General features: G+C 64.6%; 208 protein-coding genes, 7 tRNA genes, 1 pseudogene and 1 riboswitch (1 of these 217 cut by a window edge). Of the genes and pseudogenes, 90 read left to right on the forward strand and 126 right to left on the reverse strand.

The window, feature by feature from the left end:
* From CH268_RS13180 to CH268_RS13195, 4 genes are all read left to right on the forward strand, one after another.
* A partial coding sequence (locus tag CH268_RS13180) for an integrase core domain-containing protein (RefSeq protein WP_141215147.1) occupies positions 1-169 on the forward strand: 169 nt, incomplete at its 5' end.
* Between the two features lie 99 nt (positions 170-268).
* Positions 269-1294, forward strand: coding sequence for an aspartate-semialdehyde dehydrogenase (locus CH268_RS13185; RefSeq protein ID WP_094664565.1), 1026 nt, complete (start codon positions 269-271; stop codon positions 1292-1294).
* Entirely contained in the window at positions 1291-2385 is a 1095-nt protein-coding gene (locus tag CH268_RS13190; protein ID WP_094664567.1) for an amino acid kinase family protein, read from the forward strand. Before CH268_RS13185 ends, CH268_RS13190 begins: the two co-directional genes overlap by 4 nt.
* Before the next feature lie 34 nt (positions 2386-2419).
* Positions 2420-3427, forward strand: a complete 1008-nt coding sequence (locus CH268_RS13195) for a TauD/TfdA family dioxygenase (RefSeq protein WP_094664569.1) — start codon at positions 2420-2422, stop codon at positions 3425-3427.
* A 53-nt stretch (positions 3428-3480) separates the two neighbouring features.
* On the opposite strand, the gene CH268_RS13200 is transcribed toward CH268_RS13195, so the two are convergent.
* The 4 genes from CH268_RS13200 to CH268_RS13215 all read right to left on the reverse strand — a co-directional run bounded on the left by CH268_RS13200 (position 3481) and on the right by CH268_RS13215 (position 6183).
* Positions 3481-4380: a LysR family transcriptional regulator gene (locus CH268_RS13200; protein ID WP_094664571.1), complete on the reverse strand. Its 900-nt coding sequence runs from the start codon at positions 4378-4380 to the stop codon at positions 3481-3483.
* A 725-nt stretch (positions 4381-5105) separates the two neighbouring features.
* Positions 5106-5180, reverse strand: a tRNA-Val gene (locus tag CH268_RS13205).
* Between the two features lie 87 nt (positions 5181-5267).
* A complete protein-coding gene (locus CH268_RS13210) occupies positions 5268-5729 on the reverse strand; it encodes a peroxiredoxin (protein WP_027497443.1) in 462 nt (153 codons plus the stop codon).
* A gap of 31 nt (positions 5730-5760) precedes the next feature.
* Complete coding sequence (locus tag CH268_RS13215) at positions 5761-6183, reverse strand: DUF3052 domain-containing protein (protein ID WP_032390975.1); 423 nt, start codon at positions 6181-6183, stop codon at positions 5761-5763.
* 256 nt (positions 6184-6439) lie between these two features.
* Here CH268_RS13215 and aceE point away from each other — a divergent pair, with 256 nt between their 5' ends.
* From aceE to CH268_RS13245, 6 genes are all read left to right on the forward strand, one after another.
* The gene (gene aceE, locus CH268_RS13220; RefSeq protein ID WP_027497445.1) at positions 6440-9259 is read left to right on the forward strand and encodes a pyruvate dehydrogenase (acetyl-transferring), homodimeric type; all 2820 of its coding nucleotides are present in this window, start codon (positions 6440-6442) and stop codon (positions 9257-9259) included.
* Between the two features lie 87 nt (positions 9260-9346).
* A complete protein-coding gene (locus CH268_RS13225) occupies positions 9347-10771 on the forward strand; it encodes a PucR family transcriptional regulator (RefSeq protein ID WP_228139233.1) in 1425 nt (474 codons plus the stop codon).
* Between the two features lie 128 nt (positions 10772-10899).
* The gene (locus tag CH268_RS13230; protein WP_032370259.1) at positions 10900-11808 is read left to right on the forward strand and encodes an ACP S-malonyltransferase; all 909 of its coding nucleotides are present in this window, start codon (positions 10900-10902) and stop codon (positions 11806-11808) included.
* Between the two features lie 88 nt (positions 11809-11896).
* Positions 11897-12241 carry a meromycolate extension acyl carrier protein AcpM gene (acpM, locus tag CH268_RS13235; protein ID WP_045841363.1) on the forward strand — a complete coding sequence of 115 codons (345 nt, stop codon included), beginning with the start codon at positions 11897-11899 and terminating at the stop codon, positions 12239-12241.
* Between the two features lie 8 nt (positions 12242-12249).
* On the forward strand, positions 12250-13500 hold the full coding sequence (locus tag CH268_RS13240; RefSeq protein WP_027497449.1) for a KasA/KasB family beta-ketoacyl-ACP synthase: 1251 nt from the start codon (positions 12250-12252) through the stop codon (positions 13498-13500).
* Positions 13501-13632: 132 nt separating this feature from the next.
* Positions 13633-15066, forward strand: a complete 1434-nt coding sequence (locus tag CH268_RS13245) for an acyl-CoA carboxylase subunit beta (RefSeq protein WP_032368156.1) — start codon at positions 13633-13635, stop codon at positions 15064-15066.
* Positions 15067-15246: 180 nt separating this feature from the next.
* Here the strand turns inward: CH268_RS13245 and CH268_RS13250 are convergent, their stop codons facing one another.
* From CH268_RS13250 to CH268_RS13260, 3 genes are all read right to left on the reverse strand, one after another.
* Positions 15247-15696 (reverse strand): cold-shock protein, encoded by a 450-nt coding sequence (locus CH268_RS13250; RefSeq protein WP_032368157.1) that lies wholly within the window; start codon positions 15694-15696, stop codon positions 15247-15249.
* Between the two features lie 88 nt (positions 15697-15784).
* Positions 15785-16297 (reverse strand): DUF3145 domain-containing protein, encoded by a 513-nt coding sequence (locus CH268_RS13255; protein ID WP_032368158.1) that lies wholly within the window; start codon positions 16295-16297, stop codon positions 15785-15787.
* Between the two features lie 144 nt (positions 16298-16441).
* Complete coding sequence (locus CH268_RS13260; RefSeq protein WP_094664573.1) at positions 16442-17245, reverse strand: serine hydrolase domain-containing protein; 804 nt, start codon at positions 17243-17245, stop codon at positions 16442-16444.
* Positions 17246-17330: 85 nt separating this feature from the next.
* Here CH268_RS13260 and CH268_RS13265 point away from each other — a divergent pair, with 85 nt between their 5' ends.
* From CH268_RS13265 to CH268_RS13275, 3 genes are all read left to right on the forward strand, one after another.
* Entirely contained in the window at positions 17331-19466 is a 2136-nt protein-coding gene (locus CH268_RS13265; protein ID WP_094664575.1) for a molybdopterin-dependent oxidoreductase, read from the forward strand.
* A 69-nt stretch (positions 19467-19535) separates the two neighbouring features.
* A tRNA-Ile gene (locus tag CH268_RS13270) sits at positions 19536-19612 on the forward strand.
* Between the two features lie 72 nt (positions 19613-19684).
* Positions 19685-20353 (forward strand): YdeI/OmpD-associated family protein, encoded by a 669-nt coding sequence (locus tag CH268_RS13275; RefSeq protein ID WP_255182387.1) that lies wholly within the window; start codon positions 19685-19687, stop codon positions 20351-20353.
* Between the two features lie 24 nt (positions 20354-20377).
* Here the strand turns inward: CH268_RS13275 and CH268_RS13280 are convergent, their stop codons facing one another.
* The 4 genes from CH268_RS13280 to CH268_RS13295 form a co-directional block, all read right to left on the reverse strand.
* The gene (locus CH268_RS13280) at positions 20378-20962 is read right to left on the reverse strand and encodes an EI24 domain-containing protein (RefSeq protein WP_141215148.1); all 585 of its coding nucleotides are present in this window, start codon (positions 20960-20962) and stop codon (positions 20378-20380) included.
* On the reverse strand, positions 20959-21309 hold the full coding sequence (locus CH268_RS13285; protein ID WP_094652540.1) for a hypothetical protein: 351 nt from the start codon (positions 21307-21309) through the stop codon (positions 20959-20961). Before CH268_RS13285 ends, CH268_RS13280 begins: the two co-directional genes overlap by 4 nt.
* Positions 21306-23102, reverse strand: a complete 1797-nt coding sequence (locus CH268_RS13290; protein WP_094664579.1) for a TIGR03767 family metallophosphoesterase — start codon at positions 23100-23102, stop codon at positions 21306-21308. Before CH268_RS13290 ends, CH268_RS13285 begins: the two co-directional genes overlap by 4 nt.
* Positions 23103-23205: 103 nt before the next feature.
* A complete protein-coding gene (locus CH268_RS13295; RefSeq protein WP_027497473.1) occupies positions 23206-23673 on the reverse strand; it encodes a universal stress protein in 468 nt (155 codons plus the stop codon).
* Between the two features lie 110 nt (positions 23674-23783).
* Between CH268_RS13295 and CH268_RS13300 the strand changes: the two genes are divergently transcribed.
* Positions 23784-24506, forward strand: coding sequence for a GAF and ANTAR domain-containing protein (locus tag CH268_RS13300; RefSeq protein WP_027497474.1), 723 nt, complete (start codon positions 23784-23786; stop codon positions 24504-24506).
* Between the two features lie 11 nt (positions 24507-24517).
* On the opposite strand, the gene CH268_RS13305 is transcribed toward CH268_RS13300, so the two are convergent.
* The 3 genes from CH268_RS13305 to CH268_RS13310 all read right to left on the reverse strand — a co-directional run bounded on the left by CH268_RS13305 (position 24518) and on the right by CH268_RS13310 (position 26731).
* Complete coding sequence (locus CH268_RS13305; RefSeq protein ID WP_027497475.1) at positions 24518-25984, reverse strand: MFS transporter; 1467 nt, start codon at positions 25982-25984, stop codon at positions 24518-24520.
* A gap of 55 nt (positions 25985-26039) precedes the next feature.
* Entirely contained in the window at positions 26040-26183 is a 144-nt protein-coding gene (locus CH268_RS27915) for a hypothetical protein (RefSeq protein ID WP_161631816.1), read from the reverse strand.
* Positions 26184-26263: 80 nt separating this feature from the next.
* A complete protein-coding gene (locus CH268_RS13310; RefSeq protein WP_094664581.1) occupies positions 26264-26731 on the reverse strand; it encodes an NUDIX domain-containing protein in 468 nt (155 codons plus the stop codon).
* Positions 26732-26824: 93 nt separating this feature from the next.
* On the opposite strand from CH268_RS13310, the gene CH268_RS13315 reads away from it, so the two are divergent.
* Together CH268_RS13315 and CH268_RS13320 are read left to right on the forward strand one after the other, a co-directional pair.
* Positions 26825-27658: an oxidoreductase gene (locus CH268_RS13315; protein WP_094664583.1), complete on the forward strand. Its 834-nt coding sequence runs from the start codon at positions 26825-26827 to the stop codon at positions 27656-27658.
* Between the two features lie 58 nt (positions 27659-27716).
* The gene (locus CH268_RS13320; protein WP_094664585.1) at positions 27717-28358 is read left to right on the forward strand and encodes a ScbR family autoregulator-binding transcription factor; all 642 of its coding nucleotides are present in this window, start codon (positions 27717-27719) and stop codon (positions 28356-28358) included.
* On the opposite strand, the gene CH268_RS13325 is transcribed toward CH268_RS13320, so the two are convergent.
* Both CH268_RS13325 and CH268_RS13330 read right to left on the reverse strand, forming a co-directional pair.
* On the reverse strand, positions 28336-29250 hold the full coding sequence (locus CH268_RS13325) for an AfsA-related hotdog domain-containing protein (protein ID WP_048318625.1): 915 nt from the start codon (positions 29248-29250) through the stop codon (positions 28336-28338). The two genes, CH268_RS13320 and CH268_RS13325, sit on opposite strands and share 23 nt — an antisense overlap.
* 274 nt (positions 29251-29524) lie before the next feature.
* Positions 29525-29597: transfer RNA gene (locus CH268_RS13330), tRNA-Asn, on the reverse strand.
* Between the two features lie 182 nt (positions 29598-29779).
* Between CH268_RS13330 and CH268_RS13335 the strand changes: the two genes are divergently transcribed.
* Positions 29780-30025 carry a hypothetical protein gene (locus CH268_RS13335; protein WP_027497479.1) on the forward strand — a complete coding sequence of 82 codons (246 nt, stop codon included), beginning with the start codon at positions 29780-29782 and terminating at the stop codon, positions 30023-30025.
* On the opposite strand, the gene dnaG is transcribed toward CH268_RS13335, so the two are convergent.
* Genes dnaG through CH268_RS13370 form a run of 7 tightly spaced genes read right to left on the reverse strand, consistent with a single transcriptional unit; the run spans position 30022 to position 37494 of the window.
* Complete coding sequence (gene dnaG, locus CH268_RS13340; protein ID WP_032384555.1) at positions 30022-31938, reverse strand: DNA primase; 1917 nt, start codon at positions 31936-31938, stop codon at positions 30022-30024. The two genes, CH268_RS13335 and dnaG, sit on opposite strands and share 4 nt — an antisense overlap.
* Before the next feature lie 42 nt (positions 31939-31980).
* The gene (locus CH268_RS13345) at positions 31981-33255 is read right to left on the reverse strand and encodes a deoxyguanosinetriphosphate triphosphohydrolase (RefSeq protein ID WP_027497481.1); all 1275 of its coding nucleotides are present in this window, start codon (positions 33253-33255) and stop codon (positions 31981-31983) included.
* Entirely contained in the window at positions 33256-33972 is a 717-nt protein-coding gene (locus tag CH268_RS13350) for a YdcF family protein (RefSeq protein ID WP_032382766.1), read from the reverse strand.
* 55 nt (positions 33973-34027) lie between these two features.
* Entirely contained in the window at positions 34028-34636 is a 609-nt protein-coding gene (locus tag CH268_RS13355; protein WP_027497483.1) for a response regulator transcription factor, read from the reverse strand.
* Complete coding sequence (locus CH268_RS13360; RefSeq protein WP_094664753.1) at positions 34633-35742, reverse strand: sensor histidine kinase; 1110 nt, start codon at positions 35740-35742, stop codon at positions 34633-34635. The genes CH268_RS13355 and CH268_RS13360 overlap by 4 nt, the downstream gene beginning before the upstream one ends.
* Before the next feature lie 46 nt (positions 35743-35788).
* A complete protein-coding gene (locus tag CH268_RS13365) occupies positions 35789-36583 on the reverse strand; it encodes an ABC transporter permease (RefSeq protein ID WP_027497485.1) in 795 nt (264 codons plus the stop codon).
* Positions 36580-37494: an ABC transporter ATP-binding protein gene (locus CH268_RS13370; protein WP_094664587.1), complete on the reverse strand. Its 915-nt coding sequence runs from the start codon at positions 37492-37494 to the stop codon at positions 36580-36582. Before CH268_RS13370 ends, CH268_RS13365 begins: the two co-directional genes overlap by 4 nt.
* 122 nt (positions 37495-37616) lie before the next feature.
* Between CH268_RS13370 and CH268_RS13375 the strand changes: the two genes are divergently transcribed.
* A complete protein-coding gene (locus CH268_RS13375) occupies positions 37617-39647 on the forward strand; it encodes a TPM domain-containing protein (protein ID WP_255182388.1) in 2031 nt (676 codons plus the stop codon).
* A 69-nt stretch (positions 39648-39716) separates the two neighbouring features.
* Here CH268_RS13375 and CH268_RS13380 read toward each other — a convergent pair whose 3' ends face one another.
* Positions 39717-41102, reverse strand: coding sequence for a glycine--tRNA ligase (locus tag CH268_RS13380; RefSeq protein ID WP_032368169.1), 1386 nt, complete (start codon positions 41100-41102; stop codon positions 39717-39719).
* A gap of 244 nt (positions 41103-41346) precedes the next feature.
* On the opposite strand from CH268_RS13380, the gene CH268_RS13385 reads away from it, so the two are divergent.
* Entirely contained in the window at positions 41347-41757 is a 411-nt protein-coding gene (locus CH268_RS13385) for a metalloregulator ArsR/SmtB family transcription factor (protein WP_032384596.1), read from the forward strand.
* Positions 41754-42194: a Fur family transcriptional regulator gene (locus CH268_RS13390; protein ID WP_027497490.1), complete on the forward strand. Its 441-nt coding sequence runs from the start codon at positions 41754-41756 to the stop codon at positions 42192-42194. The genes CH268_RS13385 and CH268_RS13390 overlap by 4 nt, the downstream gene beginning before the upstream one ends.
* Positions 42195-42201: 7 nt before the next feature.
* Here CH268_RS13390 and CH268_RS13395 read toward each other — a convergent pair whose 3' ends face one another.
* The 4 genes from CH268_RS13395 to recO are packed head-to-tail and all read right to left on the reverse strand — an operon-like array spanning position 42202 to position 45248.
* Positions 42202-43209, reverse strand: a complete 1008-nt coding sequence (locus CH268_RS13395) for an iron-siderophore ABC transporter substrate-binding protein (protein WP_255182389.1) — start codon at positions 43207-43209, stop codon at positions 42202-42204.
* 33 nt (positions 43210-43242) lie between these two features.
* Positions 43243-43647 carry a hypothetical protein gene (locus CH268_RS13400; protein ID WP_027497492.1) on the reverse strand — a complete coding sequence of 135 codons (405 nt, stop codon included), beginning with the start codon at positions 43645-43647 and terminating at the stop codon, positions 43243-43245.
* Positions 43640-44449 (reverse strand): isoprenyl transferase, encoded by an 810-nt coding sequence (locus tag CH268_RS13405; protein ID WP_032382906.1) that lies wholly within the window; start codon positions 44447-44449, stop codon positions 43640-43642. Before CH268_RS13405 ends, CH268_RS13400 begins: the two co-directional genes overlap by 8 nt.
* On the reverse strand, positions 44415-45248 hold the full coding sequence (gene recO / locus CH268_RS13410; protein WP_008715506.1) for a DNA repair protein RecO: 834 nt from the start codon (positions 45246-45248) through the stop codon (positions 44415-44417). The genes CH268_RS13405 and recO overlap by 35 nt, the downstream gene beginning before the upstream one ends.
* A gap of 72 nt (positions 45249-45320) precedes the next feature.
* Here recO and CH268_RS13415 point away from each other — a divergent pair, with 72 nt between their 5' ends.
* Positions 45321-46742 carry an amidase gene (locus CH268_RS13415; protein WP_094664589.1) on the forward strand — a complete coding sequence of 474 codons (1422 nt, stop codon included), beginning with the start codon at positions 45321-45323 and terminating at the stop codon, positions 46740-46742.
* Between the two features lie 18 nt (positions 46743-46760).
* On the opposite strand, the gene era is transcribed toward CH268_RS13415, so the two are convergent.
* From era to hrcA, 8 genes are all read right to left on the reverse strand, one after another.
* Entirely contained in the window at positions 46761-47675 is a 915-nt protein-coding gene (era, locus tag CH268_RS13420) for a GTPase Era (protein WP_027497495.1), read from the reverse strand.
* 16 nt (positions 47676-47691) lie between these two features.
* Positions 47692-49014, reverse strand: coding sequence for a hemolysin family protein (locus tag CH268_RS13425; protein ID WP_027497496.1), 1323 nt, complete (start codon positions 49012-49014; stop codon positions 47692-47694).
* A gap of 40 nt (positions 49015-49054) precedes the next feature.
* The gene (ybeY, locus tag CH268_RS13430) at positions 49055-49597 is read right to left on the reverse strand and encodes an rRNA maturation RNase YbeY (protein WP_032368173.1); all 543 of its coding nucleotides are present in this window, start codon (positions 49595-49597) and stop codon (positions 49055-49057) included.
* A gap of 53 nt (positions 49598-49650) precedes the next feature.
* Positions 49651-50694 carry a PhoH family protein gene (locus CH268_RS13435; RefSeq protein WP_027497498.1) on the reverse strand — a complete coding sequence of 348 codons (1044 nt, stop codon included), beginning with the start codon at positions 50692-50694 and terminating at the stop codon, positions 49651-49653.
* A gap of 114 nt (positions 50695-50808) precedes the next feature.
* On the reverse strand, positions 50809-51564 hold the full coding sequence (locus CH268_RS13440) for an alpha/beta hydrolase family protein (protein WP_094664591.1): 756 nt from the start codon (positions 51562-51564) through the stop codon (positions 50809-50811).
* Positions 51561-52334: a 16S rRNA (uracil(1498)-N(3))-methyltransferase gene (locus CH268_RS13445; RefSeq protein WP_032390960.1), complete on the reverse strand. Its 774-nt coding sequence runs from the start codon at positions 52332-52334 to the stop codon at positions 51561-51563. The genes CH268_RS13440 and CH268_RS13445 overlap by 4 nt, the downstream gene beginning before the upstream one ends.
* 3 nt (positions 52335-52337) lie before the next feature.
* Positions 52338-53495, reverse strand: coding sequence for a molecular chaperone DnaJ (dnaJ, locus tag CH268_RS13450; RefSeq protein WP_027497501.1), 1158 nt, complete (start codon positions 53493-53495; stop codon positions 52338-52340).
* Positions 53496-53589: 94 nt separating this feature from the next.
* Positions 53590-54633 carry a heat-inducible transcriptional repressor HrcA gene (hrcA, locus tag CH268_RS13455; RefSeq protein WP_094664593.1) on the reverse strand — a complete coding sequence of 348 codons (1044 nt, stop codon included), beginning with the start codon at positions 54631-54633 and terminating at the stop codon, positions 53590-53592.
* 133 nt (positions 54634-54766) lie between these two features.
* Between hrcA and CH268_RS13460 the strand changes: the two genes are divergently transcribed.
* Positions 54767-55072 carry a type II toxin-antitoxin system VapB family antitoxin gene (locus tag CH268_RS13460; RefSeq protein WP_027497503.1) on the forward strand — a complete coding sequence of 102 codons (306 nt, stop codon included), beginning with the start codon at positions 54767-54769 and terminating at the stop codon, positions 55070-55072.
* 42 nt (positions 55073-55114) lie between these two features.
* On the opposite strand, the gene hemW is transcribed toward CH268_RS13460, so the two are convergent.
* On the reverse strand, positions 55115-56326 hold the full coding sequence (hemW, locus tag CH268_RS13465; protein ID WP_094664595.1) for a radical SAM family heme chaperone HemW: 1212 nt from the start codon (positions 56324-56326) through the stop codon (positions 55115-55117).
* Between the two features lie 364 nt (positions 56327-56690).
* On the opposite strand from hemW, the gene CH268_RS13470 reads away from it, so the two are divergent.
* Genes CH268_RS13470 through CH268_RS13490 form a run of 5 tightly spaced genes read left to right on the forward strand, consistent with a single transcriptional unit; the run spans position 56691 to position 62134 of the window.
* The gene (locus CH268_RS13470) at positions 56691-58409 is read left to right on the forward strand and encodes a nitrite/sulfite reductase (RefSeq protein ID WP_032374560.1); all 1719 of its coding nucleotides are present in this window, start codon (positions 56691-56693) and stop codon (positions 58407-58409) included.
* Entirely contained in the window at positions 58406-59116 is a 711-nt protein-coding gene (locus tag CH268_RS13475; protein ID WP_094664757.1) for a phosphoadenylyl-sulfate reductase, read from the forward strand. Before CH268_RS13470 ends, CH268_RS13475 begins: the two co-directional genes overlap by 4 nt.
* Entirely contained in the window at positions 59113-60057 is a 945-nt protein-coding gene (gene cysD / locus CH268_RS13480) for a sulfate adenylyltransferase subunit CysD (protein WP_027497507.1), read from the forward strand. The genes CH268_RS13475 and cysD overlap by 4 nt, the downstream gene beginning before the upstream one ends.
* The gene (locus CH268_RS13485) at positions 60057-61397 is read left to right on the forward strand and encodes a sulfate adenylyltransferase subunit 1 (protein ID WP_052056313.1); all 1341 of its coding nucleotides are present in this window, start codon (positions 60057-60059) and stop codon (positions 61395-61397) included. The genes cysD and CH268_RS13485 overlap by 1 nt, the downstream gene beginning before the upstream one ends.
* Complete coding sequence (locus CH268_RS13490; protein WP_094664597.1) at positions 61394-62134, forward strand: sirohydrochlorin chelatase; 741 nt, start codon at positions 61394-61396, stop codon at positions 62132-62134. Before CH268_RS13485 ends, CH268_RS13490 begins: the two co-directional genes overlap by 4 nt.
* A gap of 23 nt (positions 62135-62157) precedes the next feature.
* Here CH268_RS13490 and CH268_RS13495 read toward each other — a convergent pair whose 3' ends face one another.
* The 6 genes from CH268_RS13495 to CH268_RS13515 form a co-directional block, all read right to left on the reverse strand.
* Entirely contained in the window at positions 62158-63198 is a 1041-nt protein-coding gene (locus CH268_RS13495) for a sulfate/molybdate ABC transporter ATP-binding protein (protein WP_032368179.1), read from the reverse strand.
* A complete protein-coding gene (cysW, locus tag CH268_RS13500) occupies positions 63198-63998 on the reverse strand; it encodes a sulfate ABC transporter permease subunit CysW (protein WP_027497511.1) in 801 nt (266 codons plus the stop codon). Before cysW ends, CH268_RS13495 begins: the two co-directional genes overlap by 1 nt.
* Positions 63995-64888, reverse strand: coding sequence for a sulfate ABC transporter permease subunit CysT (cysT, locus tag CH268_RS13505; protein WP_255182390.1), 894 nt, complete (start codon positions 64886-64888; stop codon positions 63995-63997). Before cysT ends, cysW begins: the two co-directional genes overlap by 4 nt.
* Positions 64889-65911 carry a sulfate ABC transporter substrate-binding protein gene (locus tag CH268_RS13510; RefSeq protein WP_094664599.1) on the reverse strand — a complete coding sequence of 341 codons (1023 nt, stop codon included), beginning with the start codon at positions 65909-65911 and terminating at the stop codon, positions 64889-64891.
* Positions 65912-66108: 197 nt separating this feature from the next.
* Positions 66109-66198 carry an Ms4533A family Cys-rich leader peptide gene (locus tag CH268_RS28445; RefSeq protein ID WP_335741815.1) on the reverse strand — a complete coding sequence of 30 codons (90 nt, stop codon included), beginning with the start codon at positions 66196-66198 and terminating at the stop codon, positions 66109-66111.
* 149 nt (positions 66199-66347) lie between these two features.
* The gene (locus CH268_RS13515; RefSeq protein ID WP_027497514.1) at positions 66348-66578 is read right to left on the reverse strand and encodes a hypothetical protein; all 231 of its coding nucleotides are present in this window, start codon (positions 66576-66578) and stop codon (positions 66348-66350) included.
* A gap of 94 nt (positions 66579-66672) precedes the next feature.
* Here CH268_RS13515 and CH268_RS13520 point away from each other — a divergent pair, with 94 nt between their 5' ends.
* Positions 66673-68718 (forward strand): glycoside hydrolase family 15 protein, encoded by a 2046-nt coding sequence (locus CH268_RS13520; protein WP_094664601.1) that lies wholly within the window; start codon positions 66673-66675, stop codon positions 68716-68718.
* Between the two features lie 10 nt (positions 68719-68728).
* On the opposite strand, the gene CH268_RS13525 is transcribed toward CH268_RS13520, so the two are convergent.
* Positions 68729-69736, reverse strand: coding sequence for an NAD(P)H-dependent flavin oxidoreductase (locus CH268_RS13525; protein ID WP_094664603.1), 1008 nt, complete (start codon positions 69734-69736; stop codon positions 68729-68731).
* A 133-nt stretch (positions 69737-69869) separates the two neighbouring features.
* On the opposite strand from CH268_RS13525, the gene CH268_RS13530 reads away from it, so the two are divergent.
* Positions 69870-71294, forward strand: coding sequence for an HNH endonuclease signature motif containing protein (locus tag CH268_RS13530; RefSeq protein WP_094664761.1), 1425 nt, complete (start codon positions 69870-69872; stop codon positions 71292-71294).
* Positions 71295-71407: 113 nt separating this feature from the next.
* Here CH268_RS13530 and lepA read toward each other — a convergent pair whose 3' ends face one another.
* Positions 71408-73255: a translation elongation factor 4 gene (lepA, locus tag CH268_RS13535; RefSeq protein WP_045194648.1), complete on the reverse strand. Its 1848-nt coding sequence runs from the start codon at positions 73253-73255 to the stop codon at positions 71408-71410.
* 148 nt (positions 73256-73403) lie between these two features.
* Here lepA and CH268_RS13540 point away from each other — a divergent pair, with 148 nt between their 5' ends.
* Complete coding sequence (locus CH268_RS13540) at positions 73404-73973, forward strand: type II toxin-antitoxin system PemK/MazF family toxin (protein WP_048318614.1); 570 nt, start codon at positions 73404-73406, stop codon at positions 73971-73973.
* Positions 73974-74021: 48 nt separating this feature from the next.
* Here CH268_RS13540 and CH268_RS13545 read toward each other — a convergent pair whose 3' ends face one another.
* Genes CH268_RS13545 through CH268_RS13555 form a run of 3 tightly spaced genes read right to left on the reverse strand, consistent with a single transcriptional unit; the run spans position 74022 to position 77404 of the window.
* Positions 74022-74852, reverse strand: coding sequence for a transglutaminase family protein (locus CH268_RS13545; protein WP_027497519.1), 831 nt, complete (start codon positions 74850-74852; stop codon positions 74022-74024).
* Between the two features lie 8 nt (positions 74853-74860).
* A complete protein-coding gene (locus CH268_RS13550; protein WP_027497520.1) occupies positions 74861-75835 on the reverse strand; it encodes an alpha-E domain-containing protein in 975 nt (324 codons plus the stop codon).
* A complete protein-coding gene (locus CH268_RS13555) occupies positions 75836-77404 on the reverse strand; it encodes a circularly permuted type 2 ATP-grasp protein (protein ID WP_255182398.1) in 1569 nt (522 codons plus the stop codon).
* Positions 77405-77759: 355 nt separating this feature from the next.
* Between CH268_RS13555 and rpsT the strand changes: the two genes are divergently transcribed.
* The gene (rpsT, locus tag CH268_RS13560; RefSeq protein ID WP_027497522.1) at positions 77760-78020 is read left to right on the forward strand and encodes a 30S ribosomal protein S20; all 261 of its coding nucleotides are present in this window, start codon (positions 77760-77762) and stop codon (positions 78018-78020) included.
* A gap of 75 nt (positions 78021-78095) precedes the next feature.
* Here rpsT and holA read toward each other — a convergent pair whose 3' ends face one another.
* The 11 genes from holA to CH268_RS13615 all read right to left on the reverse strand — a co-directional run bounded on the left by holA (position 78096) and on the right by CH268_RS13615 (position 88842).
* Positions 78096-79067 carry a DNA polymerase III subunit delta gene (gene holA, locus CH268_RS13565; protein WP_094664763.1) on the reverse strand — a complete coding sequence of 324 codons (972 nt, stop codon included), beginning with the start codon at positions 79065-79067 and terminating at the stop codon, positions 78096-78098.
* Positions 79068-79123: 56 nt separating this feature from the next.
* Positions 79124-80710, reverse strand: a complete 1587-nt coding sequence (locus CH268_RS13570; RefSeq protein ID WP_255182391.1) for a ComEC/Rec2 family competence protein — start codon at positions 80708-80710, stop codon at positions 79124-79126.
* Positions 80707-81663, reverse strand: a complete 957-nt coding sequence (locus tag CH268_RS13575) for a ComEA family DNA-binding protein (protein ID WP_094664607.1) — start codon at positions 81661-81663, stop codon at positions 80707-80709. The genes CH268_RS13570 and CH268_RS13575 overlap by 4 nt, the downstream gene beginning before the upstream one ends.
* A 107-nt stretch (positions 81664-81770) precedes the next feature.
* Positions 81771-82619 carry a DegV family protein gene (locus CH268_RS13580; protein ID WP_094664609.1) on the reverse strand — a complete coding sequence of 283 codons (849 nt, stop codon included), beginning with the start codon at positions 82617-82619 and terminating at the stop codon, positions 81771-81773.
* Positions 82616-83368 (reverse strand): diglucosylglycerate octanoyltransferase, encoded by a 753-nt coding sequence (gene octT / locus CH268_RS13585; RefSeq protein ID WP_048318610.1) that lies wholly within the window; start codon positions 83366-83368, stop codon positions 82616-82618. Before octT ends, CH268_RS13580 begins: the two co-directional genes overlap by 4 nt.
* Positions 83355-84008, reverse strand: coding sequence for a histidine phosphatase family protein (locus CH268_RS13590; RefSeq protein ID WP_032384542.1), 654 nt, complete (start codon positions 84006-84008; stop codon positions 83355-83357). The genes octT and CH268_RS13590 overlap by 14 nt, the downstream gene beginning before the upstream one ends.
* Positions 84005-84394, reverse strand: coding sequence for a ribosome silencing factor (gene rsfS / locus CH268_RS13595; protein WP_027497529.1), 390 nt, complete (start codon positions 84392-84394; stop codon positions 84005-84007). The genes CH268_RS13590 and rsfS overlap by 4 nt, the downstream gene beginning before the upstream one ends.
* A complete protein-coding gene (gene nadD, locus CH268_RS13600) occupies positions 84391-85104 on the reverse strand; it encodes a nicotinate-nucleotide adenylyltransferase (RefSeq protein WP_027497530.1) in 714 nt (237 codons plus the stop codon). Before nadD ends, rsfS begins: the two co-directional genes overlap by 4 nt.
* Positions 85105-85211: 107 nt before the next feature.
* Positions 85212-86627 (reverse strand): vWA domain-containing protein, encoded by a 1416-nt coding sequence (locus tag CH268_RS13605; RefSeq protein ID WP_094664611.1) that lies wholly within the window; start codon positions 86625-86627, stop codon positions 85212-85214.
* 1 nt (position 86628) lies between these two features.
* A complete protein-coding gene (locus tag CH268_RS13610) occupies positions 86629-87510 on the reverse strand; it encodes an AAA family ATPase (protein WP_027497532.1) in 882 nt (293 codons plus the stop codon).
* A gap of 51 nt (positions 87511-87561) precedes the next feature.
* A complete protein-coding gene (locus tag CH268_RS13615; protein ID WP_094664613.1) occupies positions 87562-88842 on the reverse strand; it encodes a glutamate-5-semialdehyde dehydrogenase in 1281 nt (426 codons plus the stop codon).
* Between the two features lie 114 nt (positions 88843-88956).
* Here CH268_RS13615 and CH268_RS13620 point away from each other — a divergent pair, with 114 nt between their 5' ends.
* Positions 88957-90075, forward strand: coding sequence for an NADH:flavin oxidoreductase/NADH oxidase (locus CH268_RS13620; protein ID WP_176457943.1), 1119 nt, complete (start codon positions 88957-88959; stop codon positions 90073-90075).
* Between the two features lie 20 nt (positions 90076-90095).
* Here CH268_RS13620 and CH268_RS13625 read toward each other — a convergent pair whose 3' ends face one another.
* The 9 genes from CH268_RS13625 to CH268_RS13665 all read right to left on the reverse strand — a co-directional run bounded on the left by CH268_RS13625 (position 90096) and on the right by CH268_RS13665 (position 102845).
* Positions 90096-91052 carry a D-2-hydroxyacid dehydrogenase gene (locus CH268_RS13625; RefSeq protein ID WP_094664615.1) on the reverse strand — a complete coding sequence of 319 codons (957 nt, stop codon included), beginning with the start codon at positions 91050-91052 and terminating at the stop codon, positions 90096-90098.
* Complete coding sequence (locus CH268_RS13630) at positions 91052-92482, reverse strand: MFS transporter (RefSeq protein WP_051365181.1); 1431 nt, start codon at positions 92480-92482, stop codon at positions 91052-91054. Before CH268_RS13630 ends, CH268_RS13625 begins: the two co-directional genes overlap by 1 nt.
* Positions 92483-92593: 111 nt before the next feature.
* The gene (locus CH268_RS13635; RefSeq protein WP_094664617.1) at positions 92594-93790 is read right to left on the reverse strand and encodes a M20 family metallopeptidase; all 1197 of its coding nucleotides are present in this window, start codon (positions 93788-93790) and stop codon (positions 92594-92596) included.
* Entirely contained in the window at positions 93787-95067 is a 1281-nt protein-coding gene (locus CH268_RS13640) for an aminotransferase-like domain-containing protein (RefSeq protein ID WP_094664619.1), read from the reverse strand. The genes CH268_RS13635 and CH268_RS13640 overlap by 4 nt, the downstream gene beginning before the upstream one ends.
* Positions 95068-95070: 3 nt before the next feature.
* Positions 95071-96249: a M24 family metallopeptidase gene (locus CH268_RS13645; protein WP_176457951.1), complete on the reverse strand. Its 1179-nt coding sequence runs from the start codon at positions 96247-96249 to the stop codon at positions 95071-95073.
* Positions 96250-96470: 221 nt separating this feature from the next.
* Positions 96471-97184, reverse strand: a complete 714-nt coding sequence (locus CH268_RS13650) for a GntR family transcriptional regulator (RefSeq protein ID WP_230590991.1) — start codon at positions 97182-97184, stop codon at positions 96471-96473.
* Positions 97185-97198: 14 nt separating this feature from the next.
* Positions 97199-98674, reverse strand: coding sequence for an NAD-dependent succinate-semialdehyde dehydrogenase (locus CH268_RS13655; RefSeq protein WP_094664621.1), 1476 nt, complete (start codon positions 98672-98674; stop codon positions 97199-97201).
* Entirely contained in the window at positions 98671-101583 is a 2913-nt protein-coding gene (locus CH268_RS13660; protein WP_094664623.1) for an FAD-binding and (Fe-S)-binding domain-containing protein, read from the reverse strand. The genes CH268_RS13655 and CH268_RS13660 overlap by 4 nt, the downstream gene beginning before the upstream one ends.
* Positions 101580-102845: an aspartate aminotransferase family protein gene (locus tag CH268_RS13665; RefSeq protein ID WP_032370377.1), complete on the reverse strand. Its 1266-nt coding sequence runs from the start codon at positions 102843-102845 to the stop codon at positions 101580-101582. The genes CH268_RS13660 and CH268_RS13665 overlap by 4 nt, the downstream gene beginning before the upstream one ends.
* 165 nt (positions 102846-103010) lie before the next feature.
* On the opposite strand from CH268_RS13665, the gene CH268_RS13670 reads away from it, so the two are divergent.
* The 3 genes from CH268_RS13670 to CH268_RS13680 are packed head-to-tail and all read left to right on the forward strand — an operon-like array spanning position 103011 to position 104719.
* Positions 103011-103838 (forward strand): ribokinase, encoded by an 828-nt coding sequence (locus CH268_RS13670; protein WP_441346974.1) that lies wholly within the window; start codon positions 103011-103013, stop codon positions 103836-103838.
* A complete protein-coding gene (locus tag CH268_RS13675) occupies positions 103835-104305 on the forward strand; it encodes a helix-turn-helix transcriptional regulator (protein WP_027497545.1) in 471 nt (156 codons plus the stop codon). The genes CH268_RS13670 and CH268_RS13675 overlap by 4 nt, the downstream gene beginning before the upstream one ends.
* Before the next feature lie 9 nt (positions 104306-104314).
* Positions 104315-104719 (forward strand): VOC family protein, encoded by a 405-nt coding sequence (locus CH268_RS13680; protein ID WP_027497546.1) that lies wholly within the window; start codon positions 104315-104317, stop codon positions 104717-104719.
* A 19-nt stretch (positions 104720-104738) separates the two neighbouring features.
* Here the strand turns inward: CH268_RS13680 and crcB are convergent, their stop codons facing one another.
* Positions 104739-105113, reverse strand: coding sequence for a fluoride efflux transporter CrcB (gene crcB, locus CH268_RS13685; protein WP_027497547.1), 375 nt, complete (start codon positions 105111-105113; stop codon positions 104739-104741).
* Positions 105110-105523: a CrcB family protein gene (locus CH268_RS13690; protein ID WP_094664627.1), complete on the reverse strand. Its 414-nt coding sequence runs from the start codon at positions 105521-105523 to the stop codon at positions 105110-105112. The genes crcB and CH268_RS13690 overlap by 4 nt, the downstream gene beginning before the upstream one ends.
* Before the next feature lie 45 nt (positions 105524-105568).
* On the opposite strand from CH268_RS13690, the gene CH268_RS13695 reads away from it, so the two are divergent.
* The 5 genes and pseudogenes from CH268_RS13695 to CH268_RS13710 all read left to right on the forward strand — a co-directional run bounded on the left by CH268_RS13695 (position 105569) and on the right by CH268_RS13710 (position 111121).
* Positions 105569-107686 (forward strand): RecQ family ATP-dependent DNA helicase, encoded by a 2118-nt coding sequence (locus tag CH268_RS13695; protein WP_094664629.1) that lies wholly within the window; start codon positions 105569-105571, stop codon positions 107684-107686.
* A gap of 198 nt (positions 107687-107884) precedes the next feature.
* Positions 107885-108385: pseudogene (ectA, locus tag CH268_RS28245) on the forward strand (diaminobutyrate acetyltransferase); the annotation flags it as partial.
* Between the two features lie 48 nt (positions 108386-108433).
* Positions 108434-109711: a diaminobutyrate--2-oxoglutarate transaminase gene (gene ectB, locus CH268_RS13700; protein WP_052058464.1), complete on the forward strand. Its 1278-nt coding sequence runs from the start codon at positions 108434-108436 to the stop codon at positions 109709-109711.
* Between the two features lie 38 nt (positions 109712-109749).
* Positions 109750-110148 carry an ectoine synthase gene (locus CH268_RS13705; RefSeq protein WP_027497550.1) on the forward strand — a complete coding sequence of 133 codons (399 nt, stop codon included), beginning with the start codon at positions 109750-109752 and terminating at the stop codon, positions 110146-110148.
* A 154-nt stretch (positions 110149-110302) separates the two neighbouring features.
* Complete coding sequence (locus CH268_RS13710; RefSeq protein WP_094664773.1) at positions 110303-111121, forward strand: Sir2 family NAD-dependent protein deacetylase; 819 nt, start codon at positions 110303-110305, stop codon at positions 111119-111121.
* Here CH268_RS13710 and proB read toward each other — a convergent pair.
* The 12 genes from proB to CH268_RS13770 all read right to left on the reverse strand — a co-directional run bounded on the left by proB (position 111094) and on the right by CH268_RS13770 (position 127063).
* Entirely contained in the window at positions 111094-112173 is a 1080-nt protein-coding gene (gene proB / locus CH268_RS13715; RefSeq protein WP_370878787.1) for a glutamate 5-kinase, read from the reverse strand. The genes CH268_RS13710 and proB overlap by 28 nt on opposite strands.
* Positions 112174-112235: 62 nt before the next feature.
* Positions 112236-113687 (reverse strand): GTPase ObgE, encoded by a 1452-nt coding sequence (obgE, locus tag CH268_RS13720; RefSeq protein ID WP_032368196.1) that lies wholly within the window; start codon positions 113685-113687, stop codon positions 112236-112238.
* A gap of 171 nt (positions 113688-113858) precedes the next feature.
* Positions 113859-114122 carry a 50S ribosomal protein L27 gene (gene rpmA / locus CH268_RS13725; RefSeq protein ID WP_027497554.1) on the reverse strand — a complete coding sequence of 88 codons (264 nt, stop codon included), beginning with the start codon at positions 114120-114122 and terminating at the stop codon, positions 113859-113861.
* 59 nt (positions 114123-114181) lie between these two features.
* Entirely contained in the window at positions 114182-114493 is a 312-nt protein-coding gene (gene rplU / locus CH268_RS13730) for a 50S ribosomal protein L21 (protein ID WP_027497555.1), read from the reverse strand.
* A 233-nt stretch (positions 114494-114726) separates the two neighbouring features.
* Entirely contained in the window at positions 114727-118326 is a 3600-nt protein-coding gene (locus tag CH268_RS13735) for a translation initiation factor IF-2 N-terminal domain-containing protein (protein WP_094664631.1), read from the reverse strand.
* A 487-nt stretch (positions 118327-118813) separates the two neighbouring features.
* Positions 118814-119233 carry a nucleoside-diphosphate kinase gene (gene ndk, locus CH268_RS13740; RefSeq protein WP_027497557.1) on the reverse strand — a complete coding sequence of 140 codons (420 nt, stop codon included), beginning with the start codon at positions 119231-119233 and terminating at the stop codon, positions 118814-118816.
* A 67-nt stretch (positions 119234-119300) separates the two neighbouring features.
* Complete coding sequence (locus CH268_RS13745) at positions 119301-119690, reverse strand: DUF4233 domain-containing protein (protein WP_027497558.1); 390 nt, start codon at positions 119688-119690, stop codon at positions 119301-119303.
* Positions 119687-121117 (reverse strand): bifunctional tetrahydrofolate synthase/dihydrofolate synthase, encoded by a 1431-nt coding sequence (folC, locus tag CH268_RS13750; RefSeq protein WP_052053192.1) that lies wholly within the window; start codon positions 121115-121117, stop codon positions 119687-119689. The genes CH268_RS13745 and folC overlap by 4 nt, the downstream gene beginning before the upstream one ends.
* Positions 121118-123787 carry a valine--tRNA ligase gene (locus CH268_RS13755; RefSeq protein WP_094664633.1) on the reverse strand — a complete coding sequence of 890 codons (2670 nt, stop codon included), beginning with the start codon at positions 123785-123787 and terminating at the stop codon, positions 121118-121120.
* A 9-nt stretch (positions 123788-123796) separates the two neighbouring features.
* A complete protein-coding gene (locus tag CH268_RS13760; protein ID WP_094664635.1) occupies positions 123797-125797 on the reverse strand; it encodes a S9 family peptidase in 2001 nt (666 codons plus the stop codon).
* Positions 125798-125846: 49 nt separating this feature from the next.
* Complete coding sequence (locus tag CH268_RS13765; protein ID WP_032368200.1) at positions 125847-126632, reverse strand: SigB/SigF/SigG family RNA polymerase sigma factor; 786 nt, start codon at positions 126630-126632, stop codon at positions 125847-125849.
* Positions 126632-127063, reverse strand: coding sequence for an ATP-binding protein (locus CH268_RS13770; protein WP_027497563.1), 432 nt, complete (start codon positions 127061-127063; stop codon positions 126632-126634). The genes CH268_RS13765 and CH268_RS13770 overlap by 1 nt, the downstream gene beginning before the upstream one ends.
* A 184-nt stretch (positions 127064-127247) precedes the next feature.
* Here CH268_RS13770 and malQ point away from each other — a divergent pair, with 184 nt between their 5' ends.
* On the forward strand, positions 127248-129407 hold the full coding sequence (gene malQ, locus CH268_RS13775; RefSeq protein ID WP_063216924.1) for a 4-alpha-glucanotransferase: 2160 nt from the start codon (positions 127248-127250) through the stop codon (positions 129405-129407).
* Between the two features lie 60 nt (positions 129408-129467).
* A complete protein-coding gene (gene fdhD, locus CH268_RS13780; RefSeq protein WP_094664637.1) occupies positions 129468-130307 on the forward strand; it encodes a formate dehydrogenase accessory sulfurtransferase FdhD in 840 nt (279 codons plus the stop codon).
* On the opposite strand, the gene CH268_RS13785 is transcribed toward fdhD, so the two are convergent.
* Together CH268_RS13785 and CH268_RS13790 are read right to left on the reverse strand one after the other, a co-directional pair.
* Positions 130290-130973 carry a CoA transferase subunit B gene (locus CH268_RS13785; RefSeq protein WP_048318597.1) on the reverse strand — a complete coding sequence of 228 codons (684 nt, stop codon included), beginning with the start codon at positions 130971-130973 and terminating at the stop codon, positions 130290-130292. The two genes, fdhD and CH268_RS13785, sit on opposite strands and share 18 nt — an antisense overlap.
* Positions 130970-131719 carry a CoA transferase subunit A gene (locus tag CH268_RS13790; RefSeq protein ID WP_179271310.1) on the reverse strand — a complete coding sequence of 250 codons (750 nt, stop codon included), beginning with the start codon at positions 131717-131719 and terminating at the stop codon, positions 130970-130972. Before CH268_RS13790 ends, CH268_RS13785 begins: the two co-directional genes overlap by 4 nt.
* Positions 131720-131828: 109 nt before the next feature.
* Here CH268_RS13790 and pcaH point away from each other — a divergent pair, with 109 nt between their 5' ends.
* Genes pcaH through CH268_RS13820 form a run of 6 tightly spaced genes read left to right on the forward strand, consistent with a single transcriptional unit; the run spans position 131829 to position 137747 of the window.
* Positions 131829-132545, forward strand: coding sequence for a protocatechuate 3,4-dioxygenase subunit beta (gene pcaH, locus CH268_RS13795; RefSeq protein WP_032368462.1), 717 nt, complete (start codon positions 131829-131831; stop codon positions 132543-132545).
* The gene (gene pcaG, locus CH268_RS13800; protein WP_094664639.1) at positions 132538-133176 is read left to right on the forward strand and encodes a protocatechuate 3,4-dioxygenase subunit alpha; all 639 of its coding nucleotides are present in this window, start codon (positions 132538-132540) and stop codon (positions 133174-133176) included. Before pcaH ends, pcaG begins: the two co-directional genes overlap by 8 nt.
* Positions 133177-133218: 42 nt before the next feature.
* Entirely contained in the window at positions 133219-134565 is a 1347-nt protein-coding gene (pcaB, locus tag CH268_RS13805; RefSeq protein ID WP_094664641.1) for a 3-carboxy-cis,cis-muconate cycloisomerase, read from the forward strand.
* Positions 134565-135728, forward strand: a complete 1164-nt coding sequence (gene pcaDC / locus CH268_RS13810; RefSeq protein WP_094664643.1) for a bifunctional 3-oxoadipate enol-lactonase/4-carboxymuconolactone decarboxylase PcaDC — start codon at positions 134565-134567, stop codon at positions 135726-135728. Before pcaB ends, pcaDC begins: the two co-directional genes overlap by 1 nt.
* Entirely contained in the window at positions 135725-136543 is an 819-nt protein-coding gene (locus CH268_RS13815) for an IclR family transcriptional regulator domain-containing protein (RefSeq protein WP_027497571.1), read from the forward strand. Before pcaDC ends, CH268_RS13815 begins: the two co-directional genes overlap by 4 nt.
* Positions 136536-137747, forward strand: coding sequence for an acetyl-CoA C-acetyltransferase (locus CH268_RS13820; protein WP_094664645.1), 1212 nt, complete (start codon positions 136536-136538; stop codon positions 137745-137747). The genes CH268_RS13815 and CH268_RS13820 overlap by 8 nt, the downstream gene beginning before the upstream one ends.
* A 7-nt stretch (positions 137748-137754) precedes the next feature.
* Here the strand turns inward: CH268_RS13820 and CH268_RS13825 are convergent, their stop codons facing one another.
* Both CH268_RS13825 and CH268_RS13830 read right to left on the reverse strand, forming a co-directional pair.
* Positions 137755-139647 (reverse strand): sugar phosphate isomerase/epimerase and 4-hydroxyphenylpyruvate domain-containing protein, encoded by a 1893-nt coding sequence (locus tag CH268_RS13825; RefSeq protein ID WP_094664647.1) that lies wholly within the window; start codon positions 139645-139647, stop codon positions 137755-137757.
* Positions 139644-140534: a shikimate dehydrogenase gene (locus tag CH268_RS13830; protein ID WP_094664649.1), complete on the reverse strand. Its 891-nt coding sequence runs from the start codon at positions 140532-140534 to the stop codon at positions 139644-139646. Before CH268_RS13830 ends, CH268_RS13825 begins: the two co-directional genes overlap by 4 nt.
* A 109-nt stretch (positions 140535-140643) precedes the next feature.
* On the opposite strand from CH268_RS13830, the gene CH268_RS13835 reads away from it, so the two are divergent.
* The 3 genes from CH268_RS13835 (at position 140644) to CH268_RS13845 (ending at position 143658) form a co-directional block, all read left to right on the forward strand.
* On the forward strand, positions 140644-141318 hold the full coding sequence (locus tag CH268_RS13835) for a TetR/AcrR family transcriptional regulator (RefSeq protein WP_094664651.1): 675 nt from the start codon (positions 140644-140646) through the stop codon (positions 141316-141318).
* Positions 141319-141486: 168 nt separating this feature from the next.
* Entirely contained in the window at positions 141487-142848 is a 1362-nt protein-coding gene (locus tag CH268_RS13840) for an MFS transporter (protein ID WP_032368463.1), read from the forward strand.
* Positions 142849-142854: 6 nt separating this feature from the next.
* On the forward strand, positions 142855-143658 hold the full coding sequence (locus CH268_RS13845) for an N-acyl homoserine lactonase family protein (protein WP_094664653.1): 804 nt from the start codon (positions 142855-142857) through the stop codon (positions 143656-143658).
* Positions 143659-143748: 90 nt separating this feature from the next.
* Here CH268_RS13845 and clpX read toward each other — a convergent pair whose 3' ends face one another.
* The 5 genes from clpX to CH268_RS13870 form a co-directional block, all read right to left on the reverse strand.
* Entirely contained in the window at positions 143749-145029 is a 1281-nt protein-coding gene (gene clpX / locus CH268_RS13850; RefSeq protein WP_027497577.1) for an ATP-dependent Clp protease ATP-binding subunit ClpX, read from the reverse strand.
* Between the two features lie 296 nt (positions 145030-145325).
* Complete coding sequence (locus tag CH268_RS13855) at positions 145326-145967, reverse strand: ATP-dependent Clp protease proteolytic subunit (protein WP_008715342.1); 642 nt, start codon at positions 145965-145967, stop codon at positions 145326-145328.
* 47 nt (positions 145968-146014) lie between these two features.
* On the reverse strand, positions 146015-146665 hold the full coding sequence (locus CH268_RS13860) for an ATP-dependent Clp protease proteolytic subunit (protein WP_072692168.1): 651 nt from the start codon (positions 146663-146665) through the stop codon (positions 146015-146017).
* 83 nt (positions 146666-146748) lie between these two features.
* Complete coding sequence (gene tig, locus CH268_RS13865; RefSeq protein ID WP_032368208.1) at positions 146749-148128, reverse strand: trigger factor; 1380 nt, start codon at positions 148126-148128, stop codon at positions 146749-146751.
* A gap of 101 nt (positions 148129-148229) precedes the next feature.
* Positions 148230-148303: transfer RNA gene (locus tag CH268_RS13870), tRNA-Pro, on the reverse strand.
* Between the two features lie 170 nt (positions 148304-148473).
* Between CH268_RS13870 and CH268_RS13875 the strand changes: the two genes are divergently transcribed.
* Positions 148474-148547: transfer RNA gene (locus CH268_RS13875), tRNA-Gly, on the forward strand.
* A gap of 112 nt (positions 148548-148659) precedes the next feature.
* Complete coding sequence (locus CH268_RS13880; protein WP_094664655.1) at positions 148660-149424, forward strand: hypothetical protein; 765 nt, start codon at positions 148660-148662, stop codon at positions 149422-149424.
* Here CH268_RS13880 and CH268_RS13885 read toward each other — a convergent pair.
* Both CH268_RS13885 and CH268_RS13890 read right to left on the reverse strand, forming a co-directional pair.
* Positions 149421-150215, reverse strand: coding sequence for an Fpg/Nei family DNA glycosylase (locus tag CH268_RS13885; RefSeq protein WP_032368209.1), 795 nt, complete (start codon positions 150213-150215; stop codon positions 149421-149423). The two genes, CH268_RS13880 and CH268_RS13885, sit on opposite strands and share 4 nt — an antisense overlap.
* The gene (locus CH268_RS13890) at positions 150216-150695 is read right to left on the reverse strand and encodes a ribose-5-phosphate isomerase (RefSeq protein ID WP_032374451.1); all 480 of its coding nucleotides are present in this window, start codon (positions 150693-150695) and stop codon (positions 150216-150218) included. It abuts the gene before it with no gap.
* A 19-nt stretch (positions 150696-150714) separates the two neighbouring features.
* On the opposite strand from CH268_RS13890, the gene CH268_RS13895 reads away from it, so the two are divergent.
* Positions 150715-151374 carry a DUF429 domain-containing protein gene (locus CH268_RS13895; RefSeq protein ID WP_094664775.1) on the forward strand — a complete coding sequence of 220 codons (660 nt, stop codon included), beginning with the start codon at positions 150715-150717 and terminating at the stop codon, positions 151372-151374.
* Between the two features lie 96 nt (positions 151375-151470).
* Here CH268_RS13895 and CH268_RS13900 read toward each other — a convergent pair whose 3' ends face one another.
* Entirely contained in the window at positions 151471-152088 is a 618-nt protein-coding gene (locus CH268_RS13900; RefSeq protein WP_032368211.1) for a mycothiol-dependent nitroreductase Rv2466c family protein, read from the reverse strand.
* 157 nt (positions 152089-152245) lie between these two features.
* Between CH268_RS13900 and pepN the strand changes: the two genes are divergently transcribed.
* Positions 152246-154819, forward strand: a complete 2574-nt coding sequence (gene pepN, locus CH268_RS13905) for an aminopeptidase N (protein WP_094664657.1) — start codon at positions 152246-152248, stop codon at positions 154817-154819.
* 117 nt (positions 154820-154936) lie between these two features.
* Here the strand turns inward: pepN and CH268_RS13910 are convergent, their stop codons facing one another.
* The 3 genes from CH268_RS13910 to CH268_RS13920 form a co-directional block, all read right to left on the reverse strand.
* Entirely contained in the window at positions 154937-155416 is a 480-nt protein-coding gene (locus CH268_RS13910) for a DUF5130 family protein (RefSeq protein ID WP_032368213.1), read from the reverse strand.
* Positions 155403-155654 carry an aa3-type cytochrome oxidase subunit CtaJ gene (gene ctaJ / locus CH268_RS13915; RefSeq protein ID WP_027497587.1) on the reverse strand — a complete coding sequence of 84 codons (252 nt, stop codon included), beginning with the start codon at positions 155652-155654 and terminating at the stop codon, positions 155403-155405. Before ctaJ ends, CH268_RS13910 begins: the two co-directional genes overlap by 14 nt.
* Before the next feature lie 81 nt (positions 155655-155735).
* The gene (locus CH268_RS13920; protein WP_174557300.1) at positions 155736-156398 is read right to left on the reverse strand and encodes an HNH endonuclease; all 663 of its coding nucleotides are present in this window, start codon (positions 156396-156398) and stop codon (positions 155736-155738) included.
* Positions 156399-156629: 231 nt separating this feature from the next.
* On the opposite strand from CH268_RS13920, the gene CH268_RS13925 reads away from it, so the two are divergent.
* The gene (locus tag CH268_RS13925; RefSeq protein ID WP_045841372.1) at positions 156630-157589 is read left to right on the forward strand and encodes a mechanosensitive ion channel family protein; all 960 of its coding nucleotides are present in this window, start codon (positions 156630-156632) and stop codon (positions 157587-157589) included.
* A gap of 50 nt (positions 157590-157639) precedes the next feature.
* A complete protein-coding gene (locus CH268_RS13930) occupies positions 157640-158035 on the forward strand; it encodes a globin (RefSeq protein ID WP_027497590.1) in 396 nt (131 codons plus the stop codon).
* Positions 158036-158083: 48 nt separating this feature from the next.
* Here CH268_RS13930 and CH268_RS13935 read toward each other — a convergent pair whose 3' ends face one another.
* On the reverse strand, positions 158084-158545 hold the full coding sequence (locus CH268_RS13935) for a cupin domain-containing protein (RefSeq protein ID WP_048318592.1): 462 nt from the start codon (positions 158543-158545) through the stop codon (positions 158084-158086).
* A 189-nt stretch (positions 158546-158734) separates the two neighbouring features.
* Here CH268_RS13935 and CH268_RS13940 point away from each other — a divergent pair, with 189 nt between their 5' ends.
* Positions 158735-160342, forward strand: a complete 1608-nt coding sequence (locus tag CH268_RS13940; RefSeq protein WP_441346975.1) for a glycoside hydrolase family 13 protein — start codon at positions 158735-158737, stop codon at positions 160340-160342.
* Between the two features lie 42 nt (positions 160343-160384).
* On the opposite strand, the gene CH268_RS13945 is transcribed toward CH268_RS13940, so the two are convergent.
* The 8 genes from CH268_RS13945 to CH268_RS13980 form a co-directional block, all read right to left on the reverse strand.
* Positions 160385-161074: a hypothetical protein gene (locus CH268_RS13945; protein ID WP_027497593.1), complete on the reverse strand. Its 690-nt coding sequence runs from the start codon at positions 161072-161074 to the stop codon at positions 160385-160387.
* A complete protein-coding gene (locus tag CH268_RS13950) occupies positions 161067-161531 on the reverse strand; it encodes an acyl-CoA thioesterase (RefSeq protein WP_045841282.1) in 465 nt (154 codons plus the stop codon). The genes CH268_RS13945 and CH268_RS13950 overlap by 8 nt, the downstream gene beginning before the upstream one ends.
* 42 nt (positions 161532-161573) lie before the next feature.
* Positions 161574-166406, reverse strand: coding sequence for an NAD-glutamate dehydrogenase (locus tag CH268_RS13955; protein ID WP_094664661.1), 4833 nt, complete (start codon positions 166404-166406; stop codon positions 161574-161576).
* A 135-nt stretch (positions 166407-166541) separates the two neighbouring features.
* A complete protein-coding gene (locus CH268_RS13960) occupies positions 166542-166958 on the reverse strand; it encodes an acyl-CoA thioesterase (protein WP_094664663.1) in 417 nt (138 codons plus the stop codon).
* A gap of 1 nt (position 166959) precedes the next feature.
* A complete protein-coding gene (gene ettA, locus CH268_RS13965) occupies positions 166960-168639 on the reverse strand; it encodes an energy-dependent translational throttle protein EttA (RefSeq protein ID WP_027497597.1) in 1680 nt (559 codons plus the stop codon).
* A gap of 125 nt (positions 168640-168764) precedes the next feature.
* Positions 168765-169253 (reverse strand): single-stranded DNA-binding protein, encoded by a 489-nt coding sequence (gene ssb, locus CH268_RS13970; protein ID WP_048318588.1) that lies wholly within the window; start codon positions 169251-169253, stop codon positions 168765-168767.
* 165 nt (positions 169254-169418) lie between these two features.
* Positions 169419-170078, reverse strand: coding sequence for an IMPACT family protein (locus tag CH268_RS13975; RefSeq protein ID WP_094664665.1), 660 nt, complete (start codon positions 170076-170078; stop codon positions 169419-169421).
* 47 nt (positions 170079-170125) lie between these two features.
* The gene (locus CH268_RS13980; RefSeq protein ID WP_094664667.1) at positions 170126-171922 is read right to left on the reverse strand and encodes an ABC transporter ATP-binding protein; all 1797 of its coding nucleotides are present in this window, start codon (positions 171920-171922) and stop codon (positions 170126-170128) included.
* 82 nt (positions 171923-172004) lie between these two features.
* Here CH268_RS13980 and CH268_RS13985 point away from each other — a divergent pair, with 82 nt between their 5' ends.
* Positions 172005-172430, forward strand: coding sequence for a MarR family winged helix-turn-helix transcriptional regulator (locus CH268_RS13985; protein ID WP_032368218.1), 426 nt, complete (start codon positions 172005-172007; stop codon positions 172428-172430).
* Positions 172431-172437: 7 nt separating this feature from the next.
* On the opposite strand, the gene CH268_RS13990 is transcribed toward CH268_RS13985, so the two are convergent.
* Positions 172438-174351, reverse strand: a complete 1914-nt coding sequence (locus CH268_RS13990; RefSeq protein WP_371827926.1) for a cytochrome c oxidase assembly protein — start codon at positions 174349-174351, stop codon at positions 172438-172440.
* A gap of 209 nt (positions 174352-174560) precedes the next feature.
* A complete protein-coding gene (locus CH268_RS13995) occupies positions 174561-175718 on the reverse strand; it encodes an XdhC family protein (RefSeq protein ID WP_032370203.1) in 1158 nt (385 codons plus the stop codon).
* Between the two features lie 146 nt (positions 175719-175864).
* Between CH268_RS13995 and CH268_RS14000 the strand changes: the two genes are divergently transcribed.
* From CH268_RS14000 to CH268_RS14010, 3 genes are all read left to right on the forward strand, one after another.
* Positions 175865-175937, forward strand: a tRNA-Arg gene (locus CH268_RS14000).
* Positions 175938-176007: 70 nt separating this feature from the next.
* Positions 176008-177150, forward strand: coding sequence for a N(5)-(carboxyethyl)ornithine synthase (locus tag CH268_RS14005; RefSeq protein ID WP_032406772.1), 1143 nt, complete (start codon positions 176008-176010; stop codon positions 177148-177150).
* Complete coding sequence (locus CH268_RS14010; protein WP_094664669.1) at positions 177147-178256, forward strand: methyltransferase; 1110 nt, start codon at positions 177147-177149, stop codon at positions 178254-178256. Before CH268_RS14005 ends, CH268_RS14010 begins: the two co-directional genes overlap by 4 nt.
* A 70-nt stretch (positions 178257-178326) precedes the next feature.
* Here CH268_RS14010 and CH268_RS14015 read toward each other — a convergent pair whose 3' ends face one another.
* Genes CH268_RS14015 through CH268_RS14025 form a run of 3 tightly spaced genes read right to left on the reverse strand, consistent with a single transcriptional unit; the run spans position 178327 to position 180929 of the window.
* A complete protein-coding gene (locus CH268_RS14015; RefSeq protein ID WP_027497606.1) occupies positions 178327-178563 on the reverse strand; it encodes a hypothetical protein in 237 nt (78 codons plus the stop codon).
* A gap of 23 nt (positions 178564-178586) precedes the next feature.
* Entirely contained in the window at positions 178587-179771 is a 1185-nt protein-coding gene (locus CH268_RS14020; protein WP_032368223.1) for a fatty acid desaturase family protein, read from the reverse strand.
* Between the two features lie 45 nt (positions 179772-179816).
* Positions 179817-180929 (reverse strand): ferredoxin reductase, encoded by a 1113-nt coding sequence (locus CH268_RS14025; protein WP_032368224.1) that lies wholly within the window; start codon positions 180927-180929, stop codon positions 179817-179819.
* A 195-nt stretch (positions 180930-181124) separates the two neighbouring features.
* Between CH268_RS14025 and CH268_RS14030 the strand changes: the two genes are divergently transcribed.
* Together CH268_RS14030 and CH268_RS14035 are read left to right on the forward strand one after the other, a co-directional pair.
* Positions 181125-181751, forward strand: coding sequence for a TetR family transcriptional regulator (locus tag CH268_RS14030; protein ID WP_027497609.1), 627 nt, complete (start codon positions 181125-181127; stop codon positions 181749-181751).
* A gap of 35 nt (positions 181752-181786) precedes the next feature.
* A complete protein-coding gene (locus tag CH268_RS14035) occupies positions 181787-182608 on the forward strand; it encodes an alpha/beta fold hydrolase (RefSeq protein ID WP_094664779.1) in 822 nt (273 codons plus the stop codon).
* On the opposite strand, the gene CH268_RS14040 is transcribed toward CH268_RS14035, so the two are convergent.
* On the reverse strand, positions 182605-183927 hold the full coding sequence (locus CH268_RS14040; protein WP_094664671.1) for an MFS transporter: 1323 nt from the start codon (positions 183925-183927) through the stop codon (positions 182605-182607). The two genes, CH268_RS14035 and CH268_RS14040, sit on opposite strands and share 4 nt — an antisense overlap.
* A gap of 83 nt (positions 183928-184010) precedes the next feature.
* On the opposite strand from CH268_RS14040, the gene CH268_RS14045 reads away from it, so the two are divergent.
* The 3 genes from CH268_RS14045 to cmrA are packed head-to-tail and all read left to right on the forward strand — an operon-like array spanning position 184011 to position 187407.
* Positions 184011-184538 (forward strand): PadR family transcriptional regulator, encoded by a 528-nt coding sequence (locus tag CH268_RS14045; RefSeq protein WP_027497612.1) that lies wholly within the window; start codon positions 184011-184013, stop codon positions 184536-184538.
* Complete coding sequence (locus CH268_RS14050) at positions 184508-186580, forward strand: NADPH-dependent 2,4-dienoyl-CoA reductase (RefSeq protein WP_094664673.1); 2073 nt, start codon at positions 184508-184510, stop codon at positions 186578-186580. The genes CH268_RS14045 and CH268_RS14050 overlap by 31 nt, the downstream gene beginning before the upstream one ends.
* A gap of 23 nt (positions 186581-186603) precedes the next feature.
* Positions 186604-187407: a mycolate reductase gene (cmrA, locus tag CH268_RS14055; RefSeq protein WP_032370197.1), complete on the forward strand. Its 804-nt coding sequence runs from the start codon at positions 186604-186606 to the stop codon at positions 187405-187407.
* Positions 187408-187455: 48 nt separating this feature from the next.
* Here the strand turns inward: cmrA and CH268_RS14060 are convergent, their stop codons facing one another.
* Positions 187456-189183, reverse strand: coding sequence for a helicase HerA-like domain-containing protein (locus tag CH268_RS14060; protein WP_094664675.1), 1728 nt, complete (start codon positions 189181-189183; stop codon positions 187456-187458).
* Positions 189184-189278: 95 nt separating this feature from the next.
* Between CH268_RS14060 and orn the strand changes: the two genes are divergently transcribed.
* From orn to CH268_RS14075, 3 genes are all read left to right on the forward strand, one after another.
* Positions 189279-189890 (forward strand): oligoribonuclease, encoded by a 612-nt coding sequence (gene orn / locus CH268_RS14065; protein ID WP_027497616.1) that lies wholly within the window; start codon positions 189279-189281, stop codon positions 189888-189890.
* A 78-nt stretch (positions 189891-189968) separates the two neighbouring features.
* A tRNA-His gene (locus CH268_RS14070) sits at positions 189969-190044 on the forward strand.
* Between the two features lie 319 nt (positions 190045-190363).
* Positions 190364-191116, forward strand: a complete 753-nt coding sequence (locus CH268_RS14075) for a M23 family metallopeptidase (RefSeq protein WP_027497617.1) — start codon at positions 190364-190366, stop codon at positions 191114-191116.
* Between the two features lie 10 nt (positions 191117-191126).
* Here CH268_RS14075 and CH268_RS14080 read toward each other — a convergent pair whose 3' ends face one another.
* The gene (locus CH268_RS14080) at positions 191127-192320 is read right to left on the reverse strand and encodes a L,D-transpeptidase (protein ID WP_032370364.1); all 1194 of its coding nucleotides are present in this window, start codon (positions 192318-192320) and stop codon (positions 191127-191129) included.
* A gap of 224 nt (positions 192321-192544) precedes the next feature.
* On the opposite strand from CH268_RS14080, the gene CH268_RS14085 reads away from it, so the two are divergent.
* On the forward strand, positions 192545-196726 hold the full coding sequence (locus tag CH268_RS14085; protein WP_094664679.1) for a bifunctional nitrate reductase/sulfite reductase flavoprotein subunit alpha: 4182 nt from the start codon (positions 192545-192547) through the stop codon (positions 196724-196726).
* Here CH268_RS14085 and CH268_RS14090 read toward each other — a convergent pair.
* Together CH268_RS14090 and CH268_RS14095 are read right to left on the reverse strand one after the other, a co-directional pair.
* Positions 196720-197652, reverse strand: coding sequence for an alpha/beta hydrolase (locus CH268_RS14090; RefSeq protein WP_094664681.1), 933 nt, complete (start codon positions 197650-197652; stop codon positions 196720-196722). The two genes, CH268_RS14085 and CH268_RS14090, sit on opposite strands and share 7 nt — an antisense overlap.
* 44 nt (positions 197653-197696) lie before the next feature.
* Complete coding sequence (locus tag CH268_RS14095) at positions 197697-198806, reverse strand: cellulase family glycosylhydrolase (protein ID WP_032368228.1); 1110 nt, start codon at positions 198804-198806, stop codon at positions 197697-197699.
* A gap of 149 nt (positions 198807-198955) precedes the next feature.
* Here CH268_RS14095 and CH268_RS14100 point away from each other — a divergent pair, with 149 nt between their 5' ends.
* The 10 genes from CH268_RS14100 (at position 198956) to CH268_RS14145 (ending at position 210862) form a co-directional block, all read left to right on the forward strand.
* Positions 198956-199663: a GAF domain-containing protein gene (locus CH268_RS14100; RefSeq protein WP_032389277.1), complete on the forward strand. Its 708-nt coding sequence runs from the start codon at positions 198956-198958 to the stop codon at positions 199661-199663.
* A gap of 154 nt (positions 199664-199817) precedes the next feature.
* A complete protein-coding gene (locus CH268_RS14105; RefSeq protein WP_255182392.1) occupies positions 199818-201296 on the forward strand; it encodes a sugar transferase in 1479 nt (492 codons plus the stop codon).
* A 40-nt stretch (positions 201297-201336) separates the two neighbouring features.
* On the forward strand, positions 201337-202710 hold the full coding sequence (locus tag CH268_RS14110) for an O-antigen ligase family protein (protein ID WP_094664683.1): 1374 nt from the start codon (positions 201337-201339) through the stop codon (positions 202708-202710).
* Positions 202620-203672 (forward strand): glycosyltransferase family 4 protein, encoded by a 1053-nt coding sequence (locus CH268_RS14115; RefSeq protein ID WP_094664685.1) that lies wholly within the window; start codon positions 202620-202622, stop codon positions 203670-203672. Before CH268_RS14110 ends, CH268_RS14115 begins: the two co-directional genes overlap by 91 nt.
* On the forward strand, positions 203672-205198 hold the full coding sequence (locus tag CH268_RS14120; protein WP_094664687.1) for a flippase: 1527 nt from the start codon (positions 203672-203674) through the stop codon (positions 205196-205198). The genes CH268_RS14115 and CH268_RS14120 overlap by 1 nt, the downstream gene beginning before the upstream one ends.
* Before the next feature lie 243 nt (positions 205199-205441).
* Positions 205442-206707, forward strand: coding sequence for a hypothetical protein (locus CH268_RS14125; protein WP_255182393.1), 1266 nt, complete (start codon positions 205442-205444; stop codon positions 206705-206707).
* A complete protein-coding gene (locus CH268_RS14130) occupies positions 206697-207806 on the forward strand; it encodes a glycosyltransferase (protein ID WP_032368233.1) in 1110 nt (369 codons plus the stop codon). The genes CH268_RS14125 and CH268_RS14130 overlap by 11 nt, the downstream gene beginning before the upstream one ends.
* Positions 207793-209058 carry a hypothetical protein gene (locus CH268_RS14135; protein ID WP_255182394.1) on the forward strand — a complete coding sequence of 422 codons (1266 nt, stop codon included), beginning with the start codon at positions 207793-207795 and terminating at the stop codon, positions 209056-209058. The genes CH268_RS14130 and CH268_RS14135 overlap by 14 nt, the downstream gene beginning before the upstream one ends.
* Positions 209059-209097: 39 nt before the next feature.
* Entirely contained in the window at positions 209098-210183 is a 1086-nt protein-coding gene (locus CH268_RS14140) for a glycosyltransferase family 4 protein (RefSeq protein ID WP_032399504.1), read from the forward strand.
* 94 nt (positions 210184-210277) lie between these two features.
* Positions 210278-210862 (forward strand): giguanylate cyclase, encoded by a 585-nt coding sequence (locus CH268_RS14145; protein WP_094664689.1) that lies wholly within the window; start codon positions 210278-210280, stop codon positions 210860-210862.
* 7 nt (positions 210863-210869) lie between these two features.
* Here the strand turns inward: CH268_RS14145 and CH268_RS14150 are convergent, their stop codons facing one another.
* The 6 genes from CH268_RS14150 to CH268_RS14175 are packed head-to-tail and all read right to left on the reverse strand — an operon-like array spanning position 210870 to position 218127.
* Positions 210870-211922 (reverse strand): zinc-binding dehydrogenase, encoded by a 1053-nt coding sequence (locus CH268_RS14150; RefSeq protein ID WP_094664691.1) that lies wholly within the window; start codon positions 211920-211922, stop codon positions 210870-210872.
* Between the two features lie 31 nt (positions 211923-211953).
* The gene (locus tag CH268_RS14155; protein WP_094664693.1) at positions 211954-213318 is read right to left on the reverse strand and encodes an MFS transporter; all 1365 of its coding nucleotides are present in this window, start codon (positions 213316-213318) and stop codon (positions 211954-211956) included.
* A 52-nt stretch (positions 213319-213370) separates the two neighbouring features.
* Positions 213371-214888 carry a mannitol dehydrogenase family protein gene (locus CH268_RS14160; RefSeq protein ID WP_094664695.1) on the reverse strand — a complete coding sequence of 506 codons (1518 nt, stop codon included), beginning with the start codon at positions 214886-214888 and terminating at the stop codon, positions 213371-213373.
* A gap of 4 nt (positions 214889-214892) precedes the next feature.
* Positions 214893-216110 carry a D-mannonate dehydratase ManD gene (manD, locus tag CH268_RS14165; RefSeq protein WP_094664697.1) on the reverse strand — a complete coding sequence of 406 codons (1218 nt, stop codon included), beginning with the start codon at positions 216108-216110 and terminating at the stop codon, positions 214893-214895.
* Positions 216107-217114 carry a 2-hydroxyacid dehydrogenase gene (locus CH268_RS14170; protein ID WP_094664699.1) on the reverse strand — a complete coding sequence of 336 codons (1008 nt, stop codon included), beginning with the start codon at positions 217112-217114 and terminating at the stop codon, positions 216107-216109. Before CH268_RS14170 ends, manD begins: the two co-directional genes overlap by 4 nt.
* A complete protein-coding gene (locus CH268_RS14175) occupies positions 217111-218127 on the reverse strand; it encodes a LacI family DNA-binding transcriptional regulator (RefSeq protein ID WP_094664701.1) in 1017 nt (338 codons plus the stop codon). The genes CH268_RS14170 and CH268_RS14175 overlap by 4 nt, the downstream gene beginning before the upstream one ends.
* 153 nt (positions 218128-218280) lie before the next feature.
* Here CH268_RS14175 and CH268_RS14180 point away from each other — a divergent pair, with 153 nt between their 5' ends.
* The 3 genes from CH268_RS14180 to CH268_RS14190 all read left to right on the forward strand — a co-directional run bounded on the left by CH268_RS14180 (position 218281) and on the right by CH268_RS14190 (position 220790).
* Complete coding sequence (locus tag CH268_RS14180; RefSeq protein ID WP_094664703.1) at positions 218281-219210, forward strand: aldo/keto reductase; 930 nt, start codon at positions 218281-218283, stop codon at positions 219208-219210.
* 185 nt (positions 219211-219395) lie between these two features.
* Positions 219396-219749, forward strand: a complete 354-nt coding sequence (locus CH268_RS14185) for an STAS domain-containing protein (protein WP_027497637.1) — start codon at positions 219396-219398, stop codon at positions 219747-219749.
* A gap of 144 nt (positions 219750-219893) precedes the next feature.
* Positions 219894-220790, forward strand: coding sequence for a glucose 1-dehydrogenase (locus CH268_RS14190; protein WP_094664705.1), 897 nt, complete (start codon positions 219894-219896; stop codon positions 220788-220790).
* Here CH268_RS14190 and CH268_RS14195 read toward each other — a convergent pair.
* Together CH268_RS14195 and CH268_RS14200 are read right to left on the reverse strand one after the other, a co-directional pair.
* Positions 220783-222405: an MFS transporter gene (locus CH268_RS14195; RefSeq protein ID WP_094664707.1), complete on the reverse strand. Its 1623-nt coding sequence runs from the start codon at positions 222403-222405 to the stop codon at positions 220783-220785. The two genes, CH268_RS14190 and CH268_RS14195, sit on opposite strands and share 8 nt — an antisense overlap.
* 78 nt (positions 222406-222483) lie before the next feature.
* Entirely contained in the window at positions 222484-223080 is a 597-nt protein-coding gene (locus CH268_RS14200) for a TetR/AcrR family transcriptional regulator (RefSeq protein ID WP_255182396.1), read from the reverse strand.
* A 112-nt stretch (positions 223081-223192) separates the two neighbouring features.
* Between CH268_RS14200 and CH268_RS14205 the strand changes: the two genes are divergently transcribed.
* Together CH268_RS14205 and CH268_RS14210 are read left to right on the forward strand one after the other, a co-directional pair.
* Positions 223193-224881, forward strand: a complete 1689-nt coding sequence (locus CH268_RS14205) for a nitroreductase family deazaflavin-dependent oxidoreductase (protein ID WP_094664711.1) — start codon at positions 223193-223195, stop codon at positions 224879-224881.
* A gap of 50 nt (positions 224882-224931) precedes the next feature.
* Complete coding sequence (locus tag CH268_RS14210) at positions 224932-225426, forward strand: SRPBCC domain-containing protein (protein WP_032384497.1); 495 nt, start codon at positions 224932-224934, stop codon at positions 225424-225426.
* Here the strand turns inward: CH268_RS14210 and CH268_RS14215 are convergent.
* Positions 225420-225689: a DUF7218 family protein gene (locus CH268_RS14215; protein ID WP_027497643.1), complete on the reverse strand. Its 270-nt coding sequence runs from the start codon at positions 225687-225689 to the stop codon at positions 225420-225422. The genes CH268_RS14210 and CH268_RS14215 overlap by 7 nt on opposite strands.
* A gap of 116 nt (positions 225690-225805) precedes the next feature.
* On the opposite strand from CH268_RS14215, the gene CH268_RS14220 reads away from it, so the two are divergent.
* A complete protein-coding gene (locus tag CH268_RS14220; protein WP_032374494.1) occupies positions 225806-226513 on the forward strand; it encodes an enoyl-CoA hydratase-related protein in 708 nt (235 codons plus the stop codon).
* 17 nt (positions 226514-226530) lie between these two features.
* On the opposite strand, the gene CH268_RS14225 is transcribed toward CH268_RS14220, so the two are convergent.
* The gene (locus CH268_RS14225; RefSeq protein WP_094664713.1) at positions 226531-227559 is read right to left on the reverse strand and encodes an LLM class flavin-dependent oxidoreductase; all 1029 of its coding nucleotides are present in this window, start codon (positions 227557-227559) and stop codon (positions 226531-226533) included.
* 176 nt (positions 227560-227735) lie between these two features.
* A riboswitch (cobalamin riboswitch) is annotated at positions 227736-227959 on the forward strand.
* A gap of 126 nt (positions 227960-228085) precedes the next feature.
* Here CH268_RS14225 and CH268_RS14230 point away from each other — a divergent pair.
* The 3 genes in view from CH268_RS14230 to CH268_RS14240 are tightly spaced (each overlapping or abutting the next) and all read left to right on the forward strand, a layout consistent with a single transcriptional unit that may run on beyond the window.
* Positions 228086-229123, forward strand: a complete 1038-nt coding sequence (locus tag CH268_RS14230) for a FecCD family ABC transporter permease (RefSeq protein WP_094664787.1) — start codon at positions 228086-228088, stop codon at positions 229121-229123.
* Entirely contained in the window at positions 229123-229896 is a 774-nt protein-coding gene (locus CH268_RS14235) for an ABC transporter ATP-binding protein (RefSeq protein ID WP_045841313.1), read from the forward strand. Before CH268_RS14230 ends, CH268_RS14235 begins: the two co-directional genes overlap by 1 nt.
* Positions 229893-230686 carry the 5' portion of an ABC transporter substrate-binding protein gene (locus tag CH268_RS14240; RefSeq protein ID WP_094664715.1) on the forward strand. Its footprint extends 226 nt past the window's final position, so 794 of the gene's 1020 nt are visible here — the first part of the coding sequence; its start codon is at positions 229893-229895; the stop codon falls past the right edge of the window. Before CH268_RS14235 ends, CH268_RS14240 begins: the two co-directional genes overlap by 4 nt.

Raw genomic sequence — 230686 nt, forward strand, 5'->3', positions numbered from 1 at the left:
CAACCAGGAATGGGCCTACGCGAACACCTACCTCTCCGACGAAGCCAGAGCGGCGACCTACCAAGACTGGATCCATCACTACAATCACCACCGACCCCATACCGGCATCGGCGGCAAGTCACCCATCGAGCGACTGACCGTCCACAACGTCCCCGGGAAGAACAGCTAGTCTCGCCGTGAGCTTCAACGTGGGTGGACGTCGCAAGGCCACTTCTGAGGCCAAAGCGGATGCCGCCGCGGCTCCCCTCGAAGCGCCGGCGGCAACACGATGATCGCCGACGCCCCAAGAATCGCGGTCGTCGGTGCCACTGGCGCTGTCGGAACGACAATTCTAGAGCTCATCCACGACCGTAAATTCCAGCACAGCCATATTGACGCGGTAGCCTCGGACCGATCTGCGGGAAGCACGGTGCCCTTCGCGGGCGGTGAATTGGAAGTGCAGGCACTCAGCACATTTGACTTCTCCGACACTGACATCGCGTTCTTTTCGGCTGGGACATCAGTCAGTCAGAAGTGGGCGCGTGAAGCTGCGTCGGCCGGCGCACTTGTCATCGACAACACGAATGCATTCCGGATGGATCCTGACAGTCCCCTTATCGTTCCCCAGGTGAACGGTGGTCTCGCCGAGGTGCGGCCGACCTCGGGAATAATCGGCAATCCGAACTGCTCGACAATCCCACTGGTGCGAGTTCTGCATTCCCTGCAGTCCTGGTCGCCACGGACAGTCATCGTCACCACCTTTCAGGCAGCATCCGGTCAAGGACTCCGCGGTCTGGACGAACTCCGCAATTCGTCCCGTGCCGTCATAGCCGAGAACGCTGTTGACCGTCGAGAGTCCGACCGGTTTGGACGAATGTTAGCTTTCGATGTACTTCCGATGATCGACGTCCCGTTGGACACTGGGTTTTCGCTCGAAGAGCAGAAAATGACCCAGGAATCGATAAAGATCCTGAACAACCCTGACATCGCTGTCACCGCGACGTGCGTGCGCGTCCCTGTCTTCAACTGCCACTCAGAATCGGTCTACATCGAATTTGAAGATCGAGTCGACGTAGGCGAAGTGGTGCAGGCGCTCTCGACTGCGGTCGAGGTGACTGTCTATCCGAACGCCACGGAGTTCCCTAGTCCCGCAACGATTAGCGACCATGACCGTGTTCACGTCGGCCGCATCCGGGCCGTCCCTGGCAACCCGCATGCGTTGTGGCTCTGGCTCGTAGCGGACAACGTTCGGATTGGCGCAGCCCTCAACGCGATTCAGATCGCGGAACGTGTCAATATAGGAGCGGTTGCATGAGCCGCTTGACACCCCTTGTGGTCAAGTTCGGAGGATCGACCTTTCTGAACGGCCACAGTGACTACAAGCGAATCGCCGAGTACCTGATCGGAGTGCATCGCGAACATTCCATGCCAATCATTGCTGTTGTATCAGCACCGCCCGGAGCCACGGAAGCCGCCCGTGGCCGGATACACCAGGTAAACCCAAACGCGGGTGCGAAGTATGCGGCGACCTTGTTCAGTTTGCCGGACACGGAGTCTGCGGTGCTTCTCGCGGCTGCAGTAGAAGCTAGTGGGACAAGAGCTGATGCACTGAACAGTCATCAGAACGGAATTGTCACCGACCGTACGCCCCTGTGGTCGCGAATTCAGTCTGTTGACACCGCACTGCTCTGGCAGGCCCTAGAGGACGCGGACATTCTGTGTGTAGCAAGCGGCCACGGCGCAGACTCATCGGGTCGATTCACATGGATGGGGAAAAACAGTGGTGATCTGTCTGCACTGATCATTGCGAGCGCGATCGATGCAGACACCGTCGAAATTTATTCTGACGTCGACGGCGTCTACACAGCTGATCCCCGTTTGGTGTCCGACGTCCACCTTTTGCCCGAACTAAGTTACGACGTGGCGCGGACCATGGCGTCGCGCGGTGCGAAGGTTCTGGACCGCCGAGCCCTTGATGTTGCGCGGGCTCATGGGATCACCATCAAATGCCGCGTCAACCATGGCGACTATCACATTGGCACCACGGTGACGGGCGAAGTCAGTCACATGCGAACTGCCGTCATCATCGATACGAAGTCCGTTGTCCTCGGCGCGGCCACACCCGAGGACGCTGATCTGACCCTCAAGTACTTACTGGACCGCGGCCTATCGTGTATCCGAGTCGAGGACGGTGACTACAAGAATGTTGTAGTCGTGACGGGTGGCTACACCGACATCGAGGCTCTGATGGCGAGACGTGAGGTGCCGGCCGAAATCACGGGGGCACGCCTAGTGTCGGTGGTCCGATGTCGCCATGCGTCCGACTACATCGTGGAGAACACCAACGCCGCAATCGACCTTGGGCGCGAACTACACCGCCAATCAGAAACCTTCACCACCACCTGACTCAACCAACACCCTGGACTGAAAGAGATCGCAAATGACCACCGTGATTGCGGCACGCAAGACACTCGGCCGGATCGACTTACCTGCATCGGTAACATCAGGGCTCCGAGACAAGTTGATCGAGATGGAGAATCCCTCCGACAATCCCGATCTGTCGACAACTCAACTACTGCAAGCTTTCGCGTCCATTCTCGACACAGAAGATCTCCAACAGATCCTCGACGCGGGCAGACACCCTGATACGCCCGGCGTTACTCTCCTCACTGGACTCCCTACCGATCCGGTTTTGCCGGATACACCGCCTGACGGTGGCCCGGCAAACAACAAAGCCACGTACGTTTCGGAGGGGACTGTTCTCGGCCTTTCAGCGTTGGTTGGTGAGCCATACGGCGTGCATTCGGAGAAGGACGGGCAGCTCGTCCACGACGTCATCCCTGTGCAAAGTGGAGCCAACACACAGACCAATATGGGTTCGACCGTGTTCTTGAACTTCCACAACGACATCATTCACGACCCGATCGGCCATTACACGCTCGCAAACCCCGACTTTTTGATTCTCCTGTGCGTCAGATCGGACCCTGAAGGGAAAGCCCTGACTTACTATGCGGATGCGCGCGATGTGGTTTCCCGACTTAGCCCCAGCCACACCGAGCAACTCCGACAGGCGCAGTTTCAGTTGAACGCGCCTGGCAGTTATTGCCGCGCGGTCGGGCAGGATCAGGTCTTGTCAGATGTGACCCCAATCATCACCGGCCCCGATGAATTCCCGGAAGTGGCGACGTCGGCAAACGGAATCGTCGCCCTGACCCGCGCCGGCGAGCTGGCGCTCGACGCCTTTCAGGTCGCATGTCAGGAGGTCGCCCATGAGGTCGCCTTGCGTCCCGGCCAGGCACTGATCATCAACAACCGCAAGGGCCTGCATGCCCGGAGCAGCTTCGTTGCTCGGCACGACGGCTCGGATCGGTGGTTGCAGAGAACCTATGTGCGCCGGTCTTTTTGGAATTCTCGCTACCGTGCTGAACAGGATCGTCGACTCCTGTGATCGGTCCAGCGCGGACTCAGCGCTAGCCCGTCGGGTCTCCTGCGCGTTTCGATTTACGGTGCGGACGTAGTCTGCTCTCCGGCCACCTTGCGTGCAGCCACCAGAAGTTCAGCAACCTTACGAGTGACCCGCCGACTTTCTGGATGAAGCAACAGCGTCCGCACCGTAAATGGCACCTCCCATGCCACCTCAATGAGTTCTTCTGCATCCAGCGCATCCTTCACGGTCACGCGGGGCAGCAGGGCTACCGCGTCGATCGTTAGCAGCGCTCGTCTGATCGCCTCCACCCCACCGAGCTCGACGATCGGGAATGGCTCACCATCCGGGCGACTGAGCAGCGCCTCAAACCTATCCCGGTACGCACATCCTGGTTCGGTACCGACCACGCGGGTCGCGCGGATCTCATCCAGAGTGACGGCCGCCTGATGCGCATATTCGTGGCGCGGGCCACACACCAAAGCCAGCGGTTCTTCGCACAGAACCTCGGTTCTGACGCCAGGCAGCGTGGTTCTGTCGTCGACTACAAACGCAGCATCAAGGTCGCCCCGTCCGACGGCCTCTATTGCCTCCGCGCAGAGGCTGGGCCGCAGCTGAACAGTCAGGCCCGGATGCATGTTCGACAGATACTCGAACATGGGAAGGATTCTCGATGACGTAATCGACTCCATCGCCCCCAACACCATCGGCCCACGTAGTTCGTCGCCTCGTACCGATTGACGCGCTTCGGAGATGGCCGCGAGGACCGCCCTTGCATGCGGCAGGAAGAGTGAGCCTTCAGATGAGAGCTTCATTCCCGTCGACCCACGGTTGAGCAAAGTCACCCGCAGGTCTTTCTCGAGGTTCTTGATCTGCGTCGTCACCGTGGATTGCGCGTAGCCCAGCTTTCGTGCCGCCTCCGTCACAGAAGACAACTCAGCCACTGCGACGAATGCTTCTAATCCTCTTAAATCCACCCGGTGCCTCCCCCTCTAGGAAACCGATCTTACGGTTACCTAAGGGATAGTCACAGCTCAGCCCGGATCAGCCAGCCCTATTGCAGCCGAATTCAGACGTCCGCACGACTTGGGCGCGAACACGACCCGCTGCCCACTTTCCCACAGCTCGCTCGTGACAACAGCCGTTCGGACTCGCGCAACGCGCGGCGCGCGGCGACACCGGATCCGCCTACGCGGGCAGGGCTTAGCGGACCAGGGCTCGACGATGAATAAGTGCCTGTTCGCCCGGTCGAGCGCACCCACCCGGCATGACTACGTGACGGTGAAGATGAGCGCCTGAAATGGGCAGCGATGGCCATGGACGGCTTGGTGCCGCGAGATATCTTTAAGGATTAGCAGGCGATTCGCTCGAAGCAATTCGACCAGAACAAAGGCCACCGCGCGGTCTTCGATCAATCAGCCGTCGACATAAATCTGAGATCGTAGCTGCATGCTTTTTTATTCGGTGCCGCGTACAGGCCGCGTCCGGCCAAGCCCGGCGTGACTAAAACCGGCCATGGTTCGAGCGGATTACCCTCGAGTGTCGACGAGTTCGAGGTTGTCCGGAGGGAGACAGAGGCCAAGGGATTTCATCGAAGGGCTCAGAACCGCACCGACGGATACGAACCGCACGGCCGAACGGGGCGAGGATGACCTCGAATTCAAAATGACGTCGGTGGTCAAGGGTTCGATCGTCGCTTCTCTGGTGGGCGCAGAGGGGTTCGAACCCCCGACCGCTGGTGTGTAAAACCAGAGCTCTACCGCTGAGCTATACGCCCGTGTGCCGGTGGCCTGGGGACTACCCCGGGCCACCGGAACGCTTGGAGAAATTTATCGTGTCTGCTGTCTAACTACAATTCCGCAGGTCAGCTCACCTGAGCGAGTGCCTCGGCCCACGATGAACTGTCTCGGGCTTCCCCGGGGCCGTTCATTTCGGCGAATCTGATGATTCCGGACTTGTCGACCACGAAGGTTCCCCGATTGGCGAATCCTGCGCTGTCGTTGAACACGCCGTACGCCTGAGCCACTTCACCGTGTGGCCAGAAGTCGGACAGCAGCGGAAAGGTGTAACCCTGCTCTGCTGCCCAGATCTTGTGGGTCGGAGGCGGACCCACCGAGATCGCCAGGATCGCGGTGTCGTCGTTCTCGAATGTCGGTAGCTCGTCGCGCACTCGGCACAGCTCGCCCTGGCACGTTCCGGTAAAGGCCAGTGGATAGAACACGAGCAGAACGTTCTTCACGTCCCGGTACGACGACAACGTGACCAATTGGTTGTTCTGGTCTTTGAGGGTGAAGTCGGGCGCAACTGCGCCAACCTCGATCGGCATCTAGAACCGTCTTCCTGTGTCGAGCATGGGCCTACCGCTTGGTGGTAGGGGTCTTGGGCTGAACCAATCGACTTCCGATCCAGTCGCCGAGATTGGCCGCAGAGGTCTGCGTCAATCCGGCTGTCGGAGCGGACTCGGCAATCTCGCTGGGCTCCACATGACCGGACATGCCGGTCTTGGGGCTGAGGACCCACACGATTCCATCGTCCGAGAGCGGACCGATGGCATCCATGAGTGCATCGACCAGGTCACCGTCTCCGTCGCGCCACCACAGCAGTACGACATCGATCACCTCGTCGGAATCCTCGTCGAGGGTCTCGCCACCGATCGCATCTTCTACGTCGGCGCGCAGATCATCGTCGGTGTCCTCGTCCCAGCCCAGCTCTTGAACGACCATGTCGCGAGTGATGCCAAGTTTCTGAGCGTAGTTCTGAGCGTCCGCCGCGGCGACCACGGTGGTGACCTCCTTGAATTGTGGGTGCAGTAGACAAAGCGAACAGGGTCGAAGCCGTTCGCGCAAGCTGACCGCGCCGAAATTGCGTACATAAATTTCTACTGGTGGGTATCGGACCTCTGTACTACCAGAACCGACGAGATGCGGCAGGATTGGGGAGGAATCACGAGAACGAGGAATGTAGATCGCCGTCACAGGGGCGAGCTACCGGACCGGGCGCCACACCGAGCGTCCGCCACATTGAGGAGTGCACACGTTGTCCGAAGTGAACAGCGGCGAACGGCAGAACACATCGTCTGCAGGCAAGAAGGGCTCGGACGGCCGGGTCCGCGTCATCCGTGAGGGTGTCGCGTCGTACCTGCCCGATATCGACAACGACGAGACCAACGAATGGATCGAGTCGTTCGACGGCTTGCTGGAGAGGTCCGGACCCAACCGCGCTCGCTACCTGATGCTCAGGTTGCTCGAGCGCGCCGGTGAGCGCCGCGTCGCGCTCCCGTCGCTGACATCGACGGACTACGTCAACACGATTCCCACCGAAAACGAGCCGTGGTTCCCCGGCGACGAGTCGATGGAACGCCGCTACCGAGCCTGGATCCGCTGGAACGCCGCGATCATGGTGCACCGCGCACAGCGTCCGGGCGTCGGCGTCGGTGGCCACATCTCGACCTACGCGTCGTCGGCTGCGCTGTACGAGGTCGGCTTCAACCACTTCTTCCGCGGCAAGGATCACCCGGGCGGCGGCGACCACATCTTCATCCAGGGCCACGCCTCCCCCGGCATCTACGCCCGCGCCTTCCTCGAAGGCCGCATTCCGGCCGAGCGCATGGACGGCTTCCGTCAGGAAGCGAGCCATGTGAACGAGGGCGGCGGACTGCCGTCCTACCCGCACCCGCGTTTGATGCAGGACTTCTGGGAGTTCCCGACGGTGTCGATGGGCCTCGGCCCGATGAACGCCATCTACCAGGCGCGCTTCAACCACTACCTGAACGACCGCGGCATCAAGGACACCTCCGATCAGCACGTCTGGGCGTACCTCGGCGACGGCGAGATGGACGAGCCGGAATCGCGTGGACTCGCACATGTGGCTGCGACCGAAGGCCTCGACAACCTCACGTTCGTCGTCAACTGCAACCTGCAGCGTCTCGACGGCCCGGTGCGCGGTAACGGCAAGATCATCCAGGAACTGGAGTCGTTCTTCCGCGGTGCCGGCTGGAACGTCATCAAGGTCGTCTGGGGCCGCGAGTGGGACTCGCTGCTGCACAAGGACCGCGACGGCGCACTGGTGAACCTCATGAACACCACGCCCGACGGCGACTTCCAGACCTACAAGGCCAACGACGGCAGCTACGTCCGCGATCACTTCTTCGGCCGCGACCCGCGAACGAAGGAGCTCGTCAAGGATCTCTCGGACGACGAGATCTGGAACCTCAAGCGCGGCGGCCACGACTACCGCAAGGTGCACGCTGCCTACGCGGCTGCGATGTCGCACAAGGGCCAGCCGACGGTCATCCTGGCGCACACCATCAAGGGCTACACCCTGGGCAAGCACTTCGAGGGCCGTAATGCCACGCACCAGATGAAGAAGCTGACGCTCGACGATCTCAAGACGTTCCGCGATCTCCAGCACATCCCGATCTCGGACGAGGAGCTCGAGAAGGATCCGTACATGCCGCCGTACTACCACCCCGGTGCGGACGCTCCCGAGATCCAGTACATGCTCGATCGTCGCAGCAAGCTCGGCGGATTCGTCCCCGAGCGCCGCGTGGACGTCAAGCCACTGCCGCAGCCCGGCGACGACACCTACAAGACGCTCCGCAAGGGCTCGGGCAAGCAGGAAGTCGCCACCACCATGGCGCTCGTGCGCGTCATGAAGGAGCTGTTGCGAGACAAGGAGATCGGCCACCGAATCGTGCCGATCATTCCCGACGAGGCCCGCACGTTCGGTATGGACTCGTGGTTCCCGTCGCTGAAGATCTACAACCGCAACGGCCAGCTGTACACCTCGGTCGACTCGGAACTGATGCTCGCCTACAAGGAGAGCTCGGTCGGTCAGATCCTGCACGAGGGCATCAACGAGGCAGGCTCCACGTCGTCGTTCACCGCGGTCGGTACCTCGTACGCGACGCACGGCGAGGTCATGATCCCGCTGTACATCTTCTACTCGATGTTCGGCTTCCAGCGCACCGGCGACGGTCTCTGGGCTGCAGCAGACCAGATGGCCCGCGGGTTCGTGCTCGGTGCCACGGCAGGACGCACCACGCTGACCGGTGAGGGTCTCCAGCACGCCGACGGTCACTCGCTACTTCTGGCGTCGACCAACCCGGCAGCGGTGGCGTACGACCCGGCGTTCTCGTACGAGATCGCGCACATCGTCAAGGACGGTCTGCGACGGATGTACGGCGGCACCGAAGGTGTCGAGGGCTTCGGCGGGGAGAACATCTTCTACTACATCACCCTGTACAACGAGCCGTACGTACAGCCGGCCGAGCCCGAGAACCTCGACGTCGAGGGGCTGCTCAAGGGCATCTACCGGTTCGCAGAACCCCAGGAGGGCGACGGACCCGAGGCACAGCTGCTCGCGTCCGGCGTCGGCATCGTCTCGGCCCGCAAGGCACGTGAGTTGCTGTTCGAGGAGTGGGGCGTTCGTTCAGCCGTGTGGTCCGTCACCTCGTGGGGCGAACTGCGCCGCGATGGCGTCGAAGCCGAGAAGGAGTCGCTGCGTAACCCGGGTGCCGACAAGCGCGTTCCGTTCGTCACCTCGGCCCTGGCCGATGCCAACGGCCCGGTCATCGCGTCCTCCGACTGGATGCGCGCCGTGCCGGATCAGATCCGCCAGTGGGTTCCGGGCGATTACGTCACCCTCGGAACCGACGGCTTCGGCTTCTCCGACACCCGCCCGGCTGCACGACGGGTATTCAACGTCGATGCCGAGTCCATCGTCGTCGCCACACTGTCCGCTCTCGCGGCATCGGGCGAGATCGACAAGTCCAAGGCCGTCGAGGCTGCCGAGAAGTACAAGATCGACGACGTCACCGCAGCTCCGACGTCGTACGCCGATACCGGCTCGGCGTAGGTCTTCGCCGTGATCGGCCGACCCCCGTTCCACCTCGCGACGAGAGTCCAGCGCGAGGTGGGCGGGGGTCGAGCGTAGGTTCTCCTTATGTCCGATGCGAAACCCGATTCACCGGACAGTTCGTCCGCGCGTGATGTCTCCCGGCGCGACGCTTACCGTGAAGCGTTGCGTGAGTCGTTGGCTCGTGACTCCCCGGCCCGTGACTCCCCCACCCGTGATTCGCTCACGACCGACAACGAGGTCCACCTTCCGGTCAACTCGTTGGCCCCTTCGCGCCAGAAGCGCGACCCTTTGCCCGACGCCCTGTTGCGACGCGTCAAACAGTTCTCCGGCCGCCTCTCGACCGAGGCAGTGACCACGATGCAGGGCCAGTTGCCGTTCTTCGGCGACCTCGACGCCGCCCAGCGGGCCAGCGTCCAGCTGCTGATCCAGACGGCCGTCGACAACTTTCTCGAATGGCTCAAGAATCCGAACAGCGACATTCGATTCAGCCTCGACGCCTTCCAGGTGATCCCACAAGACCTTGCCCGACGCCTCACGCTGCGTCAGACCGTCGACATGGTCCGGGTGGCGATGGAGTTCTTCGAGCAGTGGCTCCCCGCGCTCGCGCGCAACGACCAGCAGTTGGTCGCGCTGACCGAGGCCGTGCTGCGGTACGGCCGCGAGCTGGGGTTCGCAGCGGCGTCCGTGTACGCCAGTGCAGCCGAGTCACGAGGGGCGTGGGACACCCGCCTCGAAGCCCTCGTCGTCGACGCCGTCGTCCGGGGCGATACCGGATCGGACATGCTCTCCCGTGCTGCCACGTTGAACTGGGACGCCACTGCGCCCGCGACCGTATTGGTGGGGACTCCCCCGGAAGACCGCGGCGTGTCCGTGGTGGGCACCGTGCACTCCGTCGCTCAGAAGCACGGTCGAGCTGCGTTGGCGGTGGTTCAGGGGACCCGATTGGTGATGGTGGTCAGTGGCCAGCTCGACGACACCGCGGCGCATCACGCGTTCATCGACGACATGTTGCAGAACTTCTCCGACGGCCCTGTCGTCATCGGTCCCACCACCCGCACCTTGGGCGCAGCGCACTCGAGCGCGGTGGAGGCCTTTGCCGGCATGCAGGCCGTGGCGGGCTGGCGGGGCGCACCGCGGCCGGTTCACGCCGGCGAGTTGCTGCCCGAACGAGCGTTGCTGAACGACGGGGCAGCTATCTCGGCTCTCAACGATCATGTCGTCGTGCCGTTGGCCGCGGCAGGTTCGGGTTTGGCCGACACACTCGATGCGTATCTCGACTGCGGCGGTGCCGTAGAAACCTGCGCTCGGCAGCTGTTTGTTCATCCAAATACCGTCCGGTATCGGCTCAAGCGCATCGCCGAGGTGACCGGACGTGATCCCACTCACCCACGCGATGCGTACGTCCTTCGGGTCGCGGCAACGGTAGGTAGGTTGGCTCGAACGCATCACGAACCGACATATCCAGCCCCATATGTCACACAGGTCACATTTGGCGAAGTGGTTACGTAACGCCGAACCGCCTTCCGGCGATAGCGGGTCTCCACGAGGCAATTTGTAGGGTTCCCACAAATTGCTTGTCGAGAGTTCATCGAGCGCGACATCACTGATGAGGGGCCCGACAGTGTTCTCTTAACCCTGTGATTGCGTTGCTTGCGCCCGGTCAGGGCTCCCAGACTCCCGGCATGCTGCTGCCTTGGCTCGAAATCCCGGGCGCGGCCGATCGGTTGGCGCTGTGGTCCAAGGCCTCCGGCCTGGATCTCGTGCGACTCGGCACCACCGCCACCGCTGAAGAAATCACCGACACTGCGGTGACTCAGCCACTGGTCGTGGCGTCGGCCCTACTGGCCTTCGAGGAAATCGCCTCGCGTGGACTGTTCCCCGACGACGCCATCGTGGCCGGCCACTCGGTCGGCGAGCTGGCGGCTGCTGCCATTGCCGGCGTGATCTCCTCCGACGACGCGGTATCTCTGGCGGCGGTGCGCGGCGCTGCGATGGCCAAGGCCTGCGCCCTCGAACCGACCGGCATGTCCGCCGTGCTCGGCGGCGACGAAGCTGCAGTTCTGGCCCGGCTGGAAGAACTCGATCTCGCCCCGGCCAACGTCAACGCTGCCGGTCAGATCGTTGCTGCAGGTCTGCTGACCAAGTTGGCGGAACTGGCCGAGAGCGCACCCGAGAAGGCGCGGGTCCGAGCACTTCCGGTCGCGGGTGCTTTCCACACCAAGTACATGGCATCGGCAGGCGACACCGTCGCCGCGGCCGCAGCCGCCATCACTCCGTCCGAGCCGACGCACACCTTGCTGTCCAACTCGGACGGTCAGCCGGTCGCATCGGGTGCCGATGCGCTCACCAAACTTGCCGCCCAGGTCACACGCCCCGTGCGGTGGGACCTGTGCAGCGCGTACCTGCGTACCGCGCAGGTCACCGGACTTGCGGAGCTGCCCCCGGCAGGCGCACTGGTCGGTATCGCCAAGCGTGAACTGCGCGGCGTGCCCAACCTCGGCCTGAAGACACCGGCGGACATCGCCGCATTGGCCGAGCTCGGATAGCTCGGTCACCTTCACACCGCAGTCTCGGTACTGCGGATCGACTTCCACTCCCCGAGTGGCGGAAATGCACAACCGCGTCTCGAAGCACATGACTTCGGCGTTCGACACAGAAGAGAAGGGAGCCACAACAGTGGCCAGCCAGGAAGACCTCATCGCCGGACTTGCAGAGATCATCGAGGAGGTCACGGGCATCGAACCGTCCGAGGTGACCATCGAGAAGTCCTTCGTGGACGACCTCGATATCGACTCGCTCTCCATGGTCGAGATCGCAGTGCAGACCGAGGACAAGTACGGCGTGAAGATCCCCGACGAAGACCTCGCAGGTCTGCGCACCGTCGGCGACGCCGTCAACTACATCCAGAAGCTCGAAGCGGAGAACCCCGAAGCCGCAGAAGCTATCAAGGCCAAGCTCGACGACTCCGCGAGCGAGTGACACGACCCATGACCAACCCATCCACCGCCAACGGACGCTTCCCCAGTGTCGTCGTCACCAGCCTTGCTGCGACCACGTCACTCGCGGGTGACGTCGATGCCACGTGGAAGGGTCTGCTGAACGGCGAAAGCGGAATCGGCACTCTGGAAGACGATTTCGTCACCGAGTACGACCTGCCCGTGCGGATCGGCGGACACCTCGCGGTGAACCCGCAGAGTCTGCTCTCGCGGGTCGAGATCCGTCGCCTGAGCTACGTGGAGCAGTTGTCCACGGTGCTCGGTCGTGAGGTCTGGAAGAACGCCGGCTCGCCCGACGTCGATCCCCTCCGCCTCGGCGTGTCGATCGGTACCGGACTCGGTGGCGGCGATTCTCTCATCGACGCCAACGACAAAATGAAGGCCGGCGGCTACCGCAAGGTGTCCCCGCTCGCCGTTCAGATGGTCATGCCGAACGGCCCAGCAGCGGTCGTCGGGCTCGAGCTCAAAGCACAAGCCGGCGTCATCACGCCCGTCTCCGCCTGCTCCTCGGGATCGGAAGCCATTGCGCATGCATGGCGGATGATCGTGATGGGCGACGCGGACATGGTCGTCACCGGCGGCGTCGAGGGATACATCGACGCGGTTCCGATCGCCAGCTTCTCCATGATGCGGGCGATGAGCACCAACAACGACAACCCGAAGGGTGCGTCACGTCCGTTCGACAAGGATCGTGACGGCTTCGTCTTCGGTGAAGCGGGTGCGCTCATGGTCATCGAGACCGAGGAGCACGCCAAGGCACGCGGGGCAACGATCCACGCCCGCCTGCTCGGTGCCGGAATCACCTCGGACGGGTTCCACCTCGTGGCCCCCGACCCCGAGGGCAAGGGTGCCGCGCGTGCGATGCAGCGCGCCATCGAGACCGCAGGCCTGCAGAAGTCCGACATCACCCACGTGAACGCCCACGCAACGGCAACTCCCATCGGAGACACCGCCGAAGCGCTGGCGATCAACAAGGCAGTCGGAAATCACGCAGCGGTGTACGCACCGAAATCCGCTCTGGGCCACTCGATCGGCGCTGTCGGCGCCCTCGAGTCGGTACTGACGGTGCTGGCAGTGCGAGAGGGAATCATCCCTCCCACACTGAATTTGGAGAACCAGGATCCCGAAATCGATCTCGATGTCGTCAAGGGCGAGCCCCGCGTCGGACAGATCGACTACGCGATCAACAACTCGTTCGGATTCGGTGGGCACAACGTAGCGCTCGCCTTCGGTAAGGCGTGATCCACTGAGTCGACTTCTCGACTCAGCGAATCCCGCTCTCGCAGTGCATGATCCGAGCTGGGGCCGTTCTTTCGACAGACGGCCCCGGCTCGGGCCTCGCCCCCGCCAGGGGCCCTGAAGAAGGACAACGCGATGACCATTCTGGCCCCTGTCACACGATCCGGCACCTCCACCGATCCGCGCGACCCCCTCACCCGCCTCGAAAAGCTCTTCGACGCCGGAACCACTGTCCCCCTGCATGATCGGGACAAGTCGGGAATTCTGGCCGCATCGGGCGAAATCGACGGCGTCCATACCATCGCCTACTGCTCCGACGCCACCGTCATGGGCGGCGCCATGGGAGTGGACGGCTGCAAGCACATCGTTGCCGCGATCGACACCGCCATCGAACAGCGCGCCCCGATCGTCGGCGTCTGGCACTCGGGTGGTGCTCGCCTCGCCGAGGGCGTCGAGGCTCTCCATGCCGTCGGACTCGTCTTCGAGGCCATGGTTCGAGCGTCCGGCCTCGTCCCACAGATTTCCGTCGTCCTCGGTTTCGCAGCCGGTGGTGCAGCGTACGGTCCCGCCTTGACCGACGTCGTCATCATGGCTCCCGAGGGACGCGTATTCGTCACCGGACCCGACGTCGTTCGCAGCGTCACCGGCGAACAGGTCGATATGGAGTCGCTCGGCGGCCCCGACACGCACCACAAGAAGTCCGGGGTCTGCCACATCGTCGCCGACAGCGAGATGGACGCGTTCACCCGCGCCCGCCGTCTGGTGTCGATGTTCTGCGAGCAGGGCGTGTTCGACATCGCCGCCGCAGAACACGGCGACACCGATCTACGCGCACTGATGCCCGAATCCAACCGTCGTGCCTACGACGTGCACCCGATCATTCACGAACTGCTCGACAACGTCGAAGGCGAATCGACGTTCGAGGAGTTCCAGGGCGGCTGGGCTCGCAGCATCGTCATCGGTCTCGGCCGCATCAGTGGCCGCACCGTCGGCGTGATCGCCAACAACCCCATCCGACTCGGAGGTTGCCTGAACTCCGAAAGTGCCGAGAAGGCAGCGCGTTTCGTTCGCCTGTGCGACGCCTTCGGTATACCACTCATTGTGGTCGTCGATGTTCCGGGCTACCTGCCGGGCGTCAGCATGGAATGGGAAGGCGTCGTTCGCCGCGGAGCGAAGTTGCTGCACGCGTTCGCCGAGGCCACCGTCCCCCGCGTCACGCTGGTCACTCGCAAGATCTATGGCGGCGCGTACATCGCCATGAACGCCCGCGCGCTTGGTGCCACCGCGGTCTATGCCTGGCCTGGCTCCGAGGTGGCCGTGATGGGCGCGAAGGCGGCTGTCGGCATCCTGCACAAGAAGGCGCTCGCCGCCGCACCGGAAGAAGAGCGTGAGGCACTGCACGACCGCCTCACCGTCGAGCACGAGAGCATCGCAGGCGGTGTCGATCGCGCAGTGGCCATCGGCGTGGTCGACGAGGTCATCGAGCCCAGCAAGACCCGAAGCACGGTTGCCAAGGCTCTCGCCGCGGCACCTGCGGCTCGCGGAAATCACAAGAACATCCCGCTCTGATCGACCCCGACCGCTATCTACTGCGGTCCGTCAGCCCTGCCCCCTAGACCCCACCCCGAGACCCCACCCCGGTTGGGAACCCACCCCGGTTGGGATCAATGCGCCTTTCAGGCACTCCATGTGCAAGAAAGCCACATTGATTCACACCAGGGACGGGCAAACGAGGCCAATCGAGGTCGGTCAGCCCTGGATCCATCGGTGATCGTGGGCCAGTCGAACGACGGCCGATCGCACGTCGAGTATCTGCGCAGCCGTGAGCGTGCCGTTCGACGTCAGTAGTTGTTCGGTCAGCTCTGTGGTGAAGTCCGCCTCGGACAGGACGTCCGCGCCTGCGTCGTCGTGGCGCTGGTGACCACTGACGGGTGCGGTGTTGTGAAATGGGACGTCGGGTTTGTGCCGAGTAACCAGAGCGGTCGACGTCGGCCCGTCGATGATCTGGACCTCGGTGGCCTTCAGACCACGGTCACCGTCTACGGCAACGTATTCGACGCGTACTCCTGGTGCCAACAGTCGTTTGTCGAAGTCCAGATCGTTGACGTGGATGAACACGTCCTCGCCGCCCTCATCCGGCGCTACGAATCCGTACCCCTTGAACTCGTCGAATCGAATCACTTTTCCGGTCGACAACATCGAACTCACCACTCCACGGTCGTTCCCACATGCCTACCCCAGGCACGAACGCGAAACTACCGCCGCGACGAATCCCCGGCAACCGCTGCTAGCCGACGTTGCGGCTGAGCCAGGTCACTTCTGCTCCTGCGCCTCCGGTGCGGAACGGTTCGAGTGCGGCATCCCAATCCGAGCCGAGCGCGTGCTCCACTGCGGCGGCGAGATTGCCTTGGTTGTTCTCCATCAGCGCGCGCAGTCGCATCTCGCCGAGCACCACGTCCCCGTTGGCACTCGTCGATCCGCGCCACAGACCCAAGCCGGGTACGTGCGAGAACCGTTCGCCGTCGACGCCTTCGCTGGCATCCTCGGTCACCTCGTAGCGCAGCATCTGCCAGGACCGCAGGATGCCGGCGAGCTTCGCCCCGGTGCCCACGGGCCCGATCCAGTCAGTGGTGGCACGCAGCTGTCCGTCGGAGGCCGGCTGCGCGGACCACTTCAAATTGGCACGGCAATCGAGGGCGTCGGACAACGCCCATTCGACATGCGGGCACAGCGCAGCGGGCGACGAGTGGATGTACACAACACCCGACGTCGCATCTGCGAATTGGTTCGATCCACGCATTGCACTACCTCCAGCTTCGACGAGGGACGTCTTCCCCAACGACCTCGACATGCTCGAACTGGTTGCAGCGATTCAACGCGTGTGTGTACTAGTGTGCCCCGAGTTGCCCCTGTTGCGCCAGTGCAATCTGTGAACGGTGGTGTTTCACCCGGCCAGGACGGCGTCGGAGAGCTCGGGCCAGAGCGGTTTGGCCCAATCTCCGAAGTTTCGATCGGTCAGCACCACGCACGCGATCCTCACCGACGGGTCCACCCACAGGAACGTTCCGGCCTGTCCGAAGTGGCCGAACGTAGCCCTCGAGTTGTTACTCCCAGTCCAGTGCGGGGTCTTGTCATCGCGCAGCTCGAACCCCAGACCCCAGTCGCAGGGCTTGTGCGATCCGTACCCGGGCACGATTCCGTTCAGGCCGGGAAACTGCACGTCGACGGCCGAAGACAGTGTCTGCGACGCGAGGAGAGTCGGTTCCAACAGCTCGGCGGCGAACTTGGTCAGGTCTGCAACGGACGAACGGGCACCGTGACCGGCCGACCCGGGCAGCGACGTGTCGACCATCCCGAGCGGTCCGCAGACGGCCTCATCCAGGTAGTCGGGAAAGGTAATTCCCGACTCTGCTTCGATGAGTTCGGCCAAGACCTCGAACCCGGCGCTCGAGTAGATCCTCTTGGTGCCGGCAGGAGCCTGCACCTTTCGCTCGCCGAACGCCAGTCCCGATGCGTGCGCCAGCAGATGCCGCACGGTCGACCCCTCCGGCCCGGCGGGCTGATCGAGCTCGACGGCGCCCTCCTCCACCGCAACCAGAACCGCGTAGGCGGTGAGCAATTTGGTGACCGACGCCAGTTCGAAGACGCGCGCGGTGTCCCCCACCTCCTCCCGCACTCCGGCGTCGGTGACGACGGCGGCACCGACATGGTCGACGGGCCACGAGGCAGTGAGATCGAGGGTAGTCACGACTCCAGAGCCTAATTGTCTGTCGATGCCCGTGGATCGGTCCCCTGCCGGGCTAGTCTCGGACGACAGGAATGGGAGAAATGCGATGTCGGTTGTGTATGGCTCGTGCAATCTGTGCGAGGCGATCTGTGGTCTCGAATTCACGGTGGAGAACAACGCGGTGGTCTCGATCCGCGGCGACGAGAAGGACCCACTCTCCCGGGGCCACATCTGCCCCAAGGCTTTGTCGTTGATCGACCTTCATGCCGACACCGATCGACTCACCACGCCGGTCAAGCGGGTGGGTGAGAAGTGGGAGAAGATCGGCTGGGCGGAGGCGTACGACCTCGTCGTCGATGGCCTCGTCTCGACGCGGAAGAAGTACGGATCCAACGCTGTCGGGCTTTATCAGGGCAATCCCAACGTGCACTCGATGGGTGCGATGACCCACGGCATTCCGTTCACGTCGCTGCTGCGCACCCGCAATCGGTACTCGGCGACGTCCTTGGATCAGTTGCCGCACCAGCTCGTAGACCATCTGCTCTACGGCCACCAGCTCTTGCTGCCCATTCCGGATATCGATCGAACCGATTTCTTCCTCGTCCTCGGCGGCAATCCGATGGCCTCCAACGGCAGCATGATGACGGTGCCCGACTTCGCCAAAAGAGCACGCGCACTCCGTAAGCGGGGCGGCCGACTGGTAGTGGTCGATCCACGTAAGACCGAAACGGCGGATATTGCCGACACCCACTTCTTCGTTCGTCCCGGCAGCGACGCGCTGCTGTTGCTGGCGATGATTCACACGATCGTCGCCGACGGCTCCGTCCGTGTCGCCGACTACGTCGATGGTGCCGATCGACTTGCCGATCTCGTCGCCGAATTCACGCCGACGGCGGTGGCACCGATCGTCGGCATGTCGGCAGACGACATCTTTTCTCTCGCACGGGACTTCGCTGCGGCGAAGTCTGCAGTGGCGTACGGCAGGATGGGGGTGTCGACGCAGCAGTTCGGCACGGTGTGCCAGTGGGCGATCCAGGTACTCAACATCATCACGGGCAATCTCGACCGACCGGGCGGTGCGATGGTGACCGATCCGGCGATCGATCTGATCTCGCAGGGCATCGTCGGTCGTGGCCATTTCGACAAGTGGCGCAGCCGCGTTCGCGATCTCCCCGAGTTCGCCGGCGAGTATCCCTGTTCGACGCTTGTCGACGAGATCACCACCGAGGGCAAGGACCAGATTCGTGCCATGGCCGTCCTGTCCGGCAATCCGGTGCTGTCGATGCCCGGCGGTACTACCCTGAACGACGCGTTCGCGGGACTCGATTTCATGGTGTCGTTCGACTTCTACATCAACGAGACCTCGCGGCACGCACACGTAATTCTGCCGCCGACGATGTCCCTCGAACGCGATCACTACGATCTGATCTTCAATTCTTTCGCGGTACACAACACTGCCAAGTACATGCCAGCAGTTCTACCCAAGCAGGCTGACGCCAAGCATGATTGGGAGATCTTCCGCGACTTGTCACTGCGCTACAAGAACCGCATGGCAGGCTCCACCGTCGATCGACTGAAGGCACGATTGACGCCTAAGAGCGTCATCGGCGAGGCCCGTCTGCGCCTGTCCCCTGCTCGCACTCTCGACATCCTGCTCCGTAGCCGACGAAAAGGGTTGTCGCTGAGGAAGCTTCGAGCCAACCCGCACGGTATCGATCTCGGTCCGCTGCGGCCGGGCTTTCCCCAGAAGCTGAAGACCAAGGACAAGCGCATTGAATTGATCCAGGAAGTCGTGGTCGGTGAACTGCCTGCCCTGGTGGACCTGATGCACTCGAGCGCGGTTCCCAAGGACGACGAGCTCCTGCTGATCGGTCGACGACATCTACGTAGCAACAACTCGTGGATGCACAACACCGCTCGGCTCACCAAAGGCAAAGCGCGACATCAGCTTCTAGCGCACCCGAACGATCTCCTCCAGCGCGGGATCGAGGACGGTTCTATGGTGTCGGTCACCTCCGCGGCCGGTACCGTCGACATCGAGGTCGCGGCGTCCGAAAAGATGATGCCCGGGGTGGTGAGCATGCCGCACGGATTCGGTCACCAGCGCCCCGGCGTGCAGCTCTCGGTCGCCACCACTGTCACCGGACCGAGCGTCAATGACATCACCGACCCCGCCCGAGTCGACGCGGTATCGGCGAACGCGATTCTCAACGGCGTTCCGGTGCAGGTGAGGGCCAAGTAGCGCCCCCGATGGAACCATCAGACGGCGTGATTCTGTACGATTCTGCTGGCTCGTACCTGGTACGGGATTGGGGCGGTAGCTCAGTCGGTTAGAGCCGTGGACTCATAATCCATTGGTCGCGGGTTCGAGCCCCGCCCGCCCCACCACGAGCCGGCCGTCGAACTGTGCGAGCCATCGCGGACAGCGGATGTCCTCGATTGTGGGGACACTGAAGCGATGTGGAACCAGAGCGAGGCAACACCGGGTCGAGTCGATCGCGCGAACGCATGACTGCGTCGGAATTGCCGACGCCCGCGTCAGCCCATCCCCCGACGTGGAAGTTCGACTACCCGATCATCCATGCCGAAACGCGGGCGCAGTGGCGATCCTGGTTGTCGCACAATCACAGCTCGACCCGAGGCGTCTGGCTCTGTTCATGGCGGACCGGCACCGACCGACCCCGTTGCCCTTATCCCGCGGCTGTCGAGGAAGCCATCTGTTTCGGTTGGATCGACTCCACCAGCAGCATTCTCGACGAGGCCCGCGGCCTGCAGCTGTTCACACCGCGCAGACCCAAGAGCCCCCGGACCAAACTCAACCGAGAACGCGCAGCCGATATGGAAGAACGCGGCCTCATGACCGACGCAGGTCGCCACGCCATTGCTGCCGCGCAGTCGAACGGGTGGTGGACAATTTCCGATCCGGTCGAGAACCTCGAAGAACCGCTCGAGTTGAAGACGGCACTCGACCGTGACCCAGACGCTCGTAACAACTGGGACGACTTCCCTCCCAGCGCCCGTAAACAGATGCTGTGGTGGATTGTCAGCGCCGTTCGAGACGACACTCGTGCAGGTCGAATAGATCAGATCGTGGCCGACGCCGCGATCGGTCGACGCGCCCGCGGCTGACTGGAGCCGTTTCGCGAGCGCCGATCAAATCCCTACCCCCTTGCGATACAAAGTCGACCAATACACCAGCAGTGCAGCAGCAGTGGCCCCGAACCACAGCCACGTCAGGAATGCCGCCACCACGCCGGTGACGAAGAATCCCAGCACGAGTGCCACCACCCAGCCGAGTAGGTAGGCCAGGATCGTGATGACCGCCGCTGCGATACAGCGCCACGGGGATTGCTTCACGGTGTGTAGTGCAGCGCGCAGAGGGTTTCGGCGACCGTCGACAGCCGCTGGAAGTATCAGCAGCGCAATGACTATGACGACAACCGGGAGCAGGGGGAAGAGAATTGCGAGCGCAACAGCCGCCCCGGTCAGCACCACGCACCACGCCAGTACCCGCGGTCGTCGCCACGTCCGGCTCAGTGCACCCGACACGTTGCCGTCCACCACATCGAGTGCCGTCGAGGCGGTGAACCACAGCGCACACATCACCGTTGCGGCGGAAATGACGACCAGCGCAGCGAATCCGAGGGAGGACGTCGGAGCCGGATCCCCCACCACGGTCAGCGCCTGAATCAGAGCCGAGACGATCGCCACCGATGCGAGCAGCAGCACCCCTTTCACGGCGCACCGACCGTCGAATTGCGGTCGAGTACGTCCTGCACCGAACCCGAGTAGAGAACGGTTGCGCCGACCTTCACTTCGACGGTACTGGCATCGTCGGACGTGGCCGTACCGGTGATCGCCTCGTTACCGGTTGTCGTCCCGGCACATTCGATGTCCGCCCCGGTGCCCGAGCACACGGGCGCAACCAGGATCTCGATTCCTTGCTCGAACAGAACGTCGTTCACCGCGTAGCGGAGATTCCCGAGTTCGGCTCCCCCGACCGGCGCGAGCGCAGCGGTCTGCGAGCACCCCGCGCAGGCCAGCACCGCCGCCACCGAGATGAGATGTCTACGAACACCGTTCATCGTCCCTGCCTCGTCTCGTACGCAATCAGTCTGGCGTGCTCGTCGAGGTGTTGCTGTTCCAGAGCAGCGTCGGTGATGGCGCTCAGGTCGAACGGCGCGGGCAGGAGGAGTTCGGTGTTGCGGTCGAGGCGCGAACCTCGTCGCATCAGCGGATTCTCGGCCCAGTCGTTCGCAGCCAACTCACGACTACGCGAAGCGAGGTCCAGGTAGCTGCCGCGGTTCCCGGGCGTGATCGGCGACGCATGATCGAGCACTGTCGTGAACAGCGACAGTGTCTTGTCTCTGTTGTCGACGATCTCCACCACCTGCTGTTGCTGCGGAAAGTCGATGCACGACGCGGTGGTGATCTCCCAGAACCCTCGTCCGTCTCGCGAATGCGCCAAGATCTGATTCTGGTGGGTGTGACCGTTGAGCCAACCGATCACCACAGGATATTTCAGAAGCAGGTCGATGAATTCGTCTGCGCCGTACAGCTTCACCGACTGTCCCGGCCGCTGTGCACGGTTCTCCAGGGTCAGGCTGTTGTGGTGGGTGTAGATCAGGACGAGCTTGCGTTCGGCCTGTGCCTTCTCCAATTGCTGAGTGAGCCAGTCGAACTGGTCCTCGGGCACCGCCCCGTCGGGGCCGGCGACGGCGTTGCACGTGTCGAGTCCGAACGTGCGAACGTTCGGAGTCGGGTCCGCCGCCCACCAGGTTTCACCCGAGTCGAGGTTGTGCTGGGTGAAACCGTGCCCGATCGGCCCTGGGGTGGGAGTCGTCTCGAAGTGCTCTTGCATGAACTCACGCTGCTCGAAGAGATACCGAGCCGGATCCGCCGACACTGCCCGAAACCCGGGCCGGGCGCCGGATCCGACCCCGAGCGCATCGACCATCCTCTGCAGCGGACTACCCGTCGATGCGTACCCGGCCAATGCCGACGTGGCCGTCGCTTCGAGTGTGTACGCCTTCTGTCCCCCGACCGCGAGGGCATGCAGCTGAGAGGAGCGATCGAACGTGCCGAGCAACAACGTGTCGTGATTGCCGTAGACGGAATACCACGGGACGGGTAGCCCCACCGATTCGACGGTCCCCGACATCGCCTGCGTCAACAGATCGGGAAGCGTCGGAAATCCGTAGTCCCCGAACGACCCTCCCGACGGATCGCCCGGCCGATACGCCCACTGCGCCTCGGGCCACGCTTGCACGCCCTCGAAGACGTCGGATGCGCCACTCGTAGGCCGGACCGCGACGCCGTCGAGAACGTTTATGTACCAACGAAGTTCGAGATGAGAATGCATGTCGGCGCTGTCACCGGTGACAACCGCGGCTCCCATGGGAGCGCCGGTGACCGAACTGATTCGCGCATCCGCAAATGCCTTCACCATCGCGGCGGTGACGTGCACGGTCAGCGGGTCCTGCGGGTGGAAGGCCGAGCCCCATGCGGCATGGTCGGAGACGATCATGGGCTCGATCCGGCCGGGCGATTGCGCATCGATGACATGCATGTCCGACAGGTGCCCCAAGTAGAGCAACGAGCGTCTGGCCTGCACCCGAGACGCGCTGGGTGCCCGCCCGAGGATGTCGAGGCGAGGGACGTAGGGCTCCCCCGGCCCCGCAGCGAGCACCCGGTACCGACCGGGGCCGGTCGACGATCTCAGGATGGTCTGCGCCAGCGTTCCGCCGACATCGGTCTCTCCTGACGCCGGCTGCGCCCGAGCGACAAGGACGTGGCCCAGAACCTGCGGTGCGATTCCCCATGCCGCGGCGAGAGTGCCCACCCGAGTGACGAATTGACGACGCGACAGACCAGCCATGGAACTCCCCGAATCCGAGAACCGCACCACATGCGCCTCGCATCCGACGAGGTGACTGCCTATTTTTACAGGGAAAACCGCGGACTGGTTGGAATTCGAGCCTTCATGGCACCACTGTGACCGGCCAGCGGCCCGCCTTGACCAGTCGCACTGCCACAGATCCCGCCAATCGGTGCCCGGCGCGTTCGGAGGCCCCCACCACGACGGCGTCGGTGCGGAGTCCATCGGCAACCGCGACGAGTCCGTTGTAAGGATCACCCTGCGCAGTGCGGAATTCCCAGCGAACCTGCTCTCGCTCCCCGAAGCGGGCCACCGAGGTTCTGATGTAGTCGAGGAGTTCGTCGGCGATCTGTCGGCCCGTTTCCACCATCGAGATCCCCGCCTGGCCCCACGACGCGGTGGCGATGGGCTGCACGTAGACCAGCACCAGAAGCGATTGTTGCCTACGGGCCAGTCCTCCGGCGTATGCGGCGGCCCGCCAGGACGAATCCGAGCCGTCGACGCCCACCACGATGGACTTCGGGCCGTCGTGGCCGTACTCGAATCCCGTAGATTCCTGCGCATTGCTCACGACATGAGGCTACTGCCAGCCCGTTGGTGCAGGGACCCCGGCGCAGGGCGGTACGGTTGATGTGCTGCGCAACCGGTTTGCCCGGCATGCGCCACACGACGGGAGAAGCAATGACCGACGACGAACAGTTCGACGCTCCGTCGACCGACCCGGCAACTGTATTCGCCGCTCTGGCCGACATCGTGTATCGCGGCAGTAGCGCAGAAGAGGTCTACACCGCTATCTGCAACGCCGCGACGATGGTTGTCCCTCACTGCGATCACGCGAGTCTCATGTTGTTGCGCCACGGAAAGGCCGTCACCGTCGCGGCCTCGGATGACGTGGCACGCGTCGTCGACGACATCGAACGCGCCACAGGTCAGGGACCGTGCTTGGATGCGCTGACCACCGAGGCCGTCCAACTCGAGCCGGATTTCAGCAGCCCCACCCAGTGGCCCGCAATGGCTCGGGGTGTCCTGAACCGCACGCCGGTCCGGGGAGCGATGGGGTTCCGCCTCAAGGTCGACGAGCAGAAGGTGGGTGCTCTCAACCTGTTCACCGACACCGCGGGTGCCTTCGATGCCGACACCGCCGACAAAGCCGTCATCCTGACTGCGTTCACTTCTGTGACGGTCGGGGCGATGCTGAACGGCCAAGAGGCATCGACCTTGCGCGACGGCCTCGAGAGCAACCGTGAGATCGGCAAGGCGATCGGCCTCATCATGGCGTTGCACAAAGTATCCGACGAAGAAGCGTTCGCACTGCTCCGCAAATCGTCGCAGGATCTCAACGTCAAGATCGCCGATCTCGCATCGACGGTCGTCCAGCGGCACGGCAAGGGCCTGTCGAGCTGAACGAGCCGAGATCAGTGACCGCTCTGCACCTTCTTCGGTAGAGCGAACACCAACGCCAACGCAACGACGCTGAACGCGGCACTGACGGCCATGGCCATTGCGGCACCGTGCAGGAAGCCGGATCCCACGGTATCGGGGCCGGTGATGGTGAGTGAGCCGAACAGCACACTACCGATGACTGCGATACCGATTGCGGAGCCGACGCGCTGCATCGTCGAGATGACGCCGCTCGCGGCCCCTGCGTCGTCGCGGTCGACGGTTGCGACGATGAACTGCGCGTTGGGAGCGATGAACGCGCCGTTGCCCAAGCCCGCGATGAACAGCGGGACCAGCAGAGTCCAATGGGAGATGGTGTCGGCGGAACTGGTCGCCAAGATGATCCACAGCCAGATCAAGCCGATCGACACCAGCGATGCGCCGAGGATCAGTACGGTGCGGCCGAGTCGGATCGTGAGCTTGTTGCTCTGCGAGGACGCGATGATGCTGCCGATCGCGAACGGTATCGAGACCAACCCGGACGAGAGGGCCGTATTGCCGAGCCCGGTCTGCCACAACAACGAGATGGTGAAGAAGATGCTGGTGAACGCTGCGAAGTACACCAGCGCGAGAATCACACCGCCGGTGAATGCCGGTCGGGTGAACAGTCGCGGCGGCACGAGCGGATTGTGTCCACGACCGCTGTGGATCACCTCCCACCAGCCGAACACTGCAATCAGGCCCACGCCTGCAGCAATGGTCACGTAGGTCCAGAGCGGCCACCCGAGCTCCTGGCCTTCGATCAGCGGTACGAGCAGCGCGATGAGGCCGGCGGAGATCAGCACCAACCCGAGCCAGTCGATGCCCGGCCTTGCAGTCGGCTCGGATTCATCCTTCTTCGGCAGCAGAACCGCCGCCGCGATCAGACCGACGATGCCGATCGGCAGGTTGACCCAGAAGACCAACCGCCAGCCGTTCTCCTCACCGAAAGCCTGGATGATCAACCCGCCGACGATCGGCCCCAACGCAGTCGACACTCCGATGACCGCACCCATGATCGCAAATGCCTTGCCGCGCACAGGGCCTGGAAACAGCAGTTGAATGAACGCTGTGACAGCGGGCACGAACATTCCGCCTGCCAGACCCTGAACCACTCGGGCAACCACCAACTGCAGATCGTCCTGAGCGAGTCCGCAGGCAAAGCTGGCCACCGTGAACAGAGCGAGACCGGTGAAGAACACCCACTTGTGCCCGATCCGATCCCCGACCTTGCCCGCTGGAATCAGGGCGAGACCGAACGCGAGCGCGTAGCCCGAGATGATCCACGACAGAACGGATTCCGATGCCTCCAGCGTCGTGCTGATCGTCGGCAATGCGACGTTGACGATGGTGGTGTCGAGCAGGGCCATGAACATGCCGAGCAACAGAACCACCAGGGCTTGCCAGGCGCGCTTGGGTACCTCGATCGCCGGTGGGGTCGCTGACGCAATACCGTCGGTCACTGCACTGCCCTTCGTAGTAGTCGCTGAGCAGTATCGACCGAACGGTCTGGTATTGCTAGCCGATCATTGCGGACGCGGCGAACATCCAGGACAGGCCGGTGGCCAGAGCCACGAACCCCGAGGCCACGATTCGACCTGCCCACTGACCTTCCAGCAGAGCCGTTTCCACGCGAGCCGTGTCGGCGTCGGTCGTCTCCATCGGTGTCATGTTCCACTTCCCACCCTGCATCCGCGGCCGTCGTTTCCGGCCGCCGGATACCCCTGGATTCGCCGCCGAAACTAGCGCGACTCCACAAAGGCCTCGACTGCGTCGAGAAATGGGTGCTGCGCGGTCAGCAGCTTTGTCCTCGCCAGCGGCACCGGAAACCACTCGATGCGGTCTACCTCGGGAAACGATTGCATCTTTCCGGATTTCGGCGGCCACTCGATCTCGAATGTGTTGCTCATCGCAGTGGAGACATCGAGGTCGGACTCGATCCCGAACGCGGTGACGATCTTCCCGCCGCGCTGTGTGGCGGTGCCGAGCTCGATGGGGTTGCCCGCAGGCACCTCGATGCCGACTTCCTCTCGGAATTCACGCTGAGCCGCGGTCCACGGGTCTTCGGCTTCGGTGAACTCCCCCTTTACTATCGACCAGGCACCGTCGTCCTTCCGCGCCCAGAACGGGCCGCCGGGATGGGCGATCAGCACCTCCGCCACGTCGGCGTTCACACGAAACAGCAGAATGCCCGCGCTCTTGTTGACCATGTGATGAGCGTGCCATCAATTCGGTTGCTCACCGTCATCCCGCATCATTACCGTTATCGCGGCTCACGACCTCGATGCGAAGGGCACGACAACATGAACGCGATCGATACCGACAGAGTGTGGTTGATCACCGGAGCAAGCTCAGGGTTCGGCCGACAGTTCGTTCGCGCTGCACTCGATGGCGGCGATCGTGTGGTGGCCACCGCCCGCAGAGTTGCCGATATACGCGAACCCGCCAACGATCGCCTGCTTCGGACACGTCTCGATGTCACAGACCAGCAGTCGATAGATTCGTCGGTGGGTGCGGCCCTCGATCGGTTCGGACGCATCGACGTTCTCGTCAACAACGCCGGCTACGGTCTACTGGGAGCGTTCGAGGAGATCGACGAAGACCGCTTCCGAGAAAACATCGACGTCAACTTCTTCGGTCCCTGCGCGGTTACTCGAGCCGTTCTACCCTCGATGCGGGCACGGCAAAGCGGTCACATCGTGCAGATGTCCTCGGTAATAGGCGTGGTCCCTGGCCCCGGCGGGACAGCGTATGCAGCAGCCAAGTTTGCACTCGAAGGTTTCTCCGAAGCTCTGGCCGCAGAGGTACGCCACCTGGGTATCGGCGTCACAATCGTAGAACCCGGACCTTTTCGCACCGATGCGAGCGGTCGATCATTGAAGTGGGGCAACCCACTCGACGATTACGCCGAATTGATCGGGCCGGCGCGAGTCGCCTTCGAATCGACGCACGGATCCCAGCCCGGCGACCCACGCCGCGGCGTCGACGCTGTGATCGAAGCGATTTCGTCGGACGAGCCCCCTCTTCGACTGCCGCTGGGTTCGACGTCGTTCGACTGGATAGATGACTATCTCGTGGGCCGCATCGAGCAGGCCCGCACGGTTCGCCCCTTGGGCATCGACACCGATTTTCGGTGAATTGCCGTCTTTTGACTCGGAGAGTGCCGCGAAAGCGGGTACCAGCTATTGTCTACCGATGCAAGAGCGCGCAGAATCTACCAGGCAGGCCGTACTCGTGGGAGCCGCATCGAGCTTCGACAAGTTCGGCTACGGCACAGCCAGTCTGAGCACCATCATCGCCAACGCCGGCGTCAGCAAGGGTGCGATGTACTTCCACTTCTCGTCGAAGGAAGATCTGGCGCAGGCCGTGATCGAGGCACAGATGGCTCTTGCCACCGCTGCCACCGTCACCATCATCGAGAGCACACCGAAGGCCATCGATGCCCTGATCCTGATCACCAAGGAGTTGGCGCGTCAGCTGCAGACCGACCCCATCGCACGTGGCGGCATGCGGTTGACGTTGGAATCGACGACGGCTCAGAATCCGAATGCGCAATCGTTCGACGACTGGATCGGAATGATCGCGAAGTTGACCGAGCGCGCCCGGACCGAAAGCGACATCGTCGACGACGTGGACACGGACGCACTCGCCAGGATGATCGTCGCATCGTTCACGGGAGTTCAGACCGTCTCGGAGATGCTCACCGGACGCGCCGACCTCCAGCTTCGGATGACCGAGATGTGGCACCTGTTGCTACCGTCGATTGCCCCTCGCCGGCGACTGGCCCGGATACGAGCGGTCGCCGATGCACCGCTCATCGACTGGAACGATCGCTGAGCGGTAGCCACGGTTCGGGTGTCGCCGTGACGGACATCGCCGAGAGCACGACCCCGTCGTGCTCGAACTGAATGCGGTGAATGCCGTCGGTCGTGTCGCTGTCGACGATGACCGTGCACGGGTTGGCCCATTCGGCGAACCCCAAGAACCTGACCTCGAGGGACGTGAAGTCCAGTCCCACGCAACCGGTGGCCAAACGCAACGCCTGACGGGCGGCTTCGAGCATGGTGACGCCCGGTAGATATTCCACCGAATGATCGAACATCGCCAGGTTCCGCGGATCCGGAGCCACCACGAGCGTCCCGTCCGAGGTATGACGAGCCAGTACTACATCGGAGGGGTCGAGACGGCCGACACCGGCCGGTTCCACCACCTCGGTTCCGGCGGGAAGGTACCGAAAGTGTGGGTCGGCCATGGTCGGCTTGCGGACCTTGGAGTAGACGTCCGGTCCGATGGGACGCACGGACGCCGTTCCGGAGGCGACGACCTGACCGCGGTTGAGCAGTCGAGCCGACAGCTTCAGGTTGTCCAGCGACTCGTCCTCGAATGTGCGGTCGGTCGTGATCGACTCGGCGACAAGCGAATCGTCGATGTTGTCGACCGACAGCAGGTCGAGAATGTCGAACCGGAAGTGCTCGATGTAGACCACGTGGTCGAGCGGGACGTCGTGTTCGACGTGACAGAACAGGCTCACTGCCTGCCGTAGCGCCTCGGCGATCATCAACGAATCGTGGGTGCGACGTACCGGCACGAACATGCGATGCGACGTCGGCAGCTGTACCGCCGCACGATGCATACCGTCGACCGTCTCGTAGTCGGTCAACAGCACGTCCGCCGGAGAGCGCCGATGCACGAGCTGGCGTGGAACGGTGGATGCGTAACTCAAACTCACTTCAAAGCCCCTTAGAACCCGACCGATCCGTCTTTTTTCCAGCACTTCCGAGCGTCCCGGATCGCACGAACAGTATGTCGCGAGACACCGACAAAACTGGCATCCGTCGACCTGATTCATTCGATCGATATACAGAAGATTCGGTCACGATCTGATAGCTGTCCGGGACTCTCGGTACCACATGTGCGGTACGTTCTCGCCGACCGATCCGGTCACGGGCGAGCGACCCCGGACAGCAAAAATCCCCGCCCGGACAAGCCGGACGGGGACTGCGCTCCCCCACCTGGACTCGAACCAGGAACCCTTCGATTAACAGTCGAATGCTCTGCCAATTGAGCTATGGGGGATTACCTTGCGGCGTCACACTCTCGTGCGAGCCGTTGGAAACAATAGCGCACACCCCCTTGTGAGTACCAAATCGGGCCCACGAGAGCGCCGAGGCAGCTTCCGCTGTGTACCGAATCGCCCTGCTCGAGGTTCGTCGGGCAAGATGGAAGAACGGCCGCACGCTCTACGGAAGGACCCACTGATGATTCGTTTGGTACTGGCGGCTGGAGCTGCATATGTACTGGGAGCCAAGGCCGGACGGGGCCGCTACGAGCAGATTCGCAAGACGGCCAGCGCCGTCGCGTCGAGCCCGGCGACCAAGAAGGCCATCGAGGTCGGCCGTCAGAAGTTGTCCGACTCTCTGAACACGCAGCCGAGACTCGAGCCGATGAAGCCGGTCGACGACGAAGACCAGGTTTTCGTCCCGCGCGATCAGCTGCGGCGCTAACCGACCTCGGCGACGCTTCCCACGGCGAGTTCGAGCAGGCTGCGGCGGTACTGCTCGAGGGCGATGAGATCACCGAACAGGGCGTTGTAGTCGTCCGGCTTCTCCGCAGGCGACATGCGCTGCAGCTTGGACTTCAGTTCGGCGACCTGCTGGCCCACCCACACCTCTTGAAGCCGGGCGAGCACACCGGAGATGTAGCGCGTCAGAGCGTCGTCGGCCACGCGCATCGGGTCGACGGCCAGCTCCGTCACCAACGACACCACCACTGCGTCCTTGGCCTGCTTGGCCACCGCGTCGACCCACTCCCCACCGCCCAGGCCCGCGGCAGTGCCGCCGGCCGCGGCCACAGCATCACGCACCGCCGCGTACGCCGGATGGTGGAAGCTCTCGGGCGGTAGCGAATCGAAGACGGTGCCGGCGACCGCGGGCATCTGCAGCACCGCTTTAAGGGCCTCTCGTTGCGGCCACAGCGTCGGATCGGTGGGGTTCGGACGCGGCGGCCCGGTGGGGGCTTCCGTCGGCGCTGCCTGACGCTTCTCGAAGGGCACGCGTTTACCGCTCGTGTCGCCTCGGGCACCCTTCTTCGCCTCGTCGCGCACGCGGGCGAGCACCATCGCAGTGTCGTCCCAGCCGGTCCACCCGGCGAGCTGCCTGGCGTACTCGTCCCGCAGTGAGGCGTCCTTGATTCGCGCGACCACCGGAACAGTGCGCTTGAGCGCTTCGACGCGCCCCTCGGGCGTGTCCAGATCATGCTCTCGGAGCAGCGATTTGACGACGAAGGCAAACATCGGGGTCCGCCGGGCCACGAGATCGCGAACAGCGTTGTCACCGGATTTCAGGCGCAGGTCGCACGGGTCCATTCCGTCGGGTGCGACGGCGACGAAGGTCTGCCCGGCGATCTTCTGATCCCCCTCGAACGCCTTCATGGCCGCGGCCTGGCCGGCGTCGTCACCGTCGAAGGTGTAGATCACCTCACCGCGAAAGTAGCTGTCGTCCATCATCAGTCGGCGCAGCATCGCAAGGTGGTCTTCGCCGAACGCGGTGCCACAGGACGCCACCGCGGTCTTGACGCCGGCGAGGTGCATCGCCATCACGTCGGTGTAGCCCTCGACGATGACGGCCTGATGCGACTTCGCGATCTCCTTGCGTGCCAGGTCGAGCCCGAACAACACCTGAGACTTCTTGTACAGCATCGTTTCCGGAGTGTTGATGTACTTTCCGGGCATCGTGTCGTCGTCGAACAGTTTGCGTGCGCCGAATCCGATGACGTCGCCGCTCTGACTGCGAATCGGCCACACCAACCGGCGCCGGAATCGGTCGATGGGTGTGCCGCGCTTGCCCGGGGTCGCCAGGCCGGCGTCGACTATCTCCTTGGCTTCGAAGCCCTTGCCCAGCAAGTGTTTGGTGAGGGTGTCCCAGCCGTCGGGTGCGTATCCGCAGCCGTAGGCCAGTGCGGCGTGGCCGTCGAAGTTGCGTTCGGTCAGGTAGTCCCGGGCGGCCTGGGCATCGGGCCCGCTGAGCCGACCGGCGTAAAACTCTTGAGCCGCCGCGTTCGCGGCGATCAGGCGCGCTCGGGTCCCGCGGTCACGTTGGACCGATGGCCCTCCGCCCTCGTAGGAAATCGAGTAGTTGAGCCGGTCGGCGAGTTGCTCGACGGCCTCGACGAACGAAATGTGCTCGATCTTCTGGAGGAAGGAGTAGGCATCACCGCCTTCGCCGCAGCCGAAGCAGTGGTAATGGCCATGATTGGGCCGAACATGGAACGACGGAGACTTCTCGTCGTGGAAGGGGCACAACCCCTTCATGGAGTCGCCGCCCGCGCGCTTGAGCGAGACGTAGTCGCCGACTATGTCTTCGATCCGTGTGCGTTCGCGAATGGCGGCAATGTCACGTTCAGGAATTCGGCCGGCCACGACTGGAGTCTAGCGTCGAACAAGACGCCCGACACCCGTCGATCAACCCCAGCTGGCCTGAGCCCCGAGCGACCGCTTGTCCACCAGTTCGAGTCGACTCTCGGTGTACGACGCGATCTGATCCACGACGACGCGAGTCCGTTCGGCGTCGCTGTTCGCGCGTTGCCACGCGGGCACCAGGATGGGATCGAGTTCGCCCGGCGCCGAGCGCATCAACCACTCGGCGACGCGATGGATTCGGTCACGTTGGCGTTCCTGTCGGATCTTGTGCCCGGCGTCGGACATGACGTAGCGCAGTGCCATCGTCTTGAGTAGAGCCACTTCGGACGCGACGATCGACGGCACCACGAGGTCGGCGTCGTATCGCGTCAACGCTGCCGTGCCGTACTTCTGGCGGGTTCCGTCGATGGCAGCCGTGGCGAATCGCCCGACCAGCTCGCTCGTCATGTGCTTGAGCGCCACGGATGCGGTGAGGGTGCCGTCGTATCTGCCGACCGCGACGACGACGTCCATCTTGGACAACCGGCTCGCCGCCTCGATCAACTCGTCGACGTCGAGTCCGCGGAATTCCGAGACACCGAGTTCGGCCAGTGCCCGCTGCTCGATCGGATCGGATAGTGCTCGCAGATCGATTCTGGCGTCGATGACGCCGTCCTCGACGTCGTGTACCGAGTAGGCGACGTCGTCGGACCAATCCATGGTCTGCGCTTCGAGGCACTTGTGCTTGTCCGGTGCACCGTCGCGTACCCAGCCGAGAATGGCCGAGTCGTCGTCGTAGGCGCCGAATTTCGCGCCCGGCGCGGGCCTGGTCCACGGGTACTTCATCGCGGCGTCGAGGGCGGCGCGGGTGAGGTTGAGTCCCGCGCTGTTGCCGTCGGAGTCGAGGATCTTGGGCTCGAGGCCGGTCAGGATGCGCAGATTCTGCGCGTTGCCCTCGAATCCGCCGCAATCCTGGGCCACCTCGTCGAGGGCCCGCTCGCCGTTGTGTCCGTAAGGCGGATGACCGATGTCGTGTGCCAAGCCCGCCAGATCGACCAGATCGGGGTCGCTGCCGAGCCCCTCCGCGATGCTGCGCCCGATCTGCGCGACCTCGAGCGAATGCGTCAACCGGGTGCGCGGGGTGTCGCCGTCGCGGGGCCCGGTCACCTGGGTCTTGTCCGCAAGACGACGCAGGGCAGCACAGTGCAAGACCCGCGCTCGATCTCGGGCGAACGCACTCCGATGCGAGGCGTTGTCCGCCCCGGATCGAAGCCCAGCGGTCTTGGGCGGTTCGGGAACGAATCGTTCGACGTCGTGCTCGGAGTATGTGCCGGTCATCTACTGGCCTGCCGTGTAGGAGAAATCAGCGGTGAAGTGCGTCAACTGGTACCACAGCAGAGCGCCTGTCTCCCTGGCTATTCCGTGCGCCTGCGACTCGCGGGTGTAGACGGCAGGCCCGGTGCGGGTGGGCGAGGTCCACGCATCGAGATCGGCGTCGCGCGCCATGGTTCGGGTGCGCAGCGAGTGCCACGGATCGCTGACCAGTACCACCGATGTCTTGCCCTGATCTCGTAGCGTGGCGCTGACAGCTTCGATGCTTTCGAGGGTGTCCGATCCGGTTTCGACGGCCACGATCGCGTCGGCAGGCACGCCCTGATCTATCAGGTAATTGCGACCCGACGCCGCCTCGGTGAACAGGTCACCTTCCTGCTTGCCGCCGACGGTGACGATCTCGGGAGCGATGCCCTGCTCGTACAACGACGCGGCCTGCGCCAAGCGTGCCTCGAACACCGTCGAGGGCGTACCGCTGTACTGCGCCGCACCGAGTACGACGATGGCGTCCGCCGCAGTATGGTCGTCGATCCGAGCCACCTGCCACACGCGCACCGCGGTGCCCGCCACCAGGACGAGGGCCATCAGTATCACTCCCGCGACCAACCGACCCGTCCAGCGTCCGAGCGTTCCGAAGAAGCCCAGCCGCTCGGGACCGGGGTCCGGGGCATACCGGTCGTCGTACGGGTCGCCGTACGAATCTCGGTCGAGAGTTGAATTCACCCCTCGAGTTTGCCAGGCCCGCGCATCTTCGGCGCTCGCGGCGCGCCTCGGGAGGTCAGAGCCACCCGCGGTCCTCGGCGACTCGGACCGCTTCGGCCCGGGTGCTGGTGCCGGTTTTTCCGATCGCCGAAGAGAGATGGTTGCGCACTGTCCCTTCGGACAGGTGCACCTGCGCCGCGATGGCACCGGCCGTTCCACCCTTCGACGCTGCGCGAAGAACTTCCTGCTCACGGGCGGTCAGTGGCGAGACGCCCTCGGTGAGCGTCTCGGTGGCGAGGGCGGGATCGACGACGCGCAGTCCCATGTGGACCCGTCGTACGGCGTCGGCCAACTGTTTGGCTGGAGTGTCCTTGACGACGAATCCGGAGGCTCCGGCGTCGATCGCTCGGCGCAGATATCCGGGCCTGCCGAACGTCGTGACGATCAGCACTCTCGACTCGGGTACCACCTGAGCCAGCTCGGCGGTGACGTCGATGCCGTTCTTGCCCGGCATTTCCACGTCGAGCAGCACGACGTCGGGTCGATGTTCGAGAACCGCCGCCACCACTTCGTCGCCTCGTCCCACCTCGGCGACGATGTCGAGGTCGTGTTCGAGCCCCAACAATGCTGCGAGGGCACCGCGCACCAGCGCTTGGTCGTCGGCCAGCAACAGTCTGATACTCATGGTGCCGAGACCTCCACCTTGAATCCGCCGGTCGGAACCCGGGCGACCGTCAGTGAACCACCGGCAGCGCTCGCGCGTTCACCCAACCCGCGGAGCCCGTTTCCTCCACAGTTTTCCTCGGCCGGCCCGCATCCGTCGTCGACGATGGAAATGCTCGACGGCGTCAGCATCACTCGGCAGTGGCGTGCGTGGGAGTGTCGCACCACGTTTGTTACCGCCTCGCGCAGGACCCAGCCGAACAGTTCGCGGTGTCGCAGTGGAACGACGTCGGCATCCGCGGGCAGCTCGACGTCGATGGCGGCGGCCACCAGAGCTGTTCGTGCGCTTGCCAGTTCGGTGCCGATGTCGATTTGCCGCATGCCGCCGACGGTGCTGCGAACGTCGGCCAGTGCTTGCCTTGCAAGGGTTTCCACCTCGGCGATCTCGACAGCTGCTCGGGCAGCATCGATCTCGAGCAATCTGCCGGCCAGTTCACTCTTGACAGTGATGACGGTCAGGGAATGCCCGAGAATGTCGTGCACGTCTCGGCTCATCCGCTCACGTTCGGCGACGATGGCCAGATCCGCCAATTGCTGCCGCGCCACGGCCAATTCGTGGTTGCGCTGGAAGACCTGGGTGATACCCCACGCGGCGGCCGAGCTGATCAGCAACTGAAACGCGAAAAAGTTGTCGGGCTCCCAGGACGGGATGACCCGCGGTGCCACTTCGATGGCCACCACCATCACCGCGACCAATGTCCACGCCTGCCGAACCGGCAGCGTCATCATCGCCAGGACTGCGATGTAGATCGTTGCACCGAATCCGGTGGTTCCGATCAGCGCGCTCATCGCCGCGGTCAGGGCCAGCATTGCCGCGAGCGCGATCCAGGCCTGCCGTACCGGCAGCGGGTGTCCGCGGCGGTGACCGTTGCGAAAGCGCCAGAAGGTGGCCGTGAACACGACTCCGAACCCGACGATCGCGGCGATACCGAGGACCCGTGCCGCCACAGACTCCAACGACAGAATCTCGTTCAACGGATAGATCAGGTAGATCAGCCAGATGGCTCCGAACATCCAGCCGTACCGCCAGACCCTGCCCTCGGGGAGGTCGGCGGTGAACGTGGTCATGTCGCCCACGGTATCTCCGTGGGCGACACGATCGGTGGTTTCCGCGTCAGGCACGCTTGGTGTCTTTCCGGAACAGCAGCGCCGCTCCTGCGATGAACACCACCGCCCACACCACCAGGTTGACCACTGCGACGGCGAGGATGCCTGCGTCGGCCGAGGTGAACGGAGCCCGGGCCACAGTCGCCAGACCGTACAGCGGGGTGAACTTCGCCAGCATCGGGAACCAGCCGCTGTCACCGAGCGGGACGAACAATCCGCCGGCCAGGGCGAGGAAGGCCAGTACCGGTCCGAGGATCTGCATGACGTTCTCCGAGGGCAGCAGGTACCCCATGAACAACCCGAATGCGGCGAACACCGCAGATCCGAGCCACGCGATCACTCCGCACGCGAGCCACACCCAGATCGGCATGTCGGCTCCGAAGAATGCCGCGACGACGAACACCACGACGATCGCTGCAGCACCCATTGTCATGGCGACGAGCATCTTGGTGACGATGTAAGCGACAGGTTTGAGCGGAGTCAGTCGCAACTGCCTGCTCCAGCCCTGAGCGCGTTCGACGGAGACCATCGCTCCCCCACTCGTGGTGGCCAGCATCGCTCCGTAGACGGCCATGCTGATGGCGATGTAGCCCGTGACATTGCCGTGCGCGAAAGGGTAGTTGGTCCGGTAGTCCGACTGCGTACCGAAGATGACGAAGAACACCGGCGGCATGACCAACGTGAAGACCAACGTGCGCTTGTTCCGGAACAGGCGACGGATTTCGAGTCCGAGGAACGTGGGCGAAAATCCGCCGTACGCAACGGCTCTGGCAGCGGTGGGGCGGGGCGAGGTCGTGGTCATCGGATACTCCCGGCGAGTTCGGTGTCGGCATCGGTGGTCAGAGCGAGGAACGCGTCCTCGAGGTTCCGCGAGACAATTTCGAGATCGGTCGCGTGCGCGTCGTTGAGCAGGTAGCGGGCAACGCAGTCGGAGTCGCGTCCGTGCACGATCACCCGGTCGCCGCGCGTCTCGACCCGGTCGACTCCGGGAAGAGCGAGCAACATTGACCGGTCGACACCGGGCAGAGTGGCGGTGACCGTGCGTCCCGCCGCGAGGTTCTTGACCTCGGCGGCGCTGCCGTCGGCGACGATCTTGCCGTGCCGCACCAGGACAATTCTGTCGGCGTAGGCATCGGCCTCGTCGAGGTAGTGCGTTGCGAACAGCACTGTTCGGCCGGTACTCGCGTCCTGGCGAATGGCGTTCCAGAAGTCACGTCGACCCTCGACGTCCATGCCGGTGGTCGGCTCGTCCAACACCAGCAGATCCGGGTCGGGCAACAGTGCAAGTGCGAATCGCAGTCGCTGTTGCTGGCCGCCGGAGCACTTGGCCACTCGCCGGTCGCCGATGTCGGCCATGCCGGCCCGAGTCAGGACTTCCTTCACCGACCGAGTTCGGGCGAACAGCGCCGCGGTCAGTTCGACGGTTTCGCGGACGGTCAGGTCGCGAAGAAGTCCGCCGGTCTGCATCACCGCCGAGATGCGCCCCTGAGCGATGGCGTCGGCCGGAGTTCCGCCGAACACCGAGACCGTCCCGGTGGTGGGTGTGGCCAGGCCGAGCATCATGTCGATGGTCGTGGTCTTGCCGGCACCGTTCGGTCCGAGAAAAGCGACTACCTCGCCCGGCTCGATGGACAGGTCGATCCCGTCCACCGCACGGACCGATCCGTATGTCTTCGTGACGCCTCGCAGTTCGACTGCCTTCGTTGTGGTCATGACAGCTACTCTGCTGCGATCCGAGCCCGACCACCTCGACCGAGCGTCACGATTGCACGATGACAACTGTCATGGATCGACCTGCTCGTTTCGGACACGCTGGAGCCGGTAGATTTCAGCGCATGGCAGTCCAGCACCGGCGGCACTCCAGCGCCACAGTCCGTAGGTCGGTTCATCGATTCCGTCGCCTCACCGCAACAGGTGCTCTGACCTTGTTCGCTGCGGTTCTCCTCGCGCCGGGGGTTGCGTCCGCCGAGGCACCGTCGCGGCTGGCCACCCAGATCACCGACAACGTGCAGGCACTCGATCCGGACTCGCTGGCCGAGGTACAGACGTCCATCGACGACCTGTACGGCGGCAGTCAGCTCAGGCTGTGGGTCACCTACGTTGCGGATTTCGACAACATGTCGGCGGCCGACTGGGCCGAGCAGACATACCAACGGAGCGATCTCGGCCAGCGTGACGTCCTGCTCGCAGTAGCCACCGTCGATCGGTCGTACTACCTCGGCGTCAATACTGGGCTCTCACAGATCACCACGGCAGAGCAGGACGACATTCGTGTCAACGACGTCGAACCTGCACTGGGCGAAGAGGATTGGTCGGGAGCGGCCATAGCTGCGGCCGGCGCTCTCGGCGAGGCCTATGCGTCGAGCGGTGGAGGTGGGTCGTCGGCACCGCTGCTGATCGGTGTCGGGGTGTTGGCCGTCGCAGGCGGCGGAGCTGTTGTCTACTCCTCACGGCGCAAGAAGGCTCGAGTGGCCGCCGAGGTGGAAGCGGTGGCGAAGATCGACCCGAGCGACCCGGCAGCATTGGCCCAATTCCCGATCGACGTTCTCGACACCCGCGCCAAGGAAATTCTGATCGAGACCGACAACGCCGTACGAGCCAGCGAGGAGGAATTGACCCTGGCCCGAGGCGAATTCGGCGACTCGGCGGCCGCACCGTTCATCACTGCCTACGACAACGCAAAGAAAGCTCTGGCCTCTGCCTTCGAGATCCGTCAGCGGCTCGACGACGCCATTCCTGAAACCCCCGATCAGCGACGGGCGATGCTCGTCGAAATCATCTCCTCGTGCGGCCAGGCAGATCGCGAACTCGACTCTCGGGTCGAGGAATTCGACGGATTCCGCGACCTCGTCATGAACGCCGGTTCGCATCTCGACGAGCTCACCCAAGCCATCATCGGCTTGACGGTGCGCATTCCGCAGTCCGAAGCCGTACTCGCTCAACTGCATTCGGAATTCTCCGAGACCGCACTGAAATCGATTGCCGACAACGTCACGATGGCCAAGGATCGAGTTGCGCTGGCCGAGGAGAACATCGAAGCCGGCCGCAAGGCCGCAGCTCTGCCGCCCGGTAAGCAGGGCCCGGCCGTCACAGCGATTCGGACCGCGGAACGAGCTGTCGATCAGGCGAAGTCACTGCTCGACGGAGTCGACCATGCCCGCGACGACATACGGCACGCAATAGCCACCCTGCCCGACGCCATCGCGGACGTCCGCCGGGACATCGAGCAGGCACGCGGACTGGCCGAACACGGCGGTACCGAACTGCAGGCGGCGATGGCTGCGGCACAGACGGCATTGAAGAATGCGGAGACGGCACAGTCGAGCGATCCGCTCGGTAGTTACACCGCCCTTGCCGCAGCAGATTCCGAACTCGAGAAGATCGTCGACGAAGCATCGGCCGAGAAGGCCGCCGAGGATCAGCTGCGTGCGCGTCTGGAACGCGATATTGCGGCTGCTCAGGCGCAGATCACTGCTGCTGCGGACTACATCTCGACGCGACGCGGCGGCGTGGGTGCCGATGCTCGAACGCGTTTGTCCGAAGCCGAACGGCATCTCGGTGCAGCTCGTCAGCTCGAGCCGGACAATCCCGACGAGGCTCTCAAGCACGCGCATGCCGCCAGCCAATTGGCTTCGCGCGCATCGCAGATCGCCCAGTCCGACGTGCAGAACTGGGAAAATCGGCACGGCCCACGCGGCGGCAGTAGCGGCGGCAACGTAGCAGGCGCCGTGCTCGGCGGAATCCTGATCAACAGCGTGCTGCGCGGCGGCGGCGGCGGATTCGGTGGCGGGTTCGGCGGGGGCGGGGGCTTCGGCGGCGGTGGAGGCGGAGGCGGCGGCTTCGGTGGCGGCGGCGGCCGCTTCTGATTCGACCCAGACATGCGACAGGGCCCGATCTCTCACCGAGAGATCGGGCCCTGTCGGTTGCCTACAGCCCTACGCGCCGATCAGACGGGCGGCGATGTAGCCCTCGACCTGATCGAGAGCCACGCGCTCCTGTGCCATCGTGTCGCGCTCACGAATGGTGACGGCGTGGTCGTCGAGGGTGTCGAAGTCGACGGTGATGCAGAACGGGGTACCGATCTCGTCCTGGCGACGGTAGCGACGGCCGATGGCTCCGGCGTCGTCGAATTCGACGTTCCAGTACTGACGCAGTTGCTGCGCAAGATCTTTCGCCTTCGGCGTCAGGTCGGCGTTACGCGAGAGCGGAAGCACCGCGACCTTCACCGGGGCAAGACGACGATCGAGCTTGAGCACGACACGCTTGTCGACGCCGCCCTTGGCGTTGGGTGCCTCGTCCTCTGTGTACGCGTCGACGAGGAACGCCATCAGCGAGCGCGTCAGACCTGCCGCCGGCTCGATGACGTACGGGGTGTACCGGGTGTCGGTGGCCTGCTCGTAGTAGCTCAGGTCCTGGCCCGACGCCTTCGAATGCACCGTCAGGTCGTAATCGGTGCGGTTCGCGACGCCCTCGAGCTCACCCCAGGCGCTGCCCTGGAAGCCGAAGCGGTACTCGATGTCGACGGTGCGCTTGGAGTAGTGCGACAGCTTTTCCTTGGCGTGCTCGTACAGCCGCAGGTTCTCCGGATCGATGCCGAGATCGGTGTACCACTTCATGCGGTAGTCGATCCAGTACTGATGCCACTCGTCGTCCTCGCCGGGCTTGACGAAGAACTCCATCTCCATTTGCTCGAACTCGCGAGTGCGGAAGATGAAGTTTCCCGGCGTGATCTCGTTGCGGAAGCTCTTGCCGATCTGGCCGATGCCGAACGGCGGCTTCTTGCGTGAGGTCGTCAGCACGTTGGCGAAGTTGACGAAGATGCCCTGGGCGGTCTCGGGGCGCAGGTAATGCAGCCCCTCTTCGTTGTCGACCGGGCCGAGGAAGGTCTTGAGCAGGCCGGAGAATGCGCGCGGCTCGGTCCACGAACCGGGCTCACCGGTCTCCGGATCGCGAATATCGGCGAGTCCGTTCTCGGGCGGGTGGCCGTGCTTCTCCTCGTAGGCCTCGATGAGGTGATCGGCACGGTAGCGCTTGTGGGTGTGCAGCGACTCGACGAGCGGATCGGAGAACGTCTCGACGTGGCCGGAGGCCTCCCACACCTGGCGCGGCAGAATCACCGACGAGTCGAGCCCGACGGTGTCGTCGCGGCTGGTGACCATGTTGCGCCACCACTGCTTCTTGATGTTCTCCTTGAGCTCGACGCCGAGCGGACCGTAGTCCCAGGCCGACTTCGTACCGCCGTAGATTTCGCCGCACGGGTAGACGAGACCTCTGCGCTTGGCGAGGTTGGCGACGGTTTCGACCTTGGACTTGGGTGCCACTGGCGGAGCTCTCCATCTTCGGTTACATCGTGTAGAGGTGACGTGGGCGGTTTTCGCCCTGATCAGACTATCTGGCTCGGTCGTCGATTCCGAACAGCGGTCGGGCACCGAAATTGACATGCGCACCTGTGCATATCACAATGAATATGATTTGCAATAACGATGACTGCACTAGCCTGAGTTCATGACGTCGACCGTGCAGGGAGAATTCGACAACCGACCGGTGACCGAAGGAGCCGCAGCCATGTCCACGGTGCACACCCACAGAACCGACTCGTCCATGGAGACGGCGGCGCATCTGCAGGATCCGGAACGCCCGGTGCACGACGACCCGTTCGCCGCCACTCCCCCGGCGTTACTTCCTCCGAAGGAGACCTTGGCCGCGGCCGGCGACATCCTGCGTGCACTGGCCGCACCGGTTCGGATTGCGATCGTCCTGCAGCTCCGAGAATCCGAGCGCTGCGTTCACGAACTCGTCGTCGCCCTCGGTGTGACACAGCCGTTGATCAGCCAGCATCTGCGGGTTCTCAAGGCGGCCGGTGTGGTCCGCGGAGAACGTAACGGCCGCGAGGTCCTGTACCGGCTGGTCGACGACCATCTCTCCCACATCGTCGTCGACGCCGTGGCTCACGCCGAGGAAGGCCGAAACCTGTGACCGAGAAGACGACCGATACCGCCACTCCGAGACGACCCGTCGTGGTCGGAGTGCGCGCCACCAAACAACGAAGTGCGATCTCGGACCTGCTGGACACCATCGAGGAGTTCAAGTCCGCGCAGGATCTGCACGACGAGCTGCGCAAGCGCGGCGAGGGTATCGGCCTGACCACCGTGTACCGCACACTGCAGACTCTCGCCGACGCAGGAACGGTCGACGTCCTGCGTACCGACAACGGCGAGTCGGTCTACCGGCGTTGCTCCTCGGGCCATCATCACCACCTGGTGTGCCGAGCATGCGGATTCACCGTCGAGGTCGAGGGTCCCACCGTCGAGAAGTGGTCGCAGAGTGTCGCCGAGTCCAACGGCTTCAGCGACGTGAGCCACACGATCGAAATATTCGGCACCTGCAGTCAGTGCAGCACGGCCGGTCACTGACCAGCTGTCACCCCACAGCACCCGCCAGGCGAGGCACTACCGAATCGATGGCGAACGGAATGGACAGCACCGAGTTGTACGTGATTGCCCCACGCTGATCGGTGGACAACGGAACGATGGCGTCGTTGCGGGCGGCTGTCAGTGTTCCGAAGATCGGATTCTCCGCCACGACGTCGATGTCGTCGCCGGTGCCGAGATAGAGCACCACATCGGCGTCGAGCTTCGAGATGTTCTCGGCCGAGACCGGAACGAAGAAGTTGGTTCCGTTGTCCTCGGCCAGGATCGGGTCCGGAATCCCGAAGCCCAATGACGTGACGAACGTCCCCCGTGCATCCCCGGGTAGATATGCGCCGAACTGACCGTCGTACGGAAGTACCACGGCGGCAGTCTTACCCGCGAACTCCGGATGTGCGGCTCGAACCTGTTCGAGTGCAGCCGTGGTCTGGGCGTTCAGCTCCTTGCCACGATCGGATTCGCCCATCGCGCGGGCGATGGTGTCGGTGGCCACCTCGCGATCGACGGCGTATGCCGCCGATCCGGCCGGTCGAGCGACGGTCGGGGCGATATCACTGAGTTGCGCGTAGGTGGCCTCGTCGAAGCCGGCGTTCAGCCCGGTGATCAGATCCGGTTGCAGAGAAGCGATCAGCTCGAAGTTCGGTTCGGACTCCGAGCCCAGCAGCGTCAGTGGTGCGTCGCCCACCAACTCGTCGGTCCACGGACCGAGTCCGGTCTCGTAGAAGGTGTATCCGGTGTTTCCGACCGGGACGGTTCCGAGCGCGATGACGGCATCGGCGTCGGACACCCCGAGCGTGACTATGCGGGTGGGCTTCTCCGGAACGGTCGTGCTGCCGTAGATGTGGTCGATGACCACCGGGAAAACACCGTCCGCAGACTGGGCCGCGCTGTCGTCGGGTTCTGCTGTGGAGCAGGCAGTTGCGGACGCGCCGATGGCCATCACCGCCACCACTGCCGTCAGCATTCTGGACACTCGAACCGCCATTGCAACCGCCTTCACGTGAGTAAGTAAAGGCTTACCTTAGACGACCGTTCAGGGCAGCAAACCCTCGCGGGCCTTCTCGACCCCGGCGAGCACCAGAATCAACATCGTCAACATCGCTTCGTCGTCCAACCCGTTGGCCGGAAAGGTGTAGCGCAACAACACATCTGCAAGCTTGTCGTGGGTGTTGACCGAAATCGCGCCGAACTGCGAATCGGCGTTGCGGTCGGCTACCTTCTTGTGTAGTGCGGGCTTGAGCGGTCGATCCCAGGCCAGCACCGCGGTGAGCGAAAGCACCTCGAGCTCCGGCGAGAGCTGCACCGCGCGTAGCGAGCACAGCGCACCTGCATAGTCGAACCCCAGAGAGCCTTCCTCGCCCACCGTCACCGTGGCGAACTGCGCCAGCGCCAACTGAGCCCGCGTCTGCAAGGTCAGGCCAGATACATCGTCACTCATATTTCACTCCACCGAATCGTCGGTCCCGCGACGCGAATTCGATGCAGGCCTCCCACAGATCTCGACGATCGAAATCGGGGAACAGCTTCTTCTGGAACACGAACTCCGCGTAGGCCGACTGCCACAGCAGGAAATTGGAGGTTCTCTGCTCCCCCGAGGGACGCAGGAACAGGTCGACGTCGGGCATGTCCGCCTCGTCGAGGTACTTCGCGACGGTCGCCTCGGTGATCTTTTCCGGGTTGATTTTTCCGGCGGCAACCTGACGCGCGATTTCCCTTGTGGCATCGGTAATCTCGGCTCGCCCGCCGTAGTTGACGCACATGGTCAGCGTCATCACCGTGTTGTGCTTCGTCAGCTCCTCGGCCACTTCGAGTTCTTTGATGACGCTGCCCCACAGTCGCGGTCGCCGACCGGCCCAACGCACCCGCACACCCATCTCGTTCATCTCGTCTCGTCGACGCCGGATCACGTCGCGATTGAAACCCATCAAGAACTTGACCTCGTCGGGACTGCGCTTCCAGTTCTCCGTCGAGAAAGCGTACGCAGACAACCACTGCACACCGATTTCGATGCAGCCACAGACGGCATCCATCAGTACTGCTTCGCCCTGCTCGTGCCCTGCGGTTCGCGGCAATCCACGATCCTGAGCCCACCGGCCGTTACCGTCCATGACCAGAGCGACGTGACGAGGAATCAGCTCCGGCTGCAAGATCGGCGGCCGCGCACCCGAGGGGTGCGGGTCCGGCGGGCGAACCGCCGGCCGTTCGTCAGGCCGGTGTTGCGGCTCGCGTCGTCGAATCACGGTCCCCATCCTGCCCGACGGTGTCGGCGAACACGGAGTCAGGTTGGGCCAGCGGCACCTGGTGTGGGTGCGAGCGCTCGATGAGCGGAAGTGTGCGGAGCTGGCGTTCGAGATGCCACTGCAGATGAGCCGCCACCAGGCCACTGGCCTGCTTTCGGACCGCATCGGAGGTGGTGACGGTGTAGTCCCACTCCCCTCGTTCGAGGGCCACCATCAAATCCAGAACACCGGTCGATGGCGTCGCAGATCCCGGCGGTCGGCAATGCACGCACACAGCGCCACCTGCGGCAACGTGGAACGCGCGGTGCGGCCCCACCGCAGCGCATCGAGCGCAGTCCGTCAGTGCGGGAGCCCATCCGGCGAAACCCATCGCACGCAGCAGATACGCGTCGAGTACCAACTCGGGCGGCCGCACGTGCTGCGCAAGGGCACGCAGCGCGCCGACGGTCAGCTGATGCAGGCGCTGCGCGGGGGCGTGTTCTTCGCCGGCCAGACGCTCGGCGGTTTCGAGGACAGCGCAGCCGGTCGTGTACCGGCCGTAATCGGCAACGATGTCTCCGCCGAACGCGTCCACCGTGTGCACCTGAGTGACGATGTCGAGGTTGCGTCCCGGATAGAGCAGGACGTCGATGTGCGCAAACGGCTCCAGCCGTGCGCCGAACTTGGACTTGGTGCGGCGCACCCCCTTGGCCACCGCACGAACGATACCGTTCTCCCTGGTCAGCAACGTGACGATGCGATCGGCCTCACCCAGCTTGTGCTGGCGCAGGACGACTGCGTTGTCACGGTATGGCCTCACGCTCTCCAGTGTCCCACGTGGGCGTCGACGAAGATCGTTCCCGCGCTGACGGTGAGTCGATACTGTGCACACGTGGATTTCCATCGGTCGACACTCGTTGCTCAGGCTGCCGAACTCGCGTCGAGACGCGTCACCTCGGTCGAGGTGGTCACCGCTGCACTGGATCGCATAGAACGCAGTCAACCCACCCTCAACGCGTTCCGGATCGTGCGACGCGATGCCGCCCTCACCGAAGCCGCCGAGGCCGATCGGCTGATTGCTGCGGGCTCGTCCGCTCCCCTGCTCGGCGTTCCGATCGCAGTCAAGGACGACGTCGACATCGTCGGCGAACCGACCGCATTCGGCTGCGCAGGCCGGTTTCCGCTGGCCACCGAGGACTCCGAGGTGGTCCGCCGACTGCGTGCTGCAGGGGCGATCATCGTGGGAAAGACCAACAGTCCCGAACTCGGGCAATGGCCGTTCACGGGCGGATCGTTCGGCCACACGAGGAATCCGTGGCACCGAGACCGGACTCCGGGCGGTTCCTCCGGTGGCAGTTCTGCCGCGGTCGCAGCCGAATTGGTTTCCGCCGCTCTGGGTTCCGACGGTGCCGGCTCGGTGCGCATCCCGGCGTCGTGGACCAACCTCGTCGGCATCAAGCCGCAGCGCGGCCGAATTTCCACCTGGCCCGATGCCGAGGCGTTCAACGGCATCACCGTCATCGGTCCGCTCGCCCGAACGGTGGCCGACGCAGCCCTGCTTCTCGACGTGGTCTCCGGTGGGCACGACGGCGATCTGCACCGGCCGACTCCGCTGACCGTCTCTGACGCCGTCGGCCGCGACCCCGGTTCGCTGCGCATCGCGTTGAGTCTGCGCAAGCCGTTCATTCCGACACCCGCGGCACTGGATCCCGAGATCACGGCTGCGGCGTACGAGATGGCTGCCGTGCTGCGGTTGCTCGGTCACCGCGTGGTCGTCGACGATCCTGCGTACGGAATGTTGTTGGGGCTCAACTTCTTACCGCGGTCGTTGGCCGGAGTCGCGGCCTGGCTCGACCGCCTGCCCGACCCGTCTCTGGCCGACCCCCGCACCCGAGCCAACGCCCGGAGCGGACGCGCCCTCGCCGGCGCACCGCTGCGGGCAGCCCGCGCGGCGGAGCCACGGATAGCCCGCCGCATCGGCCAGTTCTTCGACGACTACGACATCGTGCTCGCCCCGACGACGGCCACGCCGCCTCCGCGGGTCGACGCCATCGACGGCATCTCCAACGCCGACACCGACCGTGTGATCACCGAACACTGCCCGTACACGTGGCCGTGGAACGTCCTCGGTTGGCCCAGCGTCAACGTCCCCGCGGGACTGACGAAAGCCGGTCTACCGATCGGTCTGCAGCTGATGGGCCACGAATCCACAGAGCCTCTGCTGGTCTCGGTGGCCGCTCAACTCGAGAACGTACTGCAGTGGCATCGCCGACGCCCCGAGCCGTGGTGGACCCAGGTGAGCGACACCTCGTAGCCTGCTCGTCAGGGCACGTCAGAAACCGAGCTTGCCCATCTGCTTGGGGTCGGTCTGCCAGTCCTTGGCGATCTTGACGTGCAGATCCAGGTAGATGCGGGTACCGAGCAGTTTCTCGATCTGCAGTCGCGACGCGGTGCCGACCTCTTTGAGTCGCGAACCACCCTTGCCGATGATGATGGCCTTCTGGCTGGACCGTTCGACGTACAGGATCGCGTGCACATCGAGCATGTTGTCGTGGCCCTCGCGCGGCACGACCTCCTCGATGACCACTGCCAGCGAGTGCGGTAGCTCGTCGCGGACACCTTCGAGCGCTGCCTCGCGGATCAGCTCGGCCATGAGGATTTCCTCCGGCTCGTCCGTCAGTTCCCCGTCGGGATAGAAGGCGGGACCCGGCGGCAATTCGGAGGCCAGGAGGTCGACGAGCTTCTCGATCTGCTCACCGGATTCGGCGGATACCGGGATGACGTGCGAATTCTCGCCCAGCAGCTTCGACAACGACATCAACTGCTGTACGACGCGTTCCTTCTTGACCTTGTCGATCTTGGTCACGATGCCGATCAGGGTGGTCTTCGGCGCGATGTGCCGCACTTGTTCGAGGATCCACCGGTCGCCCGGTCCGATCTTCTCGTCGGCGGGGATGCACAGTCCGATGACGTCGACCTCGGAGTAGGTGTCCTGCACCAGGTCGTTGAGGCGTTGGCCCAGAAGCGTTCTCGGTCGGTGGAGCCCCGGGGTGTCGACGAGGATCAGTTGCGCGTGGTCGCGGTGCACGATGCCGCGGATCGTGTGGCGCGTGGTCTGGGGCCGCGAGGACGTGATGGCGATCTTCGACCCCACCAGTGCGTTGGTCAGGGTCGACTTGCCGGTGTTGGGCCGGCCTACGAAACAGACGAATCCGGATCGGAACTCTTCGGTGTGTTGCTCGGACATCGAGCACCTCCAGATTTCAGTGTTGGTGAGTGACGTCCGACGAGTCGTCGTCCTCGGTGGATTCTTCGTCGGGTTCGAGCTTTTCGACCAGCACGGTGGTGATGCGGACTCGACCCTTGGGGTCGGCTCCGCCCTCGCCGCGCAGCAACAGCCCGTGAGTGGTCACTTCGGAACCGGGCAGCGGCACGCGGCCGAGCTCGTAGCCGAGGAGTCCGCCGACGGTGTCGACCTCCTCGGATTCGATGTCGATACCGAAGATTTCGCCCAGATCCTCGAGCGGTACCCGCGAGGACACCCGGAACCGTCCGTCTTCGAGTTGCTCGATGGGTGCTACCTCGTCCGAGTCGTATTCGTCGGCGATCTCCCCGACGATCTCCTCGATGACGTCCTCGATGGTCACCAGGCCCGCGATGCCGCCGTACTCGTCGACCAACAACGCCATATGGTTTCGGTCTCGCTGCATCTCGGCGAGAAGACTGTCGAGCGGCTTGGAGTCCGGCACGAACACCGCCGGACGCATCAGTTCGGAGACCTGGACGCCTCGCCCACCGTCGGTGGAGTAATACGTCTGCTGCACAAGGTCTTTGAGGTACACCACGCCGACGATGTCGTCCACGTTCTCGCCGATCACCGGGATGCGGGAGTGCCCACTGCGCACGGCCAGCGACGTCGCCTGCCCCGCCGACTTGTCGGATTCGATCCACACCATCTCGGGCCGCGGCACCATGACCTCGCGGGCCGAGGTATCGCCCAGCTCGAACACCGATTGAATCATTCGGCGTTCGTCGTCGGCCACGACTCCTCGCTCGCGAGCCATGTCGACCAGCTCACGTAGCTCGATCTCGGATGCGAACGGGCCGTTGCGAAATCCCTTGCCCGGGGTGATCGCGTTACCGATGAGGATGAGCAGCCTGCTGATCGGCCCGAGGAGCCAGCCGAGGGCGCGCAACGGCAACGCTGCGGCGAGCGCGATCGAGTACGCGTTCTGCCTACCCAGCGTTCTCGGACCGACGCCGATCACGACGTAACTGACCAATACCATTGCCACAGCGGTGATCACGAGCGCGGTGGTCGAGTCGATCAATTGGGTCAGGCCGCCTGCGAGCAGCACCGTGCCGCCGATTTCGCACAGAATACGAAGCAGCACCATGAGATTGACGTACCGCGGGCGGTCGGCAACCACGACGACGAGGCCGGTGGCACCCGGTCGCTCGTCCTTGACCATGTCTTCGATTCGCGCCCGCGAGACGGTGTTCAGGGCCGAATCGACTGCGGCGAACAAGCCGCCGAGAGGAACCAGCAGAACGGCGAAGACGATGAGTGCGGCAGCACTGCTCACGCGCTAGGACCCCGCACTCCCGCTGGTCCGAACACGCACATCATCGGTCGAGACCGTCGACGAAGCCGGCCTTGCCGAGCAACCGAGCGTCTCGAACGGCCTGTTCGGCTGCCTGCTCCGCCCGCCTGGCGTCCTCGTACCATTCGGCCAGCAGACGGTTCTGCAGCTCGAACATTTCCTTCTCTTCGTCCGGCTCGGCGTGGTCGTAGCCGAGCAGGTGCAGCACGCCGTGCACGGTGAGCAGCGCGAGCTCGTGTTCGAGCGAATGTCCTGCTGCCGCGGCCTGATCCGCCGCGAAGGACGGGCACAGCACGATGTCTCCGAGCATCGCCGGTCCGGGCTCGGGAGCATCGGGCCGACCGCCCGGTTCGAGCTCGTCCATGGGAAACGACATCACGTCGGTGGGGCCGGGCAGATCCATCCAGCGCATGTGCAGATCTGCCATGGTTGCCGAATCCACCAGCACCATGGACAGTTCCGCAGCGGGGTGCACGTCCATGCCTGCGATCGCGAACCGTGCGACCGAGACCAGTTCGGGCTCGGAGATGTCCATCCCCGACTCGTTGGACACTTCGATACTCATCTAGCCACTACCCACGCTCTCGTTGCCTGCATTACCGTTTCCGTACGCCTGAATCATCTTCTCGCCGAACGCGGCCCACCGGCACGGCGTTGCGCGCGGTTCGCGATGACGCCTTCCGATGCGGACTCGAAGCGCTCGTAGGCGTCGACGATTTCCGAGACGAGCCGGTGACGCACCACGTCACTACTGGTCAGTTGCGCGAAGTGGATGTCGTCCACATCGGTGAGAATCTCCGACGCCGCACGAAGGCCCGACCGGGCACCGCCGGGTAGGTCGACCTGCGTCACGTCTCCGGTGACGACGATCTTCGATCCGAAACCGAGACGCGTGAGGAACATCTTCATCTGTTCGGCCGTGGTGTTCTGCGCCTCGTCGAGAATGATGAACGCGTCGTTGAGCGTACGGCCACGCATGTAGGCGAGCGGCGCGACCTCGATGACGCCGGCCTGCATCAGCTTGGGGATGGCCTCGTCGTCCATCATGTCGTGCAAGGCGTCGTGCAGTGGACGCAGATACGGGTCGATCTTCTCGTGCAAGGTTCCGGGCAGAAAGCCCAGACGCTCACCTGCCTCCACCGCAGGCCGCGTCAGGATGATGCGGCTGACCTGCTTGGTCTGCAATGCCTGCACGGCCTTGGCCATGGCCAGGTAGGTCTTGCCCGTTCCGGCAGGACCGATTCCGAACACGATCGTGTTGGCATCGATCGCGTCGACGTAGCGCTTCTGGTTCAACGTCTTGGGCCGAATGGTCTTGCCTCGACGCGACAGAATGTCCAGGCTCAGCACCTCGGCGGGAGAATCCGACACCCCCTCGGTGAGCATGGCGATCGACCGGCGCACTGCGTCTGGAGTCAGTGGCTGAGCACGTTTGGCCAATGCCGCCAATTCGGTGATCACCCGCTCGGCCAACGCCACATCGGGCACCTTCCCGGTGAGCGTCACGGCGTTTCCTCGTACGTGGATGTCGGCCGTCAGCATCTGCTCGAGCGCCCGGAGGTTCTCGTCGGACTGTCCCAGCAGCGGCATCACTGCTTCGGGGGCGAGCTCCAAGGTGGACCGAACGTCGCGCTCGGCGGGAAATTCGCTGTGTTCACTCACGTGGTGGCTATGGCCTGCTCTCTTGTTTCGACCGGTGACGCTGATGTTTTCGAACGCGTCCGTCAGGTTGCGCTCGGACCAAGTTTAACGCCGCAGGATCGATGCGCATTCCTATTACCCACGGCGCTCGCCCAGGACGGCCTCGAGCGAGAGCGCCCAGCACCGCGAATCCGGGTTCAGGAAGGCGAAGTGGTCCTCGCCCGGCACGATCGCCGGCTCCGCTTCGTCGCCCGCGGCTCGTGCGGCCTCGACGTACCTCGAGCTCTGCGAAGCCGGGACCTGAAGGTCATCGGATCCGTGCAGGCAGATCGTCGGGATGCCGATGGGTAGTCGGGCCAGGGGTGAGGCCGACCGGTACAGCTGGGGCTCGTCTTCGTAGCGGGCCTGCAGCAGGGCCTCGACCGCCGGATTGGTACGTCCCGACGCCCCGCGCGGCTCCAGATCGAGGACACCCGCCTGCGAGACGATGCGCGACGGCCGGACCGTCGTGTCGGTTTCGCCGCCGAGCCACACTGCCAGGTGGCCGCCCGCCGAGTGCCCGATGACGCGGACATCGTCGACACCGACCGGGGCGTGGTGCTGTACCACCCCGGCCACGGCGTCGAGTGCGGCGCGCACGTCGGCCTGCATCTCCGGCCAGTGCCCGCCCGCACCGACGCGTCGGTATTCGATGTTCCAGGCGACCGCACCGGCTCCGGCGACAGCTCGGGCGAACTGGGTGCCCAGATTCGACGCGTACTGCCCACTCCAGAATCCACCATGCACGATCACGACCACCGGTGTCGCGGGCGTGACCGGCGCGGACGGCAGATAGAGGTGACCGAACTGTTCCGGATGCTCGCCGTACGCGATCTTGGTGCGAACGCTCATGCGTTCGGGAAATCGGGCGGAAGTTGCGCCCACCGCGTCGTCAGAACCCCGAGAGCTCCCAACGCAACAGCTCCGGCCGTCGAGGTTCGCAGCACCGTCGGCCCCAGCACCACCGGCGTCGCGCCTGCCTCGGTCAGAGCCGCGATCTCTCTGTCGTCGAGGCCACCCTCGGGTCCGACGACGATCGCGACCTCGGGCACCGAATCGAACGGCAGGTCGCGAAATGCCGAGGTGGCCGCTTCGTGCAGCACGGCGACGATGCCGCCGCCCGCCACGATCCGGTTCACGAGGGCGTACACCGAGCGTGAATCGTGCAACTCGGAGACCTCGGGGATGTATGCGCGACGCGATTGCTTGGCCGCCTCGGCGGCGGTGCTGCGCCAGCGCGCGACCCCCTTGGTCGCCTTGGGTCCTTCCCAGCGAGCGACGCATCGCGCCGACTGCCACGGCACCACGGCGTCGATCCCGGCCTCGGTGGCCAGCTCGATCGCCAGTTCGGAGCGGTCCGCCTTCGGCAGCGCCTGAACCAGCGTCACCGTGGGAGTGGCTCGCGGCATGTCCGTGCGCGACTGCACCGTCAGTTCGAGTCGGTTCTTCTCGGCACCGACGACGACAGTGTCGGCCAGACCGCCGGCACCGTCACTGAGCAGCAGTCGCTCGCCGACTCGGATCCGCCGCACGGTCGCGGCGTGATGACCTTCTTTGCCGTCGAGCACGGCGAGCTCTCCCACGGCCGGCAGCGGCGTGAGATAGAAGACCGTGGGGGCCATGAATCAGCGCCCGCTGAAGGCTTCCCGCAACCGCGAGAACAGGCCACCGCTGTGCGCCGAACCGGTGGTGACGACCTCCGCCGAATCGCGGTCGCGCATGGTCTTGAGCTGTTCGAGCAGGTGGGTCTGCTTGCTGTCCAGCTTGGTCGGCACGATGACCTCGAGGTGGGCGTGCAGGTCACCGCGGATACCGGAACGGAGCTTGGGCATCCCGTGCCCGCGCAGCACCGTCGTCGAGTTCGGTTGTGTCCCTTGCTCGATCGAGATCTCGGTCGGGCCGTCGATGATGGCGTCGACCGTCACCGACGTCCCCAGTGCCGCGTCGACCATCGGGACGCGAACGGTGCAGTGCAGATCGTCGCCGTCACGGACGAACACCTCGTGCTGCTGCTCGACGATTTCCACGTAGAGATCGCCTGCGGGGCCGCCACCCGGCCCGACCTCGCCCTGCGAGGCCAACCTGATGCGCATGCCGTTGCTGACGCCGACCGGGACCTTCACCGAGATGTCCCGACGCGAACGCACCCGGCCGTCGCCGCCGCACTTGCGGCAGGGGTCCGGGATGGTCTCGCCTGCACCGCGGCAGGTGGGGCACGGACGGCTGGTCATGACCTGGCCGAGGAACGAGCGCTGCACCGACTGCACTTCGCCGGCACCGCCACAGGTCTCGCACCGAACGGGCTTGGAATCGCCGTTGGTGCCCGAGCCGGTGCACAGGTCGCACAGGATCGCCGTATCGACGGTGATGTGCTTGGTGACGCCGGTGGCGCATTCGTCGAGGGTGAGTTTGGTTCGCAGCAGCGAATCGGCTCCGGGTTGTACGCGTCCCTTGGGTCCGCGCTGACCACCGCCTGCGCCACCGCCGAAGAACGCTTCGAAGACGTCGCCGAGGCCACCGCCGAATCCGGCACCACCGAATCCGCCGCCACCACCGCCGCCGCCCTGCTGCAGAGGATCGCCGCCGAGGTCGACGATTCGACGCTTCTCCGGATCGGAGAGCACCTCGTATGCGGTGGAAATGTCCTTGAACCGGGCCTGTGCGGCCTCGTCCGGGTTCACGTCCGGGTGCAACTCTCGCGCCAATTTGCGGTAAGCGCGTTTGATCTCCTGGTCCGTCGCCTGCTGGCCGACGCCCAAAGTCCCGTAATAATCCCGTGCCACGTCGTCTCTTTCGTCCTAGAAGATGAATCTCGTTCGTTGATGCTGTGTCGCGGCCGCTGTGCCCCCGCGGCCGACGATGGATCGTCGGCTCGCGTCAGCGCTCGGCCAGGACCTCGCCGATGTACCTGGCAACCGCCGCGACCGACGCGATTGTTCCTGGATAGTCCATTCGGGTGGGGCCGAGAACGCCCATCCCTCCCAGGACCATGCCAGCAGAGCCGTATCCGGTGGAAATCACCGATGTTCCGCGCATCTCCTCGACCTGCGTCTCCTCGCCGATACGCACGGTGACGGTGCGGGTGTCCTGCGTCACGGCGAGCAGCTTGAGTACCACCACTTGCTCTTCCAGCGCTTCGAGTACCGCTCGGAGCGATCCCGGAAACCCTGCGTCGCCCGCGAAGTCCGCCGCGTTGCGCGTCAGATTGGCCGTTCCGCCGAGAACCAGCCGCTCCTCGGGATGTTCGACGAGCGATTCCACCAGCACCGTGGCAGAACGAATCATCGCGTCACGCAGGGCGGGAGGTGCATTCTCGGCCAGCTCGGCCACGGCTGCGGACGCCGCCGCCAGCCGCTTGCCTTCCAGTGCGCCGCCGAGCAACCGCCGCAACTGGGCCAAGTTCTCGTCGTCGATGACGTCGCCGAGTTCGACGATGCGTTGATCGACCCGGCCGGAGTCGGTGATGAGCACCAACAGCAGCCGAGCCGGTGTGAGAGCGACGACCTCCAGATGTCGAACCGAGGACGCCGACAGCGTCGGGTACTGAACCACGGCTACCTGCCGGGTCAGCTGAGCGAGCAGTCGAACACCGCGGCGCAGCACATCGTCCAGGTCGACGCCGTTCTCGAGGAACTCCAGAATGGCGCGACGCTCGGCCGGTGACAACGGTTTGACGTCGGCGATCCGGTCCACGAACTGGCGGTACCCCTTGTCGGTCGGCACCCGCCCGGAGCTGGTGTGCGGTTGGGCGATGTAGCCCTCTGCCTCGAGGACAGCCATGTCGTTGCGCACGGTCGCACTCGACACACCCAAGTTGTGACGCTCGACCAGAGCACGCGATCCGACGGGCTCCTGGGTGGACACGTAGTCCGCCACGATCGCTCGCAGAACCTCGAACCGCCTGTCGTCGGTGCTCGACATCGGTGCCCACCTCCGTTCTCGTTGCCAATCGTCGCTCGAGTCTAGTAGCCGAGGAACGCATGCTCGTGCAAGGCCTTACTGTGGTCCGAGTGGAAACTGTCTTTCGATTCGGTCCAGCGGTTCGAGGCTCGCGATGATCTTCAAGGGTGTACGAGACGGAAAGCCCTACCCGGAGCACGGCCTGTCCATCAGGGACTGGTCGAGAATTCCTCCACGCCAACTGCGTTTGGACGAGATCGTGACCACCACCAAGGTGCTCGAACTCGACCGGTTGTTGTCCGAGGACTCCACCTTTTACGGCGACCTGTTCCCCCACGCTGTGCAGTTCCGAGGCGTCATCTACCTCGAGGACGGCCTGCACCGCGCTGTCCGGGCTGCGCTGCGCAGTCGAACGGTGTTGCACGCCAGAGTGTTCGACTACGACGCCCTGGGTGCCTGAGGGTTCGAAGGCCCGAGAACACTGCAGCCTCAAACAGATCGTTCAGGCCGCGGCGATGGTGCGCACCACGGCGTCGGCGAGCAACCGGCCGCGGTCGGTCAGCACGAGGTGATCGCCTCGCTGCACCATCAACCCGTCCGCCACGGTCTGCTCGGCGGCTGCGAGCTCGGTCGGCCCCAGCAGACTCATCGGCACTCCTGAGCGCAGACGCACGGTCAGCATCAGTTCTTCGAGATGACGGTCCTGCTCGGTGAGCAGTTCACTGCCCTGCACCGGCAGCTCGCCGGCGGCGAGCCGATCTGCGTAGGTGGCCGGGTGTTTGACGTTCCAGAATCGCGTGCCGCCGATGTGGCTGTGCGCTCCCGGCCCGGCACCCCACCAATCGCCGCCGTCCCAGTAGCCGATGTTGTGCCGGCACCGCGCATGTGCATCGGCGGCCCAGTTCGATACCTCGTACCAGGACAGGCCTGCTGCGTTCATGGCCGTGTCGATGCGCTCGTATCGGCTCGCCAACACGTCGTCGTCGGGTGCCGGCAACTCACCTCGGCGCACCTTTCGCGCCATGGCGGTGCCGTCCTCGACGATCAGTGCGTACGCGGAGACATGGTCGACACCCGCGTCGAGCACCGCAGCGAGGGACTGATCGAGATCGCTGTCTCGCTCGCCCGGCGTTCCGTAGATGAGGTCGAGGTTCACGTGCTCGAAGCCGGCTGCGGACGCTTCCTTCGCCGCGGCCACCGCTCGTCCCGGAGTGTGGGTGCGATCCAGAACCGCCAGAACGTGCGGTGCCGCGGACTGCATGCCCAACGACACCCGCGTGAACCCGGCGTCGCGCAGCCGCTCGAAGAATGCAGGCGACGTCGATTCCGGGTTCGATTCCGTGGTCACTTCCGCACCGTCGGACAGCCCGAAGCTCGACCGGACCGCGCCCAATACGTCCGCGAGGCCGTCGCCTCCGAGCAACGACGGCGTCCCACCTCCGACGAAGACGGTGTCGGCTGTCGGTACTCGACCCGCGCCCGTTCCGATCAGGTTCGCCGCAGCGTCGAGTTCTCTGCGCAGACCCTCCAACCAGGACTGCGGCGACGCCGATGTGCCCAGCTCCCCGGCCGTATACGTATTGAAGTCGCAGTACCCGCATCGCGTGGCGCAGAAGGGCACATGCACGTAGATCCCGAACGCACGTTCCCCCACTCCGTCGAATGCGCCGGACGGCAGCTCGAAGACTGAGGAGGTATCGACGACGGTATTCACGGACTCCAGTGTCCCAGAGTTCACCGGCGGCCCGATCCACGCGCCGCCCAGGGCGCTGTGCACGCACGACTCGCACCCTGCCAGCCTATTTACCGGAATTTCGGGGTAAATAGGCCGCCGCGGTCGGCACCCGGTCGATGACGTGGCACAATGGCACCCGTGACCGACTCAGGAATTCGACTCGTGGCGCGCCGCCACGTCGATCTCGGCCGTGTCTGCAGCGCGTCGTGTCGACACACGACCGGCTGCTGACCCAGCCCTCCTTGGAGCACGTCCATTCGATCCACCGGTTCCGCACCATCTCGTGAGCGCTCTTCTGCGCAACGATCGGAGCCGGCCCGCACCGAAGATGCAGGAGCATTGCATGTCGTCGACCAGCGACGCGACCACCGACGCTGCCTCCGCCACACCGCGAGAGCGAGCGCCGCGGCCGACCAAGCGTCGCGCCGAAGGCCAGTGGGCTCTGGGCTATCGAGAGCCGCTCAACGCCAACGAGCAGTCCAAGAAGGACGACAACCCGCTCAACGTGCGCGCCCGCATCGAGAACATCTACTCGAAGCAGGGTTTCGACAGCATCGACAAGGGCGATCTGCGCGGCCGGTTCCGCTGGTGGGGTCTCTACACCCAGCGTGAACAGGGCTACGACGGCACCTTCACCGGTGACGACAACATCGACCTGCTCGAGGCGAAGTACTTCATGATGCGCATCCGGTGCGATGCCGGTGCATTGAATCTGGAGCAGCTGCGCACTCTGGCTCAGATCTCGAAGGAGTTCGGCCGCGACACCGCGGACCTCTCCGATCGCGAGAACGTCCAGTTCCACTGGATCGAGGTCGAGAACGTCCCCGAGATCTGGCGTCGGATCGAGGCAGTCGGCCTGAAGACGACCGAGGCGTGCGGAGACTGCCCCCGTGTGGTGCTCGGTTCCCCGCTGGCAGGTGAAGCGGTCGACGAGATTCTCGACCCGACGTCGGCCATCGACGAGATCGTCGAGCGGTACATCGGCAAGCCCGAGTACTCGAACCTGCCACGCAAGTTCAAGACCGCGATCTCGGGTCTGCAGGACGTAGTGCACGAGATCAACGACGTCGCCTTCATCGGTGTGAACCACCCCGAGCACGGACCAGGACTCGACCTGTGGGTCGGCGGCGGCCTGTCCACCAACCCGATGCTCGCGCAGCGCGTCGGAGTCTGGGTTCCGCTCGCGGACGTCCCCGACGTCTGGGAGGGCGTCGTCTCGATCTTCCGCGACTACGGCTACCGCCGGCTTCGCACCAAGGCGCGCCTGAAGTTCCTCATCAAGGACTGGGGCATCGAGAAGTTCCGCCAGGTCCTCGAGGACGAGTATCTGCATCGCAAGCTCATCGACGGCCCGGCTCCCGAGAAGCCCGCTCGGCCCCGTGATCATGTCGGGATCCAGAAGCTCAAGAACGGGCTCAACGCCGTCGGTGTCGCGCCCATCGCGGGTCGCGTGTCCGGCACCATCCTCGCGGCCGTCGCCGACGCCGCCGAAAAGGCCGGGTCGGATCGCGTCCGATTCACGCCGTATCAGAAGCTGATCGTGCTGGATGTTCCGGACGAGACGCTCGAGCAGCTGATCTCGGACCTCGATGCGCTGGGCCTACCGGCTCGCCCCTCGCATTGGCGCAAGAATCTGATGGCGTGCAGTGGCATCGAGTTCTGCAAGCTCTCGTTCGCCGAAACCCGCAAGCGCTCACAGGTTCTCGTCCCCGAGCTCGAAGAGCGCTTGTCCGATATCAACAGTCGACTCGACGTTCCGATCACCATCAACATCAACGGTTGCCCCAACTCGTGCGCGCGGTCGCAGATCGCCGACATCGGGTTCAAGGGACAGTTGGTCGACGACGGGGACGGGAATCAGATCGAGGGTTTCCAGGTTCACCTCGGAGGCAGCCTCGGCCTGGACAGTGCGTTCGGCCGAAAGTTGCGTCAGCACAAGGTCAACAGCTCCGAGCTGGGAGATTACATCGACAGAGTGGTGCGCAATTTCGACAAGCACCGCGAAGACGGCGAACGGTTCGCTCAATGGGCCGTGCGAGCAGACGAGGCGGATTTGCGATGAGTACCAGACTGAATTTGACGGTCGACCAACTGAAGGACATCGCCGAGCGCGGTGCCCGCGAACTCGACGGCGCAAGCCCGCTCGAGTTGTTGCAATGGACCGAGGACACCTTCGGTAGCGATTTCATCGTCGCCTCCAACATGCAGGACGGGGTTCTCGTTCACCTCGCTGCACAGGTTCATCCCGGAGTGGACGTGTTGTTCCTCGACACCGGTTACCACTTTGCCGAGACCATCGGAACGCGCGACGCCGTCGAGGCCGTCTACGGCGTCAACGTCGTCAACGCACGCGCCGAAAAGACGGTGGCAGAACAGGATTCGATCGAAGGCAAAGATCTCTTCGCCCGCGAACCGAACCGCTGCTGCGCGATGCGCAAGGTGGCTCCGCTGAAGAAGGAACTGGCGAACTACAGCGCGTGGGTCACCGGAATTCGACGAGTCGAAGCCCCGACTCGCGCCAACGCTCCTCTGATCTCCTTCGACGACGCCTTCGGCCTGGTGAAGATCAACCCGATCGCCCCGTGGTCCGATGAGCAGATGCAGGCCTACATCGACGAACATTCGATCCTGGTCAACCCTCTCGTCGACGAGGGATATCCGTCCATCGGGTGCGCACCGTGCACCGTCAAACCTGCCCCCGGAGCCGACCCGCGCAGCGGTCGTTGGGCCGGCAAGGCCAAGACCGAATGTGGGTTGCACGCCTCATGACACTCGACCTCACGACGGCGACCGTCGGACGCACCCATCTCGATGCAGATCGGTTCGACACCCTCGATGCACTCGAGTCCGAAGCCATCCACATCTTCCGAGAGGTGGCCGGCGAATTCGAGCGCCCCGTCATCCTGTTCTCGGGTGGCAAGGACTCCACCGTTCTGCTGCACCTGGCCATCAAGGCGTTCTGGCCCGCTCCCCTGCCGTTCGCACTGCTGCACGTCGACACCGGGCACAACCTGCAGGAGGTGCTGGATTTCCGCGACCACGTGGTTGCGAAGTACAACCTGCGCCTGCACGTGGCCAGCGTCGAGGAGTACCTCGCCGACGGACGTCTCACCGAGCGCCCCGACGGCATCCGCAACCCTCTGCAGACCGTTCCTCTCCTCGACGCGATCTCCGAGAACCGGTTCGACGCCGTGTTCGGCGGTGCCCGACGCGACGAGGAACGCGCCCGCGCCAAAGAGCGAATCTTCTCGCTGCGCAACGCATTCGGGCAGTGGGAGCCGAAGAAGCAGCGTCCGGAACTGTGGAACCTGTACAACGGCAAGCACTCCCCCGGCGAGCAGGTGCGCGTGTTCCCGCTCAGCAACTTCACCGAACTCGACATCTGGCGCTACATCGCTCGCGACGACGTGGAGTTGGCCAGCATCTACTACGCCCACCAGCGCCCGGTGTATCAGCGCGACGGCATGTGGATGACGCCGGGCGTCTGGGGCGGACCGGCCGAAGGTGAAGAGTTGCAGACACTGTCGGTGCGCTACCGCACTGTCGGCGACGGATCCACCACCGGTGCCGTCCTGTCCGAGGCTGCCGACAATCAAGCGATCCTCGCCGAGGTCGCGGCGTCCAGGCTGACCGAACGCGGAGCCACTCGCGGCGACGACCGCGTGTCCGAGGCTGCCATGGAAGATCGCAAACGAGAAGGATACTTCTGATGAGCAGCACGGGCATATCCAATGGTCATTCCGCAGGCTCCACTCGCGGAACTCAGCTTCTTCGCCTCGCCACCGCGGGCAGCGTCGACGACGGCAAGTCCACTCTTGTCGGACGCCTGTTGTACGACACCAAATCCGTTCTCGCAGACCAGATCGACGCCGTCACGCGCGCGTCCGTGGACAAGGGTCTGGCCACACCGGACCTGTCCCTCCTCGTCGACGGCCTGCGCGCGGAACGCGAACAGGGCATCACCATCGATGTCGCCTACCGCTACTTCGCGACACCGCACCGCTCGTTCGTGCTGGCCGATACCCCCGGGCACGTGCAGTACACCCGCAATACCGTCTCCGGTGCGTCGACGGCTCAGCTCGTCATCCTGCTCGTCGATGCCCGTAAAGGCGTGATCACCCAGACCCGCAGGCACGCCGCCGTTCTGGCTCTGCTCGGTGTTCCGCGCCTGGTGCTCGCCGTCAACAAGATCGACCTGGTCGAGGACCCCGCGACGGTATTCGCCGACATCTCGGCGGAATTCAACTCCCTGACCTCCTCGCTCGGATGGTCCAGCGAGGACGTCATCGAAATCCCCGTCTCGGCGTTGCACGGCGACAACGTGGCAGTGAAGTCCGACAAGACCCCGTACTACGACGGGCCCACCCTCATCGAGCACCTCGAGTCGGTCCCGGTGGACGCCGAACCTCACCGGGTCGGTCTGCGATTCCCCGTGCAGTACGTGATCCGGCCGCGCACAGCGGAATTCCCGGACTACCGCGGATATGCCGGCCAGGTCGCAGCGGGCTCCGTCGACGTCGGCGACGAGGTCGTCATCCTGCCCTCGGGTACCAGAACAACAGTGGAGCGCATCGACACCGCGGACGGCGAGCTGCGCACGGCGCATGCCGGACGTAGCGTCACCCTCGTCCTCGCCGACGATGTCGACGTCTCGCGCGGCGACACCATCGCCTCCCCGCAGGACGCACCGGAACCGATCGGCGACTTCGAGGCCACGGTGTGCTGGCTGGCCGAGAAGCCGCTTCGCCCGGGCGCTCGTCTGCTGCTCAAGCACGGCACTCGTACCACCCAGGCCATCGTCGGGGCGCTCGTCGAGCGATTCGACGAGCAGGACCTCACTGCGCACGAGGGGCCGGAATCGTTGGAACTCAACGAGATCGGACGCATCTCTGTTCGCGTTGCCGAGCCAATCGTGGCCGACGACTACGCCGTCAACAGGCACACCGGCAGCTTCTTGCTGATCGATCCGGCCGGTGGCAACACACTGGCAGCCGGTCTGGTGGGCAACGCACTGGCCGCCGTTGAGCTGGGGTCGGCAGTTCCGGCGTGACGGCTCTGCTCGCGGTAGCGCACGGCAGCCGCGATCCCCGCTCGAGCGAGACGATCCACCGCGCCGTCGACGTCCTGCGTCGACGGCGTCCGGATCTCGATGTGCGCGTCGCGTTTCTCGACCTGAGTGAGCCCAGCGTCGAGCAGGTACTCGACGATTTGGCCGATGCCGGGCATGCCCGCATCGTCGCGGTTCCACTGTTGTTGGGCAAAGCTTTTCACGCGAAAGTGGACCTGCCCGCGCTGTTGGCTGCAGCGCGGGTGCGGCATCCGCACGTATCGATCGGTCAGTCCGAGGTGCTGGGCGACGATCGACTTCTCGTCGACGCCGTTCGTGACCGTGTCCTCGACACCGGTGCGGCGCTCGGCGATTCGACCGTCGGAGTCGCCTTGGCTGCCGTCGGATCGAGCGATTCCTCGGCGAACGACCGCAGCCGTAGAGTGGCGAACGAACTGGTGTCCGGCACCGGCTGGGCGGGAGTTGTCACCTGTTTCGCCACGTCCGTCGATCCGTCTCCACTGGACGCGGTCGCGCAGTTGCACGCGCTGGGAGCCACCCGGATCGTGGTGGCTCCCTGGTTCCTGGCACCCGGGAGGCTCACCGATCGCATCTCACAGGTGCTGGTCGACGTCCCGAACGTGACGTACGCCGATGTTCTGGGCCCTCATCCGGCAGTGGCCGAGCTCGCCTCCCGGCGGTACGACGCAGCTCTCGCGCACGATCACTCGATCGCGTAGCACGAACAGCCCCGCTCGTCCGATCAGTGCACCGGAGCCGATTCCGTCGTATCCGTGATCGTCGGAACCCGAGTCGCACGGACGTACACGGTTTCGCCCTCGTGCAGCCCCAGCGCCTCGCTGTCGCCGCGCGTGATCTGCGCCGCGAACAGCTCGCCGGTGGCCGCGTTCTTGAGCTCGACCTTCACCTCGAAGCCGAGGCGTACGACCCGTTCGACGACGGCCCGCGTCACCCCGGCAGATTCTGCCGTGCCACTCGCCTGCGCCTGTGCCAACGACGGGTCCCGCCCGACACGAATGTCGTGCGGGCGCACCAGAAGTCCGTTCAGCCTGGCCACCTGACCGAGGAACGACATCACGAAGTTGTTTGCAGGGCGATCGTAGAGATCCTCCGGGGTGCCGACCTGTTCGATTCTGCCCTTGTTCAGCACCGCGATTCGGTCGGCGACGTCGAGCGCTTCTTCCTGGTCGTGGGTCACCAACACAGTGGTGACGTGCACCTCGTCGTGCAATCGGCGCAGCCACGTCCGTAGATCTGCGCGCACCTTGGCATCGAGGGCACCGAAGGGCTCGTCGAGGAGGAGAACCTGCGGGTCGACGGCGAGTGCACGTGCCAGCGCCATGCGTTGACGCTGTCCTCCGGAGAGCTGCGCCGGGTAGCGGCCTTGGAAACCCGCCAGACCGACGATCTCGAGCAGTTCGTCGACCTTCTTGGCAATTTCGGCCTTGGGCCGCTTGCGGATCTGTAAGCCGAACGCCACGTTGTCGCGCACCGTCAGGTGTTTGAACGCGGCGTAGTGCTGAAACACGAACCCGATCTCGCGACGCTGCGGGCTCACCCAGGTGACGTCCTGGCCGGCCAGCACCACTCGGCCCGTATCGAGCTGCTCGAGGCCTGCGATGGATCGAAGCAGCGTGGACTTGCCCGAGCCACTGGGTCCGAGCAGCGCCGTCAACGAGCCCTTCGGGATGTCGATGCTGACGTCGTCGAGGGCGGCGAAATCGCCGTAGCGCTTGTTTGCGCCGACCACGGAGATCTCGATCTCGGAAGATGTCTCGGTCATTACTTCGTCCTCTTCTTGTCGAGAACCGTCATCAGCAGCAGCACGATGACGGCGATCGCCATGAGCAACGTGGACGCCGCATATGCGCCCTGCTGATTGAAGTCCTCGTACCGTGAATTGACCAGCAGTGTGAGCGTCTGGGAAATGCCGGGCAGGTTGGTGGAGACCATGATGACGGCACCGAATTCTCCGAGCGAACGTGCGACGGTGAGCACCACGCCGTAGGTCAGTCCCCATCGGATGGCAGGCAACGTGATTCGCCAGAACGTCTGCCAGGTACTCGCACCCAGAGTCGAGGCAGCCTCTTCCTGCTCTTCACCGATCTCGTACAGGACCGGTTCCACTTCGCGAACGACGAACGGCAAAGTGACGAATATCGTCGCGATGACCATGCCGGGTAGCGCGAAGATGACCTTGAAACCGAGGCTTTCGATGCCACCGAACCATCCGTTGGCACCCCACAGCAGGATGAGCGCGACGCCGGTGATGATCGGCGACACCGCGAACGGCAGGTCCACGATCGCTTCGAGTATCCCCTTGCCGCGGAACCGTCCGCGTACCAATGCCAACGCTGTGACGATTCCGAACACGACGTTGATGGGAACGACGATCGCCACGATCAACAGGGAGAGTTGGAGAGCGGATTGCGCGGCGGGAGTGGTGATCTGCTCCCAGAACGCCACCACCCCGTCCTCGAACGTGCGAAACAGGATGGCACCGAGGGGGAACAGCACGAGCACAGCGAGATAGATCAGTGCGACGGCACGCAGGGACAGTTTGATCGGGAGACCGATTTTCACGAGATCTGCTCTTCCCGTCTGGCCAACCTGTTGCCGATGATGCGGAGCACGAACAGCACAGCGAAGGCGATTGCCAACAGCACCACGGAGATTGCGGCTGCGTCGATCGGCCGGTCGTACTCGATGAGTTCACGGATGTACTGCGAAGCGACCTGCGTGTCGTTGGGGATGTTGCCGCCGATCAACACCACCGACCCGAATTCGCCGATGGCACGGGCGAACGCGAGCCCACCGCCCGAGAGCACAGCCGGAAGCAGTACCGGCAACACGATGCGCCGAAAGATGGTCCAGTTGTTCGCACCCAGCGATGCGGCCGCCTCTTCGACGTCCTTGTCGAGTTCTATCAGCACCGGCTGCACCGCACGCACCACGAACGGGAGCGTGACGAACAGCAGCGCCACGATGACCGCAGGCTTGGTGGCGTTGAAGACGATGCCGATCGGACTCGACGGTCCGTACAGCGACAGCAACACCAAGCTCGCCACGATGGTCGGTAGTGCGAACGGCAGGTCGATCAGGGCATTGACGAAACGCTTGCCGGGAAACTCGTCGCGTACCAGAACCCACGCGATCACAGTGCCGAGAAAGAGGTTGATCACGGCGGCGGCCACGGACACCAGCAGAGTCACCTTGAACGTGGCGATGGCACGTGTCTCGGTGACCGCATCCCAGAAACCACCGAGGCCGCCGTCGAACGACTGAACCGTCAACGCCGCCAACGGCAGCAGCACGATGACACTGAGCCACAGAACAGCGACACCGAGGCCCAGCGGACCCACCGAACCGGGGCCCCGGAACTTGCGACCTTCCCGCCCAGCACGAAACCGAGGTGTCGCACTGAGCGGGGCGATCGAAACCGGGGCCGCGGGTTCACCGGTCGACGACGACATCTACCGAGTACTTTCCTGGTAGATCGTCGCAATTGCGCCGTTGTCTCCGAACAGGTCGGCGTCGACCTGAGTCCAGCCGCCGAGATCATCGATGGTGTACAGCTTTTCGGGCGTGAAGAACTTGTCCGAGTATTCGGAGGCGATCTCCGGATTGGTCGGCCGGAAACCCGCCTCGGCCCAGATCTTCTGGCCTTCGTCGGAGTAGACGAAATCGTTCAGAGCATTCGCACGCTCGAGGTTCGCACTGCTGTTGATCACTGCCACCGGGTTGTCGATGCGGAAGGTGACGGGAACATCCACGTGCTCCACCTTCTGTCCCTGCTCTTCGATGAGCAGTGCCTCGTTCTCGTAGCTCAGTAACGCGTCGCCCTGCCCCTGCAAGAACGCTTCGGTTGCGGCGCGGCCGGATTCGGGCTGCACAGGGAAGTGATCGGCGACGAGCGTACGAACGAAGTCGAGACCGGCCTGCTTGTCCTGGCCACCGTTGCTCTTGGCGGCGTACGGCGCGAGCAGGTTCCACTTCGCCGATCCGGAGCTGAGGGGGCTCGGGCTGATGACCTGAACGTCGGGCTTGATCAGGTCGTCCCACGTCTGGATGTTCTTCGGATTGCCCTCGCGGACGACGATGGTCACCACCGAGCCGAACGGCACCCCGCCGTACGCGTTCTGGTTCCAGTCCTCGTCGACTTTGCCCGCCTTGACAAGTCGAGTGATATCCGGCTCGACGGAGAAGTTGACGATGTCCGCAGGCGCGCCGTCGGCGACCTTGCGCGACTGGTTTCCCGATGCGCCGTAATCGGCGTTGATCGCCGTACCCTCTCCATCCTCGGTGGCTGCGAACGCCGGACCGATTGCGTCCCAGCCGTTCTTCGGGACTGCGTAGCCGACGAGTGTCAGTGCCGGGCCACTGGCAGTGTCCGGTGCGCCTCCGACCACGTCGCTCGAACCGCCGCCGCAGGCGGTGAGAAGAAGAGTTCCCACAGCTGCGAACGTGGTGAGCAGATAACGAGATCTGTGCCTCATTGCGAAAGGCCTTTCATGGTGGTGTGACGACGAGGAAAGAACACAAGACACGCAAGGAGTTTCGCGCTGAGCGCCGTAGCAGTCAGGACCCGGCCGACGAAGCAGCGAACTGGCGGCACGGACTCCGGCCCGTCGTGCGGACACACTGCGCTACGCGGCGACAGTGGATCGACGAAACCGATTCGCGAAGGAAAGAATCAACAACAGTCGATATCGGCGACTGCCAGCATGCCGACAGCAATCAACGCCAACTGGTGGCGGACGCAGTACTCGGCGGCAGAAGACACGGTCAGGAATCTAGCAGAGGTTCCGGACCGACTCTAATCAGAGGAGTCGTGCATGTGCACGACGGGCGCGTGTCAGCGCGTGATCAACCACGCGATGACGACCAACGCCAGCAGCGCGATCAGAGCCCATGTCACCCGAGACCGCGGCATTACAGTCCATCCTTCGTCGTAGACGTCGAGGCCGAGAGCTCGGCCTCGCGTGCTGCGCTGGCGTCACGGCCCAACACGCGCAGGATCACTGCCAGCACGCGATCGAACACCCGAGCCGAGACGAACGCAACAGGAACGAGCACTGCGAGGACGACCACCGACTGTGGAACGAACGGAAGGCCCGTCACCCACAGCTCGACGCCGTCCCACCACCGCGCGAACGATTCCATCCTCGCAGCTTAAACCAGGGCTCCCCCTGAGCCGCGCCACGCCGAGTACGGCCTCTCAGTGGACGGCTGCCACGGATCGGTCGATGATTACGCCATGACGGCATTCGATGAGGTTTCGCCCGTGCCCCCGGTCGCCGAGGAGCCGGCCATGGGCTCAGGACATCCAGGCCTGGGCGGAACGGAAGTCCAAGGTGCGTTGGGCAGCACCGATGCGCCGGTGTCCACGTTGGTCTCCTACCGCAGCGCGTTTCCGCCCATCGACGACTACGCATTTCTCTCGGACTGCGAGACGACGTGCCTCATCGCCCGAAACGGCTCCGTCGAATGGATGTGTGTACCGCGGCCGGACTCCCCCAGTATTTTCGGTGCCGTCCTCGATCGAAGCGCGGGCCACTTCCGCGTCGGGCCGTACGGACAGTCGGTACCCGCCGCTCGTCGATACCTGCCCGGCGGCCTCATCGTGGAGACGACCTGGCAGACCGAGACCGGGTGGCTCATCGTGCGTGACGCGTTGGTGATGGGCCCCTGGCACAACACCGATCAGCGTTCTCGAACTCACAAGCGCGCACCGAGCGACTGGGATGCCGAGCACATCTTGCTTCGGACCATCAAATGTGTCAGCGGCACAGTCGAATTGGAGATGAGCTGCGAGCCCGCCTTCGACTACCATCGGGCACCCGCGACATGGGAGTACACCGGCAAGGTGTACGAGGAGACCACCGCGACCTGCGAGGCGAGCGCCGACGGCGACCAGCCCACCCTGAAATTGACCACCAATCTTCGGATCGGCATCGAGGGCCCCGAAGCACGCGCGCGAACCCGAATGACGGAGGGCGACAACATCTTCGTCGCGCTGTCGTGGTCCGATCTTCCCGCACCGCAGACGTTCGAGGAAGCGGCCAGCAAGATGTGGCAGACCTCCGAATGCTGGCGGCAGTGGATCACGATCGGCCGGTTCCCCGATCATCCGTGGCGCGGCTACCTCCAGCGCAGCGCTCTGACCCTCAAAGGACTGACCTACGCACCCACGGGAGCACTGCTCGCCGCGTCGACCACGTCGCTACCCGAAACACCTGGTGGGGAACGCAATTGGGACTATCGCTACACCTGGGTCCGCGACTCGACATTCGCTCTGTGGGGTCTGTACACGCTCGGGCTCGACCGTGAGGCCAACGACTTCTTCGCCTTCATGTCCGATGTAGCCACCAGTGCAGACGGGGAGGTCAACCCGCTTCAGGTGATGTACGGCATCGGCGGTGAGAAGACCCTCGACGAGGCCGAGCTACCGCACTTGTCCGGGTACGACGGTGCCCGACCGGTACGTATCGGCAACGGTGCCTACGACCAAGAGCAGCACGACATCTGGGGCACCATGCTCGACTCGGTGTACTTACACGTCAAGTCGCGTGAACACGTCCCGGAGTTCCTGTGGCCTCTACTCAAACGGCAGGTCGAGGAAGCGATCGCGAACTGGCGCAAACCCGACCGTGGCATCTGGGAGGTCCGCGGTGAGCCCCAGCACTTCACGTCCTCGAAGCTGATGTGTTGGGTTGCGCTCGATCGCGGTGCGAAGCTCGCCGATATCCACGGCGAGAAGGACTACTCGACCAAGTGGAACGAAATCGCCGACGAGATCAAGGCCGACATCCTCGACAACGGCGTGGACTCGCGCGGCGTGCTGACGCAGCGGTACGGAGATCCCTCTCTGGACGCGTCGTTGCTACTCGCACCGCTCCTGCGATTTCTGCCGGCCGACGACGAACGCATTCGTGCAACAGTGCTCGCCATCGCCGACGAGTTGACCGAGGACGGCTTGGTTCTGCGCTATCGAACCGACACCACCGACGACGGTTTGTCCGGCGAGGAAGGCACGTTCACGATCTGCTCGTTCTGGCTCGTGTCCGCTCTGGTCGAGATCGACGAACTCCCGCGCGCCAAGCACCTGTGCGAACGCCTGCTTGCCTACGCGAGCCCGCTCAAGCTCTACGCCGAAGAGATCGACCATCGCACCGGCCGTCACCTCGGCAACTTTCCGCAAGCATTCACGCACTTGGCGTTGATCAACGCTGTGGTGCACGTCATCCGAGCAGAGGAAGCGCAGGCATCGGGACACTTCCAGCCCGCCCACGCCAACCCCTGAGCTGTCCGGTTCAGCGGCCGAGTTGCCTCGCCCATTCGGCGACCAGCTCGGCCGCCGGTTTCGCCTGAGCGCGGCGATAGCCGGTTCCGGCCCACATCGACAGTCCCGACGGGTCACCCGCAGCTGCGGCCTTCGCGCGCATCGGCGCGGTCAGATAGTGCAGATCGGGATACGCCAGCGGGGCGGCGTCGGAGTTCTCGCGCATGAACTCGTTCACCAAGCCCCGCGCAGGACGGCCCGAAAACGCCTTCGTCACGGCGGTACCCGACGCACTGGCCAGCTGCTCGCGGTGCACGGGCTTCGTTCCTGCCTCGGGAGTGTTCAGAAACGCGGTACCCAGCTGGGCTGCATGCGCGGCACCCGAATCCAGCAGCGGCGCAATGTCGTTGCCGTCCATGAGCCCGCCGGCCGCGATTCGGGGCAAATCCGAAATTTCACGTACGGCGACCAGTAACTCCGTCAACGGCTCTTCCGGGGCCGATCCGTCGAACGTGCCTCGGTGTCCGCCCGCCTCGGGACCCTGCACCACCAGCGCGTCCACACCGTTCGCGGTGGCGATGGACGCGTCGGAGGCGGTTGCCACCGTTGCCCACACTTCGGTTCCCACCGAGTGCAGCTGGGCAACCTCGTCGGCATCGAAGGTGGCGAAAGTACTCGACACCACCGGCACCGGATGGGCAAGCAGCCAGGCGAATTTCTCCGGGTAGTAATCATCGCGGCGTTTCAGCACGCCGGGTTCGGCGTCGAATCGCTCGAACCACGAGGCCAGATGCTGGGCGTAGGAGTCGACATCCGCGGCCGACGGCTCCTCGGGTAGGAAAAGATTGACCCCGAACACCAGACCTCGCATCGAATCTACTTGCGCGGCAAAGGCATCCGGCGTCAGCAACGCGCCGGCGATCATTCCGAGTCCGCCGGCCTCGGACACAGCCCGGGCGAGCTCGGGAGTACTCGGACCGCCCGCCATGGGCGCACCGACAACGGGAACACGCAATTTCTTCAGGATCGGCGTCGTCACAGATTCGAAATGTACTCTCCGAGCGATATCACGGACCACCGACACCTTCCAATTCCCGAATCCTTGTGCACAGCAATAGTTTTCGATGCCACCATCATTGCGCATCGAACACCCGTTCGATACACTTCTTCTCATGACCACGGAGATCTGGCAACTGAGCGAGAGCGAACTCCTCGCCGACGCTGCCGCGGTCTCTCATGACATCCAATTACTCGAAGCCCGGCGCATCGCCCTCGTCGCCGACATCGACACCCGCGTGAGCCGAGAGAAGCTCGGGTTCCCCGGACCCGCAGGCTGGCTGAGCTCCACCACCCTGCTCTCGCCGTCCAAAGCCACCAAGATCGTCGCCCTCGCCCGCGGCATGAAGAACTTCCCCGACATCGCCGACGCCGTCAACACCGGCGTGATGACCGTCGACCACGCCGCCCTGATCCTCACCTTCGCCGAAACACCCCCGAAGAACCTCCCTCAAGAGGGGCGCGATGCCGCACGTAAAGCTCTGATCGCCGCCGCCACCGGGCCCGGGGCACGCACCGACAGCATCCGCGCAGCCATCACCAAGTTGCAGGACACCTTCGGCGGTAAGAAGCCGCCCGCCGAGGACACCGACCGCAACGAACTCTTCGCCTCGATAACCCTCAACGGACGTCTCGTGGCGAAGATGGATTTCGACGCGATCACCGGAGAAAAGCTGCTCACCGCACTTTCCCCGTTGACCGAACCCCACCCCGCAGCCGACGGCACCCAAGACGACCGCAGCCCCGCCAAGAGACGAGCCGACGCCTTCGGACACATCCTCGACCGCTACCTCGCCACCTCGAATCGCCCCACCGAAGGCGGCGAAAAACCACACGTCAACCTGCACATCCGGCTACAGGACCTCCAAAGCCAGAACAACCAGAACAACAGCGACGTCACCGACGACGAAACCACCCGCGCCGCAGCAGAACCCGACAACACCGATCCAGCCGATCCAGCCGACCCGGTTGACATCGACACCGGAAACCCGATCCACCCCGACACGGACGAGTCCGATCGCCGGGACGAGTCCGATCCCCAGGGCGAACCAGATCGCCCGACCGCGAACCGGAGCGCGTATCGGGACCTGTTCGGTGACGGCACGTCGGTCGGCTGGCTGCCGTGGATGGGCCCGCTCTCCCGCAACACCTCTCGCCAACTGGCATGCGATTGCCTTCTCACCGCCATCGTCATGGACGAGAACGGCAACCCACTCAACCTCGCCCGCACCGCCCGTACCGTCACCGCCAAACAGAAACGAGCCTTGACGGCCCGCGATCACGGCTGCGCGTTCCCAGGCTGCGGCAAACCCGCCGCCTGGACCGAAGGTCACCACATCTGGCACTGGGCAGACGGTGGTCCCACCGATATGGACAACCTCGTCCTCCTCTGCGGATTCCACCACCGCCTCATCCATCACTCCGACTGGGAAGTGTTCATCGCCGCCGACAACCACCCCTGGTTCGTACCCCCGGCCACCGTCGACCCCAACCGACAACCGAGACAATCCCACGCCCGAGCCGGCCCCCACATCGCATAAGCCCGCGCAAACACGCACCAGCCCTACACAAACACACCAGCCCCGCACCGAGAACACGGTGCGGGGCCGGAAAGGTTGCGTTACAACGATTTCAGAGAGCGGAAGTCCCGTCCCTACTTCTTCGGCTTGTCCGACGAGGACTCCGAGGACAGTGCCGCCACGAAAGCTTCCTGCGGAACTTCGACCCGTCCGATGGTCTTCATTCGCTTCTTGCCTTCCTTCTGCTTCTCGAGCAGCTTGCGCTTACGGCTGATGTCGCCGCCGTAGCACTTGGCAAGCACGTCCTTACGGATGGCGCGGATGTTCTCGCGGGCGATGATGCGAGATCCGATAGCAGCCTGAATCGGCACCTCGAACTGCTGCCGCGGAATCAGTTCCTTGAGCTTGGTCGTCATCTTGTTGCCGTAGGCCGCAGCGGCGTCCTTGTGGACGATCGCGCTGAAGGCGTCGACGGCCTCGCCCTGCAGCAGGATGTCGACCTTCACCAGCGCTCCGCTCTGCTCGCCGATCTCCTCGTAGTCGAGGCTGGCGTATCCACGAGTACGTGACTTCAGGATGTCGAAGAAGTCGAAGATGATCTCGGCCATCGGAATCGTGTAGCGCAGTTCGACACGAGTCTCCGACAGGTAGTCCATACCGCCGAGCTCGCCTCGTCGCCCCTGACACAGCTCCATGATCGAGCCGATGAACTCGCTCGGCGAAATGATGGTGCACTTGACCATGGGCTCGAACACTTCCCGCGCCTTGCCCTCGGGCCAGTACGACGGGTTGGTGACGATGTGCTCGGCACCGTCTTCCATCTCGACGCGGTAGACGACGTTCGGCGAGGTCGAGATCAAGTCGAGGTTGAATTCACGCTCGAGCCGCTCGCGGGTGATCTCCATGTGCAGCAACCCCAGGAAGCCGCAGCGGAAGCCGAATCCGAGAGCCACGGAGGTCTCCGGCTCGTAGGTCAGGGCCGCGTCGTTGAGCTGAAGCTTTTCGAGGGCGTCGCGCAGGTCCGGGTAGTCGGAGCCGTCGAGTGGGTAAAGGCCCGAGTAGACCATCGGCCGTGGCTCGCGGTAACCGGTCAGCGGCTCGGTAGCACCCTTGCGGAACGTGGTGACGGTATCGCCGACCTTGGACTGACGGACGTCCTTGACGCCGGTGATCAGGTACCCCACCTCGCCGACGCCCAGGCCCTTCGTGGCCTTCGGGTCCGGCGACACGATGCCGACTTCGAGCAACTCGTGCGTCGAGCCGGTCGACATCATCGTGACCTTCTCACGAGGGTTGAGTGCGCCGTCGACCACTCGGACGTAGGTGACGACGCCTCGGTAGGTGTCGTAGACCGAGTCGAAGATCATCGCGCGGGCAGGCCCGTCCGGGTTGCCGACCGGAGCCGGCACCAGCTTGACGACCTCGTTGAGCAGTTCCTCGACGCCTACTCCGGTCTTGCCGGACACCCGCAGCACGTCGTCGGCCTCGCATCCGATGATGTGCGCGATTTCGGCGGCGTAACGATCCGGGTCGGCAGCAGGCAGGTCGATCTTGTTGAGCACGGGGATGATGGTGAGCTCTTTGTCGAGAGCCAGGTAGAGGTTCGCCAGCGTCTGCGCCTCGATGCCTTGAGCAGCGTCGACGAGCAAGACAGCACCTTCACACGCTTCGAGCGCGCGGGACACCTCGTACGTGAAGTCGACGTGGCCGGGTGTGTCGATGAGGTGCAGAACGAATTCTTCGCCGTCGACGACCCAGGGCAGACGCACGTTCTGCGCCTTGATGGTGATGCCGCGTTCGCGCTCGATGTCCATCCGGTCCAGATACTGCGCACGCATCGACCGGTCGTCGACGACGCCGGTGAGCTGCAACATCCGGTCTGCCAGCGTCGACTTTCCGTGGTCGATGTGGGCGATGATGCAGAAGTTCCTGATCCTGGACGGATCGGTGAACGTCGTGTCGGCGAAGCTGGGCACTCGTATCCTTCGGCTGGCGTGTTCGAAATGAGCGAACGGGTTTCCCTATCGTCCCACGAGCGGAACGGTGCGCCGTCCCCGGCTGTCCGTCGTGGCTGGTCCCCCGGTGAGTCAGGGCGGTTTGTAGCGCTGCCGCCGTGGCTACACTCGCCGCATGGCTGGCAACTGGAGCAGATTCGGCAAGGAACTGGGCAAGATCGCGATGCGCGAGGGCCCGCGGCTACTGCGTCAACTACAGAACTCCGGTGCGCTGCAGAAGGGCAAGGACGCGATCTCCGGAAGCGCGTCGCGCACACCGGCTCCTGCACCTCGCCCCGGCCGTCCGGTGGCATCGCAGACCAGGCCGACCGCCCAACGGGCGCGGACCGTCGAGTACTCCCCCGATCTGGACGGCAAGGCCGATCCGGGTGAGATCGTCTGGACCTGGGTCACCTACGAGGAAGACGCCACTCAGGGCAAGGACCGCCCGGTGCTGGTCATCGGGCGCGAGGGCAACGATCTGCTCGGTCTGATGCTGTCGAGCCAGAGCAGCCGCGACGGCGACCGCGACTGGCAGTCGATCGGATCCGGTGCCTGGGACGCCGAGGGCCGACCGAGTTGGATCCGTTTGGACCGAGTTCTCGACGTGCCCGAGGACGGCATTCGTCGCGAAGGCGCAATCCTCGGTAGAGCTCAGTTCGAGTCCGTGGCAGATCGGTTGCGTCGGGACTACGGCTGGAACTGACCTCGTGCGCGTTTTGCGTATCCCTGGGTACGCAAAACGCGCACGACGCTAGGCCAGCCGCGTGATCTCCACGACCACGTCGAGAGCCGTCGAACCGCCGCCGGAGAAGATGCCCTTGAGCGGCGGGACGTCGGCGTAATCACGGCCGAGTCCGACCGACACGTGCTGCTCGTTGACGGCGATGGCGTTGGTCGGGTCGTAGCCCCACCACGCCCCGGTCCAGGCCTCGATCCAGGCGTGGCTCTGGCCTTCTACCGTCGCACCGATCGCGGCCTGTTTCTTCGGGTGCAGGTAGCCCGAGACGTACCGGCTGGGGATGCCGACGCTGCGCAGCATCAGCAGCGTCAGGTGGGCGTAGTCCTGACACACACCCTTCTTCTCCGACCAGGCCTCCACCGCCGAGGTGTGCACACCGGTGGTACCGGGAACGTACGACATCTCCTGGTTGACCCAGTTGGAGATCTCGACGACCGATTCCTGCGGCGGCAGACCCTTCGACAGCTTTTTCGCGACCGACGCGAGTTGCCTGTTCTTCGGCACGTATCCGGTGTTGTCGAGGACCTCGTTGAAGCGGTCGATCACCTGGTCGCTCGCGAGTTCCTCCCAGGAGGCATTCTCATCCGGGTAGACGAAGGGATCGGTCTCGACCACCGACGATCCGGTGACCTCGAGCTCGGTGTGCGGTGCGTGCAGGTCGAACGCCGTCACCGCTGTCCCCCAGTAGTCGGTGTAGCGGTAGGAACGCGTCACCGGGTTGGTCTCGACTCGGTTGAGAATCACGTTCTGCCGATTGTCACTTCGCGGCGTCAGTCGAGCCTCGTTGTACGACGACGTCACCGGTGCGTCGTACTGATAGCCCGTGGTGTGCACGACACGCATACGCCAGCTCACAGTTCACCTTCCAATTGATCTTCGAATGTTCCCGAGCCGGCGTCCGTCCACGCCACCCACGGAGCGGCGTGGAAATACTGCTTGGAGATCGCATCACCGAGCTCACGGCAGGTTTCTTGCAGGGAGAGCAGGCGCTCCTGCAGATCGTCGAGAATTTCACCGGGACGCAGGAATTCGAGTTCGCTGCGAGCGCGACCGAGTAGACGCTGAGCCTCTGCGCGCGCACCGACTCGACTGTTGGGCTGATGGTCGAGCTGATCGAGTGATCGTTCCGCCTCGTTGAGTGCGTAGAACACCGAACGCGGAAAGAGCCTGTCCAACAACATGAATTCCAGTACTCGCTGGGCATCGAGCGCGCCGCGGTAGGTGCGCAGGTAGGTGTCGTGGGCACCGGCCGAGCGAAGCACAGTGACCCACGCCGGCGACGACGGCCGGTCACCGGCTCGCGAGAGCAACAACCGAACGATCATGTCGATGCGCTCGACCGAGCGACCGAGCAGGAGAAAGCGATAGCCGTCGTCGTGGCTGAGGGTGGAGTCCGCGAGACCGGCGAACATCGCGGCGCGCTCCTCGATGTAGCTGAAGAACTCGGCCGGGCCGGTGCGCTTGGACGCCCTGATGCGCTCGTTCAATCCGTTGTACGTGGTGTTCAAGCACTCCCACATCTCACTGGACGTGACTTCACGCGCACCTCGGGCGTTCTCGCGCGCACTCGACAGCGAGTCCACGATCGAACCCAATCCGTCGCGGCTGAAGGCGACGACCTCGGTAAGCGACCACACGTCGAGCGAGACATCCGGCTCGTGCTGGAAACCGAGCACTCGCAACAACACTCGCGAAGTGTGGTCGGGATCGACTGTGGCGTCTTCGAGAAGCTGGTGGACGGTGACATCGAGAATGCGGGCCGTGTCGTCCGCTCTCTCCACATACCGCCCGATCCAGTAGAGCGACTCTGCGTTGCGCGCGAGCATTTACTGTCCACCGCCGTTCGAGTCCGAGTTCGTTGCCTGCTGCTGCTGCTGCTGCTGTTGCTGTTGCTGTTGCTGCTGATTCATTTGTTGGTCCATCGTCAGCTCCGGGCCTTGTTCGGCCATCGGTGACTCCGGCGGAACGCTGACGATCTCGTCGCCGGCGAGCTCCTGCTCCTCCTGCGACGTACGGGTGGCGAGCACCCACGTGTCCTTGCTACCGCCGCCCTGGCTGGAGTTGACCACCAAGGACCCCTCCGGCAACGCCACCCGGGTCAGACCGCCGGGCAACACCCAGACGTCGTCGCCGTCGTTGACCGCGAACGGCCGCAGGTCGACGTGACGGGGTACCAAGCGATCGCCGATCTTCGTCGGCACCGTCGAGAGCTGTACGACGGGCTGGGCGATCCAGCCGCGCGGATCCGCGCGGACCTTCTTGCTGATGGTGGCGAGTTCCTTCGGCGAGGCGTCGGGTCCGAAGACGATGCCGTAGCCGCCAGAGCCTTCCACCGGCTTGATGACCAGTTCGTCGATGCGGTCGAGGACTTCCTCGCACTCGTCGTCGAGCCAGCACCGGAACGTGTCGACGTTGGCCAACAGCGGCTTCTCGCCCATGTAGTAGTCGATGATCGTCGGTACGTACGTGTAGACGAGCTTGTCGTCGCCGACGCCGTTTCCGACGGCACTCGAGATGACGACGTTGCCTGCGCGGGCGGCGTTGACCAGACCTGCTACTCCCAGCACCGAGTCGGGACGGAACTGCATGGGGTCGAGATAGTCGTCGTCGATTCGTCGGTAGATGACATCGACCTGACGCTCACCCTCGGTGGTGCGCATGTAGACGATGTTGTCTCGGCAGAACAGGTCTCGACCTTCGACGAGCTCGACGCCCATCAGCCGAGCGAGCAGCGAGTGCTCGAAGTACGCCGAGTTCGCCACGCCCGGAGTGAGAACCACCACGGTCGGGTCGGCCTCGTTGAGGGCGGCCGATGCGCGCAGTGCCCGCAGCAGATGCGAGGCGTAGTCGCCGACGGCACGCACGCGGTGACTGGCGAACAGGTCCGGGAACACCCGGGCCATGGTCCGGCGGTTCTCCATGACGTAGGAGACGCCCGAGGGTGAGCGCAGGTTGTCTTCGAGGACACGGAACGTGCCCTGCGCGTCGCGGACGAGGTCGATTCCGGCGACGTGGATACGTACGCCGTTGGGCGGGGTGATGCCGACGGCCTCACGGTGGAAGTGCTCGCACGACGTGATCAGCCGTTTCGGAACGACGCCGTCTCGCAGGATTTCCTGGTCTCCGTAGATGTCGGCGAGAAACATCTCGAGAGCCTTGACGCGTTGCTTGATGCCGCGTTCGAGACGCGACCACTCCCCTGCTGCGATGACGCGGGGCACCTGGTCGAGCGGGAACGGGCGTTCTTGGCCGGACAGCGAGAACGTGATGCCCTGGTCGACGAACGCGCGTCCGAGCGCATCCGATCTGGCGTCCAGGTCCACGGCGTTCGCCGGGGCGAGCGCCGTGTGGATTCCTTTGTACGGCGTTCGAGTACGACCGTCCGAGTCGAACATCTCGTCGAAGGCGAGGCTGTACTTTCCGACGTCGGAGTACCCCCCGAACACCCCGTCTGCATCGGGTTCGACACGATCCGCTGACTTCGTTCTGGTCGCTTTGGCCTTGGAGGCGGCATGCGTTGCCGATCGCGGACTCATCCTGGCAATGTTGCTACAGAGACAGGAGTTAGGCGCGGTAGAAGCGTTAAATTCTTGAAACGGCTGTGGAGGGCGACTCCGAATTGGGTTCTGCCGTCCTGTGCTGGTATTCTCGATCTTCGGCGCAGGGCTCAACGCTCAGCAGCAGACTTCGGGCATTCCAGCATGGATCGCCCTGACCGGAATACCGACGAAGACGACAAGGATTTTACGCGTGGCCAATATCAAGTCCCAGAAGAAGCGGATTCTCACCAACGAGCGTGCACGCCTGCGCAACCAGTCGGTGAAGTCCTCCCTTCGCACCGTCATCCGCTCGTTCCGCGAGGCACAGGCTGCGGGCGACAAGGACAAGGCTTCCGAGATTCTCCTCGATGCCGGCCGCAAGCTCGACAAGGCCGCCAGCAAGGGCGTCATCCACAAGAACCAGGCCGCCAACAAGAAGTCGGCACTGGCTCTCGCAGTCAACAAGCTCTGATCTCGTACTGAGCTCGACCGAGCCCGCTGCATCCGACGAGGACGCAGCGGGCTTTGTCGTGCGCCGGGCACCCCGCTAGCGGTCACCCAACGAGGCGACCTCGGCGACAGCTCGCTCCACCGCGTAGTCCGCGTCCGCTGCTTGGCCTTTGACGTCGGCGTTCAGTTGCGCCACCACGCGTAGGGCCTGCGCTATCGAGCGGCCGTTCCACCCGCGCGCTTGGCCCTGCGCCTTCTTGATCTTCCAGGGCGGCATTCCCAGTTCGCCTGCCATCCGGAACGGGTCACCGCGACCGGCCGAGCCGACGAGCGCGATGGTGCGCACGGCATCGGCGAGCGCATCCGCGAGAAGAACGTGGGCCACTCCCCGGTGCATCGCCCACCGCAAGGCTTCGAGAGCGCCGGCTCGATCACCGATGACGGCCTTGTCCGCGACGTCGAATCCCGATACCTCCGCCTTGCCCGAGTAGTACCGACGCACGGCGGCCAGATCGACTTTGCCTCCGATATCGGAGACCAACTGCGAACACGCCGAAGCCAATTCGCGGAGTTCGTTACCGACGGACTCGACGACAGCCTCGATCACCTCGCCGCTGACGCGGACGTCCGCCGCGCGAAACTCGCCTCGGACGAAATCGATCCGCTCGGCCGGTTTGGTGAGCTTGACGCATTCGTGGACCTGAGCCCCGCATTTCTGGAGGGCACCGACCATCGCTTTGGCGCGGCCGCCGCCGGAATGCATGACCACCACGACGGCACCCTCGGGTGGATCGGTAGCCGCGTCGAGCACCAGAGCGACTGCATCCTTACCGGCCTCGGCCGCCGCCTCGAGTACGACGACACGGTCTTCGGCGAACAGCGACGGACTCAGCAGTTCGGCGAGCTCGGGAGCACTTGCGTCACCGGTCCGCAGCCGGGTCACCGGCAGGTCCTCCCCCGGGATCGCCGCATTCGCACGCACCTGCGTCACGATCGCGGCCACCGCACGATCCATCAATAGTTCCTCGTCGCCGAGTACCAGATGCAGAGGAGCCACACTCGAAGTCACGACCATGATCGTGCCATGCGCCGCCGACACCACGGACATCCGCTTCGGACCGTCACTCACCACACGACGTGGGCCGTCCACAGCGCCAGAAGTGCAATCGCGAGCGAGGCCGACACCCAGCGGAACAACGCCCATCGCAGCGCGCCCAGGAGCACGACAGTGCCGACGATCGCCGCCGCGATTCCACGGACACCCTCCGGAACGACGACCGATGCTGCCGGCACCGACGCGGCACGCTCGGCCACCGTGATCAACCACCACAACGGTGCCGACGCCAGTTGCACCGTCATTTCGGCGAGCGAGGTACTGACCACAGCCAACACAGCCGTCACGATGCCCACCACGGTGATGGGGGCGACGACCGGCGCGACCAGTACGTTCGCAACCACACCCACCACGCTGAACGTTCCCGCCATTGCCGCCACGACGGGTGCCGTCACCACGTGGGCCGCCGCGGCGACCGCCACCACCTCCGCAGCTGCCCGGGGCCATCCTCGGGCCCGCAGCCAGTCCACCCAGATCGGTGCCACCAGCACCAGCCCCGCGGTGGCGAACACCGACAGCACGAATCCGACGTCCACGGCCAGCCGCGGCCACCACCCGAGTAGTACCAACACCGCGCCGCACAAGGCCGGGACCGCTTGCTTCCGTCTGCCGGTCACCAAGGCCAGCAAACCGATTGACCCCATCACCGCGGCGCGCAACACGCTCGGGGACGGTCGGGCCACGACGACGAAGGCAATCAGAACAACGAAGGCAATCGTGACGGTCGCGCGAGGCCCTATCCCTATGCCGCGCAACACCAACAGCACGGCACCGATCAGGATCGAGAAGTTCGCACCCGACACCGCCGTCAGATGCGTCAAGCCTGCGGCTCGGAAGTTCTCGACTACCTGCTCGTCCAATCGTGAGACATCGCCCACGACGAGGCCCGGCAGTAGACCTGCCCGGTCCGACGGGAGCGAATTCTGCGCCACGTCTGCCAGATTCGAGCGAAACGAGCCCGCCGCCGACGAGACCGGTCCGGGCTCACCTACTGCCACCGGCGGACCGGTCGTTCGGATGACGGCCACGGTCATATCGGACCTGGTGGGTACCCCGAGCCGGCCCCGGACCGTGATCTGCTGGCCCGGAAGCAGTGCCGACCATGTCGACTCCGGTGCCACGATCGATACCCGGCCGCCGACGTAGAGCGCCTCGCCACCGACATCGACGCGGGTCATCTCCGCCTGCAACATCACCGTCGGCGGCCCGGGCGCGGGCAGACGCCGCGGATCTTCTTCGAGATCGACCACTGCCGTGATCCATGCCCGGTTCTGCGCGGCCGCAGCCACTGGATGCTCCGCCACCGAGCGCATCTGAAGCCAGATCGCACCGCCGAAGCACAACGCCACGACGACCACCGCGGCCGCCCCGGACCACACGTGTCTCGCGGTGTCCGCTCGCCCCTTCGAGATCCTTTGCAGCACAACGGCTCCCAGCACCACGATCGCGCACGTCACCACCGTGGCCGTCACCGCCGCGCTCGGACCGGCGAGAATACCGGTCGCAGTGATAGACCAGGATGCCGCCGCCGCAGGAATCAGGCGGATGTCGAAAGGAACTGGTTCCTCGGAGTCCGACGACGACGGCACCCCGGTCACGAGACTCGGACCAGGTCGCGAATCTTGGTGAGCCGGCCCGGGCCGATACCGTCGACCTCGGCGAGCTGATCGACCGATACGAAGCGGCCGTTCGTGTCGCGCCAGCTCACGATCGACGTTGCCGTCACCGGTCCCACACCGGGCAGCGCATCCAATTCTGCGACCGTGGCCGTATTGAGGTCCACTGCTCCGCCGGCGACAGGGCCCGCCTGGTCCGTCGTCGAACCGGCAACTCCGCCCGGCCCTGCGCCCTGACCCGACGTGGTGCCGCTGACCGGAGGGGCCGCCGGAGCCGGCACGAGCCCCACGACGATCTGATCGCCGTCCGACACCCGAGCTGCCATGTTCAGCGCCAACAGATCGGCACCCTCCACGGCCCCTCCCGCTGCGGCCAAGGCGTCGGCGATGCGCGAGCCCGGTTGCAGCCGAACGAGACCGGGATGCGCGACGAGTCCGACGACACTGACGACAAGTTCTGTTTCGGCAACAGGTGCCGTGCCGGCCGTTCTGTCCGGCGGCCGGCTCGACGATCCGGATTCGGACAACGCCGAGTCCGGCGCGCGGGCATCGGCGGCGTCGGTGGAGACCACCGCCAGTGGTGGTGCGGGCGCAGGCGTCGGCGCATCTCGAAACACCGCGAAGCCGGCGACGAGGACCACGAACACACCCGCCGCCGCCAACGCCTTCACACCGGGTCGGCCGGGATCCACCCGCGCGAATCGCCACCGCTGCGGTAGCAACGACGACCATGGTGATTCGGGACGCTGCACGGCAGGAAGCAGCCACTCCGGATCGGGATGCACGACGCCGTCCTGCGGTTGCCCGATCGGCGGCTCGCCCTGGGGGTCATCGAATTCGTCGACTCGGCGCGGCTCGGCGCGCGCGGAATCACTCTGTCTCCGCACGGAATTCAATCGTGCCACCGTGTGTGCCCGATCGTCGTCGCCGCCCATGTCTCAGGACGCTAGCGCCCTCCGGACGGACCTGACCGGGGCGAACAGCGGTCGCGAACTGCCCTGTGCACAACCGAGATTCTGTGGATGATGCGGCTCGATACGCCCTACCGATGATCAGGAGCGACGACTACGCCGACGGCACCGGGACCGACGTGTGCACCGAGCACCGCACCGAACGGCAGCACGTCGACGCTGGTCAGGTCCGGGATACGCGCCATCAGCATGGCTGAGACGTCCTCGGCTCGCTCGGCGCACTGCATATGATGCACAGCCACGACAACCCCGGAATGCGTACCGATGTCAGCCGCCGCGGCAGCTGCCGCGTCCACCAGCTTGCTCAGTGCTTTCGAGGAGGTTCGCGTCTTCTCGCGCAACACCAGCGCACCATCGCTGATGTGCAGCACCGGCTTCATCGCCAGGGCCGTACCGAGCAGGGCTGCGGCAGTGCCGATACGACCGCCGCGGCGCAGGTGATCCAATCGATCGACAACGATGAAACATCTCGACGACGCAGACCTGCGAACAGCATCGTCGTAGACCTCGTCGAGTCCGGCTCCACCCGCTGCGGCATACGCTGCTGCCAGCGCCGGGTAGCCCAATCCCATTCCGGCAGAACCGGAATCGACCACCTTCACCAACGATCCGATCTGCTCGGCGGCCTGCCGCGCAGCCTCCCAGGTGCTCGACAGGCCCCGGGAGATGTGCAGTGCGACGACGCCCGCCCCGCGACTGCGTTCGAGAGCTGCGGCATAGACCTCGGTCAGCTCGCCCGGAGACGCCCCCGCGGTCGTCACCGGCTTTCCGTCGGTCGATTGTTCGGGAATCTCGTCGATTCCCTCACGATGGTCGACGCCGTCCACCAACACATGTAGCGGTGCCACCGCGATACCGCACTCGGCGGCTACGGACGCGGGCAGGCAGGACGACGAGTCGGTGACGACGGCGACGGTCATGGGTGCCGGATCGCTGCCGCCGCTGCCACCGGTCGCAACACCGTCAGCATTGCGTCGGCCACAGCCACGTGTGCATCCCAACCCCAGTGGATTCCGTCGGGGTTGGCGTTCTCGGACTCGATGTTCGGACGAACTGCCTCCGCGAGATCGACCATGGGAACACTATTTTCGTCGCTCCAGGCACGCAGCGCTCGTACCGCGGGCTCGCGCCCCGAATGCACCCGCCCGTAGGCGTCGCACCGATGCACCGACGGGTAGGTACCGACGACGGGCAATTCCGGCCGCACGTAGGCCAATGCGGCGCGGGTCTGCTCGAGGTAGTCGACACTCAGTCGCGGCGGAAGCGCCACCGGCCAACCGAGATGCGACAGAACCGGCTGCACCGCTTGATAACCCGCGCGAACGACCCGCCGAAGTGCGGGCGGACGGATGTAGCGGATCTGCTCACGCAACGCGGTCGGTAGCGGCGACGGCAACGAGTCCATGCCGCCGATTCCGAGTACGACGGCACCGGCCCGCGGTATCACCGCCCACACTCGCGGATCCTGGGTCAGAGCCCACCACGCATCGCGGCTCGTCCAGCCGATACGGGCTACCAGCTCGACATCCCAATCCAGCTCTGCGGCAACGATATTGGGCCACAGTCGAGGATCGTCGACCGGCAGCCCGCCCTCTGGTCCGTAATAGCTCAGCGAGTCCGCCAGCACGAGCAGCACGGGGCGCGCGGCGGCCTCCTCAGAGGACGTCACTGGCCACCCGCGCCGAGGCGTTCCAGACGTCGAGCCGCCAGGACGGGTTGTCGCCGGGTCCGTGCGCACCGAGCTGTACCCAGCTGGTGTTGGCGAGGCCGCCGAGCACCGGCCAGCGATCGGTCGGCAGTGCGAGCAACGCTGCGGTCAGGGCAGCGATCAACCCTCCGTGCGCCACGAGCACCAGTGGCCGCTGGTCGCCGTCGGCACCCCACTCGGGGACGCCGCCGAGGAGCTCACGCACCAGCGGCACGCTGCGGTTCGCAACGTCGATGCGACTTTCCCCACCGGGCGGGGCGACGGTTGCGTCGGCACGCCAGGCCGGACGCGCACCGGGGGCGATGTCGTCCACTTCGGTGTGGGTGAGTCCCTGCCAGTCGCCGAGATGTGTCTCCCGCAGCCGCTCGTCCGTGGACACCGCGACTCCAGCCGCGTCCCCGAGAGCTTCCGCAGTGTCGAGAGCGCGCTTGAGATCGGACGAGACGATGCGGATGGGCGCGCGGACAGCCAGTTCGGCCGCAGCCGTCTTCGCCTGACTGCGGCCCAGCTCGGACAGATCGGTATCGAGCTGGCCCTGCATACGGTCGGTGGCGTTGTAGTCAGTCTGACCGTGGCGAAGCAGGATGAGCCGCCGGATCATTGCTCCGGTTCCGGTGCCGGATGCTGACCGAGGCCCGGAACCTCGATCGTCGGGCAGTCCTTCCACAGCCGCTCGAGCGCGTAGAAGTTGCGCTCCTCGTTGTGCTGGACGTGCACCACGATGTCGGAGTAGTCCAGCAGCGCCCAGCGGCCCTCTCTGGTGCCCTCGCGACGCACCGGCTTGTGTCCGGCCTCACGAAGCTGGTCCTCGATGTTCTCCACGATCGAGTTGACCTGACGCTCGTTGGGCGCGGAGGCGATCACGAAGCAATCGGTGATGTAGAGCTGGTCGGAGACGTCGAGGATCACCACGTCGCTGGCCAGTTTGTCGTCGGCTGCGAGCGCGGCGATACGCGCCATCTCGGCGGCTTCGGCTGTTGCAGTCACTTCGGTGTACTCCCACTCGTATGGCTCGGGTTCGCGGTCACTGCGCTGGTGACCGACCCGGCCGGTTGCTTCTTCTGTGGCGCCGGTTCCGACATGGTGACGGATCCGTCGAGGCGCTGCGCGCCCCGTGGTCGATAGAGGTTCCTCTTCGAGATGTATTGCACGACGCCGTCCGGGACGAGGTACCAGACCGGCCGATTTTCACCGGCACGACGTCGGCAGTCCGTCGACGATATCGCGAGTGCCGGGATTTCCATCAATGTGAGAGTGTCGGCGGGCAACGATCGTAGATGGTTGGCCAGATGATCGACGCCGAGCTCGAACCCCGGCCGCGTCACTCCGACGAACTTCGCGAGCTCGAAGAGCTCCTCCCAGTTCTGCCACGTCAGGATGGACTCGAGCGCATCGGCACCGGTGATGAAATACAACTCGGCATCGGGGTGCTGCGCTCGAAGATCCCTCAGGGTGTCGACGGTGTAGGTCGACTTCTCTCGGTCGACGTCGACCCGGCTCACCGAGAACCGAGGATTCGACGCGGTGGCGATGACCGTCATCAAGTAGCGGTCCTCGGCCGGGCTGACCGACCGGCCCTCCTTCTGCCACGGGGTCCCGGTGGGAACGAAGATGACCTCGTCCAGACCGAACGTGGCAGCCACCTCGCTCGCAGCCACGAGGTGACCGTGGTGAATGGGATCGAAAGTGCCGCCCATGACCCCCAACCGGAGAGTCGGCGTGGTGTTCGTGTCCTCACCGGGGCCGGATTCGTGCTGCACAACCGACGATTCTACGTCCGTGGCAGCGACGCCGGTTACACGCCTCATACCGGCAACAGTCGTGAGACCACCGTCGCGAGCTGTTGGGCCGACCGACACTCGTGCATCGCAATCACGTCCGCATACACCTTGGCCGCCGAATCACCGGATCCCCACTGAGATTTGGGCTCGGGGTTGAGCCAGTAGGCGTGCTTGGCCACCGAGACGATTCGGGCCAACGCCGGCAGCTTCGGTTCGCGGTAGTTCGTCCGGGCATCGCCCAGAACGAGAACCGAACTGCGGCTGGTGATGACCTGCGCGTACTTCTCGTCGAACGTCGTCAGGGCATGCCCGTAATCCGAATGGCCGTCGTAGGTCACCAGGTCCGCTTCACGCACGATCCGGCTCATGGCGGCCCCGAGGTCTGCCCCGGAATCGAAGAACCGAGTCACCTCGTCGGTGGAATCGACGAACGCAAAGATTCGTACCCGGGAGAACTGTTCACGAAGAGCGTGCACCAGCAGCAGGGTGAAGTTGCTGAATCCGGCCACCGACCCCGAGACATCGCACAGCACAACCAGTTCCGGCCGGGCCCGACGCGGCTTGCGCTCCACCAGGTCGATGGGAATACCGCCGGTCGACATGGATTTGCGCAGCGTGCGTCGCAGATCGATGGAGCCGTGCCTGCTTCGACTGCGGCGCACCGCAAGTCGCGAGGCCAGCAACCGCGCCAACGGTGCGACGTTACGCCGCAACGCAACCATCTCCGCGTCCGAGGCACGCAGGAAATCGACTTCCTCCGCCAGTTTCGGCACACCGTAGCTCGCTACCCGGTCGCGGCCCAGTTTCTCGGCCGACCGTCGCCTCGTCTCGCTCTCGACCATCTTGCGTAGGTCGGCAATACGTTGCGCTGCAGTACGTTTGGCCACCTCCGACTCGTAGTCGTCGGTGGGCCGATCCGGCGCGTCGTCACTTCGGCCCAGCAGGCCGTCGAGGATCTTGCGGAGCAGCGTGTCGGGAGCAACATCACGCAGTGCCTGATAGGCCGAGAACGACGGCCCGTTCGAGGACTTGTACTGACCGAGTTCCTCGACCATCTGGGCCGCCAGCATCTGGGTCAATTCGGCCGCCTCCGCCGAGTCGTCCGAGAGCAGTTCGACGATCAGCTCACGCAACGCATCGATATCGACCTCGCCTGTCTCGGTGCGAGGCAGCGCGGTGTCGATCTGCCCTGAATCCCTGGTACCCGATGCCACCGGAAACCACAGGTCGAACAACGCGTCGAACACCCCGCGGTGCGTCGGACGCCTCAGCAGCGCGCAGGCCAGCCCTTCGCGGACCGCTTCTCTGTCCAACAGATCCAACACCGACAGGACGCGTCCGGCATCGACGGTCTCCGACGGCCCCACCGAGATCCCACGCTTGCGTAACGCCTCGACGAAGCCGACGAGATGCCCGGGAATTCCGTGTGGGGCGAGCATGTCAGTTCAGCCGCAGTTCGGCGGCGGCGCGCACCTGATCCGACTGATGCTTGAGCACGACTCCGAGCGTCGACCGGACCGCGTCGTCGTCGAGGGTGTCCATACCGAGGGCCAGGAGTGTGCGACCCCAGTCGATCGTCTCGGCCACCGACGGCAACTTCTTGAGCTGCATCCCTCGGAGCACGCGGACGGTCTTGATCATCTGCTCTGCGATCGCCTCGGGCAGTTCGGGAACGCGGCTGGCCAGGATTCGACGCTCGAGGTCCGCGTCGGGAAAGTCGAGGTGCAGGAACAGGCAGCGGCGCTTGAGAGCTTCCGACAGTTCGCGCGTGGCATTGGAGGTCAACACGACGAACGGGGTGCGCTCCGCCGTGATCGTGCCCAGCTCGGGAATGGTGATGGCGAAGTCGCTGAGCACCTCGAGCAGCAGGCCCTCTATCTCGACATCTGCCTTGTCGGTCTCGTCGATCAGAAGCACGGTCGGCTCGGTTCGGCGAATGGCCTGCAGCAGCGGCCGAGCCAGCAGAAACTCCTCGGAGAACACGTCGAGCTTCGTCGAGTCCCAGTCGGCACTCGAGCCAGATTGGATACGCAGGATCTGTTTGGCGTGGTTCCACTCGTACAGAGCCCTCGCCTCGTCGACGCCCTCGTAGCACTGCAGTCGCACCAGTTCGGCTCCGGTCGACTGCGCGACCGCGCGCGCCAATTCGGTCTTGCCGACTCCGGCGGGACCCTCGATCAACAGCGGCTTGCCGAGGCGATCGGCGAGAAAGACCGATGTGGCCGTGGCCTTGTCGGCCAGATACCCCGTCTCGGCCAGACGGGCCTGAACATCGTTCACGCTCGCGAACAACGGTGGTGTCGTCGGTAGGGCACGGTCCACGTCACAACTCCTGGAAGATCGGGTCTGGCGGGTCGGGTGGCTGCAGGCCGGTCAGACGGGTCTGACGTGCCCGTCGCCCCACACCGTCCATTTGGTCGAGGTCAGCTCGGGCAGGCCCATGGGGCCGCGGGCGTGCAGCTTCTGGGTGGAGATGCCGATCTCGGCACCGAAGCCGAACTGCTCGCCGTCGGTGAACGCGGTGGAGGCGTTGACCATCACGGCAGCCGCGTCGACTCGTCGGGTGAATTCGCGCGCAGCACCGATGTCCGACGCGACGATCGCCTCGGTATGGCCGGTGCCGTATCGGTCGATGTGGTCGATCGCCTCGTCGAGGCCGTCGACCACCTTCAGCGCGATGTCGAGCGAGAGGTATTCCTGCGACCAATCGTCGTCGCCTGCGGGAACCAACCCCGGCAGATCACCGTGCACCGTGACGCTGTGCATGTGGAACGCCTGCAACAACCTCGGCACCATGGTTTCGGCGATCGCGGCATCGACCAGCACCGTTTCGGCGGCGTTGCACACGCTCACCCGGCGGGTCTTGGCGTTGAGCACGATCTTCTCGGCCGTCTCGGCGTCGGCGGACGAATGCAGATAGACGTGGCAGTTACCCACCCCGGTCTCGATGGTGGGAACCGTGGCATCACGCACGACCGCGGCGATCAGACCCGCTCCCCCACGCGGGATCACGACATCCACCAGCCCGCGGGCCTGAATGAGGTGGGTGACCGTCGACCGATCAGCACTACTGAGCAGTTGTACTGCCGATTCCGGCAGCCCGTGGCTCGTGAGCGCACCCTGCAGCGCCTCGACCAGGGCTGCGTTCGACTGCGCCGCGGACGAGGACCCCCGCAGCAGCACTGCGTTCCCGGATTTGAATGCCAGACCGAACGCGTCGACAGTCACGTTGGGGCGCGCCTCGTAGACCATGCCCACGACGCCCAGCGGAACCCGCATCTGCCTGATCTCGAGCCCGTTGGGGAGCGTCGATCCGCGGATGACCTCGCCGATCGGATCGGGTAGGCCCGCCACCTGCCGCAGCCCGGCGGCAATACCGTCGATGCGCGGTGCAGTCAGCCGCAGCCGATCGAGCAGACCCTCGTCCGTTCCCGCAGCGCGGGCGATCTCGATGTCGGCGGCGTTGGCTGCGAGCACCGGCTCCGCTGCGGCCAGCACGGCGTCGGCCGCGGCATGCAGCAGCGAATCCTTTTCCGCAGTGGTCAGCAACGCCAGTGCACGTGAAGCGACGCGGGCTCGGCGAGCAGCCGAGTGCACGTTCTCGCGCTCGTCGGCAGAGGACGGCACCGAAGCGGCCGAGACGGAAGCAGTCATGCACTACACACTAATAGGGCCGGGGAATGAAGCTGCATCTCCACGTCGTTGCAGCACAGCGTGGACATCGCCGACGTCAACGACGTCGAGACCGACAGACCGGAGGAACCACCTGTGAGTGCCCTGTTCGAGCCCCTGACATTGCGCGAGCTCACCTTTCCCAACCGGGTATGGATGGCACCGATGTGCCAGTACTCGGCCGACGAGACGGGCTCGAACGTCGGCGTCGCGGGCGGCTGGCATCGCACCCACCTGGTGAGCCGCGCGATCGGCGGAGCCGGCCTGATCATCACCGAGGCCACAGCGGTCAGCCCCGAGGGCCGAATCAGCCCGTCGGACCTGGGCATCTGGAACGACACACAGGCCGACGCACTGGCCGAGATCGTCACCGAGATCTCGTCCTTCGGTACCGTCCCGGGCATCCAGCTGGCGCATGCGGGCCGGAAGGGCTCGACGGCGGCTCCCTGGCTCGGTGGCACATCACTGCCCGCCGAGGATCCCCGGAGCTGGGAGACCGTGGGCCCGAGCGCCGTACCGTTCGGTCGTTACGCGACACCACGGGAAGCGACAGCCGACGACATCGCAAAGATCGTCGACGATTTCCGTAACGCTGCGCAGCGCGCACTGAAGGCCGGGTTCCAGGTAGCCGAGATACACGGCGCGCACGGATACCTCCTGCACCAATTCCTCTCGCCTGCCAGCAACACCCGCACCGACGCCTACGGCGGCGACTTCGCGGGACGGACTCGCCTGCTGATCGAGGTGGTCGACGCGGTCCGCGAGGTGTGGCCGGCCGAGCTTCCGGTGTTCGTCCGACTGTCGGCAACGGACTGGCTCGACGAACCCGAGAAGTCCGAGGCTGCAGCCGACTTGGAAGCTCCGAGTTGGACCTCTGATCAGACTGTCGCGCTGGCGCAGATACTCACCGAGCACGGGGTGGATCTCGTCGATACGTCCACCGGCGGGAACGTACGCGCCGAGATTCCGGTCGAACCCGGTTACCAGGTGCCGTTCGCACGGCGTATCCAGAACGAGACCACGATGCCGGCCGCAGCGGTGGGGATGATCACCGAACCGAAACAGGCCGAGGACATCGTTTCGCTCGGCGAGGCGACTGCGGTGCTCCTCGCCCGTGAGCTGCTGCGCGATCCGTACTGGCCACGGCGCGCGGCCCGCGAACTCGGAGTGGAGATGACACCGGCAGTGGCACCGCAGTACGAGCGGGCCTACTGACAGTCACATCACAAGACCGGTCACACCACGAAACCGAGCTTCTTGTCGACGACGTTGCGCAGCTGTTCGCCGCGAAAGTATCGCTGCGCGTTGTCGACGAAGAGGTCGGCGAGACGACTCTTCCACCCCGACGCGTCCCCGCTCATGTGCGGAGTGACGACCACGTTCTCGGCCGCCCACAGCGGGTGGTCGGCCGGGAGCGGCTCGGTCTCGAAGACGTCGAGCGCAGCCCCGGCGAAGTGTCCCGAATCGAGATGTGTGAGCAGGGCATCGGTGTCGAGTAGCTCGCCGCGACCGACGTTGATCACCCTCGATCCGGGCTTCATCGCGGCCAACACAGAATCGCCGACCAGGCCCCTCGTCTGTTCGGTCAGCGGGGCAACCAGAACCAGGTAGTCGGCCCGCCCTACTTCGTCCACCAGATCATCACTGGCGTACACGGTGCCGAAGTCTCCGTCGCCGCCTCGCGCTGTTCGACCCACGCCGGAGACCGACATTCCCACAGCACTCAGCAGAGTCGCGATGGCACGACCGATTGCTCCGGTGCCCACGATCATCACGTGTGCACCGTCGATGCGTTCGGTCTCGCGGTGCTGCCAGGTCTTCGAATGCTGCAGTGTGCGCGAACGTTCGGAGTCCTTGGCGAACGCGAGGATCTGAGCCAGCACGAACTCCGCGATCGGTCGGTCGAACACTCCACGCGAATTGGTCACGACCACATCGGATTCCACCAGTTCGTCGAACATCAACGAGTCCACTCCGGCAGCGGCGATATGGATCCACTTCAGCGAACCGCAACGCGACCACGCGGATTCGACTGCGGGCGAGAAGAAATCCCACAGCAGCAGGGCGTCGGCACCGTCGACGGCCTCGGCGAGCGTGTCGGCGGTGGCGTATCTGATGTCGGCGACCTCCGCGACGGACTCGAGACCCTCGGGAAGGTCGCCGGCATGCAGAACGGCCAGGACCGGACGCACTACTTCGACTTGTATCCGACGAGCTCGACGCCGGACGCAGCGACCTCGTCGTCGTTGTCACCGGGGCACTGGGTGCCGCGCAACGACCGGCCCGCGGTTTCTGGCATCAGCAGGATCGGAACGAACGCGATGGCGGCTGCGATCATCATGTACCAACCCGGGATCAGGTTGGAACCCGTTCGGTCGATCAGGAACGTCAGAATCAGCGGTGCCGTGCCGCCGAAGAGCGCCGTCGAGACGTTGTATCCGATGGCGAACGCTCCGTAGCGCACCTGGGTGGGAAACAGTGCGGGCAGCGTCGACGACACGCAGGAGCACATGATGACCAGCAACACTCCGAGACCGAGCAGGCCGATGCTCTGGCCGATCAGGCCGGTGTTGATGATCAACAGAAACAGCGGGACGCTGAAGACGAAGTACCCCACACAGGCGACCAGCAGCAACGGCTTTCGACCCACCCGGTCGGACAGAGCGCCGATGGGGTTGATGATCAACATCATGATGATCATGATGGCCACGAGGGTGAAGTTCGACTGAGTCGTGCTGTGCCCCAACGTGTCGCTGAGGTACGAGGGCAAGAACGTGAGCACCGTGTAGTACGCGATGTTGAGCAGCAGCACGAATCCCATCAGAATCAGGATTCGCTGCCAGTACGTCAGGGTGGCCTTGAGGGAGGTGACTGCTCCACCTGCACCTTCTTCGACCGTGCCACCGTCTTCCTTGGCCTCGGCGAACACCGGAGAATCCTCGAGCCGGGTCCGCAGCCACAACGCGACGATGCCCAGCGGGAGCGTCACCAGGAACGGAATTCGCCAGCCCCAGGCCTCCATGGTCTCGTCTCCGAGCCCGACGTTGAGCAGGGTGCACAGGGTGGCACCGCCCACCGTGCCTGCGAGGGTGCCGAATTCGAGGAACGACCCGAAGAATCCGCGGCGCTTGTCGGGCGCGTACTCGGCCATGAACACTGCTGCGCCGCCGTACTCACCGCCGGTGGAGAAGCCCTGCACCAATCGGCAGACGAGCAACAACAACGGTGCTGCGATACCGATGGTGTCGAACGTCGGCAGCACCCCGATTGCCGCCGTGGCCAACGTCATCATCGAGACGGTCAGGACGAGGACCTTCTGACGACCGATGCGGTCGCCGAGCGGGCCGAGCACGATGCCGCCGATGGGGCGAATGATGAACGACGCGGCCAGCACGGCGAACGTGGAGAGCAGGCTCGCTCCCCCGTCGTCCGACGGAAAGAAGTTGGCGGCGATGTAGACGGCGAGGTAGCCGTACACCGCGTAGTCGAACCACTCCACGGCGTTGCCCAGTGCGGACCCGCCGATCGCGCGATGCAGAATTTTCGTTTCGTTCGCGCTGAGTGTGTCGGTACTCGGCGGATATCCGGTCGGCGAAGCTGCCGACCCTGAAGTTTCGGTCACGGTCCAATACCTCTCGCTTTATGACAACGTGGAGCGTCGGTTTGGTACTTCGCAGCGTCCGACTTTACGTCGACGCCGGACGCACGTCTCGAACAACCCCCTCTTGGAAAACTAAAGACCAGGTGGCGCAGCGATTCTGGTGGCGATCAACGCGTACGCCTTTGCGCTGTCGGTCAATTGCTGCACGGCGACGGACTCATCCGGCCGGTGCGCCTGGTTTTCGATCTCCCCGGGACCGAGCACGACGGTGCGGATACCCATCTGCTGTGCCACGAAACCACCATCGCACGAAGCCGTCCAGATGTCAGTGAAACCGGCAGATCCGATGTCGCGAACCGATTGCATTGCAGTGGTGACCAATCCATCGTCCGCAGCGGTCAGAAAGCCCGGCATTTCCATCGACACCTCGAGATGTACCTCGATTCCCGAACCGGTGATACCTGCCGCGTCGATCCGCGAACGCAGGTCGTCCACCACCTCCGCAGCGCTCTCATCGGGTAGCAGCCGACGGTCGACCGTGAGCACGCACCGGTCGGCAACCATCGACGTACCGGTGCCTCCCGTCACGGTGCCCACGTTCCAGGTAGCGGGACCGAGTTCGGCGTGTGGATCCTCGCCCAATTCGATCTGCCAGTCCTCGATGACGGCGACGATGCGGGCGGCAGCGGATATCGCATTGGCACCGTTGCGCGGCCGACCTGCATGTGCCGAACGCCCGCGCACGTCGATCTCGATATTCGCGGCTCCTCGGCAACCGACGATGGTCACCAGGTCCGTCGGCTCGGCCACCACGCAACACTGGAAACGACGGGTTCCCGGGTCGGCGACGAATGCTCGAATACCCAAACCCGTGTCTTCCTCGTCCACCAGACACGCCAACGTCATCGGGAAGCGATCTGCAAGACCGGCACGGTTCACCGCATCCATAGCGGCCACCACTGCGGCCACTCCCCCTTTCATGTCGCATGCTCCCCGTCCGACCATGCGCCCCTCTCGCACGACCGCGGTGAACGGATCCGTCGTCCAGCCGGTGCCCGCCGGAACGACGTCGGAGTGGCCGACGAACAGGACCCCCGGGGTGTCATCGGGTCCGATCGAAGCGATCACGTTCGGTCTGCCGGGAGCGACCTCGATCCTGCGAACGTCGAATCCCAGTGCGCGACATCGCTCCGCGAGTATTTTCGCGCACTTTTCTTCGGTGTCGCCCGGATTTTCACCGCCCGCCTCGATCAACGCGGCTGTGAGAGAAACGATCTCGTTCTCGTCGACGGAGTCGAGCAGAGACTGCTGGGCACTCGGAACGGTCATCGCGTGGGGTCGGAGGCGAGCAGATGCTTCGATTTTTCCACCGCCACGGCCAACCGCCTGATGCCTTCCTCGATGCGCTCGGGTGTCGACGAGGCGAAGCACAGCCGTAGCGAATCGTGAAACTTGCCGCCCACCGACAACGCCGGTCCGGGAATGTAGGCAACTCCTTCGGCCAGTGCGGTTTCGAACAGATCCTGCGTCGAGAAATCGTGGTCGTTTCCGCGCAACGTCGCCCACAGAAAGAAGCCCCCGTCGGGGTCCGTGGTGGACATCACGTCACCGAAGTGTGTCGCAATACTGTTCTGCATCGCCATCTTTCGCGGTAGGTACACCGCAGCCAGCGACCGCAGGTGCTCCTCGAGCAGCCCGCGCCGGATGTACTCGGCCACCATCCTCTGTGCCGGAAGATTCGTACAGGTGTCCATTGCCTGCTTGGCGTTGACGATCAACCGACGCGCTTCGGGGGCCGCGTCCACCCACCCCACGCGCAGACCGGGAGCGATCATCTTCGAGAAGGTCCGCACCGAGAAGATCAGCGGATCGTTCGGACTCAGCGCCCCGAAACTCGGGATCGGGTCCCCCGAGAAACGCAGCAGGCCATACGGATCGTCGTCGAGAATCACCGAGCCCCATCGGTGTGCCAACTCGATCAACAACAGTCGACGCTCGAGCGAGAGCGTGACCCCGGACGGGTTCTGAAAGTTGGGAATAACGTAGATCATCTTCGGTAGACGCCCGGCTCGCTCGACGAGTTCGGGTAACGCCTCGACGATGAGACCGTCACTGTCCATCGGTGCCTCGAGAATATCGCCGCCGTAGCTCAGCACTGTGGCAGTTCCGTTGGTGTACGTGGGACTTTCGACGATGACCAGATCACCGGGATCGACGAACAGCTTGCAGGCGATGTCGAGACCCTGCATGCCGCCCGAGGTGATGACGACCCGACCCTCGGACGTGGGTTCGCCGACGGACTCGAGATACGCCAACAACGCGTCGAGCAGACCCGGATCACCCTCGGTGGCACCGTAATCGAAGGCGTCCGCTGTGAGCACACTGCCGGCGATCTCGGTGAACGCGGCAGCCGGAACCGTCTCGGCTGCAGGAGATCCCATCGCGAACCTGACGATGTCGTGTTTCTGGGCAGCGAGAAGCGATGTCGACGAGTCGATCACCGATCCCACCAGTTGGTCGGTGCGCAGGGCCCAAGGAATGGCAGGAGTGGAGCCTGCGGAACGACCCTTTTGGTCAGGAGTGGAGCCTGCGGTGGAGGTGGTCATGTCTCACTCCTTCGTCAGTAGTTCTCGGGGGTATGCGGTGAAGGTTTCGACGCCGGTGTCGGTGACTCGGACTGCTTCGGACACCTCGTATCCGTAGTCGTCCATCCACATTCCGCCGATGATGTGAAAGGTCATGTTCTCGGCCAGGACGGTCTCGTCGTCGGTGCGGAGGCTCACCGTGCGCTCGCCCCAGTCGGGGGCGTACGCGACGCCGATCGAGTAGCCGATGCGCGACGGTTTGTGGAGGCCGTGCTTGGCCAGGCTGGTGTTCCATACCTGAGCCAGCTCGGTTGCGGTGACCCCGGGGCGGACCGTTGCCAGTACCTCGTTCAGCGCTTCACCGGTGGATTCCGCAAGGTATTTCAGACGCGGACTCGGCTTGCCGAGCACGATCGTGCGGGCCATCGGAACGTGGTACCGCCGGAACACGCCGGCCAGTTCGACGACGGTGGTCTCGCCTCGGACGAACCGTTGATCCGACCACGTCAGGTGCGGAGTGTCCGCTCCTGCCCCGGTAGGCAGCATCGGCACGATGGCTGGGTGATCGCCGCCGAAGTCGGCTGTGCCGCGTACCTGTGCGTTCATGATGGCGGCAGCGGCATCGCACTGCCGTTCCCCTACCGAAATCGCGTGGTGCGCAACAGACATCGCGGCCTCGCACACCGTCGCCGCACCGCGCATCAACGCGATCTCGGCCGGCGACTTGACCACGCGGATCCAATTGACCAACTCGTACGAGTCGGTGAATCGGTACTCGGGTAGCGATTTGACGAGCGCTTCGAAGGCCTTGGGGCTGAAGTAGTACGAGTCCATCTCCAGTCCCACTTGACCGTGCTCGAAGTTGTTGACCAGCCCCAACTCTCGTAACTTGGCGGCTACCCAGACGAACGGGTGGGTGTCTCTGCGCTGAACGAACGTCTCCGGGTATCCGAAGGTGTGGTCCTGCGGCAACCACGACGTACGGAACGCACCGTTGGCATCCATCTCGCGAGCGAAGAAGTACAGCTCGCCGTCCAGCGGCACGTACAGCATTTGCGGGGTATAGAACGAGAGTGCGTTGTAGCCCAGTAGATAGTAGAGATTCGCGGGGTCGGTGACGATCAGCGCAGTCAGGTTCTGCGACGCCATGCGCCGACGGACGGCTGCGAGCCGGTCGGCGTATTCCTCGTCGGTGAACGTGATGGGCGTGCTGTTCGGTACGTCCGGGTAGCGGGCCAGGCCGGGAGCAGCCCGTCCTGGAGTCTGCGCGGGTCCGATTGCGGTGACGTAGGCATCGTCGGATGAGGCGTTCACGGGCACCCCCTTCGGGAGGTCTTTTAGTAGATTGTTGACAATCAGGCTATCCGCTGGTGTCGGCGGGGAGCAAGGGCTGCCGTGTTAAAGCTGTGTTGCGCCCGAAGGCTCTACCCGGGTGATGCGAGTACGGATTGCTCGGAGTGTTCGTCGACCATGGCTCGCGTCAGATCGTGCACGGCGGTGTCCATGTGTTCGTGGACGCCCTTCTCGAGCGCATCCCAATCCGATCCCAGCAGCAGATCGACGATCAGCTGATGTTCCTCGACCAGAGCCTCGGGACGGTAGTAGGCAGTTTCGAGATTTGCCATGCAAATGCGTGCCTCGGCCGCCAGCGTGGCGTACATACGCGACATCCGACTGTTCCTCGTGGCCGCTACCAGGGCAGTGTGAAAGGCAAGGTCGCGTTCGGCGAGGCCACGCCAATCCGCCCGATCGATGAACGGCTGCATCTGCATCACGATGGCCGAGAGTTCGTCGGCGGTCTTGATCAGCTGCGCACGATCTCCATGTACCAGAGTCCATGCCGCACCGACCTCGATCGCTGCGCGCGACTGGTAGATCTCGGCGACGTCGCCGCTGCTGAGCTCGACGACGAACACACCGCGGTTGCGGTAGCTGACGAGCAGTCCCTCCTGATTCAGACGCTGTAACGCCTCTCGCACGGGGCCACGTGAAATCTCCAGCTCCGCCGCGACATTCGCCTCGTTGATCTGTTCTCCGGGCGCGTAGGACCCGTCGATGATGCGATCGCGAATCTGATCCGCGATCACCATCGACGTGTTGCGTGCGTCGATCGGTGTCAGGCGTCTCGAACCGGGCATGATCAGAACCTTCCTCAGCTGCGGGGAATCGCGAAGTATTTGTACTCCAGAAACTCGTCTATTCCGACTTTCCCGCCCTCACGGCCGAGTCCCGATTGTTTGACACCACCGAACGGGGCTGCCGGATTCGACACCAGCCCGGTGTTGAGCCCCACCATGCCCACCTCGAGGCGCTCCCCCATTCGCAGAGCCCGATCGATGTCCTGGGTGAACACGTATCCGACCAGTCCCCATTCGGTGTCGTTGGCCAGCGCGACGACCTCGTCCTCGGTGTCGAAGGGAACGATGGCGGCCACCGGTCCGAATATTTCCTGGGACATCAGATCCGATTCGGTATCGACATCGGTCAGGACGGTCGGTGGGTAGAAGTAGCCCGGCCCGTCCGGGGCCGCACCTCCGACGACGGCGCGGGCACCGCGTGCGAGAGCATCGTCGACCAGCGCCTGGACCTTGCCCCGGGCTGCGTCGTCGATCAGCGGCCCCACCTCGGTGCCGTGAGAAGCGCCCGCGCCCACCCTCAGCGCACCCATTCGGTCGGCCAAAGCATCCGAGAAGCGTTGTGCCACACTGCGGTGAACGAAGAACCGGTTCGCTGCGGTACATGCTTCGCCCATGTTGCGCATCTTGGCAACCATGGCTCCGTCGACGGCGCGGTCGAGATCTGCATCGTCCATCACCACGAAGGGTGCATTCCCACCCAGCTCCATCGACGTCCGCATCACCGTCGCCGCCGCTTGTTCGAGCAGAATCTTGCCCACTGCCGTGGATCCGGTGAAGCTGATCTTGCGGGCAGCGCCGCTGCTCATCCACGACCCCACGACACCCGACGCATCGGTGGTCGGCACGATGTTGACGACGCCCGCAGGCACCCCCGCCTCGTGCAGAATCTGCACCAGTGCAAGTGCGGTCAGCGGCGTCTGCTCGGCGGGCTTGAACACGACGGTGCAGCCTGCCGCAAGGGCGGGCCCGATCTTGCGAGTTCCCATGGCCAGCGGGAAGTTCCACGGCGTGACGAGAATGCAGGGCCCGACCGGCGCGCGGGTGACCACGACGCGGTTCTTCCCGTCTCCGGTCAGGGTGTGATCACCCGAGATGCGTACCGCTTCCTCGGAGAACCAGCGAAAGAACTCGGCTCCGTACGCCACCTCGCCGCGCGCGTCGGCGAGCGGTTTACCCATCTCGGCGGTGATGATCGCAGCGAGTTCCTCCGAGCGGGCCATGATCATCTCGTATGCCGTCCGCAGTATGTCGCTTCGCACTCGCGGTGCGGTGGCCGCCCACTCCGCCGCGGAGTCGACGGCTGCAGCGAGCGCTTTCTCTGCGTCCGCGATACCGCCGTCCGCAACCGTGGCGATGACCTCGCCCGTGGCCGGGTCCACGACGTCGAATCGGGCGTCCGATACCGACGGCGACCACGCCCCACCGATGAAACAATCTGTGGGAGAGGTGATGCGCGGACGCGTGAGGCTGGTGGTCGAGCTGGCGGTCATGGCCGCGGTCCTTTCGTCGAACGTGGATCGAGTATCTGCGCCAGGTGTACGGATGCATCGTCGCCCGAGTCACCGGTCAGTTGGCGCACCTGCATGTGACAGCTGAATCCATCGGTCAGAACAGGAGTGTCGGGTTCGGTGGCCCGCAACGCGGGCGCGAGAGCCTGCTCGGCGACATCCATGCTGAGCTCGTAATGCCGACTCTCGAAGCCGAAATTTCCTGCTACACCGCAACATCCGGTGGCCTCACGTACCGACTCGACGCCCACGGCGGCGAGGGCCCGGCGCTGCGTTGCATCGCCGAACACGGCGTACTCGTGGCAGTGAGTCTGCACCGTGACCGCAGCCGGCATGTCGCCCGCGGGCTGCCAGCCCGCGCTTGCTTGATCGATCACCGCTCCGGCAAAGCTCTGGACGCGCGCCGCGACCCTCCTCGCCGCGTCCGTGGGGACCAGTTCGGGCATGTCCTTACGGAACGCGGCCGCACAGCTCGGTTCGGTCACGACGATCGGCCTGTCGGTACCGTCGTCCAGCGCCGCAACGGCTTTCGTCAGCTGCTTGCGAGCGGACTTCAGCTGACCCGTCGAAATCCACGTCAAACCGCAACACACATCCGTTCGGCATTCGGTGGTGCGTCCGGAGTCTTCGAGAACGCGTTGTGCCGCACCCGCGACCTCGGGGCGAAATCCCTGTGTGAACGTGTCGACGACGAGCACCACATCGGCGTCGCGGCCACCGCCGACTCGGACGGCATCGGCCAGTTCCTTCGACGACGCGAACCGAGGCAATGCGCGTTCGGTGGTCAGCCCACCCAGACGTGCCGCCACTGCCGACACCCGGGGTGTCAGCAGACGATTGAGCAGCGGTGCCGTTCGCATCGTCACCGCGAGCCATCGAGGCAACCACCCGAGCGAGTAGTGCGACAGCGGCCGCAGCCGCCTCGCGTAGTGATGGTCGAGGAACTCCGATTTGTACGTGGCCATGTCGACGCCGACGGGACAGTCCGAGGAGCAAGCCTTGCACGACAGGCAGAGATCGAGCGACTCCGCAACGTCCTTCGATGCCCATCCGTCGGCCACCGTCGGAGAACTGCGCACCATCTCCTGCAGCACCCGCGCCCGGCCCCGCGTCGAATCCTTCTCGTCACCCGTCGCACGGTAGCTCGGGCACATGACGCCACCGGTTGTCGTTCGACATTTCCCCACGCCCACACAGGATTGGGTGGCATGGACGAACGGGTCCAGATCGGGTCGCGACCCTATCTGGTGCAGATCGAAGCTGGTCTTCCACTCCCGGGCCGGGATGCCTTGAAGCATCAGGTTGTCCATCAGGGGTTCGGGGTCGGTGATGGATCCGGGGTTCAGGATTCCCGCGGGGTCCCAGATGCGCTTGAACCGGGAGAAGGCGTCGAGCATGCGAGGGGAATACATGACCGGCAACAACTCCGAGCGCGCGCGGCCGTCACCGTGCTCGCCCGAAAGACTGCCGCCGTGCTTGACGACGACGCGTGCGGCAGCGCGCAGGAAGTCGTACATCACTCGTCGTCCGGCGTCGGTGCGTTGGTCGAAGGTGATCCGTACGTGCATGCAGCCGGCACCGAAGTGGCCGTACATCACTCCGGTCAAGTCGTGTTCGGCCAGTAGCGAATTCAGGTCCGCGAGATACGCCGACAGGTTTTCCGGTGCCACGGCGGCGTCTTCCCAACCGCCCCAGGACTCGACTCCACTCGCCAGGCGCGTCGCCAAACCAGCACCGTCCTCGCGCACCCGCCACAACGCTGCGCGATCGGCCGCATCGGTCACGATACGACCCTCTTTGACGCGCCCGAGCCGACCGAGCGCCTCGAGCAACCGAGATGCCTTGTCCTGCACTTCTGTCGCATCGGACCCGTCGAGGTCGACGTACAACCAGGCATTTCCTGCAGGGAGCCCCCGTACCGAGTCCGGTCCGCGGCGATACTCCATCGTGCCGGCGATGTTGTCGTCGATTCCTTCGACGGCGGCGGGTGAGAACTCGAGAATGGTCGTCACGTCCGCCGCGGCGGCCACCACGTCGTCGTATCCGAGACACAGCAGCAGTGCGGCTGGGGGTACGGGCACGACGGCGACGGTCACCGACACGATCACCACGCAGGCACCTTCGCTTCCGACGAGGGCCCGGGCAACGTCGAAACCGTTCTCCGGCAACAGATGCGAGAGGTGGAATCCCGATACCTGACGCGGGATGCGACCCAACTCGACCCGAAAGAGGGCCAGGTTGTCGGACACCAGCGAGCGCAGCTCGCTCGAAATGCGCTCGGCTGCAGCCACAGCCGCCGAGTCCTGGGTTCGCAGCGCCTGCACACCGGTGCGGGTGACTCGCAGCAGGTATCCGTCGGCGGTCACCACGTCCATGGCCACCGTGTGATCGGCGGTGCGTCCGTACCGCACGGAGTGGTTACCGCACGCGTCGTTGCCGACGGCTCCGCCCACCGTCGCGCGGGTCTTGCTGGACGGATCGGGCGCAAAGGTGAAGGCACCGTCGGTCCGCGTCACCAGCTGACGTTGCAACTCCGAGATGACGATTCCGGGCTCGACGACGGCAGTCCTGGACTCGGTGTCGACCGAGAGCACCCGGTTCATGTGGCGCGAGAAGTCGAGGACGATTCCACGGCCGATTGCGTTGCCCGCCATGGAGGTACCGCCGCCACGCCCGATGACGACAACGTCGGCGGCGGCACACAGCGACACGACCGTGGCCACTTCGTCGGCGCTGCGCGGAAAGACGACAGCGGCCGGCGGGACTCGGTAGTTCGACGCGTCGTAGGAGTATTCGGCCAACCGTCGGGACGAATCGTCGACATCGATGCCCAGTCTTCGCACTCGCTGTACGAGTGCGGGCACCTCGGAACGAACAGGGGCTGCTGTCACAGGACGTTCTTCAATGTCCGCGACAACGCGTCGAGTCCGAACGTCATCTCGTCGTCGTTCACGATCAGTGCGGGGATGATACGAACCACGTTGCCGAGCGCACCGCAGGTGAGCAACAGCAGCCCTTCGTCGATGGCACCCTGTTGCACCCGCAGAGCAGCGGCGGCGTCGGGATTGCCCGAGCTGTCGACGAATTCGAGCGCCTGCATCAATCCGAGTCCCCGAGCATCACCGATGGCCGGGTGCTGTTCCTTCAGCGCGAGAAGGCCGTCGAGGAGAACTCGGCCCTGCGCTGCCGCGTTGTCGACCAGACCTTCCTCGCGCACGACGTCGAGGGTAGCGACTCCCGCTGCAGCAGCGACGGCGTTACCGCCGTAGGTTCCGCCTTGCGACCCCGGCCATGCCTTGCCCATCAGCTCTGCCGATGCGGCGATCGCCGAAATCGGGAACCCGCTGGCGAGTCCTTTTGCGGTGATGAGGATGTCGGGAGTGATCGACGAGTGCTGATGGCCCCAGAACGTTCCGGTGCGTCCGACTCCGGCCTGCACCTCGTCGACGATCAGGACGATGCCGTGGGTGTCGGCGCGTTCGCGCAAGCCCTCGAGGAATGCAGGGGGCGTGGGCAGGTACCCGCCGTCGCCCAGCACCGGCTCGATGATGAACGCAGCCGTGTCGGCGGGGCTGGACATCGTCATCAACAGGTAGTCGAGTTCCTTCAGCGCGAAGGCGACTGCGGTGTCCATGTCCCATCCGTACCGAAATGCATACGGAAACGGTGCGATGTGCACCCCACCCATGATCGGCGAGAATCCCGACCGAAACTTGGTTCCCGCCGTGGTGAGCGATGCAGCCGCCACCGTTCGCCCGTGGAAGCCGCCGTGGAATGCAACGATGTTCGGTCGACCGGTTGCCATGCGCGCCAATCGGATCGACGCCTCGACCGCCTCGGATCCCGAGTTCGCGTAGAACACACTGTCCAACCCGGCAGGCAACACTTCTCCGAGCTTGTCCGTCAGCGCGAGCAGGGGTTGATGCATGACGGTCGTGTACTGGGCGTGGATGATCTTGCCCACCTGCTCGCGAGCTGCCTCGACCACGCGGGGGTGGCAATGACCGGTGCTGGTGACGCCGATGCCGGTGGTGAAGTCGAGGTATTTGCGCCCGTCGGTCCCGATGATCCAGCTGCCCTTTCCGTGGTCGACGACGATCGGGGTCGCCTGCTTGAGTGCGGGGCTGAGGTGGGTGCGAGTCGACGCTGTCATGGGTGCCATCGTCACCCACCGATTACGGATTGTCAACAATCTGCAATTACGAATTCGGGGCCGGATCACGCCGTTCGGTCGAGCCCGGGGCGATAGGGTTCGGTCGTGTCCGCATCGAACCCTCGCTCGAACAGCCCACGCATCGTCGTACTGGGCAGCATCAACATGGACCTGATCACTCGGACCCCCGCCCTGCCCGAACCGGGCGAAACCGTGATGGGGACCTCGTTCGACACCGCTCCCGGCGGCAAAGGTGCCAACCAGGCGATCGCGGCGTCGAAGTCGGGAGCTCGCGTGAGCTTCGTCGGGGCGGTCGGGGACGACGAATTCGGGCCGACACTGCGGCACACACTCACCAGCGCAGGCGTCGACGACCACGCTCTGCGAACCGCAGCAGGAGCCTCCGGTATCGCCGCCATCACCGTCGACGACCGAGCCGAGAACAACATCGTGGTCGTCGCCGGAGCCAACGGCGGCGTGCACGAACTCACCGACGACGACCTGGCGGTCATCGGCGGTGCCGATATCCTGCTGTGCCAGTTGGAGATTCCTCTCGAGACCGTGCTCGCCGCGTTCGAGTACGCGCACTCCCACGACGTCGTGACGATGCTCAACCCGTCCCCCGTCCGGGATCTGCCCGACGCTCTGGTTGCCGCCACCGACGTCCTGGTGGTCAACGAGGCCGAGGAAGCGCGCATCGGGAGCCGAGCGGACGACATAGAACATGTGGTCACCACGCTGGGCGCACGAGGCGCGAGATACCGCGGCTCGGAATCGTTCGAAGTACCTGCGCCGAAGGTCGAGGCGGTCGACACCACCGGAGCGGGCGACGCTTTCGCCGGGGCACTCGCGGCGTCCTGGTCGAGCGGTCCCCGCGCTGCAGTCGAATGGGCCGTCGCCGCAGGTGCTTTCGCTGCGACGGGAGCGGGCGCGGGCTCGTCCTCGGGAACGAGGGCCCAGATCGAATCCCTTCACGGTGCGGACGCGCGATGACTGCGTACGACCCGACCGAGCTTCGCCTGCTGCGCCGCGCGCGCGATCGAATGGATCGCGATTTCGCGCAACCGCTCGACGTCCCCTCACTCGCCAGAACCGCGCTGATGTCCACTGCACATTTCAGTCGCCGGTTTCGAGAGGCCTACGGCGAGACGCCGTACGCGCATCTGATGACACGACGGATCGAGCGCGCCAAAGCGCTGCTGCGACGCGGAGACGTCACGGTCACCGAGGCATGCTTCGCGGTCGGTTGTACCAGCCTCGGGTCGTTCAGCTCGAGATTCACCGAGATCGTGGGCGAGACACCGAGCGCCTACCGCGCCCGCGATCATCGTGGCAGCCACGCCGTACCCAGCTGCACGGCGATGGTTCTCGGACGCCCGATGCGAGGGCCCACATCCCCGACGGCGGCGGTGACCGAGCCGAGCAGAATCGAAGAAGCATCTGCGGCCGGGGCGTCCTAGCCTTCATCCATGACACTTTCACTGAGCCACGTTCACGTCTACACCGACGACCCCGATGCCTCGGTTGCGTTCTACCGAGACGCTCTCGGACTCGAGGTCAAGAGCGAGGTGGCCAACGACGGCTACCGCTGGATCACGCTGTCCACCAGCGAACAACCCGAGATCGAGGTCGTGCTGTCGCAGCCGCACGCAGGCCGTTCTCGGGAACTGGGCGATCAGCTCGCCGCGCTGCTGGCCAAGGGCGAGTTGCCGGGACTACTGTTCCGCGCCGACGACCTCGATGCCGCGTTCGAGCGGATCCGCGCGGCGGGTACGGGCGAGATACTGCAGGAGCCGACGAGTCAGCCCTGGGGTGCCCGCGATGCCGCGTTCCGCGACCCGGCCGGAAACATGGTGCGCGTCAGCCAAGCCTGAAGTGTGGCACCCGCCTCGACTACAGAGCCGAGGCGAGCGCCAGACCGCCACCGCACGCGAGTACGGACGCCACCAGCGTGCCGATCGCGTTGACGGCGGCGTCGACCCGACGGCCCTGCTGCAGTAACCGCACGGTGTCCACGGTCGAGGTACTGAAGGTGGTGTAGCCCCCACAGAACCCGGTTCCGAGAACTGCCTGCGCATCGGTGGAGCCGGCGCGCAGCATCACCCAGCCGGCCAGCAACCCGAGCAGGAACGAGCCCGAGATGTTGATGCCGACGGTTGCCCACGGGAAGCTCGTGCGCGAGCTCAGCCGTGACTTCACCTCCGCATCGACGAAGAATCGCGCGACCGACCCGAGCGCGCCGGCCAGGATCACCAGGGCCGCGATCATCGGATCACCCTGCCGGCGAACATGATTCCGGCTCCGGCCGCCACAACTCCCAACACCACACTGACGACGGCATATGCCGACGCCAGTCCGGTGAACCCGCCCCGGACACCCTCGACCGTTTCGAGGGCGAAGGTGCTGTACGTGGTGAACGCGCCACAGAACCCCGAACCGCCGAGCAACCGGAGCCGACGCCGTCCACCCGCATCGGGACCACTGCGCAGCAGCGACTCGAGCAGCAACCCCAGCACGAAAGCACCGACGATGTTGATTCCGAAGGTGGCGAGAGGCCACTGCGACGTCGTGTGCGGGAGACGTTCCTCGATCGCATAGCGAGCAGCAGTGCCTGCCGCGCCGCCGACGAACACCGTTGCCAAGGCCGCGAGGTTGCGGTGCGATGCCGGGTCGCTCACCGCCGGCTCTGCTCTCTGTCGTACCGATGCTGCACGATGAACAGTATGACGACAGCGACGCACGCGACCGTAGGCAACTTGCGCGAAGACGCCGAAAGGCTGCTGCGTGAGCTCGCCGGCCCCGATGCGGTGTTGCGCGAGGACCAGTGGACGGCAATAGAGGCGCTGGTCGTGCACCGTCGGCGTGCGTTGGTGGTCCAGCGGACCGGTTGGGGTAAGTCGGCTGTCTACTTCATCGCCGCGAAACTACTGCGCGCCCAGGGTCTGGGACCGACGGTCATCGTGTCGCCGCTGCTGGCGTTGATGCGAAACCAGGTCGCCTCTGCGCAGCGTGCCGGGGTGCGGGCGGCGACCATCAACTCGGGCAACATGACCGAGTGGGACGAGATCCATCAACAGGTGAACTCGGGTGAGCTCGACGTGCTGTTGGTCAGCCCCGAGCGCCTGAACAATCCCGACTTCCGCGACCAGGTGCTGCCGTCGTTGGCCGGTGACGCCGGCCTGGTCGTGGTCGACGAGGCCCACTGTGTCTCCGATTGGGGACATGATTTCCGGCCCGACTACCGGCGGATCCGAACCCTCATCGCCGAACTGCGCGACGGCATACCCGTGCTGGCCACCACCGCGACCGCGAACGACCGGGTGGTCGACGACGTCGCCGCCCAACTCGGGGTCGGCGGCGGAGACACCCTGGTCCTACGCGGCGGACTCGCACGAGACTCACTACGGATGTCGGTGGTGCGGATCGAGAACGCCACCGAGCGCGCAGCGTGGCTCGGCGATCACCTGAAGACCCTGCCGGGCTCCGGAATCATCTACACGCTGACGGTCTCGGCCGCCAAGGATCTCGCCGCGCTGCTCACCGACCAGGGCCACGTCGTGGCGTCGTACACCGGTCAGACCGACCCCACCGAACGCGAATCACTCGAAGCCGACCTACTCGCAAACCGGGTCAAGGCGCTCGTCGCGACCTCCGCACTCGGAATGGGGTTCGACAAACCCGACCTCGGCTTCGTCGTGCACATGGGGGCACCGTCCTCGCCGATCTCCTACTACCAGCAGGTCGGTCGCGCCGGCCGCGCCACCGAACGCGCCGACGTCGTACTACTCCCCGGCCACGAGGACCGGCAGATCTGGAGCTATTTCGCCTCCGTCGCATTCCCGCGGGAACATCTCGTGCGACAGGTCATCGATGCACTCGATACCGACAAGGCTCAGTCGACTCAAGCTCTCGAGCCACTGGTCGAGCTCAATCGCAGCAGGCTCGAGATGGTGCTCAAGGTCCTGGACGTCGACGGTGCCGTCAGACGCGTCCGTGGCGGTTGGATGGCCACCGGTGAGTCGTGGACGTACGACGCGAGCCGCTACGAACGTCTCGAGCAAGCCAGGGACCGTGAGCAGCAGGCGATGCTCGACTACCAGAGCACCGATGGGTGCCGGATGGAATTTCTTCGCCGGCAGCTCGACGACCCCGATCTCGGCGCACCCGGAACCGAGTCCGACCGTTGCGGCCGATGCGACAACTGCACGGGCGAGCATCTCTCGTCCGCGGTCGATGCCACGTCGGTCGACTCTGCGAGGGCCCGGCTCGATCGCCCCGGACTCGATCTCCAGCCCCGAAAGCAGTGGCCCAGTGGGATGAAAAAGCTCGGTGTATCGCTCTCGGGCAAGATCGGCAACCCGCACCGACCGGGTCGCGTTCTCGGCCGCCTCACCGACCTCGGGTGGGGTGGACGCTTGCGAGCCCTGCTGGATGCACCCGACGCTCCCGTCACCGAGGCGCTGGAGAAGGCCTGCATCTCGGTGCTGGCCAACTGGGACTGGGCCGACCGGCCGACCGCCGTGCTGGCCCTCGACTCCCCCACCCACCCACTGCTGGTGCGCTCGGTAGCCGAGCGCCTGGCAACCGTCGGGAAGCTGCAGAACCTGGGAGTGATGCAGGTCAGACCGGGACATCCTCCGGTATCGGCCGCGAATTCGGCCTTCCGAGTTGCCGGCCTGGTGGACTCGTGGGACGTTCCGGACGTATCGTCCGTGGACGGGCCGATTCTGCTCGTCGATCTGCTCACCGACACCGGTTGGACGTTCACGTGTGCGACCGCTGCACTGCAGGCTGCGGGAGCGGATGCGATCCTCCCCTTCGCATTGGCAACGCCCAAATAGGGCGCAGCGGCTACGCCGAACCAGGGCCTTCTCGGAGTGCGGGTTTGAAAACGCGCCAGGTGGGTACCGCCAGCCGATCCCGAAATATGTGAGCACCATCACAATCGGCGGTTAACCAGGCAAAGCATGTCCGATTCGGGCGTCGATTCTCCGACGCACTCGATATGCTCCCGCCTCCTTGTTACGGTCGTATTTCCTATGAAGCCTGCATTGCTGAGAGGTACCCCGCTCACTGCGCCGGACGCAGTGAAGTTTCGTAAGCCACAGATCTCCGACGGAGTCCGGCTCTGGGAGATCGCAAGAGATTCACGGGTTCTGGATCTGAACTCCAGCTACTCGTACGTGTTGTGGTGCCGAGATTTCGCGGCCACCACTGTCGTATCCGACATCGACGGCCGCGCAGTCGGATTCGTCACCGGATACATCCGCCAGGACGCCCCTCGAACCTTGTTCGTGTGGCAGGTCGCCGTGGATGCGGACCAGCGCGGCAAGGGACTTGCCGGTCGCATGCTCATGGAGCTGCTCGACCGCCTCGAGCCACAGGGCATCACGCACCTCGAAACCACGATCAGCCCCGACAACGAGGCGTCCATCGCAACCTTCACCAGCCTCGCACGCAAGCGAGGCACCGACATCGTCAAGTCGGATTTGTTCGCGCCCAACGATTTCCCTGATAGCCACGAAGCAGAAGAGCTCTACACCGTAGGCCCGGATGCATCGCGGAATTACGAAAGGAACAAGCAGAACATGACCGAAAAGAACACAGTGACAACAGAGAAGCCCGATGTATTCGAGACCGTCGAGTCCGGCGTGCGTAGCTACAGTCGCCAGTGGCCCGCCGTGTTCACCACAGCGAAGAACTCGGTCATCACCGACGAGAACGGCAACGACTACCTCGATTTCTTCGGTGGCGCAGGCGCACTCAACTACGGCCACAACAACGACATGATCAAGAGCGCGTTGGTGGACTACATCACCAGCGATGGCATCACCCACGGACTCGACATGTCCACCGTCGCCAAGCGTGAGTTCCTCGAGTCGTTCAAGAAGAACATCCTCGACCCCCGCGGCTTGGACTACAAGGTTCAGTTCCCCGGCCCGACGGGCACCAACACCGTCGAGGCAGCACTCAAGCTCGCTCGAAAGGTCACCGGGCGCGAGGCGATCATCAACTTCACCAACGCATTCCACGGCATGACACTCGGCGCGTTGTCGGTCACCGGCAACTCGATGAAGCGAGCTGGCGCCGGAATTCCATTGGTGCACACCACTCCGATGCCGTACGACAACTACTTCGGCGGCGTCACCGAGGACTTCCAGTGGTTCGAGCGCGTTCTCGACGACTCGGGCAGTGGATTCAACCGTCCGGCCGCGGTGATCGTAGAGACCATTCAGGGCGAGGGCGGCATCAATGTCGCACGTCCGGAGTGGTTGCGCGCGTTGGCCGAACTGTGCTCGCGACGCGAAATTCTGCTGATCGTCGACGACGTGCAGATGGGCTGCGGCCGTACCGGCCAATTCTTCTCGTTCGAGGAAGCCGGCATCACCCCGGACATCGTCACCCTGTCGAAGTCCATCGGCGGCTACGGCATGCCGCTGGCGCTGACACTGTTCAAGCCCGAGCTGGACGTCTGGGCACCGGGTGAGCACAACGGCACCTTCCGCGGCTTCAACCCGTCGTTCGTCACGGCAAAGGCAGCCATCGACCACTACTGGTCCGACGACAAGTTCGAGAAGGAAACCCTCGCCAAGGGCGAGCACATCCAGGATCGATTCATCAAGCTGTGCGCCAAGTTCGACGGCATCTCGACCCGCGGTCGTGGCATGGTCCAGGCCCTGGTGTTCGACGACGCGGAGTTGGCCGGCAAGGTGTCTCAGCTGTGCTACGACGAGCGTCTGCTCGTCGAGACCGCGGGCCCCAAGGACGAGGTCGTCAAGCTTCTTCCTCCGTTGACCACGACGATCGACGAGCTCGACCGCGGCCTGGACATCATCGAAAGTGCAGTGGCGAAAGTTCTGTCCTAGCAGCGTCCAGCACACACCGACATCGAAGGAGACATCGCATGATCGTTCGCACCACCGAAGAAATCACCGGAACCGACCGCGACATCTCGAGCGAGGACGGCAACTGGCGCAGCAAGAGAATCATTCTGGGCGGCGACAAGGTCGGCTTCTCGTTCCACGAGACCACCATCCAGCCCGGAACGGTGAACAACTTCCACTACGCGAATCATGTCGAAGCGGTGTGGCTCATCGAGGGTGAAGGAACGCTGACCGATCGCGAGACCGGACAGACGTACGAGCTCGGACCGGGGTCGATGTACCTGCTCAACGGGCACGAGCGTCACACCGTCGAGCCGCGCACGACAATGCGCATGCTGTGTGTGTTCAACCCGCCGGTCGTCGGCAACGAGACGCACGACGAAAACGGCGTGTACCCCCTCGTCGAGGTACCTGCGTAACGCATCTCGCCACAACACCGGGCCCGCACCGACGCATTGTCGGTGCGGGCCCGGTGTCGTCGTTGTCGGTCGATGCGTGACACGACTCTTCGCTATCCTGGACGAGGTGAATGCTCCGACCGCGCCCGCGGAAACGTATCGGCAATTGCTCTCGATGCTGGACGGAAGAACTGTTGCAGTGCTCACCGGTGCCGGCATGTCGACCGACTCCGGAATTCCGGACTATCGGGGTTCGAAGTCACCACCGCGCAATCCGATGACTTTTCAGCAGTTCATCGGTGATGCCGAGTTCAGAAGGCACTACTGGGCGCGTAATCACGTGGGTTGGCGACACATGGACGCGGCAGTGCCCAACGACGGCCACCGAGCCCTGACCCGTCTCGAACGCGCAGGAGTCGTCACCGGCATCATCACCCAGAACGTCGATATGCTGCACACCAAGGCCGGCAGCCGCAACGTCATCGATCTCCACGGTGTCTACGCCCGCGTGCGCTGCCTGAACTGCGAGCGGTTGGTGTCGAGGTTCGAGTTGGCCGGACGCTTGGATCGAGCCAACCCCGGCTTCGTCGAATCCGTTGCTCCGGCCGAGGGCGTCGAGATCGCACCCGATGCCGACGCGATCATCTCGTCCACCGCGCATTTTCGGATGGTCGATTGCGAATCCTGTTCCGGCATACTCAAACCCGACATCGTCTATTTCGGCGAGAGTGTCCCCAAACCGCGCGTCGCCGAGGCCTTCGACCTCGTCGATCGCAGCGACGCGCTGCTGGTGCTGGGGTCCTCGCTGACCGTGATGTCGGGCCTGCGATTCGTCAGACACGCGTTCAAGACCGGCACGCCCGTTGTCATCGTCAATCGGGGTTCTACCCGTGGCGACGAATTCGCCTCTCTCACACTGCATACCGGCTGTTCGGAAACAGCGACAGCGCTGGCTGACGCGTCCGATCAGGCGCGGACGAGATCGTCCGCGTGAACCACCGGACGCTGTAGCTCCGCGGCCAACTCCCCCGTGGACCGCCCGAGCATTCCGGACAACTCCCCGGAGTCGTAGGCGACGACCCCACGGGCCACCAGTACACCGTCGGTATCGACAAGAGAGACGACGTCTCCGCCGTGAAAAGAACCGGACACGGCCGTGATCCCCGCAGACAACAACGACCTGCGCCGCTCGACGACTGCTCGCACGGCACCGGCATCGAGGTGTAGCTCGCCTGCCGCGTCGGCCGCATGCCGCACCCAGAACTTTCGTGCCGACAACCGCGTCGGGCGCGCCGCGAAGGCGGTGCCCACTGCGGACGTCGTCAGAGCGTGAGCAGCATCGGATGCCGCGGCCAGCAGCACCGGAACCCCGGCGTCGGCCGCCAGGCGCGCAGCAGAGAGTTTGGAGGCCATACCGCCGGTACCGAGCGCTCCCCCGGACCCGGCGACGACGCCGTCCAGATCTTCCGGGCTGGTCACCTCGGGGATCAACGTGGCCGAACCCTTGCGCGGGTCACCGTCGTAGAGCCCGTCCACATCCGAGAGCAGGAACAGCGCGTCGGCACCGACGAGGTGTGCCACGAGTGCCGCCAACCGATCGTTGTCACCGAACCGAATCTCGGCGGTGGCCACGGTGTCGTTCTCGTTGACGATCGCTACTGCGCCGAGCGACCGTAGCCGATCCAAGGTGCGCTGCGCATTACGGTGATTGGTTCGCCGCGCGATGTCCTCGGCGGTCAGCAACACCTGCCCGACCGTGCGGCCGTACCGGTGGAACGACGAACTCCAGGCGTTGACCAGAGCAAGCTGACCTACGCTCGCCGCAGCCTGCTTCGTTGCGAGGTCACGTGGGCGTCTGGTGAGACCGAGTGGGGCCATGCCTGCACCGATCGCGCCCGACGAGACGACGACCACGTCGGTGCCGCTACGCATCCGCGACTCGATGGCGTCGGCCAACAGGTCCAGTCGAGCCAGATCGAGACCGGCATCGAGGCTGGTGAGCGCCGAGGATCCGATCTTGACCACGATGCGCTTGGCGTCGGCGATCGTACGACGGGTATCGGTGAGAGCCTCTGCGGGCGAATCGGATTCACGCACCGACACCTCGTCTACTCCTGTTCGGTATCGAGCCCGCGGCGAACCTGACGGGCGTGCTTGCGCTCGGAGGCACCGATGCGCTCGACCTGATCGAGTCGAGCATCGGTGCCGCGACCGGTCATCGTGATCTCGACACCGGCCGGGGTCTGCGGTTCCCAATCGAAGGACACGTCGCCGATGGTGACCGACGCGCCCGGCTGAGCGCCCGCCTTGATCAGTGCATCCTCGACGCCGAGCCGCGCGAGGCGGTCCGCGAGGTAGCCGACAGCCTCGTCATTGGTGAACTGCGTCTGGCGCACCCACCGTTCCGGACGGGTACCGCGCACGATGAAGCCGTCCGGGATGTCCGGATCCTTGACGACCTTGAAGCTGTCGTCGTTTCGTGCGACGGGACGCAGCACCTGACGCCGCGGCTCCGGTGCCGGGTGAGCTGTGCGGTAATCCTCGACGAGCTTCGCCAACGCGAACGTCAGAGGCTTGAGACCGGCGCGCGTCACTGCGGAGATGGTGAACACCGGCCAGCCGCGAGACTCGAATTCCGCGGTGACCATTTCGGCGAGCTCGGCACCCTCGGGAATGTCTGCCTTGTTCAGTACGACGATGCGGGGCCGGTCGGCGAGATCACCGAGGCTGGCATCACCGGACAGGGCCGGCTTGTAGGCCGCCAGCTCCGCTTCGAGAGCGTCGACGTCGGAGATCGGGTCACGGCCCGGATCCAGTGTCGCGCAATCGACTACGTGTGCGAGCACAGCGCATCGCTCGAGGTGACGCAGAAAGTCCAGTCCGAGACCGCGGCCCTGACTCGCGCCGGGGATCAGTCCGGGGACGTCGGCGACGGTGAACGTGGTGTCTCCACTGGAGACGACACCGAGGTTGGGCACCAGTGTGGTGAACGGGTAGTCGGCGATCTTCGGCTTCGCTGCGGAAAGAACCGAAACCAGCGAGGACTTACCGGCCGACGGGAATCCGACGAGGCCGACGTCGGCGACGGACTTGAGTTCGAGGACGAGTTCGCGTTCGATGCCCTCTTCGCCGAGCAGAGCGAAACCGGGCGCTCGACGAGCCTTGGACGCCAGTGCTGCGTTGCCGAGCCCGCCGCGCCCGCCGGGAGCGGCGTCGAAACGCGTTCCCTCACCGATCATGTCGGCGAGGACGTTGCCCTTCTTGTCGAGCACGACGGTGCCGTCGGGGACCTTGAGAATCAGGTCCTCTCCGTTGGCCCCTTCACGGTTTCCGCCCATGCCCTGAGTTCCGTTGCCGGCCTTCGCATGACTGGAGAAGTGGAAGTCGAGCAATGTGTGGACGTTGCTGTCGACGACGAAGATGACTCCGCCACCCTGACCGCCGTTGCCGCCGTCCGGGCCGCCGAGAGGCTTGAACTTCTCGCGGTGAACCGAAGAGCAGCCGTTGCCACCTTTGCCGGCGCTGACGTGCAGCACCACGCGGTCGATGAATCGTGACATAGCTGTCTTCGATCCTTTCTGGAAGAAAAACGGGGTGAAAAAAGCGATAGGGGCGGACCGGTCTCGTGACCCTGGTCCGCCCCTATCGGGAGCTGTGAACGTGCGCGGTGGACGTCCGACCCGGGCAGTTGCCTGCCGTGCCGGTCATCGTGAGCGCGAGCTGCAGAAGGACTAGGCCTCTACAGTGACCGGAACGATGTTCACGGTCTTGCGTCCGCGCTTGGCACCGAATTCGACTGCGCCGGGAGCGAGTGCGAACAAGGTGTCGTCGCCGCCACGGCCGACGTTGACGCCGGGGTGGAAGTGCGTGCCGCGCTGGCGGACCAGGATCTCGCCTGCGCCGACGGTCTGGCCGCCGAAACGCTTGACGCCGAGGCGCTGTGCGTTCGAGTCGCGACCGTTACGGGAGCTTGATGCACCCTTCTTATGTGCCATGTTGCATACCCTCCTCGGGGTGAATCAGCTGAAAAGAACTCGGGTCCGGTAAGACCTGGTTACTTGATGCCGGTGACCTTGAGGACAGTCAGCTTCTGCCTGTGTCCCTGACGCTTGTGGTATCCGGTCTTGTTCTTGAACTTGTGGATGCGGATCTTCGGGCCCTTGGTGTGCTCGACGATCTCACTGGCGACCGAGATCTTTGCCAGCTTGTCTGCATCTGTGGTCAGGTCGGATCCGTCTACGACGAGGACCGGAGCAAGCGAGACAGCAGTGCCGGGCGCTCCCTCGATCTTCTCGACCTTGACGAGGTCACCAACAGCGACCTTGTACTGCTTTCCGCCGGTCTTGACGATCGCGTACGTTGCCATCGGAGGGCTACCCCTTGCTTCTTCGAACTTGCTCGCGTTGCGCATGGCACCGCGACTGGTCTGGTAAAACGTGTTTGCTTGCTCCCATTCGGCCGATCCGGACCGAACTGCATCCGAACCACTCGAGAACTGTTTCCACTTGCAGGACCGCTAGGCACAACAAGACAGTGTCACCGGGAGCGACTTATCAAGGTTACGGCAGAGAGACGGCCAGGGTCAAACCGCCTCGACCCCTACACATCGATGTCCACCGGCGGGCCTGCCGGACGTGCCGCTGCCCGTCTCCTGCGCGGACGTGCGGTCGGCACGTCCACCTGCTCGACAGGCTGCTCCGCCGCCGCTGTCAGCGGCGCTGAATCGGCCACCGTGTCACCGCTACCCGAACCTGCGTCGGCACCATCGTCGGCGTCTGCCGTGGCCGAAACCACCATCAGCACACCGGCATCCGGCGCAGCACTGGTCGGCGCGGCGGCCTTCCGAGCCACCCGTCGGCCCCGTCGTGGGGTGGCCACCACCGGCTCCGGCTGGGCGGGGGTGTCGTCGGAGGACTGCGTCGCCCCGGTATCCGCGGAACCGCCGTCGCCGACGGATTCTGCAGCCGGCACCGGCTCGTGAGCCTGCGCGCTGTCCACGGTTGCCTGCACGACGTCCGCGTCCTCGTTCGCCGCTGCCGCGACAGCCACGTCCTCCGCCGAGACCACGGTGACCGACTCGTCCTTGTCGCCGGCGGAGCCGGACGTTGCTTGCGAGACCTCCGCGGGGCTGACATCGGCGACCACGTCGTCGTGGTGCGCTGCCATCGCCAGGGCCACGGGGTGTGCCCGCTTGATCGACGGGTCGACCACCGGGTGGTCGGTCCCGTCCGTCGTGCCCGACTGTCCGTTCGGCGTCGACCGCTCGGTGTTGTCGGACCGATCGTTTCCATCGGACTTGGCGTCCTTGCCGCGTCGACGCCTGCTGCCGTTGCCCGAACCGTTCGAGTCCGAACGTGACGAGCTCGGGCGTCCACCGTCGGAGTCCGGCTTGGCGTCGATCGGGAACGGATGCACGATGATTCCGCGACCCTGGCAGTGCTCGCACGTGGTGGAGAAGGCCTCGACCAACCCCGTGCCGAGCTTCTTGCGCGTCATCTGCACCAGACCGAGCGAGGTCACCTCCGACACCTGATGACGGGTCCGATCACGGCCCAACGCCTCGGTCAGGCGGCGTAGCACCAGATCGCGGTTCGATTCCAGCACCATGTCGATGAAGTCGACGACGATCATGCCGCCGATGTCGCGCAGACGCATCTGCCGAACGACTTCCTCGGCCGCCTCGATGTTGTTGCGGGTGACGGTCTCTTCCAGGTTGCCGCCGGAGCCGGTGAACTTTCCGGTGTTGACGTCGACGACCGTCATCGCCTCGGTGCGATCGATCACCAGCGTGCCGCCCGAGGGCAACCACACCTTGCGATCGAGGGCCTTGGCCAGCTGTTCGTCGATGCGGTGAGCTGCGAACACGTCCACGGAGCTGCCGTTGGCCTCGTATCGCTGCAGGCGCTCCATCATGTCCGGAGCCACGGTTTCCACGTAGTTCGACGTGGTCGTCCACGCCTTGTCGCCCTCGATGACGAGCTTCGAGAAGTCCTCGTTGAAGAGGTCGCGAATGACCTTCACCAACATGTCGGGCTCTTCGTACAGCGTCTGCGGCTGCACGCCCTTGCCTGTTTCGGCGTTCACGGACCGCTCTTCGATGCTGGCCCACTGGGCCTGCAGCCGCGTCACGTCGCGCGCGAGTTCTTCCTCGCTGACGCCCTCGGCCGCGGTCCTGATGATGACGCCGGCCTCGGGGGGAACGATGTCGCGCAGAATTTCCTTGAGTCGCTTGCGCTCGGTGTCGGGCAGCTTGCGGCTGATTCCGGTGGAACTGCCACCGGGAACGTAGACGAGGAAGCGTCCGGCCAACGACAGCTGAGTCGTCAAGCGAGCGCCCTTGTGGCCCACCGGGTCCTTGCTGACCTGCACCAGAACCTGATCGCCCGGCTTGAGGGCCTGCTCGATCTTGCGCGCGCTTCCGCCGAGACCGGCGGCGTCCCAGTTGACCTCGCCTGCGTACAGCACACCGTTACGACCACGGCCGATGTCGATGAACGCCGCTTCCATGCTGGGCAGCACGTTCTGAACGCGGCCCAGGTAGACGTTGCCGACCATCGACGCGGTGGCACTGCTGGTGACGAAATGCTCGACCAACACGCCGTCTTCGAGCACGGCAACCTGTGTGGTCAGCGGGTGATCCGGTGTCGCCTTCTCGCGCACGACCATGACGCGGTCCACGGATTCGCGGCGCGCCAGGAACTCGGACTCGGTGAGGATCGGCGGCCGACGACGGCCGGCATCGCGCCCGTCGCGGCGACGCTGCCGCTTGGCCTCGAGCCGAGTCGAACCGGAGATGCCCTGCACCTCGTCGCGCGCTGCGCGGCTCTTGTTGCGCGGCTCGCGTTCGTGCACGACGGTGTTGGGCGGGTCGTCCTCGGACGACGCAGCTGCTTCTGCCGCGGCCTCGGCTCCGGTCTTACGACGGCGGCGGCGCCGACGACGACGGCTCGAGCCGTCTCCGTCCGAATCGCCGTTGTCGGAATCACCGTTGTCGGAGTCGCCGAAGTTGTCCTGAGCGCCGGACTCGGACTCGTCGTCACTGTCCTCGCCCTGCTTGTCCGACCCGTCGGTGGTGGCGTCGGCCGTGGCGTTCTGCCGATCGGACCCGCGGCCGCGTGACCGCGAGCGACGCGAACGCCGTCCCGAACTCGAGGGCTGGTCGTCGCCGGAGGTCTCGTCGGCATCGGAATCGTCGGACTCGTCCGCTCCGGTGGACTCGCCGTCTGCCGAAGAGGCGGACGTGCTGCTGTCCGTCTCGGAGTCGGTGTCGTCCGAATCCTCGTCGGTCGAGTTGTCGTCGGACGAGTTGTCGTCGGACGACTGCTCTCCGCGTCCACGCCCACGACCGCGGCGACCGCGGCGACGGCGACGGGGCTGAGACTGGTCGTCGTCGTCTCCCGAGCCGTCCGCTGCCGAGGACGCCCCGGACTCGTCGGACGACGCATCCGATGCACCGGACTCGGACACGGGAGCACCGGACACAGCGGTGTCCTGCGCGGCGGTGTCGGCGGCGACCGTCGAGACGTTCTCGGCGACGGGCGACTCGCCGGTCGCGGGCTCGTCCGTGGCCTTGTCGGACGCAGCGTTGTTATCGGACGGTGCTTCGTCCTTGGGTGCGGCCTTGCGGCTACGTCGACGCCGTGCGGGGGCCTCGGACGGAGCATCCGCCGATTCTGCTGCGGGCTCTGCCGCTGCCGGCTGCAGGAACACCGGCGTCGCGAAGGTCGTGGCCGTGGGTTGGGCGGCCTCGGGCTCGGCCGTGGGCGCGCTGGTGAACAGCGTTGCCTCGGCAGCGGGGACCTCTACCGAGGGAGCCGTCTCGGCCGGGACCTCGACCGATGCGGGCTCGGGCTGCTGGTCTGTCGACGCGTTCGGTGCCGGCGACTCCGCTGCGGAGGCATCGGGGCCGGGTGCGGTCGGCCCGTTCACCGAATCGCGCACCGACTCGGCAACGTCTCGGCTCAGACTCGACTGCGCGCTGCGGGCTTCGATGCCGAGCTCACCGAGAGTGACGAGCAACTGCTTGCTGGTCACACCCAGAATCTTCGCCAGTGCATGCACACGCAGCCTGGTCGGCAATTCGATGGTGTCGGGTTGCACGGAAACCGCGTCGGATTTCGCGGACGACACCGCGTCGGTGTCCTCCGGATTTCCTGCGTTCGTGCTCTGTACATCTTCGGGCGGGCTTTGATCGGCCACGTAGTCTCCTCGGGCCCCCGGGCGCGTTCATCCGAAATCGGGTGTGACGCGGCCACGCGAGGGCAATCCTTGTGTACTCACGTCGGGTTGGACGTCAGCTGTTCGGTCTCGCTCTCCACAAATCGTGTGAGCCACCTCGCGAATCTCGGTGGCCGACGACGGCGTGTGCAGTGCCTGGCTGGATGGTGGTGTCTCGGCGATCCGAGCGCCTGATCATCAAGCATGAACGCGAACGAGCCTGTCTCTCGTTCGCGACTCTGCGATGACGGGCAGCGGGTCGACGACAGTCATCCGATCGATCCCACGAGCACTTTTTCTCTAGCGAACTTCGGTGGAGCTGAACAGAGGTGGAGCGTGTGAACGTACAAGTGCTGTGGGGTCGATCTCCGTCGAGTATCCCACACGCGATGATCCGTACGAGCCACGCCGCACCGATCGGACTTCGAGCGGGTGCGGCGTGACTGCGGAAGTGCTCTGCGACGGGCTTCTAGGAGGCGGTCAGGTCGGGGAACCACAGGGCGATCTCGCGCTCTGCGGATTCCACCGAATCGGATCCGTGTACCAGGTTCTGCTGACCGTCGAGGGCCAGGTCACCTCGGATGGTGCCGGGAACTGCTTTGGCGACCGGATCCGTGCCGCCGGCGATCTGACGGAAGGCTTCGATGGCACGGGGGCCTTCGAGAACCGCGGCCACCACGGGCCCGGAGGTGATGAACTCGAGAAGGTCGGGGAAGAACGGCTTGCTCTCGTGCTCCGCGTAGTGAGCCGAGGCCACGTCGCGAGAGACGGTCTTGAGCTCGAGGGCGACGATGCTCAGACCCTTCTTCTCCACGCGGCCGAGGATCTCTCCTACGTAACGCCGGGCAACTCCGTCTGGCTTGATCAGTACTAGGGTGCGATCGGTCACGTCGACGACAGTAATGGACACCGGCACCCGGTCGCGCGGCGCATGGCCCCAACCGACCGGTCCGGTGTCAGTCGCGTTGCCCGGGCAGCATGCCGCGTCGAATGCGTTCGGTGATGTCCCGGCGCAGATAGAGCAGATACAGCCACACGGCAAGGAAGATCAGACCCACGGCACCGATGGACAGATGGAACACCGCCCCGGCCATCACGAAGAACTGCAACGCGAGGTTGAGCTTCATCGCCCAGGGTTCGCCCTGTTTCCCCGCGGCCAGAATCATCACCACGGCGAGCGCCACGATATAGGTGGTCGAGAACCACGTTGCGCCGCCGCCGAGAGTCGCCACGACCGGAAGAGCGAGCAGAGTCACGATCGCTTCCAGTACCAGTGTGCCCGCCGACACACCGCGAAATCCCTTCCACGGGTCGGTTGTCGGTGGTCGAAACTCTGCTTCGCTCACGCGGGATCCTTTCCGAACAACGTGCGCGCTGCGCCCACGGTCACCACCGAGCCGGTGACGACGACCCCGGCACCGGACACGGCTTCGCCGGGCTCGGCCACTTCTTCGGCCAACCCGATCGCCGTTTCGAGCGCATCGGGCAGCGTCGACGCCACCACGACCCGCTCGTCGCCGAACTTGGCCACGGCTATGTCGGCCAATGCGTCGACATCCATCGCTCGACCGGACCCGTTGTGAGTGACGACGATGTCGTCGAACACCGGTTCCAATGCTTCGAGGATCGCGCCGACGTCCTTGTCCGCCATGACACTGACGACCCCGACGAGTTTGCGGAAGTCGAATTCGTCGGTCAGGGCGGCCGCCAGTGCAGCGGCCCCGTGCGGGTTGTGCGCGGCATCGAGAAACACCGTGGGCGCGTTGCGTACTCGCTCGAGACGACCGGGATTGACCACGGTCGCAAAGGCTTCGCGCACGGTGTCCTGGTCGAGTTGACGGTCCGGGCCCGCCCCGAAGAATGCCTCGACTGCTGCGAGAGCGAGAGAGGCGTTGTGCGCCTGGTGCTCTCCGTGCAGCGGCAGGAAGATGTCGGTGTAGACACCGCCCAGCCCCTGCAACTCCAGCTGTTGTCCGCCCACGGCTATCTGCCGACCGAGAACGGTGAACTCCGATCCGGCACGTGCCACGGCAGCGTCTGCCTGCACCGCCGCACGAAGCAGGACCTCGGATACCTCGGGTTCCTGCTTGGCGAGGATGGCCACCGTGTCCCGTGGCACGAGCAGTTCCGGTGCCTTCTTGATGATGCCGGCCTTCTCCCCCGCGATCGTGGACAGATCGTCCCCGAGGAATTCGACGTGGTCGAGACCGATCGGGGTGATGACGGCGATCTCACCGTCGACCACGTTGGTGGCATCCCAGCGGCCGCCCAGCCCGGTTTCGATGACGGCGACCTCGACCGGTGCCTCGGCGAAGGCCGCGAACGCCATGGCGGTGACGACCTCGAACTTGCTCATCCGCGGTCCACCGGCGGCCTCGGACTGTGCATCGATCATCTCGACGAACGGTGCGATCTCGTTGTAGGTGTCCACGTAGGTGCGCGGGGACACCGGACGGCCGTCGATACTGATCCGCTCGGTAGCCATCTGCAGATGCGGGCTGGTGGTGCGGCCGGTACGCCGATGGAAAGCGGTCAGCAACGCATCGATCATGCGGGTGACGGACGTCTTGCCGTTGGTTCCGGCCACGTGGATCGACGGATACGCCTTCTGCGGAGAACCGAGCAGGTCCATCAGGGCCGAGATTCGGGCGGTAGACGGCTCGATCTTCGTTTCGGGCCAACGCTTGTCGAGCTCGGCCTCGACGAGTGCGAGCTCGGCCAGGTCGACCGGGGTCGGTGGTGGTGACGGCAGGGCGTCGTCCGGCTCGGTCACTTAGCTTCCCATCGATTCGAGGCGCGCGCCGATGCGCGCGATCTCTTCGCGAGCGATCGTCTGACGAGTTCTGATCTTGTCCACCACCGCGTCCGGGGCTTTGGCCAGAAATGCCTCGTTGCCCAGTTTGCCGGTCGTCTGGGCCAACTCCTTCTCCGCAGCGGCGAGATCCTTCACCAGTCGCGCGCGTTCGGCGACCAGATCGACTGTGCCCGAGGTGTCGAGCTCGACGACGACGGTGGCCTTGCTCGTACGCACCTCCACCGATGCCGTCGCCGCGAAGTCCGCACCCGGCTCGGTCAACCGGGCCAGCGAGGTCACTGCCGAGATCTGGCCTTCCAGGTCGGCGTCACCCACTCCGACGATGCGAGCGGCGACCTTCTGCGAGGGCTTGAGCCCCTGATCGCTGCGGAACCGACGAATTTCGGTGATGAGGCGCTGCATGTCCTCGATGCGTTGCGCAGCAACAGGATCGACCGGATCGGCGGCAGGGGTCGGCCACGTGGCGACCACCAGGGACTCGCCCCCTGTCAGCACCTTCCACAGGGTCTCGGTCACGAACGGGACGACCGGGTGCAGCAGGCGCAGCACCGCGTCGAGCACGTTGCCCAGGACTCCACGGGTGGATTCGGCGATGCTCTCGTCGGCGAACTGCACCTTCGCAATTTCGAGGTACCAGTCGCAGACCTCGTCCCACGTGAAGTGGTACAGCGCCTCGCACGCCTTGCTGAACTCGTAGCGATCGAACGCCGAATCCACCTCTGCTCGAACCTGATCGAGCCGGTCGAGGATCCAACGGTCGGCGTCGGTGAGTGCGGCGCGCGACGGCAGCTCGGACGGCGCTGCGCCGTTCATCAGGGCGAACTTGGTGGCGTTGAACAGTTTGTTGGCGAAGTTGCGCGAGGATTGCGCATGGTCCTCGCCGACGGACATGTCGGCACCCGGGTTGGCACCGCGGGCCAGCGTGAACCGCAGTGCATCCGCGCCGAAGCGGTCGACCCAGTCGAGCGGATCGATGCCGTTGCCCCGAGACTTGGACATCTTCTTACCGAACTGATCGCGAATCAGTCCGTGCAGGAAGACATCTCGGAACGGAACCTGTTGGCCCTGCTTTCCTGCGGTGATGGCGTCGTCGGCTCCGACGTAGGTGCCGAACATCATCATCCGGGCGACCCAGAAGAACAGAATGTCGTAGCCGGTGACGAGTACGCCGGTCGGATAGAACTTCTCCAGTTCGGGAGTGGCCTCCGGCCAGCCCATCGTCGAGAAGGGCCACAGGCCGGAAGAGAACCAGGTGTCGAGGACGTCGGGGTCCTGCTCCCACCCCTCGGGTGGGGTCTCCCCCGGTCCCAGGCACACCGTCTCGCCGTCGGGGCCGTACCAGATCGGAATTCGGTGGCCCCACCACAGCTGACGCGAGATGCACCAATCGTGCATGTTGTCGACCCAGGCGAACCAGCGTGGCTCTTGACTCTTGGGATGAATGACGGTGTCGCCGTTGCGAACTGCGTCACCGGCCGCCTTGGCCAGGGTGTCGACCTTGACCCACCACTGCAGCGACAGACGCGGCTCGATCGGCTCACCGCTGCGCTCGGAGTGTCCGACGCTGTGCAGGTAAGGGCGCTTCTCGGCGACCACTCGGCCTTGCTCGGCCAGGGCCTCACGGACCTTGACACGCGCCTCGAATCGGTCCATACCGTCGAACTGCGTTCCGGTATCGGCGATGCGGCCGGCCTTGTCCATGATCGACGGCATCGGCAGTGAGTGCCGAACGCCCATCTCGAAGTCGTTGGGGTCGTGCGCCGGAGTGATTTTCACTGCGCCGGTACCGAATTCGGGATCGACGTAGTCGTCGGCGATGATCGGTATTTTTCGTCCGGTGAACGGATGCTCGAGGGTGGTGCCCACCAGAGCCCGGTAGCGCTCGTCGTCGGGGTGCACCGCCACAGCAGTGTCGCCGAGCATCGTCTCCACTCGAGTGGTGGCCACGATGACGTGCGGTTCGGAGTCGTCCAGCGACCCGTATCGAAGCGAGACGAGTTCACCCTCGACGTCCTCGAACTTCACCTCGATGTCGGAGATGGCCGTCTGCAGCACCGGCGACCAGTTGACCAGCCGCTCGGCGCGGTAGATCAGACCGTCGTCGAACATGCGCTTGAACATGGTCTGCACGGCCTCGGACAGGCCGTCGTCCATGGTGAATCGCTCACGGCTCCAGTCGACACCGTCGCCGATACGACGCATCTGGCCGCCGATGGTCCCGCCCGACTCGCGCTTCCAGTCCCACACCTTGTCGATGAACAGTTCGCGACCGAACTCTTCCTTGGTCTTTCCGTCGGCGGCGAGCTGCTTCTCCACCACCGACTGCGTGGCGATGCCCGCGTGGTCCATTCCCGGGAGCCACAGCACCTCGTACCCGAGCATGCGCTTGCGCCGACTCAGCGCGTCCATCAACGTGTGGTCGAGGGCGTGGCCCATGTGCAGGCTGCCCGTGACGTTGGGCGGCGGCAGCACGATGGAGTACGGCGGCTTGTCGCTGGTGGCATCGGCCTCGAAATAACCGGCATCCACCCAACCCCGGTACAGCTCGGCCTCTACCTCGCTGGGGTCCCAGCTCTTGGGCAAACGGTCGGCTGGGTTGTCTGGGGTCTCTGGCGCTGAACTGGTCACCGGTCGATTCTAGTGGCCCAGTATTCGCGGCATCGACGCGCTCTCGCCCAGGACATGCCCTGCCAGAAATGCCAGTACCACCTCGTACCAGACCTTGGCGTGTTGAGGCGTCAGAATCCAGTGGTTCTCGCCGGGGAAGTACAGGAATCGGTGCTCGGTCTCACCGTCGTCGTCGACGGGCAATCCCGATTCGCTGAGCAGTTCGTACCACAACCGCAGGCCCTCGCCGATCGGCACGCGATAGTCCTTGTCACCGTGGATGACCAGCATCGGCGTCGAGATGTCCGCGACGAACAGGTGCGGAGAGTTCTCCACCGCCATCTCGGGGGACATCTCCCGCGCCCAGTACCACGGTGCGTCGGTCGTCGGTCCGAACTGATCGAGTGCCCACAGACTGGCGTGGGTGACGATGGCGTCGAATCGGTCGGTGTGCCCGGCGATCCAGTTGGCCATGTACCCGCCGAACGAGCCACCCATTGCGGCGGTGCGCATGTCGTCGATATCGGTTCGGGCAACCGCCACATCGGTCAACGCCATCAGATCGGTGAACGGGGCACTGCCCCACGCGCCCCAACCACGCTGCACGAAGTTCTGGCCGTAGCCGGTGGACAACGCCGGATCCGGGAGCAGCACCGCGTACCCTCGCGCCACCATCAGCCATGGGTTCCACCGCCAGGACCACGTGTTCCACGAACCCAGTGGGCCGCCGTGCACCCACAGCAGCAGCGGCGCGGGCGAATCGTCCGACACACCGTGCGGCAACGCCAGCCATCCTCGGACTCGACTGCCGTCCTCGACGACGGTCTCGATCTCGGTCAACGTGCCGGGCAGGGGGCCGTTGTCGATTCCGGCGTCGAGGTCGACCACGGTGCCGTCGGACAGGTCGATCGAGACCGGGTGCGGGGCGGCCAGATACGAGGCGGCCACAGCGACTACGCGCTTGCCGTCCGACGACACATGGATGTGGGTGTACGCGTCGTCGGTATGCGTCAGGCGACGTGGCTCCGCACCCGGCTCGATCACGAAGATCGGTGACCGGCCGTCGTCGTCCGCGGTGACCAACACGCCGGACCCGTCCGGCAGCCAGACCGGACCGATCGGCCATCGATCCCAGCCCGGAGCGAGATCGGTGACGGAGTCCGTACCGAACTCATACTGCTGCAACGTCATTCGTGGCGCTTGTTCGGGAGTCGAGATCGATTCACGGACGAACGCGACGGCACGGCCGTCGGGCGAGATGGCCGGTGCACCCAGATCGGCATCCGCGTCGTCGACGATCGTGGTCCGTTCTCCGGTCCCGGTGTCGATGCGCACCAGTATCGTGCGGACGGTTGCCAGCGGGCCGGGCACCGACCACGTGGAGACGACGAAAGTGCCGTCGGCGCTGATGTCGAAGGCCGCTTCCTGCAGAGCGCCTGCCGCGTCACGCGTCAGATCACGCAGTGGTGCCGACTCGAGGTCGGTTTCCGTCTCGCCTGCGAACAGATGCGGGGTTGCGGGACCGAGATCGTGATCCCAGAAACGCACCGGCACACCGGTGTGCAGAATTGCATCCACCTTGTTCGTCTTGCGCTCTGTACGCAGGCCGTCGTCGTCCTCGTCTGTCGTGGACGAGCCGAACACCGGCGAGAAGCCGGCGAACCGATCGACGGACCGAGCCGCTCGCACGTCACCGATTCCCGCCGACCGGGTCTCGACCACGTGGGCCTCCCCGCCGGCGGCGGGCAGTATCCACAACTGTGCCGGATCATCCTCGCTGGAGCGGCGCGAGAACATCAGATCCCCGGACGCGGTGAACACCGGCGCGCTCTCGCCCAGCTCGCCGTGGGTGATTCGCCGCGCCGGAGAACGTCCGTCCACGTCGATCTCCCACAGCGACGTTCGGTACTCGGTGCGCGAATCACTCAGAGCAGCAACGACAACGACCGCACGAGAACCACTGCGATCCACCGCCAACCCCGTGACACGTCGGGCCGCGATGTACTCGTCGATGTTGTCGTAGACACTCATGCGAACGACAGTAGTGGCAACAGATCGTTCCGCGTCGGCTGTGTCCGGTTCAGTCCTCGCCGAGATCCTCACGCAACTGAGCGAGCGTGCGCGCCAGAATGCGCGACACGTGCATCTGCGAAATTCCGACCTTTTCGGCGATCTGCGTCTGAGTCATGGACCCGAAGAACCGGAGCACCACGATGCGACGTTCGCGCTCGGGCAGCTTCTCCAGTGCGGGCCGCACAGCGAGGTAGCTTTCCATCTTCTCGAGTTCCGGGTCGTCGGCACCGAGCGTGTCCATCAGCGGGAGGCGATCCTCGCTCACCACCGAATCGACCGACACGGTCTGATACGCGCTGCGGGCAAGCAGTGCCTGTGATGCTTCCTTGACGTCGATCCCGAGTTCGGCGGCGATTTCGCTCGCGGTCGGGGCGCGACCGAGCTTCTGCGACAACGATCCCACCGCCTGCGAGATCATCGAGTTCAGCTCTTTCATGCGTCGCGGTACCCGTACCGACCAGCCGGCGTCGCGGAAGTAGCGACGTGCTTCGCCCATGATGGTGGGGACGGCGAACGAGACGAAATCCGACCCACGCTCGATGTCGAACCGGTCGACTGCATTGACCAGACCCAGCCTGGACACCTGCAAGAGGTCCTCGTGCGCTTCACCGCGCCCACCGAATCGGCGCGCGATGTGTTCGGCGAGAGGAAGGCAGCGCGTGATGATGCGGTCACGCAGCACGGAACGCTGCGGTGAATTCTCGTCCAGCGCCTGCATCTGCTGGATCAGTGCGACCACGTCGCTGTAATCGTCGGACTCTCGCCGTGTGCTTCGTTCCTGCGGCACCGGCACTAGACCTTGCTCCTCCGCTTGACCACGTCGATCGCGACGGTGCGGCCGGCAACGTCGTCGATCGCGTCGTCGGCGCGGAGTTCGATGGAGTCTGCGAGAGTTTGCAATACGTGCCAACCGAAGCTGTCCTGCTTTGGAACCGACGTCGGAGTCAGCGTGGACGTCACGACGATTCGGATCCCGGCATCGTTGACGGAGAACCTGCACGAGAGTTCCGCGTCGGCGACCGAACCTTTGATGAGCTGGGAGCACACCTCGTCGACGACGAGTTTCACGTCGGCGATGTCGTCGAGAGTGAAGTCACTGAGCACCACGAGAGTCTCCGCGACGGCCCGCACCACCGGCAATTGGTCGGCTTCGGCGCGCACCCTCAGCTCGACCGGTGCACCGGAATCTCGCTCCAGTTCTTCGATCTTGCTGACCCCAGCCATCCGCACTTCCCATCGTCGCCAAGCAGTTCGTTTCTCGTGTGCCGAGCAAGACTACCCAGCGGGGAAGCTTTCAACCCTCGCAGTACACGGGTGTCGCCCCCGGAACACACCGCGGAACGAACCTGCGGTGAACGGCCGACCGGTGCGGGTGACGTGCGCCCGTCGAACTGGCACGATCGACACCGTGGCACATTCGGATGAGGATTACTCGCAGGCCCTACGAACTCTCGCCCAGCGGCTCGGTACGTCGACGTCGTACCGAGGCTGGGACGACACCGAGCACGACGTGAGCGACGCGACCCTGCGGCAGGTATTGGCTGCACGCGGCTACGCGACCGAAACCACCGAGGATGTCGATCGGGCACTGGAGGACATCGAGAACGCACCGTGGCGTCGCCTGCTTCCGCCCGTGGTCGTCACGACCCAGGGCACCGAGGCGACGGTGTGGGTGCATGTGCCACACGGCAATCCGGTGGAAGTGTCGATGGTGTCCGAGGACGGCGACGCCATCGAGGTACCGCAGGCCGACGTCTGGGTCGATCCGCGCGAGGTGGACGGACGGCTGATCGGACGTGCCACGTTCGTGGTGCCCGGCGATGCCCCGCTGGGATGGCACAGCCTCACAGCGACGACGATCGGTGAGGACAACACCGTCCGAACCTCGGACACGGTCGTCGTGGTCACACCGAAGTCGTTGTCGCCCAATGCCGAACTTGCCGACAGGCAACGTACCGGTCTGCTGGCACAGCTGTATTCGGTGCGCTCGACGCGTTCGTGGGGCATCGGTGATCTCGCCGACCTGGAGGACATGGTCGACATCGCCGGCCGCGCGCATGGATTCGACTATCTGCTGGTCAATCCGCTGCACGCCGACCGGCCGACGACGCCCGTGGAGGCCTCTCCGTATCTACCGACCACGCGACGCTTCTTCAATCCGCTGTACATCCGTGTCGAGAACATTCGGGAGACGGCGCTGCTCTCGCCCAAGCAGTTCGGCAAGATCCAGGATGCCGCGGCTCGATTCGACAAGGCGAACGTTCGCACCAAGAAGCTGAACCGGGACGCGACGTTCAAGGCCAAGCTCCGCGCCCTCGAACGCGTCCACAAGGTCGAGCGCAGTCCTGCCCGCGAGTCCGCGTTCCGGGCGTTCGTCGAACGTGAGGGCACCGGGCTCCGGGATTTTGCGGTGTGGAGCGCGCTGGCGGAGAAGTTCGGCCCGAACGATCCCGCATGGACCGATCGCGCAGCGCACCCACGCACCGATTTCGTCCTCGAACAACGCGCAAAGCTGGCCGGGCGCATCGACTTTCACATGTGGCTGCAGTGGATCTGTGACGAGCAACTGGCCGCTGCCCAGCGGGCCGCGCTCGACGCCGGGATGGATATCGGCGTCATGCACGACCTCGCGGTGGGAGTCGCCCGCGGCGGCGCCGATGCGTGGACGCTCGGCGACGTACTGGTGTCCGGAGTCACCGTGGGAGCGCCGCCGGACAACTTCAACCAGCAGGGCCAGAACTGGAATCAACCGCCATGGGATCCGGATCGACTGCGCGAGATGGCCTACGTCCCGTACCGAGACATGCTGCGCACGATTCTGCGTCACGCCGGGGGCATCCGCGTCGACCACATCCTGGGCCTGTTCCGGTTGTGGTGGATTCCGCAGGAGGCCGAGAACGCCGGCGGCGGAACGTATGTCGAATACGACCACGAGGCGTTGATCGGCATCCTCGCCCTCGAAGCCGAGCGCGCGGGCGCGGTAGTGGTCGGCGAGGACCTCGGGGTGTTCGAGCCGATGGTGCAGGAATACCTCACCGAGCGCGGAATCTTCGGCACCTCCATCCTGTGGTTCGAGGCCGATGATTCCGGGCCCATCCCGCCCGAGGACTACCGGACTCTGTGCCTGACGTCGGTGACGACGCACGACCTGCCTCCGACAGCCGGATACCTCGAGGGCGAGCACATCGAACTGCGATCTCGACTCGGCCTGCTCGAGCGCGACATCGATGCCGAAAAGGAAGTGGATTCCCGTGCGCGAGAGGCGGTCCTGGACCTGGCCCGCACCCGTGGATTACTCGCTGCCGATGCCGACAACCACGAGACCGTCGAGGCGTTGCACCGGCTGGTCCAGCGCAGCCCGTCACTGCTGATCGGCGTCGCTCTCGTCGACGCGGTCGGTGAACATCGCATTCAGAACCAACCGGGTACGGACGAGACCCAGTACGGCAACTGGAAGGTCCCGCTCGCCGACTCCGACGGCTCGGCAGTGCTGGTCGACGACCTCGCCGAACACCCGCGATTGGTGTCGCTCGTGCGGGCAATGGCAACCGAGTCGTCGGACCGATGACACGAGGGTCCACAATCGAGGTATGAGCTTTCGACGTCGCCGCGTATCGAGTCGGCACTGATGGGCCGGATCACCGCTCGCAGACCCGTCGTCCGAATACGCGGCGAACACCGAGTCGACCGTCCCGACACCTTGGTGGCGGAGGAACCGATGGAACTGCGCGTCGACGGCAGAGCCCTTGCCGTCACGATGCGTACGCCGGGACACGACGTCGAACTGGCCCACGGTTTTCTGCTGACCGAGGGCGTCATTGCATCGCGTGCCGATATCGCTGCGGCGCGGTACTGCGACGGCGTCGACGACGAGGGCGCGAACACCTACAACGTCCTGGACGTCACGCTGGCACCGGGCGTGGCAGCCCCCGAGACCGGGGTGGAACGCAATTTCTACACGACCTCGTCGTGCGGGGTCTGCGGCAAGGGGTCACTCGACGCAATTCGGTTGCGCACCAAGCATTCTCCTGCTGACGACGACGTCGTGGTGACGTCCGATACCCTTGCCGGGCTACCGGACACCCTGCGCGCAGCGCAGAAGGTCTTCGACACCACGGGCGGCTTGCACGCTGCGGCGCTGTTCACTGCGGACGGCGACATGCTCGTCCTCCGCGAGGACGTCGGACGCCACAACGCGGTGGACAAGGTCGTCGGCTGGGCCACCGAGCACGATCGAGTTCCGCTGCGCGGCACGATATTGATGGTCAGTGGCCGCGCCTCGTTCGAGCTGGCGCAGAAAGCGGTGATGGCCGGGATCCCCATACTTGCTGCGGTGTCCGCACCGTCGTCTCTCGCGGTCGATCTCGCGACCGAATCAGGACTGACGGTGATCGGCTTTCTCCGCGGCCGGTCGATGAACATCTACTCCCGCGCCGACCGCGTCCTGGTGTCAGACGGTATCTCCTGAGTCGTTCCGCAGGCTCCACTCCCTAGCAACATCGACGAGTAGCTCGGCTGCGGTGGCGTTCCTCACCTCGTCCACCGAGATTCCCGGCGCGGTCTCGACGAGGCGCAGTCCGTCGTCGGTGACGTCCAGAACCGCCATGTCCGAGATGATCCTGTGCACGCAGCCCTTTCCGGTCAGCGGCAGAGTGCAGGACTGCAGAATCTTCGGTTCACCCTTCCGGGAGACGTGCTCCATCATGACGATCACGCGACGGGCACCGTGCACCAGATCCATGGCACCACCCATCCCCTTGACCATGTGCCCGGGGATCATCCAGTTCGCGAGGTCGCCGGTGGCGCTGACCTGCATAGCACCCAGCACGGCGACGTCGACCTGGCCGCCGCGGATCATTCCGAACGACTGCGACGAGTCGAAGTAGGACGAGCCGGGAAGCACCGTGATGGTTTCCTTGCCCGCGTTGATGATCTCGGGATCGAGTTCGTCCTCGGTGGGATAGGGGCCGACGCCGAGCACGCCGTTCTCGGAATGCAGAATCACCGAGACGTCGGTCGGAATGTAGTTGGGCACCAGGGTCGGCATGCCGATTCCGAGGTTGACGTACTGCCCGTCGCCGAGCTCCTGCGCCACCCGGGCGGCCATCTGTTCGCGGGACATCTTCTCGCTCATGCTCGTACCGTCCTCTGCTCGATGCCGACCTCGACCGGGCCGACATGCACGACCCGCTGCACATGGATGCCCGGGGTGTGCACCTCGTCCGGACCGATCTCCCCCGGCTCGACCAGGTGCTCGACCTGCGCCACGGTGATCCGACCCGACGCGGCGGCGGGTGGATTGAAGTTCCGTGCGCTGGCATGGAACACCAGGTTTCCGTGCCTGTCGCCCTTCCAGGCGTGGACCAAGGCGTAGTCCGCGACGATGCCGCGCTCCATCACATAGGTGACCCCGTCGAATTCCCGGGTCTCCTTCGGCGGACTCGCCACGGCGATGCCGCCGCTGCCGTCGTAGCGCAGCGGCAAACCGCCGTCGGCCACCTGCGTCCCGACACCCGCGGGGGTGAAGAACGCCGGAATACCGGCACCACCGGCTCGCAGCCGCTCGGCGAGGGTGCCCTGCGGGGTCAGCTCCACCTCCAGTTCGCCGCCGAGGTACTGCCGTGCGAATTCCTTGTTGGATCCCACGTACGAGCTGATCGTGCGCCGAATGCGGTGCTGCGCCAGCAGCACTCCCAGACCGAAGCCGTCGGTCCCGCAGTTGTTGCTGATGGTTTCGAGGTCGGTCGCTCCCTGCTCGAGCACCGCGGCGATCAGGATCTCCGGCACTCCCACCAACCCGAACCCGCCCACGGCGATCGACGACCCGTCGGGGATGTCCGCTACCGCTTCTGTGGCACTGGCCACGACTTTGTCCAACATGGCAGCGACGGTACCCGACAATGTGCGTTATGTGAACAGGTTGCCACCATGCGAACACCTGTATACGGTGGCGAGTGCGCTTGATCACCACGATCGTCAGGAGCTGTCGATGCTTCACCTCCCGCCCGAGTACCGGGACCAGACGGGTGTCCATGCACCACGCGACTTCGCCGAGTACCGGACCACTGCCCTGCGGCATCCGGCGCAGCCGTTGACGCTTCTCCCCCAACGACTGACCGAGATCACCGGTCCGGTTCTGGGCGAGGGACGGGTCACCGACTCCGACGCCGACCTGACGCTCGCGCGAGGTGGTGAAGCTCAGGGTCAACGCATCATCGTGCACGGACGAGTGCTCGACAGCGACGGCAGAGCGATCCCGAACACCCTCGTCGAGGTCTGGCAGGCCAACGCGGGCGGGCGTTACCGACACTCGGGTGATCGCTGGCCTGCACCTCTCGACCCACATTTCGACGGCGTGGGCCGAGTACTCACCGATGCCGACGGCCGATACCGGTTCACCACGATCAAACCGGGCGCGTACCCCTGGGGCAACCACCACAACGCATGGCGGCCTGCCCACATTCACTTCTCCCTGTTCGGTCACGCATTCACCCAGCGGTTGGTGACGCAGATGTACTTCCCCGACGACCCCATGTTCTTCCAGGATCCCATCTACAATGCAGCCCCCGAAGACGCGCGTGCTCGCATGATCAGCACCTTCGATTACGAAGCAACACAACCGAACTGGGCTCTCGGGTTCAAGTTCGACATCGTTCTGCGCGGACGCAACGCCACCCCGTTCGAGGAGGACGACCACGATGACTGACCCCGAGTTCGCTCCCCGGTACCCGGTGGTGACCGGTGCCGATTTCACCACCGCACCGTTCGGTCAGACGCCCTCTCAGACGGTCGGGCCCTACGTCCACATCGGTCTGCTGTGGCCGGACGGACAGGACGTGGTATCTCCCGGCACCGCCGAGGCGATCACCCTGACGTTCACCCTCGTGGACGGGGCTCGTCAACCGGTGTCCGACGCCATGATCGAGACCTGGCAGGCCGACTCCGACGGTCGCTTCGACCATCCGGACGATCCACGGGGTGCCGTGGCACCACGTGTCGCAGGTTTCCGCGGCTTCGGTCGAGCATTTGCCGATGCACGGGGAACGATGACGATCACGACCATCAAACCGGGGCCGTTGCCCGCCGAGAACGACCTCGTCGAAGCACCCCACATCGACGTCGGAATCTTTGCCCGCGGAATGCTCGAGCGGGTCGTCACGCGGATGTACTTCCCGGACGAGGCCGAGGCCAACGAAATCGATCCGGTGCTGTCCGCCTTGCCCGCCGACAAGCGGGCCCGACTCGTCGCCACCACAGTGGACGGCGGCTACCACCTCGATATCGTGTTACAGAACACCGATCCGGACGGAGACGAGACCCCGTTCTTCGCGCTGTGATGCACGCTCCCGAACTGATCGACGATGCGGCGAAAGAGGACCATGGCTTCCGATAGAGGGGCACTGTTCGATCCGACATTCGGCAGCGAGCTCATCGCACCGATCGTCGGCGACCGAGGCTGGGTTCGGGCGATGTTCGACGTCGAGGCAGCCCTCTCCCGGGCCGCTGCCTCGGTCGGCGTGGTCGACGCGAAGCATGCGGACATCATCACCGCGGTCGCGGCCGAGTTGGGTGAATCTCTGGACATCACAGCACTCGGAGCGGCTGCAGCGGCCGGTGGGAATCCGGTGATACCACTGGTGAAAGTGCTGCGAAACGCGGTGTCCGAGCGCGGAGTTCCTGCTGCTGCAGTGCACCCCGGGGCGACCAGCCAGGACATCATGGACACCGCGTCCATGCTCGTCGCACGTGACGCACTCACGGTCGTCGAGGCGTCGCTCGGTGATGCACATACCGCGGCGCGAGGCCTGGCGCTGGCGCACCGAACCACTCCTATGGTCGCGCGCACCCTCGGCCAGCAGGCGTTACCCACTACTTTCGGGCTGGTGGCCGCCAATTGGGCTGGGGCGCTGCATCGTTCGAGTCACCGTCTCGCTGCGGTTCGGCGGTCGTGCTGTGTGCAATACGGTGGTGCCGCCGGAACGATGGCCGCCGTACATCCGCACGGTCCGGCCATTGCCGCCGCGCTCGCGGACGCCCTCGGTCTGGCACCACAGACTGCGCCCTGGCACACCGACCGCGTCACCGTCGCAGATCTGGCGTGCGCGTTGGGTATTGCCGCGGGCTCCATTGCGAAGATCGCCGGGGACATCGTGTCGATGTCCGCCACCGAACTGGCCGAGGTGTCCGAGAACGCGCCGGGAGGTTCGTCGGCAATGCCACACAAGCGCAACCCGATCGCCGCCGTCACCGCGCGGGCTGCGGCCCGACGGGTGCCGGGAGCCGTTGCGACAGTGCTGGCGAACATGGACCACGAGCAGCAGCGCGCCGCTGGACCGTGGCACGCCGAATGGGAAACCGTCACCGATCTGCTACGCCTCACCGGCGGCGGTGCGCATCGTATAGCGACGAGCCTGACCGGTCTGCATGTGCATCCGGATGCCATGGCGCGCAACCTCGAAGCGACGGGTGGTGCACTTCTCGCCGAACGGGTCACGGCGGCGCTGGCACCGCACACCGAGCGCGCCCGCGACATCGTCACCGACCGATGCGCAGCAGGTGCGCCACTGGATACGGATCCCGCCATCACCGCCTTCTTGACGCCGGCGGCGGTGCGCGAGATGTTGGATCCAGCAGGCTATGTGGGTCACGCACCCGACTTGGTCGACGACATCCTCGCTGCGTGTGCACCGGACACCGAACGCCCCACGGATTCGAAGGACATCTGATGACAGTCACTCTGGCTCACCACCGCACCGAGGGGCCGCACCCCGGTGCGGATACCGTCGTGCTGATCGGCTCGCTCGGCTCGGACCGATCGATGTGGGACCCGCAGGTGGGCGCACTGTCGGCTTCCGTCCACGTGTTGACGGTCGATCTACGGGGACACGGTCGATCACCGGTACCCCCCGGCCCCTATTCCGTGGCCGATCTCGCCGGTGACGTTCTTGCACTGCTGGATTCACTCGCTCTGGAACGCGTCCACGTGGTCGGACTCTCCCTCGGCGGTGCCGTCGCTCAATGGATTGCGATTCATCGCCCCGAGCGGGTGCGCACTCTGACACTGCTGTGCACGTCCGCCAAGTTCGGTGAAGCCGCTCAGTGGATCGACCGTGCCGCGACCGTCCGCGCCTCGGGGACAGCAGCACTCGCAGACGCTGTACTGGCACGGTGGTTCACGCCCGAACTCGCCGCCCGCGACACCGATCTCGTCGCACGGTGTCGACGCATGATTGCCGAGACCTCCGACGAGGGGTACGCGGCCTGCTGCGAGGCATTGTCCGAGTGGGATTCTCGCGCGGACCTCGCCAGGATCGCCGCTCCCACCCTCGTGATCGCGGGCCGACAAGATCCGTCGACCACTCCGGACGATCTGCGCTTCATCGCCGACGGCGTTGCAGGATCGACGTTCCTGACACTCGACCCGGCCGCACATCTGGCGAACGTCGAACAGGCAGGCCGCGTCACGGCGGCCATTGCCGCTCACGTCGGAGCGGATGCGTACTCCGCCGGACGGTCCGCGGCGCACGACACCGGAATGGCAGTGCGGCGCAGTGTGCTCGGTGACGCCCACGTCGACCGCAGCGTTGCAGCGAGGACCGAATTCACGTCCCCGTTCCAGGATTTCATCACCCGAACTGCGTGGGGCGACGTCTGGGCTCGTCCTGGACTCGACCACCACACCCGCCGACTGCTGACTCTGGCCGTTCTGACGGCCCTGGGTAACCACCACGAACTCGACATGCACATCCGAGCGGCGTTGCGTGCCGGTATCGCACCCGACGAACTCGCCGAGGTGTTCTTGCACACCGCGGTCTACGCGGGAGTACCGAACAGCAACAACGCTTTCGCATTGGCTCAGGCCGCCATCACCGAGAGCGAAACCTCGTGAGTGCCGCGGACACACCGCCGTCCTCGGATTACGTCCAGTCTCTCGGACGCGGCTTGGCAGTGATCAGAGCCTTCGACGGCGAGCATCCGCGTCGAACGCTGGCCGACGTGGCCCGCGCGACCGACCTGACTCGCGCGACCGCCCGGCGGTTTCTGCTCACACTCGTCGAACTCGGATACGTGCGTACCGACGGCTCGATGTTCTGGCTCACCCCGCGAGTACTCGAATTGGGGTACAGCTACTTGTCGAGTCTTTCGCTCCCCGAGGTCTCGGGTCCCCATCTCGAGGCGCTCGCCGAACGAGTGCGTGAATCGTCCTCGGTGTCGATACTCGACGGTGACGATGTGGTGTACGTCGCCCGGGTTCCGGTCAGCCGCATCATGACCGTCGGCATCAACATCGGCACCAGATTTCCGGCGTTCGCGACCTCGATGGGCCGGGTGCTGTTGGCCGGTCTTCCCGAGGACGAGCTGGATGCGTACCTGGAGCGAGTGCGGTTGACGCCGTTGACGGGCAAGACCATCACGACCGCGGCCTCGCTCGCGCGGGAACTCGAACGAGTGCGGGTCGACGGCTTCTGCCTGGTGGACCAAGAACTCGAAGAGGGACTGCGTTCGATCGCCGCACCCATCCGCGACAGCGCCGGCGTGGTTGTCGCCGCAGCCAACGTCTCGACCCAAGCTGCACGTCATTCTGCGGACGCCGTGCGCGCCGAACTACTCCCGGCCTTGCTCGACGCCACCCGCGCCATCGAGACCGATCTGCTCCGGGTGAGTACCGGAGCCAACGACAAGCGAGGAAACACCCATGCCTGAAGCCGTGATCTGCGAGCCCCTGCGTACCCCCGTCGGCCGTTTCGGTGGCCAGTTCCGTGACATTTCCGCCCAGGCCCTCGCTGCCACGGTCATCACCGAACTCGTTGCGCGAACGGGTATCTCCGGAGCGGACATCGACGACGTGATCCTGGGCCAGGCGTCACCGAACGGTGATGCACCGGCCATCGGTCGAATCGCCGCCCTCGACGCCGATCTCGGCATCGATGTGCCCGGCATGCAGATCGACCGACGTTGCGGCTCCGGCCTACAAGCAGTACTGCAGGCGTGCATGCAGGTGCAGTCCGGCGGCAACGACCTGGTTCTGGCAGGCGGCGTCGAAAGTATGAGCCAGACCGAGTTCTACGCGACCGGCATGCGGTGGGGCGTCAATGCCGAGGCGGTCGCCCTCGCCGACCGACTTGCGCGGGCCCGAGTGACGGCGGGTGGCAAGAACTTTCCGGTGCCCGGCGGCATGATCGAGACCGCCGAGAATCTTCGCCAGGAGTTCTCCATCAGCCGCGCCGATCAGGACGCGCTGGCCGTGCAGTCGCATCGGCGGGCGGTCGCCGCGCAGAACAGCGGCGTGTTCGCCGAGGAGATCGTGGGTGTGTCTGTTCCCCAGCGCAAGTCGGAACCGGTTCTGGTCTCGACCGACGAGCATCCACGGGCCGACACGACCGTGGAGTCGTTGGCGAAGCTGAAGGCAATCCGTGCATCGATCGATCCCGAGTCGACGGTCACCGCGGGCAATGCCAGCGGGCAGAACGACGGTGCCGCGATCGCCATCGTCACCACCCCCGAAAAGGCTGCGGCGCTGGGACTTCGACCACTGGCGCGGCTCGCGAGCTGGGGCGTTGCCGGAGTCGCTCCGCGCACGATGGGAATCGGCCCGGTGCCCGCCAGCGAGAAAGCGCTCGGACGCCTCGGGCTCACTCTCGACGACATGGGCGTCATCGAACTCAACGAAGCCTTCGCCGCCCAGGCGCTCGCCGTGACTCGGTCCTGGGGTATCGAGTCGGACGACCCGCGGTTGAATCCGCACGGTTCCGGCATCTCGCTCGGCCACCCGGTCGGGGCCACCGGTGCCCGAATCCTTGCCACCCTGCTCCGTGAAATGGACCGCCGAGAAGTCCGCTACGGACTCGAGACGATGTGCATCGGCGGCGGACAGGGCCTGGCCGCGGTGTTCGAGCGACTGTCCTGATCGCTACTCACTGCTGTAGTTGCGCAGCCAGGCGCACAGCCGAGTTGGTCTCCCCGTAGCCTTCGTACCCGCCTACCCGCTGCACCACCTCGAAGAAGAGGTCGTCGCCCACGGTGCCGGTGAAGAAGTGGAAGAACTCGCCGCCTGCGGAGTCGGCGTCGTACAGGATGCCGAGCCGCTGCATCGCGTCGAGGGTGTCCGGACCGAGGCCGAACCGTGCGTTCAGGTCGCGATAGTAGTTGGGCGAGATGCGCAACGGCGTGAGACCGCGTTCGGTCATTGCATCGGCCGCGGCGTAGATGTCCTCGCATCCGAACGCCACATGTCCGACGCCTCCGCGGCGGGCGGCGGGCAGGGGGTCGGCATCGGATGGGCGACCGGGAACCATGTTGAGCGACAGGCGAATGGTGCCGTTCGTGGTCGTCAGGGTGAGGGCCTGGCTTCGTACCAGTCCGATCGCGTCCACGACGTCCTGACCGTCCCGGGGCACCATGCCGAACACCGAGCGGAGCAACAGCATCACGCCGTCCCAGCTTTCCGCCGGGACCGCGAGGGCGATGTGGTCCACGTGCGAGACCAGGGGCTTGTCCTGCGGCACAGGCACTCTGGGAGCAAGGTCGAATGCGGACTGCCAGGCACCGGCGCTGTCTCGGGTGCGTAGGTCGAGCGAGGTTGCACCGGTGACGGCGAGCCGCACCACCGCGTCGGTCGCGTCGGCCACGCCCGGCATGGTGACCGTCGAGGCGGGGACCCCCAGAGCGCGGGCTCTGGTCAACCACAGATCGGGCCGCTCGCTGCGGACCCCGATCTGGGCCAGTGCGGGCAGGTGGGCGGGGACGCCCGGTGCCGTCCACAGGGTGTCGACGGTCGTGTCGACCGCGACGGCGAGTGGGCCCTGGGTGAACAGCGACAGTCCGTGTTCGCTGTGCGCGGCGGCGAGGTCGAAGCCGAGGTGACGCAAGGTGGTACCCAACTGGGCGGCCTTGGCAGGGCCCGCGGCGATACGTAGGGACACGATGTTCTCGATCGGGCCGGGCGGAGGCGGGGAGAACAGATCGGGATTCGGCACGACGGTGTCGACGCCGCGGACCTGCTCCTGCAGGTGGAGCAGCGAACGGTGTGCGTCCGACGCCGTTCGGCCGGTGTCCGAATGCCGGAAGACGTCGTTGAAGATCTCGAGCGACCACGGGCCCGTGTAGCCCGAGGCCACGACGTCGGCTCCGAAGGTTGCCAGATCGAAGTTCCCCTGACCGGGGAAGCATCGGTGATGGCGACTCCACTGCAGGACGTCCATCACCAGGTGCGGGGCGTCGGCCAGCTGCAAGAAGAAGATCTTCTCGCCGGGTATCTCGCGGATGCCGGATGGGTCGTCGCCGCGGGAGAGGATGTGAAAGCTGTCGAGACAGGTCCCGAGCGCTGGATGGTCGACCTGCCGGACGATGTCCCAGGCATGACGGTAGGTGTCGACGTGGCTACCCCAGGCGAGCGCTTCGTAGGCCAGCCGCAGTCCGCGGCGATGTGCACGCTCGGCGAGAGTTGCCATCTGTTCGATCAACTTGTCGTCCTCGCGCACTGCACCGGCCAACGGTGACGAGCAGACCAGCAGCAGGTCGCATCCCAGCTGTTCCATCACGTCGAATTTGCGTTCGGCGCGAACGAGGTTGCGCGCGAACTGTTCCGGGTCGTCGGAGTCGGCGTCACGGAAGGGTTGGTAGAGATCGACGGTCAGACCCAGGTCTGCAGCCTTCTTCGCAACGTCAGCAGGCAGGTCCGGTGAGCTGATCAGATCCGGCTCGAACACCTCGAACCCGTCGAACCCGGCTTCGGCGATGGCGCGCATCTTCTCGTCGAGAGACCCACTGAGCGAGACAGTGGCCACCGACGTGGCAATGGCCGTCATGCGGAGGCCCCGGCGGCAGCGACGCGATCTTCGCCGTCGATGAGGGTGCCCATGTGCGCGATCATCCGATCTGCGTTCGCAATTCGGCCGGTGAATATCTCGAAGGCGTCCGCTGCCTGGAACACGGCCATGCCGGTGCCACTCAGGGTTCGGCACCCCGCTCGCGCTGCCTGCATGAGCAATTCGGTCTCGGCCGGCCTGTACACGACTTCCGAAACCCACATCTGCGGACGCAGAAATTCCTGCGGCACAGCAGATCCCGGGTGCTCGAGCATTCCGACCGGCGTTGCGTGCACCAGCCCCGACGCTGCGCTCAGCACGTCGCCGAGCCGATCGAGTCCGGTCGAGAAGATCTCGGACTCGGGGAACATCGAGGCCAGCGAGTCTCGGAGTTGCTGCGCCCGAGAACGATCGGCATCGACGAGTGTCAGCTTGGCGGCTCCCCGGCGTGCCATTGCGTATGCCACGGCCGCACCTGCTCCCCCGGCTCCGAGTTGCACCACATCACTCAGATCGGCTCCCGGTAAGCCACGTCCGAAATTTCGGTCGAACCCGGACCAGTCGGTGTTGTGACCGATCGCGCGCCCGTCGGAGAACACAACGGTGTTGACGGCACCCAGACGCGCGGCATCCTCCGAGAGATCGTCGAGGCAGTGAAGAACCCGTTGCTTGCACGGGTGGGTGATGTTGAGGCCGCGAAATCCGAGGTCGGCTGCCGTGGCCACCAGACGCGGTAGGTCGTCCACGGTCAGCCCGCGCCGATCGAGATCGATGATGCGATAGAGGTAGGTCAGACCGTGCTCGGCACCCTCTCGCTCGTGCATCGCGGGCGTGAGCGATTTGCCGATACCCGTCCCGATCAGCCCGCAGAGCAGGGATTCCGGCATGTCGATCTCCTCGAGCTTTAATGTACTAATTGGTGAGTTAGCTCGACGGTACTACGGTGACGGCACGCACACACCCTTTCTCCGCAATTCGCGGCGATAGAGTCGACCCATGGCTCCGCGTACAACCGACACCTCCGACGACAGCGGACCGGCCGTCAAACGTCGGCGCAACAGCGATCTGACCCGACACAACATCCTCGAGGTAGCCACGGAGGAGTTTGCGGACAAGGGCTTCGCCGGCGCACGCATCGACGAGATCGCCGAGCGAACACACACGACCAAGCGGATGCTGTACTACTACTTCACCGACAAGGAAGGCCTGTACAAGGCCGTTCTGGAGCGGTCCTACCTCCGCATCCGCGAGCGCGAACGAGCCGTGGACGTCGAAGGACTCGGTCCGGTCGAGGCGATCCGCGCCATCGCATCGCTCACCTTCGACCATCACGAGCAGAACCCGGACTTCATCCGGCTGGTATCGACCGAGAACATTCTGCGCGGCGAACACATCGGCACCTCCGAGGCGCTGAACAATCTCGGCAATCCCGCCGCCGAGCTGTTGGCCTCCATTCTTGCGCGCGGGCAGGCAGACGGGCTCTTTCGAACCGATGTCGACGCGTTGGACATCCACATGGCGATCAGCAGCTTCTGCGTGTTCCGGCTGTCCAATCGATACACGTTCGAGGCACTGTTCGGGCGCGACCTCACAGACCCGGCGCACCGCACGCGACTGCGGGCCATGCTCGGCGACATGATCATCGCGTTCCTCACCTCCACCGACGCCTGACACCGAGATCGAGCGACCCGCATCGCATCGGGGGTTGACACGTGGCATGGATCACGTTCAATATCTAAGAGCGCCTGGAGTTAACTATTTCGTACATTAGCGACCGCTCAGGTCGTGGATGTCGAACTGTGCGCCCGGCTTCCCGTCACACGAAAAGAGACGACACCGATGGATCCCCTCACGTCCGGTCACCCGCCCCTGCGCCCCGGAGCCAACCCGCGCAAAGCCGCGACCGCGGCCTGGGTGGGCAGCGCCCTCGAGTACTACGACTTCTTCATCTACGGCACCGCCGCTGCGCTGGTCTTCGGCCGCGTGTTCTTTCCCGGTTCCAACCCCGCCACCGGAACGTTGTTGGCCCTGGCGACTTTCGGGGTCGGATACCTGGCCCGCCCACTGGGCGCATTGGTGCTCGGTCACATCGGTGACCGTTACGGCCGCAAGAAGGTCATGGTTGCTACCGTCCTGCTGATGGGAGTCGCCACTCTCGGAGTCGGCGTCCTTCCCTCGTACGAATCCATCGGCCTCGCGGCCCCGATAATCCTGGTCCTGCTGCGCCTGGCCCAGGGCTTCTCTGCGGGCGGTGAGCAGGCGGGCGCCAACTCCATGACCCTCGAGCACGCACCCGACCACCGACGGGCGTTCTTCACCAGCTTCACCCTCAGCGGCACCCAGGGCGGTCAGATCCTTGCCACCGCAGTCTTTCTCCCGGTCGCCATGCTCCCCGAGGACCAGTTGCTCAGCTGGGGCTGGCGAATCCCGTTCTTCCTCAGCGCCTTCGTCGTTGTCGCCGCATTCCTGATCCGGCGCTCGCTCGACGAGACCCCCGTCTTCGAGGAAGAGGTGGCGTCCGCCGAGCCGCAGCGTCTCCCGCTGACCGAACTGCTGTCCGAGCACTGGCCCGCCGTTCTTCGAGTCATGTTTGCCGCCGTGATCGCCTCGGTCAGTACGATATTCACCGTCTATGCGCTGTCGTACGCAGTCAACACGGTCGGCCTGGAACGAACTCCGATGCTGTGGGTCGGCGTACTCGCCAACGTCGTCGCGCTGTTCGCACTCCCGTTCTTCGGGTCGCTGTCCGATCGCGTCGGTCGCAAGCCGGTGTTCCTGTTCGGATCGATCGGTTGCGCAATCCTCATGTTCGGATACCTCTGGTCCATCTCGGTCGGAAACTACGCGCTCATCTTCGTCTTCGGCATCGTCATGTTCGGTTTCGTCCACAGCGCGACGGGCGGTGTCTGGCCCTCGTTCTACGGCGAGATGTTCCCGGCTCGGGTACGTCTGACCGGAACTGCGCTGGGTACGCAGATCGGTTTCGCCATAGCAGGATTCGCGCCCACCATTGCCGGTGCCATCGCCGGGGCCGAGATCGGTGCGTGGTTGCCGGTCGCCATCGTCACCGCCGTGTTCTGCGCCGTCAACGTTGCGATCGTGTCCACGTCCAAGGAGACCTATCGCACGCCCACCGACGAGCTCGGACGATCCACTCGAACGACTCGGCGCGAGTCGGTCGCTCGTACGACGTCGAACTGACCCGCGATGATCGACGGACTGCGACCGGACCGCAGCGGTGAATGGCGTGTGTACGCCGTGCGCTATGCGAGCCGAACATCCCTGCGCAGCACGCACTTCCACTATGCGGACGAGCGCGGTCACGAGCCGCACCCCACCGCGTACTACGTGTGGCTCGCGCTCTCGGACACCGAGACCGTCCTCGTCGACGCCGGTCTCGCACCGGCGACGGCGTCACGGATGAGGGGACTGGACTACGTCGGCTCCCCCGTGGACCTCATCGGAGAGCTGGGAATCTCCCCCGGTGACATCGACGTATGTGTGCTGACCCATCTGCACTACGACCACACCGGAGTCGTCGCAGATCTGCCGTCGGCCCGCTACGTCGTCCAGCAGAAAGAGCTCGACTACTGGAACGGTCCGTGGGCGACCCGCGTCGGGCAGGAACGCTGGTTGCACTCGCGGTCCGACATCGACCACGTCACGGGAAGTCCGCGTCTCGACATCGTCGACGGCGACCGCGAACTGGCACCGGGACTCTCGGTGCATGCGGTGGGCGGACATACCGCGGGCATGCAGGTAGTCAGCGTGCACACCGAGCGCGGGACCCTGGTGCTGGCGTCGGATGCGAGTCACTTCTACGAGAACATCGAATCCGACAGTCCTTTCGCGATTCTGCACTGCCTGCCGGACATGTTCGGCGCGTTCGACCGGATCAAGGAACTCGCCGACAGCCCCGAGCATGTCGTGCCGGGCCACGACCCGTTGGTGGCGCAGCGGTGTGCTGCGGTCGACCCGGACCTGCACCCGCACATCTCGGTCCTCGGCTGACACCCTCGATCGAGAACCTCCACAACACAGAACGAGCCCCGATCATCGCGTTCGATGATCGGGGCTCGTTCGGTGTCGTACCGGAGCTGGTCAGGCCGACTTGTCGCGTCGCTCCGGGCGTTCCGGCTTGCGCGGAACGATGGTCGGCAGGACGTTGTCGTTGACCGTCTCGGCCGTGACCACGACCTTCTCCACGTCGTCCCGGCTCGGGATGTCGTACATCACCGGAAGCAGCACTTCTTCCATGATCGCGCGCAACCCACGAGCACCGGTGCCACGCAGGATCGCCTGATCGGCAATTGCCTCGAGTGCCTCGGACGTGAACTCGAGCTCGACGCCGTCCATGTCGAAGAGTCGACGGTACTGCTTGACCAACGCGTTCTTCGGTTCGGACAGGATAGTGACCAGTGATTCCTTGTCCAGGTTGGTCACCGACGCGATCATCGGGAGACGACCGATGAACTCGGGGATCAAACCGAACTTGATCAGATCCTCGGGCATCACCTCGGCGAAGTGATCCTGCGTGTCGATCTCGGCCTTGGAACGCACCTCGGCTCCGAAGCCGAGACCGCGCTTGCCGACGCGATCGGACACGATCTTCTCGAGACCGGCGAAAGCACCGGCGACGATGAAGAGCACGTTGGTGGTGTCGATCTGGATGAACTCCTGGTGCGGATGCTTACGTCCGCCCTGCGGCGGGACGCTGGCCTGGGTACCTTCCAGGATCTTCAGCAGTGCCTGCTGCACGCCTTCACCGGAGACATCGCGCGTGATCGACGGGTTCTCGCTCTTGCGAGCGATCTTGTCGACCTCGTCGATGTAGATGATGCCGGTCTCGGCCCGCTTGACGTCGTAGTCCGCGGCCTGGATGAGCTTGAGCAGGATGTTCTCGACATCCTCACCCACGTACCCGGCTTCGGTCAGTGCGGTGGCGTCGGCGATCGCGAACGGCACGTTGAGCATCTTGGCGAGGGTCTGGGCCAGATACGTCTTGCCGCACCCGGTGGGACCGAGCATCAAGATGTTCGATTTGGCCAGCTCGACGGATTCGCCGCGCACATCGCGCGCCTTGTCGCCGGCCTGAATGCGCTTGTAGTGGTTGTAGACAGCGACGGCCAACGTGCGCTTCGCAGCGTCCTGGCCGATCACGTAGTTCTCGAGAAAGTCCTTGATCTCGGAAGGCTTGGGCAGGTCGTCGAGCTTGACTTCGCTCGATTCGGCCAACTCCTCCTCGATGATCTCGTTGCACAGGTCGATGCACTCGTCGCAGATGTACACCCCTGGTCCTGCAATGAGCTTCTTGACCTGCTTTTGGCTCTTGCCGCAGAACGAGCACTTCAGCAGATCGCCACCGTCACCGATGCGTGCCATTCGGAGGTTCCTACTTCCTTGTCCGCGTACGACCCGGCCGACCGCATACGCGGAAGGACGGGCTACTTCTCGATCGATGGCATGCCGAGTTCGAGATGCTCCGACCGAGTTCTTGGATGCGACGCTACCCGTGTTCGCCGAACATGGGCGGGTTGTTTCCGGTGATTCGCCGCCCGTTTTCACCAATCACGGCATTCGGGGCGTGAATCGAGACAGCCGGGCCGAGTTGTCCACTCGTGCCCGGCGTCCGATCGTCTGCCGGACCGCGAGGCGATCCGACCGGTGGTACTTGCGTGCTACTTCTGAGCCGACAGCTTGCGGTACTCGAACACGGTGTCGATGATGCCGTAGTCCTTGGCCTGTTCGGCGGTGAGGATCTTGTCGCGATCGGTGTCCTTGCGGATCACGTCGGGATCCTTGCCGGTGTGGCGGCCGAGGGTGGTCTCCATGAGTCGACGCATGCGTTCGATCTCGGCGGCCTGGATCTCGAGGTCCGAGACCTGGCCCTGGATTCCGCCGCTCGAGGGCTGGTGGATCAGCACTCGTGCGTTCGGCAGAGCCGCGCGCTTGCCGGGGGTGCCGGCGGCGAGCAGTACCGCGGCAGCCGAAGCAGCCTGGCCGAGGCACACTGTCGCCACGTCGGCGCGGACGTACTGCATCGTGTCGTAGATGGCCATCAACGAGGTGAACGAGCCACCGGGCGAGTTGATGTACATCGTGATGTCACGGTCGGGGTCGAGGCCCTCGAGCACCAGCAGCTGTGCCATGACGTCGTTGGCAGACGCATCGTCGACCTGGACGCCGAGGAAGATGATGCGCTCCTCGAACAGCTTGTTGTACGGGTTCGACTCCTTGACGCCGTAGCTCGAGTGCTCGACGAAGGACGGAAGGATGTACCGCGAGGACGGCAACTGGTTGGGATCGAACAGGTTTGTCATCGTTTCTCCAAGATGTGAGTGATCGAGGGTCGCCGGTAGCGGCCGAATTACTCGCCGACTCCGCCGGCCTGCCGCGCGCGGCTGACGACGTGATCCACGAACCCGTATTCCTTGGCCGCCTGTGCCGTGAACCACCGGTCACGGTCGGAATCCTCGGTGATCTGCTCGACGGTCTGGCCGGTGTGCTGAGCGATGAGCTCGGCCATCTCACGCTTGGTGTGCGCGAACTGCTCGGCCATGATCGCGATGTCCGAAGCGCTGCCGCCGATACCGGCCGAAGGCTGATGCATCATGATGCGCGCGTGCGGAAGGGCGTACCGCTTGCCCTTCGCACCGGCCGAGAGCAGGAACTGGCCCATCGAGGCAGCCAAGCCCATCCCGTAGGTGGCGATATCGCACTCGGCGAATTCCATGGTGTCGAAGATCGCCATACCTGCGGTGACCGAGCCACCGGGCGAGTTGATGTACAGCGAGATGTCGCGGGTGGGGTCCTCGGCCGACAGGAGCAGGATCTGCGCGCACAACTTGTTGGCGATGTCGTCGTCGACCTGGGTACCGAGGAAAATGATGCGGTTTTGAAGCAGACGCTCGTACACGGAGTCGCTGAGATTCAGCCCTGCTGCGGCCGAAGTCATGACGGGACTCTGCTCGTGCGAAGCCGCCGGATTCTGAACAGTCACGGTACCTGCCTTTTCCATAACAAATCGTTGGTTCCTGACACAGACACTAACGAAGGACGGCGGCTCCGGAGTCCCGGAACCGCCGTCGTTCGCTGTGAGCGTTACTTCTCTTGTTCGCCCTCGGAAGAATCAGCTGCTTCGACCTCGTCGGGAGCATCGGCAGGGCTGCCGAACAGCTCGGCGGTGTCGACGCTGGCTCCGTTGGTGTCGGTCACGGTGACGCGCTCGACGACCGAGGCAAGCGCCTTGCCGCGCTTGACGTCGGCGAACACGGCACCGAGCTGGTTGGCCTGCTGCACCTGCTGGATGAACTGCTCGGGCGGCATGCCGTAGCGCTGGGCCTGGAAGATGATCCGCTCGGTCAGCTCGTCCTGACCGACCTGAGTGTTCTCTGCCTCGGCGATGGCGTCGAGCAGAAGCTGGGTGCGCACCGACTTCTCGGCACCCTCCTTGACGTCCTTGTCGAACTCCTCGCGGCTCGAACCCTGCGACTCGAGCAACTCGGCGAGCGCTTCCTCGTTGTGATCGAGGCCGTGGATGGCCTCGTGCACCTGGGAATCGACCTCGGCCTTGACGACGGCCTCGGGAGCCGGAATCTCGAGGGTCTCGAGCAGCGTCTCGAGCACCTTGTCGCGGATCTGACCGGCCTGCTCGACCTTCGCGACTCGCTCGACGCGCGTCTTCAGATCGGCGAGCAGCTCGTCGAACGTGTCGAACTCGCTGGCGAGCTGGGCGAACTCGTCGTCGGCCTCGGGCAGCTCGCGCTCCTTGACGGAGACGACCTTGACCGTGACGACGGCTTCCTTGCCCGCGTACTCACCGGCAACGAGCGTGGAGGTGAATTCCTTCGACTCGCCGGCCGAGACGCCGATGATCGCGTCGTCGAGGCCCTCGATGAGCTGACCGGAGCCGACCTCGTGGGACAGTCCGCTCGCGGTGGCCTCTTCGACGTTCTCGCCGTCGACCGTGGCCGAGAGATCGATGGACACGAAGTCGCCGGACTGAACCGGGCGATCGACACCGGTGAGGGTTCCGAAACGCTGACGGAGCGACTGCAGCTGCTCGTCGACGGCTTCGTCCTTGATCTCGAGCGGATCGACAACGACGCTGATGGTCGAGTAATCCGGCAGCTCGATCTCGGGACGCACGTCGACCTCGGCGGTGAACGTGAGCTCGGTGCCGTCTTCGATCTTGGTGATCTCGATCTCGGGCTGGCCGATGACCTTGACCTTCTCGTTGGTCACGGCCTCGGAGTAGCGAGAGGGAAGAGCGTCGTTGACGACCTGCTCGAGTACTGCACCACGGCCGACTCGCGCCTCGAGCAACTTGGCCGGAGCCTTGCCGGGACGGAATCCGGGGAGGCGGATCTGCTGAGCCAAAGCCTTGTACGCGCGGTCGAAATCAGGCTTGAGCTCCTCGAAGGGCACCTCAACGTTGATACGGACTCGCGTCGGGCTCAGCTGCTCGACGGTGCTCTTCACGGGACATGCTCCTTTGTGGTGATTCTTGCTTGCTGGCAGTTCTGGCTTGCTGTCTTCCGCTCGCCACGAGCACGGTGAGCCGTGCCCGCGGCTCTCATTTGTCGGGGTGACAGGAATTGAACCTGCGACCCTCCGCTCCCAAAGCGGATGCGCTACCAAGCTGCGCCACACCCCGTCGTACGGACACCATTGAACAGCAACCGATAGTAGCCCCTCATGGGCGCCCCACCCATGACGTTCCGTGAGACCGGGCTCGACGGGCCGGTTTGGAATCCGGCAACCGCTTTGGGTACAGTCTTGAAACGCAGGCGACGGAACTGGCGATCCCACGACTGTTGTTTGCACGCCGATGTAGCTCAATGGTAGAGCCCCTGTCTTCCAAACAGGCTACGCGAGTTCGATTCTCGTCATCGGCTCCATCGAAAAGCCCCGCACTTCACGAGTGCGGGGCTTTTTCGTGTCCGCGTATCGTCGACAGTGTTCGAGTGAATCGGACGAACTGGACACGTATCGCCGACGGAAGGCTCAGAAGTGGAAATCGTCCTGATCGTCATCGTCGTGGCCGTAGTGGCACTGCTGGTGCTTCGCAGCAAGAAGAACTCCGCCGCAGCCGCGGCCACCGCACTGGCCGATGCGAAGGCCGACGCCCGCCAGTCGATCGAACGGCTCGGCGGCCAGGTCTACAACCTCGTGGGCTCCGACACCGCATCCAAGCAGGCCCTGGCCGACGCATCCGAGCGCAATATCGCAGCAGGCTCGCAAATCGACCAGGCGACAACCGTCGAACAGGCGAGGCTGGCCAAGCAGACCGCGTTGGAAGGGCTCTATTACATTCGCGCAGCGCGCCTGGCGATGGGCATGGACCCGGGCCCCGAGGTGCAGGGCATCGACGGCCAACAGCAGGCAGGCCGTGTCACCGAGGAACGCAAGGTCGACTTCGAGGGACGAGAGATCGCGGCCTCACCGGACCCGTCGGACCGGACCCCGAACTACTACCCCGGCGGACGAGTGGCGGGCCGACCCGTCCCCGCAGGCTGGTACTCCGAACCGTGGTGGCGTCCGGCCTTGGTCGCCGGCGCATGGGGAATGGGCTCGATGTTCCTGTTCTCAGCGATGTTCTCCGGCATGGCCGGGGTTCCGGACGAGACCGCAGCGGGTGGCGACCTGGGTGCGGACGGTTCCGACGGGGGTGCTGGTGACAATTACGACGGTGGCGACACGGAATACGGTGCCATCGACGACGGGGGCGGCGACATGTTCGGCGACGGCGGCGGAATGGACTTCGGCGGCCTCTAGGTCGCCTGACAGACGGGGCACCAGAACAGGTTTCGCGCCTGCATCGTCGAGTGCAGGATCTCGGCTCCGCACACGCGGCACGGGAGGCCTTCCCTGCGGTAGACGTACGAACGCGGTCGGCGGGCACCGTAGGTGTCACCGTGATCGTCCTCGGGCCGGATGGTGATGATGCGACCGCGCCGAACACCGATGGCCATGAGGTCCACGAGATCCAGCCAGATGGCGTCCCACTCGGCTCGATCGAGGTCCTTTCCGGGCCGCATCGGGTTGATCTCGTGCCGGAAGAGGATCTCGGCGCGGTAGACGTTGCCGACGCCGGCGAGCACCTTCTGATCCATCAGCAACGTGCCGATGGCCGTGCGTGACTTGGATATTCGTGCCCAGGCCGCATCCGGGTCCGCATCTTTGCGGAGCGGGTCCGGCCCCAGACGCGCCAGGAGGGCGTCGACCTGCTGCTCGGTGTAGATCTCGCAGGCCGTCGGGCCGCGCAGGTCGGCACCGTACTTCTCCCCCACGATGCGCAGACGCACCGCACCGACCGGATCATCCAGTGGCACAGCGTGTTCGGTGAACTTTCCGTACAGGCCGAGGTGAATGTGCACGATCAGGTCGGATTCGTAGCGGTGCAGCAGATGCTTGCCCCACGCCTCGGCCTTCTCGAGGACGAGGCCGTCGATCAGCGCGGCACCGGAAACGAACCGTCCCTGGGGACTGCTCGCCTCCACCGGTGCCCCGCCGAACCGACGTTGATGCAACCGAGCGAGTCGGTGCAGGGTATGCCCTTCGGGCACTTACTCGGGCTTTCCCGGAACCTCGGGTGCTTCGCCGCTGCGCTCGTACTCGGACAGGATGTCGATGCGACGCTGGTGGCGCTCCTCGCCCGAGAACGGGGTGCCGAGGAACGCGTCGACGATGGCCAGTGCTTCGGGCAACGTGTGCATGCGGCCGCCGATGCCGATGAGCTGCGCATCGTTGTGTTCGCGAGCCAACTTTGCCGTCTCGACGCTCCACGCGAGGGCACAGCGTGCGCCCGGCACCTTGTTCGCGGCGATCTGCTCGCCGTTTCCGGATCCGCCGAGCACGAGGCCGCGACTGCCCGGATCGGCGACGACGCGACGTGCTGCGTCGATGCAGAAGGCCGGGTAGTCGTCGACCGGGTCGTAGTCGAACGCACCGCAGTCGACGGGCTCGTGCCCGGTTGCCGTCAGGTGTTCGATGATCTGATTCTTGAACTCGAGGCCGGCGTGGTCGGCACCCAGGTATACGCGCATGCCTAGAGTCTGACAGGTGATGTCACGAGCCGAGAAATTCGCCGGTGTCGACGGCGCGAAGGGTGCGTGGGTGGTCGCAGTGTTCGACGGCACGAGAGTGACGTGGACGGCCTGCTCCTCCGTCTCCGACGTGTTGGAGCACACCCGAGACTGCGCGCGAGTGGGCGTCGACATGCCGCTGTCGCTACCCGTGGACGGTTATCGCGTCAGCGAACTGGAGGCGAAGAAGTTCCTGGGGACGGCGCGCAGTTCGATCTTTCACACCCCGGTCGCGGACGTTCTGGGCGCGGTGTCGTACGAACAGGCGTGCTCGATCTCGCGGTCGAAGACCGGCAAGGCGATCAGTAAACAAACGTGGCACATCTTGCCCGCGGTCCGGGCGTGGCGAGATTCGGACTTCGATCCGGAACGGTACGTCGAAGTGCATCCCGAATGCTCGTTCAGGGCGATGTCACCGACCACGGTCTACGCATCGAAGAAGACCGGCCGCGGCGTCGGGCAACGGTTGGCCGCACTGACACGATGGACCGGGGATCTCGATCTGGACGACCTGCCGAACGGGCCGCTCGTCGACGACATCCTCGATGCCGCCGCAGCGGCGTGGTCGGCCAGGCGCTTCCATTTCGGCGAGCATCTGACGTTCGGCACCGACAGCGGCTCGGATCGAATCGTCGCCTGACCCCCGTGCGTGAACTGGCCCCTCATGCGTGAACTAGCCCCTCGTGCGTGAAAGTTCGGCTCCTGCTACGAGTTTCCACGCACGAGGGTCTCGCGATCAGTCGAACTGCGGGTCCTCGTTGCGGGTGCGCTTGAGCTCGTAGAAGTGCGGGTACGCCGCGAAGATCACCGACGCGTCCCACAACTTGCCTGCCTCTTCACCGCGTGGAATCCGCGAGAGCACAGGGCCGAAGAACGCCACGCCGTTGACGTGAATGGTGGGAGTGCCCACATCGGGGCCGACCTTGTCCATTCCTGCGTGGTGGCTGGTGCGCAGGTCCTCGTCGTAATCGGTGCTCTCGGCTGCCGAGGCGAGATCGGCGGGCAAGTCGAGTTCGGCCAAGGACTCTCGGATGACGACGTCGAAATCCTTGTTGCCCTCGTTGTGGATTCGCGTGCCCATGGCCGCGTACAGCGGCGCGAGGATCTCGTCGCCGTTGCTCTTCGCCGCGGCGATCGCCACCCGCACCGGACCCCACGCCTTCTTCATCATCGCGGCGTACTCCTCGGGCAGGTCGCGGCCCTCGTTGAGGACGGCCAAGCTCATGACGTGGAAGTTGACGTCGATGTCGCGCACCTGCTGGACCTCGAGAATCCAACGGGAGGTGATCCAGCACCATGGGCACAGCGGGTCGAACCAAAAATCAGCGGTGTCTTTCTGTCCTGAACCGGCCACTGTCTGCTCCTCGAAAGTCGATGTCGCTGTCTCTTCATGTCGTAACACCCGGCAACCGCGCGGACATTCCACGCGACCCGTCAGCCAGCGCGCGCCACGGCGGACGTGATGGGATGGACGGCACTACCCATAACTACACGAAGAGGTGTCGACTGAAGTGGTTGCTCCCAACCTGACGCGTGACCAAGCCTCCGAGCGCTCGGCGATCATCGGGGAAACGAAGTACGCGATCGTTCTCGATCTCACCGACGGCGAGGGCAATCCCGGCGAGAAGACGTTCCGCTCGCTCACCACCATCACGTTCGCCGCGACCGCCGGAGCGTCGACTTTCGTGGACATCGTCGCAGGCACCATCCGGTCGGCGACGCTCAACGGCACAGCGCTCGACACGACGAGCTACGACGAGTCGACGGGGCTGGCTCTGGTCGATCTCGCCGAGCACAACGAACTCGTGGTCGATGCCGACTGCGTCTACTCGCACACCGGCGAAGGCCTGCACCGTTTCGTCGATCCGTCGGACGGTTCGGTGTACCTGTACTCGCAGTTCGAGACTGCGGACGCCAAGCGCATGTTCGCGTGCTTCGATCAACCCGATCTCAAGGCCACGTTCGACCTGAAGGTCACCGCTCCCGAGAGCTGGACCGTCATCTCCAACGCAGCGCACGGTGCCGAGCCGGCCGCAGGTGAGCACGTGTTCGACACGACGCCGCTGATGAGCACATACCTGGTTGCTCTGATCGCCGGTCCCTACGCCGAGTGGACCGATTCGTACACCGACGATCACGGCACCATCCCTCTCGGAATCTACTGCCGCGCATCCCTTGCCGAACACATGGATGCCGAGCGACTGTTCACCGAGACGAAGCAGGGTTTCGGTTTCTACCACGAGAACTTCGGCACCCCGTATGCGTTCGGCAAGTACGACCAGCTGTTCGTGCCCGAATTCAACGCCGGAGCCATGGAGAACGCCGGGGCCGTCACGTTCCTCGAGGATTACGTCTTCCGGTCCAAGGTGACGCGGTACTCCTACGAGCGACGCGCCGAGACCGTGCTGCACGAGATGGCGCACATGTGGTTCGGCGATCTGGTGACGATGACATGGTGGGACGACCTGTGGCTCAACGAGTCGTTCGCGACGTTCGCCTCCGTGTTGTGCCAGTCCGAGGCGACCGAGTACACCAACGCGTGGACGACGTTCGCCAACGTCGAGAAGGCCTGGGCATACCGACAGGACCAGCTGCCCTCGACGCACCCCATCGCCGCGGACATCCCCGATCTGGCCGCCGTGGAGGTCAACTTCGACGGCATCACGTACGCCAAGGGTGCCAGCGTGCTCAAGCAGCTGGTTGCGTACGTCGGTAAGGAAGACTTCCTGGCCGGGTTGCGGGCCTACTTCGTCGATCACGCCTTCGCCAACGCAACGTTCTCGGATCTGCTTGCGGCACTGGAGAAGTCATCGGGTCGCGATCTCTCCGATTGGGGTGCGCAGTGGCTGCGGACCACCGGCCTCAATACTCTGAGCCCCGATTTCGACGTCGACTCGGAGGGCAGGTTCACCCGGTTCGCAGTGTCGCAGACCGGCGCAGCACCGGGCGCGGGCGAGCATCGCGTACACCGCATCGCAATCGGCATCTACGACGACGTCGACGGCAAGTTGGTGCGTACCGACCGCGTCGAGCTGGACCTCGATGCTGCCGAATCGACGAATGTCGAAGCGCTCGTAGGTGTATCGCGCGGCAAGCTCGTGCTGGTCAACGACGACGACCTGACGTATTGCGCAGTGCGGCTCGATCCGGATTCGCTCGGTGTTCTCGTCGATCGGATCGGCGACATCGCCGAGTCGCTCCCCCGCACTCTCGCCTGGTCGGCCGCATGGGAAATGACTCGGTCCGCCGAGATGAAGGCACGCGACTTCGTGGCTCTGGTCCAGCGCGGAATCGGTAGCGAGACCGAAGTGGGTGTGGTGCAACGCCTTCTGCTCCAGGCGCAGACGGCTGTCACCAGCTACGCCGATCCGGCGTGGGCGGCAGAACACGGAGTCCCGGAGTTCGCCGACGCAGTGCTCGAGCTGGCCCGCGGTGCCGAGTCGGGCTCGGATCACCAGTTGGCGTTCGTCAACGCCCTCACCGGTACCGAACTCAGCGAGCGCCATGTCGAGGTATTGCGCGCCCTCCTGGACGGTGACGCCCAGGGGCAGTCCTTGGCCGGACTCGACATCGATACGGATCTGCGGTGGCGCATCGTCACCGCCCTTGCGGCGGCCGGAGCCATCGATGCCGACGGGCTCGATTCGCCGGTCATCGACGCCGAAGCCGAGAAGGACAACACCGCCGCCGGAGCGCGGTCGGCTGCCGCTGCACGAGCTGCGCGTCCCAGTGCCGAGGTGAAGGAGCGGGCATGGACGACCGTCGTCGACGACGACGCGGTTCCGAACATCACGGCGCGGTCGATCATCGGTGGTTTCGCGGGCCCTGGCCAGGGCGAACTGCTCGAGCCGTACGTCGACCGCTACTTCGAGGCGATCGACGGCGTGTGGGCTCGTCGATCCAGTGAAGTCGCACAGACCGTCGTGGTGGGCCTCTACCCATCGTGGTCGATCAGCGAGCAGTCGTTGGCCGCAGCCGACAGGTTCCTCGATGGCGATCTTCCACCCGCTCTGCGCCGACTGGTGATCGAAGGCCGCGCCGGAGTCGTTCGGGCACTCGCGGCCCGGGCATACGACGCCGGCTGATCGCAGGTACACATACGACGAGAGCCGGTTGCGTCTCACCCGCGAAGGTGAGATGCAACCGACCCTCGTCGTCGCCGGGACCGCCGGCCGAGAACTACGGGGATGGAGCGCGACGAGCTACGGCGCGAGGATGGATGCTGCCATCACGCGGACCGAGGTCACGAGACCGTCGATGAGGTTGCCGTCGCGGAACGGGCCGAGCGCAGCGGTGACGCCGAGCTGAGCAACCCGATCGGTAGCACGGTTCGAGACTCGCTTTCCGGTGCGGATCTCGAGCGCGTGCCGGTTGGGGTCGACAGCGATCAGAACCGAACGAATCGCATCGGGGGTGCCGGGGAAGACCGAATCCGCTCCCGCAGCCGGATCGACTCCCAGGTCACCGACGTAGATGTTGAACCGAATCTTCGTCTTCCGGGTCGCCTCGCTCAGTGCGTCGTCGAGCGCGACCAGATCCTGCGTCGCGAAAGGCAGGTGCTCCGGGCTCGGCGTGCCGAACTCGTGTGCCACCGATACGCGACCACTCGCCGTCAGCGCAGCCCCGAACGGCAGGTCCTCTTCTCGGATGTCACCGCCACGTACCAGTTCACCACTTGCCACTTGCAGCACCTCCGATCGAATCGGCTGTGTCCGCGTCGTGCGATCCGTGGCCTCCGAACGGAGTCACCTCGTCCGTAGCGCTCCACAGCAATGGCTCGCGCGTCCACTCGTCCGTCAGCCGGTACGGAGCGACGTCCATCCCCGGCTGCTTGTCGGTCAAGTAGGACAGCGCGCCGACGATTCCGATCACCGCAACCGGAATCACCCCGAATATCAGCGTGGTCTCCAAAATGCTCACGGGGTGTGACGTTAGTCGACAATTGCCCGTCGGACCACGTCGGGGCCGGTGTTGTGACCGAAAAGAGCCAACGGCCGACAGTCAGGCAGCACCTTCGCCGAGGTACGCCAACCAGCTCGGGTCCAACTCCTTGGTGGTCGCCAGCAGACGCCAGTGCGGGCCCTTCGGCGGCACGAGCTGGGCTCGCAACGTCCACCCGATCTCACTGAGCAGCTTGTCCGCCTTGCGGTGATTGCAGGAGGCGCAGCACGCCACGCAGTTCTCCCACGAGTGGCCGCCGCCGCGGCTGCGAGGCACGACGTGATCGACGGTCTCGGCCTTGCTGCCGCAATAGGCGCAGCGGAATCTGTCGCGATGCATCAGTGCCGCGCGCGTCATCGGCACCCGCGCTCGATAGGGAACTCGGACGAACGTGCGCAATCGAATCACCGACGGCACCTGGACGGAGTAATCGGCCGACCGGATGAACGGCCCCTCCGGATCGTCGTGGATCACGTCGGCCTTGCCGCAAACGAGAAGAACCACCGCCCGGCGCATCGGAAGCGCGGTCAGTGGTTCGAAAGTTGCGTTGAGCAGCAGCACACGGCGCTTGACCCACGCCGGGACGGCGTCGTCGCCCGTGGCGTTGTGGGCCGTCGGCACCACGCGCAGCGGAGAAGCCCCCGAGGCCGTCTCACGCTGGTCGTGCGTGGTGCGGCCCTCAGTGGGCGGGAGTTGTCGGTGGCGGTGTTGAGAGTTCTTCATGCATTACTCCAGGGAGTGTCGGCGCCCGCGCATGGCTTGCGTGGAACACGGTTCACAGTGGAACACGAATACACCGCCCGCGCACAGCCTTTTTCTGCGCATTTTCTGTTGCCGATCGGTGAACATTCCGGTTTCCGATCGGCGAGTTCGAGGATCGATACCGCTATGCGCTGCGCGACTGGCAAGATTTCTGTGTCTCCGTAGACTTTTCGGGTGGCTGTATCAACCCTTCTGTCCGTATCGCCGTTACCCGAACCTTCGCTGCTGCGAGAGCTCGACACCCGAGCATTCGAACTGACCGACACCGGACGCGACTGGCTGGTCGACCGTCCGTTGCAGATCCTCGGCTATCTGGTTCTGGCGATCGTGCTCAGGCTCGTGTTGCACCGAATGATCGACCGCTTCACTCGACACGACGCCGGCCGATCACCTGCACTTCTCCGGCCGTTACGCGACCGGTCCTCGGGAACGGTGAAGGGCGAGATACTCAACGAACGGCGCAGACAGCGGGCCAACACGATCGGTTCGGTACTCCGATCTGCGGTGTCGGTCATGATCCTGACCTGGTTCGTGCTGTCGGTGCTCGACGTCGTGGGTGTGAACGTCGCCCCGTTCATCGCGTCGGCGGGGATCGTCGGTGTCGCCCTCGGTTTCGGTGCGCAGAACCTGGTCCGCGACTTCCTGTCCGGAATCTTCATGCTTCTCGAGGATCAGTACGGGGTCGGCGACGTCGTCGATCTCGGTGAGGCGATCGGCACGGTCGAAAGCGTGGGATTGCGCGTCACCACGATCAGAGATGTCAACGGCACCGTGTGGTACTGCCGAAACGGTGAAGTTCTGCGGGTGGGCAACATGAGCCAAGGGTTCGCGGTAGCTGTCCTCGACCTCCCCGTCTCCCACACGGCCAACATCGACGAGGCCTGCGCGGTGGCCGAGAGAACCACCAACGAGGTCGTGGACTCCGGCGACTTCGACAGTGACATCCTCGAACCCCCGGAGATGCTCGGCGTCAATGCCGTCAGCGCCGATACCGTGACCATCCGAATCACGATCAAGACCCGACCCGGCCGCCAATGGGCGGTGCAGCGTCGCCTCCACCGCGACATCCTGCAGTCGTTCGACGATGCCGGTATCAAAGCCCCGTATGCGCTGGGCCGTCCGGGTGGGGTTGCAGTCGAGAGCAGCAGCTGAGGGACAATGAGCGTGACCGACGCCGACGAGGAACGAACAGAGAGAGTGTGATGACCGAACCGCAGCAGACGTTCTACGACGCGGTCGGCGGTGCGGAGACGTTCCGGTTGCTCACGGCGAAGTTCTACGAGGAAGTGGCCAAGGACGAGATCGTGCGGCCCCTGTATCCAGAGGAGGACCTGGCACCGGCCGAACGGCGGATGCGAATGTTCCTCGAGCAGTACTGGGGCGGGCCTCGTACGTACTCCGACGAACGTGGTCATCCACGACTGCGGATGCGGCACAACCCGTTTCGGATCGGGCCGCTCGAACGTGACGCCTGGCTTCGATGCATGCACATCGCGATCGCCTCGATCGACCCGGCCGTCCTGGATTCTGCGCACCGAACGCAACTCGTCGACTACATGGAGATGGCCGCCAATTCGATGATGAACTCGGCAATCTGAGAGCTACGGCGTCACGTACTACGGCGTCACGAACTACAGCGTCACGAACTACAGCGATGCGCCTCGCCGCAGGCCCGCTGCGCCACCTCGGAGGCGGCCGAGCCGGCGGCGGAGCGAGCCGGCTACCCCGAGCACGAAGCTCAGCGGCGCGGGCAGGTGCTGCCGCAAGATGGCATGCTTACGCACGTAGTTGTCGACGCGCCATTCCGACCAGGTGCCGGCGCGGAACAACGCCGCGTCGCCGGGGACCAGAGTCCGGGGCGCGTGATCTTCGCTGGACACCACGACCGACCCGTCCATGATGTGGACGATCTCGTCGACCGCGAAGTACCACCGAAAGCGTCCGGCCGTGCAATCCCACACATTGGTGGTCGTGGTGCCGTCGGTACTCCTGGACCACTCCGCGACGCGAGCCCGCGGGTTTCCCTCGAGGATCCACGTGGGTTCGATGGGACTGTCGGAGAGCGAAACATCTTCCAGCCGCACGGCTTCTATGGTCGAGGTTCTCATGATGTCGTCGCGTCCTCACCGTCGGGCGCGGCGCCGGCCGCTGCACGTTTTACGTTGCAGAACATACAACACTTTCCAAACGTGGGGATACGTGTCGGTCATGTGAATGAGCACAATCCTTTACCTTCCGATCGACCGCCAGTGCAGGGTGCCGGGTGCACCCCAGCGCCCTCGAATCGTTCGCAGCCCATTCGTTTGGCACTATTGCCAGTTGTGACCGATCCGATCGAAAGCACCGAGTTGTCGTGGTGGCAGGACGCCGTCTTCTACCAGATCTATCCCCGGTCGTTCGCAGATGCGAACGGTGACGGAATCGGTGATCTCGACGGCATCAGAGACAAGCTCGGCTACCTCGAATTGCTCGGTATCGACGCCATCTGGATCGGACCGATCACGCGGTCGCCCATGGCCGATCACGGCTACGACGTTTCCGACCCCCGAGACATCGACCCCATGTTCGGCAGTCTCGAGATCTTCGACGCGTTGCTCGACGAGGCGCACGCCCGCGACATCAAGGTCACGATGGATCTGGTGCCCAATCACACCAGTGACGAACACCGGTGGTTCCAGGCGGCTCTGAACGCCCCTCGTGGCAGCGCCGAGCGAGCGCGCTACATCTTTCGAGACGGGCTCGGCGACGACGGTTCGCAGCCGCCGAACAACTGGCCGAGCATCTTCGGGGGTCCCGCCTGGACGCGAGTCGACGAGAAGGACGGCTCCCCCGGTCAGTGGTACCTGCACATCTTCGCGCCCGAACAACCGGATCTGAACTGGGACAACCCCGAGGTCTTCGACGACTTCGCGCGCACACTTCGGTTCTGGCTGGACCGAGGCGTCGACGGATTTCGACTCGACGTCGCCCACGGCATGGCAAAACCTGCCGAGCTGGCCGACATGAGCCTCGAGTTCAACGCACTGATGAAGAACGACGACGACGATCCCCGGTTCAACAACCCCCGAGTCCACGAACTGCACCGCCGCATCAGAGCCGTCATGAACGAATACCCCCACGCGGTGACGGTCGGCGAGATCTGGGTCCAGGACAACGTCCGGTTCTCCGAATACATCCGCCCCGACGAGCTGCACCTGGGCTTCAACTTCCGCTTGGCCAGTGTCGATTTCGACGCCGAGACCATCCGCGATGCGATCTCCAACTCGCTCGCGGCCGTCGAACTGGTCGGCGGCACCCCGACGTGGACACTGTCGAACCACGACGTCGAACGCGAGGTCACCAGATACGGCGACGGAGACCTGGGCTACCACCGGGCCCGGTCCATGATTCTCGTCGAATTGGCTCTTCCTGGAACAATTTTCGTCTACAACGGTGCCGAGCTCGGGCTACCGAACGTGCAGCTGCCCGACAGTGCCCTGCAGGACCCGGTGTGGGAGCGGTCCGGGCACACCGAGCGCGGACGCGACGGCTGCCGAGTCCCCATGCCGTGGGAGGGTGATGCCCCTCCGTTCGGGTTCTCCACCACCGATCGCACCTGGTTGCCGATGCCGCCGGAGTGGAAGGGTCTGACCGCCGAGGCGCAGCTCGAAGAGGTCGATTCGATGCTCAGCCTGTACCGCACGGCGTTCGAATTGCGCACCCTGCGGCCGGAGTTCACCGGCGGCGGAATCGATTGGTACGGTGCCCCTCCCGGGTGCCTGGCCTTCCGGCGCCGCGGGGGCTTGATCTGCGCCCTCAACGCCTCCGACGAGTCGATCCCACTCCCACCCGGCGAAGTGTTGCTGACCAGCACTCCGCTGGTAGACGGGATGCTTCCCGCGAACGCGGCCGCCTGGCTCGTCTGAGCCGGCTCGTCCGAACCGGCCGAACCGGCCGACCGGCCACGCTCAGCGTTCGACGGTGAGCGACAACTGTTGGCCCGGGCGGCGAACGAACACCGACCCGAACCTGGCATCGAGGCGCAACCACACCTTGGTGGCGCGTACTCGTACCACCTCTGCGGCGGCGATCCTCTCCGGGTCGACGTCGATCGTCAACGGATCGTTACCGTCGTGCGGCACGAAACCCATTGCGGTCAAAGCGAATACGGTGCGCATCGTGACCGAGACGTCGTCGCCGTCACCGGTCACGTGCAACACCTGCTGTTCGAGCAACGAGCTCGGCGGCCCGTGACTGCTGCCGTGTTCCTTCGCCAGTGCGGCACCGCGCTGTGCGAGTCCGATGAGCACCCGCGCGGGGACGTCGTCGAGATGCTCGAATCCGCTGTCGGGAGGAAGGGTGCCACGCCAGGCGGAGTCCATCGAGAAACCCGGGTCGATCACGCCGTCGTCCGCGTTCTGCAGAGCGGACACCAACACATCGGCACCCGCACTGGTGTCGTCGGGCACGATGGTTCCCGCAATCACCCGCGCGGCGAGCGCATCGAAACCGGTTGCCGCCCAACACGACACGCCCCCGCCGGCCCGAGTGCGCAACCGAACGACAGCAGCCTCGTCCAAGCGCAATGCCCTGCTGCAGAACGTCTGGAGGTTCTCCCGCTCGACCGCATCGGGAACGGTCAGAACGCGCTCATACACGCTGCCAACTCACCAGGAACTCGCGCTCGGCGGGAGTGAGCCGACGCAGTCGCTGCGCATCGATGTCGAACGCCGCGATCTGCGTCGACGCCACCACCGCTGCCGGCGTATCCAGCGACGCCCCGCGTGCCCGCACCTCGTACCCCACGACGAAGTCCACCGCGCGGACCGCATCGATCCACATGAAGACGTCGAGGGGTCCGTCCTCGTGTCGCAGCTGCCCGCGATACTTCACGTGCAGATCGGCAATGACGGCACCGTGACGCAGATTCGCAGTCGGCCTGCCGTCCACCAGCAGCCACGGGATCCGCGCCTCTTCGAGCAACGTCACCATTCGCGCGTGGTTGATGTGTTGATAAACATCCATATCCGACCACCGCACATCCACAGCGGCATGAAAGCCCACCCGCTCGGTGGCGGGTCGCTTGTCGGACAGATGGTCGTCGGGCACACTCACGCGGTCACTACCTCTTCTCGATCGAACGGAAGTTCCATGGTGTCAGGGAACCATGTTTCTCACCTGTCGGGCGGCAACCGAGAGTGTGGCCAGGTCCAGCGTCCCCGTCTCGGCGATCTCGGTGAGCGCTGCCCGCGAGCGGGCCAACCGCGACGAATTGGTCGATTCCCATTCGGCGATCTTCTCCGTGACCGACTCGTCGGGTTCGCCCGCGGCCAACACGGCCTTGGTGATTCCGCGAAGGGAGGCGTACAGATCGTCACGAAGAGCCAAGCGCGCCAACGAATGCCATCGATCGCCGCGGGCAAGCTTCGAGACCGCGGTGAGCAACCAGTCGATGCCGATGTGCGCGTCGAGCGCGAAGTAGAGCTCGGCCACCTCCGCCCCGTCCCGGTCGACGATGTCGGCGATATCGATGATGTCGAGCAGGCAATACACGTCGAGCAAGCCGTAGATCCGACGTGCCAGCTCGGCCGGAGCACCTCGTTCCATCGCGGCCCCCGAACGCCGGTCCAAATCGACCGCCTGGTGACCGGAGATCCACGACGCGACCCGCGGCTGCAGAGCGCGAACCTGCCCGGCATAGCGACTGATCTCGGCCCCGACCGCCAACGGCTGCGGCCGATTGGCCAACAGCCACCGGGATACTCGATCGAGCATGCGACGCGATTCGAGCAGCAGCTCGGCCGACACTGCGGTGGGTACGTCGGCCGCACGAATCGAATCCCACACCTCGTCGAGGCCGAAGATTTCGGTGGCCGCGGCGAATGCCCGGATGGCGTCGGTGCCTGCGGCACCGGAGTCCTCGGTCAACCGATACGGGTAGGTGATTCCGCCACAGTCGATGGCCTCGTTGGCGAGCGTCGTCGCCACCAGTTGACGCCGGAGCGGATGCGCCTTGATGGCATCTGCGTACGGATCCCGCAGTGGCTCGGGAAAATACTTGGGTAGCCGGGGGGCGAAGACGTCGCTGTCGGGAAGCTCGCTGTCGAGCAGTTCCGCTTCCAGTGCCAATTTCACGTGCGCCATCAACGTCGCGAGTTCCGGCGACGTCAGTCCACGCCCGTCTTGCTTGCGACGACGGAGATCGGCCTCGGTGGGCAGAGCCTCGAGCTCCCGGTCGAGCCCTCGACGCGTCTCCAGATCCTCGATGACCCGGCTGTGCACCGTCACCAGATGGGGTGCGTCGAATCTGGACGTACCGAGCAACTCGTTCTGCATGATGTTGTCCCACAACACCAATCGCCCGACCTCGTCGGTCATGGACGCAAGCAGCTCATCGCGGTCTTCGCGCGCCAGGTTTCCGTTGGTGATGGCAGTCTCGAGCAGGATCTTGATGTTGACTTCGTGATCGGAACAGTCGACGCCCGCCGAGTTGTCGACGGCGTCGGTGTTGATCTTGCCGCCGGCTGCGGCGTACTCGATCCTGCCCAGTGCGGTGGCACCGAGGTTTCCGCCCTCCCCCACCACGGCCGCCCGCACATCCACGCCGTCGACCCGCACTGCGTCGTTGGCCTTGTCGCCGACTTCGGCGTTGCTCTCACTGGAAGCCTTGATGTAGGTGCCGATTCCGCCGTTCCACAACAGATCGGCGGGGGCCTTCAGAATCGCGTTCACCAACTCGGGTGGTGACAGTGCAGCAACCGATTCGTCCAACCTGAGGGCCGAACGTGCTGCGGCGCTGATGGGTACGGATTTGCGGGTCCGCTCCCACACCCCTCCGCCGGCACTGATGAGCGAGGTGTCGTAGTCCGCCCACGACGACCGCGGCAGGGCGAACAAGCGCTCCCGCTCGACGAACGACGACTCCCGATCGGGGTCGGGGTCGAGAAAGATGTGCCGGTGGTCGAACGCCGCGAGCAAGCGAATGTGTCGGCTCAGCAGCATGCCGTTACCGAATACGTCTCCGCTCATGTCGCCGACACCGACAACCGTGAAATCCTGACTCTGCGTGTCGATTCCGAGCTCACGGAAGTGCCGCTTGACGCTCTCCCACGCACCCTTCGCGGTGATTCCCATGGCTTTGTGGTCGTATCCGGCGGATCCACCGGATGCGAAGGCGTCACCGAGCCAGAATCCGTACTCGGCAGCGATGCCGTTGGCCATGTCGGAGAAGGTCGCGGTGCCCTTGTCCGCCGCGACGACGAGGTAGGTGTCGTCTCCGTCGCGGCGCACCACCCCGGTAGGTACCGATACCGACCCGGTAGCGCGGTCGAGATTGTCGGTGATGTCGAGCAACCCGGCGATGAACAGCCGGTAGCAGGCTTTGCCTTCCTCGGCGTACGCCTGTCGATCCCGGTCGGCTTCACCTGTGGTCACCGGAGGACGCTTGACGACGAATCCGCCCTTGGCCCCGACAGGCACGATGACTGCGTTCTTGACCATCTGAGCTTTTGCCAGACCGAGAATTTCCGTCCGGAAGTCCTCCCGTCGATCGGACCAGCGCAACCCACCTCGGGCCACTGCACCGAACCTCAGATGCACCCCCTCGACGCGCGGGGAGTACACGAAGATCTCGAACGTGGGCTTCGGTTTGGGCAGCTCCGCGATGGACTGCGGGTCGAACTTGAGCGAGAGGTACGGGCGATGTGCACCGTCGGATCCCACCACGAAGTGGTTGGTGCGCAACGTCGCCCGAATGAGCTCGAACATGCTGCGCAGAATGCGGTCGGCATCGAGACTGACGACCTCGTCGATCAGCTCGCCGAGCTGAGTTTCGATGGCCTGCGCGTCCGCCTCGGCACTGGTCTCGGGGTCGAACTGCGCCTCGAACAGTCCGACGAGCAGCCGCGCGGTACGCGGATGCGCCAGGAGGACGCCCTCGATGTTGAACTGACTGTAGGGAAAACCCGCCTGCCGCAGGTACTTGGCGTAGGCACGCAACACCACGGCCTGCCGCCAGTGCAGACCTGCGCGCATCACCAGTTCGTTGAAACGATCCGCTTCTGCCGCGCCGCTCCACACGGCCGCGAATGCGTCGGTGAATCGGTGCTGGACCCGGCTCTCGCGATCGGCCGTGCCTGCCTCGGACAGCTCGGCGTCGAGGTCCCCGTCGATGGCCGAGCGCAACATCTCACGCGAGGCGGAGAGGCCGAAATCGTATATCCAGCAAGACATTCCGTCCGGACGCACCACCGGGTACGGCCGCTCGTCGTCGACCTCCACACCGAGACTCTGCAGAATGGGCAACACCTGGGACAGTGATACGCCCGCACCGCCGATGTACAGCGAGAAGCGCCAGCTACCCACGGCCGAGCGCTCGTTTCGGTAGAGCTGCATGTCGATCGCTTCGTCGCCGAGTGCTTCGAGGCGGGCAATGTCCGTGACGGCCCTGGCCGGACTGAAGTCCTGCTTGTACGCCTCGGGAAAAGCCTCGGTGTAGCGCTGAATGCGCGCCGGGTCGACGGCTCGGTCGAGAGACACGGCGTCACCCAACGAGTCCTCCCACGTCCGGGTGGTCTCGGTCAGCGCCGCTTCGATCCGGGTGATGTCGTCGGCGGACAGGTGGGGAGAGACGGTGCCCGGTGCGCGGCGCACCGTCACGTGCAGCAGCGCGAGATCCGATTCGGTGACGCGTGCGGTGTAGTCGAGCGAGGTACCACCGAGCTCTCCGAGCAGTCGGTCCTGGATCGCGAGTCGGACGCGAGTGGTGTAGCGATCTCGCGGCAGGTACACCAGAGCACTGACGAAAGACCCACTCGCATCGGGTCGCACGAACAGCTTCACCTTGCGCCGGCGACCCAGCGCCAGAACAGCACTCGCCGTTTCGAATAGCCACGAAGCAGAGGTCGCGAACAGTTCCGACCGCGGCATCGACTGCAGCACCTCGAGCATGGCCTGGCCGGAGAAGGACCCGAGATCATGGCCGGCCTTGGCGATCACCGACCGCACTCGACGCTCGATCACCGGAATGTCGAGGACGTTCTCGTGCAGCGCGGTGACGGTGAAGACACCGACGAATCGATGCTCGGCGGAGTCGTCGGCGTCGATCACACTGACGAAATAGGGGTAGACAGCACGATGAACCGTGGCGGGGTTCGGACCCTGCGTCAGAGCAACCAGGTCGCGCTCACCGACCGGTTCGGGTCCGTCTCCATGTTGACCGGCATCGCGCAGCACACCCAGGCTGCTCGATTCCACACCGGTTGCAGTTCGGTCACCGTCGCTACCGTCGATCGTGTATCTGCGGTAACCCAGCAGGGTGTAATGGCCGTCACCCAGCCAACGCAGCAAGGCAGCCGCATCCCGGTGTGCGACGGCTGGTTCGGAGTCGGTGTCGCCGGACGCCGCGGCGACACCGTCCAACCGATCGGCCACGGCAGCCTGCACGCGACGCATCTCGTCGGTGTCGCCGACGACCTGACGCACATCGGCGAGTACTCGACTCGTCTCGTCTTCCAGCTGCGCGACGGCATCGTCGGAGGTGGACGGGTGCAGCTGCACGTGTATCCAGGATTCGGCGATGCCGGCCGAGCTCAGCCCGACGAGCACTCCCTCTGCGTTCCGATCGACGGTGAGGATGGGATGAACGACGTCGGTGTATTCGATGCCGAGACGCGAGAGCAGCGACATGATCGATTCGACCAGCAACGGCATATCGTCGGTGACGATTTGTAGGTAGCTTCCCGCTACCTGCTGTGCTGCAGACTCGTTCGGTCGATGGACCGCCACATTCGCCGTCCCCGGCAGCCGCTCTGCGGCGAGCCGAACGTGCCGCCGAAAAGAGGTGATGTCGGGGGTATGCGCGGACACTGCGACCGCAGTGGCGTCGGTGTGCTCGAAATACTCCGTACGCAATGTCGCCAACTCGGCCACAAGCCTGTCGTCGAGCCCGTCGGCCCAGTCGTCGTCGGTCAGGTCAAGCGAGCGTGACATTGTTTTCGAGTACTCCCTCGTGAGGATTTCCCGACGCCCGCCGATCGCCGGTCGTCGATGACCCCTCGACCCTAGTGCGGGTGACCCCGCAATCGCAGAGATCTCGGGAACCAGCGCGTCAGGCCGATCCGGCAGTCACTGCGAATCGCTGTGGAGATACTCGCTCAGAGCAGTTCGTTCGTGGTCGCGCAGCGGCCTCGACGTGGACGTGTCAAGGTCGAAGGCCACCATCAGCGCCTCCGCGTCTGCGCACACCGTTCCGTTTCGATCGGTGACAACGTGTTGGACGCCGTACGAGGTGGTTCCGATACGAGTGATCCACAGCTCGATCACCAGCGGGCCGGAGTCGTCGAGGATCGGGTGCAGGAAGTTGGTGGTCAACGTTCGAACCACCACCGCGCCACGACCTTTCGAGCCCCCCAGGACCGCGTTCAGAAACTGAACGCGGCCTTCCTGGAGGTACTCGACGAACCGGGTGTTGTTGACATGCCCGAGGCGGTCGGAATCACCCCACCGCACCTGAAGTGTGCAGGTGAAGGTCTGTGCCGACATGTCAGTCTCGGGTCAGCTTCCGGTGCGTGACGCGGTGGGGACGCGCCGCGTCGGGACCGAGCCGCTCGACCTTGTTGGCCTCGTAGCCCTCGAAGTTGCCCTCGTACCAGTACCAGGCAGCCTCGTTGTCTCCGAAGCCGCCTTCCCACGCCAGGATGTGGGTGCAGGTGCGGTCCAGGAACCACCGGTCGTGCGAGATGACCACGGCGCAACCGGGGAATTCCTCGAGCGCGTTCTCGAGCGATCCGAGTGTCTCGACGTCGAGGTCGTTGGTCGGCTCGTCGAGCAGGATCAGGTTGCCGCCCTGCTTGAGCGTCATCGCCAGGTTCAGACGGTTGCGCTCACCGCCGGAGAGAACTCCGGCGGGCTTCTGCTGATCGTGGCCCTTGAATCCGAACGAACTGATGTACGCGCGCGACGGGAATTCCGAGTTGCCCACGGTGATGAAGTCCAGGCCGTCGGAGACCGTTTCCCAGACCGTCTTCTTCGAGTCGATGCCCGAGCGGTTCTGGTCGACGTAGCTGAGCTTGACGGTCTGTCCGATCTTCACCTCGCCGCCGTCCGGCTCCTCGAGCCCGACGATGGTCTTGAACAGCGTCGTCTTGCCGACACCGTTGGGTCCGATGACGCCGACGATTCCGTTGCGCGGCAACGTGAACGACAGATCCTTTATCAGCACGCGGCCGTCGAAGCCCTTGTCCAGGCTCTTGACCTCGACCACGACGTCGCCGAGGCGCGGCGGGTTGGGGATCTGGATCTCGTCGAAGTCGAGCTTCCTGGTCTTCTCGGCCTCGGCCACCATCTCGTCGTAGCGAGCCAGACGAGACTTGCTCTTGGCCTGGCGAGCCTTGGCACCGGAGCGAACCCAGGCGAGTTCGTCCTTGAGCCGCTTCTGGAGCTTCTGGTCCTTCTTGCCCGAGACCTCGAGGCGCTCGGCCTTCTTCTCCAGGTACGTCGAGTAGTTGCCCTCGTACGGGTACAGATGTCCGCGGTCGACCTCGGCGATCCACTGCGCGACGTGGTCGAGGAAGTACCGGTCGTGAGTCACGGCGAGAATGGCACCGGCGTAGGCGGCCAAGTGCTGCTCGAGCCACAGCACACTCTCGGCGTCGAGGTGGTTGGTCGGCTCGTCGAGCAGCAACAGGTCGGGCTTGCTGAGCAGCAACTTGCACAGGGCCACGCGACGCTTCTCACCACCGGAGAGGTTGGTGACCGGGGACTCGGGCGGCGGGCAACGCAGCGCGTCCATCGCCTGTTCGAGCTGCGAGTCGATCTCCCAGGCGTCGGCGTGGTCGAGCTTCTCCTGCAGCTCGCCCATCTCTTCCATGAGCTCGTCGGAGTAGTCGGTTGCCATCAGCTCGGCGATCTCGTTGTAGCGCTTGAGCTGGACCATCGTCTCGCCGAGGCCGTCCTCGACGTTCTCGCGAACGGTCTTGGTGTCGTCGAGAATCGGCTCCTGCATGAGAATGCCGACCGAGGCACCGGGAGCGAGGAACGCCTCACCGTTTCCGGGCTGATCGATTCCCGCCATGATCTTGAGGATGCTCGACTTACCGGCGCCGTTCGGGCCGACGACGCCGATCTTCGCTCCCGGGTAGAAGCTCATCGTCACGTCGTCGAGGATGACTTTGTCGCCGTGCGCCTTGCGCACCTTCTTCATGGTGTAAATGAATTCAGCCATGCCGCCCAGCTTATCGGTGCGGCCGCGTCGGAACACCATCGACCGAGTCCGCGCCGAGCCCACATCCGTCGTCCGCGGTCGTGCGCGGGTTGCATCCACCGGGGACGACGGATGTCGGCGGGCCGTCAGGCGGGTACCGCCTCGCGGACGTCGTCACCGATTCGATCGTGATCCGGCTCGTCCTCCGGTGGTTCGGCGGCACCCCGATCGTCGTCGGTGAGTGCCTCGTCTGCAGGTACTTCGGGCGCCACCGTCCTGGTCCGATGGATTGCCACGTTGCAGCGCGCAAGGTCCGGCCCGACGGCGCTCGCCCGCATCTCGAGGTCGGATCGTTCGACGCCGTCGCGATTGGTGTATTCGTTGGTGCGCAGCTGTCCGTAGGCGATGATCGGATCGCCCTTCATCAACGATGCGCCGACGCCGCGCACGAGTCGACGCCAGCACGTGACCGTGAGATAGAGGGTGCCGCCGTCGGTCCATTCACCGGTGTTGCGGTCCTGCCGTCGGGCATTGCTCGCCATCCGGAAGCTGAGGACCTCGTCGCCGGTGGGCGTGGAGCGCTTGACGGGATTGGTGATGACGGTGCCCACAACAGCGCACTGAGCTTCGTACATGGTGTCTTCCTCTCGATGAATGTCGCGTGATTGCGATCGAGATCGACACTGCTACGCCGGAGCCGCCCGTGACGGACGTGTTCGCGAAATGTGGACAACCGCTGGGCCTGTGGATGAACGTCCAGGATCGGCTGGTCATGACGCCACTCGTGTCGGACCGGTGTGCTACTCGGCTGTCTCTACGTAGACGTGCCCACCGATTGCCGGCACCACCCGTCCGGCGGTGAGCGAAGCCACCAGCGCTGCAGTCGAATCGGCGTCTGCGACGGCGACGGTGAGCACGGCTCGAGTGTCGTAGGCGGAATCGAGCACCGACGCCCCGTGTCCGCGTAGCTCCGATTCGACCCGTCCCACCTCGGCGTGGTCGAGTTCGAGGGTCAGCACGTCGCGTCGCTCTCGGGTGAGAAACCGAGCCTGGGCGAGTGCCTCGGTGACCGCACCGCCGTACGCGCGGGCCAATCCGCCGGTACCGAGCTTGGTGCCGCCGAAATATCTGCCGACCACCGCGACCACGTTGGTCAGCCCATGACCGCGCAACACCTCGAGCATCGGCGTTCCTGCCGTGCCGCTGGGTTCGCCGTCGTCGTTGGATCGCTCGATGCGGTGGGTCAAGCCTTCGTGGACGACAACGATGCCTGCAGCCGAGGATTCGACGATGAATGCCGAACAGTGATGTCCGGCAGTCGGATCCGCTTTCCGCGCCGCTGCGATGACCGCGCGAGCGTCGGCCTCGGTGCTCGCCCTGTCCACCACGGTGACGAACCGCGATCTCTTGACCTCGGTCTCGCACACAACCCGGCCGGCGATCGTTCGAAGCTCGCTCACGCGGCAGCCCAGCTCATGCAACAACCCTGATCATGCAACAACCCTGATCATGCAGCAACGCTGTCCACGACATCGTCTGCGGCACGGACCAATTGGGCGTACATACCGTCTTCGGTGAGCAGCGCCTCGTGGCTTCCGACCTCGCGCACGATGCCGTGATCGAGTACCGCGATGGCGTCTGCTGCACGCACTGTGGACAGGCGATGGGCGATCAGAATGGTGGTACGGCCGTGCATCAAACCGTCGAGCGCTGTCTGCACTGCGCGTTCGGTGCGATTGTCCAGGGCGCTCGTCGCCTCGTCGAGCACCAGAATCGGCGGGTTGCGCAGGACAGTCCGGGCGATTGCGATGCGCTGCTTCTCACCACCGGAGAATCGGTAGCCGCGCTCGCCGACCATCGTGTCGTAACCGTCGTCGAGACCGTCGATGAAGTCGTGAATCTGGGCCGTCCGAGCGGCAGCCACGATCTCGTCGTCGGTGGCGTCGGGTTTGGCGAACCGCAAGTTCTCCCTGATGGTGGCGTGGAACAGGTAGGTCTCCTGAGAGACGACGCCCACCAGGTCGGCAATGTTCTCCGACGCCAGGTGCCGCAAGTCGACACCGTCGATGGTCACCGAGCCGGCTGTCGGATCATGCAGGCGGGCAACGAGGTATCCCAGCGTGGTCTTGCCCGATCCGGTTGCGCCGACGAGCGCGAGCGTGCTCCCGGCCGGTACGTCGAGATCGATGTTGCACAGAGTCGGGACAGTCGCGGCGGCATAGGTGAAGTCGACGCCGCGGAATGCGACATCGCCGCGCACGCTCTCTCGCGAGAGTGTGATCGGGTGCTCGGGTTCGGCGACATCGATGGGCAGATCGAGATACTCGAAGACTCTGCCGAACAACGCCAAGGATGCCTGTACTTCGACGCCGGTGTTGAGCAATTGCATGGTGGGCCGGAACAATTGGGTCTGCAATGCGGTGAACGCGACCAGGGTGCCGATCGTCAACGCACTCCCCTGACCGATGGTGATGCCGGCGAACCAGTACACCAGAGCGGGCATCACGGCGAAGCTGATCTGAATTGTCGCCATCCGCCACTTGCCCGCCATCATCGCGGCCAGTTCGACACCGGCCACCTCGTGCGATCGGTCGGCGAATTTGTCGGTCAACGCCTGGGCGGAACCGGTGGTCTTGCCCAGAAGAATTCCACTGACGGACAGTGATTCCTCGATCTGGACGGACAGATCGCTGAGCAATTTCTGCCGCTTGGTCGAGATCTTGCGACGCTCGTCGCCGATACGTCGAGCGACTCGCACGAAGATCGGCAGGATGATCAGCGAGAACGTGGCGAGCTTCCAATCGAGCAGGAAGAGCGCGACCACGGTCGCTGCGACCGTCGTGGCGTTCTGCGCGATGGACGTCGCGGTGTTGGTGACGACGGATTGCATGCCGCCGATGTCGTTCGCGATACGCGATTGCACCTCACCGGTGCGCGTTCGCGCGAAGAATCCGAGGGACTGTCTCTGCAGGTGCGAATAGACCTGCACGCGCAGATCGTGCATGAGTTGCTGACCGACGCCGTTGGACATCCAGGTCTGCACCACGCCGAGAGTGTTGGTGGCGACTGCAACAGCGATCATGCCGACCGCGATGAGGCTGACGAGCGTGACGTCGCGGTCGGGAATTGCATGATCGAGGAGTTCGCGAAGAAGTAGAGGAGAGGCGAGCGCAATGATGGCGCTGGCCACGATGATCGCGCTGACGGCAGCGATCTTGCGCCGGTAGGGCGTGAACAGAGCCAGGACTCGTCGGACGGGCGCTGGATCGGAAGCGAGTGGTACGCGTTCGGGACGGCTTTCCAAGTAGACCTCCGTGGTAGCTGAAGTAATATGCAGAGGTTACCTCACTATGAGGTTGTGAGCAAGCCTCGCTATGATCCGTCGTATGAACACCGGACACTCGCCCAACCTGAGCGATTCGTTCATGGCCGTTGCCCGAAGAATTCGGCGAAGCCACATGACTGCGCTGGAACCGTTCGGACTCAACCCGTCGCAGAGCAGGGCCATGCACGTCTTGGCCCGCGAACGAGAATCGGTCCGATTGCGTGATCTGGCCGAGCACCTCCGTATCGTCGCTCGATCGGCCACCGACATCGTCGACTCACTCGAAGCGGCAGAACTGGTGACGCGAGCGCCGGACCCGAGTGATCGACGCGCTGTCCTGGTCGAGCTGACCGACGCCGGCCGCGCCCTGCTCGACCGCGTCGACGAGGCACGACGTCAGGTGTCCGCGGACCTGTTCGACGGCCTCGAGCCGGCCGAACGCACCGAACTCGACCGGCTTCTGCACAAGATCGCCGGCAGCGACTGAAACGAAGCTACTGCCTGCCGTCCCGATCACGACGGGCCAGCTCGGCGAACATCGCGTTGTGCGCGGCCAGGTCGGCGTCGTGGTCACGCTCGGCGGCTCTGTCGCCGCGCCTGGCGTCGCGATCGTCGCTGCGGGACCACTGGATCAGCAGTGCGAGCATGACCAGCACCAGAGGCACCTCGCCGGTTGCCCACGCGATGCCGCCACCGAGCTTCTGGTCCCCCAGTAGGTCGGAGTTCCAGTCGAGGCCGAGCGTGCGGTAGAACCAGGCACCCATGACGGTGTTCATGCTCATCAGCGCCACACCGAAGAACGCATGGAACGGCAGTGAGCCGAACACCACGGCGAGTTTGGTGACCGGAGCAATCTTGCGCGGAGACGGATCGACGCCGATGACCGTCCAGTAGAACAGGTATCCGCTGAGCACGAAGTGCAGGTTCATCAACAGATGAGCTCCGTGACTGTCCAGTACGGCCCCGAAGATTCCGCCGAGATAGAGCACGTAGAAGCCGCCCACGAAGATCAGCGCCGCGACGAGCGGGTGGGTGACGAACTGCGACAGTCGACTGTGCAGGCCCATCAGCAACCACTCGCGCATCCCCGGGACGCCGTCCTTGCCTGCCGCGGGCAGGACACGCAACGCCAACGTCAGTGCACCACCGAGCGCGAGCAGAACCGGCGCAAGCATCGACAGCATCATGTGTCCGGTCATGTGCACGCTGAACACTGCCGTGGAATACCGTCCGATGCCCGAAGACGTACTGATCAGCAGTGTGAGGCAGCCCAGGACCCAGGCGACGGTGCGACCGACGGGCCACGCGTCGCCGCGCAGTCGCAGCCGACGGACCCCGATCAGATACACCACGGCCATCACGATCGCGGCGGTGCCAAAGATCAGGTCGAAGCGCCAGTCGAAAGCCATACGGGCGAACGTCGGCGGTCCGCTGAGGTCGTATCCGAGCGCGGCCTCGGTCGGCGTCAGGTTCGGGTCGATCTCGGCGGGCGGTGGTGTTCGCCCGAGGCCGACGGCCAGACCGACGGTCGCGGCGAGAACGAGCACCTCGGCCCCGGCGAACCGGAGCAGCGGTCCACGGGCGGTGGGATCGGCGATCAGTGCGGGCAGAGCGCGACGCCGCTGCATCCAACCGAATCCGCCGAGCACGATCAACGCGAGAATCTTGCCCACGATCAGCAGGCCGTAGGTGGTGGTGAACAGATCGGCGAGGGACACCCGAACCAGGGCGTTGATGACTCCGCTGATACCCATGACGACGAAGCAGACGCCGGCGATCGTGGAGAACCGCCGAGCAGCGACGTCGGTGTGCGCGCCGCGTCTGCGAACATGTGCAAGCAGTGCGAACAGCCCGCCCGCCCACAACGATGCGGCACCGAGGTGCAGGATCAGCGAGTTGGTCGCGATGTCGTGCGATCCGCCCGCCGAGGAATGACCACTGAGCGCAATGGGCAGCAGGGTGGCCAGCGAGAATCCGAGCAGCGCAGGCGTCCAGGACCACCGCAGTACCGTCCGCGATGCAATGGCGACGACGACGGCCATGATGGCCGTCCACCGCCACGCACTGGCGATCTCCACCTGATCCAGCGCGATCCACAGATTCGCCGGCTTCACGGCCTCGGCGAACGGCTGGCCGGAGGTGTCGGACAGCGTCAACGGCACGAGGAGAAGCGCACATACGGCCCAGACGATGGATGCGACCGAGCCGGTGCGAACCGCCCGGTAGCCGTCCACGTCGAGCACGCCGTTCTTCTGCGGCGGAACCAGGAACGCCGCCAGCAGGAACGAGCCGACCGCGATGACCGCTGCGATCTCACCGATCGCACGCAGGGCGGGCAGTCCGTAGGTAGTGGCCGGGCCGGGATCAGGGATACCGAGCAGGACCAACGCGTCCGACGCGGACAGCATGACGATCAGGGCAGCGACGACACCGGCGATGACGCCGGCAGTGACGAACACCGACGTGGTTGCCGAGCGGGGATCTGCATTGCCCGTACCGTCGTCCGACCGCACATCGCCGGTGGAGTCCCCGGCGTGCGACGGGTCGGTCTTGTCGAGATCCGGTGTGGCCATACCACCAGAGTAAGAGGTGTTCGGCAGTACTCGAAACGCGAGTCCTACACAGCGTCGTACTTTGCCCCGTCCTCGGCGTCCAGCGAGTCGTGGTGGATGCGTCCGTGCTGCTGCCGGAGAGGCGTCCCGCTCCCGCCCCATCTCTGGGCGATGATCTCCGCCGCAATGGACACCGCGGTCTCCTGCGGCGTGCGTGCACCCAGGTCGAGTCCGATCGGGCTCGACAATCGCGCGAGTTCGGTCTCGGTCACTCCTGCCGCCCGTAACCGGGCGATGCGGTCGTCATGGGTTCGCCGCGAGCCCATCGCTCCGACGAACGCCAGGGCCGGAATCCGCAACGCCACTTCGAGCAGTGGCACATCGAACTTCGGGTCGTGAGTCAACACACAGACCACGGTCCTCTCGTCCAACTCCCCCGCCGCCCACTGTTGGTTCAGGTAGTCGTGCGGCCACGCGACCACCACCTGCTCGGCAGCGGGAAAGCGCTGCGGGGTCGCAAACACGGATCGGGCGTCGCAGACGGTGACGCGGTAGCCCAGAAAGGCACCCTGCTGCGCAACCGCCGCAGCGAAGTCGATGGCACCGAACACGAGCATTCTCGGCGACGGCGCATGACTGGACACGAACACCTGCATTCCCCGACCGCGGCGCTGGCCGTCGGTTCCGTACGTCAGAACAGTCGAACGTCCCGCTGCAAGTAGCCCTTTCGCGTCGTCGGCAATGGCGGCGTCCGCCCGCGAGCTGCCGAGGGAACCGCGAATACCCGACTCCGTCAGAACTGCTCTCCGACCGACCCGTGTTGCGTCGGCATGAGCGATCACGGTGGCCACTGCAACCGGGACGTTGCGGCGCACGTTCGCCACGACGTCACCGAACTCGGGAAAGGTGTGCTTCGACACCGCCTGCACGAACACATCCAGCGTTCCCCCACACGTGAGCCCGACTGCGAATGCGTCGTCGTCCGACACCCCGTATCGAGTGAGTATCGGGGTACCGGACTGCATCACGTCGTGCGCCGACTCGTACACGGCACCCTCGACGCAGCCGCCGGACACCGAACCGGCGACCGCACCGTCCTGGCCGACCATCATCGACGCACCCACAGGACGCGGCGCGGAGTCGAATGTCTGCACGACCGTTGCCACCGCGGCCGCGTCGCCGGTCTGCCAGGCGTGCAGCAGCTCGTCCAGAATGTCGTGCATCGAACCTCCTTCGGGTGCCGGCCGGAACGTCTACGACATCACAGGCTTCCCCCTGCACTGCTCCCTCAACCCATGCCGGTGTGATCGCCGTAGGCGGAAAGGTACACTCGTCAACCGTGCTCGAGCGGGCCTGTCCGCGCGTGCCAGCCTCCGTAGCTCAGGGGATAGAGCAAGGGCCTTCTAATCCCTTGGTCGCAGGTTCGAATCCTGCCGGGGGCACCCTCTGACCAGCGCGAACGCTGGCCGACTCGCGTTACTGTGGTTGACTTCGCGTAACGAAGGGTTACACGTGCATCAGCTCACTCTCGGAGTCCTCTCACGTTCGCGCAAGCCCGATGAGCGTCGACTACCGATTCATCCTCTTCATTTCGATCGCATCGACGCCGACATTCGAAGCCGAATGTTCCTCGAATCCGGCTACGGCGAACCGTTCGGAATCTCCGACGAGCACCTGGCCACGCAGGTCGCGGGCATCGGCACCCGCGCCGAGCTCATTGCTCGGTGCGACGTGATTCTGCTGCCGAAGCCTCAGGCCGAAGATCTCGAGTCACTTCGACCTGGCCAGACGCTCTGGGGTTGGCCGCACTGTGTGCAGGACGAAAGGCTCACCCAGATCGCCGTCGACCGCAAGCTCACGCTGATCGCCTTCGAGGCCATGAACCACTGGACGCAGGACGGCTGGTTCAATCTTCATGTGTTCCACAAGAACAACGAATTGGCCGGATACTGCTCGGTGCTGCACGCATTGCAGCTGATCGGTTCCACCGGGGACTACGGCCGCAGGTTGCGGGCCGCTGTCATCGGTTTCGGAGCCACGGCTCGCGGCGCGGTCACCGCGCTCAGTGCACACGGGATTCACGACGTCGACGTCCTCACTCAGCGTGGGGTCACGGCGGTGGGTTCGCCGATCCACTCGGCCAACATCGTCAACTTCGATCTCGACGACGCCGATCCCCGCCAGAGCCGAGCGCTGACTCCCGACGGTCGAATCCCACTCTCGCAGTTCCTGTCCGACCACGATGTAATCGTCAATTGCGTACTGCAGGATACAAACTCACCACTGACGTTCTTGGCGAACGAGGACCTGCCCACATTGACGCCGGGCACCCTGGTCGTGGACGTCTCGTGTGACGAGGGAATGGGATTCGAATGGGCGCGGCCCACGTCGTTCGCCGACCCGATGTTCACCGTCGGTGACAACGTGCACTACTACGCCGTCGACCACAGCCCGTCCTATCTGTGGAATTCGGCGACGTGGGAGATCAGCGAATCGTTGCTGCCCTACCTTCGCGTGGTTCTCGACGGGCCCGCGGCGTGGAGTGAGGACGCCACCATCGAGCGTTCCATCGAAATCAGGGAGGGTGTCATCGTGAACCCCAATATCCTTGCCTTCCAACATCGCAGTGCGGAGTACCCGCACACTGCAGCATGAGCGTCACGTGGGTCGAGGACGGCATCGAACGGTCCGCGCGATGGCAGTCGGAGAACGGTGCGCCGCCACCGCGGGTGGTGCGGATCGTCGACGACGCGACGACGGCGGACGTGGCCTACAAGCTGGCGACGATCGGCGAGTCTCTGCTGTGGCGTGGCGATTACAACAACGCTCGCCAGCTCCTGTCGGCCATGACGCGGCGGGTACCACCGGCCACACAGCCCGAGAACGCGTCGCCCGCCGAGCGGTTCCACCTGCATCGTCAGTACCAGGCGCGGCGCGCACGGGTATTGGGAATGCTTCTGGTGCAACTTGATTCGGATCTACGGCTCGATCTCGGCCGAGCGCCGGAGGTGCGATCGGCCGTAGCGGAAGCACTGGGTCCCGATGCCTCGGCCTGCGTCCTGTCACTACGGGAACTGCTCGGGATCATCGGCGCACACGAGTGGCGCCGCAAGGGAGTGTTCGTGCCGGCGCTGGACGCGTCCGTTCATCCCCACTACGGAGTGTTCTCGCCTGTCCGCGGTGAGTACATCCAGCTCGTCGCCGACGCACCGCTACCTGCCACGGGCCGGGCTTTCGACATCGGGACGGGCTCGGGTGTGCTGGCTGCGGTACTCGCGCGCCGGGGCGTACCTGCGGTGGTGGCGACCGACAAGGACCCCCGATCGGTCGCGTGCGCCCGCGCCAATCTCGACGCACTCGGGTACAGCGATCGGGTCGAGGTGGTGCAGACCGACATCTTCCCGAGCGGCCGCGCGGGATTGATCGTCTGCAACCCGCCGTGGATACCCACCAAGCCGACGTCGGGGATCGAGCATGCCGTCTACGATCCCGGTTCTCGCATGCTCAAATCGTTCCTCAGCCGCCTCGGCGGGCATCTGACGCCCGACGGCGAGGCCTGGTTGGTGTTGTCCGACCTCGCCGAGTTGCTCGGATTGGTTACGCGCACAGACCTTCTCGCGTCGATCGACAAGGCCGGCCTGACCGTCGTCGACCGGATGGACACCGTGCCATCGCATTCTCGAGCGACCGACACCTCCGATGTTCTGCACGATGCCCGGTCGCGCGAGACCACGTCGCTGTGGAGACTGCGCCGCCGCTAGCCATCCGCGCCCGAGACACGAGAAAGCCGCCCGAGCAATACTCGGGCGGCTTCGTCGATCGTGCGGTGAGTCAGTGCCGGTCGCGGGTCTCGAACTCTCCGTTGATCACGGTGCCCAGCGGCGCGTCACGCTCGGCCTTCTTCGCGGCCTCGCGCATTTCGATTCCATCGGTGATCAGATCACCGATCTCGCGAGTGACGTCACGGACCGCTCCGGCGATGATCACCACGATTCTGCCGACGTGTGTCGCCGCAGACTCGGTGAAATCCTGCACGGTGTCCTTGTTGCGCTCGAACCTTCCCACCACCAGGACCGCCCCCTTCGAAGTCGTCACGCTGCGTCGGTCTTCTTACGCTCGACGATAACACTGGCCGGAGCCGCCGATCCGGTGAGCGAGTTGGGCAGAGCGAGCTTGAAGATCTTGCCCCACACGGTACCGATCTGGTGGAAGAAGCCGCCGGTGTTGTACGGCAGGTCGTACTTCTGGCACAGAGCCTTGACCTCGGGTGCGATCTGCGGGTAGCGGTGCGCGGGCAGATCCGGGAAGAGGTGGTGCTCGATCTGGTGCGAGAGGTTGCCGGACATGATGTGGAACAGTGGCGAACCCTCGATGTTGGCCGATCCGAGCATCTGACGGACGTACCATTCGCCCCGGCTCTCGTCGGCGGTCTCCTCCTGACTGAAGGTCTGCACCCCCGTCGGGAAGTGGCCGCAGAAGATGATCGAGTACGTCCACACGTTCCGGATCAGGTTCGCAGCAACGTTGCCGACCACGGTCGAGGCGAAGAACGGCCCGGTCAGAGCGGGGAAGATGACGTAATCCTTGAGAGCCTGCTTGCCCGCCTTGCGCCACATTCCCTGCAGCAGCGGCTTGACGTCGTGCCACTTCCTCTTACCGGCGACGATGTTCTCGGTCTCGAGGTCGTGCAGCATGACGCCCCACTCGAAGAACGTCATGAGCAGGAATGCGTAGACGGGGTTGCCCAGGTAGTACGGGTTCCACTTCTGGTCCTGATCCATGCGCAGGATGCCGTACCCGATGTCGCGGTCCATGCCGACGATGTTGGTGAATGTGTGGTGCATGTAGTTGTGCGAGTGCTTCCACTGGTCTGCCGGGCAGACGGTGTCCCACTCGAACACCTCGGAGTTCAGACCCGGCTCACGCATCCAGTCGTACTGGCCGTGCATGACGTTGTGGCCGATCTCCATGTTGTCGAGGATCTTCGCGACGCCGAGTGCGCCGACACCGGCGAGCCATGCCGGCGGGACGAAAGGCAGGTACATCAGTGCGCGTCCGGTGATCTCGAGCCCGCGCTGCGCCTTGATGATCTTGTAGATGTATTCGCGGTCCTCGTCGCCCAGTTTGGCGACGGTGCGGGCCCGCAGGTCGTCGAGTTCGCGGCCGAGCTCTTCGACCTGTTCGTACGTCAGTACGGTCGGCTCGTCGGGCAACGTTTCGTTGCGTCGGAAGGGAATGACGGCGGTGGGCAGGATCGAGAGAATCGTTCCGAGCATCTGCTGATCTCCAATTCGATCGGGTGGTGGGCGGGAGCTCCGGGACTAGATGTCGATGTCGACGTCGCCGACGGCAACGGACACACAGAGCTGGATCTTCTTGTCGGATTCGGTGTCGGTCTCACCGGTCTTGATGTTCTTGGTGCAGCCGGACTTCTTCACCGAGGTGCAGGTGAAGCAGATGCCCATTCGGCACCCGTTGGCCGGCGACAGACCGGCTCCCTCGGCTTGTTCGAGCAACGTTGCACCGTCGTTCTCGGCGGCGACGTCACTTCCGGAGAACGTGGTGGTTCCGGTGACGTCGTCGCTCACGGTGGCGAAGGACGGTGTGAATTCCTCGAGGTGCAGTCGGTCGCCGAGCCCTGCGTCGTCGAAGAACGACGTCACGCCCTTCATCAGCCCGGGCGGACCGCACAGGAAGGTGTCCGCGTCTGCGAACCACGGCGCCACGGCGTCGAGGTGCTCCTTGCCGAAGAACCCGTGCAGGTCCCCGCCGGTCGTCTGCTCGGTGTACGCGAAGACGAGGTTCACGTTGTCGTGCTCGGCGGCGATCTTCTCGAGCTCCTGCTTGTACGCGACGTCGTTCTCGGTGTACGCGTAGTGCAGGAAGGTCAGGTCGCTGCTGTACCCCTCGTCCAGCAGCGACCTGAGCATGGACAGCACGGGCGTGATGCCGCTGCCGCCGCTGATCAGCAGCGTGCGCGCCGGGCGTGGCTGGGGAAGCTTGAACGTGCCGTCCGCCTGCGACAGGCTGACGACGAGGCCGACGTGGGCGTTCTTGTGCAGATACTGCGAGACCAGCCCCTCGGGGTGCGCCTTGATCGTCAGCTCGATTCGGCCGTCCTTGCGGTACTGCGAACAGGCCGGCGAGTAGCAGCGAGTCTGACGTACGCCGTCGATGACCACCCCGACCTGAACGAACTGGCCGGCCTGAAAGCCCTTCCACTGTCGGGTGGGGCGGATGGTGAGCGTGAGCGAATCTTCGGTGGACCGGTGTATCTCGGTCACTTCACCGCGCAAATCACGAACGGTCGTCATGGGGTCGACCAGCTCCAGGTACCGATCGAGCGCGTGGGGCGTGGCCATGGCCTCGAACAGGGAAAGAAGCGAGAACTTGCGCGAACCCGTGGGTCGCGTCGGACGTTCTTGAAGCGTCATTCCATCCTCCCTAACCGGATCGAACCCTACGACCCATTCAGTGAACGATTGTGCACTAACATGAGTGTGACAGAGCGACACCGGTACCTGTCAACGTTTATGTGACCGCCATTACAGACCTCATGTGAAGTTCACGGGGACCGCGGAAGCAACCGGAGGGGAGATCACAGAGTGCCCGCCCATAAACTGGACGCCGTGACAGAACCGGGTACCCGCGCGGAGCGCAAGGAGCGCACGCGGCAGGCCTTGATCGACGGCACACTCGATCTGCTTCGCGAACGGTCGTTCGCGAGCGTGAGCCTGCGTGAGGTCGCGCGGTCCGCCGGCATCGTCCCCACCGCGTTCTATCGACACTTCGCGTCCATGGAAGACCTCGGGGTCGCGTTGGTCGAGGACAGCATGCGCATGCTGCGCCAGATGCTGCGCGACGCCAGACGCAACCCGAGTACCAAGACGGCCACCGAATCCTTCGGCATCCTGGTTCGTCAGGTCCGCAGCCACGAGGATCAGTTCCGCTTCCTCAGTCGCGAGCGCTACGGCGGAGTCACCGAGGTACGTCGCGCGTTCGCCACCGAGCTCCGGCTGTTCGTCAGCGAGCTGACCATCGACCTCTCTCGCATGCCCGGTCTCGAACGATGGGACGTCTCCGATCTCGAGATGACGGCCGACCTCCTGGTCTCGACGATGCTGACGGCGGTGGTCGGTCTGTTGGAGATCGACCGGCCGGGTAGTCAGAACGAGAAAGACCTCATCGAACGCACCGAGAAGCAGATCCGGATGATCATGCTGGGGATGAGCAAATGGGAACCGCGACGGGCCTGACCGTCGGGCACGAGCGCGAGCCGCGAAGGAGCATCATGACCACCGAGGTACACATCGGCGAGTACACGTTCGAGCTGGCACAGGCAGGTCCCGTCGACGGCGTACCCGTCGTTGCGCTGCACGGCTTTCCACAGACCAACGCGTCGTGGTCGCGGGTGACCCCCGAATTGACGGCCGCGGGCTGCCGCGTCCTGGCCCCCAACCAGCGGGGCTACTCCCCCGGTGCCCGCCCGATCGGCGTCGAGCACTACCGCATCGAGCGTCTCACCGAGGACGTCCTCGGCCTGCTCGACGCCTTCGACCTGAACTCGGCGCACCTGGTGGGCCACGACTGGGGTGCTGTGGTCGCCTGGCATGTCGCTGCCGAGTATCCCGACCGAGTCCGAAGCCTCACTGCCGCATCCGTTCCGCATTCCGCGGCGTTCAACTGGGCCATTCGCGAGGACCCGGACCAGCAACAGCGGTCGCAGTACTTCGGTTTGCTTCGCGAACCCGAGAAGGCCGAGCGAGTACTGACCGAGAACGACGCGCAACGGCTCCGCGCGATGTTCGGGGCCGAGAGCCTCGACGACGAATACGTTCGGCATCTGACGGTGCCGGGAGCACTGACGGCTGCGTCGAGTTGGTATGCCGCGATGACGCGGCAGTTCGCGAACCTACCCGCAGTGACGGTGCCGACCACCTACGTGTGGAGCAACGGCGACACCGCCATCGGCCGAGCCGGTGCCGAGCGCTGCGGCGAATTCGTCGATGCGCCGTACCGATTCGTCGAACTCGACGGCATCTCCCACTGGATCCCCGAGGAAGCCCCCGACAGACTCGCAGCCGAGATCTTGGATCGTATCGGGTGGGTCTAAACCTGTTCCGGGGCGCGAACTTTCAGCAATGCCAGCAGCCCGGCGGCGAGGACGATGATCAGCCCGGCGATACCTGCGCGGTCGGCGTCGAACATCCACACGAACAGCCCGAACAGCGAGGGCGCGAGAAACGACGCGGCCCGACCCGTCGTCGCGAACAGTCCGAAGAACTGCCCCTCGCGCCCGGGCGGTGCCAGTCGGGCCAGGAAGGTGCGCGCAGACGATTGCGCGGGCCCCACGAACAGACACAGGATCAGCCCGAAGATCCAGAACATCGTCGGGCCCGACACGAACAGCAGAATGGTTCCGGCACCGATCATCGACGTCAGGGAGAAGACGATGACCTTCTTGGGTCCGATTCTGTCGTCGAACCGTCCGGCCACGATGGCACCGAGGCCTGCGATGACATTGGCGGCGACGCCGAACAGCAGTACGTCCGCCGCGCCGATGCCGTAGACGCTGACGGCGAGAACGGCCCCGAAGGTGAACACGCCCGCCAGTCCGTCTCGGAACAGTGCGCTGGCGATCAGGTAGTAGACGGCACGCCGGTCTGCGCTCCACAACTCGCGCACATCACGAAAGAGAACGCGATAGGACTCCGCGAAGCCGGCCTGTGCCGCCTCGGGATCGGCGATGGCCCTGGGCACTTCGGGAACTGCGAACATCACCGGGATGGCCGAGACGGCGAGCCAGACGGCCGCCAGCACGGCGACGAGCCTGATGTTGAGCCCACCGTCGGTGGTCAGCCCCAGCAGGCCCCGAGTGTCGCCGTCCCCGACGATGAAACCGAGGTAGCACAGAAGGAGTAGGACAATTCCACCGAAATAGCCCATCGCCCAACCGAATCCGGACACACGTCCGATATTGGCCGGGGTGGAGACCTGCCGCAGCATCGAGTTGTACGGAATACTGGCCAGCTCGAACATGATGGATCCGAGACCGAGCAGTAGCAGCCCGAGCCACAGATAGTGGTAGTCGTCCTGTACGAAGAACAAGCCGGCCATGGCCACGACCGTCAACGCGGTCAATAGCCCCAGCAGCCATTTTCTCTTGCCGCGGGCGTCGAAGTACTGCCCGCACACCGGTGCCAGCAGTGCGATTACGACGCTCGACAGCGCGATGGACCAGCTGAACCACGTGGTCGCCGAGATGGATCCGGGTAGGTCGTCACCTACGGCATCGGTGAGATACACCGAGAACACGAACGTGAGAATGACGGCATTGAACGCGGCCGATCCCCAGTCCCAGAACCCCCAGGCGGTGACCTGCTTACGCGTTGTGGCGACTCCGACGACAGCGGCCTCCGGCTGGGTTCCCATGGTTGCCAACACTAGCCCGCGACGGGCCCATGTTTGGGTGCACCTAGTTGCATAGTCACCACGTTGCATACATACTCTCGGGTGTGGCTTTGGAACACGCGATTCTGGTCTCCCTCACCGAGCTGAGCGGCTCGGGGTACGAGCTCGCCCGACGGTTCGACAAGTCCATCGGCTTCTTCTGGAGTGCAACTCACCAGCAGATCTACCGCACTCTGACGCGGATGGATGGAGCGGGCTGGATCACCGGTGAGGCAGTCGCGCAGGACGGCCGACCCGACAAGAAGGTCTATTCGGTCAGCGCTGCGGGCCGAGCCGAGCTCGATCGGTGGATCGCCGCACCGACCGATCCTTCGCAGCTTCGCGAAGAACTCGCCGTGAAGATTCGCGGAGCGGCCAACGGTGACATCGAAGCGTTGAAAGTCGAAGTCGCCCGCCACCGCGACGTACATGCCACCCGTCTCGACGTGTATCGACTGATCGAGAAGCAGGACTTTCCGGCCCCCGCTGCCCTGACCGGTACCGCGCTGCATCAATACCTGGTGCTCCGCGGCGGGATTCGTGTCGAAGAAGGATTCACCGAATGGTGCACCGAGGTATTGGAGAAACTGTGAAGACCGAGCAGACCACTGGTCCGTACCCGATTCTGTTGTCGCCGTTGGACGTCGGCGCAACCACGCTGAAGAACCGCGTGATCATGGGATCGATTCACACCGGCCTCGAAGATCGCGCCCGCGACACCGGCCGCCTGGCGGCCTACTTCGCCGAGCGTGCCCGCGGCGGAGTCGCACTCATCATCACCGGGGGTTACGCCCCCAATCGCACCGGGTGGCTGTTGCCGTTCGGGGCCAAGCTGACCAACCGCATCGAGGCCCGTCGGCACCGCAGGATCACCACTGCCGTGCACCGCGAAGGCGGCAAGATCGCGCTCCAGATCCTCCATGCCGGACGCTATTCCTACCAGCCGCTGAGTGTGTCGGCATCGTCGATCAAGGCTCCCATCAATCCTTTTCGGCCCAGGCGATTGACCTCGAGGGGCGTTCGCTGGCAGATCAGAAACTTCGTGCGGTGCGCCCGACTCGCACAGAGCGCCGGCTACGACGGCGTCGAAATCATGGGCGGCGAAGGCTACTTCATCAACCAGTTCCTCTCCGAGCGCACCAACAAGCGACGCGACGAATGGGGTGGTTCTGCGGAGAACCGTCGCCGAATGGCAGTCGAGATCGTGCGACAGACGCGGGCTGCGGTTGGCCCGGACTTCCTCATCGTGTTCCGGCTGTCGATGGCCGACCTCGTCGAGGAGGGCCAGAGTTGGAACGACATCGTCGCCCTCGCCGAGGACGTCGAGGCCGCAGGCGCGAACATCATCAACACCGACATCGGCTGGCACGAATCGCGGGTGCCGACCATCGTCACCTCGGTTCCGCGAGCAGCATTCGCCGACATCACCGGCAAGCTCGAAAAATACGTGAGCATCCCCGTCGCCGCGTCCAACCGCATCAACATGCCCGAGATCGCCGAGAACATCCTCGCCCGCGGCGACGCGCAGCTGATCGCCATGGCCAGGCCGATGCTCGCCGATCCGTTCTGGGTCGAGAAGGCTGCTTCCGATTCCGCGGATCGAATCAACACCTGCATCGCCTGCAATCAGGCCTGCCTCGATCACGCCTTCGTACACAAGAAGGTCTCGTGCCTGGTCAACCCTCGCGCCGGTCGCGAGATCGACCTGCAGTTGTTGCCGACGAAGAAGACCAAGAAGGTGGCAGTCGTCGGGGCCGGGCCCGCCGGACTGTCTGCGGCGCTCACCCTTGCGCAACGCGGACACGCCGTCAGCCTGTTCGAGGCCAGGAGCGAGATCGGCGGCCAATTCGGTATCGCCCGTCTGATTCCCGGCAAGGAAGAGTTCGCCGAGACCATTCGCTACTTCTCCACCGCTCTGCGCGACGCGGATGTTGCGGTACACCTCGATACTCGGGTCACCGCCGCAGAACTCACCGCGGGCGAATTCGACGAGGTGGTCCTGGCCACCGGTGTCACTCCCCGAATGCCGCAGATCCCAGGTATCGATCACCCGTCCGTGCTCTCGTACGCGGAACTGGTACGCGACGGTAGGGCCGTCGGCGACCGGGTCGCGGTCATCGGTGCCGGCGGTATCGGCATCGACATCTCCGAGTTCCTCACCACCGACGCCTCCCCCACGCTGGACCTGAAGGAATGGAAGCAGGAGTGGGGAGTCACCGAGCCCGAGGCCGCGCCGGGCGCGTTGACCACCCCGGTGCCTGCCGCATCTCCTCGGGAGGTCTACCTCCTGCAACGCAAGCCGGGACGTATCGGGGCCGGTCTCGCGAAGACCACCGGGTGGGTCCACCGCGCAGCATTGAAAGCCAAAGGCGTGCATCAGCTTTCGGGGGTGAACTACGAGAAGATCGACGATGCGGGCCTGCACATCTCGTTCGGCGAGAAGCACGAACGCCCACGCTTGCTCGAGGTCGACACCATCGTGATCTGCGCGGGCCAGGAGTCGGTCCGCGATCTGGTCGACGAGCTGAAGGCCGCGGGCACCACCACACACATCATCGGCGGTGCGGACGTAGCGGCAGAGTTGGACGCCAAACGGGCGATAGAGCAGGGCACCCGGCTCGCGGCCACGATCTGATCTGTCCGCTAGCCTGTCTCACCGTGAGCCTGCCCAAGCCCAGCCCCGATGCCCGCGCCGTCGTCACCGGAGCCTCCTCCGGTATCGGTGAAGCCCTGGCCACCGAACTCGCCACCCGTGGTCACTCGTTGATCGTCGTGGCCCGACGTGGTGAACTGCTCGAGGCGCTGGCCGCGAAGCTCACCGCCGAGCACGGCGTCACCGTCGAGGTGCGGGCGTCCGATCTGTCCAACCGCGAGCAGCGCCAGGAGCTGGTCACCGAGCTCTCCGAGCGTGAGATCTCGATCCTGTGCAACAACGCAGGCATCGCGACGTTCGGACCGGTGGCCGGGCTCGATCCCGCGTACGAGCGCGATCAGGTGGAGCTCAATGCCGTTGCCGTACACGACCTCACGCTGGCAGTCATGCCCGGCATGATCGGCCGCGGAGCAGGCGGCATCCTCATCACCGGTTCTGCGGCGGGCAACATGGCCATCCCCAACAACGCGACCTACGCCGCGACGAAGGCCTTCGTCAACACGTTCTCGGAGTCACTGCGCGGTGAGCTCGCGGGCACAGGCGTCAACGTCACCCTGCTCGCTCCGGGCCCGGTCCGCACCGAGACACCCGATCCGGCCGATGCGTCGATCGTGGACAAGATGGTTCCCGACTTCCTGTGGATCGACAGCGCCTACACCGCGAAGCTGTCGCTGGACGGCCTGGCGAAGAACAAGATGCGCGTCGTTCCCGGACTGCTCAGCAAGGGCATGTCGGTAGCCGGGCAGTACAGCCCGCGCAGCATCTCCGCGCCGATCATCGGCAGCTTCTACAAGAAGCTCGGCAGCTAGTACCCGAATCCCGGTCGTTCCGCGGGCTCCACTCCCGACTGAGCAAGCTCAGCGCCGCCGACGCCGTCGTCCGGTTCCGAAGATGCTGCGCGAGATTTCCCGCCCGGCGGCCGAGGCAGCCGATCGAAGGAAGCTCTTGACCGCTGGGTTGCCCATGATGCGCTCCGCGGCCGACGGCCCGTCCGGCTCGCTCGGCGGCAGATCCGGAAGATCGGCGGGCAGAGGCGGAATGTCGAACTTCTCGACCGGAGCGGGCGCATCCGCCACCCGTGCGTTCATCCGCTCGTAGGCGGACTCGCGATCGATTGTCTCGCGGTACTTGGCGGACAGGGTGCTCGACGACGCGGCGGCCGCGATGGCGTCATTGCCGATGGTGTCCATCAGGGAGCGGGGCGGGCGAATCTTCGTCCACGCCACCGGTGTCGGCGCGCCTTTCTCCGAGAGCACCGTCACGATCGCCTCGCCGGTCCCCAACGACGTCAGTGCCTTCTCGAGGTCGTACGCGTCGGTCTTGGGGTAGGTGCGCACCGTCTTGTTCAGTGCTTTCTGGTCATCGGGAGTGAAGGCGCGCAGAGCATGCTGGATTCGCGCACCCAGTTGGGAGAGAACGTCGTTGGGGACGTCGGTGGGCAGCTGTGTGCAGAAGAAGACGCCGACGCCCTTCGAGCGAATGAGCTTGACGGTCTGTTCCACCTGCTGCAGAAAGGCTTTCGACGCGTCGGCGAAGAGCAGATGCGCCTCGTCGAAGATGAACACGAGCTTGGGTTTGTCGACGTCACCGACCTCGGGCAACGTCTGGAACAGGTCGGCGAGCACCCACATCAGGAAGGTGGAGAACATCACCGGACGTGACGCCTGCGCACCGAGCTCGAGCAGGGTGATGACGCCTCGTCCGTCGGGTCCGACGCGGAGCAGGTCCTCGGTCTCGAGTTCCGGTTCGCCGAAGAAGGTGTCGCCGCCGTCGGCCTCGAGATTGGCCAAGGCACGCAGGATGACTCCGGCGGTCGCCGACGAGACACCGCCGATGCCTTTCAGGTCGGCCTTGCCTTCGTCACTCGTCAGATGCATGATCACCGACCGCAGGTCCTTGAGATCGAGCAAGGCAAGTCCCTGGGAATCGGCCCAGTGGAAGATCAGCCCCAGGGTCGACTCTTGAGTGTTGTTGAGCCCCAACACTTTGCTGAGCAAAATCGGTCCGAACGCGGTGATCGTGGCCCGCACCGGCACCCCGATCCCCTCGGTGCCGAGCGAGAGAAATTCCACCGGGTGTCCGGCGGGAGCCCAGTCCGTCAGGCCGGTGTCCGCAGCGCGGCTGCGGATCTTGTCGTTGTCTTCGCCCGGCGCGGACAAGCCCGAGAGATCTCCTTTGACGTCGGCCATGACGACGGGAACCCCTGCGGCAGAAAGCTGTTCGGCTATCCCCTGAAGCGTCTTGGTCTTGCCGGTTCCGGTGGCCCCGGCAACGAGACCGTGCCTGTTCAACGTCGCCAACGGAATACGAATGCGGGCAGCGGGGTCGGTGACACCGTCCAGAACGACGGTTCCCAGTTCCAATGCCGCACCTGCCGATGTGTATCCGGCGGCGATCTCGCTTGCTTTACCGTGCACCGCCGGTGCCGACCCTTGCTCTGCGGCACGCGCCTCGGCCTCGGCGGCGTCGGCCGCAGCCAGAGCTTCGGCAGCCACCCGTGCGGCTTCCACGGCCGCCGCTTTGGCCGCCTTCGCCTTCTCGGCAGGGCTGAGCGTGGGTGCCGGCTGCGTCGGGTCGCCTGTCATGTCCGCATCCTTTCGTGAACGTGCGCTGAAGTGAAACGGGGTCGATCGCCACCGCAAACCCTAGTGGCTGTGGTGCGCGCACTACTGTGGAGCGAGTGCAGGACAAACTCGTGTGGATCGACTGTGAAATGACCGGCTTGGACCTGAGCAAGGACAAGCTGATCGAAATCGCGGCGTTGGTGACCGACAGTGAGCTCAACATCCTCGGAGAGGGTGTCGACATCGTCATCCACGCCGACGACGATGCGTTGGCGAACATGCCGGCCGTCGTCACCGACATGCATGCCAAGTCGGGCTTGACCGACGAGGTGCGCGCGTCGACGGTGAGCCTGGAGGAAGCCGAGCAGCGCGTGCTCGCGTACATCAAGGAGCACGTCCCGGTGGCCGGAACGGTTCCGCTCGCGGGAAACTCGATCGGGACCGATCGTGGATTCATCTCTCGCGACATGACCGCGCTCGACACATACCTCCACTACCGAATGATCGACGTCAGCTCGATCAAGGAACTTTCTCGACGGTGGTACCCACGGATCTACTACGGGCAGCCGGCCAAGGGCCTTGCGCACCGCGCCCTCGCGGACATCAAGGAGTCGATCAAAGAGTTGCAGTACTACCGCCGGACGGCCTTCGTGGCTCCGCCGGGGCCCTCTACCAGCGACATCGCAGCAGTTGTTGCCGAACTCGACACGCAATCGGGGGCGGATTAGCAACCTCGGATTCAACCCGCTAGTATTGTCGACGCTGCTGATGCAGAGCCCGAAAAGGTTCTGCGGACGCGTGCAATGGTGGGCGTAGTTCAGCTGGTAGAGCACCAGGTTGTGATCCTGGATGTCGCGGGTTCGAGTCCCGTCGCTCACCCCACACGAAGAAGGCCGGTCTCCGCGCGAGACCGGCCTTTTTCGTGTATTCACTCCACCCTTCGCAAGGGTGTTCGAGCGGACGGCGCGTACCCACCCTGACCTCGAATTACGTTGTTGTAATTCACTTTTCGAGTTTCTTATGGGGTTTCTGTGACGTACGGTTACCAATGGCACTTTTGGGGAAGAAAAGTACCAATGTGATTTCATGTGTTTTCTGCTACGTGAGATCAGCGTGCCCCGAAGCGTCACCGAACATGTTCTTACGTCCTGTGGGCGCCCATCCGACGGGTGCCCGGTGGACGCAGACGAGGAGGCTTTTCGTGGGTCGCAGAATGCACAGAGTCATAGCGGGTTCGATCTTGTCGGCAGCACTGTGCATCGGCACAACCGGCTTGCTCAGCCCAGCGGTGGCCACCGCTCAACCCACGATCGAATTACCTCAGATCCCGATCCCCCAGCCCGATGCGCAGCAGCGGGCCGCAATACTCGCCGCGGTGCTCGACGCCACCGGTGTGCTCATCAACCAGGTCGCGGCGATCGTTCTCGACGGCGACGTGCTGTCGGTGCCGGATACCGCAACTCCCGCGGATGTACCCGAGATCGAACTTCCGAGTGCGCCGCCCACGGTGGGGCTCGGCGGTGCCGTGCTCCCGATCGACGCAGGCAAATATCGCATCACTTCGGGTTACGGCGGACGCAACAACCCGACCGGCAACGGCGCGCAGTACCACCAGGGTGTGGACCTGGCTGCCGACAGCGGAACCCCGATCCATGCGGTGACCGGCGGAACCGTCGTTCAGGCCGGAGACGCGGGCGACGGCTACGGCAAGCTCGTTCGGGTCAAGAGCGGAAACACCGAGACCTACTACGGCCATCAGTCCAGCCTCGCTGTGTCCGTCGGTGACGAGGTGGCACCGGGAGATGTCCTCGGGGCGGTCGGCAGCACCGGCAATTCGACGGGACCGCATCTGCACTTCGAGGTCCGCAACAACGGCTCGAGCATCGAACCGGTCGCGTACCTGAAGACACTCGGGATAGATCCTTCGCTCTACCAGACCCGCGATCGAAGCTGATCGACACCGATCAGACAGTGGTGGCGTTGCCCGCTTTCCACTCGTCCCACGGAATGTTCCAGTCGCCGAGACCATCGGTGCCCGACAACGTTCCACCGACGGTGTTCTTGACCACGACGATGTCACCGCGCTTGGTGTTGTCGTAGACCCACTTGGCGTTGGTCGGACTGAGGTTCAGACACCCGTGCGAGGCGTTGGAGTAGCCCTGCTGCCCCACCGACCACGGTGCGGAATGGAAGAAGATGCCGCTGTACGACATACGCGTCGCCCAGTCGACCGGAGTCCGGTACCCGGTGGACGAGTTGACCGGCACACCGTAGGTCGACGAATCCATGACGAGATGCTCGAATCGATCACCGATGATGTAGACGCCGTTGTCCGTCGGGGTGGAGTCCTTGCCCATCGACGTCGGCATCGTGATGACGTCCTGGCCGTTGACGTTGAACGTCACCTGCTTGGTGTTGTCGTCCGCAGTGGCAATGACCGCGTCGCCGATCGTGAACGACGTCGTCGCATTCTCCTGGCCGTAGATGTCGTCACCGAGATCACGCCCGTACACGTTGACGGCCACGTCGACCTTGGTGCCCGGTGCCCAGTAGTTCTGCGGTCGCCAGCGAACCTCTTTGTTGTTCACCCAGTAGAACGCACCTTCCACGGCCGGCGTCGTGGTGACCGTGATCGCATTCTGGGCAGCAAGCTTGTCGGTGATCGCCTCGTCGAACTGGACCGCGACAGGCTGCCCGATACCCACCACGTCGCCCGGGTTCGGCAGAACGTAGGGCTTGGTGAAATTGCCCGGCTGGCTGGTGGTGAAGCTCGACACCGTGCTCGACGATCCTCCGAGTCCGTACGCATCGGCCTGCACGCGATACTCGCGGTTGTAGCCGAGGGGTTCGGTGTTGGTCCACGACAGCCCGTCTGGAGCAATGGCTCCCGATACCGGCTCGCCGTCGGGGTTGAGCATGGTGACCGAGGACAACTTGCCGTCGGCAACCGAGACGGTCACCGGGTCCGCCGGTGAGAATCCGACTGCTCCGTCGAGCACGCTCGCGGTCAGCTTGGGCTTCATCAGTTCGGTCATCGGATTGGAATCGATCGGAACGGAGGGTTCGGAGATGTCCGTCTGCGAGCTGCACCCGGACAGCACCGCCACCGAAGCGACAACTCCCACCGCGGCGAGTACGAATCCTCGAGACACCCTCATGAACACACCACTTTCCCACTTCGAGCCCGACCCGGACGATTCTGCCAGCGCAGAATCCACACATTCCACTCGACAGCCCGTTCGACGAATAACGTTCGAGTACCAATCGCACTGCAGAAAGTTGGTGTTACCTCCCTGCCACACAGATCGGTGCCGCGAACGCACATCACCGCCTCGTTCGACGCCCGGTGAGGACAACGTCATATCCGGCTAACCGATGTGTAATGGCCGCGCACACTGCACCGGGCACTGTGGAAGCCATGGTCACCACGGTGAAGACGCTCTGCGCATACTGCGGCGTGGGATGCGGCATGGTGCTCGAGGTCGGTGGGCCGTCGGCGGCGAAGTCCCAGTCGAGCTCCCGGTCGACGCTGCCGATCGGGCCTACGGTCACCAAGTCGGTCGGCGACAAGACCCACCCGGCGAACTTCGGCCGACTGTGCACCAAGGGAAGCACCACCGCAGACATGCTTGCCGCGCCGGGCCGCCTCGACAAGGCTCGAATTCGCCACCGGCGCGGTGACCGGCCGGAGAGTACGGACACCTCGGTCGCCATCACCGACACTGCCCGCAGGCTCCGCACGATCCTCGACGAACACGGACCCGATTCCGTTGCGCTGTACGTATCGGGGCAGATGTCGATCGAGGCTCAGTACCTGTCGAACAAACTGGCCAAAGGGTTCATCGGTACCAATCAGATCGAATCCAACTCACGATTGTGCATGGCCAGCGCGGGGACCGGCTACAAGCAGTCACTGGGAGCCGACGGTCCGCCGGGGTCGTACGAAGACTTCGACAACGCCGACGTGTTCCTCGTCATCGGCTCCAATATGGCCGACTGCCACCCCATCCTGTTTCTGCGAATGATGGACCGGGTCAAGGCCGGTGCGAAACTGATCGTGGTCGATCCGCGGCGCACCGCCACCGCCGACAAGGCGCATCTGCACCTCATGCTCGAACCGGGATCCGATCTGGCGCTGCTCAACGGCCTGCTGGCTCTGATCGTCGACAGCGGAAACACAGACCCCAACTTCATCGCCCAGTTCACCGACGGCTGGGACGCGATGCCGGAGTTTCTTCGCGACTACACCCCCGAGAAGGTCTGCGCTGCAACCGGTCTCGCCGAGGAAGATCTGCGTGCCGCAGCGGAGATGATCGGGACTGCAGAGAACTGGATGAGCTGTTGGACGATGGGACTCAATCAGTCCACCCACGGCACCTGGAACACCAACGCGCTGTGCAATCTCCACCTGGCAACGGGTGCTATCTGCCGGACCGGCAGCGGCCCCTTCTCGTTGACCGGTCAGCCGAACGCGATGGGTGGCCGGGAAATGGGATACATGGGCCCCGGACTGCCGGGCCAACGGGCGGTCACCAACGACACCGACCGCGCGTTCGTCGAGCAGGCCTGGGGAATCCCGCCCGGAACACTGCGCACCGACGTCGGTGGTGGAACCATCGAGATGTTCTCGAAGTTGGCTGCGGGCGACATCAAAGCTTGCTGGATAATCTGCACCAATCCTGTTGCGTCCGTGGCTAATCGAACAACCGTGATCGACGGTCTCGAACGTGCCGAACTGGTGATCACCCAAGACGCCTTCGCCGAGACCGAGACCAACCGATACGCCGATGTCATGCTGCCCGCTGCGCTGTGGACCGAGGCCCATGGCGTCATGGTCAACTCCGAGCGGAACCTCACGCTGTTCCAGCCGGCTGTCGAAGCACCCGGCGGAGCACTCCCCGACTGGAAGATCATCGCCGACATGGCCTGCGCTCTCGGCTATTCCGAGTCGTTCACGTACTCCAGTGCCGAAGAGATCTTCGAGGAGATCAAGCAGTTCTCGAACCCCGCCACCGGTTACGACATTCGCGGCGTCACCTACGACGGGCTCCGCGATGGTTCGATTCAGTGGCCGTGCCCGCCCGGGTCGACTACCACCAGACACCCCATCCGGTACCTCAACGACGGAGTGAGCCAAACCCTGCGGGTGTCGGAGGACGGCTCGATTCCTGCCCTGTCGTTCCCCACCGCGAGCGGTCGAGCGCAGTTTCTCGCCCGACCCGCCATGGCACCGGCCGAAATGCCGGACGACAACTATCCGTTCCTGCTCAACACAGGGCGACTCCCCCATCAGTGGCACACCATGACCAAGACCGGCAAAGTCGCGAAGCTGAACAAACTGAACCCCGGCCCGTTCGTGGAAATACACCCGAACGATGCGGGCCGGCTCGATCTGTCCGACGGCGATACCGTCGAACTGTCGTCGCGTCGAGGCCGTGCGGTACTGCCCGCCGTGGTCACCGATCGCGTCTTGCCCGGCGGCTGCTTCGCACCGTTCCACTGGAACGACGAGTTCGGTGAATCCCTGGCGATCAACGCGGTGACCAATGACGCCGTCGATCCCTACTCGCAGCAACCCGAATTCAAGGCCTGCGCGGTGTCGCTGACTAAAGTATCTGCTGCTCAATTGGATTCGCCCGATACGTCCGAGGACGTGCACGATCCGGTCGACGCTCTCGCCGTGTTGGTCGGCCGCCCGAGCCGACCCGCAGAACCGTTCACCGTCATCGAGCAAAGTTACATGGCAGGCCTGCTGGAGGGACTTCGGACCGACGCAGGTCGCTCCGCGCCGGGAATCCCCACGTTGCCCGAACGGACCCCGCTGACTCCCGAGACGCACGCGTGGCTCGACGGTGTTCTCGCAGGCCTGTTCTCGCGCACTCCCTCGCCGGGCACCGAAGGAACCGCCGGGGACACCTCGTCGGCAGCGGGCAGACCACTGCTCCTGCTGTGGGCCTCGCAGACGGGAACTGCCGAGGAGTTCGCCCAGACCAGTGTTTCTCATCTGCGAGCTGCTGGGTCTGCAGTCACCGAACACTCCATGGACTCGTTCACCGCAGACCGACTACCGGCCGAGGCCGACGTGTTGATCGTCAGCAGTACCACCGGGGACGGCGAAGCACCCGACAACGGCGCAACCTTCTGGGAGAGCCTGACAACCGATTCGGTACCCGCACTGGACGGAATCCGTTACGCCGTGCTGGCGTTCGGCGACTCGAGTTACGCAGACTTCTGCGGGCACGGCCGCAAGATCGACGAACGTCTCGAGCAACTCGGTGCGCGGCGACTACTCGGCAGGGTCGACCTCGAGCCCGACTACGAGAACGAGGCCGCCGAGTGGCTCGACTCGGTGAGCGCGCTGCTGGCAGGTGACTCGCCAACGTCCGATCCCGCGACCGCGCCTGCGGCACCCGCACGTCGGCCTGCGGCCGCTGACGTAGAACCGCGGTACAGCAAGAAGTCGCCCCTCGTGACCACTCTCGTTCGGAATCGAGTGCTCACCGCACGCGGATCGCTCAAGGACGTCCGTCAACTCGGATTCCACCTTCCCGCGGGCACCCTCGAATACGAGGTGGGTGACGCACTCGGGGTCTGGCCTCGCAACAGTGACCAGTACGTGCAGGAGTGGCTCGGTGCCACCGGACTCGACGGTGACGCCGTCGTCGACTTGGCCGAGCACGGTGAAATGCCGCTCCGTACGGCGTTGGGTCGGCACCTCGAGATCGCCCGTGCCACACCGGATCTGTTGAAGTTCGTACACCGGCGTACCGCGGACGACGACCTCGAGGCCATGTTGCATCCGGACAACAGACACACGCTCGCCGACTGGATGTGGGGACGGCAAGCGATCGATGTACTTGCCGCACATCCGGTTCGCGCGTCGGTGCACGATTGGCTCGGCGTTCTCAAGCCGTTGCAGCCGCGTCTGTATTCCATCTCGTCGAGCCCGAAGGAGAATCCCGAGGAGGTGCAGGTGACCGTCTCGGCTGTGCGATACAACGTGCACGGCGTCGCTCGACGCGGGGTGTGCTCGACGTATCTGGCCGACCATGCCGCCAACCATGACATCGGGATATTCGTACAGAAATCGACCCATTTCAAACCGCCCGAGGATCCCGCCACGCCGATGATCATGGTCGGTCCCGGCACCGGCATTGCACCGTTCCGGGCGTTCCTGCACGAGCGGCGCGCGCTCGGGCACACCGGCCCGAACTGGCTCTTCTTCGGCGAACAGCACGCGGACACCGACTTCTACTACCGCGACGAACTCACCGCGATGCTGAGCGACGGGTCGCTCGACCGCCTCGACGTTGCCTTCTCCCGGGATCAGAAGGACAAGGTCTACGTGCAGGATCGCATGCGCGAACACGGCAGCGAGCTCTGGAACTGGATTCACCGAGGTGCCCACTTCTATGTCTGTGGCGACGCGTCGAGAATGGCCAAAGACGTGGATGCGGCCCTGAAAGGCGTAGTCGCACAGCACGGGAAACTGGCCCCGAGCAGTGCCGAGGCGTACGTCAAGGCTCTCGCTGCGGAGAAGCGGTACGTGCGCGACGTCTACTGATCCGCAGCCACCAGCGGCGGGACAGTGCGCAGGAGGAAGGCGATTTGGTCTGCGACCACCTGCTCGAAGTCAGCACCGAGATAGATGTCGAAATGGCCTGCGTCGTAGGTTTTTATCTCCCCGAGCGGGGCTGTCCGGGCGTATCGCAGGGTGGCCTTCGCCGGTGCCACCGAATCGGTGTTGCAGACCACGAAGAGTATCGGGCAGCGGACGTCCTTCGCTCGACGTCCGGGCCGATGGCGCACGATCTGCAGCGCGAAGCGGGCGGCAACCCGATTGTGGAACGACTCGTCGGAGTCCGGAGCGAGCGCGAGGTACCCGTCGTAACTGTCGGGTGACGTCATCAATGCGGTAGTCCCCGGTCGTCCGGCGGTCGCCACCATCACCGGCGGCCGCCCGATCACCGATCCCAGCAGATCGCGCACGGCCCGCACGGACAGTGTGACCGAGGTCCATGTGTTCGAAGCGAGCCCGGAGGCGATGCCGTCGGTGAACGGACACTGCGCGACCACCGCGGCGACACGCTGATCCCGTGCTGCCGCGACGATGACGTGGCCACCGCCGAACGACGAGCCCCACAACACGATTCGCGAACCGTCCACGTCCTGCCGACCCCGGGCGCACGCGATCGCTGCCGCCCAGTCCTGCAACTGGGACTCGATATCGAGCAATTGTCGCGGTCGCCCGCCACTGTCTCCGAAGTACCGATAGTCGAACACGAGGCACGCGTAGCCCTCGGCGCGAAATCGTTTTGCGTAGGCGTCGAGTCGCATTCCCCGGGTTCCGCCGAGACCGTGCGCCATGACGATCACCGGGGCCGGCTCGGTGCTGTCGGGCAGGTACAGCCACGCCGCACAGTCGACGCCGTTCGAGTCGAACGTGATGTCCTTACGATCAGGGACCGCGCCCCCCGGCTGCGAATTCATGGGCGAACCATAGCCTACGAACACCGGCAGCGGAATCGATCGTTCTACGGTGCCGAATGCTCCGCGGCGTAGGCATCGACGCGACCGTAGGCGATCTTGGGGGTCCAGTCTCTGCGAACCAAGCCGAAGTTCTGTTCGGTGTCGGCGGTGTCGGACCCGGCGTCTCGGAGACTGTAGACGTAAGCCGGTCCGAGCCAATCGTTGCCGAGGACGGCGTCGAGAACGATCCCGATGCTGTCCGATTGCACCTGCTCGCTGACGCTGTTGGGGTTGGTCCCGGTCGGTGCGCCGAATTCGGTGATCCAGATCTGTTTGCCACTGTCACCGCCGGCAACCATGGTGTCTCGCATCGACCACATCTTCATGGCGGTGTTCCATGACGCTGTGCTGGGGTCGTTGGGTAGGTACGGCCACGTGTAGGGATGCACGTTGAAGGCGTCGAAGTACTTGTTGGATCCTTGCGCGTACATCTTCGACAGGAACGACGTGCCCGCGATGTTGCCGTTCGTGTCCTCGGACGGTGCCATCCCACCGACGAGCACGGTCGAACCGGGCTGCACCTGTTTGATCGCCGTGTAGGCCGCTCGAAGCAGCGCCGAGTACGCCGTGACGTCGGGAACGGGCTTGAAGAACGTCACGATGTTCGGCTCGTTCCATACTTCCCAGATCTTGATGCGGTTCTGGTACCGCTGAACCACCGTCTTGGCGAAAGCCGCGTAAGTGGACGGGTTTGCAGGACGGGAGTGAGAATCGTTGACCGCGGCAGCTACTCGCGCCCATCTGGGGGTGTAGGCGATGATCCCGTGCGGGCACATCCCGTGGGCCACGACGGCATCGATCACTCGGTCCGTTCGACTCCAATCGAAAGCGCCCCGTGTCGATTCGATTGCGGACCAATCGATGTCGAGACGAACCGCGAAGGCTCCCGCGGCTTTGGCAAGCGTCAGTTCGCGATCCAGATCTGCCGGGGAGAGGCTACCTATCGACGCGCCCGGCGAGACTCCGATCCGGATGGCGTCGGACTGCCCGCCACAGTTCACCGGACCGGCCTGAGCCCGCACGACGGGAGCTGCACCCACTGCCGGCGTCGCAGCGAACGGCAACACCAGAGCCGCAAGAACGGCCATCACCCGCAGAGGAGCATTTGCTTTCATCTGCGGGATGATAGCAACACCGGTAGGCGATCTTCGCCGAAACGGATTGTCATACGCTTTGTGGCAATTACGGCAACGATTCGGATTGACGCAGAATTCGACCCCGCAGTCATCGGTAGGACGACATTGCCTGTACTACCATATGCCCAATGACAACAGGATTTCCCGGTTTCGACGAGCGTCTCAACGAGTTACTCGCCCGGCAGGCGGAGAAATCCGGCCTCGGGACCGATGAATTCATTCGGCGGGCCGTGGTCGATCGACTCGTTCGTGAACTGTCCGACGATCAGGATTCCGAGGTCGGTGCTTTGCTCCGGGCTCTCCAGGCCGGCGCGGAGAAGGGCGTCGGCCCCGCCGAGGTGACCCGGGCGTTCGGTACCCCGATCGACGACCCCGACAGGCTGGCCGCAGTGGCTCGAACGGGTTTGATGGACACCGGTTCCGACGCCGGCTACGACCGGATCGTCGCGATGGTCGCCGATGCCTTGAGCGCCCCGTCGGCCGCATTCTCTCTGCTCGACGACCGACGTCAGTACTTCAAGAGTGCACTCGGACTTCCGTCGGAACTCGGTGGCGCGCAAGAGGTTCCTCTCGACGGGTCCATCTGCCGCTACGCGATCGACCTCGGCCAACCACTGGTGGTGGAGGATGCGCGGCTCAACGACGTCCTCAAGGACCATCCGTCGGTCCAGGGCAATCTGCTCGTGTCCTATCTCGGAGTTCCGCTCGTCGACGACGACGGCCATTCCGTGGGCACCCTCTGTGTGTGGGATCGACAGCCGCGGCAGTGGACGACCGGTCACATCCAGATTCTTCAGGATTTGGCCTGGATTATTCGCGAGCGAGTTTTCGAATAAGGGACGATTTCCCCGACGGGCATTAGCATTTTCGACCTACAACCGACTTCGAGTTTTTTTCATGAAGTCGACCGGGTGTCCTCTTTCCTGGCGGTATACATTAATTGGGATATTCAGGACCGACCTCATTCGAAACTAACCACCGGAAGAAGCCGTGCCCGAAACACTGGAATCACCGCACACTCGCCCGCGGGCTGCCGAGCCCGACGTCGTCGTAGCCCGTCGCACACTCGCGGACCGACTACGGGCCGATCCGTTGAACACCGCGATCAACGTCGCGGTCGACGTGCTCGGTGCCGCGGTCGCGGTGGCCGGAGCGCTGCTGTGGTACTCGGGCAGTCTCGTCGAGACCGGCTGGCTGCCATGGCTCTTCCTGCCGCTGCTCATCGGAATTTTGGCCGGCAAGTCGATGTACAGGCGCAGCCTTCGTCGTAACTTCCTCGACGAGATCGGTCCGGCCGAAACGGCTGTTGCGTTCGCTGTGCTCGCGTTGACGGTGGTGATGTTCCTGTCCGACACCGACTACCGGCCCAGCGCGGTCGTGTTGCGACTGTGGCTACTCAGCGCATTCACGATCGCGATCGCCCGTCTCATTCGCATCGTCGTCCAGCGCATGCTGCGCACCAAGTTCGGCTCCGCGGCCCCCACCATCGTGCTCGGCAACGATCCGATTGCGCACCAACTCGTTTCTCGCACAAGACAATTCCCCGAGTACGGTCTCGCTCCGGTGGGCTACGTCGGCGAAGCCCCGATCGCCGACGTCTCGCCGGGGGGCGAACTCCCCGATCTGCCGCACCTAGGGCTCCCGAGTGATTTCGAGGCAATTGCGCGCAGGACCGGTGCGGAAGAGCTGATAGTTGCGTTCGCTCCGACAGAAGACCGAGTATTGGTCGGCGCGATCAGGACTGCGCACCGACTCGGAATGCGGGTGTGGGTGGTGCCCAGGCTGTACGACGCCGTCGGCGTCAACACTCGTGTCGAACACATCGGCGGCCTGCCGCTGATGGTGCTGCCGCACGTCAATCCCAAGGGGTGGCAGTTCGCCCTGAAGGGTGTACTGGATCGAGTCCTGACGGCATTCGGACTCCTGCTGCTCTCCCCCGTCTTCCTGACGCTGATGCTGCTCGTGCGCCTGAGCTCCCCCGGCCCGATCTTCTTCGCGCAGGAGCGAATCGGCCGTGATGGGTTGCCGTTCGACTGCCTGAAGTTTCGGTCCATGCGGCCGCCGCGGGCATCCGACGCGGCGTTCGAGCGGAAGGCCGGGGACGCACCCGGTGGCGTCGAGGGTGTCGACCGGAGAACGCGTATCGGAAAGATCATGCGACAGACCTCGTTGGACGAGCTCCCCCAGCTTCTCAACGTCCTTCGCGGCGACATGAGTCTGGTCGGCCCCAGGCCCGAGCGGCCCGAATACGTGGACCTGTTCGAGATGCAGATCCGTCGGTACGGCGAACGGCACCGAGTCAAGGCCGGTGTGACGGGATGGGCTCAGGTGCACGGCCTTCGCGGCCAGACCTCCATTGCCGACCGCGCGGAGTGGGACAACTACTACATCGAGAACTGGTCCATCTGGCTCGATGTCAAGATCCTGTTCCTCACCGTGCTGGCCGTTCTGAAACGCGCCGAGGACTGATCGTGGTCTACGCCGAACACCGCCACGTTCGGGTCACCCCGTGATCACGTACGTTGCGCTTGCTTTCGGCGCAGCGGTGGTCCTCGTTCTCGGCTGCGCGGTGGCATCGGCCATCTACCGCCGCCCGCAACGTGGAGTGTTGCTGTTGGCGGGATTGGTTCCACTGCACGGACTTCTGGTTCTCGTTCCCCTTCCCGGGGTCGTGTCGGGCTGGAAGGAAGGCCTTGTCGTCTTCACCGTTCTGTGTGCGTGGCTACGCCGACCACGACATGTCCCCGGCTCGCCTGCTCGGGTGTTCGTGCCGTGGTGGCCGGCGGCTGCGGTGTTCGTCGTGTTCGGCAGCGTGTCTGCATTCGCCACGTTCGGAATAGTCGGTCTGTTCGGCATCAAGGTCACCTTCTTCTACGTTCTGCTGGTAGTAGTCATGTGGCTCGCGCCGTTCGACGCCAAAGACCGTGACCACCTCGTCTCGGTTCTGATGGGCATGGGTGTGTTCACGTCTGCCGTCGGCATCGCTCAATTGGTGGCCGGGCCCGCCGCACTGGTGTCGCTGGGTTACGAATACGGCACGCAGGTCCGAACATCGGGCGGGCTGCTGCGCACGTTCAGCACGTTCAACCTGCCGTTCCCGTTCGGGCTGTACGTGATGTTGGCGTTGCTCGTCGGCGGTGCGGTCGCACTGGCCGATCCGCGCCGTCGTCGAAACTTGTTGTTTCTCTGCGCGTCTCCGATGATGGTGGTCGCGATGTCCAGTTCGATCGTGCGTGGAGCGATTCTCGGGCTCGCGGTCGGGGTCATCTACTTGATCGCCGTGCGTTTTCGATACCTCGCCGCGCCGTTTGCTCTGGCGGCTCTGGCCGTCGCCGTCACGGTCCCCTTCGTACCCAAGATCACGTCGGTCTTCTTCTCGTCCAGCAGTCTGGGTCAACGCGGTGACGGTTGGGCCAACATCATCGCCAGCATCCTGATTCATCCCTTCGGCACGGGTCTGGGATCGAGTGGATCTGCCGCAGACCGCATTTCCACCGCCGAGGGCCGAGCGTTCACTCAATCTGGACTCTCGACCAATTACCAACCCGACAACTACTACGTGAAGGCCCTGCTCGAACTGGGGCCGATCGGCCTCTGGGCGGTGGTGGCGCTGTTGGTGACGTCGTTGCTGTGGTGCACACGCCTGTCCCGGGCACTACGGGGCGACGACGGGGCGCTCGCTCTCGGCGTCGGCGCTTCGATCGTCGCCGCCATGTTCGCCAGTCTGGTCTCCACGTATTTCGAGATCTTTCCGATCGATGTCTATTTCTGGCTCTTGTTAGGAGTGGTGGGATGCGCAGCAGCGCAACACAAATCGTCTTCGGGGCGCTCGCCCTCAGGCCGGGCGGAAGTGGAGTACAGACCTACATTCGCGAGCTCCTGAACGAGCTACCGGATCGTCTGCCCGACGCCGATCTCACCGCGGTCGTGCAGCGCGACGCCGTCGGTGAGCTGCCACCCTCGGTTCGGGCGATGGAACGGCCTGTCACCAGCGGCGCGGCTCGGGCGGTGCTCGGCGCACTCCCCGTCGGCCGGTGCGATGTCGTACACGGCCTGGACGTCGACCTTCCGTTTCTCACGAAGGCCTTCACAGTCGCCACGGTGCACGATCTTTCGGTCATCGACATGCCGTCGGCCTCCAGTAGATTTCGCGCGCTCGGTGAACAGAGACTGGTGCGGCGAGCTCTGCGCCGTGCCGATCTGCTCATCGCTGTCTCGCAGTTCACTGCCGACCGGATCAAGGCCGTCAGCGGCCGCGACGCCACCGTCGTCGGCCTGGCACCCGCAGCGTGGGCAGAAGTCCCCACCGACAGCCGAGTGGACGCTGTTCGGTCCAAGTACGACCTACCGGACCGTTTCGTCATACAGGTCGGAACGGTGGAGCCTCGCAAGAACGTTCAGCTGGTGGCCGACGCAGCGGAGAGTCTGGGTATCCCGTGCCTGCTGGCCGGAGCCGGCTCGACCGGTCCCCACGCTCCCCGCAATTCCCGCGGGCTCGGGTACGTCGATGTCGAGGACCTGCCTGCCCTCTATGCAGCCGCGACCGTCACCGCGTACGCCTCTCGGTACGAGGGCTACGGGCTCCCACCGGTCGAGGCCATGGCCTCGGGCGGCGCGGTCGTCGCCAGTGCAGTCGGTGCCCTCCCCGACGTCGTCGGCGACGGTGCCGTGCTCGTCGCATCGGAGAACGTGGACGACTGGGTAGACGCGATGAAACCCATCGCTTTCGACGCGGACGCACGCGCAGCCCTCGTCGGCGCGGCAGCGGTTGCTTCCCGCGAGATCAGTTGGCGTCGAACGGCTGAGCTCACTGCCGACGCGTATCGAGCCGCGGGCGTGGTCTGATGTCGGACGAGCTCGCGCTCGACGGCACCGAGCAGCCCCCGGACTACCGCGCGATAGCAGCGGATCCGAAGGCCGCAGCCAAGGCGACGATTGCCGTTCTGATCAGCAGAGTGATCATCGCGGCGCTGGGCTGGGTCGGCAGTGTCGTCGTCGCGAGGTCCCTCGGCGCGGACGAGTGGGGCCAGTTCAGCTTCGTCTTCGCACTGCTGGGCCTGATGTCCGTCGTCACCGACTTGGGAGTCGGACGCGTCGTGCTGGCGAAATTGATGGACGACGATCCCGAGGAAATCGGTCGAACCGCGTCGTCGTTTCTGGCACTGCGTACTGTCCTCGGATTGGTGGGTTACGTACTGGCCGTGGCATACGTTCTCCTGCTGCAGTATCCGAGCGAGGTGGTCCTCGCCACGGTGCTGGGTGGACTGGTGGTCGTCTTCGCCACACCGGGCCACGCTCTGAGCGTCCTCTTCCAGAGTCGTCATCGGCTGATTCTGGTGGCCGTCGCCGAAAGTGCCGGTCAGGCAATCCAGTTGGCCCTGACCGTGTTGGCTGCCGTGCTTGCTCCCACCCTGCTGATCTTCGTACTGCCCGCTGTGGTCAACGAAGTGTTCAAACTGATCACCAAGGGGTTCGGCATAGGCAACCGTTCCATGGGGTTGCGACCGTCGAGGCACATCGAGGTGCGCCGCTGGGGCCCGTACCTGAGAGAGGCCGTGCCCCTCGCCATCGGCTTCGCCCTCACCATTGCCATGCTCAAGATCGACATGCTGATGCTCAGCCTCCTCGACACGTTCGAGGCCGTCGGTCTGTACTCGATCGGCTACAAATTCTCCGACATGATCGACACCTTCGTGTTGGCGGCAGTGGCACCGATCAGCACCCTGCTCGTGGCGTCGTGGCCCCACGACACCGCGGCATTTCGAGCGCGTACCCGTTCGGCCGCACTGCTGTTCGCAGTCTTCGGTGCAATGGCCGTGGCGGCATTCGTACCGTCGGCCGAGCCGTTGATCGGCCTTTTGTACGGCGACAGATTTGTGGACGGAGCACACGCGGCCCGGCTGCTCGTCATCGGCGCGGCACTGATGTCGTTGGTGATGCTGGGCATCTTTCTCCTGGCCTCGGCCGGGATGCAGCGTCACTACCCCGTGGTTGCGTTGGTCGGCCTGGCCCTGAACATCGGGTTGAACCTCGTGCTGATCCCACGGATGTCTTATGACGGAGCTGCCATCTCCACGGTCGCGACGATCGGAACCACCCTCGTCCTGCTGTGGATCGTGATAGCGCGAAGCATGCCCATCCCCGGACTACTTCCGGTGCAGTCCCTTTCGGTCGTCGTCGTGATCACCGCGGCCGTCACGGTCGGCGGCTGGTTCCTGGTACAGCACTACCCCGGCCTGTGGCTGCTCGTATCCGTCGGGGCGGCATTACTGGTCGCGACCTCGCTGGCCGCGTTCGTTGCCATCGGAGTCGTCGAGTCACCGATGCCGGGATCAGCCGAGAAAGGACGACACCGTGCGCACGTGCAGTGAGAAGCGGATACACAACAGACGAATCGCCCGATTCCGGCGGCAGGCTTCGGAGCCGAAGTTCGGTTTCACTATCTTTTTCGACCACCGCCCCTGCTATTCCAATGTCGTTGAGATGCAGTTTCATTCGCAGTCGGCACGGCTACGCGGACTGTATCCACTCCCAGCTATCATCGAGCCTGTCGGCTCCACGAACCACCGAAGCGGTCCATCCGCTCGCATCGACGACGGAAGGGTACGCGGTTGATGTCCGTCCACGATGCCGTACACCGGGGCGACGTGCCCCCACCGATCGACCTCGCAGGACACATGCGCGAACTCGGCCGGGCATTGCTGCCCGCCGTGATCATTGCCGTGTTGGTCGGTGCAGGCATGTTCTACCTCAGGAGCGAACTCACCGACAAGCAGTACGCCGCGTCGATCGTCGCGGAGATCGAACCTGCCCAAACCCTCGTTCCCGGTGACGCGTTCATCGAGCAGATGCGCGCACCGTTCATCGAATTGGCCACCGATCGCAGCGTTCTCGATCAGGTCCTGGAACAGGTCGACGCCGATATGGACGCGTCGCAACTGGCCTCGAGCGTCGAACTGTCTCCTGGCACCTCACCCGCGCTGCTGACAGTGACCGTGACGACCCGATCTCCCGAACTCGCCGCGGAACTGGCCGAGGCGATGGTGTCGACGATGGCAAGTACGTCCTCCGCCAACGCGATCCGCGACTCGCAGGAACGAACGGCCGAGGGGCAGTCCACCGTCGACGCGCAACAGGCTCGGGTGGACGCTCTGCCTGCCGACGATCCGAGTCGACCTGCGGCACTGTCCGAACTGGCCCAACTACGCACCCAGCAGAGCGAACTCGAAGCAGCTGCCAGCGGAGATCGACTGGTCGTGTTGTCGAAACCAGAGCAGAGCACGACCCCGGTCTCACCGAAACCGGTCTCGGAGGCACTCGTCGCAGCTCTGGCTGCACTCATCGTCGCGGCCGAACTGATCGTGTTGCTTCGAGGAAGGCTCGGCCGCAAGCCCTCTCGCTCCTGGGCTCGTCGGGTGTCCCGAAAATACGGTGCACACTTCGACCCGGCAACCGGCGACACGGTACCGCCCGTCGTGGCTTCCCGGATCGCTGCTCTCGAGCGTGGCGACCGATCGGCATCGAGAAGTGCGCGACACGCAGCCCCGAAGGGCGACAGCGTGATTCTCGTCCTGGTCGGCGAAGGTGCAGTCTTCGAGTCGACGCACGGCGACGGACCGACCACCGGCCACCATCGAGCCACCGCCGAATTCGGCCTGTCGGAGCAGTGGTGGCAGTACACCGACGTCGGTGACGTCGAGACCGTCGTCGTGCTGGTGTCGAAGCGTGGACGGGACAAGAAGGCAGCAACTGCAGCGCTTCGACGGCTCGACGACTTCGACATTCCCGTACACCTGGTATTGCAGAACAAGAACTCGACCCGACGAGCAGAACAGACCGCGCAGACGATCGCGCCGGAAGGCCAACGCCATGCCAGCTGACAGAATTGCCGTCGTACACGAAAGATTCACGGAGATCGCAGGATCCGAGCACGTCATCGAACAGCTGGCCTTGCACTGGCCCGCTGCCGAGGTGTTCGCGCCCATCTCCCGCCCGTCCGGGGTTCCGTCCGGAATCAGCCGCGCGCCGCACACGTCCGCCCTCAATCGGGTGTACAACGCATTGGGCCAACGGTCGTACGCACCCGTTCTTCCGATGATGCCGTTGGCCTTTCGTCGGATGCCACTGCGCGGTTACGACGCCGTCGTGGTGAGCCATCATGCCTTCGCGACTCAGGCCGTGTTCGCCACCGACTCCCCCGTGATCGCCTACGTGCACAGTCCCGCACGATGGGCCTGGGATCCCGAACTTCGCGCAGGTGAAGGCGGCGGCAGAGCCGGAGCAGCGATACTGACGGCACTGTCGGCCGTTGCCCGTCGATGCGAGATCGCCGCCGCACCGAAACTGACGACCGTGGTGGCCAATTCGACAGCGGTCGCTCGCCGCATCGATGACTGGTGGGGCCGAGACGACGCCGTGGTGGTCCATCCTCCGGTCGACACCGAGGGTTTCACGCCGGATCCGTCGATCGAGCGTGAGAACTTCTTCCTGCTTGCCGGCCGCCTGGTCCCCTACAAGCGTCCTGACATCGCGGTTCGCGCCGCCGCCGAGGCCGACGTTCCCCTCGTGGTAGCGGGAGACGGCCGTGCAATGAACGCCTGCCGGGAACTGGCCGGACCCAAAACGACCTTCCTGGGGCGGGTTTCGCACGAGAAGCTTCTCGAACTGCACCGCACGACGCGCGCCCTGCTGATGCCCGGAGTGGAGGATTTCGGCATAGTCCCGGTCGAGTCCATGGCCACCGGAACACCGGTCATCGCACTGGGAGACGGCGGGGCCGTGGACTCGGTGATTCCCGGTGAGACCGGCTTGCATGTACAGCCGGGCTCCGACGAGGCCGTCATCGCCGGGTTCGCCGAGGCCATGCGCTCGTTCGACCCAGCCGACTACGATCGCGCCGCCATTCGTAGATGGGCGGAAGGCTTCTCACGGGCCAACTTCCGCAGTCGAATGCAGGAGGTCGTCGATGCCGTCCGCTGAGCGTAGTTATCGCTCGACTGCACTGGATCGCGTCTTCGCCGACACCCGGATAGTCACCGCGGTCGGGCCCGTCCGCGGTCTCGACATCGAGCGGACGCGTCGAACGCTCACCGCCGCCGAACACGTCGACGCGGAGCCGCACATCGCGCTGGAACCACGCTCCGATGCTCGACGGTGGCGCTACCGCAGCAACATCGCCGGCGACAATGTCACCACGAGCAGTGGCGGCACCGAAGACCTGGGGCAGATGCTCACCGACATTCGGTCGCGACAAGGTGCTCGCGGTCCACTCGAGGTGGTCGTGTTCGACGATCACCTCGCCATCGACTATTCGCACGGAATCGGGGACGGCCAGATCGGCGTCCTGATGTTGGCGGCATTCTGCGACGATGCCGACGGATCACTGGTTCCCGGCCTCGCCGTAGGCTTGCCACCGAGCACGACATGGAAAGCTCTGTGGCGGCACTACTCTCGACATCCGAAGACGCTGGCGGACTTCTGGTCACTGCGTGCTCGACACCGGCGCGCAGCGGACGGCGGGTCCGGTCCCCGTCGTCGGATCGAGAACTGGGAAGCCGGAAAGGTCAGCCGGGCCGGGTACATGAGCAAAGCCGACGTGGACGAGCTGAAGAACTGGACTGCGGAGAACCTGCCCGGAGCGACCGCTGCGTCGATCTCGATTGCCCTGTGGAGCGCGGCGCTACGAGCGGAATCCGTCGACGTCGACGAGCACATCATGGTGTTGTTCAACAGCCGCCGCTATCTCGATCCGGCCCAGCAGGGCGCACACGGGAACTTTGCCGTCGGTATCCCCCTGCATCTTCCTCCCGACACGACGCCCGTCCGAATCGCCGCATCGATGCGTGAGGTGATCGAATCCGGCTGGCCCATCGCGGTACTGGGCATGTCACATCTTCGCGATGTGGCGTCACGCATTCGGCCGTCTGCACCGTCGCAGGACAAGAATTCGGTTGTCGAGGTACCCGAGACCTTGCGGCTGGCCGTGAGCGACCTCGGGAAAGTGCGGGTGTTCGACCACCTCGACTGGGCCGACGACGGCAGGCCCCCGCAGATGGCCGCGTCGCTCGAACCGGACGGTCCGGACGGCTGCACGATGCTCATCGCCGAAATCGCCGGTGGCCGAACCTATACGGCCTCGTTCTGCAGCAAGATGGTCGATGTGGCCGTCATGGATGCAGCGCTACGCAGGATGTGTGAAGACCCAGTGGCACTGCTCCGCGATGCGTACTGATCCGCCAGAACCACCTTCGCCGCACAGACGGGCCGATACATGACCGACGAATCGACAGTTCTCTTCCTCGCGCACACCGGCCAGGTGTCCGGTGCCGAGAAGGTGCTGCTGGATTTGATCGACGAGGCCACGCGCCGCGGCCATGCCACCGTGATCGCCTGCCCCGCAGGCCCATTGGCAGATCGCCTGCCCGACACGACGCGGCACGTCCGCATCGACGAGCTCGGACTGGGTGGGCAACGTGGTGCCGCGCGCGGTATCGCGGCGATCAGGATGGTCGCACGATGGGTCGGGGCGGCGCGCGCCGTGCGCACGATCGCCCGCGCACCGGGCACCGCCACGGTCGTCAACTCGCTGTTCGCGCTTCCGGTGGCGCGGTTTGCGCGGCCCGCTCGCGGGGCGTCGTGGCTCGTCCACGACACGATGACCTCTCTCAAGCAGCGTGTGGTGGTCCGGTTCGCCCGGCCTGCCGTTCGCGTTGCGGTATCGGTGTCCGAGGCCACCGCAGAACCTCTGCGTAAGGCCGGCCTCCCCGTGGTGGTGTCACACAACGGCGTGCCGTGGCCGGTTCCGCGGTTCGGCGGTGCGCTGCACTCTCCGCCGGTCGTCGGGATGCTGGCGTTGTTGACGCCGTGGAAGGGGCACCGCGTGCTGCTCGACGCCGTCGCCATGCTCCCTGACGTCCGAGTCGAATTGGCCGGGGGAAGCTTCCCCGGTGATCGCGAATACGTCGACGAACTCCGCGCGCGCGCCGCGGAACCGGATCTTGCCGGACGTGTCGAGTTCCTCGGGCACACCGATGCCGAGTCCGCTCTTCGCAGGTGGGATGTCGTTGTGTCGGCCAGTACTTCTCCCGAGGCAGGTCCGTTGTCGGTCTTGGAAGCGATGTCGCACGGATTGCCGGTGATCGGAAGCGATCACGGTGGCACGCACGAATTCCTCGCCGACGGTGCTGGAATTCTGGTCGAGCCCGGCAACTCCGATGCTCTCGCTGCCGCCGTCTCGGCGGTGGTCGACGACGCCGATCGACGGCGGCTGCTCGGTGAGGCCGCCCGCTATCGGGTGGCCAGCCGGCACGACATCAGCGAGACACTGCCGGAGCTGTTACACCAATTGACCAGCTGATCGTGCCGCGCCGTCGGCCAGAACTCGGTGAAAGCCGAACGTCGGGCGGTGCGACTGTGTTTCAATCGACTCCCGATTGGAACGAGGGGGCACTGTGACTCGCGCACTGACGAGGTCCAACGAGCATTACCAATGGGGCATGGGCGTGATGACGTCGCTCGCTGTCACGACGCTCGTCAAGCGGATCGTGTCCGCCGCCGCCCTGGCCATGGCCGTCGTGGTCACCCTCGAGCTGGCGTTCGGGTACGGCGCGACCACCCCTATCCCCTCGATCGTGCAATGGACGTGCATGATCGCCGCGTACGTCATGGGCGCGTTCTGGTGGTTCGGACCGTGGCCGACGCTCGGGCAAGCCTTCGCCTTCGTCGTCATCGCCGATCTGTCGATCTTCGGAGCCACCATCACCGCGAATTTCGCGCCGGAAGTCACCCTCGGCAAATGCACCTTCCTCATCCCGATGGGAATGTTGGCCGGTTTCTTCTTCGACAAATGGCGACTCGCTGCTCACATCGCCCTGTGCTTGTTGGGAACGTCGATCGTCGCGGTGTACATAGTGCTGGAACGCGATGTGGACACCTTCGTGGCGGTGGTGCTGTGGGCCCCGATCGTGGTGACGCTGACTGGCTTCGTGCTCATGCTGCAGCTCACGACACAGTCGATACGAACCGAATTCGAGTAGTAGCCCGTCAGAACGTCAACAGGACTTTGCTCGATCGGGATGCATCGGCGGCGAGCGCGAACGCGTCGAGGGCGTCTGCCACCGGATACTCCGCGGTGACGACGGGTGCCACATCGAGTGAACCGTCGGCCAGAGCTTGGATCACGTCGTCCATCTCGGTGTTGAACCGGAACGAGCCGATCAGGTCGATCTCCCGGGTGATGGCCAATGACAGCGGCACCGGTTGAGGCCCGGCCGCAGGCAACCCCACCATGACGACACGACCGCCGCGAGCCGTGCCGTCTATTGCAGACGCCAGACCATGGTGGTTGCCCGAGCACTCGAACGTCACATCGGCCTCGACCGCCGCGACTGCTGCCCCGTCTCGGGCGTCGATCGTTCGATGCGCTCCGAGTCGACGCGTCACATCGAGCGCATAGTCCTCGAGGTCGACCGCGACGATCCGAGCTGCTCCGGCTCGGCGAGCGACCGCCACAATGAGGGCACCGATCGGACCGGTCCCGACGACGAGAACCGTCTTGCCGGACACCGTCCCGGCGCGCTCGACGGCATGCCATGCGACGCTCGCCGGCTCGGCCAACGCAGCAATTCTCAGATCCAGACCGTCGGGCAACACTCTGAGCATTCGGGTCGGGACGGCGACATGACCGATGAACAGTCCGTCGTCGTGCGGTACCTGCGCGGCGCTTCCCATGTAGCGGCATCCGGGAGACAGGTTCGGACGATCGACCGGGTACTTCGCTCCGGTGGCGGCGGGAGTCGCCGGATGGACGGTGACCGGGGTGCCTTCACCGGGGCCACTGCCGTCTCCTGCGCGCCGAACCACGGTGCCCGACGCCTCGTGTCCCAACCGCATAGGTGCCTTCAGTACCGATTGTCCTGCCGCCCCGTGCTTCCAGTAGTGCAGATCGGATCCGCAGATTCCGCCGTAGGCAATTGCGACGATCGCCTCGTCCGGCGAGGGGTCGGCCACCGCCACTGTTTCGACGCGGATGTCATCGGTGCCGTACGCGATCAAGGCAATCGTTCTGTCGGGCACCGGATTCGGTTCGGTGGTCATCGTGTCGTCCGTTCCGTTCGAGGTGGGCAGGTCAGACCCGGTCGAGCACCGGATCGGTTGCGTTGGCCGGATCGGTCAGATCGCGATCCCGAGTTTCCGGTGCGAAGGTTGCGGCGACGAGCACCGAGACGGCCATGATCATCATGTAGACCGCGACCGGGACCCAGGATCCGGAGAACGCGGTGATCAGTGCGGCGCACAGCAGAGGAGCGATTCCGCCGCCGAAGACGGACGCGAACTCGCGGCCGAGAGTGACTCCGGCGTACCGGTATCGAGCCCCGAAGATCTCGGGGAAGTAGCTCATCGTGACACCGACGGCCCCCTGGCACGCCAGGATGAATCCGATGATCATCACCAGGGTGATCAGTACGTGCGAACCGGTGCTGAGAGCCATGAACGTGGGAACCGGAAGAACGACGAGCAGGCTGACGATACCGATGTACACGGGCTTACGACCCACCTTGTCCGATAGCCATCCGAAGCCCCAGGCCGCGATGCCGCCGCAGATTGCGCCGATGAGCAGAACCTTGGGTATGAACGTGGGATCGACGCCGATGTCGTTCTTCATGTAGGAGGCCATGAACACCTGGTACGTGTAGGACTGAGCGCTGATGCCGACGGTCATGAACATGACGATGAACAGCGGTCGCTTGCCGTTGGTGAACACTTCTTTCACCGGCGCCTTGGGTCGCTCCTGTGCCGCCTTCAGTTCATGGAACACCGGTGACTCGTTGAGCTTGCGTCTGATGATGAACGCGGCCACGGTGACCAGGATGCTGCTCAGAAACACCATCCGCCAGCCCCAGGACATGAGCTGGTCGTCGGGAAGCAACTGGGCGAGGATCCAGGCGATGGCTCCGAGAGCGGTGCCGAGCGCCGCGCCGGTCATGACAAGAGCGGCCAATCTGCCACGCTTTCCGATCGCGGCCGTTTCCGTCAGAAGCGTTGCGCCACCTGATTGTTCGGCACCAGCGCCGAAGCCCTGGAAGAATCGGCACAGGACCAGCAACACCGGGGCCAGTAGTCCCACCTGCTCGAACGTCGGCAGCAGACCGATGGCCATGGTCGCGCCGCCCATCAGCATCAGCGTGGCGACCAGAACCCACTTGCGCCCGAGCCGGTCACCGTAGCGTGAGAAGAACAGTCCACCCAGTGGCCGGGCGAGGAAGCCGACGGCGTACGCGCTGAAGCTGGCGATGATGCCGGCCGCCGGAGAGATGTTGGGAAAGAACAACTTGTTGAAGATCAGCGCGGACGCTGTGCCGTAGATGACGAAGTCGTACTGTTCGAGTGTGGTTCCGATCAGGCCGGCCCACGCTGCGCGTCGTACGGCGGACGGATCATGTTGGGCCGGAGCGATTCTGGGAGAGTCTGCCGGTTCTGTGGTCGTGTCCATGGTTGTCCTCGGGTGAGTTTCGGCCTCGGCCGAACGAAGGAAGGAGAATGGGTCAGTCGAGTGTGGTCCGGGATGCCGTGACGACGGGGCGGAGCGAAGAACTCGCCGCTTCGACGGCTGCGGCCATCGGACCGTGACGAACAACAGTATCCATCAATTCCGCTGTGCGTGTGATGAATTCGGGAAACTGCGCCAACTCGATGGGGAGTATGTCGCCGCGTTCGAGAACCGAGCGGACAAAATCCTCACTGGACGCTGCCGAAGCGGCAAGTCCTGCCAAACGCGCACGTGCAGGGTCGGCCATCGCATGCGCATGCGGGCCCGGGTCGAAACCGTCGGGCGGGCACACGCAGCAGAGATAGGCGGCGATGGTCAAGGAAAGGTGTTGCGGTACAACACCGTTTCGTAGGTGGTGGAGCGCTGGGTCCGGGATCCTCTGCGCGAGCTTCGCCGAGCCGTCCGAACCGACCTGCGCGGTCTTGTGCCCCAGAGCGGAGTTGGACCACCGCACGAACAGCTGGGCGATGTAGTCGTCGATATCCACCCCGTCCGGAACGGGCACGGTGGGGAGGTATTCGTCGACCAACACTGCTCGAGCTGCGGCCTCCACGAACGGGCGACCGATCGAGTCCGGAATTGTCGCGCGACCGTCGAGTGCGCCGAGATAGGCTATGAGAGAGTGGGTTCCGTTGAGCAGTCGAACCTTCATCAGTTCGTACGGTTCGACGTCCTCGGTGAACACGGCACCACCGGCTTCCCAGCGGGGACGTCCTGCGGCGAACTCGTCCTCCATCACCCACATCGTGAACGGCTCCGCCGGCACCGCAATGGTGTCCACCGCGCCCAGCTCGGCGGTGGACTCGGCGTCGTACAACGCACTGCTGGACGGAACGATGCGATCGACCATGGAGTTGGGGAACGTCACCGCCGCCGCCAGCCACTCGAGCACGTCGTCCGCACCGCAACGGTCCAAGAACCGACGCACGAGTGCAGCGGTGCGATCACCGTTCCCCAGCAGGTTGTCACAGCTGGCCACGGTGATGGGAGCCCCGTGCGTTCGCGCCCGCATCGCCAGAGCCCTCGCGAGCTGCCCTACTGTGGTCGTCGGCGTTTCCGGCCGATGCAAGTCCTGTTGCACTGCAGTCGATTCGAGGTCGAGAGAGCCCGTCCGGGACGACAGCGTGTAGCCCAGCTCGGTGACGGTGATCGTCACGATTCGGACGTCCTCGTCCGCAATGGCCCGTACGACGGCGGCGGGGTCGTCGGCGGCGACCATGGCACCCGTGTGCGCTCCGGGGACGCTCACCTTCGATCCCGACGGCGAGATCTCGACGACGCCGTAGAGCAGTTCCTGAGCGAGCATGGCGTCGACAATCGTGCGAGATCTGTTCGCTACGCCCAGAATTCCCCACGAGCCGCCGTCCTGTGCCAGTGCCGCAGCGGTGTACACGGCCTGATGCGCGCGATGGAAGTTGCCCAGCCCCAGATGGACGATTCCGGTGCCGTCCGGTCGTGCTGGGACGGCCCCCGAGCGAGCGAGTGCCGAACGAGTCAGTCTGGATTCGCTCATCTCGTCACCAGTCCGTCATCGAGCCGTCGAGGCGGCGAGCGACGGGGAGATACGCGGGCTCGTACGGGTACCGCGCGGCCAACGACTCGTCCATGTCGACGCCCAGGCCGGGGGCGTCACCGGGGGTCAGGTAGCCGTCGGCGAACGACCATGCGTGCGGGAACACCTCGTCGACCAGTGGGTCGTAGCCCATGAATTCCTGAATGCCGAAGTTCGGGGTGGCCATTCCGAGGTGCACGCTCGCGGCGAGGGTGATCGGCGAGACGTCGGAGGGCCCGTGCGGTCCGCAGCGAACCTGGTGTACCTCGGCCAGCGAGAAGATCTTTCGGACATGACTGATACCGCCGGCATGCGCGATGGCCACCCGAATGAAATCGATCAGCTTCTCGGAGATCAATTGCTGGCAGTCCCAGATGGTGTTGAACACTTCACCGATCGCGAGCGGGGTCGTGGTGTGGTGACGCACCAGCCGCAGGGCGCTTTGATCCTCGGCGGTGGTGACGTCCTCGAGCCAGAACAGATCGACGTCCTCGAGCGACTTGCCCAGTCGCGCTGCCTGTTGCGGTGTCAGTCGGTGGTGCGCGTCGTGCAACAGCTTGAGCTCGGATCCCACGTGGTCACGCACCGCTGCGAGCACCCCGGGAACGTGATTGAGATAGGCATCGGTATCCCAGACCTCTTCGACGGGAACGGCACCACGGCCTGCGGGTTCGTATCCCTGCGCGCCTCGGTGCACTCCGTACACGGACTCCAGGCCGGGAACACCTGATTGGGCCCGCACGGCGCGAAAACCCTGTGCTCGACGTCGATCGACGGAATCGATCAATTCCGACGTGTCCCAGCCGGTGGCGTGGGTGTACGAGAGAATGCGGTCGCGGACGGCTCCACCGAGCAGCTGGTAGACGGGTTGCCCGAGGGATTTGCCCTTGATGTCCCACAAGGCGAGATCGACGGCGCCGATCGCGGCCATCGTCACCGGCCCACGGCGCCAGTAGACACCGCGGTAGAGGTATTGCCAGGTGTCCTCGATGCGTGCGGGATCCCGGCCGATGAGAAGCGGCGCGACATGATCTCGCAGGTACGACGCCACCGCGAGTTCCCTGCCGTTCAAGGTCGCGTCGCCGTAGCCGACGACGCCGTCTGCGGTGGTCACTTTGAGCGTGACGTAATTGCGCGTAGGGCTGCAGACGATGACGTCCGCAGCGACGATCGTGTCGGTCACGAGTGCTCTGCCTTCTCCGTGAAGTTCTCTCCGGCAACGACATCGGTCAGCGGCTCGCGCGCGGCGAGTCGACCGATGTTGGCGGTGATGTCGTCGACCCGACCCTCGAAGGTTTCGCGTGTGATGCCGGAAGAATGAGGTGTCATCAAGACGTTGTGCAGCGTGTGGAACGGATGCCGCGAGGGAGCACCGATGCCGTCGGCCGACGGGTAGTCGTACCAGACGTCGATGGCGGCGCTGCCGAGCGATCCGGCGGACAGCGCGTCGAACAGTGCATCCTGCTGCACGAGGGGGCCGCGCCCGACGTTGATCAGCACGCCGTCCGGTCCGAGAGCTGCGAGTTCGGTGTCGCCGATCATGCCGGTGGTGCGCTCGTTCAGTGGTGCGGACACCACGACGACATCTGCTTCGGTCATCAGGTCGGACAGACGATCGGTCGATGCGGCCCAGGCCAATCCGTTCTCGGCAGCGTTCACCGATCCGCTTCCTGTGACCGCGATGCCCCGGCAACCGAAGGCCTGCAGCAACTGCCACGACTGCGCACCGATATGACCGAAGCCCACGAATCCCACCGTTGCCGAACCCAGCGAAGTCGACTGCCGAAGCGTGCGGTCGTACACCGGCGACGCCCACCGATCCTCCCGCATGAGGCGGTCCTGGCCGAGAAACCCGCGCCGGAGCACGACGGCGGTGGCTACGACGTATTCGGCAATCGAGCGTTCGTGGTGAAAAGTGTTGGCCACCAATGTCTGCGGGCTCAGAGCGTCGAAGGAAACGCCGTCCGTGCCTGCCCCGGCAACGTGCACCAGCCGCAGGTCGGGTGCCGCCTCGGCCAGTGCGGCCGGGAACTTTCCGCCGACATACACGGTCGCATCGGCGATGTCCGCGACGAGTGCATCGACGTCGAACTTCTCGTGCCACGACACCTCGATATCGGAGGCGACTCGGCTCTCGAAGCGGCCACGATGCGGTAGGAGGTTGGAATCTGCGATGACGACCTTCATTTCGTGTCGTCCTTTCCTGGTGCGAGAGTGCGGATCCGAGCGGGCCCCGATGAGCCGCGGACCACGAGTTGGGTAGGGAGATGGATGGTTCTGGGCGACGACTCCGGTTCGACTGCCCGCTGAAACACCAGATCGGACGACACCAGGCCTGCACGGCCCATCGGAACGTTGATACTCGTCAGAGCGGGATGCGCGAGTTCGGCCAGGGGCGAATCGTCGATGCCGATGACGCTGAGGTCTTCCGGTACTGCCAGGCCCATCGACCGAACCCCGTTCATGACGCCGATGGCCATGGGGTCGTTGTGGGTCATGACGGCGGTAGCACCCGTGGCAACGACGCTGGCAGCCGCAGCATGGCCACCGGCCAAGGTTTCCTGCTGCCACCCCAGTACATCGAGCACGATTCCTCGCGCCGCACAGAACTGTTCGACGGCGTCGACGCGTCGCTCGTTGGACCACGATTGCGGTGATCCCTGGACGTACGCGAGATGCGTGTGACCGAGAGCTGCCAGGTAATCGACGGCCTGCCGGATACCGTCCTCGGAATCGGCCACGACACAATCGCATTCGCTGGATGATCGGTTGACGAGCACCAGCGGTGTGTCGCCCGCCAGCTGCACGATGTCCTCGGCCGGTAGTCGTGGAGCACAGACGATCAGAGCGTCGACTCGGCCCTGCAGGTCACCGATCACTTCACGCTCACGGTCTGCGCTTCCGTCGGTGTCGGTGAGGACGATGGTCTGCCTGCGATGCCAGCCCTGCGCTTGCGCAGACTTGACGAAGCTCGCGAAGACGGTGTGGCCGATGTCGGGTACCACGACTGCGACCGTCGTTGCCGCGACCCTGGTGTCGGAGGACCGACCCGAGGCCGCGACGTAGCCGATCTGGTCGGCGACGGCGATGATCCGAGCCAACGTGTCCGCCCCGATCCGATCGGGGTTGCTGAAGGCGCGCGATGCCGTCGACAGCGACACACCTGCTCGTTGTGCGACCTGCGTGAGCGTGGGTGCCACGGTTCACCTCCTGGGTTCTTTGTGATGCCAAGCACAACGATGGCAGAAGTTGCGCAATATTGTCAACGCCTTGCGCAACAGAGGCCCGGGCGTACTGGGTCCGCGGTTTGACACACTCGACTGCGACCACGTCCGCACAGAGGGAGACTCACCTTGCGCACCTTTACACACCCCCAGACCGGCACAACCGTGTCGAGCATCGTCCTCGGGTTCATGCGCATCCTCGACCTGGACGACGACAGGATTCGCAGGTTGGTCGACACCGCCCTGGACGTGGGTGTGACCGTCTTCGATCACGCCGACATCTATGGCGGCAGACCCCACGGGTGCGAGGAGCGCTTCGGACAAGCGGTGACACTCACTCCGTCGCAGCGTGAGCGCGTCAGCATTCAGAGCAAGGTCGGCATTCGCGACGGCTATTTCGACTTCTCGGAAGACCACATCGTGTCGACCGTCGAGGGTTCGCTCTCGGCACTCGGCGTCGATCATCTCGACACCCTGCTGCTGCATCGACCGGACAGCCTGGTCGAGCCCGACGAGGTCGCGGCGGCATTCGACACACTGCACACGTCGGGCAAAGTGCTCGGTTTCGGCGTTTCCAATCACACTCCCGGTCAGATCGAATTGCTCGAAACAGCAGTCACACAACCACTTCTGTTCGACCAAATGCAGTTGAGCGTCGTCCATTCACCGCTGATCGCTGCGGGCCTGACCGCCAACATCGGTGCGCTGGACCAGTCGGTGGATCGTGACAACGGGTTGCTCGACTACGCGAGGGCACGCGGCATCACCGTGCAAGCGTGGTCGCCACTCCAGAGCGGGACCTCCTCGGGTGTGTTCGTCGGAGATCGCGAAAACTACCCGGCCCTCAACGATGCGCTCAACGACATTGCCGGCCGATACGACACGACACCGGCTGCGATAGCGGTCGCGTGGATAACACGCCACCCTGCCGACATTCAGGTGGTCCTGGGGACCACCACGCCGGATCGGATAGTAGAGGCCGCTACGGGGTCGGACATCCGCCTGACCAGGGCGGAATGGTACGGCCTGTTCCGCGCAGCGGGTCACACACTGCCCTGATGCCGGGCATCGAACTGCGTTACCTTGCCGTTACCAAGTAGCGACGAATCCGTGATGTTGCAGGCTCGGTTCGGTGATGTTGCGCTGTCAGGATTACGGGACAGCGTGCACCGGAACCTGCAGCCCTCGGGTTCCACACCGAGCACGCCGGTTCGATAGGCCACCCGAACTGAGAGGTTCGCACCGTGACTGTTTCCGATTTCACCGATGTTCGCTCCACCGCCCCCGCTCGACGCCACTCGATCGGTATCGAGTCCTACTCCCCCGATCTGACCGTTGTTCGCGCCGTCGGCGAGCTGGACATGAGTGCCCGAGCAGATTTGGTGAACGCCCTCGACGGTGCCCTGCGGGGCAATGCGGTTGTGCTGCTGGACTTGTCGGCGGTGGACTTCATGTACTCGGGTGCCGCGAGCGTGATCGTCGATGCTGTCGAACGTTCCGACGGACGCGTCGAGGTCTTCGCTCCTACCCGGCCGGCGCGCCGGGTGCTCGATGCGGTGGGTGCGAGCTTCATCGGGGAAGATCCCTCCGCGCGCTGATTCGCGAGGTTTGCGTGCCGGTACAACCGGCAAACCTCGTGTGGACAGCGACTCCAGTCGGTAACGACCGTGAATCGTCTCGAGAACTGGGGCGGCTTTGGTTTTGCCGCAATGGGTCCTCTTCACACGAGGCAAGGATCGACAATGTCCGACCAGTTCACCAAGAGCGACCCCACCACTGCTTTCTCCATGCCCGATCGGGACGACCAGCCCGAGCTCGAGCATCCGGGATTGACTCGCGACATGGTCACCGCACCGGATCACGGCGAGAAGTCGTACCGGGGTTCGGATCGGTTGCACGGCCGAAAAGCGTTGATCACCGGTGGTGATTCCGGGATCGGACGAGCGGTGGCGCTGGCATTCGCGCGAGAAGGTGCCGATGTCGTCATTGCTCATCTCGAATCCGAGGGCCCCGATGCCCAAGCGACCGTCGACCTGATCGAAGCCGCTGGGCGGTCTGGCCGAGCGATCGCCTGCGACCTCACCGACGAAACGCAGTGCACCAAGTTGGTCGACACTGCCGTCGAGGTTCTCGGAGGCCTCGACATCGTCGTCAACAACGCCGCGTTCCAGATGGCCCAGATGGGCGGCATCGCCGATATCACCACCGACCAGTTCGACCGTGTGCTCAAGACCAACTTGTATGCCTTGTTCTGGATTTCGAAGCACGCCGCCGCCGTCATGGGTGCGGGCTCCACCATCATCAACACCACCTCGATTCAGGCGTCGAATCCGTCGCCGGAGTTGCTGGACTACGCCACCACCAAGGCAGGCATCGTCGCTTTCACCAAGGGCCTGGCCGGCGACCTCGCCGGCCGTGGCATTCGAGTCAATGCCGTTGCGCCCGGACCTATTTGGACTCCCCTGATTCCTGCGACCATGCCTGCCGAGAAGTACGGCGAGTTCGGTGAGACGGTTCCGTTGGGCCGCCCGGGCCAGCCCGCGGAATTGGCTCCGGCCTACGTCTTCTTGGCCTCGAACGAGTCCAGCTACATCACGGGCGAGACCATTGCGGTCACCGGGGGCACCCCGTTCAACTGATCTCGGGGTCTTCGGACTTCGACGCCCGCCACGCCAACAGCACCCCGTCTCCTTCGGGCCGCCGCCATGGCAGGAAGAGCGCCACAGCGATCGCGCATGCCATGGCGGCCCCGACGGTGACGAACGACGCCAGCTGAAATCCCTCCAGAGACGCGGCTTTCATCGCATACACGAGCTCCGCCTTCTGCGTCGCGAAGATCGGGTTGGTCGGCGCTTTGACGATTTCGATGACGCTGACGACGGTCTCCCGGGCAAAGGCCTTCTGGTAGGGCTCCATGATTGCGTCGGGAATGGCGTCGATTCGGGGGCCTACTTTCGTGGTGTAGATCGACGCGACGATCGAGCCCAGCACCGCGACGCCGAGTGTTCCACCCACCTCACGGGTGGTGTCGTTCACCGCCGAGCCCGCACCTGCTTCGTCGAGCGTCACCGACGACATGATGGATTCGGTGGCCGGGCCTTGCACGATCGCCAACCCGAGGCCCATCAAGATCATCGAGACGACGACCGGTCCCAGGTACGGGGTTTCGACCTCGACCTGGCCGGCAATGAACATGCCGATGCTCATCACGACGAGTCCGAAGACGATGACGGCTGTCGTTCCTATTCGCTGCGCGATCAGTGTGGCGAGTGGTGCCCCGACCGCGATGGATACCGCGAACGGCAGTGAATGAACGCCGAACTGCAACGGCGTCAGTTCCATGACACCCTGAAAATACTGGGTGATCATGAACAGGAAGCCGAACATACTGAAGTACCCCACAGCAATGGCCAAGGCGGGCAGCGAGAATCGTCTGATTCGGAACAGATTCAGGTCCAGTACCGGAGACGGTGTTCGCAACTCCCACCACACGAACGCAGCAAGCGCGACGCATCCGGCGATGTAGCCTCCGATGCTCGCCGGTGACAACCAACCGTTGTGCGGCGCTTCGATGATCGCCCACACCACCACCGTGATGCCCGTCAACGACAGCACGATTCCGACAGGGTCGTACTTGCCCACATGTTCGGCCCTCGACTCCGGAACGCAGGCCAGTGCGGCCACCAGAACGAGCAGGGCAACCGGAACATTGATCCAGAACACCGAATGCCACGAGAAGTGCTCGAGCAGAAAGCCGCCCGCTGTCGGACCGATGGCGATGGCGAAACCTGCCATCGCCGTCCACGCTGCGATGGCCAGCGCTCGCTCTTTGGCGTCGGTGAAGATATTGATGATGAGAGCCAACGTGGCCGGAAAGACCGCCGCCGCACAGACTCCCATCGCGGCGCGGGCGGCGACGACCTGCCCGAGGTCGGCGGCGACCGCGCCGCCCACCGACATCAGCGCAATGCCTGCCAGGCCGATGATCATCACCTTCTTGCGCCCGTATCGGTCTCCGAGGTGGCCGAAAGCGAGCAGCAATCCCGCGAACGTCAGCGTGTAGGCGTCGACCACCCACTGCAACCCGCTGATGTCGGCGCGTAGCTGTAGCCCCATCGACGGCAGGGCGACGTTGACGACGGTGTTGTCCAGTACGACGAGCAGCTCCGCTGCGCAGATCACGAGTAGAGCCAGATATCGGCCGCGAAGCTTCGTACCCTCTACGCGGTGTCGAGAAGTGGTGAGTGACGGCATGAGATCCCCTCCGGCTATGACGGTCGACATAGTTCCTGAAGGGAAAGTAACTGTAACTCTGCGTTATAGCAATAGGCGCTATCGGGAACTCTGCGCACCCGCTGCGTCCAGGACCGCGTCGAGCAGAGCCAACAACTCCCCCTCGGTCCGATCCAGCGCGGTGGTCGATCGCTGCGCTTTCGCCACGATCAGCGCACCCTCGATCGCCGATATGGAGAACGTCGCGAGCGCCTGGGCCCGCTCTCTCGTCAACCCGTGCTGCCAGAGCGATGCGGCGATCGTGTCTTCCCACGACGAGAACGACTCCCCGGCCGCGGTGACGGCACCGGGGGCATTCGCCCCCTCGAGTGCGGCAGGAGCAATGGGGCAACCGGACACGAAATCGGTGCTCGACAGTTCACTGCGAAAACCCTCGATGATCGCGCGCACCGTCGCCGCCGGCCCGACCTGGGCCAACCCCTCGGAGATCATGGCCCCCATCACCGCGCCGGCCGTTCGCGTTGCCTCCTCGACCAGTTGAGGCTTGCCCCGAGGAAAGTGGTGATAGATCGAGCCCCTCGGCGCACCTGCGTGCTCGATGACGTCGGCCAACGACGTCGCTTCGACTCCGCGCTGCCGAAACAACTGCGCCGCACTGCGCAGCATGTCCTCACGAGCACTGCTTCGATTCGCCATCCATCACCTTTCCAACACGATCATTGACGTGACACCGAGTTACATCTACAGTCGCGTGTGACTATGACGGCAATCATATCCCGTCACGCTATCGCTGAACCGGAGTCACGCCATGCCCACCGAGACCGACGTCGTCGAACTGAGCACCCCGCTCCCACTCCCCTGCGGGCAGACCCTTCCGAACCGCGTGATGAAAGCGGCCTTGAGCGAGGGCCTTGGGACTGCAGAACACGCACCCGATACCCGGCTCGAAACGCTGTACCGCCGTTGGGGCGCGGGTGGCTACGGACTGGTGGTGACCGGCAACGTGATGGTCGACCGATCTCACCTGGGCGAACCCGGCAACGTCGTCATCGAAGACGACCGCGACCACGATGCGCTGGCGCGCTGGGCGAAATCGACCTCCGACGGTGGCGTCCCCATCTGGGTACAACTCAATCACCCAGGCAGGCAGGCCAATCCGATCGTCACCCGTGCCACGCCCGTCGCCCCGTCTGCCATCGCGTCCGGCGTTCCCGGACTACCGACACCGCGTGCGTTGAGCGAGAACGAGATTCGAGACATCATCGACAGGTTCGCCCTGGCCGCGTCGGTAGCGGAGGCGGCCGGCTTCGATGGAGTGCAACTCCACGGTGCCCACGGATACCTGGTGTCCCAGTTTCTCTCACCCCTGTCGAACCGACGCGAGGACGCGTGGGGCGGAGACCTCGACGGCAGAATGCGATTTGTTCTTCACGTCGTGCGCGCCATCAGAGCGGCCGTGTCCCCCGGCTTTGCAGTGGGAATCAAACTGAACTCTGCAGACTTCCAGCGCGGCGGATTCAGTGAAGAGGAATCTCGCATCACCGTCGAGCATCTCGTCGAGGAAGCGATCGATCTGATCGAAATCAGTGGCGGCAGCTACGAATCACCCGCGATGATGGGCACCTCCAGCACTCGCGATCGCGAAGCCTACTTCCTGGAATACGCCCACACGGTGCGCGACGCAGCCGGGAGCGTTCCACTTGCAGTGACCGGTGGTTTCCGCACCCGCTCGGTGATGAGTGCGGCCGTACGATCGGGAGAGTGCGACGTCGTCGGTCTCGGTCGCCCGACTGCTCTCGCCCCGGCAGTAGCCCGTTCACTGGTCGACGGCTCACTGGATCGGGTCGAGACTCCGCTCGTCGCCCTGCGAGTTCCGTCGAAAGCTGGTGCTTTCAAACAGATCAACGGCGCTCTGGACTTGCAGTGGCACACCGACCAACTGCAGCTCATCGGCGACGGAGGGCAACCCGATTCGGGACGCCCCGCCTGGCGAACAGCGATAGCAATGGTGCAGCGCAACGGCTGGGACGCGTTTCGTAGTCGGCGCGCCGGGGGCAGCACGACAGCGTCCGCCGCAGCTGCGAAGTTCCGCCGGGAGCGGTGGATCGGAAAGCACGTCGCCAACCCGCTCGTGAACGGGCTGGCGTCCGTCGGAGTCAGAACATCGCTGGTCACCGATATCGAGACAGTGGGCCGTCGATCCGGTCTGCGCCGACAGGTACCGGTCTCTGCTTCGTTCGACCGGGCGGGAGCATGGGTGATCTCCCAGCACGGAACCAGGTCCGGTTGGGGAGCCAACATCGGCGACGAGCCGCGTATCAGGATTCGCGTCGGCGATCAGTGGCGAGCGGGCACAGCTACGTTCGTGCCCGAGGACGACGTCAGTGCGCGAGCGCGCTCTTTCTCCGCGAACCCACTGTTCGCGCGACTCATCGGCGCAGGTTTTCGCGCCCTCCAGACCGACCCGATATCTGTGCGGATCGATTTCACCGATTGACAGGACGATTGCGCTCGACGGTGGATCGTCGCACGACGCATAATGACCCGATGGCACCGATACCCACGGGCACGCTGCGCGAGACCGAGACCGGCTACGCCCTCGAGCTGAGCAGAACCGTCTCCGCGTCACGAGTGGATGTGTGGGCCAGCCTCACCGAGTCCTCTCGAACCGCGTTGTGGTTCGGGCCCTGGGAACGGGTGACGGACGACAGCATCCGTGTCACCATGATCTTCGAGGACGGCGAACCCGTCGCCGACATGGCGATCGACGCCTGCGAGCCGCCCCAACGACTGGCCGTCCGTATGACAGACGAGGGCGGCTGGCCGCTCGAGGTCAAGCTCACCGAGAAGGGCCGCGACACACTCGTAGTGCTGACCCACGGCCTCGACAGCACGGACGGCGTCGGCGACATAGGTCCGGGCTGGGAGTACTACCTGGACATGCTGATCGCATCCAGGGACGCCGCACTGCTGCCGAGATTCGACGACTACTACCCCGCACAGCAGGAGTACTACTCGTCTCTGCGGCCGCAACGTCAGTGATTGCGTAACGCCTCGATCAGCTCTTTCTTGTTCAGCTTGGAGTAGCCCTCCAGGCCGATCTCCTTCGCTCGATCGGTCAGTTCGTCGACGGTCCAGTCCTCGTACGATCCGGATTCGCCGCCCTTTTTACCTACGTTCTTCCTGCCCTCGTTGGCCGCGGCATTCGAGATGCGCGCCGACTTCTCCTTCGAGTTCCCTTCGTCACGGAGCTTCTCGTACAGATCCTGGTCCTTGAGCTGCGGCTGGTCATCGTTGGTGGGCATGCTGATCCTCCGTTCGATCGTTTGTACTGATACAACTACCCGGTGTTCCCGCCGGCAAACACACGTGCCTACTGTCGCCGTGGGGTAGAACAACGAAAGCTGGGTACTTTCGGGACATGCCATACCTGGATCGTGTCGCGGACGTGTTCGTATTGAATCTCGGCACCCGCGACGTGGAGGACACCGAGAACCGGATGGGGCCGGATTGGGTGGCCGAGGTCAACGCTCTGCTCGACGAGGTAGAAGCCAGTAGTGGCCCGACTGCACTGGTCACGACGGCCACCGGAAAGTACTTCTCCACCGGAGTCGACTTGTCCTGGGGTGCCGAGAACCTGGACCAGATCAACCGGTTCATCGGAACGGTGCAGGAACTGCTGGTGCGGTTCTTGACCCTCCCGATGCAGACGGTGGCGGCCATGCAGGGGCACACCTACGGGGGTGCCGCATTTTTCGTCATGGCACACGACTACCGCGTCATGCGCTCCGATCGCGGCTTCCTGTGCTTTCCTGGCGTCAACATCGGTGCCACCTACAGCCCGGGAACAGTCGACATGGTCCGAGCCAAGCTCGCACCGCACACGTTCCACGAAGCACTGACCACGGGCCGACGCTACGGCGGAGTGGACGCAGCCGCCCTCGGCTTGGTGGACGCAGTGTCCACCGAGGAACGGCTGCGTGACGACGCACTCTCTCGGGCAACGGATTTGATCGGAACCCGCGGCCCTGTGCTCGGCGAAATCAAGCGCACGATGTACGCGAGCGAGATACGTTCGCTGTCGACCCCGGTCGCCGGTGTGGACGAAATGGAATGGGCCGCGACCTGATTCTCGCTCGCTGCCGCTTACGCGTCGGCGACCAGCGGAGCGACCTCGGTACCGAGTAGCTCGATGCCGCGCAACAGATCACCGTGGGCGAGGCGCGGATTGGTCATCTGCAGCGACAGTCGATCCACACCGCCGAGTTGTTCGCTTACTCGAACGATCTTGTCGGCAACGGTTTTCGGGTCTCCCATGAAGAACGCACCGTTGGGTCCCGACGTGGCGTCGAACTGCTGTCGGCTCGGACGAGCGAACCCGCGCTCGCGAGAGATCTTGGTGAACATCTCGTTCCAGCCCGGGTAGATGGTGTCGGCTGCCGCCTCGGTGGTGTCGGCGACGAATCCGAACACGTGCAATCCGACTTTCAACTTCTCCGGCGAGTGACCCGCTTGCGCGCCCGCGCGTCGATACAGGTCGACGAGCGGCGCGAACTGGCGCGGCTCTCCGCCGATGATGGCGATCATCAGGGGTAGGCCCAGAAGCCCTGCACGAGCGAATGATTCGGGGGTGCCGCCGACACCGACCCAGATGGGTAGCGGATCCTGCAGCGGACGAGGATAGATCCCCTGACGGTTCAGCGCCGGCCGGTGCCGGCCGGACCACGTGATCTCTTCGTTGTCGCGAATCTGCAGCAGGAGATCCAGCTTCTCGGCGAACAAGGAATCGTAATCGGCCAAGTCGAGTCCGAACAGTGGGAAAGACTCGGTGAACGAGCCTCGGCCGACCACCAAATCGACTCGGCCCTTCGAGATCAGGTCGAGAGTGGCGAACTCCTGGAACACTCGCACCGGATCGTCGGCACTGAGTACCTTGACCGCGCTGCCGAGCCGGATGTTCTCGGTGCGCGCGGCTGCTGCGGCCAGAATGATCGACGGAGCGGAGTCGTAGTACTCGCTGCGATGGTGCTCACCGATGCCGAACGAATAAAGACCGACCTGATCCGCGAGGGCGATCTCCTCGAGTAGGTGCCCCATCCTCTCCTCCGGCGCGATGACGCGGCCGTCGGTCGGATCGGTCACGGAAGAGACGAAGCTGTCTACGCCCAGGTGCATTGGGTACCTCTCGATTCGGGATGGACGAACCCATCAGCGTCGATGAAGGTTCAATTATTCCAGTGGACGGTGGGCAGAAAACTACTACTCTCCCCAACGCTTCGCCTCATCCGCCGCGAAGTACATCCGCTGACTTGCACCGAAGCCGACCGACACAACGCGTCACGCCTGAGCTGTTATCGTGCGTGGGCGTTGGTTTTCGATGGCCGTGCTGGTCATCGGATCGTAAGAGGGAATCCGGTGAGAATCCGGAACTGCCCCGCAGCGGTGAGTGGAAACGACCGCGGTCATCGAGCACTGGGATTCGTCCCGGGAAGCGACCGCCAATAGGAGTCGTCCGAGAACGTCGTCGGATGGCGTGTCCGCGAGTCCGAAGACCTGCCACCGCGGCTGCGCCGCCGGCGTGGTCGCCTGTCGATCCCGAGGGACACGGTCGACGAGGTCGTCGTTCGCGCTGCGCGGATTCGCCTCGGAAGCCGTGCTTTTCGCAGGTCGCCAGGTCAGGGATCAGCGGAGAAAGTTGCGCATGCAGTCCAGATCGGTCCTGCCCCTCACTGTGCTCGCCGCCGCGATCTGGGCGGTGTCAGCACTGTCGGCACTGATGTTCGGGGCCGCGCACATCCCGGCAACCGACGCGATGGGCTACCTGTGGGCACAGCTGTCCGGCGGCACGATCGCCGTCGGCGATGTCCCCGACTACCGCATCGTCATCGATTCTCGGCTGCCTCGGGTGTTGCTGGCGACGGTCATCGGAGCAGGTCTGGCTGTGGTCGGACTGGTGGTGCAGGCGATGGTGCGCAACGCACTCGCAGATCCCTACGTTCTCGGAATTTCCTCGGGTGCATCGGTAGGCGCGACGTCGGTGGTCCTGTTCGGCACATTCGGTGCCCTGGGCATCTACGCACTCTCGAGTGCAGCATTCCTCGGCGCACTCGCCGCAACCGCCCTCGTGTATCTGATGGCACGCTCCCCGGTAGGGCTGGTGCCACTGCGCCTGGTCCTGACAGGTACCGCGTTGGGTTACGGATTCTCTGCAATGACCACCGTGCTGATCTTCCTGGCACCTCAGGGCGACGGCGCTCGCAGTGTGATGTTCTGGTTGCTCGGCAGCCTCGCCGGTGCCACCTGGGCCAGCGTCCCGCTGGCCGCCGCAGTCACCGTGGCCGGAGTCGCCGCGACCGCTCTGACGGCACGCAGACTCAACGCGCTGTCGATGGGAGACGAAGTCAGCGCGGCACTGGGCTTGAACGCGGCACGTCTACGGTTGTCTCTCTTCGTGACATCAGCGGCGATGACGGGGTGCTACGTGTCGATCTGTGGCGCCGTGGGATTCGTGGGTCTGGTCGTACCTCACGTGGCACGCTTACTGGTCGGGGCCGACCACAGCAGGCTTGTCGTGATCACCCCGGTCCTGGGTGCGGCTTTCCTCGTCACCGCAGATCTGGTGTCCCGAGCGGTTCTACCGCCGCAGGAGCTCCCCCTGGGGGCGATCACCGCGGCAGTCGGAGTTCCGGCGTTCGTACTGCTGATGCGTCGCCGCGGCGCGATGATCGGCGACCGTTGATGCGCGTCGACTACGCCGACGTCGCAGTCGATATCGGCGGCACCCGCATCATCGACGACATCACCATGAGCCTGGACGCCGGCAGCATCGTCGGCATTGTCGGCGCGAACGGGAGCGGCAAGTCGACACTGCTGCGGTGTCTGTATCGAGCGACCGAGCCCTCGACCGGACGTATCGAGGTAGGTGGCCGCGACATCACCGCAATCACCATGCGAGAGAACGCACGTCAGGTTGCAGCACTCACCCAGGACTCCTCGATGCACTTCGACTTCACCGCACGCGAGGTCGTCGCCACCGGACGTCTTCCACACAACTCCACGTTCGGACGCAACCGCACCCACGACGACGACGCGTGCGCTCGTGCCTCGACCGTCGCCGACGTGGAACATTTGTTGGACCGATCGTTCCTGTCATTGTCCGGAGGCGAACGCCAACGTGTTCTGATCGCACGGGCTTTCGCCCAGCAACCGAACGTGCTCGTGCTCGACGAACCCACCAATCACCTCGATATACGACACCAATACGCAGTGCTGAGCGCCGCTGCGAGCCTGCAGATCACGGTGATCGCCGCGCTTCACGATCTGAATATCGCCGCCCAATTCTGCGACCGCTTGGTCGTACTTCACGCCGGCCGCATCGTCTGTGCGGGTTCACCCGATGAAGTCGTGACCGAGAAGGTGCTCTCGACCTGGTTCGGGATCGGCGGACACATCGTCACCCACCCACGCCTCGGAGTTCCCCAGGTTCTCTTCGACGACAAGGACACTCGATGACCCACCTCTTTCGCCGGCCTCGCACGATCGCCATTGCCGCGACCGCTGTTGCAGCACTGGTCAGTTCGTGCGGAGCCCAGGTCGACACAGCCACCGAGCAGGGTGGCGATCAGGTGACGGTCACCAACTGCGGCGAGCCGCTGACCGTGACCGGTACCCCACAGCGGGTACTGACCAACGACACCGGCATCACCGAGATGATGTTCGCCCTCGGCCTCGCCGACCGCCTCGTCGGATACACCAGCTACCCGGGCAAGGAGCGAGACATCGACTCCTCGCCGTGGAAGAGCGACTTCGACGCGGCACCGGAACTGGCCGACGCCTTCACCCGTGAGGTGATTCAGTCGGCGAACCCGGACTTCGTTTTCGCCGGCTGGAATTATGGCTACAAGGAGTCGACCGGCGTGACTCCCGATTGGATTCGCAGCATAGGCGCAGTTCCCTACCAACTCACCGAAGCATGCCGGCAACCCGGCAGTACTGCACGCGGAGTCATGGAACCCCTCGACGCGCTCTACACCGACCTACGAAACCTCGGCGACCTCTTCGGAGTTCGTGACCGGGCCGACCGACTCGTCACCGACTACGAGGACCAGATCGGTGCCGCGAACGCCGGGGCTCCGGACGGCCGAGACCCGGCGCGGGGGTTCCTTTTCGACAGCGCCGATCCCGAGCCCTTCACCTCCGGCCGCACCGCAGCTCCGTCGCAGATCATCCGAGAAGCCGGTGGCAGCAACATCTTCGACGACCTCGACGATTCCTGGACCACCGCGTCTTGGGAAGCCGCAGC

This window comes from Rhodococcus sp. 06-1460-1B, assembly GCF_002258475.1.
GTDB lineage: Bacteria > Actinomycetota > Actinomycetes > Mycobacteriales > Mycobacteriaceae > Rhodococcoides > Rhodococcoides fascians.

Excerpts from the sequence above, each read along its gene's own strand:
- CH268_RS13185 (WP_094664565.1), top strand. The coding sequence starts at position 269 with ATGATCGCCGACGCCCCAAGAATCGCGGTCGTCGGTGCCACTGGCGCT.
- CH268_RS13190 (WP_094664567.1), top strand. The coding sequence starts at position 1,291 with ATGAGCCGCTTGACACCCCTTGTGGTCAAGTTCGGAGGATCGACCTTT.
- CH268_RS13195 (WP_094664569.1), top strand. The coding sequence starts at position 2,420 with ATGACCACCGTGATTGCGGCACGCAAGACACTCGGCCGGATCGACTTA.
- CH268_RS13210 (WP_027497443.1), bottom strand. The coding sequence starts at position 5,729 with ATGCCGATCGAGGTTGGCGCAGTTGCGCCCGACTTCACCCTCAAAGAC.
- CH268_RS13225 (WP_228139233.1), top strand. The coding sequence starts at position 9,347 with ATGTCCGATGCGAAACCCGATTCACCGGACAGTTCGTCCGCGCGTGAT.
- acpM (WP_045841363.1), top strand. The coding sequence starts at position 11,897 with ATGACTTCGGCGTTCGACACAGAAGAGAAGGGAGCCACAACAGTGGCC.
- CH268_RS13240 (WP_027497449.1), top strand. The coding sequence starts at position 12,250 with ATGACCAACCCATCCACCGCCAACGGACGCTTCCCCAGTGTCGTCGTC.
- CH268_RS13245 (WP_032368156.1), top strand. The coding sequence starts at position 13,633 with ATGACCATTCTGGCCCCTGTCACACGATCCGGCACCTCCACCGATCCG.
- CH268_RS13250 (WP_032368157.1), bottom strand. The coding sequence starts at position 15,696 with ATGTTGTCGACCGGAAAAGTGATTCGATTCGACGAGTTCAAGGGGTAC.
- CH268_RS13255 (WP_032368158.1), bottom strand. The coding sequence starts at position 16,297 with ATGCGTGGATCGAACCAATTCGCAGATGCGACGTCGGGTGTTGTGTAC.
- CH268_RS13265 (WP_094664575.1), top strand. The coding sequence starts at position 17,331 with ATGTCGGTTGTGTATGGCTCGTGCAATCTGTGCGAGGCGATCTGTGGT.
- CH268_RS13285 (WP_094652540.1), bottom strand. The coding sequence starts at position 21,309 with ATGAACGGTGTTCGTAGACATCTCATCTCGGTGGCGGCGGTGCTGGCC.
- CH268_RS13290 (WP_094664579.1), bottom strand. The coding sequence starts at position 23,102 with ATGGCTGGTCTGTCGCGTCGTCAATTCGTCACTCGGGTGGGCACTCTC.
- CH268_RS13300 (WP_027497474.1), top strand. The coding sequence starts at position 23,784 with ATGACCGACGACGAACAGTTCGACGCTCCGTCGACCGACCCGGCAACT.
- CH268_RS27915 (WP_161631816.1), bottom strand. The coding sequence starts at position 26,183 with ATGGAGACGACCGACGCCGACACGGCTCGCGTGGAAACGGCTCTGCTG.
- CH268_RS13310 (WP_094664581.1), bottom strand. The coding sequence starts at position 26,731 with ATGGTCAACAAGAGCGCGGGCATTCTGCTGTTTCGTGTGAACGCCGAC.
- CH268_RS13315 (WP_094664583.1), top strand. The coding sequence starts at position 26,825 with ATGAACGCGATCGATACCGACAGAGTGTGGTTGATCACCGGAGCAAGC.
- CH268_RS13320 (WP_094664585.1), top strand. The coding sequence starts at position 27,717 with ATGCAAGAGCGCGCAGAATCTACCAGGCAGGCCGTACTCGTGGGAGCC.
- CH268_RS13335 (WP_027497479.1), top strand. The coding sequence starts at position 29,780 with ATGATTCGTTTGGTACTGGCGGCTGGAGCTGCATATGTACTGGGAGCC.
- CH268_RS13345 (WP_027497481.1), bottom strand. The coding sequence starts at position 33,255 with ATGACCGGCACATACTCCGAGCACGACGTCGAACGATTCGTTCCCGAA.
- CH268_RS13355 (WP_027497483.1), bottom strand. The coding sequence starts at position 34,636 with ATGAGTATCAGACTGTTGCTGGCCGACGACCAAGCGCTGGTGCGCGGT.
- CH268_RS13360 (WP_094664753.1), bottom strand. The coding sequence starts at position 35,742 with ATGACCACGTTCACCGCCGACCTCCCCGAGGGCAGGGTCTGGCGGTAC.
- CH268_RS13365 (WP_027497485.1), bottom strand. The coding sequence starts at position 36,583 with ATGACCACGACCTCGCCCCGCCCCACCGCTGCCAGAGCCGTTGCGTAC.
- CH268_RS13370 (WP_094664587.1), bottom strand. The coding sequence starts at position 37,494 with ATGACCACAACGAAGGCAGTCGAACTGCGAGGCGTCACGAAGACATAC.
- CH268_RS13375 (WP_255182388.1), top strand. The coding sequence starts at position 37,617 with ATGGCAGTCCAGCACCGGCGGCACTCCAGCGCCACAGTCCGTAGGTCG.
- CH268_RS13385 (WP_032384596.1), top strand. The coding sequence starts at position 41,347 with ATGTCCACGGTGCACACCCACAGAACCGACTCGTCCATGGAGACGGCG.
- CH268_RS13400 (WP_027497492.1), bottom strand. The coding sequence starts at position 43,647 with ATGAGTGACGATGTATCTGGCCTGACCTTGCAGACGCGGGCTCAGTTG.
- era (WP_027497495.1), bottom strand. The coding sequence starts at position 47,675 with ATGTCCGAGCAACACACCGAAGAGTTCCGATCCGGATTCGTCTGTTTC.
- ybeY (WP_032368173.1), bottom strand. The coding sequence starts at position 49,597 with ATGAGTATCGAAGTGTCCAACGAGTCGGGGATGGACATCTCCGAGCCC.
- CH268_RS13440 (WP_094664591.1), bottom strand. The coding sequence starts at position 51,564 with ATGAGCGTTCGCACCAAGATCGCGTACGGCGAGCATCCGGAACAGTTC.
- CH268_RS13445 (WP_032390960.1), bottom strand. The coding sequence starts at position 52,334 with ATGGCCCCCACGGTCTTCTATCTCACGCCGCTGCCGGCCGTGGGAGAG.
- hrcA (WP_094664593.1), bottom strand. The coding sequence starts at position 54,633 with ATGTCGAGCACCGACGACAGGCGGTTCGAGGTTCTGCGAGCGATCGTG.
- CH268_RS13460 (WP_027497503.1), top strand. The coding sequence starts at position 54,767 with ATGATCTTCAAGGGTGTACGAGACGGAAAGCCCTACCCGGAGCACGGC.
- CH268_RS13470 (WP_032374560.1), top strand. The coding sequence starts at position 56,691 with ATGTCGTCGACCAGCGACGCGACCACCGACGCTGCCTCCGCCACACCG.
- CH268_RS13475 (WP_094664757.1), top strand. The coding sequence starts at position 58,406 with ATGAGTACCAGACTGAATTTGACGGTCGACCAACTGAAGGACATCGCC.
- cysD (WP_027497507.1), top strand. The coding sequence starts at position 59,113 with ATGACACTCGACCTCACGACGGCGACCGTCGGACGCACCCATCTCGAT.
- CH268_RS13485 (WP_052056313.1), top strand. The coding sequence starts at position 60,057 with ATGAGCAGCACGGGCATATCCAATGGTCATTCCGCAGGCTCCACTCGC.
- CH268_RS13495 (WP_032368179.1), bottom strand. The coding sequence starts at position 63,198 with ATGACCGAGACATCTTCCGAGATCGAGATCTCCGTGGTCGGCGCAAAC.
- cysT (WP_255182390.1), bottom strand. The coding sequence starts at position 64,888 with ATGTCGTCGTCGACCGGTGAACCCGCGGCCCCGGTTTCGATCGCCCCG.
- CH268_RS13510 (WP_094664599.1), bottom strand. The coding sequence starts at position 65,911 with ATGAGGCACAGATCTCGTTATCTGCTCACCACGTTCGCAGCTGTGGGA.
- CH268_RS13515 (WP_027497514.1), bottom strand. The coding sequence starts at position 66,578 with ATGGAATCGTTCGCGCGGTGGTGGGACGGCGTCGAGCTGTGGGTGACG.
- CH268_RS13520 (WP_094664601.1), top strand. The coding sequence starts at position 66,673 with ATGACGGCATTCGATGAGGTTTCGCCCGTGCCCCCGGTCGCCGAGGAG.
- CH268_RS13530 (WP_094664761.1), top strand. The coding sequence starts at position 69,870 with ATGACCACGGAGATCTGGCAACTGAGCGAGAGCGAACTCCTCGCCGAC.
- CH268_RS13540 (WP_048318614.1), top strand. The coding sequence starts at position 73,404 with ATGGCTGGCAACTGGAGCAGATTCGGCAAGGAACTGGGCAAGATCGCG.
- CH268_RS13545 (WP_027497519.1), bottom strand. The coding sequence starts at position 74,852 with ATGCGTGTCGTGCACACCACGGGCTATCAGTACGACGCACCGGTGACG.
- CH268_RS13550 (WP_027497520.1), bottom strand. The coding sequence starts at position 75,835 with ATGCTCGCGCGCAACGCAGAGTCGCTCTACTGGATCGGGCGGTATGTG.
- CH268_RS13555 (WP_255182398.1), bottom strand. The coding sequence starts at position 77,404 with ATGTTCGACTCGGACGGTCGTACTCGAACGCCGTACAAAGGAATCCAC.
- CH268_RS13575 (WP_094664607.1), bottom strand. The coding sequence starts at position 81,663 with ATGGGCGGCGACGACGATCGGGCACACACGGTGGCACGATTGAATTCC.
- CH268_RS13580 (WP_094664609.1), bottom strand. The coding sequence starts at position 82,619 with ATGACCGTCGCCGTCGTCACCGACTCGTCGTCCTGCCTGCCCGCGTCC.
- CH268_RS13590 (WP_032384542.1), bottom strand. The coding sequence starts at position 84,008 with ATGATCCGGCGGCTCATCCTGCTTCGCCACGGTCAGACTGACTACAAC.
- nadD (WP_027497530.1), bottom strand. The coding sequence starts at position 85,104 with ATGGGCGGCACTTTCGATCCCATTCACCACGGTCACCTCGTGGCTGCG.
- CH268_RS13605 (WP_094664611.1), bottom strand. The coding sequence starts at position 86,627 with ATGCTCGCCCCACACGGAATTCCCGGGCATCTCGTCGGCTTCGTCGAG.
- CH268_RS13615 (WP_094664613.1), bottom strand. The coding sequence starts at position 88,842 with ATGACTGCTTCCGTCTCGGCCGCTTCGGTGCCGTCCTCTGCCGACGAG.
- CH268_RS13635 (WP_094664617.1), bottom strand. The coding sequence starts at position 93,790 with ATGACCGTTCCGAGTGCCCAGCAGTCTCTGCTCGACTCCGTCGACGAG.
- CH268_RS13640 (WP_094664619.1), bottom strand. The coding sequence starts at position 95,067 with ATGACCACCTCCACCGCAGGCTCCACTCCTGACCAAAAGGGTCGTTCC.
- CH268_RS13650 (WP_230590991.1), bottom strand. The coding sequence starts at position 97,184 with ATGCCCGGTTCGAGACGCCTGACACCGATCGACGCACGCAACACGTCG.
- CH268_RS13655 (WP_094664621.1), bottom strand. The coding sequence starts at position 98,674 with ATGACCGCCAGCTCGACCACCAGCCTCACGCGTCCGCGCATCACCTCT.
- CH268_RS13665 (WP_032370377.1), bottom strand. The coding sequence starts at position 102,845 with ATGACAGCGTCGACTCGCACCCACCTCAGCCCCGCACTCAAGCAGGCG.
- CH268_RS13670 (WP_441346974.1), top strand. The coding sequence starts at position 103,011 with ATGGACCTGATCACTCGGACCCCCGCCCTGCCCGAACCGGGCGAAACC.
- CH268_RS13675 (WP_027497545.1), top strand. The coding sequence starts at position 103,835 with ATGACTGCGTACGACCCGACCGAGCTTCGCCTGCTGCGCCGCGCGCGC.
- CH268_RS13680 (WP_027497546.1), top strand. The coding sequence starts at position 104,315 with ATGACACTTTCACTGAGCCACGTTCACGTCTACACCGACGACCCCGAT.
- crcB (WP_027497547.1), bottom strand. The coding sequence starts at position 105,113 with ATGATCGCGGCCCTGGTGATCCTGGCCGGCGCGCTCGGGTCGGTCGCG.
- CH268_RS13695 (WP_094664629.1), top strand. The coding sequence starts at position 105,569 with ATGACGACAGCGACGCACGCGACCGTAGGCAACTTGCGCGAAGACGCC.
- ectB (WP_052058464.1), top strand. The coding sequence starts at position 108,434 with ATGACCGAAAAGAACACAGTGACAACAGAGAAGCCCGATGTATTCGAG.
- CH268_RS13705 (WP_027497550.1), top strand. The coding sequence starts at position 109,750 with ATGATCGTTCGCACCACCGAAGAAATCACCGGAACCGACCGCGACATC.
- CH268_RS13710 (WP_094664773.1), top strand. The coding sequence starts at position 110,303 with ATGCTGGACGGAAGAACTGTTGCAGTGCTCACCGGTGCCGGCATGTCG.
- obgE (WP_032368196.1), bottom strand. The coding sequence starts at position 113,687 with ATGTCACGATTCATCGACCGCGTGGTGCTGCACGTCAGCGCCGGCAAA.
- rpmA (WP_027497554.1), bottom strand. The coding sequence starts at position 114,122 with ATGGCACATAAGAAGGGTGCATCAAGCTCCCGTAACGGTCGCGACTCG.
- rplU (WP_027497555.1), bottom strand. The coding sequence starts at position 114,493 with ATGGCAACGTACGCGATCGTCAAGACCGGCGGAAAGCAGTACAAGGTC.
- CH268_RS13760 (WP_094664635.1), bottom strand. The coding sequence starts at position 125,797 with ATGAGTGTCTACGACAACATCGACGAGTACATCGCGGCCCGACGTGTC.
- CH268_RS13770 (WP_027497563.1), bottom strand. The coding sequence starts at position 127,063 with ATGGCTGGGGTCAGCAAGATCGAAGAACTGGAGCGAGATTCCGGTGCA.
- fdhD (WP_094664637.1), top strand. The coding sequence starts at position 129,468 with ATGGGCCGGATCACCGCTCGCAGACCCGTCGTCCGAATACGCGGCGAA.
- CH268_RS13785 (WP_048318597.1), bottom strand. The coding sequence starts at position 130,973 with ATGAGCGAGAAGATGTCCCGCGAACAGATGGCCGCCCGGGTGGCGCAG.
- CH268_RS13790 (WP_179271310.1), bottom strand. The coding sequence starts at position 131,719 with ATGTTGGACAAAGTCGTGGCCAGTGCCACAGAAGCGGTAGCGGACATC.
- pcaH (WP_032368462.1), top strand. The coding sequence starts at position 131,829 with ATGCTTCACCTCCCGCCCGAGTACCGGGACCAGACGGGTGTCCATGCA.
- pcaG (WP_094664639.1), top strand. The coding sequence starts at position 132,538 with ATGACTGACCCCGAGTTCGCTCCCCGGTACCCGGTGGTGACCGGTGCC.
- pcaB (WP_094664641.1), top strand. The coding sequence starts at position 133,219 with ATGGCTTCCGATAGAGGGGCACTGTTCGATCCGACATTCGGCAGCGAG.
- pcaDC (WP_094664643.1), top strand. The coding sequence starts at position 134,565 with ATGACAGTCACTCTGGCTCACCACCGCACCGAGGGGCCGCACCCCGGT.
- CH268_RS13820 (WP_094664645.1), top strand. The coding sequence starts at position 136,536 with ATGCCTGAAGCCGTGATCTGCGAGCCCCTGCGTACCCCCGTCGGCCGT.
- CH268_RS13825 (WP_094664647.1), bottom strand. The coding sequence starts at position 139,647 with ATGACGGCCATTGCCACGTCGGTGGCCACTGTCTCGCTCAGTGGGTCT.
- CH268_RS13830 (WP_094664649.1), bottom strand. The coding sequence starts at position 140,534 with ATGCCGGAATCCCTGCTCTGCGGGCTGATCGGGACGGGTATCGGCAAA.
- CH268_RS13835 (WP_094664651.1), top strand. The coding sequence starts at position 140,644 with ATGGCTCCGCGTACAACCGACACCTCCGACGACAGCGGACCGGCCGTC.
- CH268_RS13840 (WP_032368463.1), top strand. The coding sequence starts at position 141,487 with ATGGATCCCCTCACGTCCGGTCACCCGCCCCTGCGCCCCGGAGCCAAC.
- CH268_RS13845 (WP_094664653.1), top strand. The coding sequence starts at position 142,855 with ATGATCGACGGACTGCGACCGGACCGCAGCGGTGAATGGCGTGTGTAC.
- clpX (WP_027497577.1), bottom strand. The coding sequence starts at position 145,029 with ATGGCACGCATCGGTGACGGTGGCGATCTGCTGAAGTGCTCGTTCTGC.
- CH268_RS13855 (WP_008715342.1), bottom strand. The coding sequence starts at position 145,967 with ATGACAAACCTGTTCGATCCCAACCAGTTGCCGTCCTCGCGGTACATC.
- CH268_RS13860 (WP_072692168.1), bottom strand. The coding sequence starts at position 146,665 with ATGGAAAAGGCAGGTACCGTGACTGTTCAGAATCCGGCGGCTTCGCAC.
- CH268_RS13890 (WP_032374451.1), bottom strand. The coding sequence starts at position 150,695 with ATGCGCGTATACCTGGGTGCCGACCACGCCGGCCTCGAGTTCAAGAAT.
- CH268_RS13895 (WP_094664775.1), top strand. The coding sequence starts at position 150,715 with ATGTCACGAGCCGAGAAATTCGCCGGTGTCGACGGCGCGAAGGGTGCG.
- CH268_RS13920 (WP_174557300.1), bottom strand. The coding sequence starts at position 156,398 with ATGAAGAACTCTCAACACCGCCACCGACAACTCCCGCCCACTGAGGGC.
- CH268_RS13930 (WP_027497590.1), top strand. The coding sequence starts at position 157,640 with ATGACCGAACCGCAGCAGACGTTCTACGACGCGGTCGGCGGTGCGGAG.
- CH268_RS13935 (WP_048318592.1), bottom strand. The coding sequence starts at position 158,545 with ATGAGAACCTCGACCATAGAAGCCGTGCGGCTGGAAGATGTTTCGCTC.
- CH268_RS13955 (WP_094664661.1), bottom strand. The coding sequence starts at position 166,406 with ATGTCACGCTCGCTTGACCTGACCGACGACGACTGGGCCGACGGGCTC.
- CH268_RS13960 (WP_094664663.1), bottom strand. The coding sequence starts at position 166,958 with ATGTCGGCACAGACCTTCACCTGCACACTTCAGGTGCGGTGGGGTGAT.
- ettA (WP_027497597.1), bottom strand. The coding sequence starts at position 168,639 with ATGGCTGAATTCATTTACACCATGAAGAAGGTGCGCAAGGCGCACGGC.
- ssb (WP_048318588.1), bottom strand. The coding sequence starts at position 169,253 with ATGTACGAAGCTCAGTGCGCTGTTGTGGGCACCGTCATCACCAATCCC.
- CH268_RS13985 (WP_032368218.1), top strand. The coding sequence starts at position 172,005 with ATGAACACCGGACACTCGCCCAACCTGAGCGATTCGTTCATGGCCGTT.
- CH268_RS13990 (WP_371827926.1), bottom strand. The coding sequence starts at position 174,351 with ATGCTGTCCGCGTCGGACGCGTTGGTCCTGCTCGGTATCCCTGATCCC.
- CH268_RS13995 (WP_032370203.1), bottom strand. The coding sequence starts at position 175,718 with ATGCACGACATTCTGGACGAGCTGCTGCACGCCTGGCAGACCGGCGAC.
- CH268_RS14010 (WP_094664669.1), top strand. The coding sequence starts at position 177,147 with ATGAGCGTCACGTGGGTCGAGGACGGCATCGAACGGTCCGCGCGATGG.
- CH268_RS14020 (WP_032368223.1), bottom strand. The coding sequence starts at position 179,771 with ATGCTCGGAACGATTCTCTCGATCCTGCCCACCGCCGTCATTCCCTTC.
- CH268_RS14025 (WP_032368224.1), bottom strand. The coding sequence starts at position 180,929 with ATGACGCTTCAAGAACGTCCGACGCGACCCACGGGTTCGCGCAAGTTC.
- CH268_RS14035 (WP_094664779.1), top strand. The coding sequence starts at position 181,787 with ATGACCACCGAGGTACACATCGGCGAGTACACGTTCGAGCTGGCACAG.
- CH268_RS14040 (WP_094664671.1), bottom strand. The coding sequence starts at position 183,927 with ATGGGAACCCAGCCGGAGGCCGCTGTCGTCGGAGTCGCCACAACGCGT.
- CH268_RS14050 (WP_094664673.1), top strand. The coding sequence starts at position 184,508 with ATGGTGCACCGAGGTATTGGAGAAACTGTGAAGACCGAGCAGACCACT.
- CH268_RS14060 (WP_094664675.1), bottom strand. The coding sequence starts at position 189,183 with ATGACAGGCGACCCGACGCAGCCGGCACCCACGCTCAGCCCTGCCGAG.
- CH268_RS14080 (WP_032370364.1), bottom strand. The coding sequence starts at position 192,320 with ATGAGGGTGTCTCGAGGATTCGTACTCGCCGCGGTGGGAGTTGTCGCT.
- CH268_RS14085 (WP_094664679.1), top strand. The coding sequence starts at position 192,545 with ATGGCCGCGCACACTGCACCGGGCACTGTGGAAGCCATGGTCACCACG.
- CH268_RS14090 (WP_094664681.1), bottom strand. The coding sequence starts at position 197,652 with ATGAATTCGCAGCCGGGGGGCGCGGTCCCTGATCGTAAGGACATCACG.
- CH268_RS14095 (WP_032368228.1), bottom strand. The coding sequence starts at position 198,806 with ATGAAAGCAAATGCTCCTCTGCGGGTGATGGCCGTTCTTGCGGCTCTG.
- CH268_RS14100 (WP_032389277.1), top strand. The coding sequence starts at position 198,956 with ATGACAACAGGATTTCCCGGTTTCGACGAGCGTCTCAACGAGTTACTC.
- CH268_RS14115 (WP_094664685.1), top strand. The coding sequence starts at position 202,620 with ATGCGCAGCAGCGCAACACAAATCGTCTTCGGGGCGCTCGCCCTCAGG.
- CH268_RS14120 (WP_094664687.1), top strand. The coding sequence starts at position 203,672 with ATGTCGGACGAGCTCGCGCTCGACGGCACCGAGCAGCCCCCGGACTAC.
- CH268_RS14125 (WP_255182393.1), top strand. The coding sequence starts at position 205,442 with ATGTCCGTCCACGATGCCGTACACCGGGGCGACGTGCCCCCACCGATC.
- CH268_RS14130 (WP_032368233.1), top strand. The coding sequence starts at position 206,697 with ATGCCAGCTGACAGAATTGCCGTCGTACACGAAAGATTCACGGAGATC.
- CH268_RS14135 (WP_255182394.1), top strand. The coding sequence starts at position 207,793 with ATGCCGTCCGCTGAGCGTAGTTATCGCTCGACTGCACTGGATCGCGTC.
- CH268_RS14140 (WP_032399504.1), top strand. The coding sequence starts at position 209,098 with ATGACCGACGAATCGACAGTTCTCTTCCTCGCGCACACCGGCCAGGTG.
- CH268_RS14150 (WP_094664691.1), bottom strand. The coding sequence starts at position 211,922 with ATGACCACCGAACCGAATCCGGTGCCCGACAGAACGATTGCCTTGATC.
- CH268_RS14155 (WP_094664693.1), bottom strand. The coding sequence starts at position 213,318 with ATGGACACGACCACAGAACCGGCAGACTCTCCCAGAATCGCTCCGGCC.
- CH268_RS14160 (WP_094664695.1), bottom strand. The coding sequence starts at position 214,888 with ATGAGCGAATCCAGACTGACTCGTTCGGCACTCGCTCGCTCGGGGGCC.
- CH268_RS14170 (WP_094664699.1), bottom strand. The coding sequence starts at position 217,114 with ATGAAGGTCGTCATCGCAGATTCCAACCTCCTACCGCATCGTGGCCGC.
- CH268_RS14190 (WP_094664705.1), top strand. The coding sequence starts at position 219,894 with ATGTCCGACCAGTTCACCAAGAGCGACCCCACCACTGCTTTCTCCATG.
- CH268_RS14195 (WP_094664707.1), bottom strand. The coding sequence starts at position 222,405 with ATGCCGTCACTCACCACTTCTCGACACCGCGTAGAGGGTACGAAGCTT.
- CH268_RS14200 (WP_255182396.1), bottom strand. The coding sequence starts at position 223,080 with ATGGCGAATCGAAGCAGTGCTCGTGAGGACATGCTGCGCAGTGCGGCG.
- CH268_RS14205 (WP_094664711.1), top strand. The coding sequence starts at position 223,193 with ATGCCCACCGAGACCGACGTCGTCGAACTGAGCACCCCGCTCCCACTC.
- CH268_RS14210 (WP_032384497.1), top strand. The coding sequence starts at position 224,932 with ATGGCACCGATACCCACGGGCACGCTGCGCGAGACCGAGACCGGCTAC.
- CH268_RS14215 (WP_027497643.1), bottom strand. The coding sequence starts at position 225,689 with ATGCCCACCAACGATGACCAGCCGCAGCTCAAGGACCAGGATCTGTAC.
- CH268_RS14220 (WP_032374494.1), top strand. The coding sequence starts at position 225,806 with ATGCCATACCTGGATCGTGTCGCGGACGTGTTCGTATTGAATCTCGGC.
- CH268_RS14225 (WP_094664713.1), bottom strand. The coding sequence starts at position 227,559 with ATGCACCTGGGCGTAGACAGCTTCGTCTCTTCCGTGACCGATCCGACC.
- CH268_RS14230 (WP_094664787.1), top strand. The coding sequence starts at position 228,086 with ATGCAGTCCAGATCGGTCCTGCCCCTCACTGTGCTCGCCGCCGCGATC.
- CH268_RS14235 (WP_045841313.1), top strand. The coding sequence starts at position 229,123 with ATGCGCGTCGACTACGCCGACGTCGCAGTCGATATCGGCGGCACCCGC.